The organism is Allobosea sp. CCNWLY174 (assembly GCF_037120455.1).
GTDB classification, from domain to species: domain Bacteria; phylum Pseudomonadota; class Alphaproteobacteria; order Rhizobiales; family Beijerinckiaceae; genus Allobosea; species Allobosea lupini.
The window spans coordinates 666,824-845,140 of record NZ_JBBBBQ010000002.1 but is presented as its reverse complement, the minus strand read 5'-3'; the positions used below and the strand labels follow the sequence as shown (position 1 = coordinate 845,140).

Annotated in this window: 173 protein-coding genes, 1 tRNA gene, 2 other RNA genes and 1 pseudogene; 60 read left to right on the top strand and 117 right to left on the bottom strand. The window is 67.0% G+C overall.

Annotated elements, in window-relative coordinates:
* The 6 genes from V7S63_RS10945 to V7S63_RS10920 form a co-directional block, all read right to left on the bottom strand.
* On the bottom strand, nucleotides 1-1,211 hold a 1,211-nt coding region (locus V7S63_RS10945), incomplete at its 3' end, for a DNA translocase FtsK (RefSeq protein WP_336530226.1).
* A gap of 145 nt (nucleotides 1,212-1,356) precedes the next feature.
* On the bottom strand, nucleotides 1,357-4,347 hold the full coding sequence (locus V7S63_RS10940; protein WP_336530251.1) for an FAD-binding and (Fe-S)-binding domain-containing protein: 2,991 nt from the start codon (nucleotides 4,345-4,347) through the stop codon (nucleotides 1,357-1,359).
* Nucleotides 4,272-5,795 carry a tripartite tricarboxylate transporter permease gene (locus V7S63_RS10935; RefSeq protein WP_336530225.1) on the bottom strand — a complete coding sequence of 508 codons (1,524 nt, stop codon included), beginning with the start codon at nucleotides 5,793-5,795 and terminating at the stop codon, nucleotides 4,272-4,274. Before V7S63_RS10935 ends, V7S63_RS10940 begins: the two co-directional genes overlap by 76 nt.
* A 10-nt stretch (nucleotides 5,796-5,805) precedes the next feature.
* Nucleotides 5,806-6,306: a tripartite tricarboxylate transporter TctB family protein gene (locus V7S63_RS10930; protein WP_336530224.1), complete on the bottom strand. Its 501-nt coding sequence runs from the start codon at nucleotides 6,304-6,306 to the stop codon at nucleotides 5,806-5,808.
* A gap of 195 nt (nucleotides 6,307-6,501) precedes the next feature.
* Entirely contained in the window at nucleotides 6,502-7,482 is a 981-nt protein-coding gene (locus V7S63_RS10925) for a Bug family tripartite tricarboxylate transporter substrate binding protein (protein WP_336530223.1), read from the bottom strand.
* A 128-nt stretch (nucleotides 7,483-7,610) separates the two neighbouring features.
* Complete coding sequence (locus V7S63_RS10920; RefSeq protein WP_336530222.1) at nucleotides 7,611-8,327, bottom strand: GntR family transcriptional regulator; 717 nt, start codon at nucleotides 8,325-8,327, stop codon at nucleotides 7,611-7,613.
* Between the two features lie 150 nt (nucleotides 8,328-8,477).
* Between V7S63_RS10920 and V7S63_RS10915 the strand changes: the two genes are divergently transcribed.
* Entirely contained in the window at nucleotides 8,478-9,665 is a 1,188-nt protein-coding gene (locus tag V7S63_RS10915) for a pyridoxal-phosphate-dependent aminotransferase family protein (RefSeq protein ID WP_336530221.1), read from the top strand.
* A gap of 223 nt (nucleotides 9,666-9,888) precedes the next feature.
* On the opposite strand, the gene V7S63_RS10910 is transcribed toward V7S63_RS10915, so the two are convergent.
* Complete coding sequence (locus V7S63_RS10910) at nucleotides 9,889-10,371, bottom strand: MarR family winged helix-turn-helix transcriptional regulator (RefSeq protein WP_336530220.1); 483 nt, start codon at nucleotides 10,369-10,371, stop codon at nucleotides 9,889-9,891.
* 149 nt (nucleotides 10,372-10,520) lie between these two features.
* Here V7S63_RS10910 and V7S63_RS10905 point away from each other — a divergent pair, with 149 nt between their 5' ends.
* From V7S63_RS10905 to V7S63_RS10890, 4 genes are all read left to right on the top strand, one after another.
* Nucleotides 10,521-10,937: an organic hydroperoxide resistance protein gene (locus tag V7S63_RS10905; protein ID WP_100963443.1), complete on the top strand. Its 417-nt coding sequence runs from the start codon at nucleotides 10,521-10,523 to the stop codon at nucleotides 10,935-10,937.
* A gap of 80 nt (nucleotides 10,938-11,017) precedes the next feature.
* Entirely contained in the window at nucleotides 11,018-12,046 is a 1,029-nt protein-coding gene (locus tag V7S63_RS10900) for an alpha/beta fold hydrolase (protein WP_336530219.1), read from the top strand.
* Nucleotides 12,047-12,177: 131 nt separating this feature from the next.
* Entirely contained in the window at nucleotides 12,178-12,684 is a 507-nt protein-coding gene (locus V7S63_RS10895) for a cupin domain-containing protein (protein WP_091840717.1), read from the top strand.
* Nucleotides 12,685-12,813: 129 nt separating this feature from the next.
* A complete protein-coding gene (locus V7S63_RS10890) occupies nucleotides 12,814-13,137 on the top strand; it encodes a hypothetical protein (protein WP_336530218.1) in 324 nt (107 codons plus the stop codon).
* A gap of 772 nt (nucleotides 13,138-13,909) precedes the next feature.
* Here V7S63_RS10890 and V7S63_RS10885 read toward each other — a convergent pair.
* The 6 genes from V7S63_RS10885 to V7S63_RS10860 all read right to left on the bottom strand — a co-directional run bounded on the left by V7S63_RS10885 (nucleotide 13,910) and on the right by V7S63_RS10860 (nucleotide 21,815).
* Entirely contained in the window at nucleotides 13,910-15,529 is a 1,620-nt protein-coding gene (locus V7S63_RS10885) for a GMC family oxidoreductase (protein ID WP_336530217.1), read from the bottom strand.
* Between the two features lie 249 nt (nucleotides 15,530-15,778).
* Nucleotides 15,779-17,410, bottom strand: coding sequence for an ABC transporter ATP-binding protein (locus V7S63_RS10880; RefSeq protein ID WP_336530216.1), 1,632 nt, complete (start codon nucleotides 17,408-17,410; stop codon nucleotides 15,779-15,781).
* Entirely contained in the window at nucleotides 17,407-18,237 is an 831-nt protein-coding gene (locus tag V7S63_RS10875) for an ABC transporter permease (protein ID WP_336530215.1), read from the bottom strand. Before V7S63_RS10875 ends, V7S63_RS10880 begins: the two co-directional genes overlap by 4 nt.
* 3 nt (nucleotides 18,238-18,240) lie before the next feature.
* Nucleotides 18,241-19,218: an ABC transporter permease gene (locus V7S63_RS10870; protein WP_336530214.1), complete on the bottom strand. Its 978-nt coding sequence runs from the start codon at nucleotides 19,216-19,218 to the stop codon at nucleotides 18,241-18,243.
* 40 nt (nucleotides 19,219-19,258) lie between these two features.
* Nucleotides 19,259-20,863, bottom strand: coding sequence for an ABC transporter substrate-binding protein (locus V7S63_RS10865; protein ID WP_336530213.1), 1,605 nt, complete (start codon nucleotides 20,861-20,863; stop codon nucleotides 19,259-19,261).
* A 100-nt stretch (nucleotides 20,864-20,963) separates the two neighbouring features.
* Entirely contained in the window at nucleotides 20,964-21,815 is an 852-nt protein-coding gene (locus tag V7S63_RS10860; protein WP_336530212.1) for a VOC family protein, read from the bottom strand.
* A gap of 326 nt (nucleotides 21,816-22,141) precedes the next feature.
* Between V7S63_RS10860 and V7S63_RS10855 the strand changes: the two genes are divergently transcribed.
* Nucleotides 22,142-23,470 (top strand): NAD(P)/FAD-dependent oxidoreductase, encoded by a 1,329-nt coding sequence (locus V7S63_RS10855; RefSeq protein WP_336530211.1) that lies wholly within the window; start codon nucleotides 22,142-22,144, stop codon nucleotides 23,468-23,470.
* Here the strand turns inward: V7S63_RS10855 and V7S63_RS10850 are convergent.
* The 8 genes from V7S63_RS10850 to ald all read right to left on the bottom strand — a co-directional run bounded on the left by V7S63_RS10850 (nucleotide 23,467) and on the right by ald (nucleotide 31,307).
* Nucleotides 23,467-24,297 carry an inositol monophosphatase family protein gene (locus V7S63_RS10850; protein ID WP_336530210.1) on the bottom strand — a complete coding sequence of 277 codons (831 nt, stop codon included), beginning with the start codon at nucleotides 24,295-24,297 and terminating at the stop codon, nucleotides 23,467-23,469. The genes V7S63_RS10855 and V7S63_RS10850 overlap by 4 nt on opposite strands.
* A 32-nt stretch (nucleotides 24,298-24,329) precedes the next feature.
* Nucleotides 24,330-25,172 (bottom strand): endonuclease/exonuclease/phosphatase family protein, encoded by an 843-nt coding sequence (locus V7S63_RS10845; RefSeq protein WP_336530209.1) that lies wholly within the window; start codon nucleotides 25,170-25,172, stop codon nucleotides 24,330-24,332.
* A gap of 1 nt (nucleotide 25,173) precedes the next feature.
* A complete protein-coding gene (locus V7S63_RS10840; protein WP_336530208.1) occupies nucleotides 25,174-26,040 on the bottom strand; it encodes a carbohydrate ABC transporter permease in 867 nt (288 codons plus the stop codon).
* On the bottom strand, nucleotides 26,037-26,915 hold the full coding sequence (locus V7S63_RS10835) for a carbohydrate ABC transporter permease (RefSeq protein WP_336530207.1): 879 nt from the start codon (nucleotides 26,913-26,915) through the stop codon (nucleotides 26,037-26,039). Before V7S63_RS10835 ends, V7S63_RS10840 begins: the two co-directional genes overlap by 4 nt.
* 4 nt (nucleotides 26,916-26,919) lie before the next feature.
* The gene (locus V7S63_RS10830; protein WP_336530206.1) at nucleotides 26,920-28,209 is read right to left on the bottom strand and encodes an ABC transporter substrate-binding protein; all 1,290 of its coding nucleotides are present in this window, start codon (nucleotides 28,207-28,209) and stop codon (nucleotides 26,920-26,922) included.
* A 54-nt stretch (nucleotides 28,210-28,263) separates the two neighbouring features.
* A complete protein-coding gene (locus tag V7S63_RS10825) occupies nucleotides 28,264-29,304 on the bottom strand; it encodes an ABC transporter ATP-binding protein (RefSeq protein ID WP_336530205.1) in 1,041 nt (346 codons plus the stop codon).
* Between the two features lie 353 nt (nucleotides 29,305-29,657).
* Nucleotides 29,658-30,032 (bottom strand): VOC family protein, encoded by a 375-nt coding sequence (locus V7S63_RS10820; RefSeq protein WP_336530204.1) that lies wholly within the window; start codon nucleotides 30,030-30,032, stop codon nucleotides 29,658-29,660.
* Between the two features lie 159 nt (nucleotides 30,033-30,191).
* Nucleotides 30,192-31,307 carry an alanine dehydrogenase gene (gene ald / locus V7S63_RS10815; RefSeq protein WP_336530203.1) on the bottom strand — a complete coding sequence of 372 codons (1,116 nt, stop codon included), beginning with the start codon at nucleotides 31,305-31,307 and terminating at the stop codon, nucleotides 30,192-30,194.
* A 164-nt stretch (nucleotides 31,308-31,471) separates the two neighbouring features.
* Between ald and V7S63_RS10810 the strand changes: the two genes are divergently transcribed.
* A complete protein-coding gene (locus tag V7S63_RS10810; RefSeq protein ID WP_336530202.1) occupies nucleotides 31,472-31,969 on the top strand; it encodes an Lrp/AsnC family transcriptional regulator in 498 nt (165 codons plus the stop codon).
* Nucleotides 31,970-32,365: 396 nt separating this feature from the next.
* Here V7S63_RS10810 and V7S63_RS10805 read toward each other — a convergent pair whose 3' ends face one another.
* Nucleotides 32,366-32,914, bottom strand: coding sequence for a cupin domain-containing protein (locus V7S63_RS10805; RefSeq protein WP_091841672.1), 549 nt, complete (start codon nucleotides 32,912-32,914; stop codon nucleotides 32,366-32,368).
* Between the two features lie 145 nt (nucleotides 32,915-33,059).
* Between V7S63_RS10805 and hisD the strand changes: the two genes are divergently transcribed.
* The 5 genes from hisD to V7S63_RS10780 all read left to right on the top strand — a co-directional run bounded on the left by hisD (nucleotide 33,060) and on the right by V7S63_RS10780 (nucleotide 38,716).
* Entirely contained in the window at nucleotides 33,060-34,367 is a 1,308-nt protein-coding gene (gene hisD / locus V7S63_RS10800; RefSeq protein ID WP_336530201.1) for a histidinol dehydrogenase, read from the top strand.
* Between the two features lie 125 nt (nucleotides 34,368-34,492).
* Nucleotides 34,493-35,545 carry an ABC transporter substrate-binding protein gene (locus V7S63_RS10795; protein WP_336530200.1) on the top strand — a complete coding sequence of 351 codons (1,053 nt, stop codon included), beginning with the start codon at nucleotides 34,493-34,495 and terminating at the stop codon, nucleotides 35,543-35,545.
* Nucleotides 35,546-35,631: 86 nt separating this feature from the next.
* Nucleotides 35,632-36,705, top strand: a complete 1,074-nt coding sequence (locus V7S63_RS10790) for an ABC transporter ATP-binding protein (protein WP_336530199.1) — start codon at nucleotides 35,632-35,634, stop codon at nucleotides 36,703-36,705.
* The gene (locus V7S63_RS10785) at nucleotides 36,702-37,874 is read left to right on the top strand and encodes an ABC transporter permease (RefSeq protein WP_336530198.1); all 1,173 of its coding nucleotides are present in this window, start codon (nucleotides 36,702-36,704) and stop codon (nucleotides 37,872-37,874) included. Before V7S63_RS10790 ends, V7S63_RS10785 begins: the two co-directional genes overlap by 4 nt.
* A complete protein-coding gene (locus V7S63_RS10780; protein WP_100962486.1) occupies nucleotides 37,871-38,716 on the top strand; it encodes an ABC transporter permease in 846 nt (281 codons plus the stop codon). Before V7S63_RS10785 ends, V7S63_RS10780 begins: the two co-directional genes overlap by 4 nt.
* Nucleotides 38,717-38,867: 151 nt before the next feature.
* Here the strand turns inward: V7S63_RS10780 and V7S63_RS10775 are convergent.
* The 6 genes and pseudogenes from V7S63_RS10775 to V7S63_RS10750 form a co-directional block, all read right to left on the bottom strand.
* Nucleotides 38,868-39,666, bottom strand: a pseudogene (locus V7S63_RS10775) (alpha/beta fold hydrolase).
* Nucleotides 39,667-39,957: 291 nt separating this feature from the next.
* Nucleotides 39,958-40,033: transfer RNA gene (locus V7S63_RS10770), tRNA-Lys, on the bottom strand.
* A gap of 193 nt (nucleotides 40,034-40,226) precedes the next feature.
* Nucleotides 40,227-41,504 (bottom strand): solute carrier family 23 protein, encoded by a 1,278-nt coding sequence (locus V7S63_RS10765; RefSeq protein ID WP_100963401.1) that lies wholly within the window; start codon nucleotides 41,502-41,504, stop codon nucleotides 40,227-40,229.
* 166 nt (nucleotides 41,505-41,670) lie between these two features.
* Entirely contained in the window at nucleotides 41,671-43,923 is a 2,253-nt protein-coding gene (locus V7S63_RS10760; RefSeq protein ID WP_336530197.1) for a tetratricopeptide repeat protein, read from the bottom strand.
* Nucleotides 43,924-44,039: 116 nt separating this feature from the next.
* Nucleotides 44,040-45,602: a 2-isopropylmalate synthase gene (locus V7S63_RS10755; RefSeq protein ID WP_336530196.1), complete on the bottom strand. Its 1,563-nt coding sequence runs from the start codon at nucleotides 45,600-45,602 to the stop codon at nucleotides 44,040-44,042.
* A 545-nt stretch (nucleotides 45,603-46,147) separates the two neighbouring features.
* Complete coding sequence (locus V7S63_RS10750; RefSeq protein ID WP_336530195.1) at nucleotides 46,148-46,633, bottom strand: hypothetical protein; 486 nt, start codon at nucleotides 46,631-46,633, stop codon at nucleotides 46,148-46,150.
* 253 nt (nucleotides 46,634-46,886) lie between these two features.
* Here V7S63_RS10750 and V7S63_RS10745 point away from each other — a divergent pair, with 253 nt between their 5' ends.
* Nucleotides 46,887-47,528, top strand: coding sequence for a YoaK family protein (locus V7S63_RS10745; RefSeq protein WP_336530194.1), 642 nt, complete (start codon nucleotides 46,887-46,889; stop codon nucleotides 47,526-47,528).
* 84 nt (nucleotides 47,529-47,612) lie between these two features.
* Nucleotides 47,613-47,948, top strand: a complete 336-nt coding sequence (locus V7S63_RS10740; RefSeq protein ID WP_091840652.1) for a hypothetical protein — start codon at nucleotides 47,613-47,615, stop codon at nucleotides 47,946-47,948.
* Nucleotides 47,949-47,976: 28 nt separating this feature from the next.
* On the opposite strand, the gene V7S63_RS10735 is transcribed toward V7S63_RS10740, so the two are convergent.
* The 8 genes from V7S63_RS10735 to V7S63_RS10700 all read right to left on the bottom strand — a co-directional run bounded on the left by V7S63_RS10735 (nucleotide 47,977) and on the right by V7S63_RS10700 (nucleotide 55,468).
* Nucleotides 47,977-50,049: a M3 family metallopeptidase gene (locus V7S63_RS10735; RefSeq protein WP_336530193.1), complete on the bottom strand. Its 2,073-nt coding sequence runs from the start codon at nucleotides 50,047-50,049 to the stop codon at nucleotides 47,977-47,979.
* Between the two features lie 171 nt (nucleotides 50,050-50,220).
* Nucleotides 50,221-50,940, bottom strand: a complete 720-nt coding sequence (locus V7S63_RS10730) for an NUDIX hydrolase (RefSeq protein WP_336530192.1) — start codon at nucleotides 50,938-50,940, stop codon at nucleotides 50,221-50,223.
* A complete protein-coding gene (locus tag V7S63_RS10725) occupies nucleotides 50,937-51,836 on the bottom strand; it encodes a PhzF family phenazine biosynthesis protein (protein ID WP_336530191.1) in 900 nt (299 codons plus the stop codon). Before V7S63_RS10725 ends, V7S63_RS10730 begins: the two co-directional genes overlap by 4 nt.
* Nucleotides 51,833-52,954 (bottom strand): endonuclease/exonuclease/phosphatase family protein, encoded by a 1,122-nt coding sequence (locus tag V7S63_RS10720; protein WP_336530190.1) that lies wholly within the window; start codon nucleotides 52,952-52,954, stop codon nucleotides 51,833-51,835. Before V7S63_RS10720 ends, V7S63_RS10725 begins: the two co-directional genes overlap by 4 nt.
* A gap of 59 nt (nucleotides 52,955-53,013) precedes the next feature.
* Entirely contained in the window at nucleotides 53,014-53,565 is a 552-nt protein-coding gene (locus V7S63_RS10715; protein WP_143079782.1) for a hypothetical protein, read from the bottom strand.
* A complete protein-coding gene (gene pdxY / locus V7S63_RS10710) occupies nucleotides 53,562-54,410 on the bottom strand; it encodes a pyridoxal kinase PdxY (protein ID WP_336530189.1) in 849 nt (282 codons plus the stop codon). The genes V7S63_RS10715 and pdxY overlap by 4 nt, the downstream gene beginning before the upstream one ends.
* Before the next feature lie 158 nt (nucleotides 54,411-54,568).
* Nucleotides 54,569-54,976, bottom strand: a complete 408-nt coding sequence (locus tag V7S63_RS10705) for a nuclear transport factor 2 family protein (protein WP_336530188.1) — start codon at nucleotides 54,974-54,976, stop codon at nucleotides 54,569-54,571.
* A gap of 75 nt (nucleotides 54,977-55,051) precedes the next feature.
* A complete protein-coding gene (locus V7S63_RS10700) occupies nucleotides 55,052-55,468 on the bottom strand; it encodes a hypothetical protein (protein WP_336530187.1) in 417 nt (138 codons plus the stop codon).
* Nucleotides 55,469-55,815: 347 nt separating this feature from the next.
* On the opposite strand from V7S63_RS10700, the gene V7S63_RS10695 reads away from it, so the two are divergent.
* Together V7S63_RS10695 and V7S63_RS10690 are read left to right on the top strand one after the other, a co-directional pair.
* On the top strand, nucleotides 55,816-56,100 hold the full coding sequence (locus V7S63_RS10695; RefSeq protein ID WP_336530186.1) for a hypothetical protein: 285 nt from the start codon (nucleotides 55,816-55,818) through the stop codon (nucleotides 56,098-56,100).
* A 75-nt stretch (nucleotides 56,101-56,175) separates the two neighbouring features.
* Nucleotides 56,176-56,553, top strand: a complete 378-nt coding sequence (locus V7S63_RS10690) for a cupin domain-containing protein (protein ID WP_336530185.1) — start codon at nucleotides 56,176-56,178, stop codon at nucleotides 56,551-56,553.
* A 161-nt stretch (nucleotides 56,554-56,714) separates the two neighbouring features.
* Here V7S63_RS10690 and V7S63_RS10685 read toward each other — a convergent pair whose 3' ends face one another.
* Nucleotides 56,715-57,740, bottom strand: coding sequence for an ABC transporter substrate-binding protein (locus tag V7S63_RS10685; protein WP_091840635.1), 1,026 nt, complete (start codon nucleotides 57,738-57,740; stop codon nucleotides 56,715-56,717).
* 254 nt (nucleotides 57,741-57,994) lie between these two features.
* Here V7S63_RS10685 and V7S63_RS10680 point away from each other — a divergent pair, with 254 nt between their 5' ends.
* The gene (locus V7S63_RS10680) at nucleotides 57,995-58,504 is read left to right on the top strand and encodes a hypothetical protein (protein ID WP_336530184.1); all 510 of its coding nucleotides are present in this window, start codon (nucleotides 57,995-57,997) and stop codon (nucleotides 58,502-58,504) included.
* Between the two features lie 98 nt (nucleotides 58,505-58,602).
* On the opposite strand, the gene V7S63_RS10675 is transcribed toward V7S63_RS10680, so the two are convergent.
* The 3 genes from V7S63_RS10675 to V7S63_RS10665 form a co-directional block, all read right to left on the bottom strand.
* Nucleotides 58,603-59,970, bottom strand: coding sequence for a DUF3592 domain-containing protein (locus tag V7S63_RS10675; protein ID WP_336530183.1), 1,368 nt, complete (start codon nucleotides 59,968-59,970; stop codon nucleotides 58,603-58,605).
* 67 nt (nucleotides 59,971-60,037) lie between these two features.
* Nucleotides 60,038-60,829: an ABC transporter permease gene (locus tag V7S63_RS10670; RefSeq protein ID WP_336530182.1), complete on the bottom strand. Its 792-nt coding sequence runs from the start codon at nucleotides 60,827-60,829 to the stop codon at nucleotides 60,038-60,040.
* Nucleotides 60,826-61,695: an ABC transporter ATP-binding protein gene (locus tag V7S63_RS10665; RefSeq protein WP_091840624.1), complete on the bottom strand. Its 870-nt coding sequence runs from the start codon at nucleotides 61,693-61,695 to the stop codon at nucleotides 60,826-60,828. Before V7S63_RS10665 ends, V7S63_RS10670 begins: the two co-directional genes overlap by 4 nt.
* 188 nt (nucleotides 61,696-61,883) lie before the next feature.
* Between V7S63_RS10665 and V7S63_RS10660 the strand changes: the two genes are divergently transcribed.
* Both V7S63_RS10660 and V7S63_RS10655 read left to right on the top strand, forming a co-directional pair.
* Nucleotides 61,884-62,420, top strand: a complete 537-nt coding sequence (locus V7S63_RS10660) for a DedA family protein (RefSeq protein WP_091840621.1) — start codon at nucleotides 61,884-61,886, stop codon at nucleotides 62,418-62,420.
* A 204-nt stretch (nucleotides 62,421-62,624) separates the two neighbouring features.
* A complete protein-coding gene (locus V7S63_RS10655; protein ID WP_336530181.1) occupies nucleotides 62,625-62,993 on the top strand; it encodes a ComEA family DNA-binding protein in 369 nt (122 codons plus the stop codon).
* Between the two features lie 62 nt (nucleotides 62,994-63,055).
* Here V7S63_RS10655 and V7S63_RS10650 read toward each other — a convergent pair whose 3' ends face one another.
* From V7S63_RS10650 to V7S63_RS10620, 7 genes are all read right to left on the bottom strand, one after another.
* Entirely contained in the window at nucleotides 63,056-63,208 is a 153-nt protein-coding gene (locus V7S63_RS10650) for a hypothetical protein (RefSeq protein ID WP_336530180.1), read from the bottom strand.
* Nucleotides 63,209-63,232: 24 nt separating this feature from the next.
* A complete protein-coding gene (locus V7S63_RS10645) occupies nucleotides 63,233-63,613 on the bottom strand; it encodes a DUF1127 domain-containing protein (RefSeq protein ID WP_336530179.1) in 381 nt (126 codons plus the stop codon).
* A gap of 88 nt (nucleotides 63,614-63,701) precedes the next feature.
* A complete protein-coding gene (locus V7S63_RS10640; RefSeq protein ID WP_336530178.1) occupies nucleotides 63,702-64,529 on the bottom strand; it encodes a helix-turn-helix transcriptional regulator in 828 nt (275 codons plus the stop codon).
* 270 nt (nucleotides 64,530-64,799) lie between these two features.
* The gene (locus V7S63_RS10635; RefSeq protein WP_143079780.1) at nucleotides 64,800-65,018 is read right to left on the bottom strand and encodes a hypothetical protein; all 219 of its coding nucleotides are present in this window, start codon (nucleotides 65,016-65,018) and stop codon (nucleotides 64,800-64,802) included.
* 26 nt (nucleotides 65,019-65,044) lie between these two features.
* On the bottom strand, nucleotides 65,045-65,230 hold the full coding sequence (locus V7S63_RS10630) for a hypothetical protein (protein WP_091840610.1): 186 nt from the start codon (nucleotides 65,228-65,230) through the stop codon (nucleotides 65,045-65,047).
* Nucleotides 65,231-65,514: 284 nt separating this feature from the next.
* The gene (ilvC, locus tag V7S63_RS10625) at nucleotides 65,515-66,534 is read right to left on the bottom strand and encodes a ketol-acid reductoisomerase (protein WP_091840607.1); all 1,020 of its coding nucleotides are present in this window, start codon (nucleotides 66,532-66,534) and stop codon (nucleotides 65,515-65,517) included.
* Nucleotides 66,535-66,568: 34 nt separating this feature from the next.
* Entirely contained in the window at nucleotides 66,569-67,219 is a 651-nt protein-coding gene (locus V7S63_RS10620; RefSeq protein ID WP_336530177.1) for a TetR/AcrR family transcriptional regulator C-terminal domain-containing protein, read from the bottom strand.
* Between the two features lie 146 nt (nucleotides 67,220-67,365).
* On the opposite strand from V7S63_RS10620, the gene V7S63_RS10615 reads away from it, so the two are divergent.
* Entirely contained in the window at nucleotides 67,366-67,920 is a 555-nt protein-coding gene (locus V7S63_RS10615) for a DUF924 family protein (RefSeq protein WP_336530176.1), read from the top strand.
* Here the strand turns inward: V7S63_RS10615 and V7S63_RS10610 are convergent, their stop codons facing one another.
* The 9 genes from V7S63_RS10610 to miaA form a co-directional block, all read right to left on the bottom strand.
* Nucleotides 67,921-68,646: a haloacid dehalogenase type II gene (locus tag V7S63_RS10610; RefSeq protein ID WP_336530175.1), complete on the bottom strand. Its 726-nt coding sequence runs from the start codon at nucleotides 68,644-68,646 to the stop codon at nucleotides 67,921-67,923.
* Nucleotides 68,647-68,745: 99 nt separating this feature from the next.
* Nucleotides 68,746-69,483: a helix-turn-helix domain-containing protein gene (locus V7S63_RS10605; RefSeq protein WP_336530174.1), complete on the bottom strand. Its 738-nt coding sequence runs from the start codon at nucleotides 69,481-69,483 to the stop codon at nucleotides 68,746-68,748.
* Nucleotides 69,484-69,553: 70 nt separating this feature from the next.
* On the bottom strand, nucleotides 69,554-69,772 hold the full coding sequence (locus V7S63_RS10600; protein WP_091840596.1) for a hypothetical protein: 219 nt from the start codon (nucleotides 69,770-69,772) through the stop codon (nucleotides 69,554-69,556).
* Nucleotides 69,769-71,043, bottom strand: coding sequence for an FAD-dependent oxidoreductase (locus tag V7S63_RS10595; RefSeq protein WP_336530173.1), 1,275 nt, complete (start codon nucleotides 71,041-71,043; stop codon nucleotides 69,769-69,771). The genes V7S63_RS10600 and V7S63_RS10595 overlap by 4 nt, the downstream gene beginning before the upstream one ends.
* Nucleotides 71,044-71,063: 20 nt before the next feature.
* Nucleotides 71,064-71,600, bottom strand: coding sequence for an acetolactate synthase small subunit (ilvN, locus tag V7S63_RS10590; protein ID WP_091840591.1), 537 nt, complete (start codon nucleotides 71,598-71,600; stop codon nucleotides 71,064-71,066).
* Nucleotides 71,597-72,310 (bottom strand): glutathione S-transferase family protein, encoded by a 714-nt coding sequence (locus V7S63_RS10585; protein ID WP_336530172.1) that lies wholly within the window; start codon nucleotides 72,308-72,310, stop codon nucleotides 71,597-71,599. Before V7S63_RS10585 ends, ilvN begins: the two co-directional genes overlap by 4 nt.
* Nucleotides 72,307-73,014 (bottom strand): aspartate/glutamate racemase family protein, encoded by a 708-nt coding sequence (locus tag V7S63_RS10580; protein ID WP_100963356.1) that lies wholly within the window; start codon nucleotides 73,012-73,014, stop codon nucleotides 72,307-72,309. Before V7S63_RS10580 ends, V7S63_RS10585 begins: the two co-directional genes overlap by 4 nt.
* Nucleotides 73,015-73,169: 155 nt before the next feature.
* Nucleotides 73,170-74,933 carry an acetolactate synthase 3 large subunit gene (locus V7S63_RS10575; RefSeq protein WP_336530171.1) on the bottom strand — a complete coding sequence of 588 codons (1,764 nt, stop codon included), beginning with the start codon at nucleotides 74,931-74,933 and terminating at the stop codon, nucleotides 73,170-73,172.
* Between the two features lie 210 nt (nucleotides 74,934-75,143).
* A complete protein-coding gene (gene miaA, locus V7S63_RS10570; RefSeq protein WP_336530170.1) occupies nucleotides 75,144-76,139 on the bottom strand; it encodes a tRNA (adenosine(37)-N6)-dimethylallyltransferase MiaA in 996 nt (331 codons plus the stop codon).
* Here miaA and serB point away from each other — a divergent pair.
* Nucleotides 76,107-76,997 (top strand): phosphoserine phosphatase SerB, encoded by an 891-nt coding sequence (gene serB / locus V7S63_RS10565; protein WP_336530169.1) that lies wholly within the window; start codon nucleotides 76,107-76,109, stop codon nucleotides 76,995-76,997. The two genes, miaA and serB, sit on opposite strands and share 33 nt — an antisense overlap.
* Nucleotides 76,998-77,000: 3 nt before the next feature.
* Here serB and V7S63_RS10560 read toward each other — a convergent pair whose 3' ends face one another.
* The 5 genes from V7S63_RS10560 to hflK all read right to left on the bottom strand — a co-directional run bounded on the left by V7S63_RS10560 (nucleotide 77,001) and on the right by hflK (nucleotide 81,620).
* Complete coding sequence (locus V7S63_RS10560) at nucleotides 77,001-77,342, bottom strand: DHCW motif cupin fold protein (protein ID WP_336530168.1); 342 nt, start codon at nucleotides 77,340-77,342, stop codon at nucleotides 77,001-77,003.
* A 156-nt stretch (nucleotides 77,343-77,498) separates the two neighbouring features.
* On the bottom strand, nucleotides 77,499-79,037 hold the full coding sequence (locus V7S63_RS10555; RefSeq protein WP_336530167.1) for a Do family serine endopeptidase: 1,539 nt from the start codon (nucleotides 79,035-79,037) through the stop codon (nucleotides 77,499-77,501).
* A 263-nt stretch (nucleotides 79,038-79,300) separates the two neighbouring features.
* Complete coding sequence (locus V7S63_RS10550) at nucleotides 79,301-79,486, bottom strand: DUF2065 domain-containing protein (RefSeq protein ID WP_091840576.1); 186 nt, start codon at nucleotides 79,484-79,486, stop codon at nucleotides 79,301-79,303.
* Nucleotides 79,487-79,506: 20 nt separating this feature from the next.
* Nucleotides 79,507-80,433, bottom strand: a complete 927-nt coding sequence (gene hflC / locus V7S63_RS10545; RefSeq protein WP_100963354.1) for a protease modulator HflC — start codon at nucleotides 80,431-80,433, stop codon at nucleotides 79,507-79,509.
* A complete protein-coding gene (hflK, locus tag V7S63_RS10540) occupies nucleotides 80,430-81,620 on the bottom strand; it encodes an FtsH protease activity modulator HflK (protein WP_100963352.1) in 1,191 nt (396 codons plus the stop codon). The genes hflC and hflK overlap by 4 nt, the downstream gene beginning before the upstream one ends.
* Nucleotides 81,621-82,028: 408 nt before the next feature.
* Between hflK and V7S63_RS10535 the strand changes: the two genes are divergently transcribed.
* Both V7S63_RS10535 and V7S63_RS10530 read left to right on the top strand, forming a co-directional pair.
* On the top strand, nucleotides 82,029-82,283 hold the full coding sequence (locus tag V7S63_RS10535) for a type II toxin-antitoxin system Phd/YefM family antitoxin (RefSeq protein WP_336530166.1): 255 nt from the start codon (nucleotides 82,029-82,031) through the stop codon (nucleotides 82,281-82,283).
* Nucleotides 82,280-82,702, top strand: coding sequence for a type II toxin-antitoxin system VapC family toxin (locus V7S63_RS10530; protein WP_091840566.1), 423 nt, complete (start codon nucleotides 82,280-82,282; stop codon nucleotides 82,700-82,702). The genes V7S63_RS10535 and V7S63_RS10530 overlap by 4 nt, the downstream gene beginning before the upstream one ends.
* Before the next feature lie 20 nt (nucleotides 82,703-82,722).
* Here the strand turns inward: V7S63_RS10530 and V7S63_RS10525 are convergent, their stop codons facing one another.
* Genes V7S63_RS10525 through V7S63_RS10515 form a run of 3 tightly spaced genes read right to left on the bottom strand, consistent with a single transcriptional unit; the run spans nucleotide 82,723 to nucleotide 84,516 of the window.
* Nucleotides 82,723-83,280: a dihydrofolate reductase gene (locus V7S63_RS10525; protein ID WP_442896447.1), complete on the bottom strand. Its 558-nt coding sequence runs from the start codon at nucleotides 83,278-83,280 to the stop codon at nucleotides 82,723-82,725.
* Nucleotides 83,243-83,725, bottom strand: coding sequence for a GNAT family N-acetyltransferase (locus tag V7S63_RS10520; RefSeq protein ID WP_091840563.1), 483 nt, complete (start codon nucleotides 83,723-83,725; stop codon nucleotides 83,243-83,245). Before V7S63_RS10520 ends, V7S63_RS10525 begins: the two co-directional genes overlap by 38 nt.
* Nucleotides 83,722-84,516, bottom strand: a complete 795-nt coding sequence (locus V7S63_RS10515) for a thymidylate synthase (RefSeq protein ID WP_336530164.1) — start codon at nucleotides 84,514-84,516, stop codon at nucleotides 83,722-83,724. The genes V7S63_RS10520 and V7S63_RS10515 overlap by 4 nt, the downstream gene beginning before the upstream one ends.
* 297 nt (nucleotides 84,517-84,813) lie before the next feature.
* Here V7S63_RS10515 and V7S63_RS10510 point away from each other — a divergent pair, with 297 nt between their 5' ends.
* The 6 genes from V7S63_RS10510 (at nucleotide 84,814) to V7S63_RS10485 (ending at nucleotide 88,222) form a co-directional block, all read left to right on the top strand.
* The gene (locus tag V7S63_RS10510; protein ID WP_336530163.1) at nucleotides 84,814-85,113 is read left to right on the top strand and encodes a PepSY domain-containing protein; all 300 of its coding nucleotides are present in this window, start codon (nucleotides 84,814-84,816) and stop codon (nucleotides 85,111-85,113) included.
* Nucleotides 85,114-85,207: 94 nt separating this feature from the next.
* Nucleotides 85,208-85,594, top strand: a transfer-messenger RNA (tmRNA) gene (gene ssrA / locus V7S63_RS10505).
* Nucleotides 85,595-85,753: 159 nt separating this feature from the next.
* Nucleotides 85,754-86,353, top strand: a complete 600-nt coding sequence (locus V7S63_RS10500) for an SspB family protein (RefSeq protein ID WP_091840555.1) — start codon at nucleotides 85,754-85,756, stop codon at nucleotides 86,351-86,353.
* A gap of 18 nt (nucleotides 86,354-86,371) precedes the next feature.
* Complete coding sequence (gene fumC / locus V7S63_RS10495; protein WP_336530162.1) at nucleotides 86,372-87,766, top strand: class II fumarate hydratase; 1,395 nt, start codon at nucleotides 86,372-86,374, stop codon at nucleotides 87,764-87,766.
* A gap of 2 nt (nucleotides 87,767-87,768) precedes the next feature.
* Nucleotides 87,769-87,969, top strand: a complete 201-nt coding sequence (locus tag V7S63_RS10490; RefSeq protein WP_091840549.1) for a DUF4169 family protein — start codon at nucleotides 87,769-87,771, stop codon at nucleotides 87,967-87,969.
* Nucleotides 87,970-87,979: 10 nt separating this feature from the next.
* The gene (locus tag V7S63_RS10485) at nucleotides 87,980-88,222 is read left to right on the top strand and encodes a ribbon-helix-helix domain-containing protein (RefSeq protein ID WP_091840547.1); all 243 of its coding nucleotides are present in this window, start codon (nucleotides 87,980-87,982) and stop codon (nucleotides 88,220-88,222) included.
* On the opposite strand, the gene V7S63_RS10480 is transcribed toward V7S63_RS10485, so the two are convergent.
* The gene (locus V7S63_RS10480; RefSeq protein WP_336530161.1) at nucleotides 88,206-89,114 is read right to left on the bottom strand and encodes a LysR family transcriptional regulator ArgP; all 909 of its coding nucleotides are present in this window, start codon (nucleotides 89,112-89,114) and stop codon (nucleotides 88,206-88,208) included. The two genes, V7S63_RS10485 and V7S63_RS10480, sit on opposite strands and share 17 nt — an antisense overlap.
* 92 nt (nucleotides 89,115-89,206) lie before the next feature.
* Here V7S63_RS10480 and V7S63_RS10475 point away from each other — a divergent pair, with 92 nt between their 5' ends.
* Nucleotides 89,207-89,815, top strand: coding sequence for a LysE/ArgO family amino acid transporter (locus V7S63_RS10475; RefSeq protein ID WP_336530160.1), 609 nt, complete (start codon nucleotides 89,207-89,209; stop codon nucleotides 89,813-89,815).
* Between the two features lie 256 nt (nucleotides 89,816-90,071).
* On the opposite strand, the gene V7S63_RS10470 is transcribed toward V7S63_RS10475, so the two are convergent.
* Entirely contained in the window at nucleotides 90,072-93,824 is a 3,753-nt protein-coding gene (locus tag V7S63_RS10470; RefSeq protein WP_336530159.1) for an AsmA family protein, read from the bottom strand.
* 96 nt (nucleotides 93,825-93,920) lie between these two features.
* Nucleotides 93,921-95,360 carry an FAD-binding oxidoreductase gene (locus tag V7S63_RS10465; protein WP_336530158.1) on the bottom strand — a complete coding sequence of 480 codons (1,440 nt, stop codon included), beginning with the start codon at nucleotides 95,358-95,360 and terminating at the stop codon, nucleotides 93,921-93,923.
* A 146-nt stretch (nucleotides 95,361-95,506) separates the two neighbouring features.
* Here V7S63_RS10465 and V7S63_RS10460 point away from each other — a divergent pair, with 146 nt between their 5' ends.
* A complete protein-coding gene (locus tag V7S63_RS10460) occupies nucleotides 95,507-96,073 on the top strand; it encodes a thioesterase family protein (protein ID WP_091840537.1) in 567 nt (188 codons plus the stop codon).
* Nucleotides 96,074-96,087: 14 nt separating this feature from the next.
* On the opposite strand, the gene V7S63_RS10455 is transcribed toward V7S63_RS10460, so the two are convergent.
* Genes V7S63_RS10455 through V7S63_RS10445 form a run of 3 tightly spaced genes read right to left on the bottom strand, consistent with a single transcriptional unit; the run spans nucleotide 96,088 to nucleotide 98,848 of the window.
* Nucleotides 96,088-96,888: an ion channel gene (locus V7S63_RS10455; RefSeq protein WP_336530157.1), complete on the bottom strand. Its 801-nt coding sequence runs from the start codon at nucleotides 96,886-96,888 to the stop codon at nucleotides 96,088-96,090.
* Between the two features lie 47 nt (nucleotides 96,889-96,935).
* Nucleotides 96,936-97,601 (bottom strand): class I SAM-dependent methyltransferase, encoded by a 666-nt coding sequence (locus V7S63_RS10450; protein ID WP_442896446.1) that lies wholly within the window; start codon nucleotides 97,599-97,601, stop codon nucleotides 96,936-96,938.
* Complete coding sequence (locus tag V7S63_RS10445; RefSeq protein ID WP_336530156.1) at nucleotides 97,598-98,848, bottom strand: BtaA family protein; 1,251 nt, start codon at nucleotides 98,846-98,848, stop codon at nucleotides 97,598-97,600. Before V7S63_RS10445 ends, V7S63_RS10450 begins: the two co-directional genes overlap by 4 nt.
* 329 nt (nucleotides 98,849-99,177) lie before the next feature.
* Here V7S63_RS10445 and msrB point away from each other — a divergent pair, with 329 nt between their 5' ends.
* Nucleotides 99,178-99,609: a peptide-methionine (R)-S-oxide reductase MsrB gene (msrB, locus tag V7S63_RS10440; protein ID WP_244543987.1), complete on the top strand. Its 432-nt coding sequence runs from the start codon at nucleotides 99,178-99,180 to the stop codon at nucleotides 99,607-99,609.
* Between the two features lie 18 nt (nucleotides 99,610-99,627).
* Here the strand turns inward: msrB and V7S63_RS10435 are convergent, their stop codons facing one another.
* Together V7S63_RS10435 and V7S63_RS10430 are read right to left on the bottom strand one after the other, a co-directional pair.
* Nucleotides 99,628-101,655, bottom strand: coding sequence for a PAS domain-containing protein (locus V7S63_RS10435; RefSeq protein ID WP_336530155.1), 2,028 nt, complete (start codon nucleotides 101,653-101,655; stop codon nucleotides 99,628-99,630).
* Between the two features lie 119 nt (nucleotides 101,656-101,774).
* Nucleotides 101,775-103,427, bottom strand: coding sequence for an acyl-CoA dehydrogenase family protein (locus V7S63_RS10430; RefSeq protein ID WP_100958845.1), 1,653 nt, complete (start codon nucleotides 103,425-103,427; stop codon nucleotides 101,775-101,777).
* 108 nt (nucleotides 103,428-103,535) lie between these two features.
* Here V7S63_RS10430 and V7S63_RS10425 point away from each other — a divergent pair, with 108 nt between their 5' ends.
* The 3 genes from V7S63_RS10425 (at nucleotide 103,536) to V7S63_RS10415 (ending at nucleotide 106,513) form a co-directional block, all read left to right on the top strand.
* Complete coding sequence (locus tag V7S63_RS10425) at nucleotides 103,536-105,896, top strand: UvrD-helicase domain-containing protein (protein ID WP_442896445.1); 2,361 nt, start codon at nucleotides 103,536-103,538, stop codon at nucleotides 105,894-105,896.
* 124 nt (nucleotides 105,897-106,020) lie between these two features.
* A complete protein-coding gene (locus tag V7S63_RS10420; RefSeq protein WP_336530154.1) occupies nucleotides 106,021-106,215 on the top strand; it encodes a type II toxin-antitoxin system HicA family toxin in 195 nt (64 codons plus the stop codon).
* A gap of 1 nt (nucleotide 106,216) precedes the next feature.
* Nucleotides 106,217-106,513: a type II toxin-antitoxin system HicB family antitoxin gene (locus V7S63_RS10415; protein WP_336530153.1), complete on the top strand. Its 297-nt coding sequence runs from the start codon at nucleotides 106,217-106,219 to the stop codon at nucleotides 106,511-106,513.
* Between the two features lie 138 nt (nucleotides 106,514-106,651).
* On the opposite strand, the gene V7S63_RS10410 is transcribed toward V7S63_RS10415, so the two are convergent.
* The gene (locus V7S63_RS10410; RefSeq protein WP_244543479.1) at nucleotides 106,652-107,047 is read right to left on the bottom strand and encodes a winged helix-turn-helix transcriptional regulator; all 396 of its coding nucleotides are present in this window, start codon (nucleotides 107,045-107,047) and stop codon (nucleotides 106,652-106,654) included.
* 124 nt (nucleotides 107,048-107,171) lie between these two features.
* Here V7S63_RS10410 and V7S63_RS10405 point away from each other — a divergent pair, with 124 nt between their 5' ends.
* On the top strand, nucleotides 107,172-107,927 hold the full coding sequence (locus tag V7S63_RS10405) for an SDR family oxidoreductase (protein ID WP_336530152.1): 756 nt from the start codon (nucleotides 107,172-107,174) through the stop codon (nucleotides 107,925-107,927).
* Between the two features lie 85 nt (nucleotides 107,928-108,012).
* Here V7S63_RS10405 and V7S63_RS10400 read toward each other — a convergent pair whose 3' ends face one another.
* Nucleotides 108,013-108,405, bottom strand: a complete 393-nt coding sequence (locus V7S63_RS10400) for a VOC family protein (protein WP_336530151.1) — start codon at nucleotides 108,403-108,405, stop codon at nucleotides 108,013-108,015.
* A 112-nt stretch (nucleotides 108,406-108,517) separates the two neighbouring features.
* Here V7S63_RS10400 and V7S63_RS10395 point away from each other — a divergent pair, with 112 nt between their 5' ends.
* Nucleotides 108,518-109,465, top strand: coding sequence for a 50S ribosomal protein L11 methyltransferase (locus V7S63_RS10395; protein ID WP_091840506.1), 948 nt, complete (start codon nucleotides 108,518-108,520; stop codon nucleotides 109,463-109,465).
* Nucleotides 109,466-109,512: 47 nt separating this feature from the next.
* Here the strand turns inward: V7S63_RS10395 and V7S63_RS10390 are convergent, their stop codons facing one another.
* Both V7S63_RS10390 and V7S63_RS10385 read right to left on the bottom strand, forming a co-directional pair.
* Nucleotides 109,513-109,641, bottom strand: a complete 129-nt coding sequence (locus V7S63_RS10390; protein WP_280141490.1) for a hypothetical protein — start codon at nucleotides 109,639-109,641, stop codon at nucleotides 109,513-109,515.
* A 59-nt stretch (nucleotides 109,642-109,700) separates the two neighbouring features.
* Nucleotides 109,701-109,946, bottom strand: coding sequence for a hypothetical protein (locus tag V7S63_RS10385; RefSeq protein ID WP_091840503.1), 246 nt, complete (start codon nucleotides 109,944-109,946; stop codon nucleotides 109,701-109,703).
* A 303-nt stretch (nucleotides 109,947-110,249) separates the two neighbouring features.
* Here V7S63_RS10385 and V7S63_RS10380 point away from each other — a divergent pair, with 303 nt between their 5' ends.
* Entirely contained in the window at nucleotides 110,250-112,082 is a 1,833-nt protein-coding gene (locus V7S63_RS10380; protein ID WP_336530150.1) for an aminopeptidase P family protein, read from the top strand.
* A 155-nt stretch (nucleotides 112,083-112,237) separates the two neighbouring features.
* Here the strand turns inward: V7S63_RS10380 and V7S63_RS10375 are convergent, their stop codons facing one another.
* From V7S63_RS10375 to V7S63_RS10355, 5 genes are all read right to left on the bottom strand, one after another.
* Nucleotides 112,238-113,200, bottom strand: coding sequence for a PLP-dependent cysteine synthase family protein (locus tag V7S63_RS10375; protein ID WP_336530149.1), 963 nt, complete (start codon nucleotides 113,198-113,200; stop codon nucleotides 112,238-112,240).
* A 20-nt stretch (nucleotides 113,201-113,220) separates the two neighbouring features.
* Nucleotides 113,221-113,520: an AzlD family protein gene (locus V7S63_RS10370; protein WP_100958837.1), complete on the bottom strand. Its 300-nt coding sequence runs from the start codon at nucleotides 113,518-113,520 to the stop codon at nucleotides 113,221-113,223.
* Nucleotides 113,517-114,227, bottom strand: coding sequence for an AzlC family ABC transporter permease (locus V7S63_RS10365; protein ID WP_336530148.1), 711 nt, complete (start codon nucleotides 114,225-114,227; stop codon nucleotides 113,517-113,519). Before V7S63_RS10365 ends, V7S63_RS10370 begins: the two co-directional genes overlap by 4 nt.
* Nucleotides 114,228-114,237: 10 nt before the next feature.
* Entirely contained in the window at nucleotides 114,238-115,101 is an 864-nt protein-coding gene (locus V7S63_RS10360; RefSeq protein WP_336530147.1) for an AraC family transcriptional regulator, read from the bottom strand.
* Between the two features lie 144 nt (nucleotides 115,102-115,245).
* Nucleotides 115,246-116,457 (bottom strand): MFS transporter, encoded by a 1,212-nt coding sequence (locus V7S63_RS10355; protein ID WP_336530146.1) that lies wholly within the window; start codon nucleotides 116,455-116,457, stop codon nucleotides 115,246-115,248.
* Nucleotides 116,458-116,539: 82 nt separating this feature from the next.
* Here V7S63_RS10355 and V7S63_RS10350 point away from each other — a divergent pair, with 82 nt between their 5' ends.
* Together V7S63_RS10350 and pepT are read left to right on the top strand one after the other, a co-directional pair.
* Nucleotides 116,540-117,619: an AraC family transcriptional regulator gene (locus tag V7S63_RS10350; protein ID WP_100958833.1), complete on the top strand. Its 1,080-nt coding sequence runs from the start codon at nucleotides 116,540-116,542 to the stop codon at nucleotides 117,617-117,619.
* Entirely contained in the window at nucleotides 117,594-118,823 is a 1,230-nt protein-coding gene (pepT, locus tag V7S63_RS10345; RefSeq protein WP_336530145.1) for a peptidase T, read from the top strand. Before V7S63_RS10350 ends, pepT begins: the two co-directional genes overlap by 26 nt.
* 183 nt (nucleotides 118,824-119,006) lie before the next feature.
* Here pepT and ligA read toward each other — a convergent pair whose 3' ends face one another.
* Entirely contained in the window at nucleotides 119,007-121,157 is a 2,151-nt protein-coding gene (gene ligA / locus V7S63_RS10340; protein WP_100958831.1) for an NAD-dependent DNA ligase LigA, read from the bottom strand.
* A gap of 222 nt (nucleotides 121,158-121,379) precedes the next feature.
* On the opposite strand from ligA, the gene V7S63_RS10335 reads away from it, so the two are divergent.
* Nucleotides 121,380-122,159, top strand: a complete 780-nt coding sequence (locus V7S63_RS10335; protein WP_442896450.1) for a DUF2189 domain-containing protein — start codon at nucleotides 121,380-121,382, stop codon at nucleotides 122,157-122,159.
* A gap of 212 nt (nucleotides 122,160-122,371) precedes the next feature.
* Here V7S63_RS10335 and V7S63_RS10330 read toward each other — a convergent pair whose 3' ends face one another.
* From V7S63_RS10330 to V7S63_RS10315, 4 genes are all read right to left on the bottom strand, one after another.
* On the bottom strand, nucleotides 122,372-123,175 hold the full coding sequence (locus V7S63_RS10330; protein ID WP_336530144.1) for a carbohydrate ABC transporter permease: 804 nt from the start codon (nucleotides 123,173-123,175) through the stop codon (nucleotides 122,372-122,374).
* The gene (locus tag V7S63_RS10325) at nucleotides 123,172-124,041 is read right to left on the bottom strand and encodes a carbohydrate ABC transporter permease (RefSeq protein ID WP_336530143.1); all 870 of its coding nucleotides are present in this window, start codon (nucleotides 124,039-124,041) and stop codon (nucleotides 123,172-123,174) included. The genes V7S63_RS10330 and V7S63_RS10325 overlap by 4 nt, the downstream gene beginning before the upstream one ends.
* A 169-nt stretch (nucleotides 124,042-124,210) precedes the next feature.
* Nucleotides 124,211-125,437 carry an ABC transporter substrate-binding protein gene (locus V7S63_RS10320; RefSeq protein ID WP_336530142.1) on the bottom strand — a complete coding sequence of 409 codons (1,227 nt, stop codon included), beginning with the start codon at nucleotides 125,435-125,437 and terminating at the stop codon, nucleotides 124,211-124,213.
* Between the two features lie 373 nt (nucleotides 125,438-125,810).
* Nucleotides 125,811-127,913, bottom strand: coding sequence for a DEAD/DEAH box helicase (locus V7S63_RS10315; protein WP_336530141.1), 2,103 nt, complete (start codon nucleotides 127,911-127,913; stop codon nucleotides 125,811-125,813).
* A gap of 233 nt (nucleotides 127,914-128,146) precedes the next feature.
* On the opposite strand from V7S63_RS10315, the gene aidB reads away from it, so the two are divergent.
* Complete coding sequence (gene aidB, locus V7S63_RS10310; protein WP_336530140.1) at nucleotides 128,147-128,965, top strand: AidB family quorum-quenching N-acyl homoserine lactonase; 819 nt, start codon at nucleotides 128,147-128,149, stop codon at nucleotides 128,963-128,965.
* A gap of 121 nt (nucleotides 128,966-129,086) precedes the next feature.
* Here aidB and recN read toward each other — a convergent pair whose 3' ends face one another.
* The 8 genes from recN to V7S63_RS10270 all read right to left on the bottom strand — a co-directional run bounded on the left by recN (nucleotide 129,087) and on the right by V7S63_RS10270 (nucleotide 138,826).
* Nucleotides 129,087-130,775, bottom strand: coding sequence for a DNA repair protein RecN (gene recN, locus V7S63_RS10305; RefSeq protein ID WP_336530139.1), 1,689 nt, complete (start codon nucleotides 130,773-130,775; stop codon nucleotides 129,087-129,089).
* Nucleotides 130,776-130,831: 56 nt separating this feature from the next.
* Nucleotides 130,832-131,746, bottom strand: a complete 915-nt coding sequence (locus tag V7S63_RS10300; protein WP_100958825.1) for an outer membrane protein assembly factor BamD — start codon at nucleotides 131,744-131,746, stop codon at nucleotides 130,832-130,834.
* A gap of 168 nt (nucleotides 131,747-131,914) precedes the next feature.
* Nucleotides 131,915-132,862, bottom strand: a complete 948-nt coding sequence (lpxC, locus tag V7S63_RS10295; RefSeq protein WP_091840464.1) for a UDP-3-O-acyl-N-acetylglucosamine deacetylase — start codon at nucleotides 132,860-132,862, stop codon at nucleotides 131,915-131,917.
* Between the two features lie 330 nt (nucleotides 132,863-133,192).
* The gene (ftsZ, locus tag V7S63_RS10290; RefSeq protein WP_336530248.1) at nucleotides 133,193-134,902 is read right to left on the bottom strand and encodes a cell division protein FtsZ; all 1,710 of its coding nucleotides are present in this window, start codon (nucleotides 134,900-134,902) and stop codon (nucleotides 133,193-133,195) included.
* 129 nt (nucleotides 134,903-135,031) lie between these two features.
* On the bottom strand, nucleotides 135,032-136,357 hold the full coding sequence (gene ftsA, locus V7S63_RS10285; protein WP_091840459.1) for a cell division protein FtsA: 1,326 nt from the start codon (nucleotides 136,355-136,357) through the stop codon (nucleotides 135,032-135,034).
* Complete coding sequence (locus tag V7S63_RS10280; protein ID WP_244543979.1) at nucleotides 136,354-137,274, bottom strand: cell division protein FtsQ/DivIB; 921 nt, start codon at nucleotides 137,272-137,274, stop codon at nucleotides 136,354-136,356. The genes ftsA and V7S63_RS10280 overlap by 4 nt, the downstream gene beginning before the upstream one ends.
* A gap of 11 nt (nucleotides 137,275-137,285) precedes the next feature.
* Entirely contained in the window at nucleotides 137,286-138,200 is a 915-nt protein-coding gene (locus tag V7S63_RS10275) for a D-alanine--D-alanine ligase (protein ID WP_091840456.1), read from the bottom strand.
* 110 nt (nucleotides 138,201-138,310) lie between these two features.
* Nucleotides 138,311-138,826, bottom strand: coding sequence for a MarR family winged helix-turn-helix transcriptional regulator (locus tag V7S63_RS10270; protein ID WP_336530138.1), 516 nt, complete (start codon nucleotides 138,824-138,826; stop codon nucleotides 138,311-138,313).
* 104 nt (nucleotides 138,827-138,930) lie between these two features.
* Here V7S63_RS10270 and V7S63_RS10265 point away from each other — a divergent pair, with 104 nt between their 5' ends.
* Genes V7S63_RS10265 through V7S63_RS10255 form a run of 3 tightly spaced genes read left to right on the top strand, consistent with a single transcriptional unit; the run spans nucleotide 138,931 to nucleotide 140,473 of the window.
* Complete coding sequence (locus V7S63_RS10265; protein ID WP_336530137.1) at nucleotides 138,931-139,836, top strand: DMT family transporter; 906 nt, start codon at nucleotides 138,931-138,933, stop codon at nucleotides 139,834-139,836.
* A gap of 26 nt (nucleotides 139,837-139,862) precedes the next feature.
* Nucleotides 139,863-140,144 carry a type II toxin-antitoxin system RelE/ParE family toxin gene (locus tag V7S63_RS10260; protein ID WP_091840449.1) on the top strand — a complete coding sequence of 94 codons (282 nt, stop codon included), beginning with the start codon at nucleotides 139,863-139,865 and terminating at the stop codon, nucleotides 140,142-140,144.
* 11 nt (nucleotides 140,145-140,155) lie between these two features.
* A complete protein-coding gene (locus V7S63_RS10255; RefSeq protein WP_091840447.1) occupies nucleotides 140,156-140,473 on the top strand; it encodes a HigA family addiction module antitoxin in 318 nt (105 codons plus the stop codon).
* A gap of 12 nt (nucleotides 140,474-140,485) precedes the next feature.
* Here the strand turns inward: V7S63_RS10255 and murB are convergent, their stop codons facing one another.
* The 14 genes from murB to V7S63_RS10185 all read right to left on the bottom strand — a co-directional run bounded on the left by murB (nucleotide 140,486) and on the right by V7S63_RS10185 (nucleotide 155,975).
* Complete coding sequence (gene murB, locus V7S63_RS10250; RefSeq protein WP_336530136.1) at nucleotides 140,486-141,409, bottom strand: UDP-N-acetylmuramate dehydrogenase; 924 nt, start codon at nucleotides 141,407-141,409, stop codon at nucleotides 140,486-140,488.
* Complete coding sequence (gene murC, locus V7S63_RS10245) at nucleotides 141,406-142,818, bottom strand: UDP-N-acetylmuramate--L-alanine ligase (protein WP_336530135.1); 1,413 nt, start codon at nucleotides 142,816-142,818, stop codon at nucleotides 141,406-141,408. Before murC ends, murB begins: the two co-directional genes overlap by 4 nt.
* 21 nt (nucleotides 142,819-142,839) lie before the next feature.
* Nucleotides 142,840-143,940, bottom strand: coding sequence for an undecaprenyldiphospho-muramoylpentapeptide beta-N-acetylglucosaminyltransferase (murG, locus tag V7S63_RS10240; RefSeq protein WP_336530134.1), 1,101 nt, complete (start codon nucleotides 143,938-143,940; stop codon nucleotides 142,840-142,842).
* A complete protein-coding gene (locus V7S63_RS10235; protein WP_091840433.1) occupies nucleotides 143,937-145,076 on the bottom strand; it encodes an FtsW/RodA/SpoVE family cell cycle protein in 1,140 nt (379 codons plus the stop codon). The genes murG and V7S63_RS10235 overlap by 4 nt, the downstream gene beginning before the upstream one ends.
* 136 nt (nucleotides 145,077-145,212) lie before the next feature.
* On the bottom strand, nucleotides 145,213-145,674 hold the full coding sequence (locus V7S63_RS10230) for a cupin domain-containing protein (protein WP_336530133.1): 462 nt from the start codon (nucleotides 145,672-145,674) through the stop codon (nucleotides 145,213-145,215).
* A gap of 43 nt (nucleotides 145,675-145,717) precedes the next feature.
* Entirely contained in the window at nucleotides 145,718-147,148 is a 1,431-nt protein-coding gene (gene murD / locus V7S63_RS10225; protein WP_336530132.1) for a UDP-N-acetylmuramoyl-L-alanine--D-glutamate ligase, read from the bottom strand.
* A complete protein-coding gene (gene mraY / locus V7S63_RS10220) occupies nucleotides 147,148-148,230 on the bottom strand; it encodes a phospho-N-acetylmuramoyl-pentapeptide-transferase (protein WP_091840417.1) in 1,083 nt (360 codons plus the stop codon). Before mraY ends, murD begins: the two co-directional genes overlap by 1 nt.
* Nucleotides 148,231-148,247: 17 nt before the next feature.
* Nucleotides 148,248-149,675 (bottom strand): UDP-N-acetylmuramoylalanyl-D-glutamyl-2,6-diaminopimelate--D-alanyl-D-alanine ligase, encoded by a 1,428-nt coding sequence (locus V7S63_RS10215; protein ID WP_336530131.1) that lies wholly within the window; start codon nucleotides 149,673-149,675, stop codon nucleotides 148,248-148,250.
* Nucleotides 149,672-151,144 carry a UDP-N-acetylmuramoyl-L-alanyl-D-glutamate--2,6-diaminopimelate ligase gene (locus V7S63_RS10210; protein WP_336530130.1) on the bottom strand — a complete coding sequence of 491 codons (1,473 nt, stop codon included), beginning with the start codon at nucleotides 151,142-151,144 and terminating at the stop codon, nucleotides 149,672-149,674. Before V7S63_RS10210 ends, V7S63_RS10215 begins: the two co-directional genes overlap by 4 nt.
* Nucleotides 151,145-151,289: 145 nt before the next feature.
* Nucleotides 151,290-153,086, bottom strand: coding sequence for a peptidoglycan D,D-transpeptidase FtsI family protein (locus V7S63_RS10205; protein WP_091840409.1), 1,797 nt, complete (start codon nucleotides 153,084-153,086; stop codon nucleotides 151,290-151,292).
* Entirely contained in the window at nucleotides 153,083-153,472 is a 390-nt protein-coding gene (gene ftsL, locus V7S63_RS10200) for a cell division protein FtsL (protein ID WP_091840406.1), read from the bottom strand. Before ftsL ends, V7S63_RS10205 begins: the two co-directional genes overlap by 4 nt.
* A gap of 2 nt (nucleotides 153,473-153,474) precedes the next feature.
* Nucleotides 153,475-154,479 carry a 16S rRNA (cytosine(1402)-N(4))-methyltransferase RsmH gene (gene rsmH, locus V7S63_RS10195; protein WP_100958811.1) on the bottom strand — a complete coding sequence of 335 codons (1,005 nt, stop codon included), beginning with the start codon at nucleotides 154,477-154,479 and terminating at the stop codon, nucleotides 153,475-153,477.
* The gene (locus V7S63_RS10190; RefSeq protein ID WP_336530129.1) at nucleotides 154,476-154,931 is read right to left on the bottom strand and encodes a division/cell wall cluster transcriptional repressor MraZ; all 456 of its coding nucleotides are present in this window, start codon (nucleotides 154,929-154,931) and stop codon (nucleotides 154,476-154,478) included. The genes rsmH and V7S63_RS10190 overlap by 4 nt, the downstream gene beginning before the upstream one ends.
* 579 nt (nucleotides 154,932-155,510) lie before the next feature.
* Entirely contained in the window at nucleotides 155,511-155,975 is a 465-nt protein-coding gene (locus tag V7S63_RS10185; protein ID WP_336530128.1) for a MarR family winged helix-turn-helix transcriptional regulator, read from the bottom strand.
* A gap of 214 nt (nucleotides 155,976-156,189) precedes the next feature.
* On the opposite strand from V7S63_RS10185, the gene V7S63_RS10180 reads away from it, so the two are divergent.
* The 3 genes from V7S63_RS10180 to V7S63_RS10170 all read left to right on the top strand — a co-directional run bounded on the left by V7S63_RS10180 (nucleotide 156,190) and on the right by V7S63_RS10170 (nucleotide 157,685).
* Nucleotides 156,190-156,615 (top strand): organic hydroperoxide resistance protein, encoded by a 426-nt coding sequence (locus V7S63_RS10180; RefSeq protein ID WP_091840398.1) that lies wholly within the window; start codon nucleotides 156,190-156,192, stop codon nucleotides 156,613-156,615.
* Nucleotides 156,616-156,732: 117 nt separating this feature from the next.
* A complete protein-coding gene (locus V7S63_RS10175) occupies nucleotides 156,733-157,140 on the top strand; it encodes an MBL fold metallo-hydrolase (RefSeq protein WP_336530127.1) in 408 nt (135 codons plus the stop codon).
* Entirely contained in the window at nucleotides 157,050-157,685 is a 636-nt protein-coding gene (locus tag V7S63_RS10170; protein ID WP_336530126.1) for an MBL fold metallo-hydrolase, read from the top strand. Before V7S63_RS10175 ends, V7S63_RS10170 begins: the two co-directional genes overlap by 91 nt.
* 62 nt (nucleotides 157,686-157,747) lie before the next feature.
* Here V7S63_RS10170 and rnpB read toward each other — a convergent pair.
* Both rnpB and V7S63_RS10160 read right to left on the bottom strand, forming a co-directional pair.
* Nucleotides 157,748-158,140, bottom strand: an RNA gene (gene rnpB / locus V7S63_RS10165) — RNase P RNA component class A.
* A gap of 56 nt (nucleotides 158,141-158,196) precedes the next feature.
* Complete coding sequence (locus tag V7S63_RS10160; RefSeq protein WP_336530125.1) at nucleotides 158,197-158,862, bottom strand: lytic transglycosylase domain-containing protein; 666 nt, start codon at nucleotides 158,860-158,862, stop codon at nucleotides 158,197-158,199.
* A gap of 313 nt (nucleotides 158,863-159,175) precedes the next feature.
* Here V7S63_RS10160 and V7S63_RS10155 point away from each other — a divergent pair, with 313 nt between their 5' ends.
* The 6 genes from V7S63_RS10155 to V7S63_RS10130 all read left to right on the top strand — a co-directional run bounded on the left by V7S63_RS10155 (nucleotide 159,176) and on the right by V7S63_RS10130 (nucleotide 163,042).
* Entirely contained in the window at nucleotides 159,176-159,475 is a 300-nt protein-coding gene (locus tag V7S63_RS10155; RefSeq protein WP_091840392.1) for a glycine zipper domain-containing protein, read from the top strand.
* Nucleotides 159,476-159,530: 55 nt separating this feature from the next.
* Entirely contained in the window at nucleotides 159,531-160,277 is a 747-nt protein-coding gene (locus tag V7S63_RS10150; RefSeq protein WP_091840389.1) for a TerB family tellurite resistance protein, read from the top strand.
* Nucleotides 160,274-161,062, top strand: coding sequence for an N-acetylmuramoyl-L-alanine amidase (locus V7S63_RS10145; RefSeq protein WP_336530124.1), 789 nt, complete (start codon nucleotides 160,274-160,276; stop codon nucleotides 161,060-161,062). Before V7S63_RS10150 ends, V7S63_RS10145 begins: the two co-directional genes overlap by 4 nt.
* A gap of 110 nt (nucleotides 161,063-161,172) precedes the next feature.
* Nucleotides 161,173-162,129, top strand: coding sequence for a sensor domain-containing diguanylate cyclase (locus V7S63_RS10140; protein WP_336530123.1), 957 nt, complete (start codon nucleotides 161,173-161,175; stop codon nucleotides 162,127-162,129).
* A 130-nt stretch (nucleotides 162,130-162,259) separates the two neighbouring features.
* On the top strand, nucleotides 162,260-162,418 hold the full coding sequence (locus tag V7S63_RS10135; RefSeq protein WP_336530122.1) for a hypothetical protein: 159 nt from the start codon (nucleotides 162,260-162,262) through the stop codon (nucleotides 162,416-162,418).
* A 153-nt stretch (nucleotides 162,419-162,571) separates the two neighbouring features.
* On the top strand, nucleotides 162,572-163,042 hold the full coding sequence (locus V7S63_RS10130) for a VOC family protein (RefSeq protein ID WP_336530121.1): 471 nt from the start codon (nucleotides 162,572-162,574) through the stop codon (nucleotides 163,040-163,042).
* 161 nt (nucleotides 163,043-163,203) lie between these two features.
* On the opposite strand, the gene V7S63_RS10125 is transcribed toward V7S63_RS10130, so the two are convergent.
* A complete protein-coding gene (locus V7S63_RS10125) occupies nucleotides 163,204-163,569 on the bottom strand; it encodes a winged helix-turn-helix transcriptional regulator (RefSeq protein ID WP_336530120.1) in 366 nt (121 codons plus the stop codon).
* Nucleotides 163,570-163,695: 126 nt separating this feature from the next.
* Between V7S63_RS10125 and gstA the strand changes: the two genes are divergently transcribed.
* The 4 genes from gstA to V7S63_RS10105 all read left to right on the top strand — a co-directional run bounded on the left by gstA (nucleotide 163,696) and on the right by V7S63_RS10105 (nucleotide 167,288).
* The gene (gene gstA, locus V7S63_RS10120; protein WP_336530119.1) at nucleotides 163,696-164,307 is read left to right on the top strand and encodes a glutathione transferase GstA; all 612 of its coding nucleotides are present in this window, start codon (nucleotides 163,696-163,698) and stop codon (nucleotides 164,305-164,307) included.
* Complete coding sequence (locus V7S63_RS10115) at nucleotides 164,304-164,693, top strand: nuclear transport factor 2 family protein (protein WP_336530118.1); 390 nt, start codon at nucleotides 164,304-164,306, stop codon at nucleotides 164,691-164,693. Before gstA ends, V7S63_RS10115 begins: the two co-directional genes overlap by 4 nt.
* 242 nt (nucleotides 164,694-164,935) lie before the next feature.
* Nucleotides 164,936-166,645: a Na/Pi cotransporter family protein gene (locus V7S63_RS10110; protein WP_336530117.1), complete on the top strand. Its 1,710-nt coding sequence runs from the start codon at nucleotides 164,936-164,938 to the stop codon at nucleotides 166,643-166,645.
* Between the two features lie 181 nt (nucleotides 166,646-166,826).
* Nucleotides 166,827-167,288, top strand: coding sequence for a hypothetical protein (locus tag V7S63_RS10105; RefSeq protein WP_091840366.1), 462 nt, complete (start codon nucleotides 166,827-166,829; stop codon nucleotides 167,286-167,288).
* A gap of 79 nt (nucleotides 167,289-167,367) precedes the next feature.
* Here V7S63_RS10105 and V7S63_RS10100 read toward each other — a convergent pair whose 3' ends face one another.
* Nucleotides 167,368-168,567 carry an MFS transporter gene (locus V7S63_RS10100; protein ID WP_336530116.1) on the bottom strand — a complete coding sequence of 400 codons (1,200 nt, stop codon included), beginning with the start codon at nucleotides 168,565-168,567 and terminating at the stop codon, nucleotides 167,368-167,370.
* A 117-nt stretch (nucleotides 168,568-168,684) separates the two neighbouring features.
* On the opposite strand from V7S63_RS10100, the gene V7S63_RS10095 reads away from it, so the two are divergent.
* Nucleotides 168,685-169,572: a LysR family transcriptional regulator gene (locus V7S63_RS10095; protein WP_336530115.1), complete on the top strand. Its 888-nt coding sequence runs from the start codon at nucleotides 168,685-168,687 to the stop codon at nucleotides 169,570-169,572.
* A gap of 31 nt (nucleotides 169,573-169,603) precedes the next feature.
* Here the strand turns inward: V7S63_RS10095 and metH are convergent, their stop codons facing one another.
* The 4 genes from metH to V7S63_RS10075 form a co-directional block, all read right to left on the bottom strand.
* Nucleotides 169,604-173,356, bottom strand: coding sequence for a methionine synthase (gene metH / locus V7S63_RS10090; RefSeq protein WP_336530114.1), 3,753 nt, complete (start codon nucleotides 173,354-173,356; stop codon nucleotides 169,604-169,606).
* 4 nt (nucleotides 173,357-173,360) lie between these two features.
* On the bottom strand, nucleotides 173,361-174,272 hold the full coding sequence (gene metF / locus V7S63_RS10085) for a methylenetetrahydrofolate reductase [NAD(P)H] (RefSeq protein WP_336530113.1): 912 nt from the start codon (nucleotides 174,270-174,272) through the stop codon (nucleotides 173,361-173,363).
* Complete coding sequence (locus tag V7S63_RS10080; protein WP_199777547.1) at nucleotides 174,272-175,285, bottom strand: ArsR/SmtB family transcription factor; 1,014 nt, start codon at nucleotides 175,283-175,285, stop codon at nucleotides 174,272-174,274. Before V7S63_RS10080 ends, metF begins: the two co-directional genes overlap by 1 nt.
* Before the next feature lie 187 nt (nucleotides 175,286-175,472).
* On the bottom strand, nucleotides 175,473-176,927 hold the full coding sequence (locus tag V7S63_RS10075) for an aminotransferase-like domain-containing protein (protein ID WP_336530112.1): 1,455 nt from the start codon (nucleotides 176,925-176,927) through the stop codon (nucleotides 175,473-175,475).
* 83 nt (nucleotides 176,928-177,010) lie between these two features.
* Here V7S63_RS10075 and V7S63_RS10070 point away from each other — a divergent pair, with 83 nt between their 5' ends.
* On the top strand, nucleotides 177,011-177,874 hold the full coding sequence (locus V7S63_RS10070; protein WP_336530111.1) for a DMT family transporter: 864 nt from the start codon (nucleotides 177,011-177,013) through the stop codon (nucleotides 177,872-177,874).
* Between the two features lie 175 nt (nucleotides 177,875-178,049).
* Here V7S63_RS10070 and V7S63_RS10065 read toward each other — a convergent pair whose 3' ends face one another.
* The gene (locus V7S63_RS10065; protein WP_057190882.1) at nucleotides 178,050-178,253 is read right to left on the bottom strand and encodes a cold-shock protein; all 204 of its coding nucleotides are present in this window, start codon (nucleotides 178,251-178,253) and stop codon (nucleotides 178,050-178,052) included.
* Nucleotides 178,254-178,317: the final 64 nt, after the last annotated feature.

The following is a 178,317-nucleotide window of genomic DNA, read 5'->3' as shown; positions in this document are numbered from 1 at the left end:
ACCACCGCCACGCGCGCCGATACCGCGCTCATCGAGCGCGCAATGTCGTCCGCCAGCGAAATCACCCGCGACGACTTGGTGCCAGGGGCAGGCTCGAGCTCGTACAAGGTCACGACCGGGCCGGGGCAGGCCTGAACCACTTCGCCGCGAACGTTGAAGTCCTCCAGAATCCCTTCGAGCAGGCCGGAATTCTGCTGGATGATCTCGATCGGGATAGCCGTCGCGATCTGCGGCGGCTCGGCCAGGAATTCGATCGGCGGCAGCTCGAAGCCCATCGACGCGATCGGCCTGGGCATCGGCATGGCCGCGCGCAGCTTCGGCGCCGCAGGCACGACCGAGACCTTCGGCTGCGCGGTCGCGGGCGCGACCTCCGGCTCAGCGACCTTCGCAGGCGCGGCGGCAGGGGTCGCAGCAGGCGCGAGCTGCCCCATGATCCTGCGGCGCGGAGCTGCAACCGCAGCCTTGGGAGCGGGAGTCGGGACGGCCGGCACCGGGGCAGGTGCGACCATCTGCAGAGCCGGCGGCGTCAGGCTCAACTCGAAGCGATAGGGCTGCGTCCAGCCGAACGTCATCGTCGCCGACGCAACGGGAGGAATCAGCGTAGGCGCGTGTTGCGCCGATTCGGTCACGGCCGTCGGCGCGATCGGCCGAGCCGTCTCCAGCGGGGCCCTCGTTGCAAGGACCGGCGGCGCACTCTCGAAGGCCGCTTCATCCTCCTGTTCGGCGTCCGGGATGAACTCCCAGAAGGCGGCATCGGAGAGGAAGGCGAACGGGGTCGTCACCGCCTCGGCCGGGGTCTCCTCCGGCAGCGGAGAATCGAGGTCGGGCGCCATCAAGGCATCCTCCCCCGCCCCCGCCATCTCTGCCTCGGCTTGCGCCAGAATCTCGGGCATGGGCGCCCCGGGCGACCCGCCACCCCAGACCTGCTGCAGCATGCGCTGGGGGGTGCGCCAATAGCGGACGCGGCCGGGATCGACGGGTGTCTCCGGCTCGGGCGCGGGCAGCGGGGTCGCCACCTCCGCGGCAACGCGCTCGACCGCCTGCCGGCGAACCTTGTCGGGGGTGCGCCCGTAGCGGACGAGCCCCGCAGTGCCGGCGCGGGGATCGGCCGGAACCGCCTCCGGAATATCTGCGAAATCAGTGAGTTGATCCGAGATCCGGGCTGCGGGGGAGGCGTTGTTCGTCTGCAGATTGCGATGGATTCGACGCATGGATCAACGCTGGCCCGACACTCGCTCGACTGAGCATCGAGAGGTACCGGCGCAGGGTTAACAGCCCCTGAACCCGCGCCGGAGATTGCTGTGGATCGTGGCCTGCCAAGCCTGCTTCCTTGAGTGGTGTGGTTCCTCCGAAAGGTCAGTCCTTCAGCGCCGCGTCCAGCACCCTGACGACATGCACGGCTTCGCGCCCTGCTCCATCATGGATCTGGTGGCGGCAGCTCGTGCCGTCGGCGACGACGAGATCGCCCGCCGCAGCCTTTCGCACCGCCGGGAGCAGCGAGAGCTCGCCCATGGCGAGCGAGACGTCGATCGTCGCGGCGCCATAGCCGAAGGCGCCGGACATGCCGCAGCAGCTCGATTCGATCGGCCTGACCTCCAGCCCCGGCACGGCCCGCAAGGTCTTCTCGACCGCGCCCATCGCGTCGAAGGCCTTCTGGTGGCAATGCCCGTGCAGATGCGCGACGCGTCCGCCTTGGTCGCGCAATGGCAGGCTGGTCCGGCCCGCCGCCATGTCGGCAGCCAGCAGTTCCTCGACCAGCAGCGCCGCCTTGGCCAAGGGCTCCACCTCGGCCTTGGGCAGCAGCGCGCCGAACTCGTCGCGGAAGCTCATCAGGCAGGACGGTTCGAGCCCCACGACCCGCGCTCCCCTGGCGACGAAAGGCGCGAGCGCATCGAGTGTGCGGCGCGCCTCGGCCCGGGCTTCGTCCACCAATCCAGCCGAGAGGAAAGTGCGCCCGCAGCAGAGCGGCCGGCCTCCCCCTGCGGCTTCGACGCGATGCAGGCGATAGCCGCCGGCAACCAGCACGCGCTCGGCCGCCTCCAGGTTCTCGCGCTCGAAATAGCGGTTGAAGGTGTCGCCGAAGAGAACGATGTCGCGGCCATCGCCCCGCACTGCCGCGAGACTGGAAGGCGCAGCCGCCTCGCGCCAGGGCTTGCGCCAGACCGGCAGCGAGCGCCGCGCTGAAAAACCGAGCCAGCGCTCGCTGAGCGTCGCCAGCAGCGGGACGCGATCGCGCAGGTTCATCAGCGGCGCGAGCTTCGCCGCGAAAGGCGCATAGCGCGGAAGGTAAGCGATCAGGCGTTCCTTCAGCGGCAGGCCGTGCTTGCCATGGTAGTGATGCAGGAACTCGACCTTCATCCGGGCCATGTCGACGCCGGTCGGGCAGTCGCGCTTGCAGCCCTTACAGGAGACGCAGAGATCGAGCGTCTCCTTCATCTCCGGCGAGGTGAAGGCATCCGGCCCAAGCTGGCCGGAGATGGCGAGCCTGAGTGTGTTGGCCCGCCCTCGGGTGACGTGCTGTTCCTCGCGGGTGGCGCGCCAGGACGGGCACATCGTGCCGCCCGCCATCTTCCGGCAGGTGCCGTTGTTGTTGCACATCTCGACCGCGCCGCCGAAGCCGCCCCAGTCGGACCAGTCAAGCGCCGTCTCCACCGGCACCGGCGTGGCGTAGCCCGGCGGAAAGCGCATCAAACTGCGATCATCCATATGATAGGGGCGGACGATCTTGCCGGGGTTGAGCCGGTTGTTAGGGTCGAAACCGTCCTTGACCGCCTCGAAGGCGCGCGTCAGCGGCCCGCCGAACATCGGCTCGACGAAATCCGAGCGCGAGATGCCGTCGCCATGCTCGCCCGAGAACGAGCCCTTGAAGCGGCGCACCAGCTCGCAGGCCTCCTCGGCGATGCGACGCATCGCCTTCACCCCGGCTTCCGTCTTCATGTTGAGGATCGGGCGGACATGCAGGCAGCCGACCGAGGCATGCGCATACCAGGTGCCGCGCGTGCCGTGCCGCTCGAACAGGGCTGTGACGGCATCGGTATAGTCGGCGAGGTGCTCGAGCGGGACGGCGCAATCCTCGATGAAGGAGACCGGCTTCCCGTCGCCCTTCATCGACATCATGATGTTGAGGCAGGCCTCGCGGACATCCCAGACCGGCTTCTGGCGGGCGGGCTCGACGACCTCGACCACCGCATCGGGAAAACCGTGATCGGCCATGCACTGGTCGAGGCGCCTGAGGTCGCCCTTCAGCGCGGCGAGATCGTCGCCGGCGAACTCGACCAGCAGCAGGCAGTTCGGCTTGCCCTTGGTGATGTCGGCGAGGGTGCGGACGAAGAGCGGGATGTCGGCACCGAGCACTAGCACATTGTTGTCGACGAGCTCGACCGCGACCGGCCCGAGCGCGACGAGGTGCTGCGTCGTCTCCATCGCCGCGCGGAAATTCGGGAAATGGCAGACGCCCATGACGCGGTGCTGCGGCAGCGGCGAGAGCTTCAGCGTCGCCTGCGTCGTCAGCGCCAGCGTGCCCTCGGAGCCGACCAGCAGATGCGACAGGTTCGGCCGCGGCACGATCAGCTCGTCGAGGTTGTAGCCGCCGACGCGCCGCTGCACCTTGGGGAAGATCGCCTCGATCTCGTCGCGATGCCGGTCGGCGAGGCCCAGCATCTGCTCCATCAGTGCCCGCGCGCGTGGCGAGGCGTTGTCACCGACCGGCCCCTCGCCGAGCGCGAAGGGCTCGCCGTCATGGAACATCGCCTTCAGCGCGATGACGTTGTCGACCGTCTTGCCGTAGCGCAGCGAGCGCGCGCCCGAGGAGTTGTTGCCGACCATGCCGCCGATGGTGCAGCGGCTCGCGGTCGAGGGCTCGACCGGGAAGAACAAGCCATCCTTCCTGACATGCGTATTGAGTGCCTCGAGCACGATGCCGGGCGCAACCGAGACCGTGCGGGCCGCCGGATCGTAGTCGCGGATCGCGTTGAAATGCCGGCTCATGTCGAGGATCAGCGCATCGCCGATCGGCTGGCCGTTCTGCGAGGTGCCGCCGCCGCGCGCGATCACTGGCACGCCATGTTCGGCCGCGATCGTCAGCGCCGCTGCGATATCGGCCTCGCTTCTCGGGAAGGCGACGCCCGGTGGCACGATCTGGTAGATCGAGGCGTCGGTGGCGTAGCGCCCGCGGGTGAAGGCGTCGAAGCGCACCTCCCCTTCCAGTGCCTGCGACAGCTTGCGTTCGAAGCTGAGATTGCGGCTGTGCGGGCGCGGCAATGTCGTCTGGTTCATTCCGCAGCCTCGGCGGTCTTGGGCTGGTTCTTGCCACGCAGCGTGGCGATCAGGTCGCCCATCGGCCCCCAGAGCAGCAGCAGCAGCGCCAGCACGACAAGAGTCCCGACGAGACCGTTCGCCCAGAATACGTTCAGCGACCCGCCCGAACCGAGCAGCGCCTGGCGGAAGGCGTCCTCCGCCCTGTCGCCGAGCACCAGCGCCAGGATCATCGGCGCCAGCGGATAATCGAGCTTCTTGAAGACATAGCCGATAATGCCAAAGATCAGCATCAGCCAGATATCGAAGACCGAGTTCGAGATCGTGTAGGCGCCGATGGCGCAGACGATCAGGATCACCGGCGCGACAAAGGAGAACGGGATCCGCATGATCGCCGCGAAGAGCGGCACCGTCGCCAGCACGATGATCAGCCCGGCGAGATTGCCGAGATACATCGAGGCGATCAGGCCCCAGACGAAATCCTTCTGCTCGACGAACAGCATCGGCCCCGGCTGCAGGCCCCAGACCAGCAGGCCGCCGAGCAGGACGGCCGCCGTCGCGGAACCTGGAATGCCGAGCGCCAGCATCGGGAGCAGCGCGCTGGTGCCGGCCGCGTGGGCGGCGGTCTCAGGAGCCAGCACGCCTTCGATCTCGCCCTTGCCGAAATTCCTGCCATGCTTCGAGAAGCGCTTGGCGAGACCATAGCCCATGAAGGAGGCGGCGATGGCCCCGCCCGGCGTCACGCCCATCCACATGCCGACGATCGCGGAGCGCAGCAGCGTCGCCCAGTAGCGCGGCAGGCCGGCCCAGGTCCGCAGCACCACCTTGAGGTCGATCTTGGCCTGCTTGCCCTTGAACACCAGCCCTTCCTCGACCGTCAGCAGGATCTCGCTGACGCCGAACAGGCCGATCACCACGATCAGGAAGTCGAAGCCGCGCATCAGCTCGGTCGAGCCGAAGGTCATGCGCAGATCGCCCGAAATCGAGTCGAGTCCCACCGCGGCGAGCAGGAAGCCGATGCACAGCGAGGCGATGATCTTGGCGCGGTTCTCACGGCCCATGCCGATGAAGGAGCAGAAGGTCAGGAGGAAAACGGCGAAGAACTCGGCCGGGCCGAAGCGCAGCGCGAACTGCGCGACCAGCGGCGCGACGAAGGTGATCAGCACGACGCCGGAAAGCGCGCCGATGAAGGAGGCGGTGAACGCCGCCGTCAGCGCCTCGGCCGCCTTGCCCTGCACCGCCATCGGATAGCCGTCGAAGGTGGTCGCGACCGACCAGGCCTCGCCGGGGATGTTGAACAGGATCGAGGTGATCGCGCCGCCGAACAGCGCGCCCCAATAGATCGACGAGAGCAGGATGATCGCCGAGGTCGGGTCCATGCCGAAGGTCAGCGGCAGCAGGATCGCGACGCCGTTCGGTCCCCCTAGGCCCGGCAGCACCCCGACGATGATGCCGAGAATGACCCCGACCGCCATGAAGCCGACATTGTGCCAGGAGAGCGCGACCTGGAAGCCGGCGATGAGCGAGGAGAGATCGTCCATCGGTCGTCCTTCAGTAGCCGAGCATGGCTTCGAGCGGGCCCTTAGGCAGGGGCACGCGGAACTGCATTTCGAACACCCAGAAGCAGACGACCGGCACCAGCAGCGCGGTCAGCCCGATCGACCACCAACGCGAGGTCCCGACCACGGCCATGAAGGCGATGATGAAGACCGCCGAGGCGACATAGATCCCGAGCGGCTGGATCAGCGCCACGAACAGGATGAGCGGCCCCAGCACCCGGACGACCTGGCGCAATTGCTCATAGGTCACGAAGACCCCGTCGGGCCGGCGGAAGGACTGCCAGAGGATGAAGAGCGAGGCGGCGAGGAAGATCCAGCCGACGCGAGCCGGGAAGAAGCCGTTCTGCGGGCCGCCATCCCAGCCGGCGCCACGCCCATGCGAGTCGTAGAGCACGATGCCGGCGAGCCCGATCAGCAGCAGCGCCGTGGCAATCTCGACCGGGCGGCGCGAGATGCCGCGTTCGGGTGCTTCGGTTTCGGAAGGCAACGACATCGATCACTCCCGCTCATCATTCCGTGCCAGATCGAGGGCTCGGCCCCGCCCCTCGACACCCAGCCGCTACGGTTTCGTCATGCTCGCCCTTGTGGCGAGCATCCACGTCTTGAACACCGCTCACGATCGATGAGACGAAGACGTGGATGGTCGGGACAAGCCCGACCATGACGCCGAGGCGCGATTACGGTCGCCTCACTTCGCCATGAAGCCGGCCTCGGTCATCAGCTTCTCGTGCTTCGCCTCGTCCGCCTTCAGGAAGGAGACAAAGGCGTCGCCATCGCGGTAGTCGGCCGCCAGCGCATTGCGGGCGAGATAGTCCTTCCACTCCGGCGTCTCGGATACCTTCTTGAACAGGTCGACATAGAAGGCCTGCTGCTCCTTGCTGACCTTGCCGGGCATGAACATGCCGCGCAGCATCTGGTAGCTGACATTGAGCCCCTGCGAGGCGCAGGTCGGGATGTCGGCCCAGGACTGTCCGTCCGCGACTTTCTCGGTATAGGCCATCTTCTGCTCGGCGAAGACGCAGAGCGGGCGCGTGGCGCCGCCGCGCCAGTTGGCGAGATCCTCGGCCGGATTGTTGGTCGTCGCCTCGACATGCCCGCCCGAGAGCTGGGTCGAGGCCTGGCCGCCGGAGGTATAGGGGATATAGGCGAATTTCGTGCCGCCCTGCTTCTCCATGGCGAAGACGAGCAGGTTGTCCTCGCGCTTGGACGAGGTGCCGCCGATCTTCATCGGTGGGTTGGCGCTCTTGGCCGCCGTCATCAGGTCGCCCGCGGTCTTGTAGGGCGCCTTGGCATTGACCCAGAGCAGGAAGGAATCCTGCGCGAGCATCGCGACGGGCGTATAGTCGGTCCAGTTCAGCGCCAGCTTGGTCGCCATCGGCGTCATGAAGATGCCGCTCGAGGTGGTGATCAGCTTATGCGGGTCGCCGGCCGATTTCTGGATGTCGAGCATGCCCTCGGCGCCGCCGGCAGCCGGCTTGTTGACGACGATGATCGGTTGCTTGGTGAACTGCTGCTTCTGGATGATGCCCTGGATCGTCCGCGCCATCTGGTCGGACGCGCCGCCCGCCGAGAACGGCACCACGATCTCGATCGGCTTCGTCGGCTCCCAGGCGAAAGCCGGCGCGACGAGGCCGAGCGGCAGGACTGCGGCAAGCCAATAGTGCTTCATGGTCGCTCTCTCCCTGAGCGCGCTCTGGTGGCGCTATGGGAGCGAGCCTAAGGTCAAAAAATTTTGCATTCAATCTAAAAGTTGATGCCTTTCAAATTGACGACCATCCTCGCCTTCACTGGATCTCTTCACCCGCCCGAAGCTAGAGCAGGCGCCTGTGCCGCCTTCAGCTTGTTGCGCAGATGCAGGAACAGGATGTCGCTGAGTTCGGAACCGGCGCGACGGCGCAGGGCGTCGAGGATGGCCTCGTGCTCGCGCATCGCCTCTCCCAGCCGGTCGCGATCCTTGGCGAGATTGGCGGAATAGCGCACGCGGCGGATACGGCCGGCCAGGCCGGCATAGGTCGCACTCAGGGTGGCATTGCCTGCGGCCGCGACGATCAGTTGATGGATCGCCTGGTTGCAATGGAAATAGCCATGCATGTCGCGCCGCAGGTAAAACCGATACATCTCGTGATGAATCCGCTCGATCTCCGCGAATTCCACCTCGGTTATCCGCTCGCAGGCGAGGCGCCCGGCCAAGGCTTCCAGCCCGCCCATGACATCGAAGAGCTCGCGCAGATCGGCAGAGCTCAGTTCGCGGACCCGCGCGCCGCGATTGGGCAGAAGCTCGATCAGCCCCTCCGCCGCCAGCACCTTCAACGCCTCGCGCAGGGGCGTGCGCGAGATGTTGAAGCGCTCGCACAGCGCCCGCTCCGGAACCCGGGCACCATCTTCGAGATTGCCCTCGACGATGAAGTCCCGCAGCGCGACCAGCAGCCCCTCGTGCAATGAGGCGACCGGCTTCGCAATCTCGGCAGGCGCCGGGCTTTGCTCATCAAGCGTATCGAGAAATGGTTCGCTCATGCATCATCGCTAAGTCGGCTCGGACCAGCTGTCGAGCCCGATTGTCGATCATCGGCATACCATACCGCAGTTGATCTTCCAAAAAATGAATGCAAAATGATTGGCAATGGCGCTGCGGCGCTCAAGCCCTGACGGGAGGACAACAAGATCATGCAAGGGCGTCACTTCCTGCACATCCCCGGCCCGAGCCCGATTCCGGACCGCATCCTGCGCGCCATCGCGATGCCGATCATCGATCATCGCAGCGCCGAGTTCGCCGCGCTCGGCAAGGAGGTCCTCGACGGTAGCAAGGCCGTCTTCAAGACGAAGCAGCCGGTGGTGATCTATCCCTCTTCAGGCACTGGTGCCTGGGAAGCCGCGATCGTCAACACCCTCTCCCCCGGCGACACCGTGCTGATGGCCGAGACCGGCCATTTCGCGACCTTGTGGAAGACTATCGCCACGCGCTTCGGCGTCGAGGTCGAGTTCATCCCGGGCAACTGGCGCCGGGGCGCCGATCCGGCCGCAATCGAGGCACGTCTCGCCGAGGACAAGTCCCGCCAGATCAAGGCGGTGATGGTCGTCCACAACGAGACCTCGACCGGCGCGACCAGCCGCATCGCCGAGATCCGAAAGGCGATCGACGCCGCCGGGCACCCGGCCCTGTTCATGGTCGACACGATTTCCTCGCTTGCCTCGGTCGACTACCGCCATGACGAATGGCAGGTCGACGTCACCGTGTCGGGCTCGCAGAAGGGGCTGATGCTGCCGCCTGGCCTCAGCTTCAATGCCGTCTCGGATAAGGCGCTGGCGGCCTCGAAGAGCAATACGCTGCCGCGCTCCTTCTGGGACTGGCAGGAAATGATCAAGATTAACGCCGGCGGCTTCTTCCCCTACACGCCGGCGACAAACCTCCTCTACGGGCTGAAGGAGGCACTCGCCATGCTGCGGGAGGAAGGGCTCGACAACGTCTTTTCCCGCCACCAGCGCCTCGCCAGCGCCTGCCGCGCCGCCGTCAAGGCCTGGGGGCTCGAGGTGCTCTGCCAGAATCCGGCCGAGCACTCGCCTGTGCTCACCGCCGTCCTGATGCCGCCGAGCCATGACGCCGACCGCTTCCGCAAGATCGCGCTGGAGAAGTACAACATCTCGCTCGGCTCCGGCCTCGGCAAGGTCGCCGGCAAGGTCTTCCGCATTGGCCATCTCGGCGAGTGCAACGAGCTCGCTCTGCTTGGCGCCCTCGCTGGCGTCGAGATGGGTCTTGCCGCGGCGGGCGTGCCCCATCGTAGTGGCGGCGTGGCCGCGGCGATGGCTGAGTTTGAAGGTGCGGAGCCCGGCAACCAGGCGAAGGCTGTCGCTTGAGTTGCAAGGAAAAGCGGCGCGATATCGGACAAGCGCGGGATCCCCTCTCCCGGATGGGAGAGGGGTAGGGGTGAGGGACTGCCGCTGATTATTGAGGTTCTGCGGCGCCGTTGTGTCTTCTGCGGTTAGGGCATGCCCTCATCCCTGCCCTTCTCCCACTCGGGAGAAGGGTTCCCCGCGGATGCCTATTTGACCATCGTTTGCTGGAAAATCGGCGCGATCCTCACTCGGCCGCCCCAGCCGCCGTCGTCTCCTGCCCGCGCGCGGCACGCCGCAGATTCTCCCGCAGCCTGACCACAGCCTTCTGCACCACCGGAAAATCCTCGCCGAGTCCGGCGGCCGCCACCAGGTTCATCGGCAGCGCCTTCTCCCTGAGTTTGCGCCCCTCCGGCGTCAGGCTGACGCGCACCTGGCGCTCATCGGCCGGGTCGCGCCGGCGGCGGATATAGCCGAGCGCTTCGAGCTTCTTCAGGATCGGGGTCAGCGTGTTCGATTCCAGGAACAGCTTCTCGCCCAGGCCGCCGACGCTCTGATTGTCCTCCTCCGACAGCGCGATGATCGCGATGTACTGGGTGTAGGTCAGGCCGAGTTCGTCGAGGATCGGCTTGTAGGCGCGCCCATAGGCCAGATTGGCCGAATAGATCGCGAAGCAGAGAAAATCCGCCAGCCTGGGCACCTTCGGATCGTCTTGGGTCGGAGCGGGCATGGTCGAGCCTCATCGTGAGTACGTTATCGCCACCCTGATATATATCGCATCCGATTAAATCGGAAGTGTTGACATCGTGTCCGCGCTTCACATATAGAGACGCATCCGATTAGATCGGATGCGATCTAAATCACACAAGGAAGCCCGACATGCCCTCCACCGACAAGGTTCTCTACACCGGCCGCACCCACACCACCGGCGGTCGCGACGGCGCCGCCCGCAGCTCGGATGGCCGCCTCGACGTCAAGCTGACCTCGCCCGGCGCTCCCGGTGTCGGCACCAATCCCGAGCAGCTCTTCGCCGCCGGCTGGTCGGCCTGCTTCATCGGCGCGATCGGGCTGGCGGCGCGCGAGCGCAAGGTCGCGGTGCCCGCCGAGACTGCTGTCGATGCCGAGGTCGACCTGCGCCATGGCGAGCGCGGTTATGTCCTGCAGGCTCGCCTGAACGTCGCCCTGCCGGGGCTGGATCGCGAGACGGCCCGGGCTCTGGTCGATGCCGCCCACCAGACCTGCCCCTACTCCAAGGCGACGCGCGGCAACATCGACGTCGAGATCAACCTTGTCTGAGCCTTACCGGCCGGCGCCGCGCGGAGATCTCCGCCGGCGCCTCCTTACCTGACCATCCCAGCGCAGAAGGCATCGCCACCATGGACAAGACCAAAGCTCTCGGCCCCCTCGATACCAGCCGCCGCCTCTTCATCGGTGCCATGGCCACAGCAGTCGCGGCAGCCGGGCTCGGCCTGAACCGGTCAGCCTTGGCGGCTTCGCCCGCGCTGTCGTCCTTCGGCACCCTCAAGCAGATCGACGCAGGCGTGCTCAGCATCTCCTATGCCGAGCAGGGGCCGGCCGATGGCCCGGCCGTCATCCTGCTGCATGGCTGGCCCTATGACATCCACACCTATGTCGACGTCGCGCCGCTGCTGGCGGCCAGGGGCTACCGCGTCATCGTGCCGTCCCTGCGCGGCTATGGCGGAACCCGTTTCCTCTCCGCCGATACGCCGCGCAACGGCCAGCAGACGGCGCTCGCCGTCGACGTGATCGCGCTGATGGATGCGCTCAAGCTCGACAAGGTCCTGCTCGGCGGCTGCGACTGGGGCGCGCGCACGGCCTGCATCGTCGCGGCGCTCTGGCCGCAGCGCGTCAAGGGGCTGGTCTCGGTCAGCGGCTACCTGATCGGCAGCCAGAAGCTGAACGAGGCGCCGTTGCCGCCCAAGGCCGAGCAGCAATGGTGGTACCAGTTCTATTTCGCCACCGAGCGCGGCGCAGCCGGCTACGCGAAGAATACCCGCGATTTCGCCCACCTGATCTGGGAGACTGCTTCGCCCAAGTGGGCATTCGACGACGCGGTCTTTGCGCGCTCGGCAACGGCCTTTGACAATCCAGACCACGTCGCGATCTCGATCCACAATTACCGCTGGCGCCTCGGCCTGGCGCAGGGCGAGCCGCAGTTCGATGCCCTGGAGAGCAAGCTTGCAGCCTTTCCGGTGATCTCCGTGCCAACATTCACCCTGGAAGGCGACGCGAACGGCGCGCCGCACCCCGATCCGGCCGCCTATGCCAGGAAGTTCTCCGGCTGGTATCGACACCGGACACTCGATGGCGGCATCGGCCACAACCTGCCGCAGGAGGCTCCGGCCGCCTTTGCCGAGGCGATCATCGCGGTCGATCGCGCCTGAAAGCGGCGTTGCGGAGAGCGGTTTGGGAGGGTTACCCGAGCCGCCTCCGGGTCCATACAAATGTAAGGAAATCCCGAGGGCCGCCTTTACCCCTCCTCCCTATGATCTCCCGCGATTTTAGGGAGATATCGATGGCCTTGAAGATGATGCTCGCCGGCGCGGCCGCCATGATGCTCAGACAGATTCCGCTGGCCGTTCCGGTCGAGCAGACGCCGGTGGTGTCGCATGCACTGGACGCCCTGCCGATGGAGCCGGCCCCGATCGAGCCGTCCTGGATCCTCGCCGGGGAGCCGATGGCCCGCGTCGGCCTGCATTCGCGCAGCGGCGACGACGCTGCCTCCACGGCGGTCTGGGATTGCACTGCCGGCGAGTTCCGCTGGTTCTTCGACTGGGACGAGACCGTGATGATCCTGGAAGGCGAGGTGCACGTCACCGCGCAGGACGGCTCGGAGCGGACGCTGCGGCAGGGCGACATCGCCTATTTCGCCGGAAAGACCTGGGCGACCTGGCGGATCGACACTTACGTCCGCAAGATCGCCTTCTGCCGCAAGCGCCTGCCGGCGCCGGTCGCCCTCGCCTACCAGCTGCGCAACATGCTGCGCGGTGATCGCGGCTCGCAGGGCGGCCTCGCCGCCTGAGCGGCTCAAAGCCCAATTCGCAAGAATGACGAAGCCCGGCCGATCTGGCCGGGCTTTTTTCTTGCTTGGTGGGAACTCAGCGTCTCGCATCGGTCCCCGTGCCTGGCCTTCCCTTCGCTTCGCTTCGCCATGAGCACCACCGCCGCCGCTGGCGCCAATGCCGGTGTCGCTGCCGGCCATACCGGTGCCACCTGGAGCAGTGGGATTATCGGCTCCGCCTGCTCCGCCCGCTATCAGGTTCAGGCTGCCGTCCATTGCCCCGCCGCCGGCACCACCATCGGCCAGCGCCGGGCCGGCGAGCACCATGGCGACCAGGACAAGCGCCGTGCTGGCACGCAGGCGCGCAGCAAGCCGTACGCAACACGGCTTCTCAGCCTCGGCGAAGCGCGCGAATCTCACGAAATCCCCCCAACCAAACCGCAATCTATCGCGCAGCGCCCCGGCGAGCCATGAACCACCGTTCACATCCGTTGTCGGCGGCGCTGTGTTGCGGACTTGCCGCAGCGCACGGGTCCATCGCCTTCGGACGCAATCGCCGAATGTCACGGACGCCGAGCCGCGGCGATTCCCTTGTGGTCTTGCTGACCCCCTCTAAGAACACAGCATACTGCCTCGACTTCAAGCTGCAGCCATTGCGTAAGGCACGCAGAAAAGCGTTCCGTCATGGGGCTCATCCCGGCGAACGACAGCCCCGCGTTCCAAGAGCTTTGCGTCGGCCGTCGATCTCGCTCGCAGGCGCGCGGGGGTAACGCCACAATCAATCCCCGGTCCCGAAACCTGTCGTATTCTCTCCCCGTCCCGTCCGACCAAGGGGGGCTGTCGCGAGGCATCGTGCGGCCGGGCGGGAGAGCGGTGTCCGCTTTGAACAGTCGTCGCGGGCTGGAATGGCGGAGGGGCCTCGTCCGGGCGAAGCCAGGTCTTGCCCGACCTGAAGGCCCGGCGAGGCTCCTTGAAGAGAACCGCGCGCGGGGTTCGGAGGCGGTGAGCGTCTGCCGTCTCGACACTTCGACATCGACATTCGACATGGCGGCGGAACGCTGCCGCAACCGGACCCCGCGCACCCCTTGGGCTCGCGCTCGCCTTCAGACCCTCGCGGCGGAAGCCGGCGGGGCTATCGGCTTAGCCAGAGCATTTTCGAGCGAAGTGGACACCGGTTCGCGTGAAGAAAATGCGATAAAACAAAGACCAAGAATATTTCCGCGATTCGAAGAACTGCGGAATTGCTCTAGCGCGCGTCCTCGCGCACCATCTGCGCGCCCTTCTCGCCGATCATCATGCTTGGCGCGGCGGTGTTGCCGGAGGTGATCGCCGGCATCACCGAGGCGTCGATGACGCGCAGGCCCGCGATTCCACGGACACGCAGGCGCTCGTCGAGCACGGCCATGGCGTCGTCCTCCCGGCCCATCTTCACCGTGCCGACCGGATGGAAGATCGTGGTGCCGATCCGCCCCGCGACCTCGGCCAGCGCCTCGTCGCTGTCATAGCCCGGCCCGGGCAGATATTCCTGCGGCCTGAAGCGCGCCAGCGGCGCTTGCGAGACGATGCGGCGGGCGAGCTTCAGCGCGTCGACCGCGACCTGCCGGTCCTCTTCAGTCGAGAGATAGTTCGGTGCGATCGCGGGCGCAGCGACGGGATCGGCCGATTTGAGGTGGACGCTGCCGCGGCTCGACGGGCGCAGGTTGCAGACGCTCGCGGTGAAGGCGCCGAACGGATGCAGCCCATCGCCCCATTTGTCGAGCGAGAGCGGCTGGAAATGGAATTCGAGATTGGCGGTGGCGTAATGCGGCGCCGATCTGGCGAAGGCGCCCATCTGCGAGGGTGCCATGGTCAGCGGGCCGGTGCGCCGCGCCGCATATTCCAGCGCCATCAAAGGCCGGCGCCAGAGCCTGGCATAGTCGGTGTTGAGCGTGCGCACGCCCTCGACCTTGTAGATCGGCCGCAGCTGCAGATGGTCCTGCAGGTTCTCGCCGACGCCGGGCGCATGCCGGACGGTCTCGATGCCAAGCCCGTTCAGGCGCTCGCCGTCGCCGATGCCGGAGCGTTCGAGGATGGCGGGCGAGCCGACGGAACCGGCGCTGAGCAGCACCTCGCCCGAGACTTGGGCGAGATAGCGCTCGCCGCCCCGCGTCAGCACGACGCCGGTGGCGCGGCCCTCCTCGACGACGATGCGCTCGACCATGCAGCCGAGCTCGACCCGCAGGTTGTCGCGATCGAGCGCCGGCTCCAGGAAGGCGCGCGCCGCGCTGAAGCGCCGGCCGCGCTTCTGGGTGACCTGGAAATAGGACGAGCCCTCGTTGTCGCCGGTGTTGAAATCGTCGATCTTGCGGATGCCGGCTGCCTCTGCCGCGTCGCGCACCGCATCGAGGATGTCCCAGCGCACGCGCGGATGCTCGACGCGCATCTCGCCGCCCGAGCGATGGAAGCGGCCGTCCGGGGCGATATGGTCCTCATGCTTGAGGAAGAGCGGCAGGACATCGTCCCAGCCCCAGCCGGTCAGCCCCTGTTGGCGCCAGCCGTCATAGTCGGCCGCCTGTCCCCGCATGTAGATCATCGCGTTGATCGCCGAGCTGCCGCCGACGACCTTGCCGCGCGGATAGGCGAGGACACGGCCGCCGAGCCCGGCCTCGACCTCGGTCTGGTACAGCCAGTCGGCGCGGGGATTGCCGATGGCGTAGAGATAGCCGACCGGGATGTGGAACCAGATCCAGTCGTCCTTGCCGCCGGCCTCGACGATCAGCACCTTGCGGCGGCGATCGGCCGAGAGCCGGTTGGCCAGCACGCAGCCGGCCGAGCCGGCACCGATGACGACGTAGTCGAAGCTGCCGATATTGATCTCGCCGGCCATTGGTCGCCGCCCTGCCCTGTTCGCCTGGAGCAATTCCGCAATTCTTCAAATCGCGGAAATGGTCTAGGTCCTTGTTTTGTCGCATTGTCTTCACGCGAACCGGTATCCGCTTCGCTCGAGAATGCTCTTGTCTTTCGTCAGGGATAGAGCGGCGATGCGCCCTCGGCAACGGATGCCGAGCTGAAACGATGGGACAGCGCCGGAGAGCGGTGTCTCGACCTGCTCCGATCTGCGCCTATCGTCGGCAGATCAAGCCATCGCCTCTCGAGCGGGCCCTTGCCCTTCGCCGAACCCACGGCCCGGGATCGAGGCCAGCAGCGCCTGGGTGTAGGGGTGCTGCGGCTCACCGAAGACCTTGCCGATCGGCCCGGCCTCCACCACCTCCCCGCTCTTCATCACCGCGACGAGATCGCAGACCTGCGCGGCGACGCGCAGGTCATGGGTGATGAAGACGATCGAGAGGCCGAGGCGCTGGCGCAATTCCGCCAGCAGCTTCAGCACCTGCGCCTGCACGGAAACGTCGAGTGCCGAGACCGGCTCGTCCGCGACCAGGACCGCCGGCTCCAGCGCCAAAGCCCGGGCGAGGCCGATGCGCTGGCGCTGGCCGCCCGAGAACTCGTGCGGATAGCGTTCGGTCGCCGCCGGGTCGAGCCCGACCAGGCCGAACAGCTCCTTGGCGCGGGCCAGAGCCTGGGGCCGCGCCATGCCGTGCACAATCAGCCCCTGCGCCACCGCCTCGCCGGCCTTGCGGCGCGGGTTCAGCGAGGCGAACGGATCCTGGAACACCATCTGGATATCGCGCGTCGCCGAGCGCATCTCCTCGCGGCTCAGGCTCGCGAGATCGACGCCGTTCAGGCGGATCTCGCCACTTTCGGGATCGATCAGGCGCACGAGGCAGCGCGCCAAGGTCGACTTGCCTGAGCCGGATTCGCCGACGATGCCGAGCGTCGCGCCCTTGGGCAGCACCAGCGAGACATCCTTGACCGCATGGGTGACGCGCTGCCCGCGCCCGAGGAAGCCGCCGGTGCGGTAGGTCTTCGAGACATGGCCGATCGTCATGATCGGCTCGTCGGACAACAGCCGCGCCGGCGGCGCCTTCAGCGGCGGCACGGCGGCTATCAGTTGCCTGGTATAGGCGTGCTGCGGGCTGCCGAGCACGGAGGCGGTCGCACCCTGCTCGACGACCTCGCCCTTGCTCATCACCGCGACCCGGTCGGCGATCTCGGCGACCACGCCGAAATCATGGGTGATGAACAGGACGGCCGTGCCCTTGCGGCGCTGCAGGTCGCGGATCAGCTTGAGGATCTGCGCCTGGGTGGTGACGTCGAGCGCTGTCGTCGGCTCGTCGGCGATCAGCACCTTTGGATCGAGCGCCAGCGCCATCGCGATCATGGCGCGCTGGCGCTGGCCGCCGGAGAGCTCGTGCGGATAGGCCTTGAAGGCGAGCGCCGGGTCGGGAATCCGCACTTCCTCGAGCAGAGCGAGCGTGCGCGCCTTGATCTCGGCCGCTGACAACTCGCTATGCAGCTCGAACATCTCGCCGATCTGGTCGCCGATGCTGCGCAGCGGGTTGAGCGCCGTCATCGGCTCCTGGAAGATCATGGCGATGCCGGCGCCGCGCACCTTGCGCATCTGCGCCTCGTCCAGCTCGCAGAGATCGCGGCCCTCGAACTGGATGCGGCCGCCGTCGATGGTGACGCCGCCGGGCAGGAGCCGCATGATCGCGTTGGCGGTCATCGACTTGCCGGAGCCGGATTCGCCGACGACGCAGAGGATCTCGTTCGTCGCCAGCGACAGCGAGACCTTTTCCATCGCATGCGAGCGGTCGCTTCCGGCCGGCAGCTTCACGCTGACATCGTCGAGGACGAGGATCGGGCTCATCGGCTCTTCAGCCTCGGATTGAGGGCGTCGTTGAGCCCCTGCCCGACCAGCGAGACGGCGAGCACGGTGACGAGGATGGCGATGCCGGGAATGGCCGAGACGTACCATTGCACCCGCAGCACGTCGCGGCCGGCGCCGATCAGATTGCCCCAGGAGGCGACGTTCGGATCGGAGAGCTTGAGGAAGGCGAGCGCGCTTTCGAGCAGGATCGCGATTGCCATCACCACGCTGGCATAGACGATCACCGGCGGCAGCGCGTTCGGCAGGATCTCGCCGAAGATCAGCTTCATATCCCTGAGACCGAGCGTCCTGCCCGCCTGCACGAATTCGCGGTTGCGCAGCGACAGGAACTCCGCCCGCGTCAGCCGGGCCGAAGCGGGCCAGGAGACGATCCCGATCGCGACCGTCACGGTGGTGATGGTCGAGCCGAAGACCGCGACCAGCACCAGCAGCAGCAGGAAGTTCGGCAGAGTCTGGAACGCCTCGGTGACGCGCATCAGGGCGGTGTCGACGAAAGCGCCATAGTAGCCGGCGAGCGCGCCGATGGTGATGCCGATCATCACCGAGATCACCGTCGCGACGCCGCCGATCAGGAGGGAGATGCGCGCGCCATGGAAGATCTGGGCGGCGATGTCGCGCCCGGAATTGTCGGTGCCGAGCAGGAAGCGCGGATTGCTGAACGGCCAGATCAGCGGTCGCCCGGCGAGCGCCAGCGGATCGCGCGGATAGAGGAAGTCGGCGCTGGCGGCCATGGCGAGGACCAGGATGAGCAGCACGAGGCCGATGACGGCGGCGGGGCTGCGGAAGTAGAGCTTCACCAGATCCATGGCTCAGCTCGCCGTCGTGATGCGCGGGTCGAGCCGGGCATAGAGCAGGTCGACGATGAAGTTGACCGCGATCACCAGCAGCGCCGAGACGAAGACGATGCCGAGCAGCGTGTTGAGGTCGCGCTGGATCACCGATTCATAGGCGAGGCGCCCGAGCCCCGGCAGGGAGAACACGCTCTCGACCACGACCGAGCCGCCGAGCATGGTGCCGGCCTGCAGGCCGATCAGCGTCACCATCGGCAGCAGCGCGTTGCGCAGCACATGCCGCACCACGACGCGCGTCTCGTCCATGCCCTTTGAGCGCGCGGTGCGGACGAAGTCGAGATTGAGCACCTCGAGCATCGAGCCGCGCATGATGCGGAGGTAAATCGCCATGTAGAACAGGCCGAGCGTCAGCGTCGGCAGGACGAGATGCAGCGCGATGTCGAGCGTCCGCCGCAAGCCGGTGTAGCTGACCGTGATGTCCTCGAAGCCGCCGGCAGGCAGCCATTGCAGGTAGATCGAGAAGACGACGATCGCCATCAGCCCGAACCAGAAGGTCGGCATTGCGTAGAACGTCAGGCCGAGTGTGGAGATCAGCGTGTCCGGCCATTTGTTGACGCCGCGCGCCGCGACGACGCCGAGGATCAGCCCGAAGAAGAAGGCGAAGGAGAGCGATGCCGTCATCAGGAGGATGGTCGCGGGCAGCCGCTCGGCGATCACCGTCGCGACCGGCTTGCCATAGATCGCGGAGAAGCCGAGATCGAGCCGGACCAGCCGCCAGAGATAATTGCCGAGCTGGGCCCAGACCGAGAGGTCGAGCCCGTAGAATTCGCGCAGCTGCCGGGCGGTAGCGGCGTCGCCGCCGCCCATCTGCGCCATCAGAGCATCGACGGTGTCGCCGGGCGCGAGCTGCAGCAAGAGGAAGACCCCGATCAGGATCAGGAACAGGGTCGGGATCGAGGCGGCAAGACGCCGCCCCGCGAGACTTAGGACACGCATGGCAACTGGCCGTATTGGGCTGACAACGCAGGTGGGAGCGTCACTCCGCCAACCAAAGATCGTGCCAGGAGGACGAGCCCCAGCGCGGCGTATTGGAGTGATTGCGCGCCTTGGCAGTGATCGCGGTCAGGAAGATCTGCTCGATCGGCGTCCAGATCGGCAGCTCGGTGTTTGCGCGCCGGACGAAGTCGCCATAGAGCGCCTTGCGCTTGGCCGCATCGACCTCGGTCGCCGCATCGTCGATGATCTTGTCGATGGTCGGATCGGTCCAGTCCCACTGATTGGTCCACGGCGCGCCCTTGGGCTGTCCGGAGCGGTACCACACCGTGGTCGAGACGGCCGGGTCGTTGCGGTACTGGTGCCAGCCGGTGGCGAGATCGAAGGCGTGGTCGTCATAGACCTGCTTCAGATAGCCGCCGCCATCGGTGCGGACGATCTCGACCTTGATGCCGACATCGGCGAGCGATTGCTGGATGAAGGTGGCGAAGAGCGAGATGTCCTCGCCCCAGGGTGCAGGCAGCAGCCGCAGGGAGAAGCGCGTCCCGCCAGCGCCGGGCTTGAAGCCGGCTTCGTCGAGCAGCTTGGCGGCGAGCTTCTTGTCGAACGGGTACTGCGGACCGTTGTCGGCCGGGTAGAAATCGGTCGAGACCGAGGGGATCGGCCCGGTGCCGCGCTTGGCGAAGTCGCCGAGAAAGTTCTCGATGAAGAACGAGATGTCGAGCGCATGCGCGATGGCGCGCCGGACGCGGATGTCGGCGAGCTCCTTGCGGCGGAAATTGAACTCGATCGTGTTGGTGCGGGCGTTGCCCTCATTGCCCTTGGTCGAGACGATGAACCGCGGGTCCTTGCCCAGGCGGGCCGAGTCCGAGATCGTCAGGCCCGAGAACGGGCTGTAATGGATCTGCCCGGCTTCCATCTGGGCGGCCGCCGCGGCGCGATCGGTGACCACGCGCCAGACGATCCGGTCGAGATAGGGCGCATTGGCGCGCCAGTAGTTCGGGTTGCGCTCGGCGATGACGTGCTGGCCGCGCTCGTACTGCACGAACTTGAACGGGCCGGTGCCGACGGGCGCGAGGTTGACCGGGTTCTGGCGGATGTCGCCCTTGCCCTCGTAGAGATGGCGCGGCGAGACGTAGCCGAGGTCCGGCAGCGCCCGCAGCAACAGGTTGAGCGGCATCGGGCGCTCATAGCGGAACACCGCCGTCAGCGGATCGGGCGTATCGACCGCGGTGAGGAAGAGCTGCAGCGTGGTGCCATAGTTCAGGATCTTCTTCCACATCTCCATCGCCGTGAACTGCACGTCGGCGGAGGTGAAGGGCTTGCCGTCATGCCAGGTCACGCCGGGGCGCAGCTTGAAGGTGATGGTCTTGCCGTCGGGCGCGGCTTCCCAGCTTTCGGCGAGCACGCCGACCGGCTGGCCCTTGGCGTCGAGATCGACCAGCTGCTCCTGGATCTTGCCGCCGATGATGTAGACGCCGGTCGAGGCCTGCAGGCTCGGGTTGAGCTGGCGCTGCTCGGCGCCGTAGTGGACGGTGAAGACACCGCCCTTGCGCGGCGTCTCCTGGGCGAAGGAGCGCATCGGGAACAGCACGCTGGAGGCGATTGCGGCACTGGTCATCAGCGCGGCGCGGCGGGTCATATCCATGGATGGTCTCCTGGGGGCCGGCGTGCAGGCTCGGCACGATGCGGGCGTCACAAGGCCCCGTCAATGCGACGAGGCCGTTCTCGAAAAGCGAAAAACCGCACTATTGCGGCAGGAAGCTCACGATCAGGCCATTGGCCGAGGCTGCGGGGACACTGACCGCCGCGCCATGGCGGAAACCGACCGAGCCGAGCGCCTTGGCCGCGCCATCGAGGTCAGAGCTCGCCAGCACGATCGCCACCGCCCCGCCGGGTCCGGCGCCGACCCGCACCGCATCCGGGTAGCGCTTCGCGAGGCCGGCGGCGTCGTAGAACAGGAAATCGGCGCGCTTGCCGCCGGAGGGCACCAGCCAGCCATCGTCCTGCTGCTTCACCGGTTCGTCGATCAGCCGACTGAGATGCTCGGCTGCGGCCTTCGGATCGTCGGCGAGCACCTCGACGCGGATGATCCGGCTCGCACCATTGGCATGGCTCTGCAGTTCCGGAATCCAGACGGTCTCGCGGGTCAGATGCTGGCAGGCGAAGATGCGCAGGCTGCCAGGGTTCTCGTCGAGCGGCCAGCGGAAGACGTTGAACTTGGCTTCGCCCTTGCCACCATTGGGCAGGTCGACCGGGCGGCCGAAATGCACCGGGCCGAGCGCTTCGAGACCGCGGCTCTTGAGCTCGTCCGCGCCGGCGGCGGCATCATCGGTGGTGAAGGCGGCCCGCTCGATGCCTTCACGCTCTTTGAGGAAGTCGCGGGTCGGCTTGTTGTGCTCGGTCTCGGCGAGGATGCCGAGCAGCTCGACATAGTCGTCGCCGAACATGATCGTGTAGTTGCCACTGCCGAGAATGGGCGAATGCGTGCCGCGCGGCGAGACGGTGAAGCCGAGGCTCTGCCATTGCCGGGCGGAAGCGTCGAGATCGCGAACCGTCACCACGACATGGTCGAGACCGAGAATATGCTTGAGCGGCATGACGCCCCCTTGTGACAAGAACCCAGCGGACGGGAGAGTTCATCCGAACGGAAGTTAGGGCGCAACCGTTTCGGGATGACGATTCCAGCAGCCCCCGCTGCGCCGGAGACATAGCGTCGGGAGAATAGTCTTTTCAAGGAGACGAGCGGAGAAGCCAAAATTTGGTAGAATCCGTTCGCTCTATCCAAGAAAAATAGAAAATTATCCTCCGTCGAATGAACGGCCGGGAACAGCCTGCTTGCAGCTTGGCGGACATGGCGGCAAGGATGAGGCTGGCCCGTCATGTGGGCCCTCGCTCATTGATGACCAGCCGAAAGACGCCGCCGATGACTGCCCCTTCCTCCGTCACCTGGCCGCCATCGCTCTGGGCCGCCACGGCCCAGTCCGGTCCGGTGCTCGGGACGCTTGAAGGCGCGATCGAGAGCGATGTCGTGGTGATCGGCGCCGGCTTCACCGGACTTTCGACCGCGATCCATCTGCGCGAGAGCGGGGTCGGCGTCACCATCCTGGAGGCGGCCGAGCCGGGCTGGGGCGCCTCGGGGCGCAACAACGGCCAGGTCATCCCGACGCTCGCCGGTCATGACCCTTCGGCGATGACCGCCCGGCATGGCGAGGCCGGCGAACGTTTCAACGCCGTGCTGCGCGACGCCGCGCAATATCTCTTCGATCTCGTGCGCAAATACGAGATCCCGGCCGAGGCCGAGCAGGCTGGCTGGGTCCAGCCGGTGCATTCGCCGGGGCGCTTCAAGCTCGCCGAGAAGCGCGTCCGGGAATGGTCGGCGATCGGCGCGCCGGTCGAATTGCTCGATCGTGCCGCGACTGCGGAGATGCTCGGCTCGGATGCCTGGTTCGGCGGCTTCTGGAACCGCACCGGCGGCCATATCAACCCGCTGGCCCTGACCCGCGGGCTCGCGGAAGTCGCGCTCCGGCTCGGCGCCACCATTCATGCGCGTTCACCGGCGGTGAGCATGGTGGACCAGAACGGCCGCTGGCTGGTGACGACGGCGAAGGGCTCGGTGACGGCCCGCGCACTCGTGCTGGCGACCAACGCCTATACCGGCGAGTTCGAGCCAGGCCTCGCCCCGGAGATCGCCGCCGAGGTCATCCCCGTCCTGTCCTGGCAGATGGCGACCAGGCCGGTCAGCGACAACATCGCCAAGACGGTGATCCCCGGCCGGCAGGCGATGTCGGACACGCATCGCGAGCTCTATTTCGCCCGCTGGGACGCCCGCAATCGCCTGGTCACCGGCGGCGCCGCGATCCTGCCCGGCGCCGGCGGGGCCAATCTGCGCCCGACGGTCGCCGCACGGCTGAAGCGGCTCTGGCCGCAGCTCGGCGATGTCGCGTTCGACTATGTCTGGTCCGGCTATGTCGGGATGACCCCCGACAATCTGCTGCAACCGCAGGTGCCGGGCTATCCGCGTATCCACCAGCTCGGACCGAACGGTTTTGGCTGGGTCGGCTGCAACGGCCGCGCCGTCGCGCTGTCGATCTCGCTCGGCCGCGAATTGGCGAAAGCGATACAGGGGACGGCGCTGGAGACGCTGGGCCTGCCGCTCTCGACGCCGAAGCCGCAGCCCTTCCAGGGCCTGATCCGCCGGATCGCGCCGCTCGCCCTGCCGCTCTATCGCAGGCTGGACGCGCAGGAGATCTAGGCAGTCTCTCCCAGCAGGATACCGCGGATCTCGTGCCAGCTCTGTGCATCGGGCGCGCAGAGCAGGCCGAGCGTCGGCTGCGCCGGCCGATAGGGCTGGCCGTCCAGCATGCGGACATGGCCGCCGGCCTCGGCATGGATTAGCGAGCCCGGCGCGTGATCCCATGGGTTGAGCCGGCCATAGAGCAGGAAATGGCCGTTGCCGGCGGCGGCTAGTCGGTACTCGTGGCCGCAGCAGCGCAGGGAGCAGACATTGGCGAAGGCCGGCGTGCGCCCCGGCAGCGTGCTGCGCAGCGGCTCCGGGAAATACTGCCAGCTCATCATGCCGGTCATCTCGCGCGGGGCAGCCGCCTGCGCCACACGCAGGTCGCGGCTGGTGCCGTCGCCGGCGAGCCAGGCGCCTTCGCCACGCAGCGCCATGGCGCTGTCAGCGACGACGGGATCGTGGATCACCGCAGCAACGACCTCGCCCTTGACGACCGCCGCCGCCATCACCGCGAAGAGCGGCAGGTCGGAAGCGTAGTTCAAGGTACCGTCGATCGGATCGATGACGAAGGCGAGCTCGGCATCGCCGAGCCTTTCGATCAGCATGGGATCGGCGGCGGCAGCCTCCTCGCCGATCAGCACCGCCCCCGGGAAGGCGCGCGCAAGCTCGGCGCTGATGAAGCGCTCCGCCGCCTCGTCGGCCTCGGTGACGAGATCGGTCGCCGAACGCTTCTCGCGGATCTCGCCCTCACCGAGATTGCGGAAGCGCGGCATGACCTCGCGCCGGCCCGCCTCGGCGAGGATGCCGGCGAGCCTCTCATGGTCCTGGCGGGTGAAGATCATCGTGGTCCAGTCGGCAAGGGAGTGCGCAGGAATCAGCCGAGGTCGAATTCGACCAGGATCGGCTGGTGGTCGGAGACTTGGGTCTCGACATCGCAGATGATGCTGCGGGCGCGCGCCGCGAGATCGGGCGTCGCCAGCACATAGTCGAGGCAGCCGGGCTGGCCATAGGTCTGGTCGAACAGATTGGCGGTCGGCGGATGCGGGGCGTCGCCCTTGACCGCGGCCCAGAGGTCGACCAAAGGCGGCTCGTCGCCGTCGAACGGCGCCAGCAGGCGCGCCAGCACGGGATCGTCCGGCCGCATGTTGAAGTCGCCGGTCAGCACCGCGCTCGGCGAGCTCGGCGTCATCCGGTAGGTGTGCGGCCCGGCCGCCCGGGGTTTGGCATGACGGGCCAGCGCCATGCGGTGGGCCTCGCGGATGCCCTCGACCTGCGCAGCGCGCAGCTCCGAGGCCGAGTATTCGAGATGCGTCGTCATCAGCCTCACCGGGCCCAATGGCGTCAGCGCCATCGCCTCGATCAGCATGCGCGGCATGTTGCGGGTCTGCGCCGCTTCCCAGGGCAGGAGGTGGCGCAGTGCCTGCGCCACCGGATAGCGCGTCAGCAGCAGGTTGCCGAAGCGCTGGCGGCTGCCCTTGCCGTCGGCGACATCGACGCCGATGCCTTCGATCGCGGTGAAGCCGGGCAGCAGCTCGGCGAAGCGGGCGAACTGGTCGGTCTCGTCGTTGAAGTCGAGCTCGGGAAAGTTGTCGGCGACCTCCTGCAGGCAGAGCACGTCGAAATCCGCCATCTGCCGGGCATGGGCGACGACGCGCGCCGGGTCGACGCGATCGTCCATGCCGCGCGCCCACTGGATGTTCCAGGTGATCAGCTTCATCTCACTTGATTCCCGCGCGCATGAAACTCTGCACGAACTGGCGCTGGAACAGCAGGAAGCCGACCAGCAGCGGCGCCGAGGTCATCAGCGTCGCCGCGCAGATCACCGCCCAGTCGATGCCCTGGTCGCTCGACGAGAACACCTGCAGGCCGACCGTCAGCGGCCGCGACTCCACCGAATTGGTGACCAGCAGCGGCCAGAGGAAATTGTTCCAGTGATAGCTCACCGAGACCAGCCCGTAGGCGATGTAGGTCGGCTTGGCGAGCGGCACATAAACCCGCATCAGTACCTGCAGCGGGCTGGCGCCCTCGACGCGGGCGGCATCGTCGAGCTCCTTCGGCACAGTCTTGAAGGTCTGCCGCAGCAGGAAGATGCCGAAGGCCGAGGCGATATAGGGCAAGGCGATCGCCGGGATCGTGTCGATCAGGTTGAACTTGGCGAGGGTGCGGTAGTTCTCGACGATCAGCGCATCCGGCATGATCATCAGCTGCGCCAGGATCAGCGCGAAGGCGATGTCCCTCCCCCAGAAATCCTGCCGCGCCAATGCATAGGCTGCGAGCGTCCCCAGAACGAGCTGGAAGGCGAGGATCATGGTGACGAGGAGGAAGGTGTTAAGGAAATAGCGGGCGAAGGGCGCGGCCGCCCAGGCGCGGATGAAGTTCTCGAAGGTGAGCGGCGCGGTCAGCTCGAAGCGGGTGGTGTACTCGGCCGGATGGATCGCCGCCCAGACGGCATAGGCTAGCGGCAGCACCCAGATCAGCGCGAGCAGGATCGCGCCCAGGGATTCCAGCGTCAGCGAAAGGCCCTTCGGCGCGTAAGGGTCGGGACGGGTCGCGGCCACCGGCTGCGGGCTAGGCGCGCCGCTCATCGGTAATGCGTCCTGCGCTCGAGCCAGCCGTATTGGACGAAGGCGACGAGCGCGAGCAGCGCGAGCAGCACGCAGGTCAGCGCCGCTGCATAGGCCGTGTCCCAGAAGCCGAAGCCGACCTGGTAGATGTAGAACAGCAGCAGCGTCGTCGCATTGTCCGGGCCGCCGCGCGTCATCACGAAGATATGGTCGACCATGCGGAAGGCATTGATCACCGCATTGATCAGCACGAACAGCGTCGTCGGCATCAGCAGCGGGAACTGGATGCGCCGAAAATAGGTCCAGCGCGAGGCGCCCTCGATCGCCGCCGCCTCCCCCAGGCTGGGCGGAATCGCCTGCAGCGCCGCAAGGTAGAAGATCATGAAGAAGCCGGCCTCCTTCCAGATCGCGACGATGGTGACGGCGTAGAGCGCCGTATCCTGCGACCCCAGCCAGTTGGTCGAGCGCCCGCCAAAGGCACCGACGATCTGCTCCAGCAGGCCGTATTGCGGGGTGAAGAAGAACAGCCAGATGTTGGCGACCGCGATCATCGGCAGGATGGTCGGGGTGAAATAGGCCATCCGGACCAGGGTGCGGCCGGCGATCCTGTCGTTGACCCAGACCGCCATCAGCAAAGCGAGCGCGATCGAGGTCGGGATCGTGCCAATGGCGAACCAGAGATTGTTGGCCATCGCCTTCCAGAAGATCGGATCGGCCAGCATCTGCTCGTAATTGTCGAGCCCGACGAAGCGGGCCGGGCGCCGCGCCCGCGGCGTCGACATGAAGCTGTCGACGAAGCTCGCGACCGCGGGCCAGTGCGTGAACAGGGCCAGGCACGCCATGGCCGGCAGCAGGAGCAGCCAGCCATGGATCGTCGCGGTCGCGCGGTTGGTCATCGGCTCAGCGATAGGCCTTCAGGATGCGCTCTGCTTCCGCTTGCGCGTCCTCCATCGCCTTCTGCGGCTGCTTCGTGCCGGTCAAGGCTGCCTGCAGGCCGTCGTTCAGCGCCTTGGTGACGCGCTGGTTCTCATGGGTCGAGAGCTCGGCGACGGCGGTCGGCAGCTGGTCGCGGGCGACAAGAGCCTGCGGGAAGTCGGCGACGTATTTCTTCATCGCCTCGGTCTCGTAGGCCGCCGGGGTCACGGCGACATAGCCGGTATCGGCGCTCCACTGTGCGGCGCGCTCGGGCGTGGTGATCCAGCGCACGAACTTGAACGCCGCTTCCTGCTCGGCCGGGCTCGCCTTCTTGGAGAGGTAGAAATTGCCGCCGCCGGTCGGGCTGCCCGGCTTCTTGCCGGCGGGCAGCACGGCGACGCCGAAGGGGAACTTGGCGTTGGTGCGGACATTGGTCAGGTTGCCGGTGGTCGTCCACATCATCGCGACCTTCTTTTCGAAGAAGTCGCGCGGCGTGGTGCCCCACTCGACGATGCCCGGCGGATGGACCTTGTGCTTCTGCGAGAGGTCGACCCAGTACTGCAGCGCCTCGACGACGCCGGGATTGGCGTAGTCGGTCTTGTCGCCGGCCGCATTGGCGAGGATGGCGCCGGCCTGCGTGGTCAGCCCCTGGAAGAGCCAGTAGGGGAAGCCCGAGGACGGAATCTGGATGCCCCACTGGCTGGTGTTGCCGGCGGCGTCGCGCTTGGTCAGCTTCTGCGCGAATTCGAGCTGCTCGGCCCAGGTCTTCGGCGGCGTCTCGGGATCGAGGCCGGCTTCCTTGAACAGCTCCTTGTTCCAGTAGAGCACCACCGTGGAGCGCTGGAACGGGATGCCCCATGTCTTGCCTCCGGTCTGGCTGTTCGCCATGAAGCCAGGGAAGAAGCTGGAGAGCCACTTCCTGTCGTCCTCGGTCTTGATGAAGGGATCGAAGGGAACGATCGCTTCCTCGTCGATCAGGGTGAACATGTCGGTCGAGAGCAGCACCGAGAGCACCGGCGGCGTGCCGCTCTTGTGCGCGGTCAGCGCCTTGACGATCGTCTCCTGGTAGGTGCCGGCATAGATCGGCTTGACCTTGATCGTCGGGTTGTCCTTCTCGAAGCCGGCGGCATAGGCGTCGATCAGCTTGGTGATCGGCCCGCCCACGGCGACCGGGTAGAAGAAGGACAACTCGGCCGATTGGGCGAGCGCAGGCCTCGCCATGGCGAGCGAACCAGCCACCGCCGCCGTACCACCCAGAAATTCCCGCCTGTCCATCGTCGTGCTCTCCCCTTGATTGCGGCGCTTGAGCGCCTGGTTGTTCAGGCGTCGTCAGTCGAGGACGAGCCTCTGCTCGGTCTTCAGGTCGAACCAGTGCACCGCCGATTGCGACAGCCTGATGTGGACCTTATCGCCTGCCACAGCACGGACCTTCCCGGGCCGGCGCACGATGAAGGGCTGGCCCTCGATCCGCGTCTCGACCAGCGTGTCGGCGCCGAGATATTCGACGGCCACGACGTCGGCCGCGATGCCGGTCTCGGTGAGCTCGGTCATCTCGGGGCGGATGCCGACAGCGAGCGAGCCCGGTTCGGCATCGGATGGCGGCGCGAGCCCGTCTCCGCCCGCCGCCAGGACGGATGCGAGCGGAATGACGTTCATCGGCGGCGTGCCGACGAAGCGCGCGACGAAGATCGTCGCCGGGTTCTCGTAGAGCTGGTCGGGCGGCGCATCCTGCTCGATCCGGCCGTTGCGCATCAGCACGACCTGGTCGGCCATCGTCATCGCCTCGACCTGGTCATGCGTGACATAGACCATGGTGATGCCGAGGCGGTGCTGCAATTCGCGGATTTCGCGGCGCATCTCGACGCGCAGCTGGGCATCGAGATTGGAGAGGGGCTCGTCCATCAGGCAGACCGGTGCCTCGGCGACGATGGCACGGCCGAGCGCGACGCGCTGCTGCTGGCCGCCGGAGAGCTGCGAGGGCTTGCGTTCGAGCAGGCCGGCGAGTCCGAGGATCGCGGCGGCGCGCTTGAGCCGCTCGTCGCGCTCCGCGCGCGAGACCTTGCGCACCTTCAGGCCGAACAGGATGTTCTCGGCGACAGAGAGATGCGGGAACAGCGCGTAGTTCTGGAACACCATGGCGATGCCGCGCTGCGAGGGCGCCGCGCCGGTCACGTCGCGCCCGCCGATCGCGATGGTGCCGCTGCTGCTGTCCTCCAGCCCCGCAATCAGCCGAAGCGTGGTCGACTTGCCGCAGCCGGACGGGCCGAGCAAGGCGACGAGGTCGCCACCCTTCACCATGAAGCTGATGTCGTCGACCGCCGCCGCGCCGCCCCAGTGCTTCGAAACGGCCTTGAGATCTACCGAAACCATGCGCGACCCGGCCATCCCCAGCGCCATCGTGAGCCGGCGCAGAAAACCGGACTCGCCGGCTACGATCAAGCGGTGAGATTGATGCTAAAAGTCGGGCAGAGACAAGAGTGGCGCCGCCGCATTGCGCACGCTCCTGTGCGAACTGCGGCAAAGCCGTCGCATTCTCTGCGCACCGCTCGACGCCGGCGCCGGTCATGGGGCAGTGACTTGAGACCCTGATTCTCGTCCAGGTTTAAGCAGAGTCCGTTGATCAAGGAGACGGATGATGCGGCCTTCGCGGTTCTAAGGATGTGCAGATCATCGGGACTTCCAGAAATCCGGGATAATCTTCGGCGCGGGTGCTGCGGATTGTGTTACTTCGTCGGCCGAGAGCGCGCGGTCAGCTTGTTTCCGTCGGGATCGCGAAGGTAGGCGACGAACGCTCCGTTCGGGCGCTCGCTGGGTGGGCTCTCGATCGCCGTCCCGCCATGCGTCGTGCCCGCTTTGTGCCATGCGAGGACATGGTCGCGGCTCGCAGCGGCGATACCGACAGTCCCACCGTTGGCTGCGGTCGCCGGATTGCCGTCGATCGGCTTCGTGATCATCAACCGGCCGTCGTTGTGCGCATAGATCAGCCTGCCCCTGGCATCCATCTCGCCCGGCTCGCCTCCCAACGCAGCGAACGTGGCGTCGTAAAAAGCTCTGGCCCGCTCCAAGTCGTTGCTGCCGATCATGACGTGAGTGAACATGCCTTCGTCTCCAAAAAGGGCCGATGCGGACTGTCGGCCTGTGTTCGCATGCCCCAGTATGGTCCGAAAGAGGCGTTTCAGACCTTGGGATGACACGGGATGGGCAGGGTCACAGTGCGCTTCCGCCCCCTGCCGTCCTTTGGAGTTGGAGCCCCATCATCAGGCGGCAATCGCCTTTTCAACCGGCTCGTACGGCTTGCCGAGGCTCTCGGCGACCTGCGGATTTGTGATCCGCCCTCGATGCACATTCAGGCCGGCGGCGAGGTGCGGGTCTTCTTCAATCGCCTTCAGGCCACGTGCCGCCAATGCCAGGCCGAACGGCAGCGTAGCGTTGTTCAAGGCGTAACTCGATGTAAGCGGGACAGCTCCGGGCATGTTGGCGACGCAATAATGAATGACCCCTTCGATCTCGAAGGTGGGCGAAGCGTGCGTCGTCGGGCGGGATGTTTCGAAACAGCCGCCCTGATCGATCGCAACATCGACGAGCACCGCTCCGCGCTTCATCCTGGAAAGCTGTTCGCGGGACACCAGACGGGGGGCCGCGGCCCCCGGAATGAGGACTGCCCCGATCACCACATCGGCCGCGAGCACCTCTTCTTCGATGGCCTGCTGGGTGGAAAAGCGCGTTCTCACGCGACCGCCGAAATGCTCGTCCAGCTGCCTGAGGCGGGGGAGAGACCGATCGAGAATGACAAGGTCAGCTCCAAGCCCAGCCGCCATCCGGGCGGCGTGCGTCCCAACCACGCCACCGCCAATGATGGCAACGCGCGCAGGCGCTACGCCCGGCACGCCTCCGATCAGCATGCCCCGGCCACCCGAATGCCGCTGCAGGCACAATCCCGCCGCTTCGATCGAAAGTCGACCGGCAACTTCGCTCATGGGAGCGAGCAGCGGGAGGCCGCCAAAGCGATCCGTCACCGTTTCATAGGCGACCGCGGTGACACCGGACTTCAGCAGACCTGCCGTCTGCTCCGGATCCGGAGCCAAGTGCAGGTACGTGAACAGAATTTGACCTTCGCGAAGCTGGGTCCATTCCGACGGCTGGGGCTCCTTGACCTTCACGATCATCTCGGCCTTGGCGAAAATCTCGGCCGCGGTCGCCACGATGCGTGCGCCGGCCGTTTCGTAAGCCTGATCTGAGGCGGAGATGCCAGCGCCGGCATTCGTCTCGACAAGCACCTCGTGCCCCGCTGACACATATTCTCGCACGGCTTCCGGGGTTAGGCCGACCCGGTATTCATGAACCTTGATTTCCTTGGGAACGCCGACGCGCATTCGATCCTCCCGCGTTTGGAGAGGCGATAGTAGCGCAGGAGCTTGATCGGATTTCGACAAATTGCGGTGAAATTCCCACCGATTTCATCGGATTCCAGCGATAATTATGGATATGACGCCAGTATCGTGCGTAAGATTGACCGTGGCCGCAGGAACGCAGCAACATGGCTCTCGATAATCTGTCGCGCATCCTTTTGTCCGAACTCGTGGAAGATGGCCGTGCAAGCCATATCAAGCTCGCCGAGCGCATCGGCTTGTCCGCCACGGCAGTCGCCCGACGACAACGCGCCCTGGAGGAGGAAGGCGTGATCGTCGGCTATCACGCACGATTGAGCCAGAAGGTGCTTGGTCTAGGGGTAACCGTCATCATCAGATTGGCTCTGAACAGCCAGAGTGAAGACGCCCTGTCTGCGTTCGAAAAGGCCGTTGCAAAATGCCCCTCGGTTCTGAGGTGCTTCCTGATGTCGGGAGAGGACGATTATCTGCTCACTGTCGTCGCCCGAGACGTCGAGGACTTCGAGCATGTTCACAAGACGCAATTGTCCCGACTGCCGCACGTCGCGCGGATCCAATCAAGCTTCGCACTCCGTCAGGTCATAGAGCGGCCCGTGCTGCCTCCCCTCCCATCAGGAGAGGCGCGCCACGGCCAAGCAGACCGATAGCGAAGGACGCCCCGGCCGATGACGTGACCTGCCGACAATTCTCAAGCGCGCCGGGCTCGATCTCCTGAAGCCCGGGTCTGCTGCCGACAGCGACGTCCGAGCTGGTGACGAGCCCATCCTGGCCTCGGCCAGAGCGCGAGTGGTCGGCTCGGCCACATCGTGGAAATCGTGACGGAGGCGCTCGTAAATCTGGCGCCGACGCAGGAAAAACCGGGCTCTGGGCATTTCGGTCGAAACATCAAGCCGCCGCTCCGCACTTCGCTCGCACCCGCAGACCACGCCGCGTCGCGAAATCCCCATAACGCACGGCTCCGGGCCGCGGCTTCTTCACCTCAAGACTTTCGCACGCCGATGCTCGCATCAACCGGGCTGACGCACGGGGCGGGGCACGCCTTCCTAATAAGTGGGGGGCGTGATCGCGCTTACGATTTCGCTCTGCTCCTTCGAGGCATTGCGGAAACGGTGTGGTTCCCGGCTGTCGAAATAATAACCATCTCCGGGCTCCAGGATCGATGTCCGGCCGGCAACGGTCACCTCGACCGCTCCGCGGATGACCATGCCGCCTTCCTGGGCCGAATGGGAGAAGGCCTCGCCTGTGTCGGCCCCCGGAGCATAGGTTTCGTGCAGCATCAGCATTGATCGGTTCGGAAAGCCCGATCCGATGACGCGATAGGATATGGCGTCGACCCGGCCGATCTCTGTCATGTCTGCCGCTCGGCAGAACGGATTCGGCGGCGATACAGTCTGAAAATCCAGAAAAAAGCCCGATAGAGTCGTGCCGAGCGCGTCGAGGACGGCGTGCAGCGTGTCGAGCGACGGGCTGATCAGATCGCGCTCGATCAGCGAAATCGAGGAATGCGAGATCCCGGACCGCAGCGCGACCGCGCGCACGCTCAGTTTGCGGCGCGAGCGCAATTCGCGCAGCCTGTCGCCGATTTTCATGATCGCCCTACGCCCCCAAGTGCCCGCTGGCCGCCCACATATCTAGTGCGAACGGTGAATATCCTCAACACGAGTGCCGCGCCGTCTTGCGTGCTGTACCGGAAGCGCCGTCAATGTCAGCGCTTCCCCGAGACCCAGGCGGACCTTCATGACGAAACTCGACCCACAGCTTGCAAGCCGGCTGACATACATCAAGCAGCCCGGCCGCAGCGCATGGAGCGACAATGCCCCGGTCGAGGCGACGGTGAAGCAGATCCTCGACGCAGTCCGCCAATTCGGGGACGCGTCGCTGCGCGACTATTCCCGCCAGTTCGACAAGGTCGAGATCGAGACGTTCGAGGTTAGTACCCGGGAGCGCGAAGAGGCCGTCGCGGCGCTGGACCCACAGACCCGCGCCGACACTGAATTCGCGATCGAACGCGTGCGATCGTTCGCCCAGGCGCAGCGCGATACGATTCTGCCGCTCGATGTCGAGCCGCTGCCCGGCCTGCATCTCGGGCATCGCATCATTCCGATCGCCCGCGTCGGCGCCTATGTGCCCGGCGGACGCTACCCGCTGCTGTCGGCGCCGATCATGACGATCGTTCCGGCCAAGGTCGCCGGATGCGACGAGGTCATCGCCTGCCTGCCGCCGGGAGCGCACCAGGCGATGATCGCCGGCTGCCATCTTTCCGGCGCCGACCGCATCTTCCGCGTCGGCGGTGCGCAGGCGATCGCTGCCATGGCCTTCGGCACCGAGAGCATCCCGGCGGTCGACAAGATCGTCGGGCCCGGCAACGCCTATGTGAACGAGGCCAAGCGCCAGGTCTTCGGGCTCGTCGGCATCGACCAGCTCGCCGGCCCCAGCGAAATCTTCGTCGTCGCAGACGAGACAGGCGACGCCATCACCATCGCGGTCGACCTTCTGGCCCAAGCGGAGCATGATGTGCGCACCCGCGTCGGCCTGATCACGACCGACCGGGCGCTCGCGGAGGCGACGCTGGCCGAGGTCGAGCGCCAACTCGGCAACCTTTCGACCGCCGGCGTGGCGGCCGAGGCCTGGCGCGACTATGGCGAGATCGTCCTCTGCGCAGACGAGGCCGCGATGCTGGCCTATTCCGACCACATCGCTGCCGAGCATCTCGAGGTCCACACAAGCGACGCCCGGGCCACTGCCGGGAAACTGCGCAATTACGGCTCGATCTTCATCGGTGTCGCCGCCAGCGTGGTCTATTCCGACAAGTGCTGCGGCACCAATCACACGCTGCCGACGATGGCTGCGGGGCGCTATACCGGCGGCCTCTGGGTCGGCTCCTATCTCAAGACCTGCACGCATCAATGGCTGGACGAGCGCGGTGTCGCGGCCGTCGCGCCGCCTGCCATGCGCCAGAGCGCCAGCGAGGGGCTGGAGGGCCATCGTCGCGCCGCCGCCCTGCGGCTGGCTCCCGCGCAATTGCTGCAGGAGATCGGTGCCTGAATTCGACCGACAGGTCTGCAGGGCCTCTGGCGCGACAATGCGATCGAGGTTCCAATGATCGGCAAGGACTGGTTCGGCGTTCGCGAGGGGCGAATTCCGGGGCGGCAAACACAAGGGAGACCAACATGGCCAGTTTCAAACAGGTGATAGGCTCCGCCGGTCTTGCGGCGGGGTTGGTGCTGTCGGCTTTGGGGGCAGCCTCCGCGCGTGACCTCACCGTCGTGTCCTGGGGCGGCAACTACCAGGACGCCCAGCGCAAGATCTACTTCAAGCCTTTTGCCGAGAAGACCGGCAAGCCCGTGCTCGACGAATCCTGGGATGGCGGCGTCGGCGTCGTGCAGGCCAAGGTCAAGGCTGGCGTGCCGAACTGGGATGCCGTGCAGGTCGAGGCCGACGAGCTCGCGATCGGCTGCGCCGACGGCATCTACGAGAAGATCGACTGGGCCAAGCTCGGCGGCAAGGACAAGTTCCTTGACAGTGCGGTCAGTGATTGCGGCGTCGGCGCCATCGTCTGGTCGACGATGCTGTCCTATGATTCCGACAAGCTGAAGACCGCGCCGACCTCCTGGGCCGATTTCTGGGACACCAAGAAGTTTCCGGGCAAGCGCGCCCTGCGCCGCGGCCCCAAATACGCTCTGGAATTCGCCCTGATGGCCGATGGCGTCGCTGCCAAGGACGTCTACGCGACCCTGCGGGCCGCCGGCGGCATCGATCGCGCCTTCAAGAAGCTCGACGAGATCAAGGGCGACATGATCTGGTGGGAGTCCGGCGCCCAGCCGCTGCAGCTCCTGAAATCCGGCCAGGTCGTGATGACCTCGGCCTATAACGGCCGCATCACCGGCATCAACAAGACCGAGGGCACCAAGTTCAAGACCGTCTGGCCCGGCAGCATCTATGCGGTCGACAGCTGGGTCATCCTGAAGGGCAGCCCGAACAAGGATGCGGCGATGGAGTTCATCGCCTTCGCCAGCCTGCCGGAGAACCAGTCGAAGCTGCCGCAGGACATCGCCTATGGCCTGCCCAACAAGGCTGCGGCCGCAGCAGTGCCGGCCGATCTTGCCGCTGATCTGCCGACCTCACCCGCCAATCTCTCGGGCGCGATCTCGATCGACATCGACTTCTGGAACGACAACATCGAGGACCTGACCAAGCGCTTCAACGCTTGGCTCGGCAAGTAGTCCGGGCCCTAAGGCTTGGCGCAACCGAGACCTGTGGTCACAATGGCTGGCGCTGCGCGCCAGCCATTCAGGTGAAGGACTTCCATTTGCCCGGTTCGGCAGCGTTCATCCAGTTCGAGAACGTCAGCAAGGCGTTCGGAACAGCCAAGGTCATCGACGCGCTCGACCTTCATGTCGGCCAGGGCGAATTCGTCAGCCTGCTCGGCCCGTCCGGCTCGGGCAAGACCACGCTGCTGATGATGCTGGCCGGGTTCGAGGCGCCGACGGGCGGCGCGATCCATGTCGATGGCAAGCGCGTCGAACGGCTGCCGCCCTACAAGCGCGACATGGGCGTGGTGTTCCAGAATTACGCGCTCTTCCCGCATATGACCGTGGCGGAGAACATCGCTTTCCCGCTGAAGATGCGCGGTGTCGGCAAGGCTGAGCGCGAGGCGCGGGTGACACGCGCGCTCGATCTCGTCCAGCTCGGCCATCTCCAGGATCGCAAGCCCGCGCAGCTTTCAGGCGGCCAGCAGCAGCGCATCGCTCTCTCGCGCTCGATCGTCTACGAGCCGAAAGTCGTGCTGATGGACGAGCCGCTGAGCGCGCTCGACAAGCAGCTGCGCGAGCACATGCAGCTCGAGATCCGCGAGCTGCACCGCAAGCTCGGCCTGACCGTCATCTTCGTGACCCATGACCAGGGGGAGGCGCTCACCATGTCCGATCGCGTCGCGGTACTGAATCGCGGCAAGATCGAGCAGCTCGATACGCCGTCGGGCCTCTATGACCGTCCACGCACGCGCTTCGTCGCCGAATTCATCGGCGAGACCAACCTGCTCGCATGCACCGTCTCAGCCCGGACGGGCGGCGTTGCCACGGTCGTCCTTGCCAATGGTGGCTCGATCTCCTGTGCGGCGCCGGACGGCTTTGCCATCGGCAGCCCGGCCCTCGTCTCGATCCGGCCGGAAATGCTGCATCTCGGCAACGACCCGGCAGTCCTGAACGCGCTGCCGGTCACGGTCGAGGATGACGTCTACCATGGCGACCATGTCCGCGTGCATCTCTCCTGCCAGGGCCAGCGGCTCGTCGCCAAGGCCGGGCGCCGCGATGTCGTGCTGCCGGTCGGCTCACAGGCTTTCGCCAGCTTCAACCGCGACGATTGCACGCTGGTGGCGCCATGACCATTGCGCGCCTGAAGGCGTCGCTTCTCGTCCTGCCGCTGATCGTCTTCCTCGGCCTGTTCTTCATCTGGCCGCTCTGGATGATGATCGCGACGTCTGTGCAGGGCGGCACGGTGCGCCTCGCTTTTCCGGCCACGGCCGTGGCGATCGCGCAGTGGAACGGCGACGGCCTGCCGTCTCCGGACGTTCAGGCGGCGCTGATCCAGGATCTGCGCGCCGAGGTCGTGCAGGAGGTGTTCGGCGACGCCGTGCGCAGCCTGAACAGCCAGCAGGCCGGCTTCCGCACCTTGCTGCCGCGCACCGTGACGGCACTGCGCAATGCCGGTGCCGACGCCACCCCGAAGCTCGAAAGCATCGATCCGCGCTGGAGCCAGCCGCCCTTCTGGCTCGCGCTGAAGCGCGGCATGCCGGCATATACGGACGCCAACCTGCTCGCGGCCGTCGATCTGAAGCGCGGCGATGACGGCACGATCGCGCATGTCGCGCCGGACATGGCGGTCAACCGTGCGATCATGCTGCGGACCTTCATCATCGCCGCCCAGGTGACTTTGGCCTGCGCCGCGATCGGGCTGCCCTTCGCCATGCTGGCGGCGAGCCTTGGCGGCTGGAAGCGCAACTTTCTGCTGCTGGCGGTTCTGCTGCCGCTCTGGACCTCGTTGCTGGTCCGCACCGCCGCCTGGATGATCCTCCTGCAGGACCAGGGGCTGATCAACCAGATCCTGAAGGCGCTCTGCCTGATCGATGCCTCGCTGCCGCTGATCTACAACCGCACCGGCGTGCTGATCGCCATGACGCATGTGCTGCTGCCTTTCATGGTGCTGCCGATCTATGCCAGCCTGATCGCGATCCCGCGCAACCTGATGCCGGCGGCGGCCGCGCTCGGAGCCCGCCCCTTGCAGGCCTTCCGCCATGTCCTGCTGCCGCTGGCGATGCCCGGCCTGCTCTCGGGCTCGCTGCTCGTCTTCATGGTGGCGCTCGGCTACTACATCACGCCGGCGCTGACCGGCGGCGCCGGCGACCAGATGATCTCCTCCGTCATCGCCTTCTACGCGACCGGCACAGCCAATTGGGGCATGGCCGGCGCGCTCGGCCTCTTCCTGCTGGTGCCGACGACCCTGCTCTACATCGTCTATGGCCGGCTCTCGCGCACGCCCCTGGGGCAGGCATGAGCGCAGCTTCGCCAAACCTTCCGGGTACGCCCGGCGCGCTCGCCTTCGGCGCGGTGCGGCTGGCTTTCGCGGCGCTGGTGGTGGCGTTCCTGCTGCTGCCTCTGGTCGCGATCCTGCCGCTCGCCTTCACCGACAGCGTCTTTCTGACCTATCCGATGAGTGGTCCCTCACTGCGCTGGTTCGAGACGCTGGCGACGAGCGATGCCTGGAAGCGCTCGATCGTCAATTCGCTGATCATCGGCTCCGGCGCGACGGTTCTGTCCACGGTGGTTGGAACGCTCGCGGCGCTCGGCCTGCGGCGCGAGCTCGTGCCGTTTTCCGGCGTGCTGCGTTCGATCTTCCTGTTGCCGATGGTGGTGCCGGCCGTGGTGCTCGGCGTCGGCATGCAGATCCTCTACGCCCGCATGGGCCTGGCGAGCAGCTATCTCGGCGTGATCGTCGCCCATGCGGTGCTCTGCGTGCCGTTCGTGCTGGTCAACGTCTCAGGCTCGCTTGCGAGCATCGACCCGGCTCTCGAAAAGGCGGCCTCGAGCCTGGGTGCGCCGCCAACGGCGGTCTTCCGCAATGTCACTCTTCCGCTCGCGATGCCCGGCATTCTCACCGGCGCGGTCTTCGCCTTCGCGACCTCGCTCGACGAGGTCGTGATCACGCTTTTCGTCGCCGGGCCAAACCAGACGACCATGGCGCGCCAGATGTTCGCCTCGCTGCGCGAGAACATCAGCCCCGCAATCGCGGCCGCCGCGTTCGTCATCATCGTCCTGACCTTCGCGCTGCTTCTTGTCGTGAAGGGCGCTTCGCTGTTCCAGCCGCAGCGCAACAAGCAACGACCTCAGCAAACCTAGATTGCCGAGGAACCATCTCGGGGTGCAAATGCGCCATAACCAGAACTTGATCCTCTGCCTGAAAGCGGACGTCAGACGTTCTGGAGGAAGACGTCGACTGCCGGCCTCTCGAGGCGGTACCGCTCGAATCGCCTTGGGCTGGCTTTGCCAATCATCTCTTGTCGAAGAAGGCTCGAACCATGGCGACGGTGGCGGTGGAATTTTCTTCCATGATCCAGTGGCCGGAATCCGGGCCGACACCTTCGGTGACGTCGGTTGCGGCAGCTCGCATCACCACCTCCATCATCGTGCCGAAGGCCTTCTCGCCGCCGATTGCCAGAACGGGCATGGCGAGCTTGCCACCTGCCGCCAGATAGGCACGGTTGCCGATAGCGTCCCGGTCGAAGGCGGCGAACTGCGGGAGACCCGAATGAATTGCGCCGGGAAGGGCATAGAGCTTGGCCTAGTGCTCGCGCGAAGCTTCGCGGAAGCGAGCGGGAGTCGCAGAGAATTCATTCCAGAAGCGGTCGAGATATATGCGCTCGCGCCCGGCCACGAGCCGCTCCATATCAGGCCCGCCGGAGCAAAAATGCCAGAGCGGCGGATTCTTCAGAATCTCTTCCCAGGGACCAACGCCCGGGACCGGCGCCTCGATCAATGCGAAGCGGGCGACGCGGTGACGATCCTGGGTGGCGAAAGCGAACCCGACCATGCCCGATATCATGCGTCACCAGGTCGGCCCGCTCGATCTTGAGCGCGTCGAGCACACCGACAACATCGCCGGTTTCTGTCTTTTTGTCGAAGCCCGACTTCGGCTTGGACAATAGGCCGAGCCCGCGCAGGTCCGGCACAATTACCGTGGGATCTCGCGCCAGATCCGCCGCCATCGGCGCCCACATGTTGCCGGTCTCGCCATAGCCATGCAGCGGCACCACCGCTGGCCCCTGACCATCAATGCGGACATGGATCATCGCCCCGTTGGTCGCGATCTCTTGCGTTTTGAAGAGGCTCGGAAAGTCGGGGAGCTGACCGACCGCAGGAGCCGCGAAGACCGCCGGTCTGCGCTAATCACCAAAACGAGAAACCCCGGGCTTACCGCCCGGCGCCTTCATGTGGGTGCGCGTCGCTTTCACACGCGAAATCAGCGGTTCGGAACAACGTTCGAACGTGCGAAGGCTGCGCGGCGGGTTTTGTTCCCACCCCGTTCACCTTGCGCCCGGTAGGCACTTGGCGAAAAACCATTATTTTTCAAGGGATTTCCGTGGTGGGTGATGTAGGGCTCGAACCTACGACCCGCTGATTAAGAGTCAGCTGCTCTACCAACTGAGCTAATCACCCATACGCCACGAAGACGTTGTCGGCGAGGCGTGGACCGCGTCCCGACGGGCGGCGATGTAGCAAACACCCCCGCCCCTGTCCACCCGTTTGCGACAGAAATATGCAAACTCGCTCGGGAGACATTCGGCATGCCGCGTGGCGAACTCGGAGAAAACCTGCCGCACTGAGTGCGGCAGGCCGTTTTCCGGGGTTTTCAGGCCGCCGAGCGGCGATTCAGCAGATGATAGAGCGCGATCGCGGCGAAGGTCGCCGTGCCGATCCCGCCGAGCTCGTAGCCGAAGATCGGCAGCTTGAGATCGCCGGCGCCGAGAATCAGCGCGGTCGCCACCGTCAGGAGATTCTTCGGCTCGGCGAAGTTCACCTTGTTCTCGACCCAGATACGGCCGGCGGTCGCCGCGATCAGCCCGAAGACGACGACGGCGAGCCCGCCCAGCACCGCCACGGGAATCGTGCCGATCACCGCGCCGAACTTGGGCGAGAAGCCGAGCAGGATGGCGATCGCGCCGGCAGCGACGAAGACCAGCGTCGAGTAGACCCGCGTCACCGCCATCACACCCATGTTCTCGGCGTAAGTCGTGACGCCGGTGCCGCCGCCGGAGCCGGCGATCATGGTGCCAACGCCGTCGGCGAAGAAGCCGCGCCCGATCAGCCCGTCCAGATTGCGCCCGGTCATCACCGAGATGCCCTTGATGTGCCCGAGGTTCTCCGCGACCAGGATGATCGCGACCGGCACGATCAGCGCGATCGCCTTCGCGTCGAACACCGGCGCGACGAAGTTCGGCAGGCCGAACCAGGCGGCGGCCGCGACCTTGCCGAAATCGACGGGCGGCGCGCCGAAGCTCGTCGCCGTCGCGGCGTAGAGGACATAGGCCGCAAGGCCGCCGATCAGCACCGGCAGGCGCTGGACCAGGCCGCGGCCATAGACCGCGATCAGCGCAACGGCGATCACCGTGAACAACGCGATCCACTTGGTATAGGCGCTGGCCGAGATCATGTTCATCGCGACGGCGGTGAGGTTGAGGCCGATCGCCGCGACGACGGCGCCGGTCACCACCGGCGGCAGCAGCGTCTCGATCCAGCGCGTGCCGACGCCCTGCACGATCAGGCCGATCAGGGCATAGACCGCGCCGCAGGCGATGATGCCGCCGAGCGCGACCGGCAGGTTGGCGTTGGGGCCGGTGCCGGCATAGCCGGTCGCGGCGATGACGACACCGATAAAGGCGAAGGAAGAACCGAGATAGCTCGGCAGCCGTCCGCCGGTGATGACGAAGAACAGCAGCGTCGCGATGCCGGAGAAGAAGATCGCGACGTTCGGGTCGAAGCCCATCAGGATCGGCGCCAGCACGGTCGCGCCGAACATGGCGACGACATGCTGCAGGCCGGCAATGATCGTCTGCCCGGTCGGCAGGCGCTCGTCCGGCATCACGTCGCCAGAGGTCTTCAGCGTCCAATTCGGAAAATAGCCAGCCATCTCGCCGCTCCCAGCCAACGCGCCTGCACGCACCGGGATTTAATAGTGGCAAGAATCGGGCCTGCGCCAAGCGAACGACACAAGCCGTCCACCGCAAACAGCGCGCTAGGACGCAGAACCGTGTTGAAAGCCGCTCTTCGCGCTCAGGATCGGTTGCCGAAGCGCCTTAGGGCGCCACGCCGAAGGCGCGGTAGCGCTCCTCGGCCTGTGCGTCGAGCGCCTTGGCCCTGGCGAAATCGGCCGCCGCCTCCGCCGCATCGCCGCGGCGCTGATGCGCCAAAGCGCGGCCGTACCAGGCCTGGCCGAGCCGTGCGTCGAGCGACAGCGCCCGGTCGAAATCGGCGATCGCCGCATCGGTCTGGCCGAGCGCCGTGCGCAATGCAGCACGCGCCACCCAGCCATCCGGATCGGCTCGGTCAGCCGCGACGGCAGCGTCGAGATCGGCCAGCGCCCGCTCATATTCGCGCGCATGCTGCAGCAGCAGCGCCCGGTTGAGCAGGGCCGCGGCATTGGCGGGCGCGACCGCGACGACATCGTCATAGGCCTTGAGCGCGGCGCCGAGCTGGCCGCGCGCCGTCAACGCCCTCGCCCGCTGGAACAGCGCCTCGATCGAGCGCGGCTCGCTGCGCAGCGCTGCATCCGCATCGGCCTGCGCCGCAACGAAGGCGCCGTCGCGGAAATTCAGCCGGGCGCGCTGCACCAGTGCTGCCGGGTTATCCGGCTCGAGCAGCAGGGCGACGGCAAGGTCAGCCCGCGCCTGCGCCTCGCGCTGCGGCTGGCCGATGCTGTACTGGGCTCGCCGGATCAGGCGCGGCACGTCGAAGGCGTCGAGCGCCAGCGCGGCATCGAGCGCCGCCAGCGGATTGGGCGGGACGGGCAAGGCAACCAGGGCCGCCTGCGGCTGCGGCCGCAACGCGCGATAGGCGCCCTGGAGCGCGGCACGCTCCCGCGTATAGCGATCGCTGGCGCTCCGCCACAGCCCGGCGAGGCGCGCCGGCCAGACCTCGATCGAGCGGCCGAGCGCCGGCAGCAGCTCCTCGCGCCGCTCGAGCGCCCCTTCATGCTCCGGATCGACCGCGAGCAGCGCGCCATAGGCGGCGGCGGCGGCGCTGCGATCGCCGTGGATCTCCTGCGCCAGCCCGAAGCCGAACAGGGTGGCGTGATCCTGCGGCTTCAGCGCGAGCGCGGCGCGATACGCCGCCAGCGCCGGGACCGGCCGGCCGAGCGCCAGCAGCGCGTCGCCGCGCATGCCATGCCAGGCGCCGGCATCATGGCCGGGACCGGCCCGGTCGAGATCGCGCAATGCCTGGTCGTTGCGGCCGAGCTGCAGCAGGAGCTGCGCGCGGTTGCGCAGCGCATTCCCGTCGCCCGGGACGAGCGCGATGGCGCGGTCGAGGTCGCGCAACGCCTCTTCGCGCCGGCCGAGCTCGGCAAGCAGGCCGGCGCGATTGTTGAGGCCGAAGGCAGCCTGGGGTTGGACCGCGAGCAGCCGCTCATAGGCCGCAATCGCTTCCTCGGCGCGGCCCATGCGCTGCAACAGGAAGGCGCGCCGGGACAGCGATGCCTCGTGCCGGCCGTCGAGGCGCAGCGCCCGCTCATAGCTGGCGAGCGCCGGGCCCTCATGCCCGAGCGCTTCGAAGGCCCGCCCGCGCTCCAGCCAGACCTGCACGACGGTCGGCTCCAGCCGCAGGGCGCCGTCGAAGGCGGCGACCGCCTCGCGCGGCCGCGCCAATGCGACAAGCGAGAGCCCGCGCCGGTAGTGATAGGAGGTGACCTCCGGTTCCAACGCCAGGGCGGCATCGAAATCGGTGAGCGCCGCCTCATGCGCGCCCTCGTCCTGCCGGAACCGCGCCCGCGTACCGCGCGCCCAGCTATTGGACGGATCGAGGGCGATCGCATCGTCGAGATCGGCCCGCGCTCCGGCGATGTTGCCGGCACGCTCGCGCAGCAGGGCCCGGTCGGCCAGCAGCGTCGCGCGCCCGCCCAGGACCATCGCCCGCTCGATCAGCGCCGCCGCTTCGGCATGCCGGCCGAGCTCGGACAAGGTGTGCGCCCGGCCACGCATGGCGGCCAGATGATTCGGCACTGCCTTGAGCGCCGCATCGAAATCGCGCAGCGCCTCATTGAGGGCATTCTCGGCCTCGGAAATCCAGCCGCGGCTGGCGAGCAGATCGGCGCGAACGGCGCGGTTGAACTCGCCGGTCAGGCTCTCGTCGCAGGCCGCTCGCCGCTCGGCGCTGCCGGCCTCGATGGGACCCATGCAGATGCGCAGGCGTTCCTGGACCCGTTCGGCCCGCTCCGGCGGTACGGCCGGCGCATAAGCCACGGCGGGACAGGCGGCCAACATGGCAAATGCGCTGACCGAGATAAGGCGCAGCAGGTTCATCAGGAACGTCTCGCGGTGATCCCAAGTGCCCATGAGAGCGACACCCGTTTTGCGAATCCAGACTTTGTTCCTGTGGAAAGCAAAAAATGAGCCGCTGTGCCGCGCTGGTCACAGCACGGCATAACGGCTCCGGCTTCGACACCCGAAGATTACTCCGCTGCCTGCGCGTGCACGCGGCTGCCGCGCGCGACCAGCTTGTTGAGCGCCGCCAGATAGGCCTTGCAGGACGACACCAGCGTATCGGGATCGGCGCCGCGCCCGGTCACGGCCGCGCCGTTCTGGCCGAGGCGTACGGTGACCTCGGCTTGAGCATCGGTGCCCTCGGTGACGGCATGGACGTCGTAGAGCTCCAGCACCGCCTCATGCGGCACCAGCGCCTTGACCGCGTTGAACACCGCATCGATCGGCCCGTTGCCCTCAGCCTCCTCGGCCACGACCCGGCCGTCGATGTCGAGCTTCAGCATGGCGCGCTGCGGGCCGCGCGTGCCGGCGATCACCGTCAGCGAGACCAGCTTCACGCGGTCATGGGCGGTGGCGAGGTTCTCGTCGACCAGCGCCTCGATGTCCTCGTCATAGACATGCTTCTTGCGGTCGGCGAGCGCCTTGAAGCGGGTGAAGGCGTCCTCCAGCTGGTTGTCGCCGAGCGTGTAGCCCATTTCGGTGAGCTTCGAGCGGAAGGCGGCGCGGCCGGAATGCTTGCCCATCACCAGCGAGGTCTTGGTCACGCCGACCGAGGCCGGGGTCATGATCTCGTAGGTCTGCTGGTGCTTCAGCATGCCGTCCTGGTGGATGCCGCTCTCATGGGCAAAGGCGTTCCGGCCGACGATCGCCTTGTTGTACTGCACCGGGAAGGAGCAGGCGCTCGAGACCGCCTTCGAGGCGCGCATCAGATAGGTCGCGTCGATGCCGGTGTCGTAGGGCATCACGTCGCCGCGCACCCGCAGCGCCATCACGATCTCCTCCAGCGCCGCATTGCCGGCGCGCTCGCCGATGCCGTTGATCGTGCACTCGACCTGGCGCGCCCCGCCCTCGATCGCCGCCAGCGAATTGGCGACGGCAAGACCCAGATCATTGTGGCAATGCGCCGAGAAGATCGCCCTGTCGGCATTGGGTACGCGCTCGCGCACCGCCTTGAACATGGCGCGGTATTCGTCCGGCGTGGCGTAGCCGACCGTATCGGGCAGGTTGATCGTGGTCGCGCCGGCTTTGATCGCGGTCTCGACCGCCCGACAGAGATAGTCGATCGGCGTGCGGGTCGCATCCATGCCCGACCATTCGACGTCTTCGACCAGGTTGCGCGCCTGCGTCACCGTCCGGGTGATGATCTCCAGCACCTCCTCCTCGCTCTTGCGCATCTGGTGCTGCAGATGGATCGGCGAGGTCGAGACGAAGGTGTGGATGCGCGGCCTGGCGGCATGGCGCACCGCCTCGCCGGCGCGGGCGATGTCGGCGGAGATGGCCCGGGCGAGCCCCGCCACGCTCGCGCGCTTGATCCGGCCGGCGATAGCCGAGACGGCCTCGAAATCACCGTCCGAGGCAATCGGGAAGCCCGCCTCGATGATGTCGACGCCCATCATGTCCAGCATGTCGGCGACCTCGAGCTTCTCCTCGAAGGTCATGGTCGCGCCCGGGCATTGCTCGCCATCGCGCAAGGTGGTGTCGAAGATCAGGACGCGGTCCTTCGCGGACACGGTGTTGCCTGCATTGCTCATCGGTCTTGTCCCTGGTCAGGGCGCGCCGCATTTCGGTTCGGGCTGGCGCGCTGAGGTCTGGAGCTTTGTTCCCGTCATCCCCTGAGCGCCCAGGCACACGTGCCCGGCCGGCCCTCAGGGGCAGGTAAGAAGCAGCTGACCAAGGAGCGAGGGGGCGCGCGACGGGACACACACGCCGGCCGTCCGCGCAGCGGCGCGGTTCAGGCTCTCGGCATGGGTGGCGGATGCGGCCACGAACGATCCTCTCGACGACTTGGGCTGTCTACCGGATCGGAGGATAGGAAGGCAAGCCTCTAAGGTCTTGAACGTTCGTGCGCTGCACGAAGACTTCTCACCGTTCAAAATGATTTGGCAAACGTTCGTCGCTCGGACTCCTCCCTTCCCCCTTGTGGGGAAGGGTTGGGGATGGGGGTGGTGCCGCCTGGTGATCGTTCTCAGAAGAAGGCAGCAGCGACAGCGCCATCAGGGGTTACCGATCGCTCCGGCTTTGCGACCCCCACCCCTGCCCCTCCCCACAAGGGGGAGGGGTTTCCGAGCGCGTCACCCTAACCAGCCGCCCCGGCCCGCTCCTTCAGCGTCCTGGTCTCGCCGAACGGCCCCGGCCAGACCTGCAACCGGTAGAAGTCGTCCCCCTCCAGCCCGTCATCGCTCAGGTCGTCGAGGCCGACATAGGAGACCCGCAAACGGTAGCTGCCGGGCGTGAGGGAGAAGCGGGCCCGCTCCTGTGGCGCCCCTTCCGTGCAGCCGATCAGCATCATCTGCCCGGAGCGCACGCGGAAGGAGCACTCGTTGACCAGCTCCCATTCGCCGAAATCGGCCTCCGGCGCCTCATCATGGACCGAGAGCACGACGGGTACGTTCATGTTCCTGGCGGTGGCGATACCGACCGAGCAGTCGCCGACGGCGAGCATCCGCTCCACCGTCTCATCGGTCCAGAACGTCCCCCAATCCTCATCGACCGCCTCGTCCTGCAGATAGAACTGGAAGTAGTCGGCGAAGATTTCGAGCTCGGTGGTATGCAGCACGGTCATGACAATCAGGGTTCCGTCGAATTGTGACGGGAGTAAGAGGCTCTAAGAGTCTGTTTGGAAACTCAGCCCTCATCCTGAGGAGGCCGCGTCAGCGGCCGTCTCGAAGGATGCTCCAGATGGTTCCGGAGTCTACTGGAGCATCCTTCGAGACGCCATTCCCAACGGAATGGCTCCTCAGGATGAGTGCTCGGGGGAGTTTCCAAGCGGGTTCTCAGCACGCAGGGCCGACCTGCCTAACCGGAGTGGCTTGCCTGTGTTGCGCTATGATCGTCCAGCCGTCGGACTCGCCTTGGGCCTCTCGGGGCTCGCCGGCTTCGTCGACGCCCTCGGCTTCCTGAACATCGGCGGCTTCTTTGTCTCGTTCATGACCGGCAACACCACCCGCCTCGGCATCGAGCTGGTGGAAGGCCGCTTGGACGGCGTCCTGGTGGCCGGCATGATCATCCTTCTCTTCGTTTTCGGGGTGATCTGCGGCTCGCTCGTCGGCCATGTCGGCAAGCACCGGCGTCAGGCTGCCGTGCTCGCCTTCGTCACGCTGGCGCTGGCGCTTTCGGCCGGTCTCTACGGCGCCGGGCTGGCGGTAGCCGCCGCCGGCACCCTCGCTCTGGCGATGGGTGCCGAGAACGCCGTCTTCCAGCGCGACGGCGAGGTCACGATCGGCCTGACCTACATGACCGGCACGCTCGTCAAGATGGGCCAGCGCCTCGCCGGCGCGCTGCTGGGCGGCCCCAAGCGCGCCTTCCTGCGCCATTTCGTGCTCTGGCTAAGCCTGCTCTCCGGCGCGCTGCTTGGCGCCTATGCCCACCGGCATGTCGGACTGGCGGCGATCTGGCTGGCGGCCATGGCAGCAGCCGTGTTCACCATCGTCGCCTTCTTCATGCCCAGTGAGGACTGAGCGATCAGATTCGTTCCATCGGGGACCTTTGCCTCGCGAATGGAATCAACCATGGTTCCGGTCCGACCAGCCGGAGCTCCGCTTATGCGCGTTGCCTTCTTCGCCGCCGCCCTCGGCCTCTCCCTCGCCGCCTGCCAAACGGCTGCTCCCCCGCCGGCACCATCGCCCGAGCAGGCGCCGACCGGGGTCACGCCCAACACCTTCCGGATGCCGACCGGCTCGGGCTGCGCCGGCGAGGTCGATCGCTTCCAGGCGGTGATGGACAACGATTTGCAGACCGGCCACACCACCAAGGGCGTCCACACCCGTGTCAGCGCCGAGATCGACACGGCCCGAAAGAGCTGCGCTGCGGGCAACGATGCCGGTGCGACCTCCCAGATCCGCGCCACGCGAGCAAAGTTCGGCTATCCAGCCGGCTGATCCTTCTGCACTCGGGGGAGAAGAAAGCTCAGGCCGCCAGCCCCCGCTTCTCCAGGAGCGCGTCCGGCGTCGGCAGGCGGCCGCGGAACAGCGTATAGGCCTCCGCCGGATCGCGCGTGTCGCCGGCCGAATAGATGTAGCGCTTGAGCTTGCCGGCGACTTCCGGGGCGAAGATATTGCCCGCCTCGATGAAGGCGTTGAAGGCGTCGGCGTCCATCACCTCCGACCAGAGATAGCTGTAATAGCCGGCCGAATAGCCGTCGCCCGAGAACACATGCGAGAAATGCGGCGTGCGGTGCCGCATGGTGATTTCGGCGGGCATGCCGATCCGCGCCAGCTCCTTCGCCTCGAAGGCGAGCGGATCGACCTCCGCCGGCGCTTCCAGCGAGTGGAAGGCGAGATCGACCAGCGCCGATGAGGTGTACTCCACCGTCGCGAAGCCCTGGTTGAAGGTCTGCGCCCGCTTGATCTTCTCGATCAGTTCGTCCGGGATCGGCTCTCCGGTCTCGGCATGCAGGCAGAAGCGCTGCATGACCTCCCTGGTGAGGAACCAGTGCTCGTAGAGCTGCGAGGGCAGTTCGACGAAGTCGCGCGAGACCGAAGTGCCGGCGAGCGAGCCGTAATGCACGTCCGAGAGCAGGCCGTGCAGGGCATGGCCGAATTCGTGGAAGAGTGTGCGGGCATCGTCGATCGAGAGCAGCGCCGGCTTGCCTTCGGCCGGCTTGGCGAAGTTGCATACATTGACGATGATGGGGCGGACCTCGCCGTCGAAATTGCGCTGGCCACGATAGGCGCTCATCCAGGCGCCGGAGCGCTTCGAGGCGCGGGCGAAATAATCGCCGAGGAAGAGGCCGATATGCCGGCCGGTGGCGGTCTCGCTCACCTCGAAGACGCGGACATCCGGGTGATAGCCCTTGAGGTCAGGGCGCTCGGCGAAGGAAAGCCCGAACAGCTTGCCGGCAGTGTCGAAGGCGGCGGCAATGATCCTGTCGAGCTGGAGATAGGGCTTCAGCACGGCCTCATCGAGCGCATAAGTTTTCTGCCGGACCTTCTCGGCGTAGAAGCGCCAGTCGGACGGGCGGATCGGCGCGTTCTCCCCTTCGCTCTGGGCGAGCGCGGCAAGATCGGCCGCCTCCTGCCCCGCGCGGGCGCGGGCCGGCTTCCAGACCAGCTCGAGCAGATTGCGCACGTTCTCCGGCGTCTTCGCCATGGAATCGTCGAGCTTGAAATGGGCGAAGGTGGCGAAGCCGAGCAGCTTTGCCTTCTCGGCCCGGAGCTTGACCATCTCGGCGACGATGGCGCGGTTGTCGGTCTCGCCGCCATTCTCGCCGCGCTTGCTCCAGGCGCTGAAGGCCTGCTCGCGCAGCGCTGCCTTAGTCGAGAAGGTCAGGAAAGGCTCGATGATCGAGCGCGCCAGCGTCACCGCATGCTTGCCTTCCTGCCCACGATCGGCAGCGGCGCGCGCCATCGCCGCGACGACGAAGGGTGGCAGGCCGTCGAGATCGGCCTCGTTCTCGATGATCAGCGCATAGCTCGCCTCGTCCTTGAGCAGGTTCTGGCCGAAGCTGGTGCCGAGGCCCGCCAGCCGCTCGTTGATCGCGGCGAGCCTCGCCTTGGCCTCGCCTTCGAGCCTGGCGCCCGAGCGGATGAAGCCGCGATGCGTCCGCTCCAGCAGGCGAAGCTGCTCCTCGCTCAGCCCGAGAGTCTCGCGCGCCTCGAACACCGCATCGACGCCGGCGAAGAGCTCGTGATCCATCATGATCGTCGACCAGTGCCGCGACATCACCGGCGACATCTCCCGCTCGATCGCCTGCAGCGCCTCGTTGGTGTCGGCCCCGGCGAGATTATAGAACACGCCGCCGAGCCGGCTCATGCCACGGGCGGAGCGTTCGAGCGCCTCGATCGTATTGGCGAAGCTGGGCGCAGCCTTCTCGGCCTTGATCGCCTCGATCTCGGCCCGGTGTTGCTCCAGCGCAGCCGGATAGGCCGCCTTGATGTGCTCGGGCGTGATCTCGGCGAACGGCGGCAGGCCGAACGGCGTCTCCCAGGCGCGGCCGAACGGGTTGCCGGTGGGCAGGGCAAGGACTTCGGAGGCGATCATGGGCTGGCCTTTCAGCATTGCTGCATCGATCAAACAGAGTGGTCGTCCCGGGCGGAGCGAAGCGAAGACCCGGGACCCATTCCTGAACCTCTCTTGGAAAGGCTCAGGAATGGGTCCCGGATCGGCGCGGCTTCGCCGCTTGTCCGGGACGACCGAGATCCAGGAGGCGGATTACTCGCCCCCGAAGATATGGGTGAGATAGGGCATCATGAAGGGCGGCATGTCATAAGCCGCGCAATCGGCGAGATTGCGGACGATCACGATGTCGGACAACTCCGGCTGATCCTGCAGTCCGATCCGCGCCAGCATCATTTCACGCGCCTCATCAGCCGGCAGGTCGATCGCGACCGGCCGCATGAAAGCGACACGACCGGGCACGATCACCGCCGTCCAGCGCTCCTCGACAGAAATCTCGTCGAGCGTCAGCCCGGTCTCCTCGCAGAGCTCGCGGGTGACGCTGCCGGCAAGGTCGAGCGTGCCGTCCGGGCGGGCATCCTCCCGGTCCGGCGTGCCGGCGGCGAAATAGACCTTGCCCGGATTGGCGGTGTGGTCGCCCATCCGCCCGAGCAGGAAGCCGCCGTCGGCCGCCCTGAGCGCCGCCATGGCGAAGCCGTTGCGGATCGCCGGCGGTGGTAGGCCGAAATCGCGCCAGCTCAGGAAAGCGGCGTAATCAGCCTCGAAATAGCCGGCGTGGAACACCCCGCCCTCGATCGCGGCGCGGTGCTGCAGCATGACGCGGCCGTTGAACATCGAGGGCTTGCCGGCGCTGATCGCAGCCCAATGCGCCGCGATCTCATCTGCGCGCTCGCGAGCGAAAGCCCATTCGTAAGCTTCGACCTTCGCCTCGACGCGATCGAGCGCGACGATCTCGCCATCAACAAAGCCGGTCACAGCAGCACGCCCTCGCTCATCACCACCGCCGCGCCGCCGATCGTCGCCGAAGCGAGCGCACCGCCCGCGACCGTCAGCGTTAACTCGATCTGCGAGGGCCGGCCCATCTCGTAGCCCTGCTCGATGACGAAGCGGTGCGCGCCATCGCCCGGCTGGTCGAACGCCATGATCGCGCCGGCGAACGCGGCGACGGCCGAGCCGGTCGCCGGATCCTCGGTCACGCCGGCCTCCGGCCAGAACATGCGGGCGTGATAGTGATGCCCGGCCTCCTCCGTCTCGCGGCAATAGAGGAAGGCATTGCCGTTCTGGGCCGGCGCCATCACGCGTTCGAACGCTCCTGCGACGCGCGCCTTGGCAATCGCCTCGCGGCCGGCAACCGGAACCACCGTATAGGCGACGCCGGCCGAGAAGGCGCTCGGCCGGTGCTCCTCAAAGCCGAGATCAGCGAGTTCAAGCCCGAGCGCCTCTGCCAGCGCGGCATCGGCAATGGGCTGCGCGACCTGCTCCGGCAGCTTCGGCAGAGTGAAGGTTGCGCGAGCCGAGCGCGCATTGCCGAGCTCGATCACGCAGGGCACCAGCCCGACCTTCTCCTCCAGCACGAGCCTGTCCGCCGCCCGTCCCTCGGCCGCATCGCGCAGGGCCAGCAGCGCGGCGGTGCCGACCGTCGGATGGCCGGCGAAGGGCAATTCCTGCCCCGGCGTGAAAATGCGGATCGCCGCGCGGTGGGCGGGGTTGGCCGGCGGCGCGACGAAGACCGTCTCCGACAGGTTGAACTCGCGGGCGATCGCCTGCATCGCCGCGCTGTCCAGTCCCTCGCTATCCAGCACCACGGCGAGCGGATTGCCCGCATGCGGTCTTGCCGTGAACACGTCGAGCGTGACGAAGCGGCGGCTCATGCGGTCTCCTTCGGGATCGCAAGCGCGATCGTCAGCGGACAATGGTCGGAGGCCTTGGGCCGGTCCCAGCCGACGCGCGGATAGCGGTCGCAGGTCAGGGCGAGCTTGGCCATCGAGCGATCGGCCTCGCGCGGGTCGAGCGGCACACGGTAGGGCAGGCCGCGCCGGATCAGCTGCATCGCCGGGTTCGGATTGGCCGCAGCGAGCGCCGGCGAGAGCAGGATATGGTCGAGCGGCATATGGCTGTCGATCAGCGCCTGGCGCTCCTCCGACCAGTAGCGCCGGAAATGCGTCCAGCGCTCATGCGGCGGCAGACTCTCCATCGGATCGACCGCGAAATCATCCAGCAGCGGCTCGATGCCGCTGTCACCTTCGTCGACCGGAGCGGCGAGCGGGCCGAGCCCGATGCGATAGCCGTTGAGATCACCGAGGATCGCCCAGTTCGCCTCGCGCCAGCCAGGACCGAACCAGTCCTTGATGATTGTCTTCACCGCCAGCGCTTCGGCTCGGCGGATCGGCAAGGTCGCCTGCCGGCCATCGTCGCGGCCATTGTTCATCGACTTGAAATGGCAGCCGAACAGGGTGAGCCGCCGGTCGCCGAGGTCGAGCTCGACCGCAAGGCAGTCGCGGGCGAAGACCTTGTCGCGCGGATTGATGCCGAAGGCGGCGATCCCGGGCGAGAACGCGTCAGCGTCCGCAAAGCTCATGCCCTTGTAGGAGCGCACCGTGACCTGCGGCGGCTTCACCAGATCGCGCCGTGCGGCGAAGCCGATATCGATATTGCGCCGGTCATTGCCGTCGAGCAGGGTGAAATGGCCATAGCGATGGTCGGCGATGCGGTGGACGTAATTGGCGAAGAAGGCTTGCAGGCTCGCCAGCGAGTCGACCTCCTGCAGCATCCAGAGATCGGCATTGGCCTCGGCAATGGCGAGCGCCGTCATCTGGCGCTTGTCGTCCTCGAGCGCGACGGCGAGCGAGCGCTCGACCGCGTCGCGCTCGTCGGCGCGCGGGAAATGGAACAGCGACATCGCCGCCGCCGTCTCGGTCCGCCCGCCGGGCTCGAAGCGATGGCGCGTCAGCAGGTTCTCGACATTGAAGGTGCCGAGGCGCAGCTTCATCTCGTTCCGATCATGCGGCGAAAAGCGATGCCGCCCTATCCACCCGGCAGGAGCCGCCGTCAACTCGTCCCGAGCGCGTTCCCGGAGACCACCTTGCAGGATTGAGCGGTCTCCCGCGCGGTGAAGTTCCTGATATTCTCCCGCAGGAGGCTCATGCTGCAGCCCGAGCCGCTGACGTTGATGATCTGGCGGAAATGCACGCCCCGTCGATTGGTCCATTGTCGCGACAGCGCCGAACCGGTCCAGGCGAATTTCGCCTGCCGGCTCTCGCCGGCACCCTCGCGGTCGCCGATCGCTTCGTGCGATCCCTGATTGCCGACGCTGCCGCTCTTCAGATCATGCCGGTGGAAGATGCGCCCCTTCGACGAAACGTAGACGATCTCGGTCCAGGTCTGAGAAAAATTTCGGCCGTTACCCAGAAGGACGACTTCGCTGTACTGGGCGACGATCGATTTACCCTCCAGCGCCTCGAATGTCTGCGCCGAGGCCGAGAGCACAAATCCGCTCGCAATCAGCGCCGATACTGCAAGCATGCACTTCATGACAGGGCCTGTCCTCAACTCGCGAGACGAAGAGCCGGCAGGATAGGCTTTCGTCTCGCAGGAATTCAAGTCTTCTCCGCGACAAAACTGACGCTCGGCGTGACGAACTCGTCCTGCGCCGCCACGGTCAGGATCTCGCGCGAGCCTGCCTCCTTGGTCCGCTTCAGTAGCCCGTAGATCGAGGAGGCCGCCTTGCCGAGCGCGCTCGCCGCTGAGCCGTCGCGCAGATAATGGACGAAGAACAGCGCCGCGATCGCATCGCCGGCACCATTGATGTTGATGTCGATTTTCGGCGTGCGCACCCGGTACGTCCCCTGCCCGTCCGCCGCCATCAGGTCGATCGAATCGTCGGGCGTCTCATTAGTGATCAGCGAGGTCACCAGCACGACCTTCGGCCCGGCATCACGCAGCGCCTCGACGGCGCGATGGGCGTCGGCCAGCGTTCTGACCTCGACATCGGTGAGCAGTTCCAACTCGAACTGGTTCGGCGTGACGATGTCGGCGGCCGGCACCGCCTGCTCGCGCATGAACTCCGGGATCCCCGGCCGGACGAAGACGCCGCGGCCGACGTCGCCGATCACCGGATCGCAGCAATACATCGCCTTCGGATTGGCCTCGCGCACCTTCGCCACCGCCGAGAGGATGGCGTGGCCGATATCGGCCGAGCCCATATAGCCTGACAGCACGCCGTCGCATTTTCCGAGCACGCCGCGCTCGCCGATGCCCGTCATCAACTCGTCGATCGTCGCACCATCGAAGACCTGCCCCTTCCACGCGCCATAGCCGGTGTGGTTCGAGAACTGCACGGTGTGGATCGGCCAGACCTCGACGCCGAGCCGCTGCATCGGGAACACGGCGGAGGTATTGCCGACATGGCCATAGGCGACATGGGACTGGATCGAGAGGATGTTCATGAGGGTAGGCCAGCCTTCGACGAGACGAGGCGGCGAACCTAAAGCAATTCCAGCAAAAGTGCGTAGCGGTTTTGCGGCCGGAATTGCGCGAAGACCGAAAGATGGCTGGTGCGGCCCGCGCCAATCGAAAGCGGTTATGAGAGCGATCAGGCTCAGCGCTACAAGCTCGACAATCGCGCCACGGCAGCCGTGTCGGTGAACTGGGTTACGCTCTTCACCTTGCCGTCCGCAATGGTGAAGATGTCCATGATCTCGAACGCGGCGCTGCGTCCGGTCGGCTTGCATTCGACATTGGCGCGCCAATGAAGCGTCGCCCTGTCACCGTCGACCGTCAGCGCCAGTTCCTCGACGTCGCTGAAGACATAGGTCGCGATCAGGCCGGCCATCTGCTCACGCACGGCCGCCTGCCCTTCCGGCTGCACGAATATCTCCGCAACCTGCGGCCCACCGGCTAGCCGATAGCTGCAATCAGGGTGCATATAGCCCATCAGGGCATCGAGATCGCCGCGATGACGGGCGGCATAGGCATCGCGGATCAGGGCTTCGACGGCAGCGCGATCGGTCATGGCGCCTCTCCTTACGTCAACCGCCACTTTCGCGCCGCGGCGACTCCAAGTCCAGCGTGCAGTTGGCCGCCGCGCTCAGGCCGGCGAGCCCATGATGTAGGGTACGCTGGCGATGACGATGGCGAGCTGGGCGGCATTGCACGCCATGCCGCCGTAATGCAGCCGGCGTAGATGGCGGCCGACATCGGCGAGCCAGGCGGCGATCTGCGCATCCATCCGCGCCAGGAACCAGCGCCGCCCCAGCAGCGTCGTCGCCAGGACGCCGACCCCGATCACGAAGGCCCAGCGTTCCGTCAGGGCGAAGACCACCGTCCCGACGACGGCCGCGACGGCTAGCACCTGGAAATAGGCACTGAACATCATCCGCATCAACCGGGCGACCGGCAGGACATCGAGCTTCACGAACAGGAAGCCGGGGGCCGCCAGCAGCAGATAGCCCATCGGCAGGATCAGGATGACGAAGGCAAACAGGGCTCCGGCATTCGGCGTCATGCGAGCACCTTCTGGCCCTCCTGCCAGAAAGGCTTTCCAGCAGACGCCGCCGCACTATTCACCCACCGGCAGTTGCAGACAATTGGACTTTTGGTGGACCGAAAGCTGAGCTGCCTGCCGAACGAATACAGGAAAATGCTCGTTCTAAAGCAGGGAAATCCTCTGCCTCTGGGATGTCCATCTAGAATCCAGCGCGGCTGCCGAGCAAAACACTGGGCCTAAGGTCTAGTTGTAGAAGGCTGAATTCTTCATCACCCTGCTTGCCGCAAGCCGGATGCTTGACGCAACAGCGCAGCGGCTCGGCACCGAAAAGAAAAAACAAGAATTGAAACAGCGGAGGAATGACAATGAGCAGGTTCTCCTGGCTTTGGCGCGCGCTACGCAGGAACAGGCCCCAGGACTACGACAAGACGCTTTCTGAACAGCCTGACGGCAGCGATCGCCGCCGCCTGCTCCAGGCACTCTCCGCGCTGGCCGGAGGGGGCGCCCTGACCGCGATGTCGCCGCCGGCCGGAGCGAAGGATTCCAGCGACCTGCCACCACCGAAGCGAGCGCTGACAGGTCGCGATGCGGCCGGCAAATCGGTATTCAAGTCCTTCGACGTCACGCCCAAGGTCGTCGAGATCGACTAGAACCCCGGGCTGACCTTCTACGAGCTCTACATCACCGAGGGCATACCGCAGCTGACCGGCCAGGAACCTGACTCGATGCTGAATGGCACGGTCGCCTTTCCCGGACCGGGCGGCACGATGTTCCGGCTGATATCCTATCCGCCGCGCCGGCCTGAGGGCTGGAAGCCGCCGGCCGGCGTGACCTTCAAGAGCGCGCTGGAGGAAATGTCGGAGAAGATCCCGCGCATGGGCGACCATTTCGACCTCAGCGCTCCCGGCATGCACACCTCCGACACCATCGACTACGGCGTCGTCGTCCGTGGCGAGATGACGCTCGAGCTGGACGACGGACAGCTGGTCCACCTGCGCCAGGGCGACTGCATCGTCCAGAACGGCACCCGGCATCGCTGGCGCAACCCGTTGCCTGAGCCCTGCCTGATGGCGTTCATCTCGGTGGGCGGGAAGCGAGCTTAAGCCTTCTCCTTCTCCCCTTGGGGGAGAAGGTCCCGGCAGGGGGATGAGGGCGGTTCGACCGGGTGAAACGAGAAAGGGCCGCTCGCGCGACCCTTCCCTCATCCGTCAGCGCTTCGCGCTGCCACCTTCTCCCCCGAGGGGAGAAGGGGCTTCCGTCGCGCTTACGACCCTGCAGCCGCCTTCTTGGCGAACGAGTCGATGAAGGTCTTGGTCAGGTCGACATTAGAGTTCGTCAACTCGGGGTCGAGCAGCTTGAGCGAGTCGTACATGCTCTTCATCGCATCGGCGGTCGGGATGCCGGTGCGCGAATAGCTCTCCTGCGAGTTCTTCACCGCCGTCAGGTAGAGCGGCTTGTCACCGAGATGGTATTCCGCCGGGACGAGATCGGCGACATCCTCGGGCTTGGCCGTCTCCAGCCATTTCAGCGACTTCATCAGCGCGTTGACGAGTTTCTGCGTCGTCACCGGGTTCTTCTCGGCAAAGTCGTTCTTGAGATAGAGGACCGCAGCCGGATTCGAGCCGCCGAACAGCGCCTTGGTGCCGGCCTCCGTGCGGGTGTCGATCAGCGAGACGATGTCGCCGTCCGATTCCAGCTTCGAGGTGACGGGGTCGAGATGCGAGATCACGTCGACCTGCTTCTGCTTGATCGCCGCGACCGCGCTGGCGCCGGCGCCGACGCCGATGATCGCGGCGTCGCTCGCCTTCAGGCCCGCCTTGACCATGGCGTATTGCGCGGTCAGCGCCGTCGAGGAGCCGGGCGCGGTGACGCCGATCTTCAGGCCCTTGAAATCGGCCGCGGACTTGACCTTGTCGGCAAGGTCCTTGCGTACCGCAATGGTGATCGCCGGGAAGCGCCCGAGCTCGATCACGGCGCGGATGTCCTGGCCCTTGGCCTGCATGCGGATGGTGTGCTCATAGGCGCCGGTGACGACGTCGACCGAGCCGCCGACCAGCGCCTGCAGCGACTTGGCGCCCCCGCCGAAATCGTTGATCTCGACGTCGAGCCCCTGCTCCTTGAAGAAGCCCTTCTTCTCCGCGACGGTCAGCGGGAGATAGTAGAGCAGTTGCTTGCCGCCGACGCCGAGCGTCAGCTTCGGCTTCTCGGCATTCTGGGCGAACGCCGGCGAGAGGCCGAGGGCCGTGGTGACAGCGAGCGCGGCCAGCGCCGCACGACGAGTGAAAAACATCGGTTTCCTCCGGTTGAGCGATGACGCGCTTCGAAAAAGGCGCGATTTCGCGACGAAGATAGGCGCATTGCCGCAAGCGGGGCAAGCGCAGGCATGCCGATGCACAGCGCGCGAAGCCGGGGCCGATCGCCGCGGAAGCGACAGGAAAGATTCAAGGCTTGTTAAAGCCGGTCTTCCACACTGGCCGTCGCAGCAACTTCCGACGATGCCTCGACGACGGCTTTCGACCAGAACGGACGAAACAGGAGACGGTCATGGTGGACGCAGTAGCGGCCCGGACTGCGCCTTCCCCCTATAAGCTTCCGCAGAGCCCGCCGTCTAGCGTGCTGGCTCCGGATAGTGCGAGCTCTTCGCCTGCCACGGTGACCTCGGCAACGCCCGATCGGGACGATGCCGTCATCCTCGACCTGTCCGACCAGGCTCGCGCCGCCCTCGCCCAGGGCAGCACAAGCGGGCGGACACCAGGAGCCGGCGGGGACGACCCGGCCGAGCCGAGCTGGGTCGAAAAGCGCTTCAAGCTGATGACGGAGTACACGGCGCTCCAGCAGGAGCTCGTCTGGCTCAGCGACCGGACGATGGCCAATGCGCTCGACGAAATGTTTCAAGGTGGCGTCGCAGTACAGGACGAGGGCGGCACGACGGATAAACAGGAGCAGTTCGACCGCGACATGCAGCGGCGCGAGGAGCTGATGCTGCGCTATGCCGAGCTGATACGGATGCTCGGAGCTTCGCCGGGCCAGAAGAGCACGGACGATTCGGGCTAGAGCATTTTCGAGCGAAGTGGACACCGGTTCGCGTGAAGAAAATGCGATAAAGCAAGGACTTATAGCAATTTCGCGATTCGAGGAATTGCGGAAATGCTCTAGCGGAAGATGCGGCTCGCATAGAGCGTGATCGCGAAGCAGGCGAGCGCGACGCCGAGCAGGATCCAGTTCGTTCCCGTCGGGTTTTCCAAAGCCGCGTTGGATGGGTCCTGCGGATCGTAATGCACCTCGACCGGCGAGCCGGCCGGATAGCGATCGGCGATGCCCTGCGCAAAACTCGCCGAGCCCGAGACCTCAAGGCCGAGCTTGACCTGCCGGCTGTGCAGGCGGTTGCCCTCGACGGTGTAGGCGAATTCGACGACAGGGAGATAGGTCGTGCGCGTCTTGCCGTTCTGCGTCGAATGGCGCTGCTCTACGGTGCTGGAGACGACCTCCCCGGCAGTGACCGGCCAGGCATTGGCGCGGGCGAGATAGCGCCGGTGGCCGACGAAGAACAGCAGCGCCGCGCCGCCGAACAGGCCGGCGAACAGCATCACCGGGACATCCGCATCCGGCATGCGCGCCTTGAGGACTTCGGCCCCCTCTGTCGCCACCCAGTAGAGTCCCCAGACGAGGAGCAAGACGACGAGCAGTGCGAGGCCGCAACCCTTGACCGCACCCTTCGGCGCTTCGCGCTCCAGAACGGAGTCGCTGGGATCGGTCGGGTCGTAATGGACGGTCACGTTCCTGCCCGCCGGATAGCGCGCCAGCGCCTCCTGCGCATATTTGCCGCTGATGTCGCCGAGGCTGACCCGCGTGCCTTGATAGGTCACCCCGCCGACCGAGAAGGAGTAGGTCACGGCGGGAACGTTGACGACGGTCCCGATCTCGTTGCCCTCGGGCGGGCGCCGCACGGCCATCTGTGAGCGGATGATGCGCCCCGGCGCCTGCGACCAGCTGCTGGCGCGCCGCACCTTGAGCATCGCATTGACGACCATGGCGGCGACCATCACCACCATCGGCAGCGCGATCAGCGCGATATTGCCCATGGTCGTTCCGACGAAAGGCAGCCGTTCGACCCAGCTCTCCGGCAGCACCTCCACGATCACGAAGATCAGCGCCAGCGAGGCGACGACCGCTATCACCGCCCAGGTCGGCGGCTCGCCTCTGGCCTCGGCCGCCTTGGCCGGCGAGACCTTGGGCTGCCAGGCCAGCTTGCCCCGCCAGGTTCTGTCGCCACCGAGATAGGCGAGGAGTATCCGCTTCAGCGTCGCGGCGTCGACCGTCTCGGCCGCATCGAACCGCGCCTTGCCGGAGTGATAGGCCAGCCGGAACCGACCTCTCCCTTCCAGCCCCGCTTCGACATAGCCGTCATCGTCGGAGAGGGTGATGAACCAGTCGGGATCGTCGCCGCGCTGGTCGACGGCGCGGGTTATGTCCTCGGCCGTCGGATCGGTCGTTATGCGATCGCAGACATCGAGTTCCATGATCGCCCCCGATGATGGAAGGGCGAGCATGGCGCTCGTTAAGGCCTTAAATCAAGTCACGCTGACCCTACGTCGTGGTGGTCGAGCTCTGGCCCGGCCGCCAGACCAGAAGCCGGTTCTCGACCAGCGTCACGATCGAATCGATCAGGATCACGAAGATCGCCAGGATGAGCATGCCCGAGAACACGCCGGTGACGTCGAAGACGCTCTCGGCCTCGTGGATCTTGTAGCCGAGCCCGGCCGAGGACCCGAGATATTCGCCGACCACCGCGCCGACCAGCGCAAAGCCGACCGAGGTGTGCAGGGACGAGAACATCCAGGTCAGCGCCGACGGCCAGTAGACATGGCGGAAGAGCTGGCGCTCGTTCATCCCCAGCATGCGGGCATTGGCCAGCACGGTCGGCGAGACCTCGCGCACGCCCTGGTAGACGTTGAAGAAGACGATGAAGAACACCAGCGTGAAGCCGAGCGCCACCTTCGACCAGATGCCGAGGCCGAACCAGAGCGCGAAGATCGGCGCCAGCACGACGCGCGGCAGTGCGTTCGCCGCCTTGATATAGGGATCGAACACCGCCGCCAGCAGTTCGTTCCGGGCGAAGGCGAAGCCGAAGAAGATGCCGGCCGCCGAGCCGATGACGAAAGCGAGCACCGTCTCGGTCAGGGTGATGCCAAGATGGTAGTAGATATCTGCCCCGGTCAGCTGCTTCCAGGTCCGGGCCAGCACGTCGGCCGGGGTCGAGAAGAAGAACTGCGTCGTCTTGATGTCGCCGAACAGGCTGGTGGTGGTGACGATGTGCCAGATCGCCAGGAAGACGATCATGACCAGGATCTGGAGCGAGAGGAGCTTGACGCGGTTCATGACGAGGCCCCCTCGACCAGTTCTTTGCCTTCGCCCATCGCATAGGCCTTCTGGACCTCGACCCTGAGCGAGGCCCAGATGTCGCGATGGATCTCGTGGAAGGCCTTCTCCAGCCTGATCTCGGCGATGTCGCGCGGCCGCGCCAGCGGCACGCGATAGTCGGCGACGATGCCGGCGGCGGGGCCGGCCGTCATCACTACGACCCGATCGGAGAGCGCGATCGCCTCCTCCAGATCGTGCGTCACGAAGATCAGCGCCTTCCGGTCCTTCGACCAGAGATCGAGCAGGAGATTGCCCATGATCTGCCGGGTCTGCGCGTCGAGCGGCCCGAAGGGCTCGTCCATCAGGAGGATCTCGGGATCGCGGATCAGCATCTGCGCGAGGGCCACGCGCTTGCGCTGGCCACCGGAGAGCATGTGCGGATAGCGCTCGACGAAGGCGCGCAGGCCGACGCGCCCGAGCCAGTCGCGCGCCCGCTTGTCGGCCTCGGCATCCGAAACGCCCATCGGCTCCAGCGCGACCTTGACGTTGTCGAGCGCCGTCTTCCACGGCATCAGCGCGTCCTGCTGGAAGAGATAGCCGGCGCGGCGGTTGAGGCCGGACAGCGGCTGGCCGAAGATCGAGACCTTGCCGGCGGACGGCGTCAGCAGACCGGCGGCGGCATTGAGCAGGGTCGACTTGCCGCAGCCGGTCGGTCCGACCACCGAGACGAACTCGCCCGGCGCGACGGACAGATCGATGCCCTTCACCGCCTGGTAGCGGCTGCCGCCCTTGAGATGGAAGGTGATGTCGATGCCGGCGAGCTTGACCGCCGGCTGTTCCGCTGCCGCGCCCCTATCGCCGGGCGGGCTGACCTTGGACTCCATGGATATCCCATCCCCTGCCGTCGCCAGCCTTCCGGCGCGCGGCTTATTTCCGTTCGTCGCGAACACTAGGCAATCAACCCGCGAAGGCAACCCGCCCCGCCAGCCTGCTAACCGGTAGCGAAAAATCGACGCTTCTGCTCTATCGCTCCCAATACCGTTCGCGCCGGCTTCAGGAGAATCGCCAGCCCATGCCCCAGCTTGAGCAATGGATGCACGAGCTTGTCGCGTTCATGCGCGTCAACCAGTACTGGGCGGCGCCGATCGTCTTCTTCATCGCCTTCGCCGAATGCGTCGCGATCCTGTCCTGGCTGGTGCCGGCGACAGTGTTCTTCACCGCTTTCGGCGCGATCGCCGGCGCCTCCGGCCTCAACCTCGTGCCGCTCTCGCTGGCGGCAGCGCTCGGCGCGGCCTCAGGCTTCTGGATTTCTTACTGGGTCGGCCTCGTCCTCGGGCCGCGCGTCAATGACCACTGGCCGATCCGCAACAACCCGGCCCTGCTTCAGCGTGGCCACGACTTCTTCGAGAAATGGGGCGTGCTCGGCGTCGCCATCGGCCATTTCTTCGGACCCATCCGGGCGGTGATCGCGCTCGTCGCCGGCATCGTGAAGATGCCGTTCTGGCCCTTCCAGATCGCGAACTTCGCTGCGTCCTTCGCCTGGGGCTTCGGCCTGATCTACGGGGCCGGTCGCTTCTCCGAATACATGATGCAGTTCACCGGCAAATAAGGTCGCGCCAATCGCGGCGAAAACCCGGCGAGGAGCATAACGCCAGCTGAACGCTCGCCTCAGATCGCGTTCAGCCGCCCCGGCCGAAAGTCCAGCCATCGCGCCTCGACCGGATCCTCCGGTCCGTAACCGGCGCGGCGGCGCGGACGGCCCGGCATCCGCGCAGCTCCAGCTTCCCGGGCAGGGCTTACAGGAGTCCACGCCATGACGATGTCTCGTTTCGCTATCGGCCTCGCCGCGCTCGCGCTCGCCGCCGGCCCGGCCCTCGCACAGACCGCGACCCAGCCCACCACCCCGGCCAAGCCGGCCGCGCCCGTGACGACGCCCGCCACACCGGCCGCCCCCGCGGCGAAACCGGCCGCGCCGACCACGCAGGCCCAGACCAAGAAGGTCAATATCAACACCGCCAGCGCCGCCGAGCTCGAGCAGCTCAAGGGCATCGGCGAGGCCCGCTCCAAGAAGATCATCGAGGAGCGCGGCAAAGCGAAGTTCAAGAACTTCGACGATCTGGTGAAGCGCAGCGTGCTGCCCTCGAACGTCGAGGCCGAGATCAAGGATCACGTCACCTTCTGATCCCCCTCAAGCGAAAAAAGAGCCGGCCGCTCTCGCGGCCGGCTCTGCCGTTTCCGGGCGGGCTAGATGCCATCGCCCTGCGCCTGCGAGGCATCAGCCTCCCGCAGCGCCTGGGCACAGTCGTCGCAGCAGACCTCGACGGTATTGCCGCCGATCGTAATCTTGATCGGGGTTTCGTCGAGTTCGCAATCGCAGGCTGCGCAGGTTCCACTCATGGCCTTCCTCCTTCTCGCGGCCGCTCATTCGGCCGCCCTGAGAAGGACCACCCGGCCGCCCTCCGCGCTGTCGGATTCTTTAGCGATCCGCTCGGGTGAAACCGAGGTTCCGGCGCTCAGGCCGCGCAGCGCCTGATCCACGCTTTCCCCACCCGCAAGACCTCGCCGCTCCTCGACGCGCAGCGAGATGATGCCCGTCGGGTCGCCGAAGAACGGCGCCGCCGTGGCGTCGCGCAGATCGCTGTCGCGCAGTCCGAGATCGCGCAGATCGCGTTCGCTCATGTCGCAGAGGGTGCGATAGTCGCGGCGCGATTGCAGCCAGTTGTCGAGCGCGCCGAGAATGCGGCCAAGCACGTCGAACATCGCGAGCACAGGCTTGGCCGATCCGATGATGAAGCTGATCATGACCTGTCTCCGTCGTTGTGAGACGGAACAGGACACCCTCTGGCTGTCAGCCGCTGTCAGAATCTTTCGCGATCAGTGACAGCGTCTGTCAGCGGAGATTGAGCGAGCGCTGGAACTCCGCCGGCGTGCGGCCATAGGCCTGCCGGAACGCGGCGCTGAAATGGCTGTGGCTGGAGAAACCAAGCTCGAGCCCGAGCTGGGTCAGGTCGTCAGAGTCGCCGAGCAGGTCGAGCGCCCGCGCCAGCCGCAGGCGCAAGTGGTAGCGATAGAGCGGCACGGCCTCGACCTGGGCGAAGACCTGCGTGAGATAGACCGGGGAGACCCCGACCTCCGAGGCGATCTCGGCCAATGTCCAGCGCCGGGCGAGATCGGAGGCCATCACCACCTTGGCCCGATCGACGAGCTTGCGCCGCCCGGCAGAAGCGCCGGCAGTATGCGAGGTCCGTTCGCCCAAGGCACGCCGCACCAGCGTCAACGCCAGCGTCTCCGCTTCGAGCGGCTCGGAAATGCCGCGCTGCAGGCTGTGCCGCAACAGGGCGACGAGCACCTGCGCGCGCGGGTCAATCCGGCGGCGCTGCATCAGGAAGGAGGCCGCCCCCCTGCGCAACAGCTCTGCCGGCGCGAGTTCGTCCAGAATGTCTTGGCTGAGGCGCAAATCGAGGCAGGCATCGCCGCCGGCAACTGGGTGGCTGACCTGGTAGCCCTCATGCGGATTGAAGAACAGGACCTGATTGCTCTCCGCGACCGCGTCGTCACGCCCGACATGGCGGACGAAGATACCGCGATAGGGAAAGACCAGATGGGTGGCGTGCGCACACTCTTCGCCGCTGCGATGCCGGCACTCGCCGGAGCAGACGACGTCGCGCACCAGCACGATCTCGCTGTCGAGAAGCCTGCTCACCGAGAACTGCGACATGCCTGCCTTTCGCGGTGCGCTCAAGACGAGCCGGCCGGGCCAGGCTGAGTTGGCTTAGCCCTGCCGGCTCTGGCGCCATCGCGAACTACAGCACGCCGAAGACGATCATTGTCAGCAGGGCGAACGAGGCGCCCAGCGCCAGATGTGCTAGCTTGAACTGAAACCCCTGGGACGCAGGCATCGATCGGATCGGTGTCATCATCGCCTCCATCTGTTCAGCTTGGTCTGTTTCGTCAGTGAATGCCTTCGCCGAAATTGGCGCTCGATCTGTTAGGCCCACACCCCCGCTACGATCCAGCCGACCACCGCGAGCGCCAGGCCTGCGACCAGGACAACCAGCACTGGCCGGTCGAGGAAGCCTTGCCTCGCCTCCACGGGGGTCTCGACCGCCGGGTCGGCGCTGGAATGGACATCCGCCCGCATCGGCGGAATCGGATCGCCACCCTGCTCAGGAATGCGCGCCTCGCGCGCCTTGACGTCGTCTTGCATGACCGCCTCCATTTGCTCCTTCGCCATCAGCCTCCGACGGCGCGGATGAGCACGCTCGCCAGCAGTGTGACGGCGAGAAATCCGCCCAGGAGCAGGATCGGCAGCTGATCCTCCCACGAGACAGGCTTGGCGACATCGGCCAGCCCGTGCCGGGCATGGCGTTGATGCAGCCGTTCGATCGCCCTCTCTCTCAGTTCGTCCTGGCCGGTCATCGCACGCTCCTGCATGTATTGACTGGAGCATCAACGTCCAGCGCGGGGGCCGGTTCCCAGGCCGGGTTCCCTCAACGCGAAACGGGCGCCCGTCGAGGCGCCCGTTCCCTTTCAATTTCAAGCAACTGCAAGCGTTTCCGGAATCAGCTTGCCATCGCGTTGAATCGCGATGCGAAGTCCGGCGCTCGCCTCAGTTCTTGGTCTTGTCGACCAGGGCCTTGGCTTGATCCCGAAGGCCCGGCGGCAGCCGGGCCGTCGCGAAATCAGGAAGCGTGGATCAACCCTCAGTTCTTGGTCTTGTCGACCAGGGCCTTGGCCTTGATCCACGGCATCATGTCGCGCAGCTTGGCGCCGACTTCCTCGATCGGATGAGCGGCGTAGCGGGCGCGGGTCGCCTTGAACGAGGTCTGGTTGACCTTGTTCTCCAGCATCCAGTCGCGGGTGAACTTGCCCGACTGGATGTCGCTGAGCACGCGCTTCATCTCGGCCTTGGTCTCGGCGGTGATGATGCGCGGGCCGGTGACGTACTCGCCATACTCGGCGGTGTTCGAGATCGAGTAGTTCATGTTGGCGATGCCGCCCTCATAGATGAGGTCGACGATCAGCTTCACTTCGTGCAGGCACTCGAAATAGGCCATCTCGGGAGCGTAGCCGGCCTCGGTCAGCGTCTCGTAGCCGGCCTTGATCAGCTCGACCAGGCCGCCGCAGAGCACGACCTGCTCGCCGAACAGGTCGGTCTCGCACTCTTCCTTGAAGGTGGTCTCGATGATGCCGGCGCGGCCGCCGCCATTGGCCGAAGCGTAGGACAGGCCGAGGTCATGGGCGTTGCCGGTTGCGTCCTGATGGATCGCGATCAGGGTCGGCACGCCGCCGCCGCGCTGATACTCGGAGCGGACGGTGTGGCCCGGGCCCTTCGGCGCGACCATCAGCACGTCGAGGTCCTTGCGCGGCTCGATCAGGTTGAAATGGACGTTGAGGCCGTGCGCGAACAGGAGGGCGGCGCCCTCCTTCATGTTGGCATGCAGCTCGTCGCGATAGATGTCGCCCTGCAGCTCGTCCGGGGTCAGCATCATCATGATGTCGGAGACCTTGGCGGCCTCGGACGGGGTCATGACCTTGAAGCCGGCCTCTTCGGCCTTCTTGCGAGTGGCCGAGCCGGCCTTCAGCGCGATGATGACGTCCTTGACGCCGGAATCGCGCAGGTTGAGCGCATGGGCATGGCCTTGGCTGCCGTAGCCGACGATGCAGACCTTCTTGCCCTTGATCAGGTTGATGTCGGCGTCGCGATCGTAATAAACGCGCATTGGATGCGTCCTTCCTTGGGTTGATCTCTAGGCTTCAAGCTTTCGGTACGGTTTTCGGCCGCCCGTGAAGTGCGAGGAACTGGTCGGTGGCCCGGGCCGCGTCGCGCTGGATCTCGGCCTTGCCGGAGGCGAGCGCGTCGCCCAGCAGCAGCCTGACCTGGACATCGCGGCCGACCAGGCCAAAGAAGGTGCGGAACGCCGTTTCCGCGTCATCGAAATCGAGCAGCCCAGCGGCGCGACCGGCTTCCAGAACCGGCTTCAAGCGCTCGCCGATGGCGAAACGCCCGTTCGCCAGCACGATGCCGCCGAGATTGCTCTTGCCCGAGGCGGCATGGCCGATGGCGGCGCGGTTGAGCGCGATCGAGGTCTGGCTCGTGATCACGCTCAGCCAGTTCTCGGCGAAGTCCCGCAGGCTCTTGCGCAGCGTCGCCGCGTCGAGCGCCTGGCGGTCGTAATTGTCGGCGCGGACCTTCGAGGCCTGCCATTGCACGGTCGCGGTCAGCAGCCCGTCGCGATCGCCGAACCATTTGTACAGCGTCTCCTTCGAGCAGCTCGCGCGCCGCGCCACTGCGGTCATGGTCAGCTGGTCGCCCTGCTCCACCATCAGTGCCAGCACGGCGTCGAGCACGGCCTGCTGCCGCTCGCTCAGCGCCTCGCCTTGACTATGGGTCGCGGTGTCGTTCATCGCTCTGGAGAGTACCGTACGTTACGGTTCTGCCGTCTATCGCACGGCTTGCCGGGGCGCAAGGGCACGCCGGAGAAATTTCATCGCCACTTGTGCTGTCAGGGCACCTATATCTTCCCAGCAAGACAGCCTTGCCGGAGCCTACGATGCCACAGACGACCCCACCTGAAGCCGCCGAGGTCCTCGCCTTCTGGCGGGAGGCCGGCCCGGACAAATGGTTCGCCAAGGACGAGGACTTCGACGCCGAGATCGCCCGGCGCTTCCGGCCTTTGGTCGATGCCGCAGCGCGCGGCAGGCTTTCGGATTGGGAGGACAGCCCGGAGGGCGTCTATGCGTTGCTGATCCTGCTCGACCAGTTCCCGCGCAATCTCAATCGCGGCTCGGCCCACGCCTTCGCCGCAGACCCGCTGGCCCGCGAGGTTGCCGGCCGGGCGATCGCGCGCGGCTTCGACGAGGCCTTCGAGAATCCGGAGCGGCGCTTTTTCTACATGCCGTTCATGCACTCCGAGGACCTTGCGGACCAGGAGCGTTGCGTCGCCCTGAGCAAGGCTTCGGGCGATGACGACTCGGTCAAATACGCGATCATCCATCGCGACATCATCCGCGATTTCGGCCGTTTCCCCCACCGCAACGCCGTCCTCGGCCGAGAAAGCTCGGCCGAGGAGCAGCGCTTCCTCGATGATGGCGGCTTCAGCGGCTGATCATCCTCGTGTTGCCCTTCGATGAGCCTCGGCCAGTTCGGCCATGCTCTTGAAATGGAAGTCGACCTTCGGCCGGTTCGCCGGCATCTGCGTTGCCCCGCTCCCGGCCATGCCGAAGCGCCGGTCGATCCAGGCGCGCGCCAGCCCGGCCCGCTCGGCCGGGACATGATCGTGGAACAGGCTCTGCGCGGTGTGCAGGACATCGCCGGGCTTCAGGCCGAGGTCGGCCTCGAGATGCGCCAGCAGATAGGCGAAATTGCGCGGATCGGGCTTGTAGGAGCCGATATCCTCGGCCGTGTAGATCGCGTCGAAGGCCACGCCGAGCTTGCGATTGCTGGCCGCGAAGCTCGTCCGATCGACATTGGAGAGGATGACGAGCTTGTAGTGTCGCTTGAGATAGGCGAGCGCCTCGGCGGAATCCGGGAAGGCCGGCCAGTCCGGCACCGAGCCGCCGAAGCGCTCATTCAGGTCGGCATGGATGTTGACGCCGAGATCCTTGGCGAGCCGGGCATGGACGGCGGCGAGCAATGTCGAATAGCGCAGCGACGGCCCCGCCTCCTCCAGCTCGCTCTCAAGCTTGCCGAAGCGCGCCAGCGCTTCTTCGCGCTTGAGGTTGAGCCGGCCGGCGCTGATCAGTGGCTGCAGCGCGTTCCAGATTCCTGTCTCCCAGTCGATCAGCGTGCCGTAGCAGTCGAAGGTCAGAACCTTGAAATCGGTGAGTTTCATCGCGGGTCGTCCTCATGGATGCGGAGCTGCATCGACCATAGCGAGCTCCCGCACCGCCGTGATGAGGCGAAGCTCCGAACGACTTGACCGAAGCTGCGCTTATCGGCTCCGACCCGCCGCACGGAATTCCGACGGCGTCAGGCCGAAGCGCCGCCTGAACTGCCGGTTGAAGGACGAGGCGTTCTGGTAGCCGAGACCGTAGGCGATCTCCGAGATCGGCAGCGCTGTCTTGACCAGCAGCTCGGCGGCTTCGTCGAACAGCCTGGTCAGTTGCGCCTGCTTTGGCGACTGCCCCGTGGTCGCGCGGAACAGCGCATGGAACCGGCTCTGGCCGAGGCCCGCGGTCCGCGCCATCTCCGCGACGCTCCCTGCCCCGTCAGAGTGCGCGACCTCGATGACCCGGCCCTCCGCCCGCGACAACGGCCGAGGCATGGCACTCGGCGCAACCAGTTGCAGCCCAGCCATGGCCATTTGAGCCGCATCGCTCGGCCGGCAAGTCCCGGCCTCGACCTCGGCGCCGAGCTGGCGGAACATCCGCCACAGCCAGGGCTCGACCCGCGTCAGCGACGGCACGGGGTCGCGCAGCAGCGCCGGCTCGGCCTCGCCGGCGAAGGCTCCCGCCTCGACATCAAGGATGAGCATGCTGCAATCAGCCGTCGGCTCGAAATCATGCTCGTGCTCGCGCGGGATGATCGCGACGCACTGGCTCGACACGACGCTGCGATGGCCCTCGACATCGAGCCGCATCGCGCCCTGCATCGGCAGCAGGATCTGGCTGTAGTCGTGGCGGTGGCGGTCGCCGCCGCGATAGCTGCGGAGTTCGAGGTGGATGGACATCACCTGCTCAGGCGCAAGAGAGCATCATGCAGCCCATTTTGCCGCCGATCGGCGCAGGCGATCAAGAGCCTCAGCCGCCCGCCGCCTGCTGCGCCGCGATCCGCTGCAGAAAGATCGCCGCCACCGTCAGCACGAAGCCGGCCCACCACAGCGGCGAACGCAGGCTCTTGCCCGAGCCGAGCGGCTCGGCCTCGGCCTGGCCGGTCAGGCGCCGGTAGATCGGCCAGGCGAAACAGGCGAAGCCGATGCCGCCAAGGCCGAGCGAGATTTCATTCAGTCCGATCGTCACCGCTCAACCCTCTCCCCGGCCAGCGCCGGACGATCGCTTTCAGCAGCAATCGCGGGCTCCTTCAACCCCAGCCGCCCCAAGGGATCGCCGATCAAGCCGGCGACCAGCAGCGCCAGCATCCGGTCGATGCCGGGCAGCCGCGCCAAGGGCGGAACCACCCGGTCGCGGATCACAGGCAGCACGGCGCTGTCGGACTGGTAGAACGGCGTGAACATCCGGCTGGCCGCCTGATAGAGCCGCACATGCCAGCGGCGGAGCTGGGCATAACGGAGCAGCGCGGCGTCGAGATCGCCGGCCTGGTCGAGCGCCACCGCCAGCGCATAGGCGTCAAGCAGGGCCATGTTCGCCCCCTGCCCCAGCTGCGGGCTGGTCGAATGGGCGGCGTCGCCGATGAAGGCGATCCGCCGGCCACGAGGCAGCGGCAGCGTCTGGTGGCGATAGCTCGCGAAGGTCAGCTGCTCCGGCGCGACGATATGCGCGAGCAGCGGCGCGGTCGCCGGCCAGATCCGCTCGACCTCGGCTTTCCAGGCCGCTAGCCCGGCCTTGCGCCAGGCATCGAGCGCATCCGCCTTCAGGCTCCAGAACAGCGCCGCCTGCGGCTCCGGCTCCTCGCCATGCCGTCCGATCGGCAGCACGCCGACCATCACGCTGGCGCGGCGATAGCGCTGTTCGAGCGCGTGACGATCGAAGTCGGTTCCGGCGAGCGGCACATTGGCCCAGAGCGCGCCATAGCTCAGCGGCGTGCGGGTCACAGGCCGAGCGGCATGGCCGAGCAGGGCGGAGCGCGTTCCCGACGCATCGACGACGAGGTCGAACGGGCCGATGCGGCGGCCACTCGCGGCGATCAACGAGACCTTGCCGCCAGGGGAATCATCAATGTCGCTGACCTCGATCCCGGTCTCGATCGCGACAGTTCGCTTCTGCACGGAAGCGAACAGCGTCTCGAACAGCGCCGCGCGGTGGATGCCGACGCCGAAGCGCTCGCGCTTCAGCGCGGCGTAGCGCACATCGAGCACCACCGAGTCCGTGGTGGCATTCAGACCGAACAACCGATCGATCCGGCTGCCAGTGGCGATCAGCGGCGCGGCCAGGCCGAGTTCGTTCAGAACGGCGAGCCCGCTCGGCTGCAGGATCAGGCCGGAGCCGAGCGGCTGCGGCTCGTTGAAGCGCTCGACCAGCGTGACGGTGTGGCCGACCCGTTCGAGCAGCAGCGCGGCCGCCAACCCGGCGGTTCCGCACCCAATGATCGCGATCGAAAGGCTGCGACTCATGCCGCAACCAATCTAGCGAGCTACATCGCCTCCGCGCCGCGGCTCATCGCCGCGATGCCGGTGCGCGAGACTTCCGTGAGGCCGACCACCGTCATCAGCTTGATGAAGCGCTCGATCTCGTCGGTCGCGCCGGTGAGCTCGAAGACGAAGGAGGTCAGCGTCGCGTCGAGCGTGCGCGCGCCGAAGGACGCAGCGAGTCGCATCGCCTCGACGCGGTAGTCGCCCTTGCCGACGACCTTGACCAGGCAGAGCTCGCGCTCGATCGCCTCGCCCTGCAGGGTGAGATCGACGACGCGATGCACCGGCACCAACCGGTCGAGATGCGCCTTGATCTGGTCGATCACGTTCGCCGTGCCGGAGGTGACGACGGTGATGCGCGAGAGATGCTTCTCGTGCTCGGTCTCGGAGACGGTGAGGCTCTCGATGTTGTAGCCGCGGCCGGAGAACAGCCCGGCGATGCGGGCGAGAACGCCCGGCTCGTTGTCGACGATCACCGCCAGGGTGTGGCGGGCGATCGGCTGGGCGGTCGGAGCGGTTGGATAATGTGTCGTGTTCATGTCTGGGCTCGGCTTCGGCTGAGATTTGGACGGAAATCGGTGAGGATCGGTTCGTCGAGCTCGTCGACGGCTACGATCCACGGCTCGGCCAGAGCGGCCTCGCGCCAGGCCTGGAAGCCAGCGGTGCCCTGTACCGCCTCGACATAGGCGGCGCTGACCGGATCGAGCGCGACTGAGTAGGTGGTGAAGCGGGTCGTTACCGGAGCGAACATCGCGTCCGCAGCGCTGAACTCGCCGAACAGGAAATCGCCGCCCGCACCGAAGCGCTGGCGCGCATCGCGCCAGATCTCGGTGATGCGCGCGATGTCGGCCGCGACCGCCTCACCGCGATCGCGCGCCGGATGCACCCAGGCGAGGTTCATCGGGCAGGCGCCGCGCAAGGCGCCGAAGCTGGAGTGCATCTCGGCGCAGATCGAGCGCGCCAGCGCACGCGCCGACCTGTCGCGCGGCCAGATCGCCAATTCCGGATGCGTCTCGGCAATGTACTCGATGATGGCGAGCGAATCCCAGACCGCGATCGCTCCATCGACCAGCGAGGGAACCTTGCGGGCGGGGGTGTACTCGGCGACCGTGCGCTTCCAGCCGGGATCGTCCATGGTCGGCCCGAATGGGATCAGGATCTCCTCGAACGGGATGCCGAACTGCTTGAGGACAAGCCAGGGCCGCAGCGACCAGGACGAGTGAGTCTTGTTGGCGATGATCAGCTTCACGCCGCCTGCTCCATCGCCAGCGTGAAGTCGAGCGCAGCCTCGACATGCAGCGCCGTGGTGTCGAAGGCCGGGAGGTCGAAATCGGCCTGCGAGACCAGGAGCCCGATCTCGGTGCAGCCGAGGATGACGCCATCGGCGCCCTGCTCCCGCACCGCCCGCGCGACGATCTCGCGATAGCGCGCCTTCGAGGCCGGCAGGACCACTCCGCGGCAGAGCTCCTCATAGATGATGCGGTGGACATCCGTCCGCTCGGCCTCGTGAGGCACCAGCGTCTCGACGCCGAAGGCGCCGAGCCGGTCGCGATAGAAGCGCTGCTCCATGGTGAAGCGCGTCGCCAGCAGCAGCGGACGGCGCGAGGCGGTCTTGCGGATCGCCTTGGCGGTGACGTCGGCGAGATGCAGGAAGGGCAGGTTCGTCGCCTGGGTGATGTGGTCGGCGAGCTTGTGCATGGTGTTGGTTGCCAGAACGATGCAGACGGCCCCACCCTGCTCGAGCCGGCGGGCGCTCGACGCCATCGCCGCCCCAGCGCGGTCCCAGTCGCCCTTCGCCTGCATTTCGGCGATCGGCGAGAAGTCGACCGAATGCAGCAGGACATCGGCCGAGTGAAGCCCGCCCTGGCGCGCCCGCACGCCCTCGTTCAGCAGCCGGTAATAGACCGCCGTCGATTCCCAGCTCATCCCGCCGATCAGGCCGATGGTCGCCATGTGGATTTGTCCCTCATCCCACCCTCAGCCCTCATCCTGAGGAGCGATCGCAGATCGCGTCTCGAAGGATGCTCCAGCCGGTTCCGGAGCGTCCTGGAGCATCCTTCGAGACGCCGCTACGCGGCTCCTCAGGATGAGGGCTGAGGAAGAAAGCCTCAAACGAGCTGCTTGCCCTTGGCGTCGATGATCTCGCCGGTATCGCCCTCGAAATCGGGCAGGATCATCTCGTTATGCGCCTTGCCCGACGGGATCATCGGGAAGCAGTTCTCTTCCTTCGCCACCAGGCAGTCGAAGATCACCGGCCCGGGCGTCTCGATCATCTGCATGATCGCGGCATCGAGATCGTTCGGATCGGAGCAGCGGATGCCGTGCCCGCCATAGGCCTCCGCCAGCTTGACGAAGTCCGGCAGCGAGGCCGAGTAGCTCTCCGAGTAGCGCCCGCCATGCAGCAGTTCCTGCCACTGGCGCACCATGCCCATGTACTCGTTGTTGAGGATGAAGACCTTGACCGGCAGCCGGTACTGCACCGCCGTCGACATCTCCTGCATGTTCATCAGGATCGAGGCCTCGCCGGCGACGTCGATGACGAGCGCATCGCGATGCTTCATCTGCACGCCGATCGCCGCCGGCAGGCCGTAGCCCATGGTGCCGAGCCCGCCCGAGGTCATCCAGCGGTTCGGTTCCTGGAAGCGCAGATACTGCGCCGCCCACATCTGGTGCTGGCCGACTTCGGTGGTGAAATAGGTGTTGCGGTCCTTGGTCAGCTCATGGAGCCGCTCGAGCGCGTATTGCGGCTTGATCACCGAGCCGGACTGCTTGTAGCCGAGGCTGTTGCGCGCTCGCCAGCCGTTGATCTGCGTCCACCAGGCGGTGAGCGCGGTCTTGTCGATCTGCGGCGAGGTCTCGCGCCAGATCCGGACCATGTCCTCGAGCACACGGGCGCAGTCGCCGATGATGCCGATGTCGACCTTGACGTTCTTGTTGATCGACGACGGGTCGATGTCGATATGGATCTTCTTGGAATGCGGCGAGAAGGCGTCGAGCCTTCCCGTGATCCGGTCGTCGAAGCGCGCACCGATGTTGATCATGACGTCGCAGTCATGCATGGCGAGGTTCGCCTCGTAGGTGCCGTGCATGCCGAGCATGCCGAGCCACTGCTTGTCGGCCGCCGGGAAGGCGCCCAGTCCCATCAGGGTCGAGGTCACCGGATAGCCGGTCAGGCGCGCCAGCTCCCGCAGCAGCGCCGAGGCGTGCGGGCCTGCGTTGATGACGCCGCCACCGGTATAGAAGATCGGCTTCTTCGCCTTGGCGATCAGCTCGACCGCGGCCTTGATCTTGTTCAGGTCGCCCTTCACCACCGGCCGATAGGTCTTGTGCTGGTTGTCGCGCGGGCGGCTGTAGGCGCCGGACGCGAACTGGATGTCCTTGGGGATGTCGATCACGACCGGACCCGGCCGGCCATTGGCCGCGACAAAAAACGCCTCGTGCAGGATGCGCGGCAGGTCCGCGATGCTCTTCACCAGGTAGTTGTGCTTGGTGCAGGAACGGGTGATGCCGACCGTGTCGCATTCCTGGAAGGCGTCCGAGCCGATCAGATGCGTCGGGACCTGGCCGGTGATGACGACGAGCGGGATCGAGTCGAGCAGCGCATCGGTCAGGCCGGTGACGGCGTTGGTCGCGCCGGGGCCCGAGGTGACGAGCACGCAGCCGACCTTGCCCGGCGCCGAGCGGGCATAGCCCTCGGCGGCGTGGACGGCGCCCTGCTCGTGGCGGACGAGCACGTGCTTGACCTTGTCCTGCTGGAAGATCGCATCGTAGATCGGCAGCACCGCGCCGCCGGGATAGCCGAAGAGATGCTCCACGCCCTGGTCCTGGAGGGCGCGAACGACCATCTCGGCGCCGGTCATCATCTCGCTCATAACGGTCTCCTGCGGAGGTCTGTCTGTCGGTGTCGGTCGGAAAAAGGCAATAAAAAAGGCCCTCGGAGGGGCCTGGGCGTGCGCTGGCGTCGGGGACGCCCGGTTGTTAAACCGGCCCCTACCAGCGCACCTGTACGATAATAAGCTTGCGCATGTCGCAGCCCTGTCGAAACGAAAGTTGCCGGACGCTAAACGAGCAGCGTCGTATGGTCAAGCAGGATTAGAGCCGGCAATCGAGGCGTCGCTGGCCCAAGCCGCGATCGCAACATCGAGCGCTGCCTCCGGCGCGACCGCGGTCCAGCCCTCCATCTGGTGGCGGAACCATGTCACCTGCCGCTTGGCATAGGCGCGGGTATCGGCCTTGCCCCGAGCCACCGCCTCGTCCAGCGAGAGCCTGCCGTCGAGATGGGCGATCAGCCCCGGCACGCCATGGGCGCGCATCACCGGCAACAGCGGATCGAGCCGGCGCTCGCGCAGGGCCGCGACCTCGTCGAGCGCGCCGTGGTCCATCATCACATCGAAGCGGGCGTCGATCCTGGCCCGCACCAGCTCCCGCTCCGGCGCGAGGAAGAGCTTGAGCAGCTCCTGTCCGGCCAGCGGCCCCGGCCGCCTCGAACCCTGGAACGTCGCCAGCGAACGCCCGGTCGCTTCGAACACCTCCAGCGCCCGCATCACCCGCAAACGATCGCTCGGCCGCAGGCGCGCCGCCATTTCCGGATCCCTGCCGGCGAGCTCGGCATGCAGCTCGGTTGTGTCGCGCCGCTCCGCCCGGGATCGAAAGGCGATGCGAACCTCGTCGGGCACCGGCGGGATATCCGAGAGGCCCTCGGTCAGCGCCTTGAAATAGAGCCCGGTGCCCCCGACCAGCACGGGCAAGGCGCCCTGCCTGGCCAGCTCCTGCAACAGCGCACCGACTTCCGCCGCATAGGCCGCTGCCGAATGGTTCACTGCTCCGTCGACATGGCCATAGAGACGGTGCGGTACCTCGCCCATCTCCTCCGGCATCGGCCGTGCAGTGATGACCTGGAGGTCACGATAGACCTGCATCGAGTCGGCATTGACCACGACGCCGCCGAAGCGCCTGGCGAGTTCGACCGCCAGCGCCGACTTGCCGCTCGCGGTCGGACCTGCGATGAGCACCGCGCTGCATTTCACTTGGTCTCTGGCTCCGTCATGACGCTCGTCGCCACCTTCGTCTCCGCCCATGGTCAGGCCCTGCTCGACGATGGCCTGCTCGCCCGCCTGCGCGCCGCCGCGCCTGCTCCGGCGACGGTCGAGCGCCTCGACGGCGAGATCGCGGCCGACCTCTTCGCGGAAGCGGGCGATGGGCGCAAGCTCGAAGCGACATTGCGCGAGGCGCTGGACGGCGCCCCGGTCGACATCATCGTTCAGCCGGCCGCGGCCCGCCGCAAGCGCCTGTTCCTCGCCGACATGGATTCCACCATGATCGGCCAGGAATGCATCGACGAGCTTGCCGCCTATGTCGGCCTGAAGGAGAAAGTCTCCGACATCACCGAGCGCGCCATGCGCGGCGAGCTCGAATTCGAGCCGGCGCTGCGCGAGCGCGTCGGCCTGCTGAAGGGCATTGCGCTCGGCGTCGTCGACGAGATCATCGAAAAAAGCATCACGCTAACGCCGGGCGGCAGCGCCCTGGTGCGCACCATGCGCGCCCATGGCGGCTATACCGCGCTGGTCTCGGGCGGCTTCACCGTCTTTACCGGCCCGATCAGCCGCACCATCGGCTTCGACGAGCACCGCTCCAACATCCTGCTGAGCGAGGGTAACCTGCTCTCGGGGCTGGTCGCCGAGCCGATCCTGGGCAAGCAGGCCAAGCTCGACGCGCTGATCGAACTGCGCACCCGTTTCGGCCTGCCGGACGAGGCGACGCTCGCCGTCGGCGACGGCGCCAACGATCTTGCCATGCTGGGCGAGGCCGGGCTCGGCGTCGCCTATCGCGCCAAGCCGGCGGTGGCCGCCGCGGCCGATGCCCGCCTCGACCATGCCGACCTCACCGCCCTGCTCTACGCTCAGGGCTATCGCGGCGACGAGATCGTCCGGAACTGAGCCTCAATCCACGATGAACAGCCGCGCTCCATTCGGCGAGCGCGAGCGATGCGGCTCGGCCTTGTCGGCAACCTGGTAGCTCATCCCGGCTCGCAGCCACATCACCCGGCCATCCGCCAAAGTTGTCTCCAGCTCGCCCTCCAGGCAGAGCAGGATATGCCCCTTCTCGCACCAATGGTCCGAGACATAGCCGGGCGAGTATTCGACCATCCTGACGCGGATCGGATTGTCCGCCGGCCCGAAGCGGCGCGTGCGCCAGGTCGCCTTCCCCTCCTCGCCTGGGAAATGTTCCGGCTCGACTGAGGACCAGTCAGTCGTGCCGAAGGGAATCTCGCTCATGCGCATGGACAGTCGCTCCGAAGCGTGTCCCGGCACCCTGCCGAAGAGGTTATCGCCCGACCAATGCAAAATGCTGATCGCTGCCATCGCCCAGGACAATCACCCAATAATAAAGGCGGCCCGCAGGCCGCCTTTCGTTGTCTCTGGATCAGGCTGACGCGATCAGCTCATGGTCACCGCGACGAAGCGGACCTCGCCCTGGGCGTTCGAGACCAGCAGCAGGGCCGACTTCTTGCCCTCCTTCTTCAGGGCGTCGAGCCGCTTGGTGACGTCCTCCGGCGAGTTCACCGGCTCCTGGCCGACCTCGACCACCAGCTCGCCGACGAGGATGCGCTTGTCGGCGGCGTTGGAGTTGGCATCGACCTTGGTGATGACGACGCCCTTCAGCCCGTCCTTGATCGAGTAGCGCTTGCGCAGATCGTCGTTCTGCGCCGAGAACTCGAGACCGAGCGCCGAGGCGGTCACCGGCTTGGCGGGCTCGCCCGCGGGCTTGTTGGCAGCAGCCTGCTGGACCTTCTCGCCATCCTCGAGCCGGGCGAGCTTGACCGTCTTGTTGAGTTCCTTGCCCTTGCGCATCACCTGGATCGGCACGTCCTTGCCGACCGCAGTGCCGGCGACGATGCGCGGCAGCTCGCGCGAATCCTTGACGTCCTTGCCGTCGAACTTGACGATCACGTCACCGACTTCGAGGCCGGCCGGCTTGGCCGGGCCCTTCTCGTCGATGCCGGCGATCAGCGCGCCGCGGGCGGTGCCGAGGCCGAGCGCCTCGGCGGCGGCGTCATCGACGTTCTGGATACGCACGCCGAGCCAGCCGCGGCGGGTCTCGCCGAACTCGCGCAGCTGATCGACGATGTTGGTCGCCAGCGACGACGGCACGGCAAAGCCGATGCCGACCGAGCCGCCGGTCGGCGACAGGATCGCGGTGTTGATGCCGATCACCTCGCCGGCCATGTTGAACAGCGGGCCGCCGGAATTGCCCTTGTTGATGGCCGCGTCGGTCTGGATATAGGTGTCGTAGGGACCCTGGTTGATGTCGCGGTTGCGGGCCGAGACGATGCCCGACGAGACCGAGCCGCCAAGGCCGAATGGGTTACCGATCGCCATCACGGGATCGCCGATCCGCATCTTGTCGGAATCGCCGAACTTGACGAAGGGCAGCGGCTTGTCGTGCTTCACGCGCAGCAGCGCGAGGTCGACCTTGGTGTCCTTGCCGATGACCTCGGCCTTGAGCCGCAGGCCGTCGCTGAACACCACGGTGATCTCGTTGGCATCGCCGATGACGTGGTTGTTGGTGACGACGAGGCCGGACGGATCGACCACGAAGCCCGAGCCCGCCGATTGCGAGCGGCGCTGCTGCGGCGGCTGGTTCTGGTTCTGGCCCTGCTCGCCGCCGCGGCCGCGGCGGTTGAAGAATTCCTCGAACAGGTCGCCGAACGGAGTGTCGGGCCCGAGCTGCGGCAGCTGCGGCAGGTTGCGGCCGCGCGTCTCGCTGGTCGTCACCGCCGCGATGTTGACGACGGCCGGCATCACCCGCTCGGCGAGATCGGCCAGCGAGATGGTGGTGCCGTGGGCCTGCGGCGTGGCCTGGACGTTGCCAGGCGCCGGCGTCACCTGGGCGAAGGCGGGCACCGTCGCGAACGCCATGCCGGCAACCGTCGCGATGCGCGCCAGGCGGTAGGCGTGGGAATGTGTGAATGCCATCGATGTCCTCATGATCATGATGATGTCGCGCCAAGAGACCGAGGGTGACGGGGTCGCCTTGACGGCATTGCAGCGCAGCCGGAATCCGAACGCAACTTAAGAACGCCAAAATACGGCGGAAGGGCGACGCAAGATTGCGTCATAATGCCGTGATCGCCGGAAAACGGCTCGGAGCCTGGGCAGAACCCGAGCGCCTCCCGTTTGAGGCCCTCAGAACGGAATCCGCCCGGCTCGCAGCGCAAGCCGGGCGGATCCTGTTTCCATCAACTGCGAGCCAGCCAGACCAGGCCGACACCGACGATCGCCGAGACGATGCCGATCAGGCGCATCCGGTCCGCCGGAGTCTCGGAGGCGCTGCGCAGCGCCTCCTTGGCGATCTCCGGTATCGACGCGAAAAGCAGTCCCTCGATGGCGAAGACCAGGCCGAGCGCCGCGAGGAAATCTGTCATGCGCAACGCTCGGTCATAGGTCAGGGCTGTGGAGCCGCGGGCGTGGCCGGGGCTGCGTTCGTCGCCGCGCCGGCGCGCTTGCCGGACGGGTCGTTGAAGAAGCGGAAGAACGGCGAGTCGGGCGTCAGCAGCATGCGCGTATCACCCGACTTCAGGCTCGCTTCATAGGCCTGCATAGAGCGGTAGAAGGCGAAGAACTCCGGATCCTTGCCGAAACCCTCGGCGAAGATGCGGTTGCGCTCGCCCTCGCCCTGGCCGCGGATCTCGTCCGACTTCCGCTGCGCTTCGGCGACGATGATGATCGCCTCGCGCTCGGCCCGTGCCCTGATCTCCTGCGACTGCTGGCCGCCCAGGGCGCGCGCTTCGGCCGCCTCGCGCTGACGTTCGGTCTGCATGCGCTGGAACACCGCCTGCGAGTTGGCCGCCGGCAGGTCGACCCGGCGCAGGCGGACGTCGACCACGGTCATGCCGAACCGGCCTGCTTCGCGGTTCACCTCGTCGCGGATGCGGTTCATCAGCCGCGAGCGGTCGTTGCGGACCATCGATGTGAAGGTCGCCTCGGCCAGGACCGAGCGGACTGTACCGTTGACGATCGAGGCGAGCTGCGAGTTGGCGCGCGGGATGTTGTTGACCGCCTGGTAGAAGCGCAACGGATCGGAGATCCGGTAGCGCGTGAAGGCGTCGACCACGAGCCGCTTTTGGTCCGAGGCGATGATTTCCTGCGCCGGCAAGTCGAGATCGAGGATGCGGTTGTCGAGATAGGTGACCTGCTCGAACGGAGCCGGCAGCTTGAAATAGAGCCCCGGCTCGGTGACGACGCTGCGCACCGCGCCGAAGCGCAGCACGATCGCCGACTGGGTCTGCTGGACGACGAAGGTCGCGGCGTAGAAGACCACCGCCGCGATGGCGATGACGGCCAGGACGCCGATGCGAAGGAAGCCGCTCATCGGGTCGCTCCCTGCTGGGCCTGGCCCTGGTTCTGGCCGGCCGGCCGGCGCTGCTGCTGGCCGAGCTCTCCGAGCGGCAGATAGGGCACGACGCCGTTTCCGGTGCCGTTCTGGTCGAGGATCACCTTGTCCATGCCGCCGAAGACGCGCTCCATGGTTTCGAGGAAGAGGCGCTCGCGGGTGACGGCGGGCGCGTTCTTGTACTGCTCATAGACCGAGTTGAAGCGGCTGATCTGGCCGAGCGCCTCATTGACCGTCTGGTCCTTGAAGGCCTCGGCCGACTGGAGGAGCTGCGCCGCACGACCGCGCGATTCGGGCACGACCTGGTTGGCGTAGGTCTCGGCCTGGTTGCGCAGGCGCTCCTGGTCGGCGCGCGCCGCCTGGACGTCGCGGAAGGCGTCGATGACCTGCTGTGGCGGGTCGACCTTCTGCAACTGCACCAGCCGGATCAGCACGCCGGCCCGATAGGTGTTCAATGTGTCCTGCATCAGCTGGCGCACTTCGGTCTCGATTGCGGCGCGGTCGGTGGTCAGCACCGGCTGAATGTTGCGCCGGCCGATCACCTCGCGCATCGCGCTCTCGGCCACGGCCTTCACCGTGCCCGGCGGGTCCTGGATGTTGAAGACATAGGCCTCGGGCGCGCCCGGATCGATCTGCCACTGCACGATCACGTCGATGTCGACGATGTTCTCGTCACCGGTCAGCATCAGGCTTTCCTCGCCGACATCGGTCTGGCGCGAGGTGCGGGCCGATTCGACGGTGCGGAAGCCGACCTCGGTGGTGATGACGTTGGTCACCTGCGGCTTGATCACGCTGCCGATCGGATAAGGCAGGTTGTAGTTCAGGCCCTGCGCGGTCTTTCCGACATATTTGCCGAAGATCAGGTTGAGGCCGACCTCGTTGGGCCGCACCGTGTAGACGCCGGTGGCGAGCCAGAGCAGCACCAGGCCGAGACCGACGAGCAGGAGCCCGCGCCCGCCGAGATTGCCGCCCGGCATGAAGTTCTTCAGCCGATCCTGGCCGCGCCTGATGATCTCCTCGAGATCGGGCGGAGTGTTGCCGCCGGAAGGACCGCCGCCGCCCCAGGGACCGCCGCCATTGCCGCCGCCGCCGCGCTGGCCCCAGGGACCACCGCCACCGCCGCCGCCACTGCCGCCGCTTCCACCGCTCTGGTTACTCCAAGGCATGCCTCAGCCGTTCCTCATTCTTTGCTTCGACCGTGCATAGCTGAACGGTTGAACGCTGTCAGCGCCATCAGGCGCAATGGGCGTTGAATTGGGCATCGGCCACGGATTCGTCAACGACGCAAGCGCCTTTGGTCGTAGACCCTTCGTCGCAGTCGTTCATTCGACGGCTTGAGCAGCTCACTCGGGCAGCGTTCCGCGAGGGCATAAATCCGCGCTGTCGCCGAACACCCGCGCCAGAATCAGCACCATTGCGTCAATCACGGTTCTGCAGCCGCCGGCTTGCATTCGATCGTCGGCATCTTCAACCCTCGCCGATATTCGGTGGCTGCCGGGCATGCCAAATATGGCCGATCTTGCAGTCCCATGCCACATGCCATATGTAGGTACGTGCCTACATGGAGCTCAGCCATGGCCCGGATCACGATTTCAAGTCGCGAGCTGAACCACGATGTCAGCAGCGCCAAGAAGGCCGCGCAGGAAGGCCCCGTCGTGATCACGGACCGTGGCAAGCCCTCGCATGTACTGATGACCTATGGCGAATTCCAACGCCTGAGCGGCAAACGCCACAGTCTGGTGGAGGCGCTCGCCATGCCCGGCCTAGCGAGCATCGAGTTCGATCCACCGCGCACCGAGATCGCGCCGCGCAAGATCGACCTGTCTTGAGCTATCTGCTCGACACCAACGTCGTCTCTGAGCTCCGCAAGATCGGTGACGGCAAGGCCGACAGCCGCGTCTTGGCCTGGATCGCGGCGGAAGACGCGGCGCGTTTCTTCATCTCGGCCATCACCATCCTCGAACTGGAACGAGGCGTGCTCGGCGTTCAGCGCCGGGACGCCGCGCAGGGCGCGCGCCTGCGAGCCTGGCTCGACAATCATGTCCGCCCGGAATTCGCCGGACGCATTCTGCCCGTCACTGCCGAGATCGCCACGCGCTGCGCACACCTCCACATCCCCGATCGGCGCAACGAAGTGGATGCGCTCATCGCCGCCACGGCGCTGGTCCACGATCTGGCCGTGGTGACGCGCAATGTCCGGGATTTCGAAGGTGCCGGCGTCGTCGTCATCGACCCGTGGCAGGGTTGACCGGATTCCCGACCGAAAACTCAAACCTGCTTGTCAAACGATGCGAAACTGAAGGCATGCTCGTCCTCCGGGCCTGCGGGATGCTCGCTGCGGGCGCTCTCGCGGAAGGATTTGCGGTCGAAAGCCGGGAAGATCGCATCACCCTCGGGGCTGACGTGGACGAAGGTCAGCTCCAGCCGGTCCGCAAAGGGCAGTGCCTGCGCATAGACCTCGCCGCCCCCGGCGACGATGACGGCGCGCGCGCCCATCGCCTGCCCCAGCCGCTGCGCCGTCTCCAGCGCCTGGTCGAGTGTCGGCACGACGTAGACGCCGTCCGGCCCGAACTGCGGATCGCGCGACAGGACCACGCTCTGGCGCCCGGGCAAGGGTTTGCCGATCGACAGGAAGGTCTTGCGGCCCATGATGATCGGGCAGCCCATGGTCAGTTCGCGGAAGCGGCGCAGATCGGTCCGGAGCCGCCAGATCAGCTGGTTGTCGCGGCCGATCACGCCATTGTCGGCGATCGCGGCGATCAGGACGACGGGAAGCTTGCCCACCGGCTCAGCCCCCGGCGGCGAGCTTGCGCAGCGCTTCGCCATCGAGCCGCTTCACCGTCCACTCGCTCTGCGCCACCGCCCCGATCGAGCGATAGAACACCCGCGAGGGCTCGTTCCAGTTCAGCACCCACCAGGCGAAGCGCGACAGCCCCTCGTCGACGCAACGCTTGGCGAGGCGCACCATCAGCGCCTTGCCGATGCCGCGGCCGCGCTGCTCGGGCCTGACATAGAGGTCCTCGAGCCATATCCCGTGCCGGCCGGTGAAGGTCGAATAGGTGTAGAACCAGATCGCGAAACCGGCGGGCGCGCCGTCCCATTCGGCGATGTCGCAGAACACCCTGGGCTCGGGCCCGAACAGGGCGGCGGCCATGTCGGCCTCATCGGCCTCGACCTCGTGGAGCAGCTTCTCGTATTCGGCGAGCTCGCGCACGAAGGAGAGCACCAGCCCCTCTTCGCCCGGCCGGGCGGGACGGATCGTCAGCGTCATACCGCGATCGGGGCCTTGATCGCCGGATGCGGGTCATAGCCCTCGATCGCGATGTCCTCGAAGCGGAAATCCTCGAGCTTGCGCACCGCCTGGTTGAGCCTGAGGGTCGGCAACGCCCGCGGCGTCCGCGAAAGCTGCTCTCGCGTCTGGTCGAGATGGTTGAGATAGAGATGCGTGTCGCCGAAGGAGTGGACGAAATCGCCGACGGCGAGGCCGGTCACCTGCGCGACCATATGGGTCAGCAGCGCATAGCTTGCGATGTTGAAGGGTACGCCGAGGAAGACGTCGGCCGAACGCTGGTAGAGCTGGCAGGATAGCCGTCCGTCGACGACGAAGAACTGGAAGAGGCAATGGCACGGCGCCAGCGCCATCTTCGGGATGTCGGCCGGGTTCCAGGCCGAGACGATCAGCCGGCGCGAATCGGGATTGCGCCTGATCTCGTCGACGAGCCAGGCGATCTGGTCGATCGTGCCGCCGTCCGGAGCCGGCCAGGAGCGCCATTGCCTGCCGTAGACCGGGCCGAGATCGCCGTTGTCATCGGCCCATTCGTCCCAGATGGTGACGCCGTTCTCCTGAAGATAGCGGACATTGGTGTCGCCGCGCAGGAACCAGATCAGCTCGTGGATGATCGATTTCAGGTGCAGCTTCTTGGTCGTGACCAGCGGAAAGCCCTCCGACAGGTCGAAGCGCATCTGGTGGCCGAACAGAGCGAGCGTGCCGGTGCCGGTTCGGTCATCCTTGCGGACGCCTTCGTCGAGGACGCGCTGCAGAAGGGCGTGATACTGGTGCATTGAACCCGAATTCGAATCTGAAAAGCGCACGACTTTAGCGCCATCCGTGCCGGCGCGCTCCCCACCCGCCGCAGCTCTCAACCGCTTTTCACGCAGCCCTCGCGGCCAAGTCTCACGGCATCGAAAGAAATCGTGATCGCTGCGGATATTGCAATGCCGAAAGAGCGCCCCAATCTGAATGCCTGATTAACAGAAGGGGCGCTTCGGGCCTGCGCTTGAAGTATCGGACGAAGGCGGCTTCCGGTTTCCGGAACGATCTGATGCTCCATCAAACGCCCGGTTGATGAGGACCATATCATGACCAGACTATCCGTGCTGGCCGTGCTGCTTCTGGCAGCAGGCATGGCAGGGCAGGCTTCGGCTTCCGCCTGGGCTGACAGCAAATCTCAGCCTCCGGCGACCGCCGCCACCAAGCCGAAGATCACGGAATCGCAGGCGCGCTCGATCGCCTTCCGCCACGGCCTCGTCCATATCGAGGAGATCGCCCTCTCCGATTGGCGCTGGGAGATAGCCGGGCGCGCCCAGGGCGGTGTCGAGGTGACGCTCGATCTCAATGCCTATGATGGCTCGGTGGTCGGTGGTGCTGCAGCGCCCTGAACCCGGCTTCGGCTCCCGAAACAATGCGAAAGCCGCGGGGGTTTTCCGCGGCTTTCGCGCGCCTGCGCAGAAATTAGCCGGGAGGGCCTCCTGCTCTCTTTCCCCGCGCGCGCTCAGTGCCTATATTCGCCTTGCCGTCCGCAAGGCCGGCTATGGCGATAAACGGACTTCGGAATAAGCCTTTCGGACCCGGGGGCGGTACCCGGCGCCTCCACCACAGCCCTGCGGCGCGAGCAGCAGGGGACTTGCAGCCACAAGGTTGCAGGGCTGCGGCGGGGGCGAAATAGGATCGACGAGGGTGTAAAGGTTGTTCTTTTGCTCGGCATGGTACCGCCGTTATCGGGCCTAAAGCATAGTTGCCAACGACAACAATGCTCGGGTTGCTGTCGCCGCGTAAGCGGTGCTGGTTCCCAAACCAAAGCCCTTGCGTTTAGCCGCGTAAGGCGGGGCTCGGAGGCGCCTGGCAACAGAAGCCTCCACTTTTTTATGCGGCTCAGGCAGCCGGTGCGGAGCAGCAGAGGAGGTCTTCCTTTGCATGAGAAGCGCTCTAAACTAATGGAATCGGTCACGTTTTTCGTTTCGAGGAGCTTCCCTCCCGTCGTGGCGTGATCTAGAGGAGCGGAAACGGAACCCGGACCCGATGACCAAGGATATTCTCCGCTACGACCTGATGGTGCAGGACGCGCTCAAGGGCGTCGTCCGCAAGATCCTGGCCGAGGCGGGCCGTGACGGGCTCCCGGGCGAGCATCATTTCTACATCACCTTCCGGACCACCGCGCCGGGCGTGCGGCTGTCGCAGCGCCTGCGCGAGAAGCATCCGGACGAGATGACGATCGTGCTCCAGCACCAGTTCTGGGACCTCAACGTCAGCGACCACGCCTTCGAGGTCGGGCTCTCCTTCTCCGGCGTGCCGGAGCGGCTGCTGATCCCCTATGACGCGATCACCACCTTCTTCGACCCATCGGTCCAGTTCGGCCTGAAGTTCGAGACGCAGGACGCCGCAGGCGAAGCGCAGGCGAGCGAGCCCGCCGCCCCGGCGAAGGCGCCGCGCGGCGCGGCCTCCGAGCCCAGCGTCGCCCCGGCCGCGCCCCTCGCCCTTCCGCCCAAGCCGGCGCAGAAGGCGCTGCCCGCGAGCGCGAAGAAGGAAGCAGCCGAAGCGGATGTCGTGGCCAGGCCCGAGACCGAGGAGGATGGCGGCGCCCAGGTCGTCAGCCTCGACGCCTTCCGCAAGAAGACCTGAGACCCAAGGACTTCCATCATGACCGGTTATCGCAGTGAGACCGATTCCTTCGGTCCGATCGACGTCGCCGACGACCGCTACTGGGCGGCGCAGACGCAGCGCTCTCTGCAGAACTTCAAGATCGGCGGCCCGGCCGAGCGCATGCCGCTGCCGCTCGTGCATGCGCTGGTCCTGGTGAAGAAGGCTGCGGCCACCGTCAATGCGAAGCTCGGCCTGCTCGAAGGCAAGGTCGAGCAGGCGATCGTCCAGGCTGCCGACGAGGCACTTGCCGGCAAGTTCGACGAGCATTTCCCGCTCGTCGTCTGGCAGACCGGCTCCGGCACCCAGTCGAACATGAACGTCAACGAGGTGCTGGCCAACCGCGCCAACGAGATCTTGGGCGCCGGCCTCGGCAAGAAGAGCCCGGTCCACGCCAACGATCACGTCAACAAGGGCCAGTCCTCCAACGACAGCTTCCCGACCGCGATCCATATCGCCGCCGCGCTCGCCATCTCGAAGGACCTGCTGCCCGCCCTCGGCCGGCTGAAGGATGCCCTCGACGCCAAGGCGAAGGCCTTCGCCGATCTCGTTAAGATCGGCCGCACCCATCTCCAGGACGCGACCCCCGTCACGCTCGGCCAGGAATTCTCCGGCTATGTCGCTCAAGTTCAGCTCGGCATCGCCCGCATCGAGCAGACCCTGCCCGGCCTGCTGGCGCTCGCCCAGGGCGGCACCGCCGTCGGCACCGGCCTCAACGCCCATCCCGACTTCGCCAAGGCGTTCTCGGCCGAGGTCGCCAGGCTGACCGGCCTGCCCTTCCGCACCGCCGACAACCTGTTCGAGGCGCTCGCCAGCCATGGCGCCATCTCCTACAGCCACGGCGCGCTGACCGCGCTCGCCATGGACCTGTTCAAGATCGCCAACGACATCCGGCTGATGGGCTCGGGCCCGCGCTCGGGGCTCGGCGAAATCAGCTTGCCCGAGAACGAGCCGGGCTCCTCGATCATGCCCGGCAAGGTCAACCCGACCCAGGCCGAGGCGCTGACCATGGTCGCGACCCGCGTGCACGGCAACCAGGCGACCGTCACCTTCGCCGCCAGCCAGGGCCATTTCGAGCTCAACGTCTTCAAGCCGGTGATCGCGCAGGCTTTCCTGCAATCGGCTCGCCTCCTTGCGGACGCGGCCGACAGCTTCCGCACCAACTGCGTGGAGGGCATCGAGCCCAATCGCGAGCGCCTGACTGAGCTGCTCTCGCGCTCTCTCATGCTGGTGACGGCGCTGGCTCCCGCGATCGGCTACGACAAGGCGGCGAGCATCGCCAAGGCGGCCCATCACAACGGCACGACCCTGCGCGAGGAAGCGCTGAAGGCCGGTGTCGACGGTGAGCTCTTCGACAAGACCGTCGTCGCCGAAGACATGCTCAGCCCGGGCTGATCATGGCCGAGATCGTCAATCTCCGCCGCGCCCGCAAGGCTCGCGACCGGGCGAGCGCAGAGGCAAAGGCCGAGCAGAACCGGATCGCGTTCGGCCGGACCAAGGCCGAGCGCAAGCTGACCGAGGCGGAGAAGACGCTGGCCGAGCGGCGCCTCGAAGGCCATCGCCTCTCCGACGATCCCGGCGGCGAGGACAAGGCGTGAGCGGCAGACCATGAGCGGCCTGCGCAAGCGCTCGCTCGCCATCGCCGGCCACCGCACCAGCGTCTCGCTCGAGGAGCCGTTCTGGGATGCACTGAAGGAAATCGCGGCCGCCGAGAAACGGCCCATCGCCAGCCTGGTGGGCGAGGTCGATTCCGGCCGCGGCGAACTCAACCTCTCCTCCGCTCTGCGCCTGCGGGTGCTGGCGCATTATCGCGGGCGCCCCGAGCCCGCCAAGGTCACACCCGCGGACTGAGCAGCAGTCGCCGCGCCGTTTCGACCACGGCGCGCGTCAGATCGGCCAGCCTGTCGGCCGCGACCCGGTTGACCTGCCAGAACAGCGGCGTGTCCAGCACCCTGCCGGGCATCAGCTCGCAGAGCCGGCCGGCATCGAGATGCTCCCGCACCAGCAGTTCCGGATTGGCGCTCCAACCGATGCCGAGCAGGCACGACTCGACGAAGCCCTGCGTCGACGGCACCCAATGCACTGGATGATTCGGGCTTTCGCCAAACGCGAGCTCCATCCATTGGCTCTGCAGGCGATCCTTCTGGTTGAAGACCAGCGAGGGTGCCTGCGCCAGCGCGGGCAATGTCACCCCGTCGGTAAAATGGTGCGCCATGAACGCCGGGCTTGCCGTCGCGAGATAGCGCAGCGAGCCGAGCGGGATCACCCGGCAGCCCTGGATCGGCTTGTCGAGCGCCGTGACGGCGGCGAGCACCCGTCCCTGCCGCAGCCAGTCGGCGGTGTGCTCCTGATCGTCGACGGCGATATCGAGGAGGTGCGGGCTCCGGTTCGTGAACGCGGCGACCGCGCCCAGAAACCAGGTTCCGAGGCTGTCGGCATTGGCGGCGACCCGCAGCGTGACACGCTGCTGCGGCTGCCCCGGCTCGGCCAGGGCCGGCAGCCGCGTCATCAGCTCGCCCTCGAGCAGGCCGACCTGCTCCATATGGCGGCACAGCCATTCGCCGCGCTCGGTCGCGATACAGGGCTGGCCCCTGATGATCAGCACCGTGCCAAGCCGCTCCTCGAGCTGCTTGACCCGCTGCGAGACGGCCGACGGCGTGACGTTCAGCGCCTGCGCCGCCTTGTCGAAGCTGCCGGTTCTGACAACGAGCGAGACGGCCTGCAGGGCGGGATAATCGAGCACAGAATTAGCTCTGCTTAATCGAGATAACGATGTTTAACTACACTAAGGCGGCGTTGACTCCTAGGCGGAACGGCGAAACGGGACCGCCGCTCATGCCCTTCTCCGTCTACCTCACTGGCTTCACCATGGGCCTCAGCCTGATCGTCGCCATCGGCGCCCAGAACAGCTTCGTGCTGCGGCAGGGTCTGCGAAATGAGCATGTCTTCGCGGTCTGCCTCACCTGCGCCTTGTCGGATGCGGTCCTGATCCTCGCCGGCGTCGTCGGCTTGAAGCAGGCGACGGCGATGCTGCCGATGCTGGAACCGGCCCTGCGCTATGGCGGCGCCGCCTTCCTGATCTGGTATGGGGCGCGCAGCCTGCTCTCGGCGTTGCGCTCATCCGAGGCGCTCGCGGTCGGCACCGCCGGAGGAGCAACGCTGTCGGCCAGCCTGATCACCTGCGCGGCGCTGACCTGGCTCAACCCACATGTCTATCTCGACACCGTGCTGCTGATCGGCAGCATCGCCAGCCAGTTCCCCGGGCAGGAACTGGTCTTCGCCACGGGTGCAATGACCGCCTCCTTCCTGTTCTTCTTCGGGCTCGGCTATGGCGCCCGCTGGCTACGCCCGCTCTTCGCCGACCCCAGATCCTGGCGCATCCTCGACGGCATCGTCGCCGCCACCATGTGGGCGATCGCCTTCAAGCTGCTGCGGGGTGGTTGATGACCTCTCGTCCTTGACGCTTCCCTTCAGCCCTCATCCTGAGGAGCAGCCGAAGGTTGCGTCTCGAAGGATGCTTCACGAGGCTCCGGAACCAGCTGGACCATCCTTCGAGACGGCCCTGCGGGCCTCCTCAGGATGAGGCTCGCATGGAGAGCCGACGCCAGGGGCGAGCAAAGAATCTCGCACTCTCAGCGACTTACCAAGAAAGCTTGAATCAACCCCGCACCCGCTTGAATCGATGTCCCAGCGCCTTGAATCAGTTCTGCAGCGGCGAGCGCGACAGCGGCCGCGGCACCGGCTGGATGTCGAGCGGCGGCGGCAGCGGCGGCGCTTCGCCGCGCGGCCTGCCATAGCCCGGCGGATCGCCCGGAATATAGGAAGGCGGCGCGCCCTGCAGGATCATCGGCCCCGGTCGGCCCTCGATCGCGGCCCGGATCGCGGCTTGTCGTGCCCGCTCCTCGGCTTCGGCCTTGCGCCGCTCATCCTCGGCCTTGCGCAGTTCCTCCTGGCGTTTCGCGATCTCGGCCTTGCGCGCCTCCTCGGCGATGCGCGCCTCTTCCAGCCTGCGGGCGATCTCCGCTCGGCGTGCCTCCTCGGCCTGCCTCGCCTCTTCGGCGCGCCGGGCGATCTCGGCCTTGCGGGCTTCTTCGGCGAGTCTCGCCTCCTCCGCCTTGCGTGCCGCTTCCGCCCTGCGGGCCTCTTCGGCCAGCCTGGCCTCCTCGGCCTTGCGCGCCTCCTCGGCCCGCTTCTCCTCGGCGATCCGGCGCTCCTCCTCGGCCTTCAGGAATTCCGCGAGCTTGCGCTCGTTCTCGCGCAGCTCGCGCTCGGCCCGCAGGCGGCGGATATGCATCGCCCGCTCGCGCTGATCCGCCTCGAACGCCTCGACCCGCTCAATCTCGCGCGCCAGCGCCCGCGCCGCCACGACATTGGACAGTGCGCCGACATCGGTCTCGCGCCGCGGCGCATCGAGCGGCCCACGCCAAGCGACGCCGACCTGCGGCAACTGCTCCGGCCAGCCCTTCGGCGCCGCACCGAGCGGGCGCAGGTTGAGGCGCAGGTCGGCGGTCATCGCCCGCCAGTCGACCAGCCCCGTCGCGTCGGCCCTGAGGCCCGCACGCTCGATCGAGACGGGCGAGACCCGCAGCACGCCGGCCGCCTCGGTGAACGGGATGGTGACGTCGCCCAGCGGCCAGCTCCCCTTCTCCAGCGCTTCGCCGATCCGGTCCTGCAGGCGCCCCGTCTCGCTTTCGGAAGCGTCATCGCCAGTCGCGGCGATCACTTTGGAGATCGCTGCGGGGTCGAAGCGCGCCATGCCGGCGCCCGCAACGCTGATCGAGCCGGCGCCGCCGAGCGCCGCGATCAGGCGCGCCGGACTCTCGCCCGAGCCGCCGGCCTCGAAGCTCCCCGACAGCTTGCCGGTCAGCGCCCCCTTGGTCAGCGAGGCCAGGTCGAGCCCGGTGAGGCCGAGCCTGCCCGTGATCTGCGCCAGGCCGCCTTCGCGCCGGGCCGTGAGCCGCCCACTGACCTCGCCGCCGGCATGGCTGCCACGGAGATTGTCGAGGACGAGCCCGTCCGGTCCGGCCGCAAGGTCGAGCCGCGCCTTGGCCAGGGCAATGCGATCGGTCAGGTCGAACCGCTCGGCGGAAAGAGCCAGCCTGACCTCGCCGAGCCCTGTCGCGCCCTGGAACCGGCTCGGCGACCACTGGCTGCCTGCGACCGGCTGCGCCTGGCCGATCACCGCCGTGAGCGCGGGCTGCAATGCGATATAGGGCAGATCGAGCCGCCCGCCGATCCCGCGCTCGGCCGAGAAGCTCAGCGCGCCGCGTGCGGCCTTGCCGCCGGCATTGACGACGAGATCGTCGAGCCTGGCCTCATCGCCGAAGCTGACGCGCCCGGAGGCATCGAGGACGCCATCCGGAACCAGCCGCGCCAACCCGTCCGGCAGGACCTGATCCGGCCCGTCGGCCTGCAGGCTAAGCCGTGCCCCGCCTCCGGCGCCTTCCAGAACCAGCATCAGCCCAGGCCCGGCCAGCGAACCGACCGGCCCATTCGGCCCGAAGCCGAGCGAAAGCTCGCCTGAGCCGCCGCGTGCCGGGCGCGGCAGGCCGAAGGCGGCGAAGGTGCGGCGCCGGTCGTCGAGCGAGAGCTTCACATCGCCGCCGCTCCACTGCCCGGTCGCATCGAGCTTGCCATTGAGCGAGAGCCGCCCGGCCTGGGCCGAGCCGTCCGCCACGACGCTGGTCTCGCCATTGGGCGCGCGCGCAAGCCTGAAGCTGGCATCGATGCCGGCGAGCCCGTCCTCGATCCGCGGCAGCACGCGCCGGAAGCCTTCCGGCAGCAGCGGACCGGCCAAAGCCGTCAGCGCGGCGAAACGCGGCGCGCGCACCCGCCCGGCGATCTCGCCGCCGCCCGGCAACAGTGCCCCCTCGCCCTCGACCTTGACGCCGCCAAAGCCATCGACCGCGAGACGAGTGAGACGCCAGTCGCTGCCCTGCCGGGTCAGCGCGAGCCGAGCCGAGCCCGGTGGTGTCGAAAGGTAGCGCAACCCGTTCAGTGTCAGATCCAGCGAAAGATCGCGCCGCCCGGCGAGCGCGTTGAGGCTGTCGCCGGCTGGCAGGGTTGAAAGGTCGAGCCCGTTCACCGTCAGCTTGGCATCCAACCGCCCGGGCGTGATCGCGCCCGAACCTTCGAGCCGCGGCCCGGAGCCCGCCCGCGCGATCATTCGGGTGATCGCGAGACGCTCATCGCTCCAGTCCAGCGCAGCCGTGCCGTCGACGCTGCGCAATGCGGCGAAGCTGTCGGCCAGCCCGGCCTCGACGCCGAGCCGCGTCAGCGCCAGCGCCGCCCGGCGTGCATCGGGCGCTTTCGCCTCGACCGTGCCGCGGAAGCCCTGGCCGTCGAGCGCACCGCGCGCCTCGAGGACCGCATTGGCGATCCTGACCGTGGCGCTGCCTGCATCGAGCCCATCGCCATCGAGCTTGCCGCGCAAGGCAAAGCCGCTGAAGTCCTCGCCACGCCAGACGATCTGGTCGAGATCCAGTGAAAGCTCGACCGGCCCCGGCAGTGCCTGCAAGGCGCGCTGATAGCCCGGCCGCTGGGCCAGCGCCTCAGTCAGCACATCGGCATCGAGCCGGCGCGCCTTGAGCTGGAGGCTGCCCTTGCTGTCCGCCGGATTGAACGAGCCCTCGCCCTCCAACCGCGCGGCTCCGCCGGCGATCTCGATGGCGAGGCTAGAGAAGTCGAGACGCCGGCTATCGCCGCTCACGCGCCCGGCGAGACTGACCGCGCCGCCGGGCGCGATCGTGAAGCCGCCATCCAGTCCGGGCCGAACGCTCTGCTCTGCACCAGCCAGGATCAGCGAACCGTCGAAGCCGAATTGCGTCTGCTCGCCGGTGACCGAGGCCTTGGTCCGCAGCCGCCCATCGGCTTCGATCGCGCCGGTGGCGAAGCGCAGGGACGAGCCGGCGATCTCGCCCTCGACACGCCAGGGGCCGTGCAGGGCGACGGCCGAGACGTCGACGGAGATAGGGGCCAGCGTCTGCGCCGCCTTGCCGGGCTCGCGCCAGATCACGGCCGAGCGGCGGATCGCCAGGCGATCGATGGCCGTCTCGCTCGGAAGGCCCGCACCCTCACGGGCCGGCAGGGCGATGGCGCCGGTCTCGTCTGCAACGAGATTGAGCGTCAGCCCGTCCGCCTCGGCTTCGACCAGCCTGAACTCGCCGCGTGCCAGCGGCGCCAGGGCGAGCTCGGCCGTCAATGTCTCGATGGTCGCCGCGCTGGCCGCGTTGCCGCTGGAGCCGAGACGCACCTGGCCCAGCACCAGCCGCGGCGATGGCAGGAGCCGCAGCCCGATCTCGCCGGCGACGCGCGTCTCCACGCCGAGCGCAGCGCTGATGCGCCGCTCGAAATGGGGCCTGTACTCGCGCCAGTCGACGAAGCCAGGCCCCAGTAGCGCGGCCAGCAACGCCGCGACGAGCAGCCCGGCCAGTAGGGTCAGGGCCTCACGCACGCTCTTGCATCGATCCTCGATATGTCGACGGGGCGATCATGCACGCAAGTCGCGGCAGGATCACGACATTCTTGCGAATGATCCCCGTTCGGAATGTCACAAGGCGATGATCTTGCCGGGATTGAGGATGTTCTGCGGATCGAGCGCGCACTTGATCAGCCGCATGGTGGCGAGCGCAGCCGGGCTGTGCTCGATCGTGAGGTACTTCATCTTCTTCTGGCCGACGCCGTGTTCGCCGGTGCAGGTCCCCTCCATGGCGAGTGCCCGCTTGACCAGCCGGTCGATGAAGGCCTCGCAGCGCGCGATCTCGTCGGGATCGTTAAGATCGACCAGCGGCTGCGTATGGAAATTGCCGTCGCCGACATGCCCGACGATCGGCGCGATTAGCCCGGACGCCTCGATGTCACGCTTGGTCTCGTCGACACATTCTGCCAGCCGCGAGATCGGCACGCAGACATCGGTCGCGACGGATTCCGCACCCGGCCGCAGGGCGCGCGCCGCCCAATAGGCGTCATGCCGCGCCTGCCACAGCTTCGTGCGATCTTCCGGCCTCGTCGCCCAGTCGAACGCCCCGCCGCCGAACTCCGCCGCGATCTCGCCGAAGCGCTCGGCCTGCTCCTTCACGCCCTCCTCGGAGCCATGGAACTCGACGAACAGCATCGTCGTTTCCGGCAGCCCGAGCTTGGAGTGCAGGTTGACGCCACGCATCATCACGTCGTCGACCAGCTCGATCCGCGCCACCGGCAGGCCGGACTGGATCGTCATGATGGTCGCATCGCACGCCGCCTTCACCGAGGGGAACGAGCAGACGCCGGCCGACATCGCCTCGGGAATACCATGCAGCTTCAGCGTCACCTCGGTGATGATGCCGAGCGTGCCTTCCGAGCCGACCAGCAGGCGGGTGAGATCGTAGCCGGCCGAGGATTTGCGCGCGCGGCTCGCCGTCTTGACGATCGAGCCGTCGGCCATCACCGCGGTCAGGGCGATGACATTGTCCTTCATCGTGCCGTAGCGCACCGCGTTGGTGCCGGAGGCGCGCGTCGCCGCCATGCCGCCGATCGAGGCGTCGGCGCCCGGATCGATCGGGAAGAACAGACCCTGGTCGCGTAAATGCTCGTTCAGCTCCTTGCGGGTGATGCCGGGCTCGACGGTGCAGTCGAGGTCCTCGGCATGGACCGCGACGACCCGCTTCATCTGCGACATGTCGATGCAGACGCCGCCGAAGGGCGCGTTGACATGGCCCTCCAGCGAAGTGCCCGTGCCGAAGGCGATCGCCGGAACCCCATGCTGGGCGCAGAGCTTCACGATGGAAGCCACCTCCTCGGTGCTCTCAGGGTAGATGACAGCGTCCGGCGGCTGGTTCGGGATCCAGGTCAGGGTATGGCCGTGCTGCTGCCGGACCGCGAGACTGGTAACGAGCCGGTTGCCGAACAGCGCCGCCAGCGCCTGCGTCAGCGCCGCAATGGCCTGCGGCGATGGCGGCAGCTCTGCAGCAGGAGCATGGGGGGGCACGGAAGCTGTAGAAGGCATTGTCATGGCTGGAGAACTTCGCCTAGTCTGGAATGGTTCGGCCTTGAGAGGAGCGGCTCGTGTTGTTTTCACGCGCCGCGACCGAGCCGGCAAGAGCCGGCGGTGCAGAGCCGCCTACGCATCGACGAGAGACGGACCGAAAGGAGGAGCCAATGCCGGACGAAATTCGCACGCCCGCTTTGTTTTTTGCTCCCTTCGTCTCGTCCCCGATGCGGGTCGAGCCGCACTGGATCGACTATAACGGCCATCTCAACATGGCCTATTACCATGTTCTGTTCGACCGCGCAGTGGACGAGGTCTTCTCGCTGGTCGGCCTCAACCAGGACTATGTCGAGAGCCGGCATGCCTCGTTCTTCGCTGCCGAATGCCATGTGCTGTACAAGCGCGAGCTGACGGAAGGCGATCTCGTGCGCGTCACCGCGCAGCTCATCGCCTTCGACGACAAGCGGCTGCATTATTATCTCGAAATGCGCCATGCCAGCGAGGGCTGGCTCGCGGCGACCTCCGAGAACCTCTCTCTGCATGTCGACATGAACGATCGCAGGGTGACGCCCTTCCCACCCGACATCCTCGCCAATCTCGCGATCATGAAGGCGGCGCATGCGCAAATGCCGCGCCCGGCCACGGTCGGCCGGATGATCGGCATGCCGCAGAAGAGCACGATCACCCTCGGCGAACCGGCGCAGGAAGCGGAACGCGAGACGGAGACGCGGCACTAGCTCCGGAACCGGAGCTACTCGTCGTCGTCCGGTATCTTCAGCAGGTGGCCGCAGGCCTTGCAGTGCACTGCGTCTGGTTCATGACGCTGCAGGGCGCATTGCGGACAGGGGAAGGTCACCTTGTGCGGCCGGAACACCGCCTGCGCCAGCCGGACGAACAGCGAGATGCCGATGATCATCACCACGATCGAGGTCAGCTTGCCGGCGATGCCCGGCAGGGTGATGTCGCCGAAGCCGGTCGTCGTCACCGTCGTGACGGTGAAGTAGAGCGCATCGACATAGCCCTCCAGCCCGGGCCGGCTCATGAAGAAGAAGGTGTAGACGAAGCCGCTGACGACGAAGAGGAAGGTCGCGAGATTGACCAGCGCCTTGGCGACATCCTCCCAGTCGCGGTAGCGCGTTTCGCGCAATTGCGCCCAGATCAGGCCGCGCTGCGACAGCGACCACAGCCTCAAGATGCGCAGGAAGCCGAAATTCTCCAGCCATTGCGGCGCCAGCAGCGTCGCCAGGATGAAGAGGTCGAGCAGCATGGTCGGCTGGCGCAGCAGCCGCAGCATGTTTGACGAGGCGAGGAAGCGCGCCGCGATCTCGGCGGCGACGATGATGGCGACGGCATAGTCGAGCCAGAGGAATTCCGGCCGGTCGCGCAGCATCGGCGTCGCGACGAAGAAGCCGATGATCAGGATATCGACGATCAGCGTTGCAAGCTGGAAGCGTAGCGCCGCCGGCGTCCGGCCGTGGTAGAGCTGCCGGAGCCGGTCACGCAGCCCGGAACTGCCATTGCTGCTGTCATCTGGATCGGCGGCTGCACTCATCCGATCGGCGTAGCAGCGTCGCGGCGACGGCGTCCAGCCCCGGCCGCTTAGGCCGGCCTGATCGCGACCGCCTGCACGCTATAGCCGCCGAACAGCCGCGTGGTGCTGCCGGTGGTGCCGGCCTCAGCGCAAAGATCGGTCACGACCGCATCGAGATCTTTCCGCGGCGTGACATGGAACAGCGCCAGCCAGCGGTTCAGCAATGCCCTGAACGGCCCGGGCAGATGCGCCTGGTCGCCGAAATCGACGATGTGCAGCGCGCCGCCCGGCGCCACCACTTGCATCGCCTGCGCCAGCGCCTCGCGCCAGGGCGGGATCATCGAGAGCGCATAGGAGATCACCACCCGCTCGAAACCGGCGCGGCCGAACAGCGCCTGCGGGTTGAAACGGGTTGCATCGGCCTGCGCCAGGACGATGCGCTCGGACAGCCCCGCCTTCGCCACCTGCTCGCGAGCGGTGCGCAGCATCTCCTCCGAGACGTCGAGCCCGTAGCAGCGCGTCAGCGGATAGCGCTGCGCGATCTTGATCAGGTTCCTGCCGGTGCCGCAGCCGATCTCCAGCACCGCCCCGCCGGGCGGCGGCTTCAAGCCGGTGATCAACCCGTCGCGGCCGAGCAGATAGAACTTGCGGGTCGCATCGTAGATGTGCCGCTGAAAACGATACATCCGGTCCATCAGACCGGCGGCATCCGCGTTGGCCTCGGCCGCGCTCACGCAGCCGCTCCGCGGACATAGAGATGGAAGGCGCCGTAGATCGAGGAGCGGTCGCGCGCTCCGAGCGCGCGGCTGCGCTCCTCCTGATACTGCCATTGCGCCAGGATCGCCTCCGGCACGCGGCCGGGCAGCAGCCGCTCGTCGGCGGCGGTGCGGAAGATCACGCGGGCGCCGGGCGCGGCGCTGCGGGTGATCTGCGTCCACAGCGCCGTCAGATCGGCATCGTTCATCCAGTCCTGGGCATCGAGCAGCACGAAGCCGTTGCAGCTTTCGGCTGGCTGCTTCTCGAGGAAGGCGGTGATCGCGCTCTGATGGTAGGAGACGCGCCCGGCGCGCGCCTTCACCGTCTCGAAATTGCCCTGCTCCAGATAGGGCGGCACCGCCGCATCCGGCTCGGTTCCGTAACCGCGGCCGAAGGCCTGCCAGGCGAAGTAGTTGGTCTTCAGGTCGAAGCCGCAGGCCAGCCGCTCCAGCCGGTGGCGCAGGACGGCGCGGATGCCGGCATCGCCATCGGCGGCCAGTGCCTTGTATTGCGCCGGCGGGATGCCGAGCCCATAGAGCGAGGCCGGCTGGCGCACCAGCCAGCGCACGAGCTTTGTCTCGAAGACCGGCGCCAGATGCCGGTCGAACAGCGCCCGTTGCTGCTCCATCGTCTTGGCCTGCAGCATGACGCGCGGATCGCAGCCGAGCCGGCGGGCGAGGAAGTGCCCGGTGCCGATGAAGCGGCCGAGCAGGCCGTAGCGGTAGAAATTGCGGGCGAAGAGCTCGATCCGGCGCTGGCCGGCGAGGTTGCGCCCCTCCCAATAGGCGCGGCTGACGGCGTCGAGCCGCGGCGCGATCAGCCGGTCATAGGTCTCGACATTGGCCTTGGACTGCGCCTGCCCGAAGAAGCGGCGGAAGACCGCATGATCGTCGATTTCGCGCAGGGCCGCGAGCTTCAGATGCCCGAGCGCGATATGGGCGCCGTTGAGGTCGATCGCGCTGATCTTCGCCGGATCGGCGGTGAGATAGGACAGGATGTTGCAGGAGCCCGAGGCGATCGCGACGAGATGGTCGCCGGGCTGCAGCGCCAGTGCCTCCATGTCGACGACCGGATCCTCCCAGATCTGCGGGTAGACCAGCCCGGAGAAGGCGAGCGTGAACATCCGCTCCAGCAGGCCGGCGCGCGAGAGCGGCTTGCTGCGATGGACGGCGGTGGTCAGCCCGAGGTTCGTCGTGCGCTTCACCGCGCGGATCGTCTGCGTCACGAAGCCCCTCGTTTCCGCCCATGGCGATGGCGAGCCGCTGGAGCCGGATTTGATCAGGTCGGATCGACCTGATCTGTGAATCCGCCTCCAAATTGATCTGGAGACCGCTTTTCCCCGCCTGCTTGCGGTGCAAGCTGGCGGGAGCGGGCTCTAGAGGAGTCGCGTGACGGTTGGGTGACGCAGAGCGACGCGGGAGGAGAGCGCCGTCGCCATTGAACGCGAACGTGAAAGAGCTCGCGTTGCGCCCCCGTGACATCAGGAAGACAAATCCCCATATCTTGCGCGACAATCGAACAAGAGCGCACGGAAAGGAGCCTCGCATGGGCCTGATGGACATGTTCGCCAAAACGGGAAAGCCCGCAGAGCGTGAATTCCCCTTCCAGCTCAGCGACGCCGAATGGCGCGAGAAGCTGACGCCGGAGCAGTACCGGGTGCTGCGCGGCCACGGCACAGAGCGGGCCGGCTCCTGCGCGCTGAACTTCGAGAAGCGCGCCGGCACGTTTTCCTGCGTCGGCTGCGGCCAGCCCTTGTTCAAATCGCACAAGAAGTTCGAGAGCGGCACCGGCTGGCCGAGCTTCGACCAGCCACTCGAAGGCGCGGTCGAGGAGAGCGAGGACTACAGCTACGGCATGCACCGGGTCGAGGTGCATTGCGCCAATTGCGGCGGCCATCTCGGCCATGTCTTCCCCGACGGCCCGCCCCCGACCGGCCTGCGCTACTGCATCAACGGCGTGGCGATGGATTTTGCGCCGGAGGTCTGACGGACTGCCGACGGCGGCTCAGGCTTTCGTCGGCCCGCGCCCGTCGATCAGGTCGCGGACGCGGCGTGCGAAGACCTCCATCTCGAACGGCTTGGTCATGATGTGCATGCCCGGTTCGAGATGGCCGTGGTTGAGCACGGCGTTCTCGGCATAGCCGGTGACGAACAGCACCTCGAGATCCGGGCGGTGCATGCGCGCCGCGTCGGCGAGCTGGCGCCCGTTCATGCCGCGAGGCAGCCCGACATCGGTGACGAGCAGGTCGATCGGCTGCTTGGTCTCGAGGATCTTCAGCGCCGAGGGACCGTCGCCCGCTTCGATCACGGCATATCCCAGCTCTTCCAACTGCTCGACGCAGAGCATCCTCACCAACGGCTCGTCATCGACGACGAGCACGGTCTCGCCGCCGGCGACCGGCGCAGGATCAGCGAAATCCGACGCGGCTTCGCCGGCTTCGACGACCTCGCCCATATGGCGCGGAAGATAGATGCAGATCATCGTGCCTTTGCCGGGCTCCGAATAGATCCGCGCCGCGCCGCCGGATTGGCCGGCGAAGCCGTAGACCATCGACAGGCCGAGCCCGGTGCCCTGGCCGATCGGCTTGGTCGTGAAGAACGGGTCGAAGGCCCGTTCAACCACGTCCGGCGTCATGCCTGTGCCGGTATCGGAGACGCAGAGCGAGACATATTGCCCCGGCTTCAGGTCGCGCGCCTTTGCTGCCCGCTCGTCCATCCAGCGGTTGGAGGTCTCGATCGTCAGCTTGCCACCATCCGGCATGGCGTCGCGCGAATTGATGCTCAGATTGAGCAGCGCATTTTCGAGCTGGCCGGCATCGGCGAAGACCGTCCACAGGCCTGCGGCGCCCACGGCCTCGATCGCGATCGTCGGGCCGACGCTGCGTGCGATCAGGTCGAGCATGCCATTGACCAGCCCATTCACATCGACCGGCTTCGGGTCGAGCGTCTGGCGCCGCGAGAAGGCGAGCAGGCGCTCGGTCAGGCTGGCGGCGCGGCGCACGGCGCTCTTCGCGCCGGTGAGGAAGCGCTCGGTGTCGGCGATCCGGCCCTGTGCGATCCGCGCCTGCGCCATTTCCAGGCTGCCGCCGATGCCGGCCAGAATGTTGTTGAAGTCGTGGGCGATGCCCCCGGTGAGCTGGCCGACCGCCTCCATCTTCTGGCTCTGGCGCAAGGCCTCCTCGGTTTTCATCAACTCCGCCGAGCGCTTCTCGACTTCCTGCTCCAGCGTCGCGTTGAGCTCCGCGAGAGCGGTCTCGGCGCGGCGGCGGGCGGTGATGTCCTGGAAGATGACGGCGACCTGCTTGCGGCTCGGCGGCTCGATGCGGACCGCAGCCAGCTCGAGATAGCGGCCCGTCGCGACCAGCTCCTGCTGGAAGCGGATCGGCTCGCCGGTGCGCAGCACGGCGCCATAGCGCGCGACCCAGGCGTCCGCCTCGTCCGGCACCATTTCGCGCAGTTTCTGGCCGACGACATTGGAGATGCCGGCATGGCGCTCATAAGCGTCATTGGCCTGGATATGGACGTAGTCGCTGTCGGAACCGTGCGGCCCGTCAAAGAACTCGATGATGCAGAAGCCTTCGTCGATGGCGTCGAACAAGCCCTTGTACAGCGCCTCGCTCTCGCGCTGCGCCCGTTCCGCCAGGGTTCGCTCGGTGACATCGGCCCCCTCGATGAAGATCGCGTTGACCTTGCCATCGCTGTCGCGGAGCGGCTGGTAGACGAAATCGAGGAAGCGCTCCTGCGTCGGCCCGCCGGGCTCGGCCTGGATCACGAAGCGCGCGCCATTCGCGGTATAGGGCACGCCGGTGCGATAGACGTCGTCGAGGATGCCCACGACACCCTGCGCAACGGCGTCCGGCAGCGCCTCCGCCACGGTGCGGCCGACGACCTCGCGATCGCCGATCAATCTGAGATAGCTCGGATTGGCGAGATCGAAACGGTGTTCCGGCCCGCGCAGCAGCGCCATGAAGGTCGGCGCCTGCTCGAACATCTGCGTCAGAATGGGGGCGATGAGGCCGGCGTCGCTGTGCACGTCGATCGTTCCGCAAATGTCGGGACGGGAATGCTCCGACACGACAGAATGCGCGGCGGCGGCGGCTGGTTCCTTCGCACGCGGGCGCAATCGAGGAAAGATCGATCTGTCCGCCTCCGTCAGACCTCCGGCACCGCCCTTCTGGCCAGCGTCACCGCATCGACCGCCAGCGGCAGGTCGCCGAAATGCCCGGACCAGTGCCCGCCAAGCCGCGTCGCGACGAAGGCGTCCGCCACGGCATGCGGCGCATGGCGGATCAGCAGCGCACCCTGCAGCATCAGCGCCAGACGCTCGGTCAGCAGACGGGCCTGGCCTTCATGCCGGATGAGATCGTGGAGGTCATTGTCCAGCATCTGCAGCGCCGCGTCATAGCGCCGGTCCTGGCCGGAGACCGTGTGCAGTTCCGCTCGCAGCGCCTGCAGCGAGCCCGGCTCACGTTCCAGCGAGCGCAGCACGTCGAGGCAGATGACGTTGCCCGAGCCTTCCCAGACCGAGTTCAGCGGCGCCTCGCGATAATGCCGCGCCATCGGGTTCTCCTCGATGAAGCCGTTGCCGCCATGGCATTCCAGCGCCTCGACGACGACAGCCGGCGTGCGCTTCGCCACCCAGTACTTCGCCAGCGGCGCGCCGATACGCGCCAAGAGCTTCTCGCTTTCCGACCGCTCCTGCCGATCGACCGCGGCGAAGAGCCGGAAGGCGAGCCAGGCCGCCGCCTCCGCCTCGATGGCGAGATCGGCGAGAACGTTCTGCATGATCGGCTGGTCGATCAGCAGGCGCTGGAAGGCGGTGCGATGCTGGGCGTGATGGCCGGCGAGCATCACCGCCTGCCGCATCAGCCCGGCGGAGGCCGCGGCGATGTCGAGCCGCGTATTGTGGTTCATCGACAGGCCGGTGCGCAGCCCCCGGCCGGGGTCGCCGAGCATATGGCCGATGGCGCCGCGAAACTCGACCTCGCAGGAGGCGTTCGAGCGGTTGCCGCATTTGTCCTTGAGGCGCTGGATCGCGATGCCGTTGCGTGTCCCATCGGGCCGCCAGCCCGGTACGACGAAGCAGGAGATGCCCTCCTCGTTGCGCGCCAGCGTCAGGAAGACGTCGGAATGCGGCACCGAGAAGAACCATTTGCTGCCGTGCAGCGAATAGGTGCCGTCGCGATTGTCATAGGCGATGGTCTGGGTCTGGCGCAGATCCGAGCCGCCTTGCGTCTCGGTCATCGCCATGCCGACGGTCGCGCCTGCTTTGGCCTGAGCGGGCCCCTGAGTCTTGTCGTAGGTTTTCGAGGAGATCAGCCCGCCCCATTGCGCCCAGAGTGCTCGATCCTGCTTCAGCACCGGGATCGCCGAATAGGTCATCGAGATCGGGCAGCAGATGCCGCTCTCGCAACCATACCAGAGATATTGCAGCGCGGCCCGCGCCACCTGCGCGCCCGGCCCCGGCCGGTTCCAGGCCAGCGCATGCGTCTCCTGGCCGATGGCGCGGGCCATCAGCGCGTGCCAGGCCGGATGGAACTCGATCTGGTCGATACGGTTGCCGAAGCGGTCATGGCTGCGCAGTTCCGGCCCGTGCCGGTTGGCGAGCCGCGCCATCTCGATCGTCTCGGCGGCGCCGACCGTCCGGCCGGCCTCGTGCAGCCGCTCATCGGCCCAGCCGGCGTCGAAGGCCGCGATCGCCGCCCTCAGCACCGGATCGGCGGCATAGGCGTCGTAATCGGCCAGCGGCGGCACCTGGTTGGTGACCTGATGGGCCTGCCCCGGCGCTGATCCTGCTGACGGCATCGGTCGCTCCTGCGGCTTATCCTGTTCGCGGCTGCATCCTGATCCAGCAATCGCCCGCGCGACACCCTATATTGACCGTAGAACGAATCACGATCGAGCAGCGTCAACTTGTCAGACCACACCACCTCCGCCCCCCTGCCCCGCCCCGGCGGCCTCGCATCGCGCGCGGCCGCGCAACCGGCGGCTGGCTATCTGCAGGGGCTCAATCCGGAGCAGCGCCTGGCGGTCGAGGCGACCGACGGCCCCGTGCTGGTTCTGGCCGGCGCCGGCACCGGCAAGACCCGCGTCCTCACGACCCGCATCGCTCATCTGATCGCGACCGGCCGCGCCTATCCCTCGCAGATCCTCTCGGTGACCTTCACCAACAAGGCGGCGCGCGAGATGAAGGAGCGCGTCGCGAACCTCGTCGGCCCGGTCGCCGAGGGCATGCCCTGGCTTGGCACCTTCCACTCGATCTCGGCCAAGCTGCTGCGCCGTCATGCCGAGCTGGTCGACCTGCGCTCCGATTTCACCATCCTCGACACCGACGACCAGATCCGCCTGATGAAGCAGGTGATCCAGGCGGAGGGGATCGACGAGAAGCGCTGGCCCGGCCGGATGCTGGCCGGCTTCATCGATAGCTGGAAGAACCGAGGCCTCGCGCCCAAGGACGTGCCGCCGGGCGAAGCCGGCGTCTTCGCCAACGGCAAGGGCGGCAAGCTCTACGCCGCCTATCAGGACCGGCTCAAGACGCTGAACGCCGTCGATTTCGGCGATCTCCTGCTGCATTGCCTGACGCTGTTCCGCGAGCATCCGGAACTGCTGGCGAGCTATCACGAGCGCTTCCGCTACATCCTCGTCGACGAGTACCAGGATACCAACGTCGCCCAGTATCTCTGGCTGCGACTGCTGGCCCAGGGCCGGCGCAACATCGCCTGCGTCGGCGACGACGACCAGTCGATCTATGGCTGGCGCGGCGCCGAGGTCGACAACATCCTGCGCTTCGAGCACGACTTCCCAGGCGCGACCGTGGTCCGGCTGGAGCGCAACTACCGCTCGACCGGCCATATCCTCGCCACCGCCGCCAAGCTGATCGCCCGCAACGAGGGCCGCCTCGGCAAGACCCTGCGCACCGAGGACGAGGCCGGCGAGAAGGTCACCATCACCGGCGCCTGGGACAGCCAGGAGGAAGCGCGCCTGATCTCCGACGAGATCGAGGCGATGCAGTCCAAGGGCGAGAACCTTTCCGAGGTCGCGATCCTCGTCCGCATCTCAGCGCAGATGCGGGAGATGGAGGAGCGGCTGATCCATGTCGGCGTGCCCTATCGCGTCATCGGCGGCCCGCGCTTCTACGAGCGCGCCGAGATCCGCGACGCGATGGCCTATCTGCGCTGTGTCGTGAGCCCGACCGACGACCTCGCTTTCGAGCGCATCGTCAACGTGCCCAAGCGCGGCCTCGGCGACGCCACCATCCAGCTCCTGCACAACCATGCCCGCGCCACCGGCTTCTCGCTGATGCAGTCGGCCCGGGCGGTGGTCGAGACCGAGGAACTGAAGCCCAAGGCCCGCACCGCCCTGCGTGAGCTGGTCGAGGCCTTCGCCCGCTGGTCGGGGCGCGCCGAGAGCATGCAGCAGGGCGAGCTCGCCGAATTGGTGCTGGAGGAGAGCGGCTACACCGAGATGTGGCAGAAGGACCGCTCGGCCGACGCCGCCGGCCGGCTGGAGAACCTGAAGGAACTGGTCCGCTCGCTCGACGAGTTCCCCGATCTGCCGTCCTTCCTCGAGCACGTCTCGCTGGTGATGGACGCCGACAGCGGCGATGGCGGCGCCCGCGTCTCGATCATGACGCTGCACGCCGCCAAGGGGCTGGAATTCGACACCGTCTTCCTGCCCGGCTGGGAGGAAGGGTTGTTTCCGAACCAGCGCGCCCTCGACGAGAACGGCCGCGCCGGCCTCGAAGAGGAGCGCCGCCTCGCCCATGTGGGTCTGACCCGCGCCCGCAAGCGCCTCAAGCTCTATTTTGCCTCGAACCGCCGCATCCACGGCCTCTGGCAGTCGAGCTTGCCGTCGCGCTTCATCGACGAACTGCCTGAGGACCATGTCGAGGTCGTCCAGGCACCGACGGCCTACAGCCAGGGTGGCTACGGCGCCTCGCGCTTCGAGCGCATGGAAAGCTTCGGCTCCTCCTACCAGACGCCGGGCTGGCAGCGCGCCCAGGAGAACAAGGCGAAGTTCAATTCGGGCGGGGGCTTCTCCGACGCCGGCCAGCGCGGCTTCGGTTCAGGTCGCCAGCGCGGTCCGATGCTGATCGAGGGCGAGCTGACGGCGAAATCGACGGGAACTTCCGCCTACGATCCCGGCGCCCGCGTCTTCCACGTCAAGTTCGGCCCCGGCTCCGTCGCCAGCGTCGACGGCAACAAGCTGACGGTGGATTTCGACAAGGCGGGGCGGAAGATGGTGCTGGATAGTTTCGTGCAGAAGGCGGGGTAGATCCACAAAGCGTTAGAGATCGGGGACAAGCCAGCTATTTGCATTGAACAAAACAAGAACATTGTTAAGCTCGGCTGAATTTGAAGATATATGGATCGGGTCCGTCGCGAATCAGCAGGTCCCGATGCTCAACAACAGCAGCGACATCATTCGCCGCCTCGAACGCGAGGGCTGGGAATGCATGCGTGTCGCCGGCTCGCACCATGTCTTCAAAAAGCCGGGCGTCCGTGACACTATCGTCGTGCCGCATCCGAAGAAGACCCTCGGACCCGGTCTTGTGCTGAAGATCTACAAGCAGGCAGGCTGGCCGCGCGATTGAGATGACCTACTACGTCGCCATCATCGAGGACGCCGGTCCCGGCCACGCCGTCGGCGTCTGGTTTCCGGATCTGCCCGGCTGCTTCTCGGCCGGCGATACGCTGGACGAGGCCATGGCGAATGCGCCCGAGGCGCTCGCGCTCTGGATCGAGTCGATGGTCGAGGACGGCAAGACGGTCCCGCGCGCTCGCGCACCCAGTGAATTGAAGGCCGATCCCGAGACGGCAGCCGATATGGCGGCTCATGCCATAGCGCTCATTCCAGCACCGAGCATGGCCTTCCAGCCAGCGGCGGAATAGGCGCCAGAACCTCGCCGTCATGCTCGCCCTTGTGGCGAGCATCCACGTCTTGAACACCGCAACACCCGAACCAAGACATGGATGGTCGGGACAAGCCCGACCATGAGGGAACAGGCGGCATTCGGGGCGAGGGTTAACCTACCCCTCCTCCCGCTCCCGAAAGGCCCGCCGCGCTGCCGAGACCTCGGCATGATAGGTCTCCGCCCAGGTCCAGACGCCGCAGAAGGCTGCGCTGAGCTCGCGGCCGAGCTCGGTCAGCGTATAGTCGACATGCGGCGGGATCACCGGGTGGACGGTGCGCACCACCAGCCCGTCGCGCTCCATCTCGCGCAGCGTCTTGGTCAGCATCTTCTGGCTGATGCCGCCGACGATGCGCCCGCATTCGGTGAAGCGCAGCGTGCCGTGCTCCTCCAGGGCTTCCAGCACCAGCATCGTCCACTTGTCGGCGACCTGCGCGATCACCTGGCGCACCAGCGACTCCACCGCCTTCGAGACCGGCGGGATTTCCTCGCTGCGCTTGTGCATCGCCGCCATCGCCTCACGGATCGCATGCATTGCGACACTCTCCTTTTGGTGCGTATCGAACTTTCGGGAGCCTTCTTACCGTCGAAGAGTATCGACGCCAGCTGATGTGTCGCAACCAGGAAAGGGATTTGCGATGAACATCACCGGCAACACCATCCTCATCACCGGCGGCGGCTCCGGCATCGGCCGGGCACTGGCCGAGGCCCTGCACAAGGCCGGCAACCAGGTCGTCATCGCCGGCCGGCGCGAGCAGCTCCTCCATGAGGTGACCTCAGCCAATCCGGGCATGGAAGCGCTCCTGCTCGACATTCAGGACAAGGACGATGTCGCGGCCTTCGCCAGGCAGGCGGTCGAGAGCTTCCCGGCGCTCAACGTCGTCATCCATAATGCCGGCATCATGCGCAGCGAAAAGGTCGCGGCCGGCGACTTCCTCGCCACCGCCGAGGACACGATCGCGACCAATCTGCTCGGGCCGATCCGGCTCACCGCCGCCCTGCTGCCGCATCTGCTGAAGCATGAGCGGGCGGCGATCCTGACCGTCTCCTCCGGCCTCGCCTTCGTGCCGCTGGCGTCGACGCCGACCTACAGCGCGACGAAGGCTGCGATCCACTCCTGGTCGATGGCGCTGCGCGAGCAGCTCAAGGCGACCCCGGTCGAGGTCATCGAGATCGCTCCGCCCTACGTACAGACCGAACTGCTCGGCCCGCAGCAGGCGGTCGACCCCGCAGCGATGCCGCTGGCCGAGTTCACCAGCGAAGTGATGACGCTGCTCGAAAGTGCCCCAGCCTCCGGCGAGATCATCGTCGAGCGCTGCAAGCCGCTGCGCTTTGCCGCCGAGAACGGCCAGCTCGGCGCGATCTTCGCCCAGCTCGCCGCCCAGCACGGCTGAACGCCGGCCACCAACTGCCGGCGCAGGCGAAGCGATCCGGAGCCTCTTCGATGCTCCCCGATTGCTTCGCCGTTCGCCTCCCCCGCTACTCCGCCTCGTGGCAGCAGACACACAGCTTGTTGCCATCCGGATCGCGAAAATAGGCGCCATAATAGTTGGGATGGTAGTGCGGCCGCAGGCCGGGCGGGCCCTCGCAGCTTCCGCCGCGCGCCAGCGCGGTGGAATGGCAGCGATCGACGCTCGCGCGGTCACCGGCCAGAAGGGCGATCATCTGGCCATTGCCTGCACTCGCGGCCTCACCATCGAAGGGCGCCGACAGAAGGAAGAGTGGCCGGCCGCCGGCCTGCTGCTGCCAGGCGGCCCAGGGCTTCTCGCGATCGCAGAAACGCAGCTTATGGCCGAGCTCGGAAAACAGCGCCTCGTAGAAGGCGAAGGCCGGTTCGAACGCTTTGGTCCCGACGCTGACATGCGACAACATGGCTGACCTTCCCTAACGGCGAAAAAAGTCAGCTTAGGGGAGATCATGTCCCTGCCAAGCAGGTTGCGTCACGGTGCATGACATCGGCCTCGCCCCCTGCTAAGCCGCGCCAATGCGCGAAGGCCTCCTCCCCTCGACGGTCGCGACCGTCCTCGAACTCGAAACCAGCGGCGACAAGGCGCGTGCCTTGACCGAGCTCCTTGGCGAGGTCTTCGACCCCACGGAGACGGCCGTCTCCGCCTTCGAGGTCGAGAGCGGCGTCACCACCCTGTCGCTGAATGCGCCCTGGAAGGTCGAGATCTATTTCGCCACCCATCCGGACGAGGAGGCGGTGCGCGACATGCTCCGCCCCATCGTCGGCGACAGCATCGATGCGACGCCCTTCACCACGGTCAATCAGAAGGATTGGGTCGCGGCCAGCCTGGAGGGCCTGCAGCCGGTGCGCGCCGGCCGCGTCCTCGTCCATGGCTCGCATGACCGCGACGCGGTGAAGGTCAACGATGTCGCGATCGAGATCGCAGCGGCACTCGCCTTCGGCACCGGCCATCACGGCACCACCGCCGGCTGCCTGCTGGCGCTCGACGCCGAGCTGAAGAAGCGCCGGCCGCGCAACGCCATCGATGTCGGCACCGGCACCGGCATCCTGGCGCTGGCGCTCGCCAAGCAGGTCAAGCGCAAGGTCGTCGCTGGCGACATCGACGCGATCGCGATCGAGGTCTCGGCCCATAATGCGAGGGTCAACCACGCCCCGCAGGCGCTCGACCTTTATGTCGCGCCCGGCCTGCGCCATGCCAAGGCGGACCGGCCACGCCATTTCGACCTGATCTTCGCCAACATCCTCGCCGGCCCGCTGCGCAAGCTGGCGCCCACGATCGCCCGCGCTTTGTCCGACGACGGCACTGTGATCCTGTCGGGGCTGCTGGAGATGGACGTCGCCGGCGTGGTCTCGGCTTATCGCCATCAGGGGCTGGCGCTGGCCAGGCGCTCCTCGCGCGAGGGCTGGGCGACGCTGGTCATGAAAAGAGGCGGCGCAGCCCCCAGGCCGCGCCGCCTCTACTAGGCCCTACACTTCGAAGAGACGGCGGCTGGTTTCGCCGCCGTGACTGCTCAGAAGCCGAGGTGGCCGTACTTCTCTTCGGCCTGCGCCTGCATGGCGCGGGCGTCGTGCCAGACCGCGGCGGCGAACTTGGCGGCGTCGACGATCGAGTCATAGGCATGCTTGATCATGGCGATCATGGTCTTGGTTCCTTGGTTTGAGGCGCGCGGCGCGGTTCGCGGCCAGCGGCGCTTGACGGTCAGCGGTTGAAAGGCAGCTCGGCGTCGCTTGTCAGCGTCGTCGCCGGAAAGCCGCCGAGTACCAGCTCGCTCTCGCGCACCAGATAGCTATGGGCGCGCAGCTCGCGCATGGCAGAACGGCGGCGGCTCTCGATCATTGCCGCATAGAGGCGCTGCCAGAAGCCCTGGCCGGCGGTCTTGGTCTCCGTCGTCTCGGCGCGGGTCGCGGCCGGAAGGACGTCAGTGGAATTCAGCACATAGGTCATAGGGTCTCTCCTCGAGATCACGAAGGACAGTCCCGGTCGCTTCCTCGTTCTCTTATGCGACTAAAGTGGGCCGTCTTCGCACTTGCGAGAAGATATGTTCGCATATGCACAACATGCAAAAAACGCATGACGAAAAACGAAATCCGTTAACGAATGCGCAGATCGCATAACCAAACGGCAGATCGCTCAATTTGGAGTCAGTGCGAGCCTGCTGCGAAAGCAGGGGCGAAACGGCAGTTTTGCGCTGGCCTTTCACGCGCGAGGAGGCGAATGTGCCGTAAATCCCGCCTTGCCGAGCCAGACATGACCGATTCCCGCGCCGCCTGCCGCTTCCAGTCCTTCTCCGAACCGAGCGATCCGTCGCAGGTTGCCCCCCGGGTCGCGGCCCTGCGCACCGCTTTGGCGAAGCAGGGCCTCGACGGCTTCATCGTCCCGCGTGCCGACGAGCACCAGGGCGAGTACGTCCCCGCCCATATGGCGCGCCTCGCCTGGCTCACCGGCTTCACCGGCTCGGCCGGCAATGCCGTCGTGCTCGCAGAAAAGGCGGCGCTCATCGTCGACGGCCGCTACACCATCCAGTCCGCTGACCAGACCGACACGAATGTCGTGACCCCGACGAAGATGGAGGAGACCCCGCTCGACAAATGGGTCGAGTCCAACCTGCCGGCCGGCGGCAAGCTCGGCTACGATCCCTGGCTCCACACCGTCGACGGCGTCGCGAAACTGGAGAAGGCGGTCGCAGGCGCAGGCGGCACGCTGGTCGCGGTGACGCCGAACCCGATCGACGCGCTCTGGAGCGACCGCCCGGCCCCGCCGACCGCCCCGGTCAAGGCGCATCCGGCCGCCTATGCCGGCGAAAGTGCTGCCAGCAAGCTCGTCCGCATCCAGCAGGAGCTCGCCAAGGCCAAGGTCGACGCGCTCGTGCTGTCTGATCCGCACGCGCTGGCATGGGCCTTCAACATCCGCGGCGGCGATGTCGAGCACACGCCGTTGCCGCTCGGCTACGCGATCGTGCCGCGCGAGGGCCGTCCGACTGTCTTCCTGGCGCCGGAGAAGATCACCAACGAGGCCGGCGACGCCATCGGCGCGCTCGGCGAGATCGCCCCGCCGCAGGCGCTGGAACAGCAGCTCAGGGCGCTCGGCGCCGCCAAGGCGAAGGTGCGGCTCGATTCGAGCACGGCGGCGTCTGCCCTCGCCACGCTGATCCGGGATTCCGGCGGCACGGCGGACGCCGGCGCCGATCCGATCGCCCTGATGAAGGCGAAGAAGAACGAGGCGGAGCTGAACGGCAGCCGCCGGGCCCACCTGCGCGACGGCGCCGCCATCGTCCGCTTCCTGTCCTGGCTGGCGCGCGAAGCGCCCAAGGGCGGCCTGACCGAGATCGATGCCGTCGCGGCGCTCGAAGCCGAGCGGCTGAAGACCGGCGAACTGCGCGATGTCTCCTTCACCACCATCGCCGGCGCCGGCCCAAACGCGGCGCTGCCGCATTACCGCGTCACCGAATCGAGCAATCGCAGGATCGAGCCCGGCATCTTCCTGGTCGATTCCGGCGGTCAGTACGAGGACGGCACCACCGACATCACCCGCACGCTTGTCGTCGGGGAGCCGACGGCCGAGATGCGCGACCGCTACACCCGGGTGCTCAAGGGCCATCTCGCCATCTCGCGGGCCGTCTTCCCGAAGGGCACCTCGGGCGCTCAGCTCGACGCCTTCGCCCGCGCCCCGCTCTGGCAGGCCGGGCTCGATTTCGACCACGGCACCGGCCATGGCGTCGGCAGCTATCTCTCGGTGCATGAGGGGCCGCAGCGCCTCTCCAAGCTCGGCACCACCCCGCTCGAGCCGGGCATGATCCTCTCGAACGAGCCCGGCTACTACAAGGAAGGCGCCTACGGCATCCGCATCGAGAACCTGATCGTGGTCGAGGAGCGCCAGATCCCCGGAGCCGAGAGCACCATGTACGGCTTCGAGACGGTGACCTGGTGCCCCTACGAGCAGGCGCTGATCGACCTCTCGCTGCTCGACGAGGGCGAGATCGCCTGGATCAACGCCTATCACGCCCAGGTCTGGAGCAATCTCGCGCCGCTGGTCGAAGGCGAGGCGAAGGCCTGGCTGGAGCAGGCGTGTCTGCCGCTGTGAGGAGAGCCTCCTTCTCCCCTCGGGGGAGAAGGTCCGGCAGGGGAAGAGGGCGGCACGACCGGGCGAGAGGCTGATAGCTGGCCCTGCATGACGGGCCCTCATCCGTCAGCGCTTCGCGCTGCCACCTTCTCCCCCAAGGGGAGAAGGAAGGCCTTTCACCCCCACAAATCCGTCGAGAGATACTTCAATCCCGAGTCGCAGACGATGACGGCGACCGTCTTCCCAGCCTCGGCCCCACGCAGCAGCTGAACCGCCGCCGCGACATTCGCGCCGGCCGAGAACCCACCGAAGACCCCCTCGAACCGCGCCAGCAGCCGCGTCGTCTCGCGCGCGTCCTCGCCCGTCACCTGCAGATAGCCATCGACCGGCACGTCCCTGAGGAAGGCGAGATCGGCCATCGAATAGCCACCACCCTGGATCGGATGATCGGGCCTGGTCACTGCCTCGCCCGCCGCAGCCGCGGCCCCGGCCGGCTCGACCACATAGCAGCGCAGAGCCGGGCTGCGCTCCTTCAGCGCCCTGGTCACGCCGGCATAGCTGCCGCCCGAGCCGATGAAGTCGACGAAGGCGTCGATCGTCCCGCCGCTCTGCTCCCAGAGCTCCGGCCCGGTCGTGCGGTAATGCGCCAGCCAGTTGCCGTCGCGATGGAACTGGTCGGCACGGAAGGCGCCGCGTTCCCTCGTGATCCGTTTCGCCTCGCGGTCGACGAGTTCGAGGTCGCCGCCCGAGACCTGCCCCGGCACCGAGCCGGGAAGCTGGTCGACCAGCACGACCTCGGCCCCGAGCGCCCGCATCATCCGGGCGCGCTCCTCCGAATTGCCCTTCGACATCACGGCGATGAAGGGATAGCCCCTGATCCCGCAGACGATGGCGAGCCCGGTGCCCATATTGCCGGAGGTCAGCTCGACCACGGTCTGGCCGGGCTGCAGCGCGCCTGACGCTTCCGCCTCCTCGATGATGCCGAGCGCGGCCCGGTCCTTCTTCGAGAAGCCGGGATTGAGGTAGTCGAGCTTGGCGAGGATGGTGCCGCTGACGCCGAGATGCCGCGTCAGCCGGTCGAGCCGGACCAGCGGCGTGTCGCCGATCGCCTCGACCACGGAATCCATCACAGGGCGCATGCGTGTCCTCCCGGTCGGCTTCAGGCCACCATGCGCAAGGCAACCACGGTCGCGACGCCGACGGCAACCACGCCGAGCAGCGGCAACCGCATCGCTGCCAGCCCACACACCAATGCCGCCACCGTCTCGGGCCAGCCGGTCGCCAGCGCGCTCGGCGCGATCACGGCGATCAGCACGGCCGGCGGGATCGCGTCGAAGGCGGCCTGGGCTCTGGGCGAGAGATCGAGCCGGCCAACGAGGGCAAGGCCCGCGATGCGGGTGAGATAGGTCACCAGAGCCATGCCGAGGAAGGCAGCGAGATTGATCGGATCGAGGCTCATTCGGCCGGGCTTTCGACGGGTGTCTCGGCGAGGTCGCCGGCGGCGATCCAGGCGGCGGCGAGACCGCAGAGCGCGCCCGCCAGCACATGCCAGGGCGGCCCGGCGAGCTTGTAGGCGAGCGCCGAGGCGATGCCCGCTGCCGCAACTGTCCAGGCGGTGACGCGCCCCTTCCAGAAGGCTGCGGTCAGCGCGATGAACAGCGCAGTGAAAGCAAAGTCGGCGCCATAGCGCTTGGGGTCGCCGAGCGCTGCGCCGATGATCGCGCCGGTGGTCGAGGTCGTCAGCCAGCCGAGCACGAAGGGCACGATCATGCCGAACCAGTAGGCGGGCGTGACTGGATGGCTGCGCGCCCGCTTCTCGGCCAGTGCCCAGTTCTCGTCGGCCATGTAGTAGAGCCCGCCGAAGAGCTGCGCGGTCGAGAAGCCCTTGAGCTTCGGCGCGATCGAGGCGCTCATCAGGATATGGCGGGCATTGATCAGCGCGGTCGAGAACACCAGCGCGACGATCGGCGCCGGATGCGTCCAGAGCTCCACCGCGGCGAACTGCGCCCCGCCGGCGAAGACGAGCACGCTCATCAGGAAGACCTCGAACGGCGACAGGCCCTTGCCAGCGGCGAGCGCGCCGAAAAGCAGGCCGATCGGCACCGCCGCCAGCGCAGCCGGCCAGATGTCGTTGAGCCCTGCACGGGCTTCGTCTTTCCAACTCATGCTTTGTCCATCAGCCGTGATGGGCGGCGCGGAAGACGCCCGGCGTCACGCCGAGCCTCGCCTTGAAGGCGCGGGTCAGATGCGCCTGGTCACAGAACCCGGTGGCGGCCGCGACCGCGCCGGGAGATTCGCCGCTCCGCAGCCGCTCGCGTGCGCGGCGGACGCGGACATCGACGAGATAGGCGTGCGGCGTCAGCCCGGTCTCGCGCCGGAAGGCCCGGATCAGGTGATGCCGCGGCAGGCCCGAGCGCTGGGTGAGGTCCGCCAGCGACAGGTCCTCGTCATAACGCTGCTCGAGCAGCTCCCTCGCCTGCGCGATCGGCCCGCGCTCACGCCCGACATCGCGGATCGAGAGATCGGCATGGCGCGACAGGCACCAGCCATAGGCGCGCAGCAGGCCTTCCTCGCCGGCGAGGCCATCTCCGCCCTCTTCCAGGGCCCTATGCGCGTCCGAGAACAGGGCCGACCCCTCCGGATCCTGCACGGTCGGCTCGCGAAAGAACGGCGTGCCGATCGTTTCGTCGCCGGTCAGCGAGATGGCGACCTCGCGCATCAGCTCGATCGTCGGATAGGTCATCCGGTAGCGATAGCCGCCCTCGCTCGGCGCACCGTCATGAACGTCCAGCGGGTGGTTGAAGACGAGATCGCCGGTGCGGGCGAAGAGCGTGCGGCCGCGGGCATGCCAGAGCTCGCAGCCGGAGAGGATGGTGCCGACCGCATAGGTCTCATGGGCGTGCGGCGAATAGGTGTGGGTCGAGAACCGCGCCGACAGGCATTCCAGCCCGGAGAAGCGCGCCGCCGTGAACAGGCGGGCGTGCTCGCCCTCCCGGAGCGGCATCTCCAGCAATGCTTCGCCTTGGCTGATCAGATCCATGGCGCAAGATAGAGCGAAACCGTGCTCCCATGTCTTGAAGAAAAGTGATGGCGACGATCACGCCGGCGCGCCTTCCGTTCGGCTGCTCGCAGCCGAACGATGAGAATTCGCGCCAATGCAAGGTCCGTCGCCACCTGGCAGTGCTCAGGGCCGCGGCGGCTCCTTGCCGGCGACGAGGACCAGCAATGCGCCGGCAAGCGTCGCCACCGCCATGTAGCCGATCGGGCCGAGGCCGCCGACATGGTTGACCAAAAGACCGCCAAGCACCGCGCCGCCGGCGATCGCGACCAGGAAGGCCGCCGTCACCAGCCCGCTCACCGATTCGGCATGGTCTGCCGCGACGCGCACCATCCAGGTCTGGAAGCCGACCGGTGCGAAACCGAAGGCGAAGCCCCAGAGCGCGACCGCGATCCCCGCCACGATCGGCGAGGCTCCGAACTGGAGCAAGACAAGGCCCAGGATGCCGATCGCCAGCGCAAAGGAGACGATCGCGAGCTTGACGCCGCGTCCCGCGACAACGCCACCGGCGAAGTTACCGACGACATTGCCGAGGCCGTAGCCGAGCAGGACGATAGTGATCGCGCCGACGCCGAGCTGCGGCGCTTGCTCGAGGAAGGGCCGGATATAGGTGAAGCCGGTGAACTGCCCTGAGATGATGACGAGCACCGAGATCAGCATCAGCCGGATACTCGGGCGCGCGAACAGGATCCCCAGCGTGCCCAACCGCGGCGCCGCCTGCGGCGGCAGGGGCGGCATCGTCGCCAGCAACGCCAGCAGGGCGACGCCGGCAAGGCCGGCCGAGAGCCCGAACACCATCCGCCAGCCAATCAGGGAATCGAGATAGGCCCCGAGCGGTCCGCCGCCGATGAAGGCGGCCGAGACACCGGCCGAGATCAACGCCAGCGCCCGCGGCACCGACTGCGCCGGCACCAGCCGTAGCGTCAGCGCCGGCGCCATCGACCAGAAGCCGCCGAGCGCGAGACCAAGCAGGAAACGCGCCGCCAACAGCATGACGAAGCCGTTGGCCAGCGCCGTGACCAGGCTCGACAAGGCGAGCAGCGAGAGCAGCGACCAGAGCACCAGCCGCCTGTCGAAGCGGCTGGTGACGATCGGCGTGAAGATCGCCGCGGCGACGCCGACCAGCGAGGTCATCGTGACGGTCTGTCCGGCGGCGCCGACGCTGATCGAGAGATCTGCGGCGATGGAGGTCAGGACGCTGGCGGGCAGGAATTCGGCGCTGACGAGCGCGAACACGCCCATTGCGAGGGCGAAGACCGCAGGCCAGGCGGCCGTGCGCTCTTCGGGGACGATGCCGACGAGCTCGGCATCGGCTGTGGCTGACAAGGAATCCGACATCGGATGCTCCAAAAGGATCGGAGAAGTTCGGACCCCGGAGTTAGGCGTGACCGGCTGGAGCTTCCATGCTAGAAAACCCGCTATGCTTGACCAATCGTCCAGAAGATCGGGACCGGATCCGCTGACGGAGATGCTGCGCGGCCTCCGGCTCGAAGGCGTAGATTACGCTCGCTACCAGATGACGACGCCGTGGTGCCTGCTGTTCCCGGCCCAGCCGGCGGCGCGCCTGCACTTCATGGCGGAGCGGGGCTGCTGGCTGCGCACGCCCGAGGGCGAGTGGTGCCGACTCGAACAGGGCGACGCCGTGCTGATGCCTCGCGGCGTCGAGCATGCGCTCGCCAGCGAGCCCGGCCTCTCGGCGACGCCAAACGGGCACTGCGCCTTCCAGCACTGCTGCGGCGAGATCGCCGAGGCGCGCGGCGGCGGCTCCGGAGAAGCCGACGGCGAGGCGACCCTGTTCTTCAGCGCCAGCCTCTGCTTCAACGTCGACGCCCAGCATCCGATGTTGCGGATGATGCCGGAGCTGATGTGGGTGCATGAAATGGCGGTGGCCGAGCCGGCCATTCCCGCCTTGCTGACCACCATGGCGTGCGAACTCGCGCTCGATCGCGTCGGCGCCGGCGGCATCCTGACCCGCCTCGCCGATGTCGTCGCCGCCGCCCTGATCCGCTCCTGGGTCGAGCGCGGCTGCGGCACGGCCACCGGCTGGGTGGCCGCCGCGCGCGACCCCGATATCGGCCGTGTCCTCGCCGCGATCCATCTCAGCCCGAGCGAGAACTGGACGGTCGATGCGCTCGCCAGGGTGATGCACGCCTCGCGCTCCGCCTTTGCCGAGCGCTTCGCCAGCGTCGTCGGCGAGACGCCGGCCCGCTACGTCCTGCAGGTCCAGATGCACCAGGCCCGGCAATGGCTGGAGCGGGACCGGATGCGGATCTCGGCGGTAGCGCGCCGTCTCGGCTACGATTCGGAAGCCTCGTTCAGCCGCGCCTTCAAACGCGTGATCGGAAAGCCGCCAAGCCATTTCCGCAATACCGAGCCGCCGATCCGCGCGACGCGGCCGGTCGACGCCTCCCCTGCCGGCAGCGCCTCGGGGCGCCTTGCCGACCACAGTCCGCCAAGCGTTCGACGGGACGACCATGAGCATCCGCCAGCAATTGATTGAACGCTTCTTTCGCTATGCCGCGGTTTCCAGCCAGAGCGACATCAAGGCCACGACGCTGCCGAGCACGCCGGGCCAGCAGCGCCTCGCCGAGCTCCTGGCCGACGAATTGCGCGGGCTCAGCCTGGACGATGTCGAGATCGACGATCGCGCCACCGTCACGGCAGTGAAGCGCGGCACCGTGCCGGATGCACCGAGGATCGGCTTCATCGCCCATCTCGACACCTTCGATGCCGGCCTCTCGCCCGATATCCGCCCGCAGGTGCTGCGTTTCGAGGGCGAGGATCTCTGCCTCAACCGCGACCGGGATATCTGGCTGCGCGTCGCCGAGCATCCGCAGCTGCGCGACTGGCTGGCGGCCGAGATCATCGCCAGCGACGGCACCAGCGTGCTCGGTGCCGACAACAAGGCGGCGATCACGGTGATCATGACCTTGCTCGCCAACCTCGGACCGCAGGACAAGCATGGCGATATCGCCGTCGCCTTCGTGCCGGACGAGGAGATCGGCCTGCGCGGCGCCAAGGTCCTCGACCTCGCCCGGTTTCCCTGCGACTTCGCCTACACGATCGACTGCTGCGAGCTCGGCGAGGTGGTGATCGAGAACTTCAACGCGGCGAGCGCCGAGATCACGCTGACCGGCGTCAGCGCCCACCCGATGTCGGCCAAGGGCGTGCTGGTGAACCCGGTGCTGATGGCGCAGGACTTCGTCAGCCGTTTCGATCGCAAAGAGACGCCGGAGAACACCGAAGGCCGCGAAGGCTATGTCTGGTTCAACACCATCACGGCCAATGCCAGCGAGGCGAGGCTCGGCGCCCTGATCCGCGACTTCGACCGGCAGAGCTTCGAAGCGCGCAAGCGCCGCGTCGAGGAGGTCGCGAACGAGATCGCCGCGCTCTATCCGACCGGGCGGGTCGCATGCGTGGTCAGCGACACCTATGGCAACATCCACGACAGCCTGGGCGACGACCAGCGCCCGGTCGAGCTGCTGTTCGGGGCGCTGGAGCGCTTGCAGATCAGGAAGAAGCAGATCCCGATGCGCGGCGGCACCGACGGCGCGGCGCTCTCGGCCCGCGGCCTGCCGACGCCGAACTTCTTCACCGGCGCCTATAATTTCCACTCGCGCTACGAATTCCTGCCCGTGCCGGCCTTCGAGAAGTCTTATGAAGTCGCGCGGATGATCTGCACGCTCGCGGCAGGGCGGAGTTAGGCAATCGGTGGCCGACTCCTTCTCCCCTTGCGGGAGAAGGTGGCCCGGAGGGCCGGATGAGGGGTCGCGCTGCCCTATCGAACGACAGCATATTCCAGGCGCGAAGACTGCGATCGTCGTGAGACCCCTCATCCGTCTCGGCTTCGCCGAGCCACCTTCTCCCGCAAGGGGAGAAGGAAAGGCCTACCCACCCACCAGCTCGAACCAGCCAGCCTCGTCGATCACCTTGACGCCGTGCTTGGCGGCATCCTTGAGCTTCGAGCCGGCGCCCGGCCCGGCCACCAGCAGGTCCGTCTTCGACGAGACCGAGCCGGCGACCCTGGCGCCCAGCCGCTCGGCCATCGCCTTGGCCTCGTCGCGGGTCATGCGCTCCAGCGCGCCGGTGAAGACGACGATCTGGCCGGCCACCGGGCTGGATGACGCCACCGCCTCGAGCGGCTGCGGCTCGACCTCTCGTAGCAGCCGGGCGAGCATCTGCTGGTTGTGCTCCTCGGCGAAGAACTGCAGCAGCGCCTCGACCACGGTCGGGCCGACGCCGTCGATCGCGTCGAGCGCCGCGCGCTCCTCGCTCTCCGGGTTCTCGGCGGCGAGGCAGGCCGTCTGCAAAGCCTCGAACGAGCCGTAATGGCGCGCCAGCAGGCGGGCATTGGTCTCGCCGATATGACGGATGCCGAGCCCGAAGATGAAGCGGTTGAGCGGGGGCCTCCGCCGGTCGTCGATCGCCTCGAACAGTTTCTTGGTGCTGGTCGCGCCGAAGCCTTCCTTGTCCTTGAGCTTCTTCAGGTTTGCCGCATCGCGCTCAGCCAGCGTGAAGATGTCGGCCGGCTCCTTCACCGGCAAATCCGGATCGGCGTGGAAGAACTCGATCTGCTTGTCGCCGAGGCCGTCGATATCGAGCGCGTCGCGCGAGACGAAGTGCTTCAGGCGCTCGACCGCCTGCGCCTCGCAGATCAGCCCGCCGGTGCAGCGGCGCACCGCATCCTCCTTGCCCGAGCGCGGATTGTGCTCGCGCACCGCATCCGAGCCGCAGACCGGGCAGGTCGTCGGGAAGACGTAAGGCTGCGCGTCGGCGGGACGTTTCGTCAGATCGACCGCCTCGACCCGCGGAATCACGTCGCCGGCGCGCTTCACCGTGACGGTGTCGCCGATGCGGATGTCGCTGCCGTCGCGGATCGGCAGCCCCTTCGAATCGAAGCCGCGGATGTAATCCTCATTGTGCAGCGTCGCATTGGTGACGACGACGCCGCCGACCGTCACCGGCTTCAGCCGCGCCACCGGCGAAAGCGCCCCGGTGCGACCGACCTGGATATCGATCGCTTCCAGCACGGTGGTCGCGAGCTCGGCCGGGAATTTGTGGGCGATCGCCCAGCGCGGCGCGCGCGCGACGAAGCCGAGCCGGGCCTGCAGAGCGAGCTCGTCGACCTTGTAGACCACGCCGTCGATATCGTAGCCGAGCGCGGCGCGCTGGGCCTCGATCGACCGGTAATGTGCCAGCAGCGCCTCGACGCTGTCGCAGCGCGCCATCAGCGGGTTGGTCCTGAAACCCCAGCGCGCGAAGGCCTCGACCACGCCGAACTGCGTCGGCGCCGGCAGGACCGGCATCTCGCCCCAGGCATAGGCGAAGAAGCGCAAGGGCCGGCTGGCGGTGATCGAGACGTCGAGCTGCCGCAGCGAGCCGGCGGCAGCATTGCGCGGATTGGCGAATTCGCGCTCCTGCTTCTCGCGCTGGCGCTGGTTGATCGCGGCGAAATCGGCATGGCCGAGATAGATCTCGCCGCGCACCTCGGCGATCTCGGGGACGTCCTTGCCCTTCAAACGGTGCGGGATTTCAGAGATGGTTCGGGCGTTGGCCGTGACGTCCTCGCCCTCCTCGCCATCACCACGCGTCGCGGCGCTGATGAGCTCGCCCTTCTCATAGCGCAGCGAGAGGGAGAGCCCGTCGATCTTCGGCTCCGCGGTGAAGGCGATCGGCTGGTCGTCCTTGCGGCCAAGGAAGGTGCGCACCCGCGTGACGAAATCGGCGATGTCCTCGTCGGCGAAGGCGTTGTTGAGCGACAGCATCGGCACGCGATGCCGGATCTTGGCGAACTTGCCGGAGGGCTTGGCGCCGACCTTGTCGGAGAGCGCTTCGGTGCCCTTCAGTTCAGGAAAGGCGCTCTCCAGGGCGGTCAGCCGGCGGAACTTCGCGTCGAAAGTCGCGTCGTCCATGATCGGCGCGCTGTCGCTGTGATAGGCCTCGTTCGCCGCGGCGATCTCGGGCGCCAGCAGCTGGTGCTCGGCGCGGGCGGCTTCGGGCGTCAGATCTTCGACGGGCGTGGGAACAGTGTCGGCCATGGCGCAGTTCTAGTTGAGGGGAAGTCCGCTGCGAAGCGCCTGTTTCACGATTTGGGTACGCCGATTTGTGGCAGGAGCGCGCCGGGTGTAGGCTCCCCTCGCTGAAATGGATGCTCGACGCCTCGCAGGTCTTGACCGGAGGATTGCGTCAGGACCGCCTAGGCGAACCGGGCCGCAACCGGGAAGAACGCCATGGCCGATACCCATATCCATCATCCCCCGATGGCGGCGAACGACGCTGCGCCTGCCGATGCCCTGCCCGTCAACGAGATCGGCATCACCGACATCAAGGAGGCCCTCAGGCAGGGCTATGCCGACTTCATCGCCCAGCCGAGCCACCTGCTCTTTATCGCGCTCATCTATCCGATTGCCGGCATCCTGCTCGCCCGTCTGACGGTGAGCTACAATATCTTCCCGCTGTTGTTCCCGCTGGCCTCGGGCTTCGCCCTGCTCGGCCCCTTCGCCGCGATCGGCCTCTACGAGATCAGCCGCCGCCGCGAACTCGGCATGGACACCTCCTGGAAGCATGCGCTCGACGTCGTGCATTCGCCCGGAATCGGCCAGATCGCGACGCTCGGCGCGTTGCTGATGGGCGTCTTCCTGGCCTGGCTGTTCAGCGCCTGGATCATCTATCGCTGGCTGATGGGCGATGTCCCGCTCGACTCCTTCGGGGGCTTCATGACGCCGCTACTGACCACCGCGAACGGCTGGACGATGATCATCCTCGGCAACGCGCTCGGGCTGCTCTTCGCCATCCTGGTGTTCTCGATGACGGTGATTTCCTTCCCGCTGATGCTCGACCGGCATGTCAGCATGGCGACCGCAGTGAAGACCTCGATGGCCGCCGTCGAGAAGAGCCCGCGCGGCATGCTGTACTGGGCGCTGACGATCACGGCCCTGCTGGTGCTCGGCTCGCTGCCGGTGCTGGTCGGCCTGATCATTGTCATGCCGATCCTCGGCCACGCCAGCTGGCACCTCTACCGCAAGGTCGTGCCGCGGTGAGCCTTCCACTGGGGTCATGGTCGGCCTTGAGCCGACCCTCTCAGGCCGAATGAGGCGCCCTTCCCTTCTCCCCCTGCGGGAGAAGGTGGCCCGAAGGGCCCGATGAGGGGTCGCGCAGGACGAAATCGGTAGCGGCGCCCATCGATGGGCGGCAGCGTCGCGAGACCCCTCACCCTAGCCCTCTCCCGCAAGGGGAGAGGGAATAGCGCCCCTCAATGCTGATCGACCGAGACCTCGCGCGTCAGCCCACGCCGGACCAGCCCGACTGCGAGCAGAACCGGCAGCGAGGCGATCAGTCCCATCGCGGAGAGCTTGCCCCACAAGGTCTCGTCCTCGTTGATCAGCGTCGCGATGAACGCCGGCAACGTGAATTTCGACGGCGTCTGGATGAAGAGCAGCGCGAACAGGAACTCGTTCCAGCTCATGATCGCGACGAAGACCGCGGTTGCGACCAGCCCCGGCATCAGCAGCGGCACCACGATCTCCAGCAGCCGCTTCACGAAGCCGGCGCCGTCGAGCATCGCCGCCTCCTCGAAGGAATAGGGCACGTCGCGCACGAAGCCGAGCAGCATCCAGATCGCGAAGGGCAGCGCCAGGATCTGGTTGGCCAGGATCAGCCCGAGATGGGTGTCGAGCAGGCCGAGCGCCCGCAGCACCTGGTAGAGCGGGATGGCGAGCGCGATCGGCGGCGCCAGCTTGATCACCAGGACGAAGCCGAGGAAGACAATGTCGAAGCGTTTGGGCAGCTGGAAGCGCGCCAGCGCATAGGCCGCGGGCAACCCGGCTAGCAGTGACAAACCCACCGTGCCGAGCGCCACCACGACGCTGTTGAGGCCGAGCCGCCACATCCCGCCATCGAGCAGCACGCGATAATGCGTCAGCGTCGGATTCTGAGGCCAGAGCGCGATCGAGGTCGAGACATATTCGGCCGGCGGCTTGAACGAGGTCGCGACCATCCAGACCAGCGGGATCAGCGACAACGCACAAAGGCCGAAGGCGGCGATGATCCGGATCATCGGCCAGCCCCTTTGAGGAGTGAGGCCGCATAGACCACCGCTAGCAGGCCAGCGACGGCGATCATCACCACCGCCGCGGCCGAGGCCAGGCCGATATCGAAGAAGCGGAAGCCCTGTCGGTAGACGAACATCGAGACCGTCTCGGTCGCCTGCCCCGGCCCGCCGCCGGTCATCGCATAGACCTTGTCGAACAGCTTGAAACTGTCGACCGAGCGCAGCAGCGCCGCGACGAAAAGATAGGGCGCAAGCAGCGGCAGCGTCATGTCGCGAAAGCGCCGCCACGGCCCGGCGCCATCGACGCGGGCGGCCTCGTAGACGTCCTGCGGGATCAGGCGCAGGCCGGCGAAGATGATCAGGAAGGCGAAGGGCGCGGTCTGCCAAAGATCGACCAGCACGATCGACCAGAGCGCGAGGTTGGGGTCGAACAGCCAGGGCACGCCGGGCAGGCCGACGGTGCGCAGGAGGTTGTTCAGGAAGCCGAGATCGAAATGGAACCAGGCCCGCCAGATCGCGGTGACCACCATGGTCGAGAGCACGAAGGGCGCGAGCAGAAGCGTCATGATCAGCGTACGGCCGGGAAAGGCACGGTTCAGCAGCAGCGCCAGCCCCAGGCCGGCCGCGACCTCGAGGATGGTCGAGACCACCGTGAACAGCACGGTGTTGGTCACCGCCTGGCGGAAGAAGCGGCTGTCCCAAAGCTCGCGGAAATTATCCAGCCCGACGAACTTGGCGTTCTCGAAGCCGTAATCGGTGGCGAACAGCGAGAGCGCCAGCGTCCGCCCGAGCGGATAGAGCGTCAGGCCGGCGAAGATGATGAGCGCCGGCGTCAGCAGGAGCCAGGGCAGCAGGCGGCGGGAAGCGGTCATGAGATCAAAGGCATTGAATTGAGAATACCCCTCCGAAGTCATCCCGGCCGCAGCGAAGCGGAGATCCGGGATTCATGCCGGAACGCCTCCGAAGAAGGTTCAGGCATGGGTCCCGGGTCGCGCTATGCGCGCCCGGGACGACCGCGAGAAGTTGGAGGCGCAAGACTGCTTAGCGCGAAAGCGCGCGGGCGATCTGGGCATTGGCCTCGCTCAGCGCCTGCTTGGGCTGCATCTGGCCGATCAGGGCGAGCTGGAGATAATCGCCCAGAATGGTCTCGACGCGGGCCCACTGGCTGATGCGCGGGCGGGCCTGGGCGACGTTCAGCGCCTCGAGCTGCGCCGGGTACCAGCGATACTTGGCGACGAGATCCTTGTCGTTGAACAGCGCAGCGAGGGTCGGCGGATTGCCGGTCTCGAGCGCGATCAGCTTCTGGTTCTCGGAGCTGGTGACGAAGCGGATGAAGTCGGCGGCGCGCGCCTTGTTCGGCGAATCCGCCGGAATGGCGAGCAGCCAGGCGCCCAGCATCGGCGCCGGCCCCCTGACCTCGCCCGGCGAGGCGACGACCTCGACCTGGTTGGCGACCTTCGAGGCGTTGCCGTCGAGCGTGCCGGCCCAGGACGACCACATCTCGACCGCGATCGCGGCGCGGCCCTGCTGGATCGCATCGCGCAGTTCGGTCGCGTTGTAGGTCTCGACCCCCTTCGGCGCGAGCGCCTTGAACGACAGGAACTGTGTCAGTGCCTTCTCGGCCTCGGGTGTGTCGAGCACGGCCTTGCCGTCGGCGCTCACCACCTCGCCGCCATGTGCCCACAGCACCGGCAGGAAGGAGGTGACGATCGGGTTGCCCTTGATGCCGCGGAAGACGAGGCCGGAGACGCCCTCTTCCTTCGACTGGATCGTCTGCGCCGCCTTGACGACGTCGCTCCACGTCTTGGGCCGCTCGAAGCCGTGCTTGGCGAGCAGGTCCTTGCGATAGGCGAACATGGCAATGTTGCCGACGAAGGGCGCGGCATAGAGCTTGCCGTTGTGCTTGGAGACGTCGATCGCCGACTTGACGAATTCGCCCGGCAGGCCGCCGACGGTGTCGAGATCGGTGAGCCAGCCGCGCGCCATGAATTCCGGCGCCCAGATGTCGTCGAGCATGGCGACGTCGGTCGCAGCGGTCTTCTCGCGCGCGCCGACAGCGAGGCGCTCATAGAGCGGGCCGCCGCCGAGCTCGAGCCGCTCGATCTTCACATTCGGATTCTTGGCCTGGTAGAGCTCGACCATCTTGGCCAGCGCCGGCGCGAAGCCGGCATCGCGCCCGGCGATCACCAGCCGGTCCTGCGCGGCGGCCGGCAGAACGAGCCCGGCCAACATCAACATGGCGCCGAGCGCCTTACCCATCGTCCTCATGGCATTCCCCCGTCCGGGTCTCTGCCCGGGCGGGCATTGTGGGAGCGGATGGCCGGAGAGTGCAACAGCTATGCGACGGTTCCGGAACAATCCCGCCATGCATCGCGTTGCGAGAGTGCTGCGGCAAGGTCGCACGCACCGTCAGCCGTGCAGATGCGACGGCAACGCAACCGGAGGGGGCTCCACCATGAACAACATCATCTACATCGTCGGTCTTGTCGTCGTCGTCCTGGCGATCCTGTCTTTCCTCGGCTTGCGCTGATTCAGCTCCTCATGCTCGCCATTTGGGGCGAGCATCCATGACTGGAACGGCACATTCGGCGAAAGAAGACAGCCATGGTCGGGGCAAGCCCGACCATGGCGACAAGGCGCGTCAGCGGTCGTCGCGGCGTGGTTTCTTCGCTCCGAAAGGCTTCTTGCCGGTAAAAGGCTTCTTGGCTCCAAACGGCTTTTTGTCGCCGAAGCTTTTGCCCGCAGGCCGTGCATCGCTGGCGGCCGGTCGCTCGCCGCCCTGCGGAGCTCCGAAAGGCTTCTTGCCGCCCTCGAACTTGCCGCCTTTGAACTTGCCGGCAAACGGCTTGCCGCCCTGATCGCTTTTCTTGTCGAAGGAGCGCTCCGGCCGGAGGATCGCGGTTTCCTCATAGGCCGGCTCGCGATCGCGCCGCGTCGGATCATAGGACTTGGCGCCGAACGGCTTGCCCTTGCCCTCATAGGGCTTGCGCGCCGGGGCTGACGAACGCTCGTCGCGCTCGCGCACCGGATGAGCGCTGCGCGGCGCATGGCTCGCCTTCTCGGCGAAGGGCTTGGCCGGGCGACGCTCCTCCTCGCCGGTCACCGGCTCGATGATGATCTTGTCGCGGTCGACAGCCCTGGCGAGCTGAGCGAAGCGCTCCGCGACCTCGGCATCGATCTCGACCTTGGTCTCCTTGTCGAAGATGCGGATCGCGCCGACCTCGTCGCGCGTGATCTTGCCGCGCCGGCACAGCATCGGCAGGAGCTGGCGCGGATCGGCCCCGTCCTTGCGCCCGATATTCAGGCGGAACCAGACGGTGTCGCCGCGCGGACCCGACCTCTCGCGGCGCTCCGGTCGCTCGGCTCCGCCATGCTCGCGCGGCCTCGCATAATCTTCATTGCTGCGCGCCGGGCGGCGCTCGTCACGACCGAAGTTGGGGTCGCCGACCTCTTCGGCTGCCGGCAGGCGCGAGCGGTAGACCCGCACCAGCGCCGCTGCGATCTCCTCCGCCGAGCGCCCCGCCAGGAGCGCTGCGACCATCGTCGCATCGTCCTCGCTCGCCTCGCCGGAGAGCATGGGGTCGCTCAGCAGGCGCTGCTCGTCGAGCACGCGGATCTCGTCCTGCGTCGGCGGGCCGGCCCAGCTCGCCTCGATCTTGGCTTCGGCGATCAGCATCTCGGCCTTGCGCCGGCGCGAGGCCGGCACCAGCAGCACGCTGGTGCCCTTCTTGCCGGCGCGCCCGGTACGGCCCGAGCGATGCTGCATCACCTCGGGATCGTTCGGCAGCTCGGCATGGATGACCAGGGTCAGCCCCGGCAGGTCGATGCCGCGCGCCGCGACGTCGGTCGCGACGCAGACGCGGGCCCGGCCGTCGCGCAAGGCCTGCAGCGCCGAATTGCGCTCGCTCTGGCTGAGCTCGCCCGAGAGCGCCACGGCCGAGAAGCCGCGCTCCAGCAGGATCGCCTCGAGATGGCGCACTGCGTTGCGGGTGTTGCAGAACACCAGCGCCGTCGGCGAATCGTGGAAGCGCAGCAGGTTGACGACCGCGAGCTCGGCCTCCTTCGGGAAGACACGAATGGCGCGGTACTCGATATCGGCATGGCCGCGCTCGCCGCCGGCAACCTCGATACGCAGGGCATCGCGCTGATAACTGCGCGCCAGGGCGATGATCGCCTTCGGCAGCGTTGCCGAGAACAGCAAGCTGCGGCGCTCTTCCGGCGCTGACTTCAGGATGAATTCGAGATCGTCGCGAAAGCCGAGATCGAGCATCTCGTCGGCTTCGTCGAGCACGACCGCCCGCAGGCCCGAAACATCGAGGCGGCGGCGTTCGATATGGTCGCGCAGACGGCCGGGCGTGCCGACGACGATGTGCGCGCCCTCGTCGAGCAGGGCCGCTTCGCGGCGCGGATCCATGCCGCCGACGCAGGAGATCACGCGGGCATTGGTCTGCTTGTAGAGCCAGCTGAGCTCGCGCTGGACCTGGAGGGCGAGTTCGCGCGTCGGCGCGACGATCAACGCCAGTGGCCGTTCGGCCCGCGGCAGGGCCTCGGCGTCGCCGAGCAGGTCGGCGCCGATGGCGAGGCCATAGGCCACGGTCTTGCCCGAGCCGGTCTGCGAGGAGACCAGCAGGTCGCGGCCGGCGGCCGCCCCTTCCAGCACGGCGGTCTGGACGGGAGTCGGCTCGCTGTAATTACGGTCGGCGAGCGCCCGCGCCAGCGGCGCACTCGTGGAGATGAAGGACATCGATGTCAGGCCTTAGATTGCAGCTGGCGGGTCGGCAGCACGCAGAACGAGGGGCGGCGCCGGACGCGGCACCGCGATATTGCGCTGCACATAGAGGAAATCGCAGGAAAAGGGAATGCAGCATCGGTCCATCCCGTATGCGGCAGCAGATGCCGGCCATGCCGCCCGCTCCGTTGTCGGCGGCGAGAGCTGCATGGTCTAAGCATAACACAACGGAGCGGGGGTCTGTGGAGATGGGCGGGACTTGGCGACGCGTCGGCGCCTACGACGTTCTCGCGCTCCGCGACGGGATATTCGAGGCGCCGCTCGACGTTCTGATCCATGCCGATGGCGAGGCTGCTCGCGACGAGGCCGTGGCGCGCTGGAGCAAGCCGAAGGTCAGCATACCCGTCAACTGCTTCGTTCTGAAGGGCGCCAGCGGGATTACCCTGATCGACGCCGGCACCGGCCCCTCATGGGGCGAGGCGATGGGCCATGCCCCCGCCGCCATGACGGGCGCCGGCATTGCACCTGAACAGGTCAAACGTATCCTGATTACGCATCTGCATGGCGACCATGCGCTCGGGCTGTTCGACGGCGATCGCGCCCGCTTCCCGAATGCCGAGATCATCGTGCCCGACGCCGATTTCGGTTTCTTCGGCGAGGAGACCAACCGCGCAACGACGCCACAGAACCGGCAAGGCGGTTTCGCCGTCACGGCAGCGGTGAAGAAGCACTATGCTGGCCGCATCCACCCTGCCCCGGCTGGCATCGTGCAACCCGGGATCACATTGATCCCGCTCCCCGGCCATACCGCCGGCCATAGCGGCTACCTGATCGAAGGCGAGCACAGCCTCCTGCTCTGGGGCGATGCGCTGCATCTCTCCGATCTGCAGGCCACCGATCCGGGGATCGGCTTCGTCTATGATTTCGAAGCCGCCACCGCCTTTTCCTCTCGCCGCGCCATCCTTGCTCGCGCAGCGGATGAAAGCTGGCTCGTCTCGGGCGGCCACATCGAAGGCTTTAGACGCGTGGTCGCGACCGGCACGGGATACGAGCTGATCCCGGCCTGAATCGTCATTGCGAGCGAAGCGACGCAATCCAGGGGCAGCAGAGCGAGCCATCGTGGATTGCTTCGTCGCTGCGCTCCTCGCAATGACGGTTTCCGCGGCCGAACTCGATCAAAAACCGCTGCTAGCGGCGCACTCCGGCCGCATCGAGCAGCTTGCCGGCGGCCGCCCTCGCCTCCTCGGTAATCGAGGCACCGGCGAGCATGCGGGCGATCTCCTCGCGCCGCGTACCATCCTGCAAGGCCGAGACGCGGGTGACGGTGCGCTCATCGGCGCCCTCCCCGCCATCGCCCGACTTGGCGATCAGGAAATGCTGGCCGGCCTTGGCCGCGACCTGCGGCGCATGCGTCACCGAGATCACCTGGACCCGCGCCGCCAATCGGGCCAGCCGCTCGCCGATCGCATCCGCCACCGCGCCGCCGACGCCGGTGTCGATCTCGTCGAACACCAGGGTCGGCGCCGAGCCGCGCTCGGCCAGCACCACCTTCAGCGCCAGCATGAAACGCGAGAGCTCGCCGCCCGAGGCGACCTTCATCATCGGCCCCGGCCGCGTCCCCGGATTGGTCTCGACCCAGAACTCGACGCGGTCGAGCCCTTCCGGCCCGCGCGCATCGGGGTCGCTGTCGATCTGCGTGATGAAACGCGCCCGCTCCAGCTTGAGCGGCGGCAACTCCGCCTTCACCGCCGCATCAAGCGCCGAAGCGGCCCTGATGCGCCCTGCGGACAAGGCCGTCGCGAGCGCGACATAGGCCGCTTCGGCTTCGGCGAGCTCCGCCTCCAGACGCTTCAGCGAGCCCTCGCTCTCGTCGAGCGCAGCAAGGTCTGCCGCCATGGTCTGCGCCAGCGCCGCCAGCGCATCGACCGGGACATCGAATTTGCGCGCGGCCGCGCGCAGCGCAAACAGCCGCTCCTCGACGCGCTCCAGCACGCGCGGATCGAATTCGGCAGCGCGTACCGCTGCCTGCAGCGTCTCCCCTGCCTCTTCCAGCGCGACCACCGCCGTGGTCAGCGCCGCGATCGAGGGGTCGACCAGCTCCGGCGCCTGGGCGGCACGGCGCTCCAGCCGGCGCAGCACGCCCGACAGGGCGGAAACTGGCGAAGCGGTACCGCCTACCGCCTCATAGGCCTCAATGATGTCGCGGGCGACCTTCTCGGCAGCCATCATGCCCTGACGCTTTGCGGCGAGCGCGTCCTCCTCGCCTGGCTCGGGGGCGAGCTTGCCGAGCTCGGCCACGGCATGGCGCAGGAAATCGGCCTCCTTGCGCGCAGTCTCGACCCGCATGCGCTGGCTCTGCAGGGCCTGGCGCGCCTTTTTGAGCGTCTCGCTGGCACGGGCGACCTCGGCCGACTGCGCGGTCAGTTCGCCAAAGCTGTCGAGGATGGTGCGGTGCTGGGCCGGGTCGGTGAGAGCGCGGTCGTCGTGCTGACCATGGATCTCGACGAGCGCCGCGCCGATCATCCGCAGGATCTGGACGCTGACCGGCTGGTCGTTGACGAAGGCGCGGGTGCGCCCGTCGGCATATTGCACGCGCCGCAGGATCAGGTCGCCGTCGGTGTCGATCTCCTGCGCCTGGGCGAGGGCCCGCGCCGGATGCGCCATCGGCAGGTCGAAGACCGCGCTGACCTGGCCTTGCGTCTCGCCATGGCGCACCAGACCGCCGTCCCCGCGTGCGCCCAGCGCCAGCGCGAAGCCGTCGAGCAGGATCGACTTGCCGGCGCCGGTCTCGCCGGTCAGCACGCTGAGCCCGTCCTCGAAGCCCAGGTCGAGCCGGTCGATCAGAACGATGTCGCGGATCGAGAGCTGAGCGAGCATGGCGACTCAGCCCCCTTGTGCCGGCTGCAGATGACCTCGCCGGGACACCGGCCGCCTCAGAGGCGGCCGAGACCGGTCAACCCGACGACAGCGCGCGTGAAGCCGTTGAAGGCCCGGCTGATATAGGATCCGCGATCCTCGCGTGGCTGCAGGCCGCCGCTCTCCAGGAGCGTATAGGCGTCCTTGTACCAGGGGCTGTCAGGGAAGTTGTGACCAAGCACCGCCGCGGCAGTCTGCGCCTCGTTGGTGATGCCGAGGGCCATATAGGCCTCGGTCAGGCGCATCAGCGCCTCCTCGACATGGCGCGTGGTCTGATACTTGGTGATGACGTCGCGGAAGCGGCCGACGGCGCCGGTGTAGTTGCGCTTCTCGAGATAGAAACGCCCGACATTCATCTCCTTGCCGGCGAGCTGGTCGCGCGCGACCAGCATCTTCTCGCGCACGTCGAGCACGTATTCCGACTTCGGATAGCGGTCGAGCAGCTCTTGCATCGCACGCAGCGCCTGGTCGGTGCGCTCCTGGTCGCGCGTCGCGTCGGGGATCTGGTTGTAATAGGACATCGCCAGGATGTACTGCGCATAGGCCGCGTCCGGGCTCGCCGGGTTCTGCGCCAGGAAGCGCTTCGAGGCCGTGATCGCGTCGTCGTACTTCTGCGCCTCGTAATTCGAGTAGGCGGCCATGATCAGGCCCTTCTTCGAATAGGGCGAGAACGGCGCCTGCTTGTCGATCTCGTCGAACTTCTTGTTCGCGCCTTCGGTGTCGCCGTTCTGGAGACGGGCGAGGCCCTCATTGTAGAGCTTGTCGGCCGGAACCTCAGCCACCACCTCGGGCTTGTAGGTCTCGGGGCGATCGAAGGGGTTGAGCGCGCTCATCGTGTCGCAGCCGCCGAGCGCGGCCGCAAGGGCAAAGGCCAGCACAAGGCGCTTGCCGCCGCTGGTCGTTTCGCCGGAGTTGATTGTCTTCAGCCGCATGACGCTCACTTCATCCGTCCTTGTGACGCCCTTCGGTAAGAGCGCGCGAATTGGCTTTAGCTCAGAAGCAGCCTATTCGCCAAGCGTGACGGGCGCTTCATGCAGTGCGTTCGCCGTTTCCAACAGGAAACGGGCGAATGCAAGGCGTGGCGTCGCGTAATACCCTGCTCAGTGCAGGTCGGGCGCGAGCGCAGCAGGCACCGGGCCGGCCGCCATCTGCACCGCATGGTGGGCGAAGGCCGGCTGGGCCTCGACGATCGCGTAATTGGCGCGGTCGGCGAACAGGGCCTCGAGGATCCGGACGTTCATGCGGTGACCGCCGCAATAGGAACGGAACTCGCCGAGGATCGGGTAGCCGGCGAGCGCAAGGTCGCCCACCGCGTCGAGGACCTTGTGGCGCACGAACTCGTCGGCGTAGCGCAGGCCTTCGGGATTGATCACCTTGTCGTCGCCGATCGCGACGGTGTTGTCGAGCGAGGCGCCGAGCGCAAAGCCGGCCTTCCAGAGCTGCTCGACATCGCGCATGAAGCCGAAGGTGCGGGCGCGGGAGATCTCGCGGGCATAAGCCTCGGGATCGAGATCGAAGATCTTGCGCTGGCGACCGATCGCCTTGGTGTCGAAGTCGATCTCGACGTCGAGGCGAAAGCCGCTCTCCGACGGCGAAAGCTCGGCGAAGGCGCGGCCCTGCTCGATGCGGACCGGGCGCAGGACCTTGAGATAGCGGCGGGTCGCGCCGAGGGCGACGAGGCCGGTCGCCTCGATGGCGGTGACGAACTCGGCGGCGCTGCCGTCCATGATCGGCATCTCGGGACCGTCGATCTCGACCAGCACATTGTCGAGGCCGAGGCCGGCGCAGGCCGACATCAGATGCTCGATCGTGGCGACGGAACCGGAAGCCTGGTCACCGATCACAGTGCACAGCTCGGTGGCGCTGACCTTGTTGTGGCGGGCGTGGATCAGCTGCTCATGGCCGCCTTCGAGGCCCTTGCGCAGGAAGACGACGCCGGAATTGGCAGTGGAGGGCCGCAAGGTCAGGCAGGCGGGAGCCCCGGAGTGAACGCCGATGCCTTGGAGGGTCACGGGCGAGCGTAGGGTCGTCTGCCGTTCAGCCATCATACTCAGTATCCGATCTCAAGCGCGACGATCTCTGGGCCGGCGCCTCGCGGCGCAACCTCTTCGACGATCGATGCGGTTCCCTGATGTGCAGCGAACTCGGGACTAATCCCGAATCCCCTTACCCGGTGATGCGCTGCAAGATACGCGCAGGCGCATCGGCTTCAAAATCACGCTTTCTTTCGCTCTGTAACAGACGTTACAAAGCCAGAAAATCTTAACCATCTGCTTGATGTATATGGTTTTTCAGACGTTAAAAAAGACCCGGCGGACAGTGCCGCCGGGCCTTTTGTCAAACCGGTTGAACCGGCCGGCAAAGCCGGGTTCGAAAGCTCAGTTCGACTGGCGGCGCAGGAAGGCCGGGATCTCGAGCTGGTCCTCTTCCGTGTTGCGAGCCGGAGCGGCGCGGCCGAGCTGGTCGAGCTGGCCCTGGGCCGGTCGGGTCGCAGGCACCGGCGGGCGGCGCATGAACTCGGCATGGGCGGCGCTGGGACCAGCGGCCGGAGCCGGCGGCGCCTGGCGCGGGGCGGGAGCCGGCGGCGCCATCGGCGCCTCGGCATACTCGTCCTCCTTCCGGCCGAAACCGACCGAGGCGAGGCGCTGCATCAGCGACATGCGCTTCTGCTCGACCGAGGCCGGCGCAGGGGCCGGCACCGCGCCGCGGCTCTGCGCGATCTGGTGCTGGGCGGGCAGCGGCAGGTCCTCGACGCGCGGCATGCGGGTCGGGCGGATCACCGCACGCTCGGGCATCGGCGGAATGAAGCTGTCCTCGTGATGCGGCAGGGAGGTTTCCGGCGGCGGCGCCTCGACGACCGGCGGAGCGACCATCGCCGGGCGCGGCTGGGCCGGCTCGATGCGGACATCGGCAGCGAAGCTGACCGGGGCCGGCGCGGGAGCGCGGACCGGCTCCGGCATCATGGTCTCGGCGGCGGGAACCGGCATCGGCGCGGGAGCAGGCGCCGAGGCGGAGGTGCGGATGTTCGGGACGGCCGAACGCAGCCGGGCCTCGGCCTTCAGCCGCTCGGCGACCTCGGCGATCCGGGCTTCGGTCGGGTCGAGCTCGCCCTGGGCGGACATCGGCTTGTCGATGCCGGTGGCGACCACCGAAACGCGCATCGTGCCTTCGAGCGCCTCGTCGAAGGTGGCGCCGACGATGATGTTGGCCTCGGAGTCGACCTCCTCGCGGATGCGGGTGGCGGCTTCGTCGACCTCGTAGAGCTTCATGTCGCGCCCGCCGGTGATCGAGATCAGCAGGCCGCGCGCGCCCTTCATCGAGACGTCGTCGAGCAGCGGGTTGTTGATCGCGGCCTGGGCCGCCGAGAGCGCGCGCTTCTCGCCCTGGGCCTCGCCGGTGCCCATCATCGCCTTGCCCATGCCGCGCATCACGGCGCGCACGTCGGCGAAGTCGAGGTTGATCAGGCCGGGACGGACCATCAGGTCGGTGATGCAGGCGACGCCGGAATAGAGCACCTGGTCGGCCATGCCGAAGGCGTCGGCGAAGCCGGTGTTCTCGTTGGCGACACGGAACAGGTTCTGGTTCGGGATGACGATCAGCGTGTCGACGGCCTCGTTGAGCTCGCCGATGCCGGCCTCGGCCATGCGCATGCGGCGCTGGCCCTCGAACTGGAACGGCTTGGTCACGACGCCGACGGTGAGGATGCCCATGTCGCGGGCGACCCGGGCGATCGCGGGAGCTGCACCCGTGCCGGTGCCGCCGCCCATGCCGGCGGTGATGAAGACCATGTGGGCGCCGGCGAGATGATCGCGGATCTCGTCGATCACCTCTTCGGCGGCCGCGCGGCCGACTTCCGGCTGCGAGCCCGCGCCCAGGCCCTCGGTGACCTGGAGGCCCATCTGGATGATGCGCGGGGCGCGGGCGAGTGCGAGCGCCTGTGCGTCGGTGTTGGCGCAGACGAAATCGACGCCGTCGAGGCCGGCCTCGATCATGTTGTTCACGGCATTGCCGCCGGCGCCACCGACACCGAACACGGTGATCCGGGGCTTCAGTTCCCGGATGTCCGGGGCTTGCAGGTTCATCGCCATGATTGCCTCTTTCACTGTCTTGTCCGGCTCCTGGCGGGCCGTCCCGTCTTCCACGCCAGGGGCCTTAAGCCCCGCTCTGCTCGTACTCACCCCGGCCCGCGCCGCCTTTCGGCCGTGCGGGCCGCAACTCTAGAAGCTCTCGCGCAGCCAACGGCCGACGCGGGAGAAGTAGCCATCGGTCGCATGGGCGAAGAAGGACGCCCCCGCCCGCGGTTCGAAATGCTCGACATGCGCGACCTGCGGGTAGACCAGCAGGCCGACTGCCGCCGCAAAGGACGGGCCCTTGCCCGCTTCCGGCAAACCCTTGATCCCGAGCGGGCGGCCGGTGCGAACCTGGCCGCCGAGCACGCGCCGCGCCACTTCCGGCATGCCGGTCAGCTGGCAGGCACCGCCGGTCAGGACGACGCGCCGCCCGGCCTCGGCCGAGAAGCCGGAAGCCTTCAGCCGGTCGCGCACCAGTTCGAGGATCTCCTCGACGCGCGGCTTGATGATCCGGACCAGGTGCGACTTCGACAGATGGTTCGGCGTGTCGCGCTCGTCGTCGTCGACCTGCGGCACCGCGATCATGTCGCGCTCGTCGGACGGGCTGGCGATCGCCGAGCCGTGCAGCGTCTTCAGCCGCTCGGCCGCGGAGACACGGGTCGAGAGCCCGCGCGCCACGTCCATGGTGATGTGGTTGCCGCCGACGGCGATCGCGTCGGCATGGGTCAGATGCCCGCCGGAGAAGACGCCGAGCGAGGTGGTGCCGCCGCCCATGTCGACCACGACGACGCCCATCTCGGCCTCGTCGTCGACCAAGACGGAGAGGCCCGCCGCATAGGGGCTCGCCACGACCGCCTCGACCTCGAGATGGCAGCGCTCGACCGCGAGCATGACATTGCGCGCCGCCGCCGCTTCCGCCGCGACGACATGCATGTCGACCGAGAGCGCTCCGCCGATCAGCCCGCGCGGATCGAGCACGCCGGGCGAACCGTCGAGCGCGTACCCGGTCGGCAGCGCATGCAGCACCGCCTTGCCCGGCCGGATCGCATGGGTCGCCGCCGCGGCGAGCACGCGCTTCACGTCGGAGTCGCCGACCGAGCCGCCGCGCAGATCGACGCTGGCCTGATAATGCTGCGAGTTCAGCCGGCCGCCCGTCAGGTTGACGATGACCGACTGGACCTCGACCTTGGCCATGCGCTCGGCCGCGTCGACGGCGGCGCGGATGGCGCGCTCGGCGCTTTCCAGGTCGATGATCGCCCCGCCCTTGAGGCCGAGCGAGCGCTGGTGGCCGATGCCGATGATGCGCGCGACATGGGTGCGCCCACGCAGCCGCTCGTTCGCCTCGGCCGGGTTCAATTCGGCGATCAGGCAGACGACCTTGCTCGTGCCGATGTCCAGAATCGACAAGGTCGCGCTCTTGCGCGACGAGAGCGGACGCATCCGCGGGGTCAGGCCTTGCGAGGTCAAGCTCATGCCTCGCCGCCCTTCTTCTTGGTCTTGCTCTTGAGCTGCTCGAACCGCGTCGTTGCGGCCTCTTCGGTCAGGCGCATGGTCACCCGGTCAGGCTGGCGCATGTCGATGGCGATCAGGTCCTTCTCGCTGATTCGGAAGTCCTGTTCGAGGCTGGCCAGACGCTTCAGCGCGGCGCCGGCGCCCTGCTCCGGCAGCCTGATGTCGGCACCGGTGTCGAGCTTCAGGTTCCAGCGCCGGCCGGCGACGAGGCTGCCGGCGCGGATGCGCGAGCCGAAGGAGCCGGCTTCGCCGAGCAGCGCGATGTAATCCTTTGCCCGCTTGTTGGCGTCGGGTCCGACGACAAGCGGCAGATAGGCGAAGCGGCCATCGTCCATCTTGTCGATCACCGTGCCGTCCTGCGCGATCAGGAAGAGATCGCCCTTGACCTGCCAGAGCGCATAGGGCTCACGCTCGGTGAGGTTGATCGCGATCTCGCCGGGATAGAGCTTGCGGACCGAGGCCTCGCGGATCATCGGCGTCGCCTCGAGCCGCTTGCGCGCTTCGTCGGCGTCGAAGAAGGCCAGCGAGATCTTCGGGTCGATGCCGGCGGCGACCAGGACCTCGATCTCGGAGAGGCCGCTGAGGCCGGAGATGGTGATGCGGTCGATGCCGAGGCCCACGAACCGGGCGATGGCATGCTTTGGCTCGCCATAGTTCTCGCGAAAGCTCTCGTAATGGCCGCCCAGGATGGCGCCGCTGACGCCCGTGAGCACGAGGAAGCCGATCGCCAGGAAGGAGCCGAGGCCGCTCGGCAGCCGCTCGGCCAGCGGCACCGCGACGGCGCTGCGCCGCGAGCCGCGGAACCAGCGGCGCGAGCGCTCGCCGACGAGGAGCTGCGGCCCCGTCACGCGCATCGGCAGGTTGGACCCGGTGAACACCGGTTCCACCTTCACCGATTCAAGGAGGCGTCCTCGACGATCCATTTGACGAGCTCACCGAAGTTCATGCCCGCATGGGCGGCTAATTCAGGCACAAGGCTGGTTTCAGTCATGCCGGGCTGCGTGTTGACCTCCAGCCAGACGAGCGTGTCGCTCTCGTCGTCGTAGCGGAAGTCTGAACGGCTGACGCCGCGGCACCCGATTGCTTGATGCGCCGTTAACGCACACTCTTCGATTTGGCGGTAAAGATTCGGTAAAATTTGCGCCGGGCAGATGTGGATTGAACCGCCTTTGGCATATTTGGCGTCGTAGTCGTAGAACTCGCCCGTCGCCGCCCGAATCTCCGTTACCCCCAAGGACTTGCCGTCCATCACCGCGCAGGTCAGTTCGCGCCCGGCGATGAAGGTTTCGGCCAGCATGGTCTCGCCGCAGGGCCAGTCCGGCCGGGCGATCTCCTGGGGCGGATGCTCGCGGCCTTTCTTAACGATCACCACCCCGACGGAGGAGCCTTCGTCGATCGGCTTGATCACATAGGGCGGCGGCAGGGCATGGCGCTTGGCCGCCTCGAAGCGCGAGACGGTGACGCCCTTCGCCACCGGCACGCCGGCAGCGGCGACGACCATCTTGGCCTTGTCCTTGCGGATGGCGAGCGAGGAGGCGAGCACGCCGGAATGGGTATAGGGGATGCCGAGGATCTCGAGCACGCCCTGGATGGTGCCGTCCTCGCCATAGCGGCCATGCAGGGCATTGAAGGCGACATCGGGCTTCAGCTTCGCCAGCACCTCGGCGACGTCGCGGCCGACCTCGACGCGCGTGACGCGATAGCCGACGCCTTCCAGCGCCCGAGCACAGGCCGCACCGCTGCTGAGGCTGACCTCACGCTCGACGGACCACCCGCCCATCAGCACTGCGACATGCTTGCTCATCAAGGTTCCTGACACCGAACTCCTGGGTCCGAACCTGAGCCGAGATGGTTAACGGCGCGTTAACGATGCGCCCCGCCGGTTAATGACGAGCCGGCTGTTGCGCGCCGGACTCACTCCCCCTCACGGGCCGCGACCTTGGCCAGCAAGACCTTGAGCTGTTCATGTTCGGCCGGGCTGAGCGCCGATATCAGCGCCGCTTCCGTCGCCACATGCGAGACCACCAGCCGCTCGATCAGTGCAAAACCGTCCGCAGTGAGCACGATGCGAAGGCTGCGCCGATCCTGTGGGTCGGCCTGCCGCGCGATCAGCCCGCGCTTCTCCAGCTTGTCGAGCCGATTCGTCATCGCCGAGGTCGACAGCATCATGTCCTTGGCGAGCTCGGACGGAGTCAGCGAGCCGCCCTGCTCGCCTTGGCGGCGCAGGGTCATCAGCACGTCGAAGCCGGCGAAATCGAGATCCTCCCCGACGAGGTTGCGCCCGACGCCAAGGCGAACCCGCTCGGCCGCCCGCCAGATCGCGCCACACACCGCCATCGGGCCGGGATCAATGTCTGGCCGCGCCCGGCGCCATTGGGTGAGGATCGAATCGAGCGGGCCGCCCTGCCCGGCTTCATCAGCTTGACTCATGAAAATCCCACCCCTAATTATCCTGCATATTATAATTCGATATCGAATTATCTTTTATCGAACAATCCTACGCCACACATCCGTCGATGCAAAGGGAGGCCGCCATGGCCGACAGCAAGACCCGCATCCTGCTCGCGACGATCCTGGCGCCCATCCTCTGGGGCTCGACCTATGTCGTCTTCACCGAGACGCTTCCGGTCGAGCACCCGCTGCTCGTCGGAGCCCTGCGCGCTCTGCCCGCCGGCATCCTGCTGATGCTGCTCGGCCCCGGCCTGCCGCCGCGCGACAAGCTCCTGCCGCTCGCCGTCATCGGCTTCGCCAATATCGGCCTGTTCTTCGGCATGCTCTTTCTCAGCGCCTCCCGCCTGCCCGGTGGGCTCGCCGCGACGCTCGGTTCGATGCAGCCACTGCTCGTCGCCTTCCTCGCCTGGCCGTTGTTGTTGCGCAGGCCGCGTCTCGGGCAAATCATCGCCGCGCTCGCCGGCACGGTCGGCGTCGGCCTGCTGGTGATCGACAACACTGTGAAGCTCGATGCAATCGGCGTCGTCGCCGCGCTGATCGGCGCCGCCTCGATGGCGACCGGCACGGTGCTGATCGAGCGCTGGGGCAAGGTCGGGACGCCGATCGCGCTCGCGGCCTGGCAGCTTGCCCTCGGCGGGCTCCTGCTCCTGCCGGTCGCGCTTCTCGTCGAGGGGCTGCCGCCCGTGCCGACCCTGCGCAACCTCGCCGGCCTGAGCTATCTCGTCTTGATCGGCACAGCCTTCGCCTATTGGCTCTGGGTCCGCGGCATCGCCGCGATCGGCACGGGCGTCGCCTTCCTGAGCCTGCTCAGCCCGCTGGTCGCGACCTTCCTCGGCGCCGCGCTGCTGGGCGAATGGTTCAACGCCCAGCAATGGCTCGGCATCGCCATCATCTTCGGCTCGACCGTCGCCGGCATCATGCTGTCACGGCGCAAGCCGGCGGCGCAGGAAACCTATCCTGCGCTTGACACTCGAATGTATCACAATTAGATACATAACCGCGGTCGGAGCCTGTGATGATCCTCAGTTTTCGCGACAAGCGAACCGAGCTGATCTTCTCCGGCCGCTGCCCAAAGGGGTTTCCGCCGGATGTGTTTCCTGCGGCAAGACGAAAGCTGGAAGCGATCAACGCTGCGCATGTGCTCGCCGACCTGCAGAGCCCGCCGGGCAACAGGCTACACGCGCTGAGCCGCGATCGTGCCGGCCAACACGCGATCCGGATCAACGACCAGTTCCGGATCTGCTTTCGATGGACGGATGCCGGCCCTGCCGGTGTCGAGATCGTCGACTACCATTGAAGGAGAACATCATGGCGGCCGAGACCGAGATCATCGCGACGCTGCCGCCCATGCATCCTGGCGAGATGCTCCGGGAGGAGTTCCTGAAGCCGCTGGGTCTTTCGCCGGGGCGTGTCGCCCGGGCATGCGGCATCCCGAGAACCCGCATCGAGCGGATCGCAGCGGAGAAAATCGGAGTCACTGGCGATAGCGCGCTACGCCTCGCTCGCTTCTTTGGAACCTCGCCAGAGTTCTGGATGAACCTGCAGTCTCGCTACGAAATCGAGACGGCGCGGCTCAACGCAGCCGACGAGATCGCTGCAATCCGGCAGCTCGAGCAGGCGGCTTAGTCCTGCGCCCACTCAGGCCGCAACGCCTAAGCGCTTGATCTCCCAATGCAATTCGTAGCCTGAATTGTCCTTGACCCGGCGGCGGACCTCTTCGCCCAGCCCTTCGATATCGGCAGCGGTGGCGCCGCCGGTGTTGATCAGGAAGTTGCAGTGCATCTCGGAGACCTGCGCCCCGCCGATGCGTAGCCCGCGGCAACCGGCGGCATCGATCAGCTGCCAGGCCTTGCCGCCCTCCGGGTTCTTGAACGTCGAGCCGCCGGTACGCTCCTTGATCGGCTGCGCCGCCTCGCGCGCCGAGGTCACGCGCTCCATCTCGGCGAGGATCGCGGCCTGGTCACCTGGCCGGCCCTGGAACAGCGCCGAGGTGAAGATGATGTCGGCGGGCGCCGTCGAATTGCGGTAGCTGAAGCCCATATCGGCATGCGACAGCGTCACGATCTCGCCCTTGCGGGTAACGCCACGCGCCTCGACCAGCACGTCGGTCGTCTCGCCGCCATGCGCGCCGGCATTCATCCGCAGCGCTCCGCCGATGCAGCCGGGAATGCCGCGATAGAAGGCGAGCCCGTCGAGCGAGGCGTCGGCCGCAGCGCGCGCCACCTTCACATCGGGAACGGCCGTGCCGGCACGCAGCCGGTCACCATCCTCCCGGGCGATCTCGCCGAAGGCCTTGCCGGCAAGGCGGATCACCACGCCGGGAATGCCGCCGTCGCGCACGATCAGGTTCGAGCCGAGCCCGACCACGGTGACCGGGATCTCCGCCGGCAGCTTGCCGAGCAGATAGGCGAGATCGGCCTCGTCGGCCGGGGTGAACAGAATTTGCGCCGGCCCGCCGACGCGGAACCAGGTCAGCCCCGCCATCTCCTGATTGACGAGCAGCCGCCCGCGCAGTTCGGGCGCGGCAGCGCGGATGTCGGAGGTGATGTCTGCGAAGCTCACTGCTTCGCCCCCAGCGCCGCCAACTCCCCCGGCAGGGCATAGGCCCATTGCGTGATGTTGCCCGCCCCGAGGCAAACGACATAGTCGCCCGGCCCAGCCAGCTCGGCGACCATGCCGGCGAGCTTGTCCGACGATTCCAGCGGCAGCGTGTGACGATGGCCGCGCGCCTTGATCGCCGCCACCAGCGAATCGCGATCCGCGCCCGCGACAGGCTGCTCACCGGCCGCATAGGTGTCGGCGATGATCACCGTGTCGGCATCGTTGAAGCAGGCGGCGAAGTCGGCGAACAGGCTCGACAGGCGGCTGTAGCGATGCGGCTGCATCACCGCGATGACCTTGCCCTTGGTCGAGGCGCGCGCCGCCTTGAGCACGGCGGCGATCTCGACCGGATGGTGGCCGTAATCGTCGAAGATCAGTGCGCCGTTCCACTCGCCGGTCTTGGTGAAGCGGCGCTTCACCCCGCCGAAGCCGGCGAGCGCGGCACGGATCTGCTCGACAGGCACGCCCAGATCATAGGCGACAGCGATCGCGGCGGTGGCGTTGAGGGCATTGTGATGGCCGGGCATCGGCATGACGAGATCGCGGACGACCTCGTCGCGGCCGGTCTTGCGGTCGCGGATCAGCAGCGTGAACTTCGCCTGCCCGCCGGTGAGATCGATGTCGATCAGGCGGAAATCGGCCTGCGGGTTCTCGCCATAGGTGACGACGCGGCGATCCTCGATCTGGCCGACGAGGCCCTGCACTGTCGGATGATCGATGCACATCACGGCGAAGCCGTAAAAGGGCAGATTCTCGACGAAGGAGCGGAACGCCGCCTTGATCGCGTCGAAGGTGCCGAAATGGTCGAGATGCTCGGGATCGATATTCGTGATGATCGCGACGTCGGCCGGCAGCTTCAGGAAGGTGCCGTCGGATTCGTCGGCCTCGACCACCATCCAATCGCTCTCGCCCATGCGGGCATTGGTGCCGTAGGCGTTGATGATGCCGCCGTTGATCACGGTCGGGTCGAGCCCGCCCTTCTCGAGCAGGGTCGCGACCAGAGAGGTCGTCGTCGTCTTGCCATGGGTGCCGGCGATGGCGACGCAGCTCTTCAGCCGCATCAGCTCGGCCAGCATCTCGGCGCGGCGCACCACCGGCAGGCGCTTCTCGCGCGCCGCCATCAGTTCGGGATTGTCGCGCTTGATCGCGGTCGAGACTACGACCACCTCGGCCTCGCCGATATTCTCGGCCTTGTGGCCGACGAAGGTCGTGATGCCCTTCTCGGCCAGGCGCTTGACGTTGGCGCCGTCGGAAGCATCCGAGCCTTGCACCTTGTAGCCGAGATTGTGCAGGACTTCGGCGATGCCGGACATGCCGATGCCGCCAATGCCGACGAAATGGATGGAGCCGAGCTTCGGCGGCAGCTTCATGATCGATACGTCCTGAAAGGTTCAGCCTTGGGCAGTCTGCAGCACGAGCCGCGCCAGGCGGTCGGCCGCATCCGGTATGCCCGCGCTCTTGGCCGCCTGAGCCATCGCCGTCAAGCGCTGCGGCTCGGCAAGGAGCGTGGAAAGCTCGGCGGCAAGGCGCCGCGGCGAGAAATCGCTCTGCAGGATCATCATCGCCCCGCCGGCCCTGGCGAGCACGCCGGCATTGGCGGCCTGGTCCTGGTCAAGCGAGCCGGGCAGCGGCACCAATAGCGATGGCCGACCGATCACCGTGAGCTCGGCGACGGTCGAAGCGCCGGAGCGCCCGATCACCAGATGAGACGCCGCCATCCGGGCCGGCAGGTCCTTGAAAAAGGGCGCGAGCTCGAACTTGATGCCGAGCGAGGAATAAATCTTCCTGACACGCTCGTCGTCCTCGGTTCGGGCCTGCTGGACGATGGACAGGCGGCTGCGCTCCTCCGCCGAGAGCAGCTGGATCGCCGGCGGCACGATGTCGGCCATCACCCGCGCGCCCTGGCTGCCGCCGAAGACGAGGAGATTGAGCTTCCCTTCCGGCTCGGCATAGGGCGAGGCCGCCTCGATCACCGCCGGCCTGACCGGGTTACCGACCTGAGTGCAGTTCTTCGCCTGCTCAGGCGTCAGCCCGCCGACCTCGGCGAAGCCGGTGGCGATCGCTTTGACCCGGCTGGCGAGGAAGCGGTTGGCCCGGCCGATCACCGCGTTCTGCTCGTGCAGAAGCGTCGGCACGCCCATCAGCGCCGCGGCGAAGACCGGCGGCACTGTCGGATAGCCGCCGAAGCCGACGACGATGGCGGGTTTGAGCTGCTTGATCGCCTGGCGCGCCGCCAGCCCGCCCTTCAGCAGCACCAGCGCCGCCTTCGCCATCGCGATCGGCGACTTGCCCGAGGGCGTCGCCGCCGGAACGGCATAGATCGATTCGGCCGGGAAATTGCCGGCGTATTCGGCGGCCCGCGTGTCGGTGATCAGCGCGACCCGGGCGCCGGCGCGGTGCAAGGCGTGGCTCAGCGCCTCCGCCGGGAAGAGGTGCCCGCCCGTGCCGCCGGCGGCGAGCACGACGAGCGGCGCCTGCGCTCCTGCGCTCACGAGCGCCGTCCCGTCTCACCGAAGCTTTCGGCGCGCGGCCGTTTGCGGGTCAGCGCCAGCAGGAAGCCAGTGCCGAGCGCCAGCGAGATCAGCGAGGAGCCGCCATAGGAGATGAACGGCAAGGTCATGCCCTTGGCCGGCATCATGTGCAGGTTGACCATCATGTTGATCGCCGCCTGGATGCCGAAGAGCAAAGCGAGGCCGGTCACACCGAGGCGCACGAACGGATCCTCGGCCCGCTGCGCCACGAACAGCGCCCGCAGCACGATGAGGGCGAAGAGCAGCACCAGCACCATGCAGACGACGATGCCGAATTCCTCGGCCGTCACCGCGAAGATGAAGTCGGTATGGGCGTCCGGCAGGATGCGCTTCACCGTGCCCTCGCCCGGGCCTTTGCCGAACCAGCCGCCCTGCGCGAAGCTCTCCAGCGCCGTGTCGACCTGGAAGGTGTCGCCCGAGCCCTTGTCCATGAAGCGCTCGATGCGGGCGCGCACATGCGGCACGAGCTCATAGGCGATGAACAGGCCGACGGCGCCGATGCCGCCGAGCCCCAGCACCCAGAACCAGTGCAGGCCGGCGACGAAGAACAGCCCGGCCCAGACCAGGGTGATCAGGATGGTCTGGCCGAAATCAGGTTGCAGCACCAGCGGCACGATGGTGATCGGCAGCAGCAGGAAGGCGATGATCGTGCCCGGCAGCTCGGGCCGGCGATGGCCCTCGGCGAAGGCCCAGGCCGCGAGCACGACGAAGGCCGGCTTGATGAATTCCGACGGCTGGATCGAGCCGAGCGGCCCGAGCGTCAGCCAGCGCTTGGCGCCCTTGACCTCGACGCCGAAGAACAGCGTGCCGACCACGCCGGCGAGCGAGAACAGGAAGATGATCAACGCGATGCGGCGCACATGGCGCGGCGCCAGCAGCGAGGTCGAGAGGAAGATCGCCAGCGCCACCAGCAGATAGACCACCTGACGGTTGACGAAATGGAAGGTCGAGAGGCCGAGCCGCTCGGCGACCGGAGGGCCGCCTGCCATCAGCAGCACGACGCCGGAGACCATCAGCGCCACCAGCGTCGTCAGGATGATGCGGTCGATCGACCACCACCAGCGGCCGCTCAGGCTCGGTTCTGCGCGCGAGACCATCGTGTACAAGGCTCCGTCGACGAGCAGGCAGATCGAGGGCGCCCGCTCCGGCGAATCACTCTGTCAATGAATGGTTAACCGATTGATTCCGATCCTCGGTTTCCCGCCGGGCTGGATGCACCTGCCAACAGGCTTCTCAGCCGTCGGGATAGGGCGTGCCGTCCTTGTGCAGGAAGCGCCCGTCTCGGCTCGGGCTGATCATGTCGATGTCGGAGCAAGTGATTACGTCGTCGGGAGAGCGGCTGCCGACCTCGAGATAGACGGCAACCTTATTCGAGCGATTGATCATGTGGTGGCCGTTGCCGCTGTTCTTGGCGAAGGCGGCGCAATCGCCGGCGCGAAGCACGGTTTCGCCTTCGTCCTCGACCAGCACCAGCTCGCCTTCCAGCAGATAGACGAACTCGTCCTCATGCGAATGCCAGTGCCGCTGGCTCGACCAGCCGCCCGGCGGCAACCGCATCAGGTTGACGCCGAAATCGCTGAGGCCGCCGGCATTGCCGAGCCGCTTGCGGATACGCTCGGCGCAAGGAGCGTCGAAGGGCTTCGGGTAGCCCGAGCCCTGGCGTTCGGGAACAGCGGCAACGTCGACCTTGGGCATAAACGGGCATCTCCGGCTGATGGCTGCCCGCAAGCTATCACGGCTAGCGTGTTGCGACCGCCTCGAACCCCGGCAGCGCCTTGACCAGCGCCCGGAAGGCATCGCCGCGCACCTCGAAATTCGGGAACTGGTCGTAGGACGCACAGGCCGGCGAGAGCAGCACGGCGATCTCGCCTGTCCCCTGCTGCGCCAGCGCCGCCTTGGTCGCGGCGGCGACCGCGACGTCGAGCGTGCCGCTGCGCTCGTAAGTCACACGGCCGTCATCGTCGAAGGTCGCGGCAAAGGTGTCGCTCGCCGCGCCGATCAGGTAGGCGCGGGCGATGTTGGGGAAATAGCGCCTGAGCGACTCGATCCCACCTTCCTTGGCCTTGCCGCCGAGGATCCAGAAGATCTCGCGGAAGGAGGTGAGCGCTTTCTCGGTCGAGTCTGCGTTCGTCGCCTTGGAGTCGTTGATGAAGACGACGCGGCCGATGCGGCCGAGCTCCTCCATGCGATGCTTCAGCCCGGGATAGCTTTTGAACCCTGCACCGATTTGTTCCGCCGTCAGGCCGAGCGCCGCGCAGGCAGCGAAGGCGGCGGCCGCATTCTGGGCATTATGGCTGCCGCGCAGGGAGCCGATGCCGGCGAGATTGGCGACGACCCTCGGCTTGCCGTCCTTGACTTCGACGATCCGCGTATCGAGCTGGCCCGCATTGGCGGTGACGCCTGCGAAGACGCCTTCGTCGAGCGGCTGCTCGCCGCTGATCTTGACCAAGGGCTTGCCCGAGGCCGCGCGCCGCCGCGCCATCTGCTTCGACGGCTCGTCGTCGACGCCGATCACCGCGATGTCGGAGGCGGCGACCAGCCGTTCCTTGATCGCGCCATAGGCCTCGAAAGTCCCGTGCCGGTCGAGATGATCCGGCGTCAGGTTCATCTGGATGCCGACCGTCGGCTTGATCGACGGCGCGAGATCGATCTGGAAGGTCGAGCATTCGACGACGTGGATGCGATCGAGAGCCGGGGGCTCCAGCGCCAGCACGGCGGTGCCGATATTGCCGCCCATCTGCACGTCGCGGCCGGCGGCCTGCAGCACATGCGCGATCAGCGCCGTGGTGGTCGACTTGCCATTGGTGCCAGTGATGCAGACCGCCGGCGCGGCGGGCGCGATCTTCGCCCGCTCAAGGAAGAACAGTTCGATGTCGCCGATCACCGGCACATTCGCCGCCCTTGCCTTCTCCACCGTCCAGTGCGGCGCGGGATGGGTCAGCGGCACGCCGGGCGAGAGCACGAAAGCGGCAAAGCCGGCCCAATCGGCGCTCGCAAGATCGACGACGGACAGCCCTTCCGCCGCCGCCTTGTCGCGGCTCGCCTGATTATCGTCCCAGCAGGCGACCTTGGCCCCACCGGCGACGAGCGCGCGCGCCGTCGCGAGGCCCGAGCCGCCGAGGCCGAACAGCGCGAGCGTCTTTCCGGCAAAAACGGTGACGGGGGTCATCAACGCAGCTTCAGCGTGGCGAGGCCGACCAGCGCCAGCACCACCGAGATGATCCAGAAGCGGATGACCACCTGCGGCTCGGTCCAGCCCAGCTTCTCGAAATGGTGGTGGATCGGCGCCATCAGGAAGACGCGCTTGCCGGTGCGCTTGAACACCGCGACCTGGATGATGACCGAGAGCGCCTCGACCACGAAGAGGCCACCGACGATCGCTAGGACGATCTCGTGCTTGATCGCGACCGCGATGGTGCCGAGCATGCCGCCAAGGCCGAGCGAGCCGGTGTCGCCCATGAAGATCTGGGCCGGCGGCGCGTTGAACCAGAGGAAGCCGAGCCCCGCCCCCATCATCGCGCCGCAGATCACGGCAAGCTCGCCGACGCCCGGCACATGGTGGATCTGCAGGTAGTTGGCGAAGATGGCATTACCCGCGAGATAGGCGATGAAGCCGAAGGTGCCGGCCGCGATCATCACCGGCACGATGGCGAGGCCGTCGAGCCCGTCCGTCAGGTTCACCGAGTTACCGGCACCGACCACGACGAAGGCGGTGACGACCGGAAACAGGATGCCGAGCGGAATCATCCATTCCTTCAGGAACGGCAATGCGAAGCCGCTCGCGATCGAAGGCGGGCTGACCTGCATGATCGCCGTGCAGGCGGCGAGCGCGATGACGATCTCGAGGCCGAGGCGCGCCTTGCTGGAGAAGCCCTTATGCGACTGCTTCGTCACCTTGAGGAAGTCGTCATAGAAACCGATCGCGCCATAGGTCGCGGTGACGCCGAGCACGATCCAGACGTACGGGTTGCGCAGGTTGCCCCAAAGCAGCGTCGCGACGAACAGTCCGGTCAGGATCATCAGGCCGCCCATGGTCGGCGTGCCGCGCTTGGCGAGATGCGATTCCGGCCCGTCGGTGCGGATCGGCTGGCCCTTCCCCTGCTTGATCCTGAGCCACGAGATCGCCGCGGGCCCGAAGAAGAAGACAAAGAGCAGCGCCGTCGCGGTCGCCCCGCCGGCGCGGAAGGTGATGTAGCGGAAGACGTTGAGGATCGGGAACGATCCCGCGAATTCGGCAAGCCAGACCAGCATCGAACCGTGTTCCTTACTCAGTCGTCGGCCTGGACGACCGGGAAGCGAGCCATCATCGCCTTGACGATCGGGCCCATGCGCGTACCCAGCGAGCCCTTCACCGTGACGACGTCGCCGGCGCGGACCGCATCGAGCACATAAGGCTCGAGGCTGCTCGCCTGTGCGGCATAAGCGCCGCGGCGGTGCGAAGGCAAGGCGTCGTAGAGGGTTCTCATCAGCGGACCGCAGGCGAAAACGAGGTCGATGCCGTTGTCGGTGACCGCGTCGGCGAGCCCCTTGTGCAGCTCCGGCGCGGTTTCGCCGAGCTCCAGCATGTCGCCGAGCACGGCGATGCGGCGCCCACGACCCACCACCGGCATGCGCCCGAGGTTCTCGATCGCAGCCCGCATTGAGGCCGGGTTGCCGTTATAGCTCTCGTCGATCAGCGTGAACGGACCGGCCGGCGCATGGAGCACCTGCCGCGCGCCGCGGCCCGATGGCGGCGTCAGGTCGGCAAGCGCCAGCGCGGCCAGAGCGAGATCGGCGCCGAGCGCCTCGGCCGCCGCCAGCACGGCGAGCGAATTCAGGACGATATGCTTGCCCGGGCTGCCGAGCTTGTAGGTCACCGCCCGCCCCATGACGCTGGCATTTGCGGTCGAGACGTCCGGCTTCAGCGCGCAGCCGAGCAGCCGCACATCGGCCGCCTCGCTCTCACCGAACGAGATCACGCGCCCTGCCCCGGCGGCCAGTGCCAAGTCGTGCAAGAGGCCCGTCTGCGGGATGTCGGCATTGATGATCGCGGTGCCGCCCGGCTTCAACCCCTCGAAGATCGCCGCCTTCTCGCGGGCGATCCCCTCCAGCGACTCGAAGGCGGCCAGATGCACCGGCTGGATCGTGGTGATCACGGCGACATCGGGCTGAACCATCTTCGCCAGCGGCAGGATCTCGCCGGGCGCGTTCATGCCGATCTCGTAGACGCCGTAGCGCACGTCGCGCGGCGTCCGGGTCAGCGTCAGCGGCACGCCCCAATGGTTGTTGTAGGAAGCGACCGGCGCATGCGTCTTGCCCTGGCGCGAGAGCACGAGGCGCAGCGCCTCCTTGGTGCCGGTCTTGCCGACCGAGCCCGTCACGGCGACGACCCTGGCGGAGAGTTCCGCTCTGCGCGCCATGCCGGCCTTTTCCATGCCGCGGAGCACGTCAGGGACGATGGCGAGCGGGGCATCGGCCGGAAAGGTGCCGGCATGCGCCTCATCGACCACCGCCAGCGCCGCGCCCTTGTCGAGCGCCGCTGCGACGAAGTCATGCCCGTTGCGCGCCTCGCCGGTGATCGCGAAGAAGGCTTCTCCCGGCTCCAGCGTGCGGGTGTCGATCGAGGCGCCGGTGACAGTGGCGGGCACAGGCCCTTGCGAACGGGCGCCCATCGCCTCGATCAGGCGCGCGCCGGTCCACAGCGGTTCGGTGGTCATCCCTGTCTTCCCCCAGCCAAGGCTGCGATCGCCTCGCGGACCACCTCATGGTCCGAGAACGGCAGCGTCCGATCGCCGATGATCTGGCCGCTTTCATGGCCTTTTCCGGCGACGACAAGGACATCCCCAGGCTGCAGCATGGCGACACCGGCCTTGATCGCCTCAGCCCGGTCGCCGATCTCCCGCAGACGATCGGGTGCGGCGGCCAGCACCTCGGCGCGGATCGCGGCGGGATCCTCGCTGCGCGGATTATCGTCGGTGACGATGGCGATATCGGCGCCGTCGGCCGCGATGCTGCCCATAAGCGGGCGCTTGCCGCGGTCACGGTCGCCGCCGCAGCCGAAGACGCAGATCAGCCGGCCGCTGGCATAGGGCCGCAAGGTCTTCAGCACCGCTGCGAGCGCATCGGGCTTGTGGGCATAATCGACCACGACAAGCCCGCCATTGTGCTCGGCCACGCGATCGAGCCGACCGGGACCCCCCTTGAGGCCGGCAACGGCTTGGACGCTCGCCATCGGGTCTTCGCCGGTCGCGATCGCCAGTCCTGCGGCGACCAGCGCGTTGCCGGCCATGTAATCGCCGACCAGCGGCAGCACGACCTCCGTCGCCACACCGTCGACTTCGACGGTCAGGCGCTGCAAAAAGCCCTCGCGGGCCACGCCGAGCAGCTTCAGGCGGTCGCCGCCGCGACCAATGCCAATCACGGGATGGCCGCCGGCCTTCGCCTCGGCCTCGGCCTTGTCGGCATAGGGCTCGTCGCGATTGATGACCACCGGCGCGCCGGCGGGCAGCAAGGTCCAAAGCCGCAGCTTGGCCGCAAGGTAGTCCTCGACGCTCGGATGATAGTCGAGATGGTCGCGGCCGAGATTGAGGAAGGCGCCGGCGGACAGCCTGACGCCGTCGAGGCGATGCTGGTCGAGCCCGTGCGAGGAGGCTTCCATTGCAAGATGCGTGACGCCCTCCCCCGCCAGCCTGTCGAGCGACGCGTGCAGCGAAAGCGGGTCCGGCGTGGTCAGCGAGCCGTAATCGGCGCCCGCCTCGGTGACGATGCCGATCGTGCCGACGCTCGCCGCCTTGCGCCCGAGCGCCATGAAGATCTGGCGGGTGAACTCGGCGACCGAGGATTTGCCGCTGGTGCCGGTGACGGCGACGACCGTGCCAGGCTGGCGCGGATGCACCCTGGCAGCAGCCAGCGCGAGGGCAAGCCGAGGGTCCGCGACCGCAGAATAGGCGATCCCGGGCGGCAGATCGGCCGGACGCGGTCCGCCCGCGACGATCGCAGTCGCCCCACGTTGAACTGCATCGCTGATGAAGCGGGCGCCGTCGGCCTTGGCACCGGCAAGCGCGACGAAGGCAGCGCCGGGTAGGACCTTGCGGCTGTCGAAGGCCACGCTGCTGACGCGGCGCTCGCCTGCTTCGGAAAACGCTCCCGGAAAGAGCTGGTCGAGGCTGAAGCCGGTGTCAGTCACAAGCGCAAATCCTTGCTGGGCGCGGGTCCGCGCGCGTCATTCTCGGGCGAAGCGGAGCGTAGACCCGAGAAGCTCATGCAGGATCAAGCTCCCTTCCGTCCAGAGATGCTCGGGTCAAACCCGAGCACGACGCCTCCTACCGCCCTTACCGCGAGCCCCACGCCCCGAGCCTGGCCATCAGCGGGAACGGCGCCACCGGCGGGTCGAAGCGCGGCGCCATGCCGAGGATCGGAGCCGCCCGCTCGATCAGCTTGCCGGTGGTCTTGCCCGCATTCCAGGCCGCGGTCGAGTAGCCGCCGCTCTCGGCATAGCCCTTCGGCTCGTCATAGATGGCGAGGAAGACATAACGCGGCTTGTCCGAGGGCGCGATCGCCGTGAAGGTGGTGAAGTTCTTGTTCTTGGCGTAGCGGCCGTTGATGACCTTCTCGGCCGTGCCGGTCTTGCCGCCGACGAAGTAGCCGGGAATGTCGGCGAACCGGGCCGAGCCCTTCTCGCCGTTGATGCGCATGATGAAGCGCATCGCCTCGGAGGTCTCCGGCTTGATCACCCGGATCGCATCCTTCTTGGCCTCCTCCTCGGAGCGCTTCAGGAAGGTCGGCCTGATCAGGTAGCCGCCGTTGACCAGCGCCCCGACCGCGGCCAGCGCCTGGATCGGCGCGACGGCGAGACCGTGGCCGAAGGCGATCGTCGCCGTGTTGATCTCGCCCCAGCGCTGCGGGACGATCGGCGAGGCGCTTTCCGGCAGCTCGGTCGTCATGCGGTCGAGCTGCATCATCTTCCTGAGGAAGGCCTTGTGACCCTCGACGCCGACCGCGAGCGCCATCTTGATGGAACCCATGTTCGAGGAATGCAGGAACACTTCCGGCACGGTCAGGGTGCGGCCGGTGCCGTGGTATTCCTTGATGACCTGCCGGCCGAACCGCATCATGCCGCCGGCGGTCGAATAGCTCGAATTGATGTTGGCCTTGCCGGAATCGAGCGCCATCGCGATGGTCAGCGCCTTGAAGGTCGAGCCCATCTCGTAGACGCCGACATTCATCCGGTTGATCCGGTCCTTCTCCAGCGCGTCGACCGGGTTGCCGGGATCGAAATCGGGCAGCGAGACCAGCGCGATCATCTCGCCGGTATTGACGTCCATGACGGCGCCGGCCGCCGCGATCGCCCGGTATTTCTCGAGGCCCTTGACCAGCTCGTCGCGCAGCAGGTGCTGGACGCGCATGTCGATCGAGAGCTGCACCGGCTTGAGGTCGGAGGCCTGCACCGCGAAACCCGCGCCGTTCAGGTCCTGGAGCCCTTGCGAGTCGATGTACTTCTCGATGCCGGCGATGCCGATATTGTCGACGTTGGCAAAGCCGAGCACATGGGCGGCGACGTTGCCGTTCGGGTAGACGCGCTTGTTCTCGGGCACGAAGCCGACGCCGGGGATGCCGAGCCTGTGCACTTCGGCCTGCTGGCGCGGCGTGATCTCGCGCTTGATCCAGACGAAGCCCTTCTTGGTGCCGAGCTTGTCGCGCAGTTCCTTGGCGTTGAGGTCGGGCAGAACAGCGGTCAGGAGCTCGGTTGCCTCGTCCTTGTCGAGGATGTTGCGCGGCTCGGCGAAGACCGAAACGGTACGGATGTCGGTGGCGAGCTGGATGCCGTTGCGGTCGAGGATGTCGGGCCGCGCCGCCGAAATCGCGTTCGAGGTCGCACGGCGCAGGCCGACCTGGTCGCTCGGGAAGGCGCCGAGCATGACGAGCCGGCCGACGATCGCCAGGAACAGGCAGCTGAAGCCGAGGATGACGAGGCCGACGCGCGGCTCGCTCTTCTCGCCGCTCATCCGGAAGATGTCGCGCAGCCACTCCGTGCGGAAGCGCCATTTGCGCTTCGCGGCTTCGGGCCTGGCGACTGCCGCGGCGGCGATCTCGGGCGCTGCGCCCTGCTGGTCGAGCTCCTGGCTCATGGGCGGGCTCCCGGCGTCGTCGCGGTATTGCTCTTGCGGTCCCTGGGGGTCTCGGTCGGCAGGCCGAGACCGAGATCCTCGAGCTTGCGGCCGATCGAATCGACCTTCGGCCCGCGATTGGGGATGTCGGACAGCCGCACGATCTGTGTGATCGCCAGCGTTTGTAGATCGAGATGCTTGTCGGCCAGGGCCTGCAGCCGCTCCGGACGGTTGAGGAACTGCCATTCGGCCTTCAGCACCGCGATCGCCTCGCGCTCGCGCTGGGCCTTAGCCTTCAGCTTCTGCAGCTGCTCGGCCTGCAGCGTCGTCTCGTATTTGATCGAGTAGGCATAGAGCGCCGAGGAGACCAGCGCGCCGATGGCGATGATGTGCAAGAGCTTGATCACGCTCAGCTCCTCCGGCGGGTTTGCGGCGCAGGGACGACGGCGAGGCCGACGAGATCGGGATCGGGCGCGCGCGGCGGAATGTCGGTTCGCTCCGCGGCGCGCAGCTTGGCCGAGCGAGCCCGCGGATTGGCCCTGCTCTCGGCCTCGGACGGCGCCACTGGCCCCTTGGTGACGAGGCTGAACGTTGCCTGCGGCTGCGCCACGGCCGGAGCATGGCGCGAGCCGGTCGGCGCCCTGCCCGAGCGCTCGGCGAAGAACTGCTTGACGATGCGGTCCTCGAGCGAATGGAACGTGACGACGGAGAGCCGCCCGCCCGGCTTCAGCACGGCCTCGGCACCATGCAGCGCCCTGACCAGCTCGCCGAGCTCGTCATTCACCGCGATGCGCAGGCCCTGGAAAGTCCGCGTCGCCGGATGCGGGCCACCGGGCTCGCCCCGGACGATGCCGGCGACGAGATCGGCGAGCTGCTTCGTCGTCGTGATCGGCGCCTTGCGTCTTGCCTCGATGATGGCGCGCGCCACGGCGCGGGAACGCCGCTCCTCGCCGTAATGGTAGATGATGTTGGCGAGCACGCCCTCATCCGCTTCGTTGACGAGCTCGGCGGCGCTCTGGCCGCTCGCGCCCATGCGCATGTCGAGCGGCCCGTCGAAACGGAAGGAAAAGCCGCGCTGCGCCTGATCCAGCTGCATGGAGGAGACACCGATATCGAGCACGACGCCGTCGAGCGGCGCCATATCGAAGCGCTCGGCCTCCTCCGCCAGGGCGCCGAAGCGCGCTTCGGCCAGGGTGAGCCGCCCGCTCATCGCCGCGACGAGGCCAGCACCGCCGACGATCGCGCTCGGGTCGCGGTCGAGCGCGAGCAGCGTCGCCTTCGGCTCGCGCTCCAGCAGCGCGCGCGAATAGCCGCCGGCGCCGAAGGTGCCGTCGAGATAGCGGCCTCCGGGCTTCAGGGCGAGCGCATCGAGCGCTTCTTGCATCAGGACGGGGATATGCGGCTCGCTGGTCATGCCGGCCTCGCGCCCAATGTCCGCCGGACGTCGCGCAGCTTCGCCCTGGCCTCCTCGAGATGCGCCTTGAAGCGCTCCGGCTCCCAGATCTGGAACTTGTGTCCCTGGCCGACGAAGGTGACGGTCTCGCCGATGCCGCCATGCGCCTTCAGCGCCTCGCTCAGCATGATCCGCCCTTCCGGATCGACCTTCAACACCTCCGAGGTGCCGTTCAGCGCCGTCGAGAGCGACTCCCATTCCTCGGAGAAGGGCGAGAAGCGCGACAGGATCTCGTCGATCGTCGCGCGCAGAGCATGGCCGCCGCAATCGAGACTGAACTGATCGAGCGCCGGATAGACGTAAAGCCCCTCGTAGCCGTCCTTCGCCAGCACAGCCCGGAACGGAGCCGGGATCGAGACCCGCCCCTTGGCATCGAGCTTGTTGGTGAAATGGGAGACGAAGCGGTCCGTCAACGCCGCCTCCGGGTCGGACTTCCAACCGCGCCGCGATGGCGCGAAGCGAGCCGGCGAGCGCCGGCAATCGATACTCCCGCCGAGCCCGACATGGCAGGGCCGTCAGCCAGAATCCGCGCGGCACACGGGCTCTGACTTGTTGCTTGCCTGTCGGTCTCGACGGGATGATTTGGGATAGCATGGGACAATATGGGCGTCAACGGATCCAACGCTGTGGACGCGGGTCTACCCGAGCCTGCGGACATCACAGCCCGTTAAGGTTAACTATCCGTAAAGGCGAGGATTTTGGCACGCGGAAGCCGGCGCACGCCGGTGCCCTGATTGGGTCGACAGGCGGGGTTGCGCAGAAATATTTTTGGTGCCGCCCTGCCCGGTCAGAACGCTGTTCGGATTGACACCATCGTCATTCCGCGGCGGCGCATCAGCGCCGAGCCCGGAACCCATGAACTCGACGATGCCGGAGGGCCATCGCGGTTGCCGGAGCGCCCTATTTCTGAGCCTCGTGGTCATGGGTTCCGGGCTCAGCCCTACGGGCTGCCCCGGAATGACGGCCCGAGCTGAACGTTAGATGCACAACGCTCAGTCCTCGTCCGTGGCCCGGCGCAGGAGCGCCTCGCGCAGAGCCCGGACATCGCCGAGCAGGCGAGCCGGCGGGACACCGCTGTCCTCGACTGCACATGGCACCGGGTTGGGCACATTGCCGGCCTTCGCGCGCAGGGCATGGCCAGCTTCGCTCAACTCGACAAGCACCTGGCGCTCATCCTCGCGGCCGCGCTTGCGCAGGATCAGGCCATTGCCTTCGAGGCGCTTCAGCAGCGGCGTCAGCGTGCCGGAATCGAGCATCAACCTGTCGCCGATCGCCTTCACGCTCTGGCCGTCCTGCTCCCACAGCACCAGCATGACCAGATATTGCGGATAGGTCAGCCCGAGTCCGGCCAGGAACGGCCGATAGGCACGATTGAAGGCATGGGCTGCCGAGTAGACCGCAAAGCAGATCTGCTCGTCGAGCCCGCGTACCGCCCTCGCCTTCGGATCCTTCGTCATGGCCTCGCCGCTTGTAGCCTCTATGGTGGTCCGAACGGAGCGAACTGGAACAATCGGCCGGGTCAATCCGTCTTCCTGCGATGAAGCCAAGATATCCTCTTATCGCGCTGCGCGCCGCCCCGTTCACGGATATGTGAATTGCAGACAATTCAATTGTGCACAATCTAAATCACATCGATCACGGCGGATGGACCGCCCAGCAAGGAGAGCAGCGATGAAGATCCTCTACACCGCCCATGGTTCCGCCACCGGTGGCCGCGAAGGCCAGGCCGCGACCGACACCGGCAACGTCAAGCTCGTGCTGAACACGCCGAAGGAGCTCGGCGGCGGCGGTGGCGAAGGCACCAATCCCGAGCAGCTCTTCGCCATGGGCTATTCGGCCTGCTTCCTCGGCGCGCTCAAGTTCGCCGCCGGCAAGGAGGGCGTGAAGATCCCGGACGACGCCCGCGTCAGCGCCGATATCGGCATTGGCCCGCGCGATGACGGCAAGGGCTTTGGCATCGCCGCAAAGCTGACGATCTCGGCGCCGGGCATCGACAAGGCCAAGCTCGAGGACCTCGTCCAGAAGGCCCATATCGTCTGCCCGTATTCCGATGCGACCCGGGGCAACATCGACGTCCAGCTGACGGTTGCAGGCTGACCTTACGCCACCCATCTGATCCTCACGGCCGGGCATCCCTCCGGCCGTGAGACGATTTGGCCTGCCTTGAGCAGGCATCGTTTCCGGAGCCGCAATCTCAGCTTCTGGAACATCCCCATGATCGATCGCCGCCATGTCCTTGCCGCGGCCGCGGCCACTGCGCTTGCGCCCGTCCTGCCCGCCGCAGCCCGCGCCCCCCTCGCCGGCAACCAGGTGCCGGGCATCTATCGCCGCAAGCTCGGCGACCTCGAGATCACCGCGATCCTCGACGGTTACATTCCCTTCGATACCAAGGTCTTCAGCGGCAGCGACCCCGCCGCGATCCGCCAGAGCATCGCCAATGCCGGCCAGGGCGAACGCCTGCCCACCGCGGTCAACACCTTCGTCATCAACACCAAGGACAAGACCTATCTGCTCGATACCGGCGCCGGCGCTTGGAACGCGATGGGCGACACCATGGGGCGGGCGGAGAGCAATCTGCGCACCGCGGCATCACGCCGGAACAGATCGACGCGATCATCCTGACCCATGCCCATCCGGATCACCACGAGGGCCTGCTCACTGCCGAGAAGACGGCGCGCTTCGCGAACGCCGAGCTGATCATCAACGAGACCGAACATGCCTTCTGGCACGATGACGGCATCCTCAACCAGGCGCCGGCCGAAGTGAAACCCTTCTTCGCCTCGGCCCGGAACGCGCTCGCGCCCTATGCGAGCCGCACCCGAAAGGTGAAGGCCGGAGAGGTCGCCCCCGGCCTTGCGCTCGAGCATGCGCCGGGCCATACCCCCGGCCACAGCATCCTGCGCGTCGCGTCGGGCAACGAGCAGCTCCTGCTCGTCGGCGACAGCATCCACAACGTCGTGATCCAGACCGCGCAGCCGGAGGTGACCTTCGTCTTCGACGCCGACGGCAAGCAGGCGGCAGCCTCGCGCCGGCGCGTGCTCGACATGGCCGCCGCCGACGGATTGCTGATCAGCGGGGCGCACATGCCCTTCCCCGGCTTCGGCAAGGTGCTGAAGGACGGCTCGGCCTTCCGCTTCGTCCCCGCCGATTGGAGCTACGCACTCTGATCGCAGCCGCGGCGAACACGAAAGGGCCGGGAGCGATCCCGGCCCTTTTCGATATCGGAAGGGGTGCCAGCCGGCCTGTAAGCCGGGTTTTGGATGGCCGGGAGATCGCTCTCCCGACGTGACGGCCATTCCTCTGGGACGCGCATTGCTGCGCGCCTCGAGCAACCAACCCGGACGACTGGGCCTGGAAACCGGCCCCTCCTCCCTTGCGGGCGAGCATCGTCCCTATTCGGTCTTGCTCCCGGTGGGGCTTGCCATGCCGTCCCCGTTGCCGGGTCCGCGGTGCGCTCTTACCGCACCTTTTCACCCTTACCGCATGCGCAAGCATGCGGCGGTTCGATCTCTGTGGCGCTTTCCCTGGGGTCGCCCCCGCCGGACGTTATCCGGCACCGTGTTTCCGTGGAGCCCGGACTTTCCTCCCCCGCCGAAGCAGGAGCGGCCGTCCGGCCGACTGGCGGGCTCCCTCTGCGCTCGAAAGGCCCGAGCCGTCAAGCAGGGAGCGCTGCGAAGGTCAGTTGCTCGCGGAAATGGTGTGCGCGCTGCCAGAGATGCTGCGCACCTTGGCGCAATAAGTGCGGTTGGCCCCGCTCATGCGGTTGGCCATATGGCCGCTCTGATATTTCATCACGGTGCGGCAGGTGTCGCCGCCGGCGAGGCGATAGGCCTGGCCGAGATATTTCATGCCGTAACGGGCATTGGTCTCTGCATCGAGCAGGCCGGAAGCGCCGCCGGCATAGCCGACGCCGCGCGCCGTCTGGTGGCGGATCTGCATCAGGCCGAAATTGCCGGCATGGGCCGCGCGCGGATTGTAACGGCTCTCGACGCGGATCACCGCGTCAGCCAGCGCGAACGGAACGCCATTGGCGGCGGCATGGCGGGCGACCATGGCGCGAAGCCCTTCCGAACCGGCCGGCGCCGCGAGGGGCTTGCGCCCTTCCGGGCTCGCCTTGGCAGTCTTGGCGCGCGCCTTGCGCCCGCCCTTGGTCTCGGCGGCTTCGGAAGCCACCTCGCGCGAATCCTGGCCCTGCTCGGCAGCGGCAGCCTGACGCTTGATTTCGGCCTCTCGCACGATGAAGGCGCGGGCGTCGGTCTCGGCGTTCACCTGGGCGGAAGCGGGTTGAAGAAAGGCCAGGCAAATCGCGAAGGCGGCGCAGCCGCTACCAGAGATCTTCATCATGCAGGAGGAGCCTCATCTATCGACAGGAGCCAAGAACGGTGCGGCGACATGATAGATGAATGTGACGACAATCCGGACGATACGATCAAATTTCACTCGACCCCAAAGGAAGAGTGATTACTTTAGCCTCAGATTGAAAGCAGTAATCATCATGTATTGAACGTTGGAACGATTCATCCTCGCCGGCGTTGACGCAGTCATGGCAGCAGGTCAAATCATCGCCGCATTGCCACCGCAATTGCCGGTCGCAATGCAAAAAGTCGGCTCCCGCCGAAACCGTTCTGCTGGATACGACCCGAGAAGGGGGAACGTGATGAGGAAGTTGATCGCAATGGCGGCCGTCGCGCTGGCGCTGGGCGCCTGCACGCCGCATGAGGAACGTGTCGGCGGCGGCGCCCTGGTCGGTGCCGCGACCGGTGCCGTGATCGGCGGGCTGGCCACCGGCCGCGCGGGCGGTGCGCTCGCCGGCGCCGCGATCGGCGGCGTGGGTGGCGCCATCGTCGGCTCGGCTACCTCGCCCTATCGCCGCGGCGGCTACTATTATGACGACGGCTACGGCGGCTGCCCCTACGGCTACTACCGCGACTATTACGGCCGGCTCTATTGCCGCTGAGCCGTTCGCATTCTACGCAGGAGCCGCGGCCGATCCGGCCGTGGCTGGATGAACGATGACCTCGTCTTTCTGGGGGCTTCTGGGAGGCGGCGGCCTCGGCTTCGCGCTGGGTGGGCCACTCGGCGCCCTGGTCGGCGCACTCGCGGGCCATGTCCTGGTCGACCGCGACGGCGCGCTCTTCGGCCCCGCACCCAAGCAATTGATCTTCACCACCGGCCTTGTCGCGCTCGCTGCCAAGATGGCGCGCGCCGACGGGGTGGTGACACGTGAGGAGATCGCCGCCTTCGAGCGCATCGTCGAGGTGCCGCAGGAGCAGAGGGCGCATGTCGAGCGCCTGTTCGACCTCGCAAAGCAGACCAGCGCCGGCTTCGAGGCCTATGCCCAGCAGATCGCAGAGGCCTTCCGCGAGGAGCCGGCCCTGCTGGAGGACGTGCTCGACGGCCTCTTCCTGATCGCAGCTGCCGATGGCGCGATCCATGAACGCGAGCATGCCTATCTGCATGATGTCGCGATGATCTTCGCCATCGACGAGGCCGGCTTCGCCCGCATCGAGGCGCGGCATCTGCGCCGCCGCGACGATCCCTATCTCGTGCTCGGCGCCAGCCGCGAGATGAGCGATGGCGAGTTGAAGCAGCTGCACCGCCGCCTCGTGCTGGAGAACCACCCGGATCGCGAGATCGCCCGCGGCCTGCCGGAAGAAGCGGTCTGCATCGCGACGCGCCGGCTCGCCGCCATCAACGCCGCCTGGGACGCGATCGAGAAGGAACGCGGCATCGGCCGCAGGGAGCCCGAACCGGCGTGAGCGTCACTCTCGCACCCGACAGCCGCTTTGCCGCCAAGGTCTTCCCTTCGCCCAACCATGGCGAGCGCAAGTTCAGCGATGGCTCGACCGAACGCCGACCCGACACGCTGATCCTGCATTACACCGGCATGCCCGATGCCGGCGAAGCGCTGCAGTGGCTGTGCAATCCGGCTTCGCAGGTCTCCTCGCATTATTTCGTCTTCGAGAACGGCCACATCCTCCAGCTCGTGCCCGAGGAGCGCCGCGCCTGGCATGCCGGCGCCTCGCACTGGGCTGGCGAGACCGACCTGAACTCCGCCTCGATCGGCATCGAGATCGCCAATCCCGGCCACCCTGCCGGCCTGCCCGACTTTCCCGAGGCGCAGATCGCCGCAACGCTGAACCTCTGCCGCGACATCTGCGAGCGCTGGCGGATCCCGCCCGAGCGTGTGCTCGCCCATTCCGACATAGCGCCGGGCCGCAAGATCGATCCCGGCGAGAAATTCCCCTGGCGCCGCTTCGCCGAGGGCGGCGTCGGCCTCTGGACCCGGCCCGCTCCGATCAAGGGCGGGCGCTTCTTTGCCCGCGGCGATGCCGGCCCGCCGGTCGAGGCGCTGCAGGCGATGTTCGCCATGCTCGGCTACGGTGTTGTGGTCGACGGTACCTATGACGAGCGCTTCGAGGCGGTTGTCGCCGCCTTCCAGCGCCATTGGCGCCCGGAAAAGGTCGATGGCGTCGCCGATGGCTCGACCATCACGACGCTGCGCGACCTGCTCGCGCTGACGCAGGAAGCCCGGACCGGCTGATCGTCAGGACTGCGGCGATCCCGCCCGGATGGCGGCAAGCTTCATTAACTCTTCGGCCCTAGCGTCGCGGACGATGCTCACATCACCGACGCAGGGCTAAGGGCCGCCGTATGCCGCTCTCGGACGCCGAAGCCAGACGCCTCTACGATCAAGCAGCGCTGATGGCCTGCATCGGCGCCTGGGAATGTCGGCTCGCCGATACGCGCCTGAGCTGGACCGACGGCATCTACGACCTGTTCGGCCTGCAACGCGGCTGCGCGATCAATCGCCGCTCGATCGTCGAGCTTTACCATGACGAGTCCCGCGCCGAGATGGAACGCCTGCGCAGCCGGCTGATCACCGGTGGTCAGGGCTTCGTCATGGACGCCCGCATCTGCACCACCGCCGGCGCCGAGCGCTGGATGCGTCTCTCCGCTTCCGTCACGCATGAGCACGGACGGGCCGCCCGCATCCACGGCGCCAAGCAGGACATCACCGGCGAGAAGGACATGTGGCTGGGACTGCGCCGGCTCGCCTATAGCGACCCGCTGACCGGCCTCGCCAACCGCCGCGCCTTCGAAATGCAGCTCTCGGACCTGCGCCGCCACACCGGCGATTCCAGCGCGCTCGGCCTGCTCGCCATCGTCGACCTCGACAATCTCAAGCCGATCAACGACCGCCTCGGCCACGCCGCGGGCGACGAATGCCTGCGCCAGATCGCCATGCGGCTGGAAAGCGCGCTCAGCGACGCCGCGATCATCGCACGCATCGGCGGCGACGAGTTCGGCCTGCTTCTCTGCTCGGCCGCCGGCCGTCCCTATCTCCTCCACCGGCTGGAACAGGCGCAAGCGGCGCTGTCGCGCCCGGTCGCCTGGCGCGGCACGACCATCGAGGTCAGCGCCTCGATCGGCGCCACTATCCTGCGGCCGGGCCTGCTGCACGATCCCGAGCGGCGCTTCGCCGAGGCGGATTCGGCGCTCTACGTCGCCAAGGCCGCCGGCCGCAATTGCCTGCGCCTGTTCGGCGATCCCGTCGAGGTCGCGGGCGACGTGGCGATGGTCAGCGCCGGCGAGATGCGTGTGGTCTGAGCGAGGGGTCGGCTGCAGGATCGCTAGCGTCGGCTGCCGATCTCGAGCAGGCCTCAGTCGGCATGCCGCCATACCTTCGCTGCCGAGATTATGAGGATCATAGCGAGCAGCGGCAGCCAAGTTGCGGCGGATGCAGATCATCCAGGACAATCTCGACCGCCAGCGCTACGGACGCAGCGGCGGTTACGGTCGCGGCTATGGGCGTGGTTATGGCCGCCATGGGGACGCTAACGGCTATCGGCGCGGATATGGCGACGGCTACGGCCGCCCCCGCTACGACCGCTGGTGAATCGAGCAGCGGCCTCGCCGGAAAGCGGCGCCGCTCTCCCTGCCAACTACCCCTTCACAAAAAAGCGTGGCCTCTGTCGGAACCCTCGCCCCTCCTGCGTCCTTGAGGCGACAGGCCGCCATCCGGTCTGGTGAGAGAGCAAGGAGCATGGCGATGAAGGTCACCCAGAATCTCTGGTTCGACAAGGACATGGAAGCTGCGATCAGCCTCTACACCTCGCTGATCCCGGACTCGGCCCTGGAATGGACCAGCGCCCTCCCTGCCGAATCCCCGAGCGGGCCGGCCGACAGCGTCAAGATCGCCGCCTTCACCATCGGCGGCCAGCGCTACCAGGCCTTCGAGGCCTGGCGTTCCGACGCCTTCAACCACACCTTCTCGATCTTCGTGGAATGCGAGACGCAGGCCGAGATCGACCGTCTCTGGGAGACACTCGGCGACGGCGGCAAGTTCGAGCAGTGCGGCTGGCTCAAGGATCGCTGGGGCGTATCCTGGCAGATCGTACCCAAGCGCCTGGGCGAGCTCACTCGCGATCCCGACCGCGCCAAGGCCGGGCGCGTCGCCGAGGCGATGCTGAAGATGGTCAAGCTCGACATCGCCGGGCTGGAAGCGGCGGCGAAGGGTTAGGATTCGACCTTCCAATCGCCCTCATCCTGAGGAAGCCGCGTAGCGGCTGTCGCGAAGGATGCTCCGGCAGGCTCCGGAAACAGCTGGCACATCCTTCGTGAAGCACCCCTACGGAGCGCTCTTCAGGATGAGGGCTCCACTAGGCCCGGAAGATGCGTAAATCAGGCCGCTTGCGCCCGTGCCGCGGCCAGTGTCTTCAGCTTTGCCCCGACCTCGGCGATCGCCAGGATCGCCGGCACGTATTCCTGCCCGAGCTCGGTCAAGGCGTACTCGGTCGAGGGCGGCGCGGTCGGCACCACCTTGCGCTGAACGACGCCCTTCTCCTCCAGCGCGCGCAGCCGCGCGCTCAGCATCTTCGCCGAGATCACTGGCATGTCGCGCCTGAGTTCGCCGAAGCGGCGCGGCCCACCTGACAGGAACCAGATCACGTTCGGCGTCCAGGCTCCGCCGAGCACCTGCATGCAGGCGCCGACATTGCAGGTCTCCGGCTGCGCCGCGGCGCGATTCTTCCTGAGTTTCAAAACCATTGCGATCAGGTCTCCGGTTACCGGGAGGATACCGGAAAACGCAGTTACAACAAGTTACCCCGTATACAGGGGTAACTGCGTCGGCCTAGCTCTCCGGCATTCGTCAACGCGGATGAGGACATTGCCGTGAAGCTCTACTATGCCCCGGGCGCCTGCTCGCTCTCGCCCCACATCGCCCTGCGCGAAGCCGGCCTGCCCGTAACGCTCGAGAAGGTCGATCTCCTTGCCGGCCGGACCGAGACCGGCGCCGACTATGCCGCCGTCAATCCGAAGGGATATGTTCCGGCGCTGCAATTCGACGACGGCACCGTCCTCACCGAGGGCGCGGTCATCGCCCGCTATATCGCCGATCTCGCCCCGCACGCCGCTCTCGCTCCCAAGCCCGGCAGCTTCGAGCGCATCCGGCTCGAGGAGATCATGAACTTCATCGGCAGCGAGCTGCACAAGGCCTACACGCCGCTCTTCCTCCCTGACACCAGCGACGAGGGCAAGACGATCGCACGCGCCCGCGTTGCCAGGAAGCTCGGCTATATCGAGAACATCTTCGCCGACGGCCGTGAGCATCTCCTCGGCGAAGCGTTCAGCGTTGCCGACGGCTATCTCTTCACCATCGTCAACTGGTCTGAAAGCCGCGGCGTGCCGCTCGACGCCTTCCCGAAGCTGCGCGCCTTCATGGCTCGGATCGGCGCCCGCTCCAGCGTGCAGGAGGCGATGCGGGCCGAGGGCCTGCTCCAATGAGCGCCGATCCGCGTTTCGCAGAGATCGTCGCTGTGCTCGGCGACTATTTCGACGGCCTCCATCACAGCGATGCCGACAAGCTCGGCCGGCTTTTCCAGCCGCAGGCGATCTATGCCTGCGGGACGGAAGGCAGCCTGATCCATCTCACCATGGATCAGTACCTGCCGATGGTGGCCAAGCGCCCTTCGCCGGCCAGCCGCGGCGAGCCCCGGCGCGACCGCATCCTCTCGATCGAATTCGCCGGCCCGGTCACCGCGCTGGCGCGCGTCGAATGCGCCATCGGTCCAAAGCGCTTCACCGACCTCCTCAGCTTCATCAGGCTCGACGGGCGCTGGCGCCTGATCGCCAAGGTCTTCCATTTCGACCTCGATGAGGCGGTCGCCTGAACGGCCGAGAGACACGGGCCGCCGGCGGATGTCGACGCCGGCGGCCAGTTGATCGCTCGCCAGCCCGGTGACGCACAGTCACCCGAATGTCGTACGACCTGCCTAAGGACTCCGCTGGCCAGGTGGGGAGACAGGCACGGAAAAAGCGCGCGCGTCCACTGCCGGGCCCGCGTGTACAGCTGTGCCGTGACGTCTCGACCCGGGCGCAGACGCGACCGCGCACACTTGTCGGAGTCGAGAGCATGCAAGTCGATATCTTCACGCAGGTGATCGTGCCTGTGATCGGCGGCCTGGGCATCTTCATGCTCGGCCTCGAATTCATGAGCAACGGCATCCAGAATCTCGCCGTCAACAAGATGCGGGCGCTCCTCGCCAGGATCGCCGGCACGCCGGCCAAGGGCGTCCTCGCCGGCACCTTCATCACCGGCATCATCCAGTCCTCGACCGCGATGACCGTCATGGTCGTCGGCCTCGTCAATGCCGGCGTGATCGGCCTGCGGCCTGCGATCAGCGTGATCATGGGCGCCAATATCGGCACGACGCTCGGCAACGGCCTGATCGCGCTGCCCCTTGGCCCGCTCGGCCTGCTGCTCGCCGGCATCTTCGCGCTGGTCCACATCTTCGCCAAGACCGACAAGGTCAAGAACATCGCGCTCGCCTGCATGGGCTTCGCGCTGATCTTCTATGGCCTCAACCTGATGACCGGCGGCCTGCGCCCGCTTCGCAACATGCCGGAGGTGATGGGCGTCATCTCCTCGCTGAAGGCCGACACCTATCTCGGCCTGCTCTACTGCGTGCTGATCGCCGCCGGCATCACCGCAATGATCCACTCCTCCTCGGCGACGATCGGCATCGTCATGGGCCTCGGCGCCGCCGGCATCCTCGACTGGAAGACCGCCGTCGCCTTCTCGCTCGGCGCCGATCTCGGCACCACCATCACCTCGTGGATGGCCTCGCTCAACCTGACCAAGAACGCCAAGCGCGCGGCTTATGCCCATATCTCCTTCAACATCATCGGCGTCGCCATCACGATACCGCTGTTCTTCGTTTCCATGGACGTGCTGACCTGGGCGATGCAGTGGTTCGGCGGCGATCCGGGCGTGGCGGTCGTCAAGGACGGCAAGGAAACCTTCCCGCTCATCCCGGTCGCGATCGGCCTCTATTCGACCTTCTTCAACATCTTCAACACCGTCCTGCTCTTCCCATTCGTCGGCGTCTTCGAGCGCGTCCTGATGAAGGTCGGCGCCACGGCGACGGACGAGATCGAGGACTATTCGGCGCCACGCTTCCTCGCCAAGGCCTCCGATCATGCCCATGCCGTCGCCAACATCCAGAAGGAGACCGGCCGCTACCTCCAGGCCGCGCAGCTCTTCCTCGACATCGCTCGCAGCAAGCCGGATGCGCCTGAGAAGAGCGACGAGCACTACGCTGCCATCGACATCCTGAACCGCGATATCCGGGCCTACACCTCCGGCATGTTCACGCCGGAGATGCCCTATGCCCGCGCCGACCTCGTCGCGAGCCTGATCGAGGAAGAGGACTTCACCGCCAGTCTCGGCGAAACGCTCTACCAGATCGCCCGCCGCATCGAGCGCCAGCCCTTCGGCGTGCCCGGCCGCGAGATCGTCGACGGCGTCGTCGACCAGGTCGCCGAGGCGATGCGCGCGATCCTGCCGACCGGGCCGGATGCTCCGCTGGTCGCCGCCGAGGCGCAGCCGCGCATCGCCGCCCTGACGAGCGTCCGCGAGCGCTGCCTGCGCCTCGGCGCCGAACTGCCCTGGGTCGAGCGCGGCGCGATCCTGGCGCTACTCGGCTCGGCGGAGCGCGCCTACTTCCTGATCGAGCGCATCGACGCCGAGCGCCGTTCGGTCTCGCGCGTCGTGCCGGTGACGGAGACCAGCCAGCAGAGCCAGGAGGTCGGCGGTTTCGGCGCGGCTGCCATGCCGGCCTGAGCGATCCGCTCCTCATCGGACCAAGGACAGGCCGCCATCGTGCGGCCTGTTTGCTGTTCCAGCTGAAGTTTTGTCGCGATTGCGGGCGAAGGGAAGCGATCCGCAATGACGGTGCAATGCGCGAATTATCGCCTGCTCGACCCAAAAGGCGCGGCGATCGATGGATACGAGGACAGCTATCATGACGTCGAAGGCGATTTTCCTCCTGGCACCCGCTCTGGCGCTCCCGGCCGCCGCCTGGGCCGATGACGGCCTGACCTGGGGTGTCCGGCAGGATGGCGAGGGCATCGTCGTCGCCTATGAGATGCCGCAGACCGACGACCAGCGCCTGTTCTTCTCCTGCGATTTCGCCAGCAAGAGCCTGACCGTGCGGATCCCCTTCTTCAAGGAGGGCATGAAGGACAACGCCGTCACGACCGCTAAATTCTCGTCGAGCGGCGGGCAGGCGGATGTCGGCATGAAGCTGATCAGCGACGAGATGGGCAACCATTTCGAGGCGACGACGACGCTGTCGCCCGCACTCCAGGCGGTGCTGCGCAAGGGCAAGAGCCTCACCCTGCGCATCGAGGGCGAGACACAGAACTTCCCGCTCGCCGCCGGCCAGAAGGGCTTTGCCGTGCTGGCACAGCGCTGCGGCGGGTAAGTCAGTTCCAAGTAAGGCGCGGGATCCCCTCTCCTGAAGGAGAGGGTTCTCCGCGCCTCAGCTTCACGGCCCAGATGGGTTATCTGCTCGTTGCGGCGCGAAAGCCATGGCTCTTTGCGCCCCACGCGACCACGAATGTCGCGATCAGCAACGCCGCCAGCACCCACGGGAACGGCGCGACGCCAAACCCGCTCAGCATCAATCCGCCGACGATGCCGCCGCCGGCAATGGCGAGATTCCACGTGGTCACCAGCATCGACTGGGCGACGTCGGCGGCTTTGCCCGCGGCCTTGGCGGAAGCGGTCTGGAACAGCGTCCCGGCCCCGCCGAAGGCCAGCCCCCAGACGGCGACTGCGCCATAGATCACCGCTGGCACCATGCCTGCCAATCCGAGCGCCAGGGCGGAGAAGCCGAACAGCGCGACGCTCGCCAGGACCAGCTCGCGCAGCCATCGATCGATCAGGGCGCCGGTGATCCAGATGCCGAGCAAGGAGGCAAGGCCGAAGACCAGCAGCACGACATCGGTCCGATCCTTGAGGCCGGCCGGCTCGAGGAAGGGCGCGATATAGGTATAGAGCGTGTTGTGGGCGAGCACATAGGCGAAGACGACGAACAGGACCGGCCGGACGCCCGGCAGCGTGAACACTGCCGTCAGCGCGAACTCCTGCCCTCGCTTCTGGCCGGGAAAATCGGGCACCTTGGCCAGAACCCAGAAGACCAGGAGCACCGTCAGCCCGCTCATCACGCCGAAGGTCCAGCGCCACCCCAGCAGCGTGCCGAGGAAGGTTCCCGTCGGAATGCCGAGCGAAAGGGCGAGCGGCGCTCCGACCATGGCGATAGCGATTGCGCGGCCCTGCAGATGGTCCGGCACCATGCGGGCGGCATAGCCGGCCGCCAGCGCCCAGAGTAGCCCCGCGCTCATGCCCGCGACGAAACGGGCGACCAGCGTGACGGCATAGCTGTCGGAGATGGCCGTCACCGTGTTGACGACGGCAAAGCCGCCGATCGCGATCAGCAGCAGCTTGCGCCGCCGCCAGTTCTGCGTGGCGATCGTCAGGGGAATGGCGGAGACGAGCGAGCCGACCGCATAGGCGGTGACGAGCTGGCCGATCAGTGCCTCGGATCGACCGAGGCTCCCGGCCATCTGCGGGAGCAGGCCCGATGGCAGGATTTCGGTGAGGAGCGTGATGAAGGCCGCCATCGCGAGCGCCAGCAGGCCGCCTAATGGCAGTCTCGCCTCGCTCGTGCCGGCCGAGATCGTGTTTGTCGCTGATGTCATGGCGGTAGCGCCTTCGAAGATGGGGTGGCGCTTGAGGTAGCTGGTTCCCAATGAACGAAAAACAGGACACAACTCATCACACTTTGGACATTCCCGTCATAACTGGGTGACCGCCGCATGGATAGTCTGGGAGCACTCTTCGCCTTTGTGCATGCGGCCGAAGCGGATGGTTTCACCGAGGCCGGCCGCAAGCTCGGCATCTCCGCCTCGGCCGTCAGCAAGGCGGTGGCGCGACTGGAGGCTCGGCTCGGCGCCAGGCTTTTCCACCGCTCGACCCGCAGCGTCACGCTGACGCCGGAGGGCGAGATGTTCCTCGAGCGCTGCCGACGCATCCTCTGCGAATATGAAGCGGCCGAGCTGGAACTCTCTCGCAGCCGGGCGACGCCGCAAGGAAAGCTGCGCGTCAGCCTGCCCTCGATGAGCATGATCCCGATCGCGAAATTCGCCGCCTTCAAGCAGCGCCACCCCGAGATCGAGCTCGAGCTCGATGCCACCGACCGGGTGGTCGACGTCATCGGCGAAGGCTTCGATGTCGTGCTCCGCACCGGCGAGCATGCCGATTCCCGATTGATGACCCGCACACTCGGCCATTTCAGCCAGGCGCTGGTCGGCTCACCCGACTATTTTCGCAGGATGGGCACCCCCGAGACGCCGGAAGACCTCGCCCGGCACAGCTGCCTCGTCTACCGCTACGCCAATACGGGCAAGCTCCACCAATGGCCCTTGTCCAGAGGCGGCGAGCTCGCGCAGGTCGAAATCCAGCCCAGCGTGGTGACGAACGCGCTCGAAGCGCAGATCGGCCTTGCCGAAAGCGGGCTCGGCATCGCCTGCGTTCCCGACCTGTCCGTCGCTGGGCACCTGCAGCGCGGCTCGCTCGTCCGCATCCTCGCTGGCTATGTCGAGGCGCGGACCAAGTTCAGCGTGATGTGGCCGGCGAGCCGCTACGCCTCGCCGAAGCTGCGCGCCTTCGTGGACTTCGCGGCCGAGGAATTCCTGGCCGCGTGATCCCGCTGCCTTGCCGGCAGCGGGCCAGCGATCACTCTGCCGCCTCCGCATAGGCGCTCGGCTCATAGTTCAGGATCGGCGCCAGCCAGCGCTCGACCTCTCTGATATCCATGCCCTTGCGGACCGAGTAATCCTCGACCTGGTCGCGCTCGACCTTGGCGACGCCGAAGTAATAGGCGTCAGGATGCGAGAGATAGAGGCCGGAGACCGATGAGCCCGGCCACATCGCATAGCTCTCGGTCAGCTTGACGCCGATGCGCGGCTCGGCCTGGAGCAGCTCGAACAGGGTCGCCTTCTCGGTATGGTCGGGCTGGGCCGGATAGCCCGGCGCCGGCCGGATGCCCTGGTATTCCTCGCGGATCAGGTCCTCGTTCGAGAACGCCTCGTCCGGCGCGTAGGCCCAGAACTCGGTGCGCACGAGCTGGTGCATCCGTTCAGCGAAGGCCTCGGCAAAGCGATCAGCCAGCGCCTTGACCATGATCGAGCGATAGTCGTCATTGTCGCGGGCGAACTTCTCCGAGATGCGCTCCTCCTCCGCCCCGGCCGTCACGACGAAGGCGCCGATATAGTCGGGCCGCTCGATGCCCTCGGGCGCGACGAAGTCGGAGATGCACATGTTCGGCTTGCCGTCGCGCTTGGAGAGCTGCTGGCGCAGGCCGTGGAAGGTCGCAAGCGTCTCCTGCCGGCTCTCGCCGGTATAGAGCCGGATATCGTCGCCGACGGCGTTGGCCGGCCAGAAGCCGATCACCGCCTTCGGATTGAACCAGCGCTCCTCGACGACGCGCTTCAGCATCGACTGCGCATCGTCCCAGAGCGCACGAGCCGCCTCGCCCTGCTTCTCGTCTTCGAGAATTGCCGGGAAACGGCCTTTCAGCTCCCAGGTCTGGAAGAACGGCGTCCAGTCGATCAGCGGCACGAGATCGGCGATGTCATAGGTCCGGAAGACGCGGGTGCCGAGGAAGGTCGGCTTCGGCGGCCGGTAGCCGGCCCAGTCCGGTTTGAAGGCGTTGGCGCGCGCCTTGGCCAGCGGCAGGCGCTGCTTGTCGGCCTCCGAGCGGCGATGGGCGGCGGCGACCTTCTCGTACTCGGCCTGGATGCCCTCGACATAGGCAGGCTTCTGCTCCTGCGAGAGCAGGCTTGAGACGACGCCGACGGCGCGCGAGGCGTCGGTGACGTAGACCGCCTGACCCTGGTTGTAAGCCGGGTGGATCTTTACCGCGGTATGGACGCGGCTGGTCGTCGCCCCGCCGATCAGCAGCGGGATGTCGAAGCCCTCGCGCTCCATCTCGGAAGCGACCGTGACCATCTCGTCGAGCGAGGGCGTGATCAGCCCGGAGAGGCCGATGATGTCGACCTTCTCCTTGCGCGCGGTGTCGAGGATCTTCTGCGTCGGCACCATCACGCCGAGATCGATCACCTCGTAATTGTTGCACTGAAGCACGACGCCGACGATGTTCTTGCCGATGTCGTGGACATCGCCCTTCACCGTCGCCATCAGCACCTTGCCGGCAGCCTGGCGCTCGGCGCCGCCGTTGAGGCGCTTCTCCTCTTCCATGTAAGGCATGAGGTAGGCGACGGCCTGCTTCATCACGCGGGCGGACTTCACCACCTGCGGCAGGAACATCTTACCGGCGCCGAACAGGTCGCCGACGACGTTCATCCCGGCCATCAGTGGGCCTTCGATGACGTGCAGCGGCTTCTCGGCCTGCGCCCTCGCCTCTTCCGTATCGCGGTCGATGAACTCGGTGATGCCGTTGACCAGCGCGTGCTTGAGGCGCTCGTGCACATCGGCTTCGCGCCAGGCGAGGTCCTTGCCCGAGACCGCCGTCGAGCCGTCGCCCTTGAAGCGCGGGGCGGCATCGAGCAGCCGCTCGGTCGCGTCCTTGCGACGGTTGAGGACGACGTCCTCGCAGAGCTCGCGCAGTTCGGGATCGAGATCATCGTAGCTGCCGAGCTGGCCGGCATTCACGATGCCCATGTCCATCCCGACCTTGATGCAGTGGTACAGGAAGACCGAATGCATCGCCTCGCGGACCTTCTCGTTGCCGCGGAAGGAGAAGGACAGGTTCGAGACGCCGCCGGAGATATGCGCGTGCGGCAGCGTCTCGCGGATGGTGCGGGTCGCGTTGATGAAGTCGTTGCCGTAGTTGTCGTGCTCCTCGATGCCGGTCGCCACCGCGAAGATGTTCGGATCGAAGATGATGTCCTCGGGCGGGAAGCCCGCGACCTCGGTCAGCAGCTTGTAGGCGCGCGTGCAGATCTCGATCTTGCGCTCATAGGTGTCGGCCTGGCCTTTCTCGTCGAAGGCCATGACGACGACCGCTGCGCCATATTGCCGGCAGATCCGGGCGTGCTCGAGGAAGGCTTCCTCGCCCTCCTTCATCGAGATCGAGTTGACGATCGGCTTGCCCTGGATCGTCTTCAGGCCGGCCTCGATGACATGGAACTTCGACGAATCGACCATGATCGGCACCCGGGAGATGTCCGGTTCCGAGGCGATCAGGTTGCAGAACTCGGTCATCGCCTTCTCGGAGTCGAGCAGGCCCTCGTCCATGTTGATGTCGATGACCTGGGCGCCATTGGCGACCTGGTCGCGCGCCACATCGAGCGCGGCGGCGTAATCGCCATTGGTGACCAGCTTGCGGAACTTGGCTGAGCCGGTGACGTTGGTGCGCTCGCCGACGTTCACGAAGGGAATTGTCTCGTCGAGCGTGAACGGCTCGAGACCGGCGAGCCTGAGATAAGGCTTCGGCTCCGGAATGGCGCGCGGCGCCTTGCCGGCGACGGCTTCGGAGATCGCACGGATATGGCCCGGCGTCGTGCCGCAGCAGCCGCCGACCATGTTGACGAAGCCGGCATCGGCGAACTCGGCGAGCATCTTGGCGGTCGCTTCCGGCCGCTCGTCATAGAGGCCGAACTCGTTGGGCAGGCCGGCATTGGGATAGGCGCAGACCAGCGTTCCGGCGACCCGCGACATGTCCTTGATATGGGCGCGCATCTCGCGGGCACCCAGCGCGCAGTTGAGGCCAACCGTCAGCGGATCGGCATGGCGCACCGCGTTCCAGAACGCCTCGACCGTCTGGCCCGAGAGCGTCCGGCCGGAAAGGTCGGTGATCGTGCCGGAGATCATCACCGGCAGTTTCGAACCCTTCTCGCGGAAGACCTCCTGGATCGCGACGATCGCGGCCTTGGCGTTGAGGGTGTCGAAGATCGTCTCGATCAGCAGCAGTTCCGAGCCGCCATCGATCAGCCCGCGCACCTGCTCGGCGTAGGCATCGCGCACCTGGTCGAAGGTGACGGCGCGGAAGCCGGGATTGTTGACGTCGGGCGAGATCGAGAGCGTGCGGTTGGTCGGGCCGATCGCGCCGGCGACGAAGCGGCGGCGGCCGTCTTCCTTGCGGGCGATCTCGGCCGCCTCCCGCGCGATCCGGGCGCAGGCGACGTTGAGTTCGTAGACGATCGCCTCCATGCCGTAATCGGCCTGGGCGATCGAGGTGCCGGAGAAGGTGTTGGTCTCGACGATGTCGGCGCCGGCCCGGTAATAGGCCAGGTGGATGTCGCGCAAGGCATCCGGCATCGTCAGCGCGATCAGGTCGTTATTGCCCTTGAGGTCGTGGTTCCAGCCCTTGAAGCGCTCGCCGCGGAAATCCGCTTCGGTCAGCTTCAGGTCCTGGATCTGCGTCCCCATCGCGCCGTCGAGGATGAGGATGCGCTCGGAGGCGGCCTGGCGCAGGGCGCGCTCGACTTCGGTGCCGTCGGCGAGTGTGGGCTTGTAGTCGGACATCAGTCTACTCCGCCGCAACCTGCTGCGCCTGCGCCTTCTCCGGCTTCAGGCCGACGAGATGGCAGATCGCATAGACCAGGTCGGCCTTGTTCATCGTATAGAAATGCAGGTCGGAGACGCCGCGATCGATCAGGTCGAGCACCTGCTCGGCGCAGACGGCGGCAGCCACCAGCCGGCGCGTCGCCGCATCGTCCTCGAGCCCTTCGAAGCGGTCGGCCAGCCATTGCGGCACGCTCGCCCCCGTCCGGCGGGCAAAGCCTGCGGTCTGCTTGAAGTTCTGCACCGGCACGATGCCGGGCAGGATCGGGATAGCGATGCCGCTGGCTCGAACCTTGTCGAGATAGCGGAAATAGACGTCGTTATCGAAGAAGAACTGGGTGATCGCCCGGGTCGCGCCGGCATCGACCTTCTTCTTCAGCGCATCGATGTCGGCATCGAGCGAGGCCGCCTCCGGGTGCTTCTCGGGATAGGCCGAGACAGTGACCTCGAACTCGCCGATCTTGCGGATGCCTTCGACCAGGTCGGAGGTCTGGTGATAGCCTTGCGGATGCGGCTCATAGGTCGAGCCGAGCCCGCCGGCCGGGTCGCCGCGCAGCGCCACGATATGGCGCACGCCCGCCGCCCAATAGGAGCGGATGACATCGTCGACCTCGGCGCAGGAGGCGGAGACGCAGGTCAGATGCGCCGCCGGCTTCAGGGCCGTCTCGTCGATCATGCGCTTGACGGTGTTGTGGGTGCGCTCGCGGGTCGAGCCGCCGGCGCCATAGGTCACCGAGACGAAGGCCGGGCCGAGCGGCTCCAGCCGGCGCACGCTGTCCCACAAATTGACCTCCATCTCCTCGTTCTTCGGCGGGAAGAACTCGAAGGAGACGCGCGGACGGCGCGAGCCGTGGCGACTGGGGCGGAAAGCGTTCATCACGCAACCTCACGATCGAACTGACGAATCGGAAAATCACCCTGGAGGCGCCTGTCGCGCCCACGCCAGAGCATCACACCAAGCTGGCCACTCACGCCGTCGGCAGCGGTGACTTCCTCGGCGAGATCGCAATCGAGACCGGCCTCGGCGAACCAGGCTGCGATCTCGTCCTTCTCGAAGCCGAGCCGACGATGGGCATGCTCGGTGCGCAGGAACTCCATCTCGTGCGGCGCGAAATCGACCAGGATCAGCCGCCCACCCGGCGAAAGCAGTGCCGCCGCCTCACGCAAGGCGCGGCCGGGATCGTCGAGGAAGTGCAGCACCTGGTGCACGATCACAAGATCAAAGGAGCCGCGCGCGAACGGCAGCGCGTAGATATCGCCCTGCCGGAGCTCGACCCGCGACAGGCCGGCCTTTTCGAGGTTGGCGCGGGCCACCGCCAGCATGGCATGGCTGGCATCGACGCCGACCGCGCGGGCAGCCTTCGGCGCGAGGCGCTCAAGCATGCGCCCCGTGCCGGTGCCCAGATCGAGCAGCGCCTGAAATGGCGTTTCGCCGACTGCCGCCTCGACGGCGGCTTCCACGGCGGCGTCAGGCACGTGCAGCGAGCGCAGCTGATCCCATTCCCTGGCGACATTGGCGAAATAGGACTGCGCCGCCGCGGCCCGCGATGCACGCACCGCGGTGAGGCGCTCGCGATCGGCCGCCAGAACCGGGTCGGCAGGATCGAGATCGCGGGCGAGCGTCAGCGCCAATGCGCCGCCGGGCGTCGCATCGTCGAGCCTGAAGAAGGCGAAGGCCCCTTCGCGCGAGCGACGCAGCAGCCCGGCTTCCGCCATCAGCTTGAGATGGCGCGAGATGCGCGGCTGCGATTGGCCTAGGATGTCGGTGAGATCGGAGACAGAGAGCTCGCCTTCCGCCAGCAGCGCCAGGATCCGCAAACGGGTCTCCTCGCCCGCCGCACGCAGCGAGGCCAGCAAGGTCGGCAGCGAATGGTGGGAGCGGCGGGTCACCAGCGAGCACCTCGAAATTCGGTGAAAGATATAAAGATATCTTTATGTCAGATACGAGGGAGATGCAAGCTGCTTGTCCGATATTCCGGTCGCCATCGACGGATCAAACAAACGCGCCGCTGCTCCCGGGTGGAAGAGGGTAAGAGCACCACCCACCGGGAATGCTGGAGCGCCTACCGATGGCCCCTCATCTCAGTCCTTCCGACGCAGACCCGTGCGATGCGGCCGCGCGCATCGCCTCGCGCAGCACGCTGAAGATGCGTGGATCGGCGGCCTGCGCCACGTTGAAGCGCATGAAGTCCCTGGCCGTCCGAGACAGGCTGAAGGCGTTGCCGGGCGCGAGCACGACACCTTCGCCCAGCGCATGCCGCGCGATCCCCCCCGCGTCGTGTCCATCAGGCAGGCGGCACCACAGGAACAGCCCGCCCCGCGGTGTCAGCCAGGGCTCGATGCCGAGCGCCGCGAGCCGGCCGCGCGTCTGCGCCATCGCCTGCGCCAGCCGCTGGCGCAGCGCCTCGACATGGCGGCGATAGCTGCCGTCCTTCAGGATATCGAGCACCAGCTCGGCTGCGAGCCGCCCGCCGCCGAAGGAAAGCGCGACCTTGAGATCGGTCAGCCCTTCGACCCAGTCCGGCCTTGCAGCGATGTAGCCGCAACGCACCGAAGCCGACAGCGTCTTCGAGAAGCTGCCGATCTGGATCACCCGTTCCAGCCCGTCGAGCCCGGCAAGGCGTGGCGCGACATCCGGTTCGAGATCGCCGAAGATATCGTCCTCGACGATGGTCAGCCCTGCCTGCTCGGCGAGCTTGAGCAGGCGATGCGCCGTCGTGGCCGAGAGCGTCGCGCCGGTCGGGTTATGCAGAGCGCTATTGGTGACGTAGAGCCGCGGTCGGTGCTCTGTGAGCGCCTGCGCGAACAGGGCAAGATCGGGGCCCGACGGTGTATAGGGCACACCGACGATCTTCACCCGGTGGACGCGCAACAGCGCATGAAAATTGAAATAGCAGGGATCGTCGACCAGCACGGTGTCGCCGGGCTCGAGCAGGAAGCGGCAGACCAGATCGATCGCCTGCGTACCGGACTCGGTCAGGACGATCTGGTCCGGCGGCGCCTCGACGCCGCGCTCGGCCAGCCGATGCGCGAGCAGATGGCGCAGCCCGGCTAAGCCGAGCGGCGTGCCGTATTCGGCCAGCGTCGCTGCATCGGCCCGGCCGAGCTTGCGCAGCGCCTTGCGGATCGAGGCCTCCGGCATCCAGTCCGGCGGCAACCAGCCGCAGCCGGGCCGAAGGCTGTCCGCGCCGGCATCGAGCGACTGCCGCGAGATCCAGAGCGGATCGACCGCCCGGTCGAGCTTCGGCGCGACATCGGCGAGCGACAGCGGCGGCAGGCGCCGGACATAGAAGCCCGAGCCGCGCCGCGCCTGAATCGCGCCTTCGGCGGCCAGCCGCTCATAGGCCTCGACCACCGTCGACTTCGACACGCCCATGCTCTCGGCCAGGCCACGGATCGAGGGCAGCTTCGCGCCCGGCGCCAGTGTCCGCCCGGCGATCCGCTGCCGGATCGTTGCCATCACGCGCCCGACCAGGGTGTCGGCTGCTGCCGCAATATCGACTGAATCCTTAATCTGTACGGCTTCCTGCATCAGGACAGTTTGCCTGAACTGTACCGGACTGTCTCTGGAAATCCGCAATGCTTCGCCGCATGTAGGCCAGCCCCGGAGGGATCATGGACAGAACTGCGAACGGCCTGCTCAACGGCTTCATCGGCGTCGTCATTTTCAGCGGCTCGCTGCCGGCGACCCGCGTCGCCGTCGCCGATTTCGACCCGGTGTTCCTGACCGTCGCCCGCGCCGCCATCGCCGGGCTGCTCGGACTGGCCCTCCTGCTCGCGCTCCGGGAAAAGCGACCGGCTCGCGCCGACCTGCTGCCGCTGGCCGTGGTCGCGCTCTGCGTCGTCGTCGGCTTCCCCCTGCTGACCGCGCTGGCGCTGGAGCACGTCACCTCCGCCCATTCGATCGTCTTCATCGGCCTGCTGCCGCTCGCGACCGCGATCTTCGGTGTGCTGCGTGGCGGCGAGCGCCCGCGCCTGGCCTTCTGGCTCTTCGCCATCCTCGGCAGCCTCTGCGTTGTCGGCTTCGCCTGGACGCAAGGCATCGCCGCTTCCCCCGTGGGCGACCTCCTGATGCTCGCCGCCGTCATCGTCTGCGGCCTCGGCTATGCCGAAGGCGCGCGCCTGTCGCGCCATCTCGGCGGCTGGCAGGTGATCTCCTGGGCTCTCGTCATCTCGCTGCCGATCATGGCCGGCCTGACGCTTGCGACGTTGCCGCCCTCCTTCGCACAGGCGGGCGGCCCGGCCTGGCTCGGCCTCGCCTATGTCTCGCTGTTCAGCATGCTGATCGGCTTCGTCTTCTGGTATCGCGGCCTCGCCCAGGGCGGCATCGCCGCGGTCGGGCAACTGCAATTGCTGCAGCCCTTCTTCGGCCTGGCGCTGGCCGGCCTGCTGCTCGGCGAAACGGTCGGCTGGCAGATGATCGCAACCTCGGCCGCCGTGGTGCTCTGCGTCGCCGGAGCGCGGCGCTACGCGCGCTAGACGGGGAACGCCGAGAACGCAACCAGGAAGGCAAAGCACGACTCGTCATGAGCGCGTCGTTGCCTGGCCGGCGGGGCCGGTTCTCAAATGAAACGCGAGCCTGCCGGCTTTGGGCGCAGTCATGACAACCGCAGGCCGGTAGCCTTCGTCACGCCTATCAGGCCTTTTGCTGCGTTCAAAGCAGCTTCAGGTCACCCGCCGCGGTCTTGCCGCGTTCGGTCTTCAGGTCGAAGGAGAGCTTCTGTCCCTCGGTCAGGGACATCAAGCCCGCTTCCTTGACGGCAGTGATGTGCACGAACACATCCTTGCCGCCGTCAGCAGGTTGAATGAAGCCGTAGCCCTTCTCGGTATTGAACCATTTGACGGTTCCGGTCGCCATCGCCGCATCCTTCGGAGCATCCGTGGTCGTAACGGAGTCCTCTCGGCAAAGACGTCGAAAAGGC

What these genes read in the sequence shown, in the direction of transcription:
- V7S63_RS10935 (WP_336530225.1), bottom strand. Translation starts at nt 5,795, where the DNA reads ATGGACGATCTCTCCTCGCTCATCGCCGGCTTCCAGGTCGCGCTCTCC.
- V7S63_RS10930 (WP_336530224.1), bottom strand. Translation starts at nt 6,306, where the DNA reads ATGTCGTTGCCTTCCGAAACCGAAGCACCCGAACGCGGCATCTCGCGC.
- V7S63_RS10925 (WP_336530223.1), bottom strand. Translation starts at nt 7,482, where the DNA reads ATGAAGCACTATTGGCTTGCCGCAGTCCTGCCGCTCGGCCTCGTCGCG.
- V7S63_RS10920 (WP_336530222.1), bottom strand. Translation starts at nt 8,327, where the DNA reads ATGAGCGAACCATTTCTCGATACGCTTGATGAGCAAAGCCCGGCGCCT.
- V7S63_RS10915 (WP_336530221.1), top strand. Translation starts at nt 8,478, where the DNA reads ATGCAAGGGCGTCACTTCCTGCACATCCCCGGCCCGAGCCCGATTCCG.
- V7S63_RS10910 (WP_336530220.1), bottom strand. Translation starts at nt 10,371, where the DNA reads ATGCCCGCTCCGACCCAAGACGATCCGAAGGTGCCCAGGCTGGCGGAT.
- V7S63_RS10905 (WP_100963443.1), top strand. Translation starts at nt 10,521, where the DNA reads ATGCCCTCCACCGACAAGGTTCTCTACACCGGCCGCACCCACACCACC.
- V7S63_RS10900 (WP_336530219.1), top strand. Translation starts at nt 11,018, where the DNA reads ATGGACAAGACCAAAGCTCTCGGCCCCCTCGATACCAGCCGCCGCCTC.
- V7S63_RS10895 (WP_091840717.1), top strand. Translation starts at nt 12,178, where the DNA reads ATGGCCTTGAAGATGATGCTCGCCGGCGCGGCCGCCATGATGCTCAGA.
- V7S63_RS10890 (WP_336530218.1), top strand. Translation starts at nt 12,814, where the DNA reads ATGAGCACCACCGCCGCCGCTGGCGCCAATGCCGGTGTCGCTGCCGGC.
- V7S63_RS10885 (WP_336530217.1), bottom strand. Translation starts at nt 15,529, where the DNA reads ATGGCCGGCGAGATCAATATCGGCAGCTTCGACTACGTCGTCATCGGT.
- V7S63_RS10880 (WP_336530216.1), bottom strand. Translation starts at nt 17,410, where the DNA reads ATGAGCCCGATCCTCGTCCTCGACGATGTCAGCGTGAAGCTGCCGGCC.
- V7S63_RS10875 (WP_336530215.1), bottom strand. Translation starts at nt 18,237, where the DNA reads ATGGATCTGGTGAAGCTCTACTTCCGCAGCCCCGCCGCCGTCATCGGC.
- V7S63_RS10870 (WP_336530214.1), bottom strand. Translation starts at nt 19,218, where the DNA reads ATGCGTGTCCTAAGTCTCGCGGGGCGGCGTCTTGCCGCCTCGATCCCG.
- V7S63_RS10865 (WP_336530213.1), bottom strand. Translation starts at nt 20,863, where the DNA reads ATGGATATGACCCGCCGCGCCGCGCTGATGACCAGTGCCGCAATCGCC.
- V7S63_RS10860 (WP_336530212.1), bottom strand. Translation starts at nt 21,815, where the DNA reads ATGCCGCTCAAGCATATTCTCGGTCTCGACCATGTCGTGGTGACGGTT.
- V7S63_RS10855 (WP_336530211.1), top strand. Translation starts at nt 22,142, where the DNA reads ATGACTGCCCCTTCCTCCGTCACCTGGCCGCCATCGCTCTGGGCCGCC.
- V7S63_RS10850 (WP_336530210.1), bottom strand. Translation starts at nt 24,297, where the DNA reads ATGATCTTCACCCGCCAGGACCATGAGAGGCTCGCCGGCATCCTCGCC.
- V7S63_RS10845 (WP_336530209.1), bottom strand. Translation starts at nt 25,172, where the DNA reads ATGAAGCTGATCACCTGGAACATCCAGTGGGCGCGCGGCATGGACGAT.
- V7S63_RS10840 (WP_336530208.1), bottom strand. Translation starts at nt 26,040, where the DNA reads ATGAGCGGCGCGCCTAGCCCGCAGCCGGTGGCCGCGACCCGTCCCGAC.
- V7S63_RS10835 (WP_336530207.1), bottom strand. Translation starts at nt 26,915, where the DNA reads ATGACCAACCGCGCGACCGCGACGATCCATGGCTGGCTGCTCCTGCTG.
- V7S63_RS10830 (WP_336530206.1), bottom strand. Translation starts at nt 28,209, where the DNA reads ATGGACAGGCGGGAATTTCTGGGTGGTACGGCGGCGGTGGCTGGTTCG.
- V7S63_RS10825 (WP_336530205.1), bottom strand. Translation starts at nt 29,304, where the DNA reads ATGGTTTCGGTAGATCTCAAGGCCGTTTCGAAGCACTGGGGCGGCGCG.
- V7S63_RS10820 (WP_336530204.1), bottom strand. Translation starts at nt 30,032, where the DNA reads ATGTTCACTCACGTCATGATCGGCAGCAACGACTTGGAGCGGGCCAGA.
- ald (WP_336530203.1), bottom strand. Translation starts at nt 31,307, where the DNA reads ATGCGCGTCGGCGTTCCCAAGGAAATCAAGGTTCATGAATACCGGGTC.
- V7S63_RS10810 (WP_336530202.1), top strand. Translation starts at nt 31,472, where the DNA reads ATGGCTCTCGATAATCTGTCGCGCATCCTTTTGTCCGAACTCGTGGAA.
- hisD (WP_336530201.1), top strand. Translation starts at nt 33,060, where the DNA reads ATGACGAAACTCGACCCACAGCTTGCAAGCCGGCTGACATACATCAAG.
- V7S63_RS10795 (WP_336530200.1), top strand. Translation starts at nt 34,493, where the DNA reads ATGGCCAGTTTCAAACAGGTGATAGGCTCCGCCGGTCTTGCGGCGGGG.
- V7S63_RS10785 (WP_336530198.1), top strand. Translation starts at nt 36,702, where the DNA reads ATGACCATTGCGCGCCTGAAGGCGTCGCTTCTCGTCCTGCCGCTGATC.
- V7S63_RS10780 (WP_100962486.1), top strand. Translation starts at nt 37,871, where the DNA reads ATGAGCGCAGCTTCGCCAAACCTTCCGGGTACGCCCGGCGCGCTCGCC.
- V7S63_RS10765 (WP_100963401.1), bottom strand. Translation starts at nt 41,504, where the DNA reads ATGGCTGGCTATTTTCCGAATTGGACGCTGAAGACCTCTGGCGACGTG.
- V7S63_RS10760 (WP_336530197.1), bottom strand. Translation starts at nt 43,923, where the DNA reads ATGGGCACTTGGGATCACCGCGAGACGTTCCTGATGAACCTGCTGCGC.
- V7S63_RS10755 (WP_336530196.1), bottom strand. Translation starts at nt 45,602, where the DNA reads ATGAGCAATGCAGGCAACACCGTGTCCGCGAAGGACCGCGTCCTGATC.
- V7S63_RS10750 (WP_336530195.1), bottom strand. Translation starts at nt 46,633, where the DNA reads ATGACCGTGCTGCATACCACCGAGCTCGAAATCTTCGCCGACTACTTC.
- V7S63_RS10740 (WP_091840652.1), top strand. Translation starts at nt 47,613, where the DNA reads ATGCGCGTTGCCTTCTTCGCCGCCGCCCTCGGCCTCTCCCTCGCCGCC.
- V7S63_RS10735 (WP_336530193.1), bottom strand. Translation starts at nt 50,049, where the DNA reads ATGATCGCCTCCGAAGTCCTTGCCCTGCCCACCGGCAACCCGTTCGGC.
- V7S63_RS10725 (WP_336530191.1), bottom strand. Translation starts at nt 51,836, where the DNA reads ATGAGCCGCCGCTTCGTCACGCTCGACGTGTTCACGGCAAGACCGCAT.
- V7S63_RS10720 (WP_336530190.1), bottom strand. Translation starts at nt 52,954, where the DNA reads ATGAAGCTGCGCCTCGGCACCTTCAATGTCGAGAACCTGCTGACGCGC.
- pdxY (WP_336530189.1), bottom strand. Translation starts at nt 54,410, where the DNA reads ATGAACATCCTCTCGATCCAGTCCCATGTCGCCTATGGCCATGTCGGC.
- V7S63_RS10705 (WP_336530188.1), bottom strand. Translation starts at nt 54,976, where the DNA reads ATGACCGATCGCGCTGCCGTCGAAGCCCTGATCCGCGATGCCTATGCC.
- V7S63_RS10700 (WP_336530187.1), bottom strand. Translation starts at nt 55,468, where the DNA reads ATGACGCCGAATGCCGGAGCCCTGTTTGCCTTCGTCATCCTGATCCTG.
- V7S63_RS10695 (WP_336530186.1), top strand. Translation starts at nt 55,816, where the DNA reads ATGAGCAGGTTCTCCTGGCTTTGGCGCGCGCTACGCAGGAACAGGCCC.
- V7S63_RS10690 (WP_336530185.1), top strand. Translation starts at nt 56,176, where the DNA reads ATGCTGAATGGCACGGTCGCCTTTCCCGGACCGGGCGGCACGATGTTC.
- V7S63_RS10685 (WP_091840635.1), bottom strand. Translation starts at nt 57,740, where the DNA reads ATGTTTTTCACTCGTCGTGCGGCGCTGGCCGCGCTCGCTGTCACCACG.
- V7S63_RS10680 (WP_336530184.1), top strand. Translation starts at nt 57,995, where the DNA reads ATGGTGGACGCAGTAGCGGCCCGGACTGCGCCTTCCCCCTATAAGCTT.
- V7S63_RS10675 (WP_336530183.1), bottom strand. Translation starts at nt 59,970, where the DNA reads ATGGAACTCGATGTCTGCGATCGCATAACGACCGATCCGACGGCCGAG.
- V7S63_RS10670 (WP_336530182.1), bottom strand. Translation starts at nt 60,829, where the DNA reads ATGAACCGCGTCAAGCTCCTCTCGCTCCAGATCCTGGTCATGATCGTC.
- V7S63_RS10665 (WP_091840624.1), bottom strand. Translation starts at nt 61,695, where the DNA reads ATGGAGTCCAAGGTCAGCCCGCCCGGCGATAGGGGCGCGGCAGCGGAA.
- V7S63_RS10660 (WP_091840621.1), top strand. Translation starts at nt 61,884, where the DNA reads ATGCCCCAGCTTGAGCAATGGATGCACGAGCTTGTCGCGTTCATGCGC.
- V7S63_RS10655 (WP_336530181.1), top strand. Translation starts at nt 62,625, where the DNA reads ATGACGATGTCTCGTTTCGCTATCGGCCTCGCCGCGCTCGCGCTCGCC.
- V7S63_RS10650 (WP_336530180.1), bottom strand. Translation starts at nt 63,208, where the DNA reads ATGAGTGGAACCTGCGCAGCCTGCGATTGCGAACTCGACGAAACCCCG.
- V7S63_RS10645 (WP_336530179.1), bottom strand. Translation starts at nt 63,613, where the DNA reads ATGATCAGCTTCATCATCGGATCGGCCAAGCCTGTGCTCGCGATGTTC.
- V7S63_RS10640 (WP_336530178.1), bottom strand. Translation starts at nt 64,529, where the DNA reads ATGTCGCAGTTCTCGGTGAGCAGGCTTCTCGACAGCGAGATCGTGCTG.
- V7S63_RS10635 (WP_143079780.1), bottom strand. Translation starts at nt 65,018, where the DNA reads ATGCAAGACGACGTCAAGGCGCGCGAGGCGCGCATTCCTGAGCAGGGT.
- V7S63_RS10630 (WP_091840610.1), bottom strand. Translation starts at nt 65,230, where the DNA reads ATGACCGGCCAGGACGAACTGAGAGAGAGGGCGATCGAACGGCTGCAT.
- ilvC (WP_091840607.1), bottom strand. Translation starts at nt 66,534, where the DNA reads ATGCGCGTTTATTACGATCGCGACGCCGACATCAACCTGATCAAGGGC.
- V7S63_RS10620 (WP_336530177.1), bottom strand. Translation starts at nt 67,219, where the DNA reads ATGAACGACACCGCGACCCATAGTCAAGGCGAGGCGCTGAGCGAGCGG.
- V7S63_RS10615 (WP_336530176.1), top strand. Translation starts at nt 67,366, where the DNA reads ATGCCACAGACGACCCCACCTGAAGCCGCCGAGGTCCTCGCCTTCTGG.
- V7S63_RS10610 (WP_336530175.1), bottom strand. Translation starts at nt 68,646, where the DNA reads ATGAAACTCACCGATTTCAAGGTTCTGACCTTCGACTGCTACGGCACG.
- V7S63_RS10605 (WP_336530174.1), bottom strand. Translation starts at nt 69,483, where the DNA reads ATGTCCATCCACCTCGAACTCCGCAGCTATCGCGGCGGCGACCGCCAC.
- V7S63_RS10595 (WP_336530173.1), bottom strand. Translation starts at nt 71,043, where the DNA reads ATGAGTCGCAGCCTTTCGATCGCGATCATTGGGTGCGGAACCGCCGGG.
- ilvN (WP_091840591.1), bottom strand. Translation starts at nt 71,600, where the DNA reads ATGAACACGACACATTATCCAACCGCTCCGACCGCCCAGCCGATCGCC.
- V7S63_RS10580 (WP_100963356.1), bottom strand. Translation starts at nt 73,014, where the DNA reads ATGGCGACCATCGGCCTGATCGGCGGGATGAGCTGGGAATCGACGGCG.
- V7S63_RS10575 (WP_336530171.1), bottom strand. Translation starts at nt 74,933, where the DNA reads ATGAGCGAGATGATGACCGGCGCCGAGATGGTCGTTCGCGCCCTCCAG.
- serB (WP_336530169.1), top strand. Translation starts at nt 76,107, where the DNA reads ATGACGCTCGTCGCCACCTTCGTCTCCGCCCATGGTCAGGCCCTGCTC.
- miaA (WP_336530170.1), bottom strand. Translation starts at nt 76,139, where the DNA reads ATGGGCGGAGACGAAGGTGGCGACGAGCGTCATGACGGAGCCAGAGAC.
- V7S63_RS10560 (WP_336530168.1), bottom strand. Translation starts at nt 77,342, where the DNA reads ATGCGCATGAGCGAGATTCCCTTCGGCACGACTGACTGGTCCTCAGTC.
- V7S63_RS10555 (WP_336530167.1), bottom strand. Translation starts at nt 79,037, where the DNA reads ATGGCATTCACACATTCCCACGCCTACCGCCTGGCGCGCATCGCGACG.
- V7S63_RS10550 (WP_091840576.1), bottom strand. Translation starts at nt 79,486, where the DNA reads ATGACAGATTTCCTCGCGGCGCTCGGCCTGGTCTTCGCCATCGAGGGA.
- hflC (WP_100963354.1), bottom strand. Translation starts at nt 80,433, where the DNA reads ATGAGCGGCTTCCTTCGCATCGGCGTCCTGGCCGTCATCGCCATCGCG.
- hflK (WP_100963352.1), bottom strand. Translation starts at nt 81,620, where the DNA reads ATGCCTTGGAGTAACCAGAGCGGTGGAAGCGGCGGCAGTGGCGGCGGC.
- V7S63_RS10535 (WP_336530166.1), top strand. Translation starts at nt 82,029, where the DNA reads ATGGCCCGGATCACGATTTCAAGTCGCGAGCTGAACCACGATGTCAGC.
- V7S63_RS10525 (WP_442896447.1), bottom strand. Translation starts at nt 83,280, where the DNA reads ATGGCGAAGCGCTGCGCAAGCTCGCCGCCGGGGGCTGAGCCGGTGGGC.
- V7S63_RS10520 (WP_091840563.1), bottom strand. Translation starts at nt 83,725, where the DNA reads ATGACGCTGACGATCCGTCCCGCCCGGCCGGGCGAAGAGGGGCTGGTG.
- V7S63_RS10515 (WP_336530164.1), bottom strand. Translation starts at nt 84,516, where the DNA reads ATGCACCAGTATCACGCCCTTCTGCAGCGCGTCCTCGACGAAGGCGTC.
- V7S63_RS10510 (WP_336530163.1), top strand. Translation starts at nt 84,814, where the DNA reads ATGACCAGACTATCCGTGCTGGCCGTGCTGCTTCTGGCAGCAGGCATG.
- V7S63_RS10500 (WP_091840555.1), top strand. Translation starts at nt 85,754, where the DNA reads ATGACCAAGGATATTCTCCGCTACGACCTGATGGTGCAGGACGCGCTC.
- fumC (WP_336530162.1), top strand. Translation starts at nt 86,372, where the DNA reads ATGACCGGTTATCGCAGTGAGACCGATTCCTTCGGTCCGATCGACGTC.
- V7S63_RS10490 (WP_091840549.1), top strand. Translation starts at nt 87,769, where the DNA reads ATGGCCGAGATCGTCAATCTCCGCCGCGCCCGCAAGGCTCGCGACCGG.
- V7S63_RS10485 (WP_091840547.1), top strand. Translation starts at nt 87,980, where the DNA reads ATGAGCGGCCTGCGCAAGCGCTCGCTCGCCATCGCCGGCCACCGCACC.
- V7S63_RS10475 (WP_336530160.1), top strand. Translation starts at nt 89,207, where the DNA reads ATGCCCTTCTCCGTCTACCTCACTGGCTTCACCATGGGCCTCAGCCTG.
- V7S63_RS10465 (WP_336530158.1), bottom strand. Translation starts at nt 95,360, where the DNA reads ATGACAATGCCTTCTACAGCTTCCGTGCCCCCCCATGCTCCTGCTGCA.
- V7S63_RS10460 (WP_091840537.1), top strand. Translation starts at nt 95,507, where the DNA reads ATGCCGGACGAAATTCGCACGCCCGCTTTGTTTTTTGCTCCCTTCGTC.
- V7S63_RS10455 (WP_336530157.1), bottom strand. Translation starts at nt 96,888, where the DNA reads ATGAGTGCAGCCGCCGATCCAGATGACAGCAGCAATGGCAGTTCCGGG.
- msrB (WP_244543987.1), top strand. Translation starts at nt 99,178, where the DNA reads ATGGACATGTTCGCCAAAACGGGAAAGCCCGCAGAGCGTGAATTCCCC.
- V7S63_RS10430 (WP_100958845.1), bottom strand. Translation starts at nt 103,427, where the DNA reads ATGCCGTCAGCAGGATCAGCGCCGGGGCAGGCCCATCAGGTCACCAAC.
- V7S63_RS10420 (WP_336530154.1), top strand. Translation starts at nt 106,021, where the DNA reads ATGCTCAACAACAGCAGCGACATCATTCGCCGCCTCGAACGCGAGGGC.
- V7S63_RS10415 (WP_336530153.1), top strand. Translation starts at nt 106,217, where the DNA reads ATGACCTACTACGTCGCCATCATCGAGGACGCCGGTCCCGGCCACGCC.
- V7S63_RS10410 (WP_244543479.1), bottom strand. Translation starts at nt 107,047, where the DNA reads ATGGCGGCGATGCACAAGCGCAGCGAGGAAATCCCGCCGGTCTCGAAG.
- V7S63_RS10405 (WP_336530152.1), top strand. Translation starts at nt 107,172, where the DNA reads ATGAACATCACCGGCAACACCATCCTCATCACCGGCGGCGGCTCCGGC.
- V7S63_RS10400 (WP_336530151.1), bottom strand. Translation starts at nt 108,405, where the DNA reads ATGTTGTCGCATGTCAGCGTCGGGACCAAAGCGTTCGAACCGGCCTTC.
- V7S63_RS10395 (WP_091840506.1), top strand. Translation starts at nt 108,518, where the DNA reads ATGCGCGAAGGCCTCCTCCCCTCGACGGTCGCGACCGTCCTCGAACTC.
- V7S63_RS10390 (WP_280141490.1), bottom strand. Translation starts at nt 109,641, where the DNA reads ATGATCGCCATGATCAAGCATGCCTATGACTCGATCGTCGACGCCGCC.
- V7S63_RS10385 (WP_091840503.1), bottom strand. Translation starts at nt 109,946, where the DNA reads ATGACCTATGTGCTGAATTCCACTGACGTCCTTCCGGCCGCGACCCGC.
- V7S63_RS10380 (WP_336530150.1), top strand. Translation starts at nt 110,250, where the DNA reads ATGACCGATTCCCGCGCCGCCTGCCGCTTCCAGTCCTTCTCCGAACCG.
- V7S63_RS10375 (WP_336530149.1), bottom strand. Translation starts at nt 113,200, where the DNA reads ATGCGCCCTGTGATGGATTCCGTGGTCGAGGCGATCGGCGACACGCCG.
- V7S63_RS10370 (WP_100958837.1), bottom strand. Translation starts at nt 113,520, where the DNA reads ATGAGCCTCGATCCGATCAATCTCGCTGCCTTCCTCGGCATGGCTCTG.
- V7S63_RS10365 (WP_336530148.1), bottom strand. Translation starts at nt 114,227, where the DNA reads ATGAGTTGGAAAGACGAAGCCCGTGCAGGGCTCAACGACATCTGGCCG.
- V7S63_RS10360 (WP_336530147.1), bottom strand. Translation starts at nt 115,101, where the DNA reads ATGGATCTGATCAGCCAAGGCGAAGCATTGCTGGAGATGCCGCTCCGG.
- V7S63_RS10355 (WP_336530146.1), bottom strand. Translation starts at nt 116,457, where the DNA reads ATGTCGGATTCCTTGTCAGCCACAGCCGATGCCGAGCTCGTCGGCATC.
- V7S63_RS10350 (WP_100958833.1), top strand. Translation starts at nt 116,540, where the DNA reads ATGCTTGACCAATCGTCCAGAAGATCGGGACCGGATCCGCTGACGGAG.
- pepT (WP_336530145.1), top strand. Translation starts at nt 117,594, where the DNA reads ATGAGCATCCGCCAGCAATTGATTGAACGCTTCTTTCGCTATGCCGCG.
- ligA (WP_100958831.1), bottom strand. Translation starts at nt 121,157, where the DNA reads ATGGCCGACACTGTTCCCACGCCCGTCGAAGATCTGACGCCCGAAGCC.
- V7S63_RS10335 (WP_442896450.1), top strand. Translation starts at nt 121,380, where the DNA reads ATGGCGGCGAACGACGCTGCGCCTGCCGATGCCCTGCCCGTCAACGAG.
- V7S63_RS10330 (WP_336530144.1), bottom strand. Translation starts at nt 123,175, where the DNA reads ATGATCCGGATCATCGCCGCCTTCGGCCTTTGTGCGTTGTCGCTGATC.
- V7S63_RS10325 (WP_336530143.1), bottom strand. Translation starts at nt 124,041, where the DNA reads ATGACCGCTTCCCGCCGCCTGCTGCCCTGGCTCCTGCTGACGCCGGCG.
- V7S63_RS10320 (WP_336530142.1), bottom strand. Translation starts at nt 125,437, where the DNA reads ATGAGGACGATGGGTAAGGCGCTCGGCGCCATGTTGATGTTGGCCGGG.
- V7S63_RS10315 (WP_336530141.1), bottom strand. Translation starts at nt 127,913, where the DNA reads ATGTCCTTCATCTCCACGAGTGCGCCGCTGGCGCGGGCGCTCGCCGAC.
- aidB (WP_336530140.1), top strand. Translation starts at nt 128,147, where the DNA reads ATGGGCGGGACTTGGCGACGCGTCGGCGCCTACGACGTTCTCGCGCTC.
- recN (WP_336530139.1), bottom strand. Translation starts at nt 130,775, where the DNA reads ATGCTCGCTCAGCTCTCGATCCGCGACATCGTTCTGATCGACCGGCTC.
- V7S63_RS10300 (WP_100958825.1), bottom strand. Translation starts at nt 131,746, where the DNA reads ATGCGGCTGAAGACAATCAACTCCGGCGAAACGACCAGCGGCGGCAAG.
- lpxC (WP_091840464.1), bottom strand. Translation starts at nt 132,862, where the DNA reads ATGATGGCTGAACGGCAGACGACCCTACGCTCGCCCGTGACCCTCCAA.
- ftsZ (WP_336530248.1), bottom strand. Translation starts at nt 134,902, where the DNA reads ATGGCGATGAACCTGCAAGCCCCGGACATCCGGGAACTGAAGCCCCGG.
- ftsA (WP_091840459.1), bottom strand. Translation starts at nt 136,357, where the DNA reads ATGAGCTTGACCTCGCAAGGCCTGACCCCGCGGATGCGTCCGCTCTCG.
- V7S63_RS10275 (WP_091840456.1), bottom strand. Translation starts at nt 138,200, where the DNA reads ATGAGCAAGCATGTCGCAGTGCTGATGGGCGGGTGGTCCGTCGAGCGT.
- V7S63_RS10270 (WP_336530138.1), bottom strand. Translation starts at nt 138,826, where the DNA reads ATGAGTCAAGCTGATGAAGCCGGGCAGGGCGGCCCGCTCGATTCGATC.
- V7S63_RS10265 (WP_336530137.1), top strand. Translation starts at nt 138,931, where the DNA reads ATGGCCGACAGCAAGACCCGCATCCTGCTCGCGACGATCCTGGCGCCC.
- V7S63_RS10260 (WP_091840449.1), top strand. Translation starts at nt 139,863, where the DNA reads ATGATCCTCAGTTTTCGCGACAAGCGAACCGAGCTGATCTTCTCCGGC.
- V7S63_RS10255 (WP_091840447.1), top strand. Translation starts at nt 140,156, where the DNA reads ATGGCGGCCGAGACCGAGATCATCGCGACGCTGCCGCCCATGCATCCT.
- murC (WP_336530135.1), bottom strand. Translation starts at nt 142,818, where the DNA reads ATGAAGCTGCCGCCGAAGCTCGGCTCCATCCATTTCGTCGGCATTGGC.
- V7S63_RS10235 (WP_091840433.1), bottom strand. Translation starts at nt 145,076, where the DNA reads ATGGTCTCGCGCGCAGAACCGAGCCTGAGCGGCCGCTGGTGGTGGTCG.
- V7S63_RS10230 (WP_336530133.1), bottom strand. Translation starts at nt 145,674, where the DNA reads ATGCCCAAGGTCGACGTTGCCGCTGTTCCCGAACGCCAGGGCTCGGGC.
- murD (WP_336530132.1), bottom strand. Translation starts at nt 147,148, where the DNA reads ATGACCCCCGTCACCGTTTTTGCCGGAAAGACGCTCGCGCTGTTCGGC.
- mraY (WP_091840417.1), bottom strand. Translation starts at nt 148,230, where the DNA reads ATGCTGGTCTGGCTTGCCGAATTCGCGGGATCGTTCCCGATCCTCAAC.
- V7S63_RS10215 (WP_336530131.1), bottom strand. Translation starts at nt 149,675, where the DNA reads ATGACCACCGAACCGCTGTGGACCGGCGCGCGCCTGATCGAGGCGATG.
- V7S63_RS10205 (WP_091840409.1), bottom strand. Translation starts at nt 153,086, where the DNA reads ATGAGCCAGGAGCTCGACCAGCAGGGCGCAGCGCCCGAGATCGCCGCC.
- rsmH (WP_100958811.1), bottom strand. Translation starts at nt 154,479, where the DNA reads ATGACCAGCGAGCCGCATATCCCCGTCCTGATGCAAGAAGCGCTCGAT.
- V7S63_RS10185 (WP_336530128.1), bottom strand. Translation starts at nt 155,975, where the DNA reads ATGACGAAGGATCCGAAGGCGAGGGCGGTACGCGGGCTCGACGAGCAG.
- V7S63_RS10180 (WP_091840398.1), top strand. Translation starts at nt 156,190, where the DNA reads ATGAAGATCCTCTACACCGCCCATGGTTCCGCCACCGGTGGCCGCGAA.
- V7S63_RS10175 (WP_336530127.1), top strand. Translation starts at nt 156,733, where the DNA reads ATGATCGATCGCCGCCATGTCCTTGCCGCGGCCGCGGCCACTGCGCTT.
- V7S63_RS10160 (WP_336530125.1), bottom strand. Translation starts at nt 158,862, where the DNA reads ATGATGAAGATCTCTGGTAGCGGCTGCGCCGCCTTCGCGATTTGCCTG.
- V7S63_RS10155 (WP_091840392.1), top strand. Translation starts at nt 159,176, where the DNA reads ATGAGGAAGTTGATCGCAATGGCGGCCGTCGCGCTGGCGCTGGGCGCC.
- V7S63_RS10150 (WP_091840389.1), top strand. Translation starts at nt 159,531, where the DNA reads ATGACCTCGTCTTTCTGGGGGCTTCTGGGAGGCGGCGGCCTCGGCTTC.
- V7S63_RS10140 (WP_336530123.1), top strand. Translation starts at nt 161,173, where the DNA reads ATGCCGCTCTCGGACGCCGAAGCCAGACGCCTCTACGATCAAGCAGCG.
- V7S63_RS10135 (WP_336530122.1), top strand. Translation starts at nt 162,260, where the DNA reads ATGCAGATCATCCAGGACAATCTCGACCGCCAGCGCTACGGACGCAGC.
- V7S63_RS10130 (WP_336530121.1), top strand. Translation starts at nt 162,572, where the DNA reads ATGAAGGTCACCCAGAATCTCTGGTTCGACAAGGACATGGAAGCTGCG.
- V7S63_RS10125 (WP_336530120.1), bottom strand. Translation starts at nt 163,569, where the DNA reads ATGGTTTTGAAACTCAGGAAGAATCGCGCCGCGGCGCAGCCGGAGACC.
- V7S63_RS10115 (WP_336530118.1), top strand. Translation starts at nt 164,304, where the DNA reads ATGAGCGCCGATCCGCGTTTCGCAGAGATCGTCGCTGTGCTCGGCGAC.
- V7S63_RS10110 (WP_336530117.1), top strand. Translation starts at nt 164,936, where the DNA reads ATGCAAGTCGATATCTTCACGCAGGTGATCGTGCCTGTGATCGGCGGC.
- V7S63_RS10105 (WP_091840366.1), top strand. Translation starts at nt 166,827, where the DNA reads ATGACGTCGAAGGCGATTTTCCTCCTGGCACCCGCTCTGGCGCTCCCG.
- V7S63_RS10100 (WP_336530116.1), bottom strand. Translation starts at nt 168,567, where the DNA reads ATGACATCAGCGACAAACACGATCTCGGCCGGCACGAGCGAGGCGAGA.
- V7S63_RS10095 (WP_336530115.1), top strand. Translation starts at nt 168,685, where the DNA reads ATGGATAGTCTGGGAGCACTCTTCGCCTTTGTGCATGCGGCCGAAGCG.
- metH (WP_336530114.1), bottom strand. Translation starts at nt 173,356, where the DNA reads ATGTCCGACTACAAGCCCACACTCGCCGACGGCACCGAAGTCGAGCGC.
- metF (WP_336530113.1), bottom strand. Translation starts at nt 174,272, where the DNA reads ATGAACGCTTTCCGCCCCAGTCGCCACGGCTCGCGCCGTCCGCGCGTC.
- V7S63_RS10075 (WP_336530112.1), bottom strand. Translation starts at nt 176,927, where the DNA reads ATGCAGGAAGCCGTACAGATTAAGGATTCAGTCGATATTGCGGCAGCA.
- V7S63_RS10070 (WP_336530111.1), top strand. Translation starts at nt 177,011, where the DNA reads ATGGACAGAACTGCGAACGGCCTGCTCAACGGCTTCATCGGCGTCGTC.
- V7S63_RS10065 (WP_057190882.1), bottom strand. Translation starts at nt 178,253, where the DNA reads ATGGCGACCGGAACCGTCAAATGGTTCAATACCGAGAAGGGCTACGGC.